The organism is Bacillus sp. 16GRE42, assembly GCF_019837435.1.
GTDB classification, from domain to species: Bacteria; Bacillota; Bacilli; order Bacillales; family Bacillaceae_G; genus Bacillus_A; species Bacillus_A wiedmannii.
In genome coordinates this window covers 1-230016 of sequence record NZ_JADAXF010000004.1, presented here as the reverse complement: position 1 = coordinate 230016, position 230016 = coordinate 1, and the positions used below count along the sequence as shown (strand labels likewise).

255 protein-coding genes, 1 tRNA gene, 1 other RNA gene, 4 pseudogenes, 2 riboswitches and 3 other annotated features (1 of these 266 only partly in view) are annotated in these 230016 nt (G+C 36.5%); of the genes and pseudogenes, 179 read left to right on the top strand and 82 right to left on the bottom strand.

The genetic code is table 11. The annotated features are described in order from the left end of the window. From prfB to ILS93_RS21690, 8 genes are all read left to right on the top strand, one after another. Positions 1–208, top strand: a protein-coding gene (prfB, locus tag ILS93_RS21725; RefSeq protein ID WP_096001656.1) for a peptide chain release factor 2 (it extends 891 nt beyond the left edge of the window). Within the gene, positions 1–208 belong to an annotated coding region that runs on past the window's edge; the region does not span the whole gene. Between the two features lie 438 nt (positions 209–646). Beyond that, positions 647–970 carry a cytochrome c551 gene (gene cccB / locus ILS93_RS21720; RefSeq protein ID WP_064476196.1) on the top strand — a complete coding sequence of 108 codons (324 nt, stop codon included), beginning with the start codon at positions 647–649 and terminating at the stop codon, positions 968–970. A 314-nt stretch (positions 971–1284) separates the two neighbouring features. Then, on the top strand, positions 1285–1971 hold the full coding sequence (gene ftsE / locus ILS93_RS21715) for a cell division ATP-binding protein FtsE (protein ID WP_000594325.1): 687 nt from the start codon (positions 1285–1287) through the stop codon (positions 1969–1971). After that, on the top strand, positions 1961–2854 hold the full coding sequence (ftsX, locus tag ILS93_RS21710) for a permease-like cell division protein FtsX (RefSeq protein WP_000645020.1): 894 nt from the start codon (positions 1961–1963) through the stop codon (positions 2852–2854). The genes ftsE and ftsX overlap by 11 nt, the downstream gene beginning before the upstream one ends. A gap of 118 nt (positions 2855–2972) precedes the next feature. Beyond that, the gene (locus tag ILS93_RS21705; RefSeq protein ID WP_080349976.1) at positions 2973–4409 is read left to right on the top strand and encodes a S41 family peptidase; all 1437 of its coding nucleotides are present in this window, start codon (positions 2973–2975) and stop codon (positions 4407–4409) included. A 261-nt stretch (positions 4410–4670) separates the two neighbouring features. Beyond that, positions 4671–5855: a PDZ domain-containing protein gene (locus tag ILS93_RS21700; protein ID WP_141669133.1), complete on the top strand. Its 1185-nt coding sequence runs from the start codon at positions 4671–4673 to the stop codon at positions 5853–5855. Positions 5856–6083: 228 nt separating this feature from the next. Beyond that, positions 6084–7799, top strand: a complete 1716-nt coding sequence (locus tag ILS93_RS21695; protein ID WP_048563441.1) for an ABC transporter ATP-binding protein — start codon at positions 6084–6086, stop codon at positions 7797–7799. Positions 7800–7864: 65 nt separating this feature from the next. After that, the gene (locus ILS93_RS21690) at positions 7865–8176 is read left to right on the top strand and encodes a heavy metal-binding domain-containing protein (protein ID WP_000637523.1); all 312 of its coding nucleotides are present in this window, start codon (positions 7865–7867) and stop codon (positions 8174–8176) included. A 115-nt stretch (positions 8177–8291) separates the two neighbouring features. Here the strand turns inward: ILS93_RS21690 and ILS93_RS28755 are convergent. From ILS93_RS28755 to ILS93_RS21675, 4 genes and pseudogenes are all read right to left on the bottom strand, one after another. Further along, a pseudogene (locus tag ILS93_RS28755) lies at positions 8292–8369 on the bottom strand (macrolide transporter); the annotation flags it as partial. A gap of 16 nt (positions 8370–8385) precedes the next feature. After that, the gene (locus tag ILS93_RS21685; protein WP_149173760.1) at positions 8386–8925 is read right to left on the bottom strand and encodes a flavodoxin family protein; all 540 of its coding nucleotides are present in this window, start codon (positions 8923–8925) and stop codon (positions 8386–8388) included. A 4-nt stretch (positions 8926–8929) separates the two neighbouring features. Then, positions 8930–9298 carry a MerR family transcriptional regulator gene (locus tag ILS93_RS21680; RefSeq protein ID WP_064476199.1) on the bottom strand — a complete coding sequence of 123 codons (369 nt, stop codon included), beginning with the start codon at positions 9296–9298 and terminating at the stop codon, positions 8930–8932. Between the two features lie 51 nt (positions 9299–9349). After that, positions 9350–10243 carry a LysR family transcriptional regulator gene (locus ILS93_RS21675; RefSeq protein WP_088047802.1) on the bottom strand — a complete coding sequence of 298 codons (894 nt, stop codon included), beginning with the start codon at positions 10241–10243 and terminating at the stop codon, positions 9350–9352. 151 nt (positions 10244–10394) lie between these two features. On the opposite strand from ILS93_RS21675, the gene ILS93_RS21670 reads away from it, so the two are divergent. The 25 genes from ILS93_RS21670 (at position 10395) to ILS93_RS21550 (ending at position 31851) form a co-directional block, all read left to right on the top strand. Further along, entirely contained in the window at positions 10395–11417 is a 1023-nt protein-coding gene (locus ILS93_RS21670; protein ID WP_142387438.1) for a YeiH family protein, read from the top strand. A gap of 236 nt (positions 11418–11653) precedes the next feature. Continuing rightward, on the top strand, positions 11654–11851 hold the full coding sequence (locus tag ILS93_RS21665) for a helix-turn-helix transcriptional regulator (protein WP_000538364.1): 198 nt from the start codon (positions 11654–11656) through the stop codon (positions 11849–11851). Between the two features lie 11 nt (positions 11852–11862). After that, positions 11863–12252: a hypothetical protein gene (locus ILS93_RS21660; protein WP_098103016.1), complete on the top strand. Its 390-nt coding sequence runs from the start codon at positions 11863–11865 to the stop codon at positions 12250–12252. Positions 12253–12270: 18 nt separating this feature from the next. Next, the gene (locus ILS93_RS21655; protein WP_064476203.1) at positions 12271–12492 is read left to right on the top strand and encodes a hypothetical protein; all 222 of its coding nucleotides are present in this window, start codon (positions 12271–12273) and stop codon (positions 12490–12492) included. Continuing rightward, positions 12489–12881, top strand: a complete 393-nt coding sequence (locus ILS93_RS21650) for an ATPase (protein ID WP_088047805.1) — start codon at positions 12489–12491, stop codon at positions 12879–12881. Before ILS93_RS21655 ends, ILS93_RS21650 begins: the two co-directional genes overlap by 4 nt. 16 nt (positions 12882–12897) lie before the next feature. After that, positions 12898–13125 carry a hypothetical protein gene (locus ILS93_RS21645; protein WP_064476205.1) on the top strand — a complete coding sequence of 76 codons (228 nt, stop codon included), beginning with the start codon at positions 12898–12900 and terminating at the stop codon, positions 13123–13125. A gap of 100 nt (positions 13126–13225) precedes the next feature. Continuing rightward, positions 13226–13987, top strand: a complete 762-nt coding sequence (locus ILS93_RS21640; RefSeq protein ID WP_064476206.1) for a MerR family transcriptional regulator — start codon at positions 13226–13228, stop codon at positions 13985–13987. After that, a complete protein-coding gene (locus ILS93_RS21635; RefSeq protein WP_222661248.1) occupies positions 13984–14604 on the top strand; it encodes a hypothetical protein in 621 nt (206 codons plus the stop codon). The genes ILS93_RS21640 and ILS93_RS21635 overlap by 4 nt, the downstream gene beginning before the upstream one ends. Before the next feature lie 45 nt (positions 14605–14649). Beyond that, complete coding sequence (locus ILS93_RS21630) at positions 14650–15087, top strand: DUF4362 domain-containing protein (RefSeq protein ID WP_064476208.1); 438 nt, start codon at positions 14650–14652, stop codon at positions 15085–15087. A 151-nt stretch (positions 15088–15238) separates the two neighbouring features. Next, entirely contained in the window at positions 15239–17215 is a 1977-nt protein-coding gene (gene uvrB / locus ILS93_RS21625; protein ID WP_064476209.1) for an excinuclease ABC subunit B, read from the top strand. A gap of 11 nt (positions 17216–17226) precedes the next feature. Further along, on the top strand, positions 17227–20097 hold the full coding sequence (uvrA, locus tag ILS93_RS21620; protein WP_222661360.1) for an excinuclease ABC subunit UvrA: 2871 nt from the start codon (positions 17227–17229) through the stop codon (positions 20095–20097). A gap of 60 nt (positions 20098–20157) precedes the next feature. Beyond that, on the top strand, positions 20158–20607 hold the full coding sequence (locus ILS93_RS21615) for a DUF4275 family protein (RefSeq protein WP_064476210.1): 450 nt from the start codon (positions 20158–20160) through the stop codon (positions 20605–20607). A gap of 114 nt (positions 20608–20721) precedes the next feature. Continuing rightward, positions 20722–21102: a phage holin family protein gene (locus ILS93_RS21610; RefSeq protein WP_001267307.1), complete on the top strand. Its 381-nt coding sequence runs from the start codon at positions 20722–20724 to the stop codon at positions 21100–21102. Positions 21103–21258: 156 nt separating this feature from the next. Further along, positions 21259–22188 (top strand): HPr(Ser) kinase/phosphatase, encoded by a 930-nt coding sequence (gene hprK, locus ILS93_RS21605; protein WP_001127246.1) that lies wholly within the window; start codon positions 21259–21261, stop codon positions 22186–22188. 24 nt (positions 22189–22212) lie between these two features. Continuing rightward, entirely contained in the window at positions 22213–23025 is an 813-nt protein-coding gene (lgt, locus tag ILS93_RS21600; RefSeq protein WP_064476211.1) for a prolipoprotein diacylglyceryl transferase, read from the top strand. A 67-nt stretch (positions 23026–23092) separates the two neighbouring features. Further along, on the top strand, positions 23093–23743 hold the full coding sequence (gene ppaX / locus ILS93_RS21595; protein ID WP_064476212.1) for a pyrophosphatase PpaX: 651 nt from the start codon (positions 23093–23095) through the stop codon (positions 23741–23743). Positions 23744–23818: 75 nt separating this feature from the next. After that, entirely contained in the window at positions 23819–24325 is a 507-nt protein-coding gene (locus ILS93_RS21590; RefSeq protein ID WP_064476213.1) for an acyltransferase, read from the top strand. A gap of 145 nt (positions 24326–24470) precedes the next feature. Further along, positions 24471–25982, top strand: a complete 1512-nt coding sequence (locus tag ILS93_RS21585) for a tetratricopeptide repeat protein (RefSeq protein ID WP_064476214.1) — start codon at positions 24471–24473, stop codon at positions 25980–25982. A gap of 85 nt (positions 25983–26067) precedes the next feature. Continuing rightward, on the top strand, positions 26068–27024 hold the full coding sequence (gene trxB, locus ILS93_RS21580; RefSeq protein ID WP_001288065.1) for a thioredoxin-disulfide reductase: 957 nt from the start codon (positions 26068–26070) through the stop codon (positions 27022–27024). Between the two features lie 162 nt (positions 27025–27186). Continuing rightward, a complete protein-coding gene (locus ILS93_RS21575; protein ID WP_000455195.1) occupies positions 27187–27993 on the top strand; it encodes a DUF368 domain-containing protein in 807 nt (268 codons plus the stop codon). Between the two features lie 228 nt (positions 27994–28221). Further along, positions 28222–28680 carry an NUDIX hydrolase gene (locus tag ILS93_RS21570; RefSeq protein WP_001190080.1) on the top strand — a complete coding sequence of 153 codons (459 nt, stop codon included), beginning with the start codon at positions 28222–28224 and terminating at the stop codon, positions 28678–28680. A gap of 20 nt (positions 28681–28700) precedes the next feature. Further along, positions 28701–29582, top strand: a complete 882-nt coding sequence (gene rapZ / locus ILS93_RS21565; protein ID WP_000138461.1) for an RNase adapter RapZ — start codon at positions 28701–28703, stop codon at positions 29580–29582. 3 nt (positions 29583–29585) lie between these two features. Then, the gene (locus tag ILS93_RS21560; RefSeq protein WP_000712181.1) at positions 29586–30539 is read left to right on the top strand and encodes a gluconeogenesis factor YvcK family protein; all 954 of its coding nucleotides are present in this window, start codon (positions 29586–29588) and stop codon (positions 30537–30539) included. A gap of 89 nt (positions 30540–30628) precedes the next feature. Next, positions 30629–31579 (top strand): DNA-binding protein WhiA, encoded by a 951-nt coding sequence (whiA, locus tag ILS93_RS21555; protein WP_222661245.1) that lies wholly within the window; start codon positions 30629–30631, stop codon positions 31577–31579. A 23-nt stretch (positions 31580–31602) separates the two neighbouring features. Continuing rightward, on the top strand, positions 31603–31851 hold the full coding sequence (locus tag ILS93_RS21550; protein WP_000250305.1) for an HPr family phosphocarrier protein: 249 nt from the start codon (positions 31603–31605) through the stop codon (positions 31849–31851). 252 nt (positions 31852–32103) lie between these two features. On the opposite strand, the gene clpP is transcribed toward ILS93_RS21550, so the two are convergent. The 8 genes from clpP to ILS93_RS21510 all read right to left on the bottom strand — a co-directional run bounded on the left by clpP (position 32104) and on the right by ILS93_RS21510 (position 36689). Further along, positions 32104–32685 (bottom strand): ATP-dependent Clp endopeptidase proteolytic subunit ClpP, encoded by a 582-nt coding sequence (gene clpP / locus ILS93_RS21545; RefSeq protein ID WP_001049163.1) that lies wholly within the window; start codon positions 32683–32685, stop codon positions 32104–32106. A 240-nt stretch (positions 32686–32925) separates the two neighbouring features. Beyond that, positions 32926–33795 (bottom strand): DUF421 domain-containing protein, encoded by an 870-nt coding sequence (locus ILS93_RS21540; protein WP_064476216.1) that lies wholly within the window; start codon positions 33793–33795, stop codon positions 32926–32928. A gap of 20 nt (positions 33796–33815) precedes the next feature. Further along, positions 33816–34022: a DUF1657 domain-containing protein gene (locus tag ILS93_RS21535; protein ID WP_064476217.1), complete on the bottom strand. Its 207-nt coding sequence runs from the start codon at positions 34020–34022 to the stop codon at positions 33816–33818. A gap of 11 nt (positions 34023–34033) precedes the next feature. Beyond that, positions 34034–34384, bottom strand: a complete 351-nt coding sequence (spoVAE, locus tag ILS93_RS21530) for a stage V sporulation protein AE (RefSeq protein WP_000575918.1) — start codon at positions 34382–34384, stop codon at positions 34034–34036. After that, positions 34381–35397, bottom strand: a complete 1017-nt coding sequence (gene spoVAD / locus ILS93_RS21525) for a stage V sporulation protein AD (RefSeq protein ID WP_000938954.1) — start codon at positions 35395–35397, stop codon at positions 34381–34383. The genes spoVAE and spoVAD overlap by 4 nt, the downstream gene beginning before the upstream one ends. After that, on the bottom strand, positions 35398–35874 hold the full coding sequence (gene spoVAC, locus ILS93_RS21520) for a stage V sporulation protein AC (protein WP_000095399.1): 477 nt from the start codon (positions 35872–35874) through the stop codon (positions 35398–35400). It lies immediately after the preceding gene. Between the two features lie 29 nt (positions 35875–35903). Then, complete coding sequence (locus tag ILS93_RS21515) at positions 35904–36389, bottom strand: YhcN/YlaJ family sporulation lipoprotein (protein WP_103655914.1); 486 nt, start codon at positions 36387–36389, stop codon at positions 35904–35906. 93 nt (positions 36390–36482) lie between these two features. Continuing rightward, positions 36483–36689, bottom strand: a complete 207-nt coding sequence (locus ILS93_RS21510) for a DUF1657 domain-containing protein (protein ID WP_000216160.1) — start codon at positions 36687–36689, stop codon at positions 36483–36485. Between the two features lie 204 nt (positions 36690–36893). Between ILS93_RS21510 and ILS93_RS21505 the strand changes: the two genes are divergently transcribed. The 10 genes from ILS93_RS21505 (at position 36894) to eno (ending at position 46439) form a co-directional block, all read left to right on the top strand. After that, positions 36894–36969, top strand: a tRNA-Arg gene (locus ILS93_RS21505). A gap of 180 nt (positions 36970–37149) precedes the next feature. After that, positions 37150–37446 carry a hypothetical protein gene (locus ILS93_RS21500; protein ID WP_064476219.1) on the top strand — a complete coding sequence of 99 codons (297 nt, stop codon included), beginning with the start codon at positions 37150–37152 and terminating at the stop codon, positions 37444–37446. A gap of 271 nt (positions 37447–37717) precedes the next feature. After that, positions 37718–39025 carry an RNA polymerase factor sigma-54 gene (gene rpoN, locus ILS93_RS21495; protein ID WP_064476220.1) on the top strand — a complete coding sequence of 436 codons (1308 nt, stop codon included), beginning with the start codon at positions 37718–37720 and terminating at the stop codon, positions 39023–39025. 9 nt (positions 39026–39034) lie between these two features. Next, a complete protein-coding gene (locus ILS93_RS21490; RefSeq protein WP_064476221.1) occupies positions 39035–39280 on the top strand; it encodes a glutaredoxin family protein in 246 nt (81 codons plus the stop codon). A gap of 135 nt (positions 39281–39415) precedes the next feature. After that, on the top strand, positions 39416–40444 hold the full coding sequence (cggR, locus tag ILS93_RS21485) for a gapA transcriptional regulator CggR (RefSeq protein WP_001258183.1): 1029 nt from the start codon (positions 39416–39418) through the stop codon (positions 40442–40444). A 26-nt stretch (positions 40445–40470) separates the two neighbouring features. Continuing rightward, on the top strand, positions 40471–41475 hold the full coding sequence (gene gap / locus ILS93_RS21480) for a type I glyceraldehyde-3-phosphate dehydrogenase (protein WP_000161234.1): 1005 nt from the start codon (positions 40471–40473) through the stop codon (positions 41473–41475). Between the two features lie 139 nt (positions 41476–41614). After that, a complete protein-coding gene (locus tag ILS93_RS21475) occupies positions 41615–42799 on the top strand; it encodes a phosphoglycerate kinase (RefSeq protein ID WP_002198882.1) in 1185 nt (394 codons plus the stop codon). 32 nt (positions 42800–42831) lie between these two features. Further along, a complete protein-coding gene (gene tpiA / locus ILS93_RS21470; RefSeq protein WP_001231042.1) occupies positions 42832–43587 on the top strand; it encodes a triose-phosphate isomerase in 756 nt (251 codons plus the stop codon). Then, positions 43584–45113, top strand: a complete 1530-nt coding sequence (gene gpmI / locus ILS93_RS21465; RefSeq protein WP_222661243.1) for a 2,3-bisphosphoglycerate-independent phosphoglycerate mutase — start codon at positions 43584–43586, stop codon at positions 45111–45113. The genes tpiA and gpmI overlap by 4 nt, the downstream gene beginning before the upstream one ends. Before the next feature lie 30 nt (positions 45114–45143). After that, complete coding sequence (gene eno / locus ILS93_RS21460) at positions 45144–46439, top strand: phosphopyruvate hydratase (RefSeq protein ID WP_000103948.1); 1296 nt, start codon at positions 45144–45146, stop codon at positions 46437–46439. Between the two features lie 50 nt (positions 46440–46489). On the opposite strand, the gene ILS93_RS21455 is transcribed toward eno, so the two are convergent. Then, a complete protein-coding gene (locus tag ILS93_RS21455) occupies positions 46490–47440 on the bottom strand; it encodes a nucleoside hydrolase (RefSeq protein ID WP_103655864.1) in 951 nt (316 codons plus the stop codon). Between the two features lie 335 nt (positions 47441–47775). On the opposite strand from ILS93_RS21455, the gene ILS93_RS21450 reads away from it, so the two are divergent. From ILS93_RS21450 to ssrA, 7 genes are all read left to right on the top strand, one after another. Then, on the top strand, positions 47776–48144 hold the full coding sequence (locus tag ILS93_RS21450) for a CidA/LrgA family holin-like protein (protein ID WP_103655863.1): 369 nt from the start codon (positions 47776–47778) through the stop codon (positions 48142–48144). Next, positions 48141–48833: an LrgB family protein gene (locus tag ILS93_RS21445; RefSeq protein ID WP_000078299.1), complete on the top strand. Its 693-nt coding sequence runs from the start codon at positions 48141–48143 to the stop codon at positions 48831–48833. Before ILS93_RS21450 ends, ILS93_RS21445 begins: the two co-directional genes overlap by 4 nt. Positions 48834–48927: 94 nt before the next feature. Then, complete coding sequence (secG, locus tag ILS93_RS21440; protein WP_000557263.1) at positions 48928–49161, top strand: preprotein translocase subunit SecG; 234 nt, start codon at positions 48928–48930, stop codon at positions 49159–49161. Between the two features lie 161 nt (positions 49162–49322). Then, positions 49323–50063: a carboxylesterase gene (gene estA / locus ILS93_RS21435; protein ID WP_000761972.1), complete on the top strand. Its 741-nt coding sequence runs from the start codon at positions 49323–49325 to the stop codon at positions 50061–50063. Between the two features lie 142 nt (positions 50064–50205). After that, complete coding sequence (rnr, locus tag ILS93_RS21430) at positions 50206–52644, top strand: ribonuclease R (protein WP_222661240.1); 2439 nt, start codon at positions 50206–50208, stop codon at positions 52642–52644. Positions 52645–52893: 249 nt separating this feature from the next. Then, positions 52894–53361: an SsrA-binding protein gene (gene smpB / locus ILS93_RS21425; RefSeq protein ID WP_001123922.1), complete on the top strand. Its 468-nt coding sequence runs from the start codon at positions 52894–52896 to the stop codon at positions 53359–53361. A gap of 125 nt (positions 53362–53486) precedes the next feature. Next, positions 53487–53841, top strand: a transfer-messenger RNA (tmRNA) gene (gene ssrA / locus ILS93_RS21420). 337 nt (positions 53842–54178) lie between these two features. Here the strand turns inward: ssrA and ILS93_RS21415 are convergent. Beyond that, entirely contained in the window at positions 54179–54808 is a 630-nt protein-coding gene (locus ILS93_RS21415) for a LysE family translocator (protein ID WP_103655855.1), read from the bottom strand. A 551-nt stretch (positions 54809–55359) separates the two neighbouring features. Here ILS93_RS21415 and ILS93_RS21410 point away from each other — a divergent pair. The 6 genes from ILS93_RS21410 (at position 55360) to alo (ending at position 62359) form a co-directional block, all read left to right on the top strand. After that, positions 55360–56037 carry a response regulator transcription factor gene (locus tag ILS93_RS21410; protein ID WP_064476226.1) on the top strand — a complete coding sequence of 226 codons (678 nt, stop codon included), beginning with the start codon at positions 55360–55362 and terminating at the stop codon, positions 56035–56037. A gap of 434 nt (positions 56038–56471) precedes the next feature. Further along, a complete protein-coding gene (locus ILS93_RS21405) occupies positions 56472–57485 on the top strand; it encodes a siderophore ABC transporter substrate-binding protein (protein WP_000753430.1) in 1014 nt (337 codons plus the stop codon). A 19-nt stretch (positions 57486–57504) separates the two neighbouring features. Next, positions 57505–58521, top strand: coding sequence for an ABC transporter permease (locus ILS93_RS21400; RefSeq protein WP_000042060.1), 1017 nt, complete (start codon positions 57505–57507; stop codon positions 58519–58521). Further along, the gene (locus ILS93_RS21395) at positions 58518–59582 is read left to right on the top strand and encodes an iron chelate uptake ABC transporter family permease subunit (protein WP_222661238.1); all 1065 of its coding nucleotides are present in this window, start codon (positions 58518–58520) and stop codon (positions 59580–59582) included. Before ILS93_RS21400 ends, ILS93_RS21395 begins: the two co-directional genes overlap by 4 nt. Then, positions 59579–60331, top strand: coding sequence for an iron ABC transporter ATP-binding protein (locus tag ILS93_RS21390; protein ID WP_063263139.1), 753 nt, complete (start codon positions 59579–59581; stop codon positions 60329–60331). The genes ILS93_RS21395 and ILS93_RS21390 overlap by 4 nt, the downstream gene beginning before the upstream one ends. Positions 60332–60820: 489 nt before the next feature. After that, a complete protein-coding gene (gene alo, locus ILS93_RS21385; RefSeq protein ID WP_222661235.1) occupies positions 60821–62359 on the top strand; it encodes an anthrolysin O/cereolysin O family cholesterol-dependent cytolysin Alo in 1539 nt (512 codons plus the stop codon). A gap of 51 nt (positions 62360–62410) precedes the next feature. On the opposite strand, the gene ILS93_RS21380 is transcribed toward alo, so the two are convergent. The 3 genes from ILS93_RS21380 to ILS93_RS21370 all read right to left on the bottom strand — a co-directional run bounded on the left by ILS93_RS21380 (position 62411) and on the right by ILS93_RS21370 (position 64905). After that, the gene (locus tag ILS93_RS21380; RefSeq protein ID WP_064476229.1) at positions 62411–63691 is read right to left on the bottom strand and encodes a purine/pyrimidine permease; all 1281 of its coding nucleotides are present in this window, start codon (positions 63689–63691) and stop codon (positions 62411–62413) included. A gap of 127 nt (positions 63692–63818) precedes the next feature. After that, positions 63819–64268 carry a cyanase gene (gene cynS, locus ILS93_RS21375; protein ID WP_033657709.1) on the bottom strand — a complete coding sequence of 150 codons (450 nt, stop codon included), beginning with the start codon at positions 64266–64268 and terminating at the stop codon, positions 63819–63821. A gap of 55 nt (positions 64269–64323) precedes the next feature. After that, positions 64324–64905 carry a beta-class carbonic anhydrase gene (locus ILS93_RS21370; RefSeq protein WP_000926488.1) on the bottom strand — a complete coding sequence of 194 codons (582 nt, stop codon included), beginning with the start codon at positions 64903–64905 and terminating at the stop codon, positions 64324–64326. Positions 64906–65071: 166 nt separating this feature from the next. On the opposite strand from ILS93_RS21370, the gene ILS93_RS21365 reads away from it, so the two are divergent. Then, positions 65072–65503 carry an Lrp/AsnC family transcriptional regulator gene (locus ILS93_RS21365; protein ID WP_002008929.1) on the top strand — a complete coding sequence of 144 codons (432 nt, stop codon included), beginning with the start codon at positions 65072–65074 and terminating at the stop codon, positions 65501–65503. Positions 65504–65791: 288 nt separating this feature from the next. Beyond that, positions 65792–66220 (top strand): Lrp/AsnC family transcriptional regulator, encoded by a 429-nt coding sequence (locus ILS93_RS21360; RefSeq protein WP_223270633.1) that lies wholly within the window; start codon positions 65792–65794, stop codon positions 66218–66220. A 40-nt stretch (positions 66221–66260) separates the two neighbouring features. Here the strand turns inward: ILS93_RS21360 and ILS93_RS21355 are convergent, their stop codons facing one another. Then, positions 66261–66818, bottom strand: coding sequence for a cysteine hydrolase family protein (locus ILS93_RS21355; protein WP_222661233.1), 558 nt, complete (start codon positions 66816–66818; stop codon positions 66261–66263). A 294-nt stretch (positions 66819–67112) separates the two neighbouring features. Here ILS93_RS21355 and psiE point away from each other — a divergent pair, with 294 nt between their 5' ends. The 6 genes and pseudogenes from psiE to ILS93_RS21325 all read left to right on the top strand — a co-directional run bounded on the left by psiE (position 67113) and on the right by ILS93_RS21325 (position 72309). Beyond that, positions 67113–67517 carry a phosphate-starvation-inducible protein PsiE gene (gene psiE, locus ILS93_RS21350; protein ID WP_000834706.1) on the top strand — a complete coding sequence of 135 codons (405 nt, stop codon included), beginning with the start codon at positions 67113–67115 and terminating at the stop codon, positions 67515–67517. Positions 67518–67878: 361 nt separating this feature from the next. Continuing rightward, positions 67879–68394 carry a spermidine N1-acetyltransferase gene (gene speG, locus ILS93_RS21345; RefSeq protein WP_000076834.1) on the top strand — a complete coding sequence of 172 codons (516 nt, stop codon included), beginning with the start codon at positions 67879–67881 and terminating at the stop codon, positions 68392–68394. Between the two features lie 435 nt (positions 68395–68829). Beyond that, positions 68830–70377, top strand: coding sequence for an ABC-F family ATP-binding cassette domain-containing protein (locus tag ILS93_RS21340; protein WP_222661231.1), 1548 nt, complete (start codon positions 68830–68832; stop codon positions 70375–70377). A 5-nt stretch (positions 70378–70382) separates the two neighbouring features. Then, entirely contained in the window at positions 70383–71576 is a 1194-nt protein-coding gene (locus tag ILS93_RS21335; protein WP_222661229.1) for an MFS transporter, read from the top strand. Positions 71577–71735: 159 nt separating this feature from the next. Then, positions 71736–71969 carry a DUF3955 domain-containing protein gene (locus tag ILS93_RS21330; RefSeq protein ID WP_080349982.1) on the top strand — a complete coding sequence of 78 codons (234 nt, stop codon included), beginning with the start codon at positions 71736–71738 and terminating at the stop codon, positions 71967–71969. A gap of 100 nt (positions 71970–72069) precedes the next feature. Continuing rightward, positions 72070–72309: pseudogene (locus ILS93_RS21325) on the top strand (DUF3947 family protein). Positions 72310–72342: 33 nt separating this feature from the next. On the opposite strand, the gene crcB (ILS93_RS21320) reads toward ILS93_RS21325, so the two are convergent. Together crcB (ILS93_RS21320) and crcB (ILS93_RS21315) are read right to left on the bottom strand one after the other, a co-directional pair. Next, positions 72343–72699: a fluoride efflux transporter CrcB gene (crcB, locus tag ILS93_RS21320; RefSeq protein WP_064476233.1), complete on the bottom strand. Its 357-nt coding sequence runs from the start codon at positions 72697–72699 to the stop codon at positions 72343–72345. After that, on the bottom strand, positions 72696–73100 hold the full coding sequence (crcB, locus tag ILS93_RS21315; RefSeq protein WP_064476234.1) for a fluoride efflux transporter CrcB: 405 nt from the start codon (positions 73098–73100) through the stop codon (positions 72696–72698). The genes crcB (ILS93_RS21320) and crcB (ILS93_RS21315) overlap by 4 nt, the downstream gene beginning before the upstream one ends. A gap of 54 nt (positions 73101–73154) precedes the next feature. Continuing rightward, positions 73155–73214: riboswitch (Fluoride riboswitch) on the bottom strand. Positions 73215–73435: 221 nt separating this feature from the next. On the opposite strand from crcB (ILS93_RS21315), the gene ILS93_RS21310 reads away from it, so the two are divergent. The 5 genes from ILS93_RS21310 (at position 73436) to tyrS (ending at position 79568) form a co-directional block, all read left to right on the top strand. Further along, positions 73436–74494: an endonuclease/exonuclease/phosphatase family protein gene (locus ILS93_RS21310; RefSeq protein ID WP_000734839.1), complete on the top strand. Its 1059-nt coding sequence runs from the start codon at positions 73436–73438 to the stop codon at positions 74492–74494. A 34-nt stretch (positions 74495–74528) separates the two neighbouring features. Beyond that, a complete protein-coding gene (locus ILS93_RS21305; RefSeq protein ID WP_064476235.1) occupies positions 74529–76031 on the top strand; it encodes a DUF4077 domain-containing protein in 1503 nt (500 codons plus the stop codon). A gap of 211 nt (positions 76032–76242) precedes the next feature. Beyond that, the gene (locus ILS93_RS21300) at positions 76243–76638 is read left to right on the top strand and encodes an SET domain-containing protein (protein WP_000573650.1); all 396 of its coding nucleotides are present in this window, start codon (positions 76243–76245) and stop codon (positions 76636–76638) included. 388 nt (positions 76639–77026) lie between these two features. Then, a complete protein-coding gene (murB, locus tag ILS93_RS21295; RefSeq protein WP_064476236.1) occupies positions 77027–77944 on the top strand; it encodes a UDP-N-acetylmuramate dehydrogenase in 918 nt (305 codons plus the stop codon). Between the two features lie 97 nt (positions 77945–78041). Continuing rightward, positions 78042–78257: a binding site (T-box leader), on the top strand. A gap of 51 nt (positions 78258–78308) precedes the next feature. Further along, complete coding sequence (gene tyrS, locus ILS93_RS21290; protein WP_222661224.1) at positions 78309–79568, top strand: tyrosine--tRNA ligase; 1260 nt, start codon at positions 78309–78311, stop codon at positions 79566–79568. 196 nt (positions 79569–79764) lie between these two features. On the opposite strand, the gene ILS93_RS21285 is transcribed toward tyrS, so the two are convergent. The 3 genes from ILS93_RS21285 to ILS93_RS21275 form a co-directional block, all read right to left on the bottom strand. Beyond that, positions 79765–80943, bottom strand: a complete 1179-nt coding sequence (locus tag ILS93_RS21285; protein ID WP_222661222.1) for an NAD(P)/FAD-dependent oxidoreductase — start codon at positions 80941–80943, stop codon at positions 79765–79767. 44 nt (positions 80944–80987) lie between these two features. After that, on the bottom strand, positions 80988–81428 hold the full coding sequence (locus ILS93_RS21280) for a DUF1641 domain-containing protein (protein ID WP_001115312.1): 441 nt from the start codon (positions 81426–81428) through the stop codon (positions 80988–80990). Positions 81429–81858: 430 nt separating this feature from the next. Next, on the bottom strand, positions 81859–82206 hold the full coding sequence (locus ILS93_RS21275; protein WP_000760478.1) for a winged helix-turn-helix transcriptional regulator: 348 nt from the start codon (positions 82204–82206) through the stop codon (positions 81859–81861). 395 nt (positions 82207–82601) lie between these two features. On the opposite strand from ILS93_RS21275, the gene ILS93_RS21270 reads away from it, so the two are divergent. The 4 genes from ILS93_RS21270 (at position 82602) to ILS93_RS21255 (ending at position 89413) form a co-directional block, all read left to right on the top strand. Continuing rightward, the gene (locus tag ILS93_RS21270) at positions 82602–83765 is read left to right on the top strand and encodes an MFS transporter (protein WP_222655648.1); all 1164 of its coding nucleotides are present in this window, start codon (positions 82602–82604) and stop codon (positions 83763–83765) included. Positions 83766–83780: 15 nt separating this feature from the next. Then, positions 83781–84620, top strand: a complete 840-nt coding sequence (locus ILS93_RS21265) for an aldo/keto reductase (protein WP_261784295.1) — start codon at positions 83781–83783, stop codon at positions 84618–84620. A gap of 124 nt (positions 84621–84744) precedes the next feature. After that, positions 84745–85674, top strand: a complete 930-nt coding sequence (locus tag ILS93_RS21260; RefSeq protein WP_064476240.1) for a thioester domain-containing protein — start codon at positions 84745–84747, stop codon at positions 85672–85674. Between the two features lie 550 nt (positions 85675–86224). After that, positions 86225–89413 carry a putative mucin/carbohydrate-binding domain-containing protein gene (locus ILS93_RS21255; protein ID WP_222661220.1) on the top strand — a complete coding sequence of 1063 codons (3189 nt, stop codon included), beginning with the start codon at positions 86225–86227 and terminating at the stop codon, positions 89411–89413. Between the two features lie 44 nt (positions 89414–89457). Here the strand turns inward: ILS93_RS21255 and ILS93_RS21250 are convergent, their stop codons facing one another. Then, entirely contained in the window at positions 89458–90096 is a 639-nt protein-coding gene (locus tag ILS93_RS21250) for an NAD(P)-dependent oxidoreductase (protein ID WP_048542416.1), read from the bottom strand. A gap of 300 nt (positions 90097–90396) precedes the next feature. Here ILS93_RS21250 and ILS93_RS21245 point away from each other — a divergent pair, with 300 nt between their 5' ends. The 5 genes from ILS93_RS21245 (at position 90397) to ILS93_RS21225 (ending at position 97010) form a co-directional block, all read left to right on the top strand. Further along, entirely contained in the window at positions 90397–91827 is a 1431-nt protein-coding gene (locus ILS93_RS21245) for an alanine/glycine:cation symporter family protein (protein WP_064476242.1), read from the top strand. Positions 91828–92160: 333 nt separating this feature from the next. Then, on the top strand, positions 92161–93603 hold the full coding sequence (locus ILS93_RS21240; protein WP_088047823.1) for an alanine/glycine:cation symporter family protein: 1443 nt from the start codon (positions 92161–92163) through the stop codon (positions 93601–93603). A 364-nt stretch (positions 93604–93967) separates the two neighbouring features. Next, positions 93968–95149, top strand: a complete 1182-nt coding sequence (locus tag ILS93_RS21235) for a NupC/NupG family nucleoside CNT transporter (protein WP_000673848.1) — start codon at positions 93968–93970, stop codon at positions 95147–95149. A gap of 354 nt (positions 95150–95503) precedes the next feature. Continuing rightward, entirely contained in the window at positions 95504–96685 is a 1182-nt protein-coding gene (locus ILS93_RS21230; RefSeq protein ID WP_098273268.1) for a NupC/NupG family nucleoside CNT transporter, read from the top strand. Positions 96686–96776: 91 nt separating this feature from the next. Beyond that, the gene (locus ILS93_RS21225) at positions 96777–97010 is read left to right on the top strand and encodes a hypothetical protein (RefSeq protein ID WP_088047824.1); all 234 of its coding nucleotides are present in this window, start codon (positions 96777–96779) and stop codon (positions 97008–97010) included. Between the two features lie 25 nt (positions 97011–97035). On the opposite strand, the gene ILS93_RS21220 is transcribed toward ILS93_RS21225, so the two are convergent. Then, the gene (locus ILS93_RS21220) at positions 97036–97542 is read right to left on the bottom strand and encodes a ferritin (protein WP_061678977.1); all 507 of its coding nucleotides are present in this window, start codon (positions 97540–97542) and stop codon (positions 97036–97038) included. 53 nt (positions 97543–97595) lie between these two features. After that, the gene (locus ILS93_RS21215; protein WP_048528217.1) at positions 97596–97919 is read right to left on the bottom strand and encodes a MazG nucleotide pyrophosphohydrolase domain-containing protein; all 324 of its coding nucleotides are present in this window, start codon (positions 97917–97919) and stop codon (positions 97596–97598) included. 73 nt (positions 97920–97992) lie between these two features. Between ILS93_RS21215 and ILS93_RS21210 the strand changes: the two genes are divergently transcribed. The 3 genes from ILS93_RS21210 (at position 97993) to ILS93_RS21200 (ending at position 99886) form a co-directional block, all read left to right on the top strand. Next, positions 97993–98571 (top strand): LOG family protein, encoded by a 579-nt coding sequence (locus ILS93_RS21210; protein ID WP_098111093.1) that lies wholly within the window; start codon positions 97993–97995, stop codon positions 98569–98571. Between the two features lie 118 nt (positions 98572–98689). Next, positions 98690–98971, top strand: a complete 282-nt coding sequence (locus tag ILS93_RS21205) for a hypothetical protein (protein ID WP_064476248.1) — start codon at positions 98690–98692, stop codon at positions 98969–98971. Positions 98972–99382: 411 nt separating this feature from the next. Next, positions 99383–99886 (top strand): DinB family protein, encoded by a 504-nt coding sequence (locus ILS93_RS21200; RefSeq protein WP_222661218.1) that lies wholly within the window; start codon positions 99383–99385, stop codon positions 99884–99886. A 107-nt stretch (positions 99887–99993) separates the two neighbouring features. Here the strand turns inward: ILS93_RS21200 and ILS93_RS21195 are convergent, their stop codons facing one another. The 3 genes from ILS93_RS21195 to ILS93_RS21185 all read right to left on the bottom strand — a co-directional run bounded on the left by ILS93_RS21195 (position 99994) and on the right by ILS93_RS21185 (position 102743). After that, entirely contained in the window at positions 99994–100191 is a 198-nt protein-coding gene (locus ILS93_RS21195) for a hypothetical protein (RefSeq protein WP_000656328.1), read from the bottom strand. Between the two features lie 393 nt (positions 100192–100584). Then, positions 100585–101025 carry a Dps family protein gene (locus ILS93_RS21190; protein ID WP_001041897.1) on the bottom strand — a complete coding sequence of 147 codons (441 nt, stop codon included), beginning with the start codon at positions 101023–101025 and terminating at the stop codon, positions 100585–100587. Between the two features lie 284 nt (positions 101026–101309). Next, positions 101310–102743, bottom strand: coding sequence for an alanine/glycine:cation symporter family protein (locus ILS93_RS21185; RefSeq protein WP_000227579.1), 1434 nt, complete (start codon positions 102741–102743; stop codon positions 101310–101312). A gap of 409 nt (positions 102744–103152) precedes the next feature. Between ILS93_RS21185 and ILS93_RS21180 the strand changes: the two genes are divergently transcribed. The 7 genes from ILS93_RS21180 (at position 103153) to nprB (ending at position 109172) form a co-directional block, all read left to right on the top strand. After that, positions 103153–103650, top strand: coding sequence for a cation:proton antiporter regulatory subunit (locus tag ILS93_RS21180; protein ID WP_001026069.1), 498 nt, complete (start codon positions 103153–103155; stop codon positions 103648–103650). Further along, positions 103651–104850: a cation:proton antiporter gene (locus tag ILS93_RS21175; RefSeq protein WP_064476251.1), complete on the top strand. Its 1200-nt coding sequence runs from the start codon at positions 103651–103653 to the stop codon at positions 104848–104850. A gap of 79 nt (positions 104851–104929) precedes the next feature. After that, the gene (uptA, locus tag ILS93_RS21170; RefSeq protein WP_000900214.1) at positions 104930–105523 is read left to right on the top strand and encodes an undecaprenyl phosphate transporter UptA; all 594 of its coding nucleotides are present in this window, start codon (positions 104930–104932) and stop codon (positions 105521–105523) included. Between the two features lie 137 nt (positions 105524–105660). Further along, positions 105661–106095, top strand: a complete 435-nt coding sequence (locus ILS93_RS21165; RefSeq protein ID WP_000422829.1) for a DUF3920 family protein — start codon at positions 105661–105663, stop codon at positions 106093–106095. Positions 106096–106207: 112 nt separating this feature from the next. After that, positions 106208–106618: a MarR family winged helix-turn-helix transcriptional regulator gene (locus ILS93_RS21160; protein WP_000845460.1), complete on the top strand. Its 411-nt coding sequence runs from the start codon at positions 106208–106210 to the stop codon at positions 106616–106618. Positions 106619–106669: 51 nt separating this feature from the next. Then, on the top strand, positions 106670–107365 hold the full coding sequence (locus ILS93_RS21155) for a pirin family protein (RefSeq protein WP_064476252.1): 696 nt from the start codon (positions 106670–106672) through the stop codon (positions 107363–107365). 157 nt (positions 107366–107522) lie between these two features. Then, entirely contained in the window at positions 107523–109172 is a 1650-nt protein-coding gene (nprB, locus tag ILS93_RS21150) for a neutral protease NprB (protein ID WP_064476331.1), read from the top strand. A gap of 42 nt (positions 109173–109214) precedes the next feature. On the opposite strand, the gene ILS93_RS21145 is transcribed toward nprB, so the two are convergent. From ILS93_RS21145 to ILS93_RS21130, 4 genes are all read right to left on the bottom strand, one after another. After that, the gene (locus ILS93_RS21145) at positions 109215–109532 is read right to left on the bottom strand and encodes a metal-sulfur cluster assembly factor (RefSeq protein ID WP_000082523.1); all 318 of its coding nucleotides are present in this window, start codon (positions 109530–109532) and stop codon (positions 109215–109217) included. A 117-nt stretch (positions 109533–109649) separates the two neighbouring features. Further along, positions 109650–111341, bottom strand: coding sequence for a methyl-accepting chemotaxis protein (locus tag ILS93_RS21140; RefSeq protein WP_064476253.1), 1692 nt, complete (start codon positions 111339–111341; stop codon positions 109650–109652). Between the two features lie 225 nt (positions 111342–111566). Next, positions 111567–113261 (bottom strand): methyl-accepting chemotaxis protein, encoded by a 1695-nt coding sequence (locus ILS93_RS21135; RefSeq protein WP_222661215.1) that lies wholly within the window; start codon positions 113259–113261, stop codon positions 111567–111569. Positions 113262–113673: 412 nt separating this feature from the next. Continuing rightward, entirely contained in the window at positions 113674–114492 is an 819-nt protein-coding gene (locus ILS93_RS21130; RefSeq protein ID WP_001072278.1) for a class I SAM-dependent methyltransferase, read from the bottom strand. Between the two features lie 111 nt (positions 114493–114603). Further along, positions 114604–114874: a binding site (T-box leader), on the top strand. A 50-nt stretch (positions 114875–114924) separates the two neighbouring features. On the opposite strand from ILS93_RS21130, the gene metG reads away from it, so the two are divergent. Continuing rightward, positions 114925–116559, top strand: a complete 1635-nt coding sequence (gene metG / locus ILS93_RS21125; RefSeq protein WP_222661213.1) for a methionine--tRNA ligase — start codon at positions 114925–114927, stop codon at positions 116557–116559. 41 nt (positions 116560–116600) lie between these two features. Here the strand turns inward: metG and ILS93_RS21120 are convergent, their stop codons facing one another. From ILS93_RS21120 to ILS93_RS21100, 5 genes are all read right to left on the bottom strand, one after another. After that, positions 116601–117503: an EamA family transporter gene (locus ILS93_RS21120; protein ID WP_064476256.1), complete on the bottom strand. Its 903-nt coding sequence runs from the start codon at positions 117501–117503 to the stop codon at positions 116601–116603. Between the two features lie 139 nt (positions 117504–117642). Beyond that, positions 117643–119085: a sensor histidine kinase gene (locus ILS93_RS21115; RefSeq protein ID WP_000201984.1), complete on the bottom strand. Its 1443-nt coding sequence runs from the start codon at positions 119083–119085 to the stop codon at positions 117643–117645. After that, positions 119063–119728, bottom strand: coding sequence for a response regulator transcription factor (locus ILS93_RS21110; RefSeq protein ID WP_000148838.1), 666 nt, complete (start codon positions 119726–119728; stop codon positions 119063–119065). Before ILS93_RS21110 ends, ILS93_RS21115 begins: the two co-directional genes overlap by 23 nt. Before the next feature lie 365 nt (positions 119729–120093). Next, positions 120094–120555: a L,D-transpeptidase gene (locus ILS93_RS21105; protein WP_000735052.1), complete on the bottom strand. Its 462-nt coding sequence runs from the start codon at positions 120553–120555 to the stop codon at positions 120094–120096. A gap of 30 nt (positions 120556–120585) precedes the next feature. Continuing rightward, positions 120586–121029 carry a DUF3978 family protein gene (locus ILS93_RS21100; RefSeq protein WP_000388758.1) on the bottom strand — a complete coding sequence of 148 codons (444 nt, stop codon included), beginning with the start codon at positions 121027–121029 and terminating at the stop codon, positions 120586–120588. 413 nt (positions 121030–121442) lie between these two features. Here ILS93_RS21100 and ILS93_RS21095 point away from each other — a divergent pair, with 413 nt between their 5' ends. Further along, complete coding sequence (locus ILS93_RS21095; protein ID WP_088047827.1) at positions 121443–122057, top strand: DedA family protein; 615 nt, start codon at positions 121443–121445, stop codon at positions 122055–122057. A gap of 55 nt (positions 122058–122112) precedes the next feature. Here the strand turns inward: ILS93_RS21095 and ILS93_RS21090 are convergent, their stop codons facing one another. Further along, positions 122113–122907 (bottom strand): hypothetical protein, encoded by a 795-nt coding sequence (locus ILS93_RS21090; protein WP_064476257.1) that lies wholly within the window; start codon positions 122905–122907, stop codon positions 122113–122115. 164 nt (positions 122908–123071) lie between these two features. On the opposite strand from ILS93_RS21090, the gene ILS93_RS21085 reads away from it, so the two are divergent. The 4 genes from ILS93_RS21085 to ILS93_RS21070 all read left to right on the top strand — a co-directional run bounded on the left by ILS93_RS21085 (position 123072) and on the right by ILS93_RS21070 (position 125322). Then, a complete protein-coding gene (locus ILS93_RS21085) occupies positions 123072–123293 on the top strand; it encodes a helix-turn-helix transcriptional regulator (RefSeq protein ID WP_088047828.1) in 222 nt (73 codons plus the stop codon). Next, a complete protein-coding gene (locus tag ILS93_RS21080) occupies positions 123283–123990 on the top strand; it encodes a DUF3169 family protein (RefSeq protein ID WP_064476332.1) in 708 nt (235 codons plus the stop codon). Before ILS93_RS21085 ends, ILS93_RS21080 begins: the two co-directional genes overlap by 11 nt. A 42-nt stretch (positions 123991–124032) precedes the next feature. Further along, positions 124033–125085: a site-2 protease family protein gene (locus tag ILS93_RS21075; protein ID WP_064476333.1), complete on the top strand. Its 1053-nt coding sequence runs from the start codon at positions 124033–124035 to the stop codon at positions 125083–125085. 96 nt (positions 125086–125181) lie between these two features. Continuing rightward, positions 125182–125322, top strand: coding sequence for a DUF3985 family protein (locus ILS93_RS21070; protein ID WP_000404783.1), 141 nt, complete (start codon positions 125182–125184; stop codon positions 125320–125322). Positions 125323–125568: 246 nt separating this feature from the next. On the opposite strand, the gene ILS93_RS21065 is transcribed toward ILS93_RS21070, so the two are convergent. Next, positions 125569–125955: a DUF3938 domain-containing protein gene (locus ILS93_RS21065; protein WP_001077775.1), complete on the bottom strand. Its 387-nt coding sequence runs from the start codon at positions 125953–125955 to the stop codon at positions 125569–125571. Positions 125956–126416: 461 nt separating this feature from the next. Between ILS93_RS21065 and ILS93_RS21060 the strand changes: the two genes are divergently transcribed. After that, positions 126417–126938: a GNAT family N-acetyltransferase gene (locus ILS93_RS21060; RefSeq protein ID WP_064476258.1), complete on the top strand. Its 522-nt coding sequence runs from the start codon at positions 126417–126419 to the stop codon at positions 126936–126938. A gap of 110 nt (positions 126939–127048) precedes the next feature. On the opposite strand, the gene ILS93_RS21055 is transcribed toward ILS93_RS21060, so the two are convergent. Further along, a complete protein-coding gene (locus ILS93_RS21055; RefSeq protein WP_000530035.1) occupies positions 127049–127942 on the bottom strand; it encodes a YitT family protein in 894 nt (297 codons plus the stop codon). 276 nt (positions 127943–128218) lie between these two features. On the opposite strand from ILS93_RS21055, the gene ILS93_RS21050 reads away from it, so the two are divergent. The 3 genes from ILS93_RS21050 to ILS93_RS21040 all read left to right on the top strand — a co-directional run bounded on the left by ILS93_RS21050 (position 128219) and on the right by ILS93_RS21040 (position 130259). Further along, a complete protein-coding gene (locus tag ILS93_RS21050; RefSeq protein ID WP_000394931.1) occupies positions 128219–128503 on the top strand; it encodes a hypothetical protein in 285 nt (94 codons plus the stop codon). 28 nt (positions 128504–128531) lie between these two features. Continuing rightward, a complete protein-coding gene (gene yidC / locus ILS93_RS21045) occupies positions 128532–129314 on the top strand; it encodes a membrane protein insertase YidC (RefSeq protein WP_222661211.1) in 783 nt (260 codons plus the stop codon). Positions 129315–129443: 129 nt separating this feature from the next. Next, positions 129444–130259 (top strand): hypothetical protein, encoded by an 816-nt coding sequence (locus ILS93_RS21040; RefSeq protein WP_222661209.1) that lies wholly within the window; start codon positions 129444–129446, stop codon positions 130257–130259. A gap of 81 nt (positions 130260–130340) precedes the next feature. On the opposite strand, the gene ILS93_RS21035 is transcribed toward ILS93_RS21040, so the two are convergent. Continuing rightward, a complete protein-coding gene (locus ILS93_RS21035; protein ID WP_064476261.1) occupies positions 130341–130568 on the bottom strand; it encodes a hypothetical protein in 228 nt (75 codons plus the stop codon). A gap of 166 nt (positions 130569–130734) precedes the next feature. Continuing rightward, positions 130735–130971, top strand: a binding site (T-box leader). 65 nt (positions 130972–131036) lie between these two features. On the opposite strand from ILS93_RS21035, the gene ILS93_RS21030 reads away from it, so the two are divergent. The 3 genes from ILS93_RS21030 to ILS93_RS21020 all read left to right on the top strand — a co-directional run bounded on the left by ILS93_RS21030 (position 131037) and on the right by ILS93_RS21020 (position 133908). Continuing rightward, positions 131037–132353 (top strand): APC family permease, encoded by a 1317-nt coding sequence (locus tag ILS93_RS21030; RefSeq protein ID WP_064476262.1) that lies wholly within the window; start codon positions 131037–131039, stop codon positions 132351–132353. A 106-nt stretch (positions 132354–132459) separates the two neighbouring features. Continuing rightward, the gene (locus ILS93_RS21025) at positions 132460–133644 is read left to right on the top strand and encodes an MFS transporter (protein ID WP_098103575.1); all 1185 of its coding nucleotides are present in this window, start codon (positions 132460–132462) and stop codon (positions 133642–133644) included. An 81-nt stretch (positions 133645–133725) separates the two neighbouring features. After that, a complete protein-coding gene (locus ILS93_RS21020) occupies positions 133726–133908 on the top strand; it encodes a hypothetical protein (protein ID WP_222661355.1) in 183 nt (60 codons plus the stop codon). A 27-nt stretch (positions 133909–133935) separates the two neighbouring features. On the opposite strand, the gene ILS93_RS21015 is transcribed toward ILS93_RS21020, so the two are convergent. Then, positions 133936–134694 (bottom strand): TrmB family transcriptional regulator, encoded by a 759-nt coding sequence (locus ILS93_RS21015; protein ID WP_064476264.1) that lies wholly within the window; start codon positions 134692–134694, stop codon positions 133936–133938. A gap of 188 nt (positions 134695–134882) precedes the next feature. Here ILS93_RS21015 and ILS93_RS21010 point away from each other — a divergent pair, with 188 nt between their 5' ends. The 4 genes from ILS93_RS21010 to ILS93_RS20995 all read left to right on the top strand — a co-directional run bounded on the left by ILS93_RS21010 (position 134883) and on the right by ILS93_RS20995 (position 138785). Further along, positions 134883–136883: a methyl-accepting chemotaxis protein gene (locus ILS93_RS21010; protein WP_222661353.1), complete on the top strand. Its 2001-nt coding sequence runs from the start codon at positions 134883–134885 to the stop codon at positions 136881–136883. A gap of 77 nt (positions 136884–136960) precedes the next feature. Then, on the top strand, positions 136961–137263 hold the full coding sequence (locus ILS93_RS21005; protein WP_001018862.1) for an MTH1187 family thiamine-binding protein: 303 nt from the start codon (positions 136961–136963) through the stop codon (positions 137261–137263). Between the two features lie 48 nt (positions 137264–137311). Continuing rightward, on the top strand, positions 137312–137557 hold the full coding sequence (locus ILS93_RS21000) for a YusU family protein (protein ID WP_001290592.1): 246 nt from the start codon (positions 137312–137314) through the stop codon (positions 137555–137557). A 310-nt stretch (positions 137558–137867) separates the two neighbouring features. After that, on the top strand, positions 137868–138785 hold the full coding sequence (locus tag ILS93_RS20995) for a proline dehydrogenase family protein (protein WP_000436767.1): 918 nt from the start codon (positions 137868–137870) through the stop codon (positions 138783–138785). Positions 138786–138807: 22 nt separating this feature from the next. Here the strand turns inward: ILS93_RS20995 and ILS93_RS20990 are convergent, their stop codons facing one another. Next, positions 138808–139647, bottom strand: a complete 840-nt coding sequence (locus tag ILS93_RS20990) for a D-alanyl-D-alanine carboxypeptidase family protein (RefSeq protein ID WP_064476265.1) — start codon at positions 139645–139647, stop codon at positions 138808–138810. 97 nt (positions 139648–139744) lie between these two features. Further along, positions 139745–139891, bottom strand: coding sequence for a YuzL family protein (locus ILS93_RS20985; protein ID WP_001096344.1), 147 nt, complete (start codon positions 139889–139891; stop codon positions 139745–139747). Between the two features lie 237 nt (positions 139892–140128). On the opposite strand from ILS93_RS20985, the gene ILS93_RS20980 reads away from it, so the two are divergent. The 12 genes from ILS93_RS20980 to ILS93_RS20925 all read left to right on the top strand — a co-directional run bounded on the left by ILS93_RS20980 (position 140129) and on the right by ILS93_RS20925 (position 151870). After that, positions 140129–142510: a 3-hydroxyacyl-CoA dehydrogenase/enoyl-CoA hydratase family protein gene (locus ILS93_RS20980; protein WP_064476266.1), complete on the top strand. Its 2382-nt coding sequence runs from the start codon at positions 140129–140131 to the stop codon at positions 142508–142510. 21 nt (positions 142511–142531) lie between these two features. After that, positions 142532–143704, top strand: a complete 1173-nt coding sequence (locus ILS93_RS20975; protein WP_064476267.1) for an acetyl-CoA C-acetyltransferase — start codon at positions 142532–142534, stop codon at positions 143702–143704. 259 nt (positions 143705–143963) lie between these two features. Further along, positions 143964–145748, top strand: a complete 1785-nt coding sequence (locus tag ILS93_RS20970) for an acyl-CoA dehydrogenase family protein (protein WP_000416287.1) — start codon at positions 143964–143966, stop codon at positions 145746–145748. A gap of 148 nt (positions 145749–145896) precedes the next feature. Continuing rightward, positions 145897–146619, top strand: a complete 723-nt coding sequence (locus tag ILS93_RS20965) for an MBL fold metallo-hydrolase (protein ID WP_064476268.1) — start codon at positions 145897–145899, stop codon at positions 146617–146619. A gap of 3 nt (positions 146620–146622) precedes the next feature. Next, positions 146623–147180 (top strand): TetR/AcrR family transcriptional regulator, encoded by a 558-nt coding sequence (locus ILS93_RS20960; RefSeq protein ID WP_064476269.1) that lies wholly within the window; start codon positions 146623–146625, stop codon positions 147178–147180. A 175-nt stretch (positions 147181–147355) separates the two neighbouring features. Beyond that, a complete protein-coding gene (locus ILS93_RS20955) occupies positions 147356–147583 on the top strand; it encodes a helix-turn-helix transcriptional regulator (RefSeq protein ID WP_064476270.1) in 228 nt (75 codons plus the stop codon). After that, positions 147580–147867, top strand: coding sequence for a DUF2178 domain-containing protein (locus ILS93_RS20950; RefSeq protein ID WP_064476271.1), 288 nt, complete (start codon positions 147580–147582; stop codon positions 147865–147867). Before ILS93_RS20955 ends, ILS93_RS20950 begins: the two co-directional genes overlap by 4 nt. A 416-nt stretch (positions 147868–148283) precedes the next feature. Then, on the top strand, positions 148284–148997 hold the full coding sequence (locus ILS93_RS20945; protein ID WP_064476272.1) for a CPBP family intramembrane glutamic endopeptidase: 714 nt from the start codon (positions 148284–148286) through the stop codon (positions 148995–148997). 146 nt (positions 148998–149143) lie between these two features. Next, entirely contained in the window at positions 149144–149329 is a 186-nt protein-coding gene (locus ILS93_RS20940; RefSeq protein WP_001180550.1) for a hypothetical protein, read from the top strand. 13 nt (positions 149330–149342) lie between these two features. Next, positions 149343–149591, top strand: coding sequence for a spore coat protein (locus ILS93_RS20935; protein WP_001002991.1), 249 nt, complete (start codon positions 149343–149345; stop codon positions 149589–149591). Between the two features lie 292 nt (positions 149592–149883). Next, positions 149884–150834: an L-lactate dehydrogenase gene (locus tag ILS93_RS20930; RefSeq protein ID WP_064476273.1), complete on the top strand. Its 951-nt coding sequence runs from the start codon at positions 149884–149886 to the stop codon at positions 150832–150834. A gap of 22 nt (positions 150835–150856) precedes the next feature. Further along, positions 150857–151870: a PTS sugar transporter subunit IIC gene (locus ILS93_RS20925; protein WP_064476274.1), complete on the top strand. Its 1014-nt coding sequence runs from the start codon at positions 150857–150859 to the stop codon at positions 151868–151870. A 43-nt stretch (positions 151871–151913) separates the two neighbouring features. Here ILS93_RS20925 and ILS93_RS20920 read toward each other — a convergent pair whose 3' ends face one another. Continuing rightward, the gene (locus tag ILS93_RS20920) at positions 151914–152561 is read right to left on the bottom strand and encodes a phosphatase PAP2 family protein (protein WP_098273301.1); all 648 of its coding nucleotides are present in this window, start codon (positions 152559–152561) and stop codon (positions 151914–151916) included. A 143-nt stretch (positions 152562–152704) separates the two neighbouring features. Between ILS93_RS20920 and ILS93_RS20915 the strand changes: the two genes are divergently transcribed. Genes ILS93_RS20915 through ILS93_RS28750 form a run of 3 tightly spaced genes read left to right on the top strand, consistent with a single transcriptional unit; the run spans position 152705 to position 153568 of the window. Continuing rightward, positions 152705–153232, top strand: a complete 528-nt coding sequence (locus ILS93_RS20915; RefSeq protein ID WP_098273302.1) for a hypothetical protein — start codon at positions 152705–152707, stop codon at positions 153230–153232. Between the two features lie 55 nt (positions 153233–153287). Further along, positions 153288–153440, top strand: coding sequence for a hypothetical protein (locus tag ILS93_RS20910; protein WP_002034624.1), 153 nt, complete (start codon positions 153288–153290; stop codon positions 153438–153440). A 2-nt stretch (positions 153441–153442) separates the two neighbouring features. Further along, positions 153443–153568, top strand: coding sequence for a hypothetical protein (locus ILS93_RS28750; RefSeq protein ID WP_255290209.1), 126 nt, complete (start codon positions 153443–153445; stop codon positions 153566–153568). 144 nt (positions 153569–153712) lie between these two features. Here the strand turns inward: ILS93_RS28750 and ILS93_RS20905 are convergent, their stop codons facing one another. Beyond that, the gene (locus ILS93_RS20905) at positions 153713–154102 is read right to left on the bottom strand and encodes a hypothetical protein (protein WP_088046852.1); all 390 of its coding nucleotides are present in this window, start codon (positions 154100–154102) and stop codon (positions 153713–153715) included. Positions 154103–154254: 152 nt separating this feature from the next. On the opposite strand from ILS93_RS20905, the gene ILS93_RS20900 reads away from it, so the two are divergent. From ILS93_RS20900 to yunB, 19 genes are all read left to right on the top strand, one after another. Next, on the top strand, positions 154255–154644 hold the full coding sequence (locus tag ILS93_RS20900) for a hypothetical protein (protein WP_141530027.1): 390 nt from the start codon (positions 154255–154257) through the stop codon (positions 154642–154644). Between the two features lie 620 nt (positions 154645–155264). Then, positions 155265–155507: a DUF3937 family protein gene (locus ILS93_RS20895; RefSeq protein ID WP_002143630.1), complete on the top strand. Its 243-nt coding sequence runs from the start codon at positions 155265–155267 to the stop codon at positions 155505–155507. A 526-nt stretch (positions 155508–156033) separates the two neighbouring features. Further along, a complete protein-coding gene (locus tag ILS93_RS20890; protein WP_064476279.1) occupies positions 156034–156399 on the top strand; it encodes an arsenate reductase family protein in 366 nt (121 codons plus the stop codon). Between the two features lie 41 nt (positions 156400–156440). Further along, complete coding sequence (gcvH, locus tag ILS93_RS20885) at positions 156441–156824, top strand: glycine cleavage system protein GcvH (protein ID WP_000026896.1); 384 nt, start codon at positions 156441–156443, stop codon at positions 156822–156824. Between the two features lie 484 nt (positions 156825–157308). Further along, positions 157309–157653 (top strand): toprim domain-containing protein, encoded by a 345-nt coding sequence (locus ILS93_RS20880; protein WP_000640866.1) that lies wholly within the window; start codon positions 157309–157311, stop codon positions 157651–157653. Between the two features lie 3 nt (positions 157654–157656). After that, the gene (locus ILS93_RS20875; protein ID WP_098111107.1) at positions 157657–157965 is read left to right on the top strand and encodes a thioredoxin family protein; all 309 of its coding nucleotides are present in this window, start codon (positions 157657–157659) and stop codon (positions 157963–157965) included. Positions 157966–158119: 154 nt separating this feature from the next. Further along, positions 158120–158464, top strand: coding sequence for a hypothetical protein (locus tag ILS93_RS20870; protein WP_000781217.1), 345 nt, complete (start codon positions 158120–158122; stop codon positions 158462–158464). Positions 158465–158589: 125 nt separating this feature from the next. Beyond that, positions 158590–158697: riboswitch (SAM riboswitch) on the top strand. Between the two features lie 310 nt (positions 158698–159007). Continuing rightward, positions 159008–160033, top strand: coding sequence for a methionine ABC transporter ATP-binding protein (locus ILS93_RS20865; RefSeq protein ID WP_000601756.1), 1026 nt, complete (start codon positions 159008–159010; stop codon positions 160031–160033). Then, a complete protein-coding gene (locus ILS93_RS20860) occupies positions 160026–160691 on the top strand; it encodes a methionine ABC transporter permease (RefSeq protein WP_000359328.1) in 666 nt (221 codons plus the stop codon). Before ILS93_RS20865 ends, ILS93_RS20860 begins: the two co-directional genes overlap by 8 nt. A gap of 23 nt (positions 160692–160714) precedes the next feature. Beyond that, on the top strand, positions 160715–161527 hold the full coding sequence (gene metQ, locus ILS93_RS20855) for a methionine ABC transporter substrate-binding lipoprotein MetQ (RefSeq protein WP_064476282.1): 813 nt from the start codon (positions 160715–160717) through the stop codon (positions 161525–161527). Positions 161528–161600: 73 nt separating this feature from the next. Continuing rightward, positions 161601–162407, top strand: coding sequence for a methionine ABC transporter substrate-binding lipoprotein MetQ (metQ, locus tag ILS93_RS20850; protein ID WP_000722406.1), 807 nt, complete (start codon positions 161601–161603; stop codon positions 162405–162407). 238 nt (positions 162408–162645) lie between these two features. Next, on the top strand, positions 162646–163431 hold the full coding sequence (sufC, locus tag ILS93_RS20845) for a Fe-S cluster assembly ATPase SufC (RefSeq protein WP_000929162.1): 786 nt from the start codon (positions 162646–162648) through the stop codon (positions 163429–163431). Between the two features lie 15 nt (positions 163432–163446). After that, positions 163447–164739 (top strand): Fe-S cluster assembly protein SufD, encoded by a 1293-nt coding sequence (sufD, locus tag ILS93_RS20840; protein WP_000152177.1) that lies wholly within the window; start codon positions 163447–163449, stop codon positions 164737–164739. After that, the gene (gene sufS, locus ILS93_RS20835) at positions 164739–165959 is read left to right on the top strand and encodes a cysteine desulfurase SufS (RefSeq protein WP_001020765.1); all 1221 of its coding nucleotides are present in this window, start codon (positions 164739–164741) and stop codon (positions 165957–165959) included. Before sufD ends, sufS begins: the two co-directional genes overlap by 1 nt. Then, positions 165949–166380, top strand: a complete 432-nt coding sequence (sufU, locus tag ILS93_RS20830; RefSeq protein WP_000009525.1) for a Fe-S cluster assembly sulfur transfer protein SufU — start codon at positions 165949–165951, stop codon at positions 166378–166380. The genes sufS and sufU overlap by 11 nt, the downstream gene beginning before the upstream one ends. Positions 166381–166428: 48 nt before the next feature. Further along, a complete protein-coding gene (sufB, locus tag ILS93_RS20825) occupies positions 166429–167826 on the top strand; it encodes a Fe-S cluster assembly protein SufB (RefSeq protein ID WP_001118829.1) in 1398 nt (465 codons plus the stop codon). A 508-nt stretch (positions 167827–168334) separates the two neighbouring features. After that, positions 168335–169750, top strand: a complete 1416-nt coding sequence (locus ILS93_RS20820) for a bifunctional metallophosphatase/5'-nucleotidase (RefSeq protein ID WP_154131837.1) — start codon at positions 168335–168337, stop codon at positions 169748–169750. 64 nt (positions 169751–169814) lie between these two features. Next, entirely contained in the window at positions 169815–170117 is a 303-nt protein-coding gene (locus tag ILS93_RS20815) for a YunC family protein (RefSeq protein WP_000248463.1), read from the top strand. Positions 170118–170171: 54 nt separating this feature from the next. Next, positions 170172–170903 (top strand): sporulation protein YunB, encoded by a 732-nt coding sequence (yunB, locus tag ILS93_RS20810; RefSeq protein WP_064476285.1) that lies wholly within the window; start codon positions 170172–170174, stop codon positions 170901–170903. A gap of 36 nt (positions 170904–170939) precedes the next feature. On the opposite strand, the gene ILS93_RS20805 is transcribed toward yunB, so the two are convergent. Then, positions 170940–171923, bottom strand: coding sequence for a M23 family metallopeptidase (locus ILS93_RS20805; protein ID WP_000944679.1), 984 nt, complete (start codon positions 171921–171923; stop codon positions 170940–170942). 189 nt (positions 171924–172112) lie between these two features. On the opposite strand from ILS93_RS20805, the gene lipA reads away from it, so the two are divergent. After that, the gene (gene lipA, locus ILS93_RS20800; protein WP_000166376.1) at positions 172113–173009 is read left to right on the top strand and encodes a lipoyl synthase; all 897 of its coding nucleotides are present in this window, start codon (positions 172113–172115) and stop codon (positions 173007–173009) included. Between the two features lie 20 nt (positions 173010–173029). On the opposite strand, the gene ILS93_RS20795 is transcribed toward lipA, so the two are convergent. Continuing rightward, positions 173030–173509 (bottom strand): YbaK/EbsC family protein, encoded by a 480-nt coding sequence (locus ILS93_RS20795; RefSeq protein ID WP_000272726.1) that lies wholly within the window; start codon positions 173507–173509, stop codon positions 173030–173032. Positions 173510–173583: 74 nt separating this feature from the next. Continuing rightward, the gene (locus tag ILS93_RS20790; protein WP_064469505.1) at positions 173584–174138 is read right to left on the bottom strand and encodes a histidine phosphatase family protein; all 555 of its coding nucleotides are present in this window, start codon (positions 174136–174138) and stop codon (positions 173584–173586) included. A gap of 134 nt (positions 174139–174272) precedes the next feature. On the opposite strand from ILS93_RS20790, the gene ILS93_RS20785 reads away from it, so the two are divergent. Then, positions 174273–174716: a hypothetical protein gene (locus ILS93_RS20785; protein ID WP_222661206.1), complete on the top strand. Its 444-nt coding sequence runs from the start codon at positions 174273–174275 to the stop codon at positions 174714–174716. A gap of 22 nt (positions 174717–174738) precedes the next feature. Here the strand turns inward: ILS93_RS20785 and ILS93_RS20780 are convergent, their stop codons facing one another. Beyond that, a complete protein-coding gene (locus ILS93_RS20780; protein WP_222661204.1) occupies positions 174739–175554 on the bottom strand; it encodes a YhfC family intramembrane metalloprotease in 816 nt (271 codons plus the stop codon). A gap of 99 nt (positions 175555–175653) precedes the next feature. Here ILS93_RS20780 and ILS93_RS20775 point away from each other — a divergent pair, with 99 nt between their 5' ends. Then, entirely contained in the window at positions 175654–176385 is a 732-nt protein-coding gene (locus tag ILS93_RS20775; protein WP_064476287.1) for a MerR family transcriptional regulator, read from the top strand. A gap of 30 nt (positions 176386–176415) precedes the next feature. Here the strand turns inward: ILS93_RS20775 and ILS93_RS20770 are convergent, their stop codons facing one another. Beyond that, on the bottom strand, positions 176416–176994 hold the full coding sequence (locus ILS93_RS20770; protein WP_002191082.1) for a YhcN/YlaJ family sporulation lipoprotein: 579 nt from the start codon (positions 176992–176994) through the stop codon (positions 176416–176418). A gap of 115 nt (positions 176995–177109) precedes the next feature. On the opposite strand from ILS93_RS20770, the gene ILS93_RS20765 reads away from it, so the two are divergent. Then, complete coding sequence (locus ILS93_RS20765) at positions 177110–177421, top strand: YutD family protein (RefSeq protein ID WP_002008894.1); 312 nt, start codon at positions 177110–177112, stop codon at positions 177419–177421. A gap of 40 nt (positions 177422–177461) precedes the next feature. Here the strand turns inward: ILS93_RS20765 and ILS93_RS20760 are convergent, their stop codons facing one another. From ILS93_RS20760 to glpX, 3 genes are all read right to left on the bottom strand, one after another. After that, entirely contained in the window at positions 177462–177959 is a 498-nt protein-coding gene (locus tag ILS93_RS20760; protein WP_064476288.1) for a hypothetical protein, read from the bottom strand. A gap of 373 nt (positions 177960–178332) precedes the next feature. Continuing rightward, on the bottom strand, positions 178333–178599 hold the full coding sequence (locus ILS93_RS20755) for a DUF3055 domain-containing protein (RefSeq protein WP_000392616.1): 267 nt from the start codon (positions 178597–178599) through the stop codon (positions 178333–178335). 16 nt (positions 178600–178615) lie between these two features. Beyond that, the gene (glpX, locus tag ILS93_RS20750; protein ID WP_064476289.1) at positions 178616–179587 is read right to left on the bottom strand and encodes a class II fructose-bisphosphatase; all 972 of its coding nucleotides are present in this window, start codon (positions 179585–179587) and stop codon (positions 178616–178618) included. Between the two features lie 147 nt (positions 179588–179734). Between glpX and ILS93_RS20745 the strand changes: the two genes are divergently transcribed. The 4 genes from ILS93_RS20745 (at position 179735) to ILS93_RS20730 (ending at position 182412) form a co-directional block, all read left to right on the top strand. Beyond that, complete coding sequence (locus tag ILS93_RS20745) at positions 179735–180175, top strand: DUF86 domain-containing protein (RefSeq protein WP_064476290.1); 441 nt, start codon at positions 179735–179737, stop codon at positions 180173–180175. An 86-nt stretch (positions 180176–180261) separates the two neighbouring features. Beyond that, positions 180262–180894, top strand: coding sequence for a helix-turn-helix transcriptional regulator (locus tag ILS93_RS20740; RefSeq protein ID WP_064476291.1), 633 nt, complete (start codon positions 180262–180264; stop codon positions 180892–180894). Positions 180895–181001: 107 nt separating this feature from the next. Further along, a complete protein-coding gene (locus ILS93_RS20735; protein WP_222661351.1) occupies positions 181002–181766 on the top strand; it encodes a TIGR01457 family HAD-type hydrolase in 765 nt (254 codons plus the stop codon). Positions 181767–181881: 115 nt separating this feature from the next. Beyond that, positions 181882–182412: a hypothetical protein gene (locus tag ILS93_RS20730; protein WP_064476292.1), complete on the top strand. Its 531-nt coding sequence runs from the start codon at positions 181882–181884 to the stop codon at positions 182410–182412. A gap of 32 nt (positions 182413–182444) precedes the next feature. Here the strand turns inward: ILS93_RS20730 and ILS93_RS20725 are convergent, their stop codons facing one another. Continuing rightward, positions 182445–183026 (bottom strand): NAD(P)H-dependent oxidoreductase, encoded by a 582-nt coding sequence (locus tag ILS93_RS20725; protein WP_064476293.1) that lies wholly within the window; start codon positions 183024–183026, stop codon positions 182445–182447. Between the two features lie 615 nt (positions 183027–183641). Between ILS93_RS20725 and ILS93_RS20720 the strand changes: the two genes are divergently transcribed. After that, a complete protein-coding gene (locus ILS93_RS20720; RefSeq protein WP_088046861.1) occupies positions 183642–184121 on the top strand; it encodes a GNAT family N-acetyltransferase in 480 nt (159 codons plus the stop codon). A gap of 20 nt (positions 184122–184141) precedes the next feature. Here ILS93_RS20720 and ILS93_RS20715 read toward each other — a convergent pair whose 3' ends face one another. Continuing rightward, the gene (locus tag ILS93_RS20715) at positions 184142–184633 is read right to left on the bottom strand and encodes a phosphatidylglycerophosphatase A family protein (protein ID WP_000665100.1); all 492 of its coding nucleotides are present in this window, start codon (positions 184631–184633) and stop codon (positions 184142–184144) included. Between the two features lie 120 nt (positions 184634–184753). Here ILS93_RS20715 and yutH point away from each other — a divergent pair, with 120 nt between their 5' ends. Beyond that, on the top strand, positions 184754–185755 hold the full coding sequence (yutH, locus tag ILS93_RS20710) for a spore coat putative kinase YutH (RefSeq protein ID WP_000581260.1): 1002 nt from the start codon (positions 184754–184756) through the stop codon (positions 185753–185755). 58 nt (positions 185756–185813) lie between these two features. On the opposite strand, the gene ILS93_RS20705 is transcribed toward yutH, so the two are convergent. Together ILS93_RS20705 and ILS93_RS20700 are read right to left on the bottom strand one after the other, a co-directional pair. Continuing rightward, the gene (locus ILS93_RS20705; RefSeq protein ID WP_064476294.1) at positions 185814–186029 is read right to left on the bottom strand and encodes a hypothetical protein; all 216 of its coding nucleotides are present in this window, start codon (positions 186027–186029) and stop codon (positions 185814–185816) included. A 313-nt stretch (positions 186030–186342) separates the two neighbouring features. After that, a complete protein-coding gene (locus ILS93_RS20700; RefSeq protein WP_000431158.1) occupies positions 186343–186579 on the bottom strand; it encodes a NifU family protein in 237 nt (78 codons plus the stop codon). A 206-nt stretch (positions 186580–186785) separates the two neighbouring features. On the opposite strand from ILS93_RS20700, the gene ILS93_RS20695 reads away from it, so the two are divergent. The 5 genes and pseudogenes from ILS93_RS20695 (at position 186786) to phnA (ending at position 189693) form a co-directional block, all read left to right on the top strand. Next, a complete protein-coding gene (locus ILS93_RS20695) occupies positions 186786–187094 on the top strand; it encodes a YuzD family protein (RefSeq protein ID WP_048561653.1) in 309 nt (102 codons plus the stop codon). A gap of 53 nt (positions 187095–187147) precedes the next feature. Then, positions 187148–187942 (top strand): nucleotidyltransferase domain-containing protein, encoded by a 795-nt coding sequence (locus ILS93_RS20690; RefSeq protein WP_064476295.1) that lies wholly within the window; start codon positions 187148–187150, stop codon positions 187940–187942. Positions 187943–188038: 96 nt separating this feature from the next. Continuing rightward, on the top strand, positions 188039–188716 hold the full coding sequence (locus tag ILS93_RS20685; protein ID WP_088046863.1) for a CPBP family intramembrane glutamic endopeptidase: 678 nt from the start codon (positions 188039–188041) through the stop codon (positions 188714–188716). A gap of 119 nt (positions 188717–188835) precedes the next feature. Then, positions 188836–189117: pseudogene (locus tag ILS93_RS20680) on the top strand (DUF2628 domain-containing protein); the annotation flags it as partial. A 234-nt stretch (positions 189118–189351) separates the two neighbouring features. Beyond that, complete coding sequence (gene phnA, locus ILS93_RS20675; RefSeq protein ID WP_000212737.1) at positions 189352–189693, top strand: alkylphosphonate utilization operon protein PhnA; 342 nt, start codon at positions 189352–189354, stop codon at positions 189691–189693. 92 nt (positions 189694–189785) lie between these two features. On the opposite strand, the gene ILS93_RS20670 is transcribed toward phnA, so the two are convergent. From ILS93_RS20670 to ILS93_RS20655, 4 genes are all read right to left on the bottom strand, one after another. Beyond that, complete coding sequence (locus ILS93_RS20670) at positions 189786–190583, bottom strand: ABC transporter permease (RefSeq protein ID WP_000679243.1); 798 nt, start codon at positions 190581–190583, stop codon at positions 189786–189788. Then, complete coding sequence (locus ILS93_RS20665; RefSeq protein ID WP_076541849.1) at positions 190567–191226, bottom strand: ABC transporter ATP-binding protein; 660 nt, start codon at positions 191224–191226, stop codon at positions 190567–190569. The genes ILS93_RS20670 and ILS93_RS20665 overlap by 17 nt, the downstream gene beginning before the upstream one ends. Positions 191227–191280: 54 nt before the next feature. Continuing rightward, entirely contained in the window at positions 191281–191454 is a 174-nt protein-coding gene (locus ILS93_RS20660; protein ID WP_063222111.1) for an aspartyl-phosphate phosphatase Spo0E family protein, read from the bottom strand. Positions 191455–191685: 231 nt separating this feature from the next. Next, the gene (locus ILS93_RS20655; protein ID WP_222661201.1) at positions 191686–192756 is read right to left on the bottom strand and encodes an NAD(P)/FAD-dependent oxidoreductase; all 1071 of its coding nucleotides are present in this window, start codon (positions 192754–192756) and stop codon (positions 191686–191688) included. Between the two features lie 353 nt (positions 192757–193109). On the opposite strand from ILS93_RS20655, the gene ILS93_RS20650 reads away from it, so the two are divergent. The 3 genes from ILS93_RS20650 (at position 193110) to ILS93_RS20640 (ending at position 194854) form a co-directional block, all read left to right on the top strand. Continuing rightward, entirely contained in the window at positions 193110–193349 is a 240-nt protein-coding gene (locus tag ILS93_RS20650; protein ID WP_000595025.1) for a YuzB family protein, read from the top strand. Between the two features lie 243 nt (positions 193350–193592). Beyond that, positions 193593–194459, top strand: a complete 867-nt coding sequence (gene dapF / locus ILS93_RS20645; RefSeq protein ID WP_064476299.1) for a diaminopimelate epimerase — start codon at positions 193593–193595, stop codon at positions 194457–194459. A gap of 41 nt (positions 194460–194500) precedes the next feature. Then, a complete protein-coding gene (locus ILS93_RS20640; protein ID WP_000573830.1) occupies positions 194501–194854 on the top strand; it encodes a HesB/IscA family protein in 354 nt (117 codons plus the stop codon). Positions 194855–195000: 146 nt separating this feature from the next. Here ILS93_RS20640 and ILS93_RS20635 read toward each other — a convergent pair whose 3' ends face one another. Next, complete coding sequence (locus ILS93_RS20635) at positions 195001–195564, bottom strand: GNAT family N-acetyltransferase (protein ID WP_064476300.1); 564 nt, start codon at positions 195562–195564, stop codon at positions 195001–195003. 255 nt (positions 195565–195819) lie between these two features. Between ILS93_RS20635 and ILS93_RS20630 the strand changes: the two genes are divergently transcribed. From ILS93_RS20630 to ILS93_RS20620, 3 genes are all read left to right on the top strand, one after another. After that, the gene (locus ILS93_RS20630) at positions 195820–196008 is read left to right on the top strand and encodes a hypothetical protein (protein WP_064476301.1); all 189 of its coding nucleotides are present in this window, start codon (positions 195820–195822) and stop codon (positions 196006–196008) included. A 66-nt stretch (positions 196009–196074) separates the two neighbouring features. Further along, positions 196075–196182, top strand: a complete 108-nt coding sequence (locus tag ILS93_RS20625) for a methyltransferase (protein WP_081257367.1) — start codon at positions 196075–196077, stop codon at positions 196180–196182. 105 nt (positions 196183–196287) lie between these two features. Next, complete coding sequence (locus ILS93_RS20620; RefSeq protein ID WP_064476302.1) at positions 196288–196641, top strand: YxeA family protein; 354 nt, start codon at positions 196288–196290, stop codon at positions 196639–196641. A 27-nt stretch (positions 196642–196668) separates the two neighbouring features. Here the strand turns inward: ILS93_RS20620 and ILS93_RS20615 are convergent, their stop codons facing one another. Then, complete coding sequence (locus tag ILS93_RS20615) at positions 196669–197130, bottom strand: 2-thiouracil desulfurase family protein (RefSeq protein ID WP_064476303.1); 462 nt, start codon at positions 197128–197130, stop codon at positions 196669–196671. Between the two features lie 77 nt (positions 197131–197207). Between ILS93_RS20615 and ILS93_RS20610 the strand changes: the two are divergent. Beyond that, a pseudogene (locus tag ILS93_RS20610) lies at positions 197208–198089 on the top strand (helix-turn-helix domain-containing protein). Positions 198090–198106: 17 nt separating this feature from the next. On the opposite strand, the gene ILS93_RS20605 reads toward ILS93_RS20610, so the two are convergent. The 3 genes from ILS93_RS20605 to ILS93_RS20595 form a co-directional block, all read right to left on the bottom strand. Beyond that, on the bottom strand, positions 198107–199354 hold the full coding sequence (locus ILS93_RS20605; protein WP_064476305.1) for an MFS transporter: 1248 nt from the start codon (positions 199352–199354) through the stop codon (positions 198107–198109). A 175-nt stretch (positions 199355–199529) separates the two neighbouring features. After that, on the bottom strand, positions 199530–200006 hold the full coding sequence (locus ILS93_RS20600) for a GyrI-like domain-containing protein (RefSeq protein WP_149173739.1): 477 nt from the start codon (positions 200004–200006) through the stop codon (positions 199530–199532). 125 nt (positions 200007–200131) lie between these two features. Next, on the bottom strand, positions 200132–201121 hold the full coding sequence (locus ILS93_RS20595) for an NAD(P)/FAD-dependent oxidoreductase (protein ID WP_000829782.1): 990 nt from the start codon (positions 201119–201121) through the stop codon (positions 200132–200134). A 462-nt stretch (positions 201122–201583) separates the two neighbouring features. Between ILS93_RS20595 and ILS93_RS20590 the strand changes: the two genes are divergently transcribed. The 5 genes from ILS93_RS20590 (at position 201584) to pepA (ending at position 206080) form a co-directional block, all read left to right on the top strand. Further along, a complete protein-coding gene (locus tag ILS93_RS20590) occupies positions 201584–202792 on the top strand; it encodes an NAD(P)/FAD-dependent oxidoreductase (RefSeq protein WP_142289306.1) in 1209 nt (402 codons plus the stop codon). A gap of 123 nt (positions 202793–202915) precedes the next feature. Continuing rightward, positions 202916–203422 carry an NUDIX hydrolase gene (locus tag ILS93_RS20585; protein WP_064476308.1) on the top strand — a complete coding sequence of 169 codons (507 nt, stop codon included), beginning with the start codon at positions 202916–202918 and terminating at the stop codon, positions 203420–203422. Next, a complete protein-coding gene (locus ILS93_RS20580) occupies positions 203419–203736 on the top strand; it encodes a YuiB family protein (protein ID WP_000027007.1) in 318 nt (105 codons plus the stop codon). Before ILS93_RS20585 ends, ILS93_RS20580 begins: the two co-directional genes overlap by 4 nt. 86 nt (positions 203737–203822) lie before the next feature. Next, a complete protein-coding gene (locus tag ILS93_RS20575) occupies positions 203823–204449 on the top strand; it encodes a 3D domain-containing protein (protein WP_000920109.1) in 627 nt (208 codons plus the stop codon). Between the two features lie 146 nt (positions 204450–204595). Then, positions 204596–206080, top strand: coding sequence for a cytosol aminopeptidase (gene pepA, locus ILS93_RS20570; RefSeq protein WP_064476309.1), 1485 nt, complete (start codon positions 204596–204598; stop codon positions 206078–206080). A gap of 129 nt (positions 206081–206209) precedes the next feature. Here the strand turns inward: pepA and cdaS are convergent, their stop codons facing one another. Next, the gene (cdaS, locus tag ILS93_RS20565) at positions 206210–206815 is read right to left on the bottom strand and encodes a sporulation-specific diadenylate cyclase CdaS (protein WP_001158734.1); all 606 of its coding nucleotides are present in this window, start codon (positions 206813–206815) and stop codon (positions 206210–206212) included. Between the two features lie 143 nt (positions 206816–206958). Here cdaS and ILS93_RS20560 point away from each other — a divergent pair, with 143 nt between their 5' ends. Then, positions 206959–208683, top strand: a complete 1725-nt coding sequence (locus ILS93_RS20560) for a phospho-sugar mutase (protein ID WP_064476310.1) — start codon at positions 206959–206961, stop codon at positions 208681–208683. Positions 208684–208791: 108 nt separating this feature from the next. Continuing rightward, positions 208792–209679, top strand: a complete 888-nt coding sequence (gene galU / locus ILS93_RS20555; RefSeq protein ID WP_000832650.1) for a UTP--glucose-1-phosphate uridylyltransferase GalU — start codon at positions 208792–208794, stop codon at positions 209677–209679. 105 nt (positions 209680–209784) lie between these two features. Here galU and ILS93_RS20550 read toward each other — a convergent pair whose 3' ends face one another. From ILS93_RS20550 to ILS93_RS20540, 3 genes are all read right to left on the bottom strand, one after another. Beyond that, positions 209785–210621, bottom strand: coding sequence for a hypothetical protein (locus ILS93_RS20550; protein ID WP_064476311.1), 837 nt, complete (start codon positions 210619–210621; stop codon positions 209785–209787). A 148-nt stretch (positions 210622–210769) separates the two neighbouring features. Then, positions 210770–211363: a biotin transporter BioY gene (locus tag ILS93_RS20545; RefSeq protein WP_001252151.1), complete on the bottom strand. Its 594-nt coding sequence runs from the start codon at positions 211361–211363 to the stop codon at positions 210770–210772. 50 nt (positions 211364–211413) lie between these two features. Further along, positions 211414–212157 carry a DUF3298 and DUF4163 domain-containing protein gene (locus tag ILS93_RS20540; RefSeq protein ID WP_064476312.1) on the bottom strand — a complete coding sequence of 248 codons (744 nt, stop codon included), beginning with the start codon at positions 212155–212157 and terminating at the stop codon, positions 211414–211416. A 95-nt stretch (positions 212158–212252) separates the two neighbouring features. On the opposite strand from ILS93_RS20540, the gene ILS93_RS20535 reads away from it, so the two are divergent. After that, positions 212253–212636, top strand: a complete 384-nt coding sequence (locus ILS93_RS20535) for a hotdog fold thioesterase (RefSeq protein ID WP_000520763.1) — start codon at positions 212253–212255, stop codon at positions 212634–212636. Positions 212637–212674: 38 nt separating this feature from the next. On the opposite strand, the gene ILS93_RS20530 is transcribed toward ILS93_RS20535, so the two are convergent. Both ILS93_RS20530 and ILS93_RS20525 read right to left on the bottom strand, forming a co-directional pair. After that, a complete protein-coding gene (locus tag ILS93_RS20530) occupies positions 212675–214051 on the bottom strand; it encodes a glycine--tRNA ligase (RefSeq protein WP_222661199.1) in 1377 nt (458 codons plus the stop codon). A gap of 344 nt (positions 214052–214395) precedes the next feature. Next, the gene (locus ILS93_RS20525; protein ID WP_064476313.1) at positions 214396–215109 is read right to left on the bottom strand and encodes a DNA alkylation repair protein; all 714 of its coding nucleotides are present in this window, start codon (positions 215107–215109) and stop codon (positions 214396–214398) included. Between the two features lie 118 nt (positions 215110–215227). Between ILS93_RS20525 and ILS93_RS20520 the strand changes: the two genes are divergently transcribed. After that, positions 215228–215695, top strand: a complete 468-nt coding sequence (locus tag ILS93_RS20520; protein WP_064476314.1) for a hypothetical protein — start codon at positions 215228–215230, stop codon at positions 215693–215695. A 110-nt stretch (positions 215696–215805) separates the two neighbouring features. Here ILS93_RS20520 and ILS93_RS20515 read toward each other — a convergent pair whose 3' ends face one another. Next, positions 215806–217131, bottom strand: a complete 1326-nt coding sequence (locus tag ILS93_RS20515) for an ArsB/NhaD family transporter (RefSeq protein WP_000545212.1) — start codon at positions 217129–217131, stop codon at positions 215806–215808. Positions 217132–217420: 289 nt separating this feature from the next. On the opposite strand from ILS93_RS20515, the gene kapD reads away from it, so the two are divergent. Then, a complete protein-coding gene (kapD, locus tag ILS93_RS20510) occupies positions 217421–218044 on the top strand; it encodes a 3'-5' exonuclease KapD (protein ID WP_064476315.1) in 624 nt (207 codons plus the stop codon). A 42-nt stretch (positions 218045–218086) separates the two neighbouring features. Here the strand turns inward: kapD and kapB are convergent, their stop codons facing one another. Further along, positions 218087–218470 (bottom strand): kinase-associated lipoprotein KapB, encoded by a 384-nt coding sequence (gene kapB / locus ILS93_RS20505; RefSeq protein WP_088046869.1) that lies wholly within the window; start codon positions 218468–218470, stop codon positions 218087–218089. Positions 218471–218635: 165 nt separating this feature from the next. Between kapB and ILS93_RS20500 the strand changes: the two genes are divergently transcribed. Both ILS93_RS20500 and sodC read left to right on the top strand, forming a co-directional pair. After that, positions 218636–218812, top strand: coding sequence for a hypothetical protein (locus tag ILS93_RS20500; protein WP_000982763.1), 177 nt, complete (start codon positions 218636–218638; stop codon positions 218810–218812). A 68-nt stretch (positions 218813–218880) separates the two neighbouring features. Then, complete coding sequence (gene sodC, locus ILS93_RS20495; RefSeq protein ID WP_222661197.1) at positions 218881–219420, top strand: superoxide dismutase [Cu-Zn]; 540 nt, start codon at positions 218881–218883, stop codon at positions 219418–219420. A 95-nt stretch (positions 219421–219515) separates the two neighbouring features. On the opposite strand, the gene ILS93_RS20490 is transcribed toward sodC, so the two are convergent. Next, entirely contained in the window at positions 219516–220670 is a 1155-nt protein-coding gene (locus tag ILS93_RS20490) for a MalY/PatB family protein (RefSeq protein ID WP_222661194.1), read from the bottom strand. Positions 220671–220787: 117 nt separating this feature from the next. Between ILS93_RS20490 and ILS93_RS20485 the strand changes: the two genes are divergently transcribed. Further along, positions 220788–221039 carry a YugE family protein gene (locus ILS93_RS20485; RefSeq protein ID WP_000537644.1) on the top strand — a complete coding sequence of 84 codons (252 nt, stop codon included), beginning with the start codon at positions 220788–220790 and terminating at the stop codon, positions 221037–221039. A 29-nt stretch (positions 221040–221068) separates the two neighbouring features. Here ILS93_RS20485 and ILS93_RS20480 read toward each other — a convergent pair whose 3' ends face one another. Both ILS93_RS20480 and ILS93_RS20475 read right to left on the bottom strand, forming a co-directional pair. Then, the gene (locus tag ILS93_RS20480; RefSeq protein WP_001015206.1) at positions 221069–221908 is read right to left on the bottom strand and encodes an alpha/beta fold hydrolase; all 840 of its coding nucleotides are present in this window, start codon (positions 221906–221908) and stop codon (positions 221069–221071) included. 109 nt (positions 221909–222017) lie between these two features. Continuing rightward, positions 222018–222998 carry a 2-hydroxyacid dehydrogenase gene (locus ILS93_RS20475; RefSeq protein ID WP_098101649.1) on the bottom strand — a complete coding sequence of 327 codons (981 nt, stop codon included), beginning with the start codon at positions 222996–222998 and terminating at the stop codon, positions 222018–222020. A gap of 130 nt (positions 222999–223128) precedes the next feature. Between ILS93_RS20475 and ILS93_RS20470 the strand changes: the two genes are divergently transcribed. From ILS93_RS20470 to yugI, 3 genes are all read left to right on the top strand, one after another. Next, positions 223129–223626 (top strand): Lrp/AsnC family transcriptional regulator, encoded by a 498-nt coding sequence (locus tag ILS93_RS20470; RefSeq protein WP_000255701.1) that lies wholly within the window; start codon positions 223129–223131, stop codon positions 223624–223626. Continuing rightward, positions 223623–224813, top strand: coding sequence for an aminotransferase (locus tag ILS93_RS20465; RefSeq protein ID WP_088046871.1), 1191 nt, complete (start codon positions 223623–223625; stop codon positions 224811–224813). Before ILS93_RS20470 ends, ILS93_RS20465 begins: the two co-directional genes overlap by 4 nt. Before the next feature lie 253 nt (positions 224814–225066). Further along, a complete protein-coding gene (yugI, locus tag ILS93_RS20460; protein WP_000003765.1) occupies positions 225067–225411 on the top strand; it encodes a S1 domain-containing post-transcriptional regulator GSP13 in 345 nt (114 codons plus the stop codon). Between the two features lie 112 nt (positions 225412–225523). On the opposite strand, the gene ILS93_RS20455 is transcribed toward yugI, so the two are convergent. Beyond that, positions 225524–225757 (bottom strand): DUF378 domain-containing protein, encoded by a 234-nt coding sequence (locus tag ILS93_RS20455; protein ID WP_000105788.1) that lies wholly within the window; start codon positions 225755–225757, stop codon positions 225524–225526. 275 nt (positions 225758–226032) lie between these two features. Here ILS93_RS20455 and ILS93_RS20450 point away from each other — a divergent pair, with 275 nt between their 5' ends. After that, the gene (locus tag ILS93_RS20450) at positions 226033–227385 is read left to right on the top strand and encodes a glucose-6-phosphate isomerase (RefSeq protein WP_048561621.1); all 1353 of its coding nucleotides are present in this window, start codon (positions 226033–226035) and stop codon (positions 227383–227385) included. A gap of 107 nt (positions 227386–227492) precedes the next feature. Next, complete coding sequence (locus ILS93_RS20445; protein WP_064476320.1) at positions 227493–227906, top strand: YugN-like family protein; 414 nt, start codon at positions 227493–227495, stop codon at positions 227904–227906. Here the strand turns inward: ILS93_RS20445 and ILS93_RS20440 are convergent. Together ILS93_RS20440 and ILS93_RS20435 are read right to left on the bottom strand one after the other, a co-directional pair. Then, positions 227893–228888, bottom strand: a complete 996-nt coding sequence (locus ILS93_RS20440; protein WP_064476321.1) for a potassium channel family protein — start codon at positions 228886–228888, stop codon at positions 227893–227895. The genes ILS93_RS20445 and ILS93_RS20440 overlap by 14 nt on opposite strands. Positions 228889–228982: 94 nt before the next feature. Further along, positions 228983–229663, bottom strand: a complete 681-nt coding sequence (locus ILS93_RS20435) for an MgtC/SapB family protein (protein ID WP_000384161.1) — start codon at positions 229661–229663, stop codon at positions 228983–228985. Positions 229664–230016 lie beyond the last annotated feature (353 nt).

The following is a 230016-nucleotide window of genomic DNA, read 5'->3' as shown; positions in this document are numbered from 1 at the left end:
GAAACTAGAAGAGCAACAAGCGGAGTTAGATGAAATTCGCGGTGAACAAAAAGAAATCGGATGGGGTAGCCAAATTCGTTCTTACGTATTCCACCCGTATTCTCTTGTGAAAGACCACCGTACAAATACAGAGGTTGGTAACGTACAAGCGGTTATGGATGGAGAAATTGATCCATTTATTGATGCTTACTTACGTTCTCGCATCTAATAAGCGAAAAAAAGCCAACAAAGTTGTTGGCGTATGCTGAGGATAGTCGAGGAGATAAAGAATTTGATTTTATTTCTATAGATGAAGTAAAGAGGAAGAGAAGTTGGAAACGACAACTTCTCTTTTTGATGGGATTATATGTAGCATACAATGTTGTATATTGTATTGTAAAAAGTAGAGAATAGTAAAACAGAGCGGCAATAGAGTAAGACTTGAACAGAACTTTTCTGATTTTCTGTTCAACAAGAATTCTTTATAGAAGTTTTTACGTTGTTCACAGAATTGAAACAACTTATGAAAGCTTTATATTATCAGGGTTCTTACTGTGTTTTTGAAAAATATGAAATATACCTTAGTTTTTCTATATAAAGATAATGCTTATAATGAAAATGAGTGTGTTAGGAATGAAAAGAATATCAACAATGGGGAGCGATAGAAGTGAAAAAGAAATTGTTGGCTATTGCGTTAGGAACATCAGTCGTTTTTGCTTTAGGAGCATGTGGAAATAAAGAAGAGAGTAAGCCTTCGAAACAATCTGCAAGCACAGATAGCGCAGAGCAAATTTACCAAAAAAGTTGTATAGGCTGTCACGCGAAAGATTTATCGGGAGCAACTGGACCGGATTTACGAAAAGTGGGACAGAAATATGATGCAGCAGAGATTGAAAAGATTATTGAAAAAGGTCGCGGTTCTATGTCACCAGGAATCATTCAAGGTGAAGATGCGAAAAAAGTAGCTGATTGGTTAGCTGAACATAAATAAAAAAGGATAAAATGGACGAGTTGGTTATATAATCTTATCCCAAAATGATTTTGGGTAAGAACTATGACGACTCGTTTCCTTTTTCTGGAGTGTAACATAACTGTAACAAAAATGTATCCGAACTGGAAACCGTTTGATGTTACAATGGGGTTTGTAGAATTTTGCTGAAATATATTACATAGAGTAGCGCTGCTAATAAAAAGCATGAATGGAAGCTACCTTCAACAAGAGTGGTTAAGTGAGAATAAAGTTTTTATTTTCAGATGTACAGAAAAGTATTTCGAAAAAAATCATTAAGTATTGGGTGATAAATAATGATAAAAATGACGAATGTTTATAAGGAGTACCCGAATGGTATGAAAGCCATTGCTGGTCTCACAGTTAACATTAAACAAGGTGAGTTTGTATACGTAGTTGGACCGAGTGGAGCCGGGAAATCTACATTTATTAAAATGATGTATCGTGAAGAGAAGCCATCTACAGGGTCAATTAATGTAAATGGACTTGTTATTGAAACATTAGCAGAAAGAGATGTTCCATATTTCCGTCGTCAATTAGGCGTAATTTTCCAAGATTTTAAATTACTACCTAAGTTAACGGTATATGAGAATGTTGCGTTTGCCTTAGAAGTAATTGAAGAAGAAAAAGAAGCCATTCGTGAGCGTGTAACAGAAGTTTTAGGTCTTGTAGGTCTTGAGGATCGTGCAGACGCACTACCAAGTGAACTTTCGGGCGGAGAGCAGCAACGTGTTGCGATTGCGAGAGCAATTGTTAATAGACCAAAGGTTGTAATTGCCGATGAGCCAACAGGTAACTTAGATATTGAAACAGCTCTTGATATTATGAAGATTTTTACGCGTATTAACGAGCGTGGTACAACGATTGTTATGGCGACACATAACTCAGATATCGTAAATACAATTCGTCATCGTGTAATCGCGATTGAAGGCGGAAAAATTGTTCGAGATGAGATTGAGGGAGGATACGGATATGAAGGCTAAGACCCTTAGTCGACATTTGCGAGAAGGTGTAAAGAATCTATCACGTAACGGATGGATGACATTTGCTTCTGTTAGTGCAGTAACAGTTACATTATTACTTGTAGGTGTCTTTTTAACAGCGATAATGAATATGAACCATTTTGCGACGAAAGTAGAGCAAGATGTAGAAATTCGTGTACACATTGATCCAGCAGCAAAAGAAGCTGATCAAAAGAAATTAGAAGATGATATGAGTAAGATTGCGAAAGTAGAATCTATTAAATATTCTTCTAAAGAAGAAGAGCTAAAACGCTTAATTAAAAGCTTAGGTGATAGCGGAAAAACGTTTGAGTTATTTGAACAAGATAACCCACTTAAAAACGTATTCATTGTAAAAGCAAAAGAACCAACAGATACAGCGACAATCGCGAAAAAGATTGAGAAAATGCAGTTTGTAAGTAATGTTCAATACGGTAAAGGCCAAGTTGAAAAATTATTTGATACTGTAAAAACAGGACGTAATATCGGGATTGCGTTAATTGCTGGTCTTTTATTCACAGCAATGTTCTTAATCTCTAATACAATTAAAATTACAATTTATGCTCGTAGTACAGAAATCGAAATTATGAAACTGGTAGGTGCAACAAACTGGTTTATTCGTTGGCCGTTCTTATTAGAGGGATTATTCCTAGGAGTATTAGGATCAATTATTCCAATTGGCTTAATTCTAGTTACGTATAATTCACTACAAAGTGTGTTTAACGAAAAACTTGGCGGAACAATTTTCGAACTTCTACCATACAGTCCTTTCGTATTCCAATTAGCTGGTTTACTAGTGTTAATCGGGGCTTTAATCGGTATGTGGGGAAGTGTAATGTCAATTCGTCGCTTCTTAAAAGTATAAAAAGTTGCAAACATAATTCGTACAAGCTTATCATATAGTAGAAATAGGTAAAGGCATCACACACTGTGTGATGCCTTTTGCTACACCACCTGTGTGTTTTGGAAAGGGGAATTCCGCATTGAAACGTAGAGTTGCAATTATTGGAATGGTTGTTGCATTTTTAATTGGTGCTGGCGGAATGTTTGCAGGTATGTCTTTATTTGGGGTTAACCCAGCAGAAGTAACGCAAACAATTTCGAGTGGAAACGCTAGCACCGCGCAAGGGAATTTGGCAAAAATTAATGAGGCGTATGCACTAATTGATTCACGTTATGTGGAAGACGTGAAGGATGACAAGTTAGTCGAAGGTGCAATACAAGGCATGTTGTCTACGCTGAAGGACCCTTATTCCACGTATATGGATAAAGAAACGGCTAAACAGTTTAGTGAATCACTTGATCCTGAGTTAGAGGGGATCGGGGCTGAGGTGAACAAAACGGACGGTAAGCTTATTATCGTATCTCCAATTAAAGGCTCACCGGCAGAAAAGATTGGAATTAAACCGAATGACCAAATTTTATCTGTAGATGGAAATAGTGTGAAAGATTTATCACGTGAAGAAGCAGTATTAAAGATTCGTGGTAAAAAAGGAACGACTGTCGCGATTGAAATTAAGCGTGCAGGAGTAGCTGATCCGATTGTATTTAAAATTAAGCGTGAAAAAATTCCAATCTTCACAGTGTTTAGTTCTGTGAAACAAGAGAGTGGAAAAGATATCGGTTATATGCAAATTACTTCTTTTGCTGAAAATACGGCGAAAGAATTTAAGGATCAGTTAAAAGAGTTAGAGAAGAAAAATATAAAAGGCTTAGTTATTGATGTGCGTGGTAATCCTGGTGGCTACTTAAATAGTGTAGAAGAGATACTAGGGGAAATTATGACGGATAAAAAGCCGATGCTACAAGTAGAGCAACGAAATGGTGAGAAAAAGAAATTCTCTACGGAACTGAAAGAGAAAAAGCCATATCCAATTTCAGTATTAATTGATAACGGAAGTGCTTCTGCTTCAGAGATTTTAGCGGGTGCGCTAAAAGAGGGAGAAGGATACGATTTAATTGGTGAAAAAACGTTTGGTAAAGGTACTGTTCAGCAAGCCGTTCCATTTAAAGATGGTAGCAATATTAAATTAACGATGTTTAAATGGTTAACACCGGATGGAAACTGGATTCATAAAAAAGGAATCGCGCCAACAGTAGAAGTGAAGCAACCAGATTATTATCATGCGACACCAATTCAAATTGAAAAAACACTTTCATACAATTCAAATGATGTGCAAGTAAAACACGCGCAAGAAATGCTTAAGAGTTTAGGATATGTACCGGGGCGTGAAGATGGATACTTTAGTAAAGAGACAGAATCAGCGCTGAAAGCATTCCAAAATGCGAATGAGATGGAAGCGACGGGACAGCTGGATAAAAAGACAGCTGAGGCGATTCAAACTAAAATTATTGAAAAAATCCGTTCTGGAGAAAATGATTTACAATTACAGTCCGCATTAAAATTAATAGCGAAATAAAGTGAAACTTTAATCAGTGGGGGTTTTCTTCATCCCCCACTGATTATTAGTTGAACCAATCGGACTTTAATGGGCAGTTGATCCCCCACCTAAATTCTTTGCTTTCGCTGAATTTTGAGGTGGGGGTCTTACTGCCCATTAAAGCGGGATAAAAAGAAATACAGGCAGTTTGCTGCCTGTATTTTTTTGTGTTAAACAAACGTTTGTCCAGTTATGATAATATAAAAAGAAAGAATGATATAAATGGTGGTGAATGGGTTCGTGGAGGCATGGATTTTTGAAATAATGCGGGCAGTTGGACGTTTTTTCTTACACCCTGCTGTCTATGTATTTTTAATAAGTAGTATCTTCGTTGGATACTTACGTATGTTACGAGAACGAAAGGATTTTTCCTTTAAAGTTTATGATATTTGGTTTGAACTGCGAACATCTCTATTTGCGGGAGTTGGATACGGATTAATCGTATCTATTATTACAATTGGACTTGGCCTTGTCGTTTCCAAAGCGAGCTTATGGGTCATCTTACTTTGGACGTTATTATTTGGATTAACTGCTATGTATCGATATTTATCAGCAGCTTATACATTTAGTATCGCAATTGTATGCGTTCTATTATCTTCTAAGCTACCAGTTTCCTTCTTACAGCTTGGAGAAGGTGAAGAGAGTACGATTGTATCTCTTGCTATTTTACTAGGCGTCATGCTTGTTGTAGAGGGCTTGTTGATTTCTAAAAATGCAGTAGGATATTCTACGCCGAAGATTAAGAAGGGTAAGCGTGGGCTAAAGATTGGTTTACACGAATCAAAGCGTTTATGGATCGTGCCTATTTTTATTCTTGTACCAGGTGATGCAGTAACGCAGTTTATTTCATGGTGGCCTGTCGTTTCAATCGGTTCAGATACCTATTCTTTATTCCTCGTTCCATTTTTAATTGGATTTATGAGAAAGATTAGAAGTTATGAGCCAACGGAAGCTTTATTATTTACAGGAAGACGGGTCTACGGATTAGCAGGAATTGTACTTGTTTTAGGAATCGCAAGTTATTGGTGGCACGTACTTGCCATTATCGCAATGGGAGTCGCAATGCTTGGGCGTTTCACAATTTCCATGCAAGAAAAAATTGCGGATGAGACAAGACCGGCTTACTTCGCTGCACGTAATGATGGGCTTGTTGTATTAGATACAATCCCGAATACAATTGGGGCAGAGCTGAATTTACTGCCTGGAGAAGTAATTACGAAAGTAAATGGAGTCATTCCAGGAAGCGCTGAGGAATTTTATGATGCGCTTCAAACGAAGACGACAGGAGCATTTTGTAAGTTAGAAGTATTAGATACAAATGGAGAGCTTCGTCTTGCTCAAACGGCATTATACGCCGGAGGACATCACGAATTAGGAATTGTGTTTGTTCAGCAGGAGCATGAGTGGGATTCGGAAGCGATGTAATAGAAGAAAGGGTATCACCTTGTGGTGATACCTTTTTTTGTTGTGGGGGGCGGAATGGGTAGTAAATAGGATTTGTATCGGCGATTATTCAAATATATCGACTTTCCGGAAAAAAACGACAACTATCGCAAACATTCTTTTTAGTTTCATAGACGGATAACTTGAATAATTATTTGATAATGGTTATCATTTAGAGGGTGTTTTAATTTTGGAAAATGGAGGTAAGATATGCTACGTAAATTTTTTTCTTACTATAAACCGTATAAAGGTTTATTTATACTCGACTTTTCTTGCGCGGTTGTCGCAGGGTTACTAGAACTTGGCTTCCCGCTTATCGTAAATCAATTTATTGATAAGTTATTGCCAGGACAAAACTGGACGCTTATTTTATGGGCTTGTTTCGGTTTACTTGCAGTGTATATATTAAATGCAGGCTTACAATATGTCGTTACATATTGGGGACATATGCTTGGTGTTAACATTGAAACGGATATGAGGCAGAAATTATTTGATCACATTCAAAAGCTATCATTCAGATTTTTTGACAATAATAAAACAGGTCATTTAATTTCACGTCTTACAAACGACTTAATGGAAATTGGGGAAATTGCTCACCATGGACCAGAAGATTTATTTATCGCTGTTATGACTTTAGTTGGGGCATTCTCATTTATGATGATGATCAACTGGAAGTTAGCGCTATTAACGTTCTTCGTTATTCCATTCCTATTATGGTTGGCACTTTACTTCAATAAAAAAATGACAGGTACGTTTAGACGTTTATTCTCAGACGTTGCTGATTTTAATGCATGTATTGAGAATAACGTTGGTGGTATCCGTGTTGTACAAGCATTCGGAAATGAAAGGTTTGAGAAAGATCAATTTGCTGTAAACAATGCTCGTTTCCGTACAACGAAATTAATGGCATATAAAATTATGGCGTTAAATTCATCGATTAGTTATATGCTCATGCGTCTCGTAACGCTCTTCGTCTTAATATGCGGTACATGGTTTGTTCTGCAAGGTGAATTAACGTACGGTGGATTTATCGGATTCGTTCTATTAACGAATATTTTCTTCCGCCCAATTGAAAAAATTAATGCGGTAATCGAAAGCTATCCGAAAGGGATCGCTGGTTTTAAGAGATATGTAGAGCTTCTTGAAACAGAGCCAGATATTGTAGACTCTAAAGATGCAATGGAAGTTAAACATGTACATGGTGATATTCAATATAGCAACATTACATTCGGATATGAAAATAAAGAACCGATTTTAAATGATATTAGTTTGAAAATACATGCAGGTGAAACTGTTGCTTTCGTAGGACCATCAGGAGCTGGAAAAACGACGTTATGTAGTCTATTACCACGTTTTTATGAACAAGCGTCAGGATCGATTCAAATTGATGGTATTGATACGAAAGATATGACGTTATCTTCACTTCGTAAGCAAATTGGAATTGTGCAGCAAGATGTGTTCTTATTCTCAGGAACAATTCGTGAAAATATCGCTTACGGAAACTTAAAGGCGTCAGAAGCTGAAATTTGGCAGGCAGTAAAACGTGCACAGTTAGAAGACTTAATTTACTCACAACCAGACGGTTTAGATACGGTTATTGGTGAGCGTGGTGTGAAACTTTCTGGTGGACAGAAGCAGCGTCTAGCGATTGCTCGTATGTTCTTGAAAAACCCGCCAATTTTAATATTAGATGAAGCGACTTCCGCATTAGATACAGAGACGGAACTTGCGATTCAAAAATCACTTGCTGAACTATCTGTTGGCCGTACAACATTAGTTATCGCTCACAGACTTGCAACGATTAAAAATGCAGATCGTATCGTCGTTGTAAATAAAGATGGTATTGCAGAACAAGGTTCACATGAGGAACTAATTGAGCAAGGCGGAGGATATAGCCGTTTATACGAAGCTCAGTTCAGTTCGTAAATATAATTTCTGCTGAATTAGTGCACCATAAGTAAGTGAAAATCTTATATGGGAGGCTATGAAGCATGATTGTAACAACAACGTCTACGATTCAAGGAAAAGAAATTATTGAGTATATCGATATCGTCAATGGAGAAGCGATTATGGGCGCGAATATCGTTCGTGATCTTTTCGCCTCTGTCCGTGATGTTGTCGGCGGTCGTGCGGGCGCTTATGAAAGTAAATTAAAAGAAGCGCGCGACATTGCAATGGAAGAGATGAAAACTTTCGCAAGACAAAAAAATGCAAATGCAATTGTTGGTATCGACGTGGATTACGAAGTAGTTCGCGAAGGAATGCTAATGGTTGCAGTGAGCGGGACTGCCGTCCGTATTTAAAGTGAAAAAGCCGTGCTGATGCACGGCTTTTTCACTTTTATTAATGCTATTCTATGTCGAAGTTTCAATATTTCTTGGGAAATGCGGAAGGCCTTGTCGATATATAGGGAAGACATTAGAGCGCTTCTTTACATTTTCGGATTTGAACTAATAATGTTTCGTATTCTTGTTCGAGAGATGTGATGTCATCGTTTTTGTCAAACTAATTTCTATTTACTATTTTTGAATTTATCATTATACAATTGTGCTTTTGCCAGCGCCTCAGCATCATTTTTGATTTCATCCAATCCATTTGCATTCCCAATAACATACCCTTCAAATGATGAACCAACAAAATCAAAGATGTATTGGAACTGAGCAATAAGCGGTAATGCTTTCAGTTTCGGGTTGTCTCCGCCAACGATGACAACATACATTTTTTTGCCTTTCATTTTCTCTTTGAAATGAAGAGATGTATCACGCAAGCTTTGTGACCAGCGATCGACGAAGTTTTTCATATGACCGCTCATTCCGTACCAGTATAGTGGTGTAGAGAAGATAATTGTGTCGTGCTCTAGCATGCGTTCAATTAAATGTTGATAGTCATCGTTTACAGCTTGGAATCCTTCTGCATCATGACGTTGGTCTGTAATAGGATGGACTGTATGGTCTCGTAAGTAAATTTGTTCTGTTTCAATGCCCTCTATCATCATATGTGTTAAAGCCTCTGTATTTCCGTTTTGTCTTGAACTGCCATGTATAACAAACATGTAATCATCCCTTTTCATTTGCTTGTTTTAGGAGTGAAACGTGTTTTTGCAAATTCGTTTGAATGCTAGAAAGTAATGAGATTTGCTTCGTTACTTCATTAAGTTTATCTTCATAAAGCGTAAGGATACTGCTGCAAGGATTTTCGTACAGGTGCGGCTCTATTTCGAGGCAGCGCAGCATCCTTGCCGTCTCTTCTAAATTTAAGCCAATTTGTAAGTACATTTGAATAAGCTCCACTTTTTCGATGGCACCTTCATCAAAATCACGGTAGCCATTTGCGAGGCGCTTAGAAGGGAGTAATCCTTTTTCTTCATAATGTCTTAGTGATCTTTCGCTAACCCCGGTTTCTTTTGATAACTCTCCAATTCGCAATGTGTTTCACTCCTTTTACATGTATTGTAAACCTTCACACTAATGTGAAGGTCAATGCTGTTTTTTCGCAAAAGAGTCTACATGATTTAAAAACACCTGAATGGCTTTAGACAGGATGAAGTATTTGCCGCGCACGATGGAGAATGGACGAATTAGTTGTTCATTTGGAACTTCGACGTGGAATAGCTCTTTTGCCAGTAGCTCTTTTCGTACAGTCCAATCAGAAAGTATAGCGATGCCAAGCCCGGCACTAACTGCTTCCTTTACGCTTTGGATACTACTAAATGTAAAGAATCGCTTCATTTTCAAATGGTGTTGATGAATAAAGCGGTCACTATAAGCGCGTGTACCAGAACCACTTTCTCTTAATACCCATACTTGATCTTGGAGTGTACTTTCATTTATTTCATTTGTGCAGAGCAGTGGATGATTTGGAGGGACGACGAGCTTCATTTCATCTTGCATAAACGTTTCAACGTCAACGTCGGCGTATACGACTTGCCCTTCCACTAAGCCGATATCGATTTGATTAGAGCGAAGGCTTTGTAAAACGTCTTCTGTATTTGAGATAAAGGTATGAACTTCGACGTGTGGATTTTCATTCGCATAGTTAGCCAGTATTTTTGGAAGTAAGTATTCGCCAATTGTGAAACTAGCACCGATGCGAAGAGTTCCTGTTACAACGTTATGTAGTTCGTTAATTTCTTGTTTGGCTTCTTCGTAAAGAGAGAGCATTTGCTTTGCATGTATATATAGTATGTTTCCAGCCTCCGTCACTTGGACGTGCTTTGGGGAGCGCTGAATAAGAGTGGTGCCAAATTCGTTTTCTAAGTTGCGTATATGCATACTTACGCCAGGTTGTGAAAGGTTTAATAATTCTGCTGCACGGGAGAAGTGCTTCTGTTCAACGACAGTAACAAATATTTTTAAAATGTCTACGTTCATGTAATGGGCTCCTTTCTTTTTCTATCATCTTATCATAAGTATTTCTGATGATAGAGATTTGATATTGATATTAAACTTATTATAGAAACTCTCTTATAATGTAAGTAGAAAGAACATGCATGTTCCAATACGATTATTGGAGTGGTTCAAAGTGGAACAAACACTTGTTATACAAAAGAAGAAGGGCTTTGGATTTTCGCAAGGAATTGGGATTACACTATTAATCGCAATTGCTGCGAAATATTTAGCAGAGCTTCCATTTTTAAATATTATGGGACAATTAGTAATTGCTATTCTAATTGGGATGGTTTGGCGTGCAGCAATTGGAGTTCCTCATGATGCGATTGCCGGGACGAACTTTGCGAGTAAGAAGTTGCTGCGCTTTGGGATCATCTTACTTGGAATGCGGTTAAATCTTGTTGATATTGCGAAGGCAGGGCCGAAAGTATTGGTCATCGCTGCGGTTGTTATTGCATTTACGATTTTCGTTGTATATGGACTAACGAAAGTATTTAAAGTAGAAAAGAAACTCGGAATTTTAACAGCGTGCGGAACAGCAATTTGCGGTGCGGCAGCGGTCGTGGCAATTGCACCGCAAGTGAAAGCGAAGGATGAAGAAACGGCAGTTGGGGCAGCGATTATTGCAATTTTAGGTACAATATTTACACTTATTTATACGCTATTATACCCAGTGCTTGGCTTCTCACAGTACGGTTACGGTGTATTCTCAGGTGCCACGCTGCATGAGATCGCCCATGTCATCGCAGCTGCGGCACCAGGAGGAAGTACGGCTGTAGACATCGCAGTTATCGTGAAATTAACGCGCGTTGCAATGCTTGTGCCAGTAGCGATTTTAATTGGATTATGGTTTGGTAAGAGTGAAGGTAGCGAGGAAAAAAAATCGTGGCGCGATCTTCCAATTCCGTGGTTCATCTTCGGATTTTTAGCGATGAGTGCAGTGCATTCGCTCGGGGTTATACCAGAAGTTGTTGCCGGCTATATTGTTGTCATTGCTTACATGCTGATTGCAATGGCGATGGCGGGGCTTGGTTTAAATGTAGAGTTTAAAACGTTCCGTAAGTTAGGAGGTAAGGCATTCGTGGCGGGGCTGATCGGCTCGGTTTGCCTTTCTATTCTTGGATACGTTCTTGTATATGCATTAGGATTTATGTAGTAGGACGAAGAAGCTGTTCCAAAAGATATTTTGGGACAGCTTTTTTCTTATGATTATAGTGCTACGGATGTCGATATATTTAAAAAATCGCTGATATAAATTGAATTACTCTTGTACTTGGTTAGAGAAGATGTTCAGTGAAATGTTTTACTAAAATTTGTAAAGATATCTTTACTTGAAATTGGAAAATATTTATAATTAAAGTAAAGATATCTTTACTTTCGAAGGTGGAGCCTATGGGTGTGAAAAATAAAATAAAAGAGTTAAGAAAGCAAAATCATATAACGCAAGTTGAAATGGCAAAGGCGATGCAGGTGACACGGCAGACGATTGTGGCGATTGAAAACCATCATTATAACCCGAGTCTAGAGTTATCCCTAAAAATCGCCAAATATTTTGGGGTGAAGGTTGAGGAAATATTTACGCTGGAGTAAGGGGAGAAAAAATGGAAGATACTAAAAAGTTATTGATTGGTGCGACTATTGGATTGTTTTTGGGAGACATTGTAGTTCATATTATGAATCCGGCTATACCAATTTTACCGCTCGTAGTGAGTAACGTTTTAGCAATTGTATTTTTGATAGTGTATGCGTATTACAAAAAGCGTAAGTATAAAAAAGAAGAACTTCCAGATATAGATGAGCGAGTAAATGAAAATATAAAAAAATATGTAAATGTCTCATTTGTATTCGCGTTTCTATTGCTTATTGTTTATATTGTTGCGAGTAAATCAATAGGCAGAGCTGTTATACCAGTGCAAGAAATATTTATGATATGTAGTTCCTTATTTGCGGGTAGTCTCATCATAGGAGTCATGATAGGGAAACGAGCATAGAGATAGGAGGAATGAAAAATGCAAGATGAGTTTGAGAGATTCCAGTCAGATAAAGCGTTTAAATATGTAGGGTTATTTTTTACGATTAGTTTAGCGATATGGAGTTTATATAATTTAATTGTTGATGGAAATGCTGGTATGCCGTTTGTTTTATTTGTACTAGGGCAGTTTGTTTATTTCTTTGTGAACTATTGGCCGAAGTGGAAATATAGAAATCAAAAAGAGGTTGATCATGTATGAGTAAGCAAGATGTTATACGGTTTATAGGAAGTTTATTTTTAGCGGGTCTTATTTTAAATGCGAGTTTAATGATTTTAAGTATTTCGTGGGGAACGATCTTCATATCGAATGTAGCACTAGTCATTTTATATAGTATTTCGGAATATAGAGAACAGAAGCGTTTGAAAGAAGAGGGAGTTCCGTCGATTGATGAGCGAGTTGTGAATAAGATGAAGTCGTATTTTACGATTTGTATTACAAGCTTCATTTTCCTGTTCATTGTGTATCTTTGTGTAAATAAGCATTTAGATAGGCAAGCAGTACATGTAAATGAGTTATTATATATTGCTATTTTTGGTTTATTAATAAGTATGGCATCGACGAGTGTGTTAGCAACAAGGAATAGATAGAAAAAGGGGAACTGGGATGGGATTACCGGTATTATGTGTCGCTACGGCTATTTTTGCTTTGTTTTGGGGAATGCAGAACTTCTCTCGTAATCCAGTGCCAAGCGTTTGTATTATGATTGGTACTGTCGGTTTATCATATTATTTATTAGTTTCAGCTCATTATCATAAAACAGCAACGAGTGTTGTTGTTGGAGCACTTATTTTATTTTGTGGGCGTGCTGTACAAAAAGGATTATTCCCGTAAAAGCTGTTTATACGAAGAGTATAAACAGCTTTTTGTATTTTTTTTACAAAAGACTTGAAAGTGACGTAACGTCATCTTTTATAATGAAGGGGAAGAGGTGATGGTAGTGATTTCCATACAACAATTGACGAGAGAGACAGGGGTAACAGTACGTACATTACGTTATTATGATCAAATAGATTTATTAAAGCCGAGCGGGAAAACAGAAGGCGGGCATCGTTTATATAGTGAAGCTGACGTAATACGGCTGCAACAAATTTTATTTTTAAAGGAAATGGGATTTTCGTTAAAAGAATCTGCGAATATGTTAGTAAAAGATGAGCTTAATTTAAAGGATTCACTTGAAAAACAACTTCGATTTGTACAGGAAGAACAAAAGAAATTCAATCGAATGGAGCGTGTTTTACAAGCAGTTGTTTATTCGGTGGATGTGGAGGGAGAGCTCGATTGGAAAGTTATGTTTGAACTTATCCAGCTTTCGAAACAGTCGTCTCGCATACGTGAAATATTTCAAAATGAAGTATTTTCAAAGGAAGAACAAAAATTGCTTCATAACTTGCCAAATATGAGTGAAGAAGATCCGAATGTTTTAGAATGGGTAGATTTATTAAAGCAATTACGTATTTTTATGAAAGACGGCAAAGAAGCCGCGAGTAATGAGGTACAAGAGGCAACGAAGAGATTAATGCAGAAGTGTTTAGAAATGGCTAATGGTGATGAAGCATTTTTAGATAAGTTATGGGAAGTTAGAAAATCGAAGGAAGATTCGCAGAAAATGAGCATGTATCCAATTGAAGAAGAACTTTTATTATATATGGATGAAGCTTTTCGTATATATGATGAAAAGGAGATGGATAAATGAGTATACTTGCAGAATATCGTTGGTATTTTTTAATTGGGGCAGAGATTGTATTTTGGTTATCGGCTATCGGCTTCTTTTTACTCCGTTACGGATTCCGTTTGAAGAAAGCGAGCTTTATTATGGGGATTGTACTCCTCGTAAATGAAGTAATTATTTTAACATTAGGGGTAGTGGACTATTATCAAACAGGGAATTTCTCTAATTTTCAAATCATTACTGTAATTATTTTATTGTATGCAGTTTTCTACGGGAAAAAGGATTTGAAGAAGCTTGATATATTTGCGCAAAAGCTAGTTGCGAAATGGCGGAATGAACCAGCGCCTATTATTGAAGAACATATAGAATTAACAGGTATGGCCTATGCGAAGCAGGAAATAAAAAATTTGGTATTGCATCTTGTTTTATTCATTGTTGTGCATATTTTCTTTTTCTTTCTGTACGGTTTTGTCCCGTTTGACCAATGGCATAATTGGTTAGAAACTGGGATTGTTTTAAATGAACCAGCTAGTCGCGTTAGTCAAGTTTGGGCGATTATACTTTTAGTGGATACAGTTATTTCATTTTCATATGTGATTTTTCCGAAGAAAGAGAAAGGAAAAGAGAAGCTACTTTCGTAGAGGAAAGTAGCTTTTGCGGTATACAAAGAATTTTTATAGGAGAGGATGACAATAGGAAAAAGAAGTGGTTTTATATGTCTATTTCTCTTTTTCTTTAGCTTAGTAGCATGCTCACAACCTAACATTGAAATTGATAGGAAGAATGATGTCATTGTAAAGAGAGCGGGAATTTCCAATCTAGATAAATTTGAAAAATTCATTTTGAATGTTGACCAAGGGAAGGTTGATAAAATAAGGATTGTACAGTATACCCATGAAGGTGACCCGATCTTTCAAACGCTAGAGCATAGTGAGAACGATATACTTTATGTGTCAGATAATAGAAAAGACCAATTTGCTGGTGAGGATAAAGGGTTACATAAAGATAACTGTAAAAGGATTGTTAAAGAGCAGCGTGAATCACAAACGGCTTATAGGTTAATAGACTGTGTGAATGAAAATGGGCGCAATGGATATGATTTATTATATGTACCTAAAAAATAGAGTTAGTAGAGGAAGGAAGTTTTGACTCCTTCCTTTTTCTATGTATATATTGTCGAAAGTTTTACCGAATATCTGTTCGTTTTTTTAGGTTTTTTATGGGCATTCGTGGTAAAATAATAATACAGATTTTTATGAGGAGGTCGGATTTTACTTGGAACATCAATTTGAAATTATCTCAGCGTATTCCCCGCAAGGTGATCAGCCGGTAGCTATAGAGAAGCTTGTAGAGGGAATTAATAGTGGAAAGAAAAAGCAAGTGTTGCTTGGGGCGACAGGAACGGGTAAGACATTTACGATTTCAAATGTCATTAAAGAAGTGCAGAAGCCAACACTTGTCATGGCTCATAATAAAACGTTAGCAGGACAGTTATATAGTGAGCTGAAAGATTTTTTCCCTAACAATTCAGTGGAGTATTTTGTTAGTTATTACGATTATTATCAGCCAGAAGCGTATGTGCCGCAAACAGATACTTTTATTGAAAAAGATGCGCAGATTAATGATGAAATCGATAAATTGCGTCACTCAGCAACGTCTTCCTTATTTGAAAGAGACGATGTTATTATCGTTGCGAGTGTTTCGTGTATATATGGTTTAGGTTCTCCAGAAGAATACCGCGAGTTAGTTGTTTCGCTTCGAGTTGGTATGGAAAAGGACCGCAATCAATTGCTTCGTGAACTTGTTGATGTGCAGTATGGGCGTAATGACATTGATTTCAAGCGTGGTACATTCCGTGTGCGCGGAGATGTAGTTGAAATCTTCCCGGCATCACTTGATGAGCATTGTATTCGAATTGAATTTTTCGGCGATGAAATAGATCGTATTCGCGAAGTAAATGCGTTAACAGGTGAAGTATTAGCAGAACGTGATCATGTAGCAATCTTCCCAGCATCTCACTTCGTTACACGTGAAGAAAAGATGAAGGTCGCTATTGAAAATATCGAAAAAGAATTAGAAGAGCGTTTAAAGGAATTAAATGATAATGGCAAGTTGTTAGAAGCGCAGCGTATAGAGCAACGTACACGTTATGATTTAGAAATGATGCGTGAGATGGGCTTTTGCTCAGGTATTGAAAATTATTCCCGTCATTTAACACTTCGTCCAGCGGGTGCAACACCGTATACGTTATTAGACTATTTCCCGGAAGATTTCTTAATTGTTATGGATGAGTCACACGTATCAGTACCGCAAGTAAGAGCGATGTATAACGGGGACCAAGCACGTAAGCAAGTACTTGTGGATCATGGGTTCCGTTTGCCATCAGCTTTAGATAATAGACCGCTTACGTTTGATGAGTTTGAAGGGAAAACGAATCAAGTTATTTACGTTTCGGCAACGCCAGGACCGTACGAGTTAGAGCAGGCACCGGAGGTAATAGAACAAATTATTCGTCCAACAGGGCTTTTAGATCCACCAATTGATATACGACCAATTGAAGGGCAAATTGATGATTTATTAGGAGAAATTCAAGATCGCATTGCAAAAAATGAACGTGTATTAATTACGACTTTAACGAAGAAAATGTCAGAGGATTTAACAGACTACTTAAAGGATGTAGGAATTAAAGTAAACTATCTTCACTCTGAAATTAAAACGTTAGAACGTATTGAAATTATCCGTGACCTTCGCCTTGGTAAGTTTGATGTACTGGTCGGTATTAACTTATTACGAGAAGGATTAGATATTCCAGAAGTATCACTTGTAGCTATTTTAGATGCTGATAAGGAAGGATTCTTGCGTTCGGAGCGTTCATTAATTCAAACAATTGGTCGTGCGGCACGTAATGAAAACGGCCGCGTTATTATGTACGCAGATCGTATAACGAGATCGATGGGAATTGCGATTGAAGAAACGCAACGTCGTCGTACTATACAAGAAGCTTACAATAAAGAGCATGGTATTACGCCGAAAACGATTCAAAAAGGCGTGCGTGATGTTATCCGTGCAACGACAGCTGCTGAAGAGCCGGAAACATATGAAGCAGTACCAGCCAAGAAGATGACGAAAAAAGAGCGTGAAAAGACAATTACGAAGATGGAAGCAGAGATGAAAGAAGCAGCAAAAGCGTTAGATTTCGAGCGTGCAGCTGAATTAAGAGATTTACTATTAGAATTAAAAGCGGAAGGGTGAACAGAGTGAGCATAAGCAAGGATTTTATTGTCGTAAAAGGTGCTAGAGCACATAACTTAAAAAATATTGATGTAACCATTCCGAGAGATCAGCTTGTTGTTGTGACGGGATTGTCTGGTTCAGGGAAATCATCATTAGCGTTTGATACGATTTATGCAGAAGGGCAACGCAGATACGTAGAATCGTTATCTGCGTATGCGCGCCAGTTTTTAGGACAAATGGATAAACCTGACGTGGATACAATTGAAGGCTTATCTCCAGCGATTTCAATCGATCAAAAAACAACGAGTCGTAATCCACGTTCAACTGTCGGAACGGTAACGGAGATTTATGATTATTTACGTTTACTATTCGCACGAATTGGTACGCCGATTTGCCCGAATCATGGTATTGAAATTACATCACAAACAGTAGAGCAGATGGTAGACCGTGTACTTGAATATCCTGAACGTACGAAATTACAAGTGTTAGCTCCTATCGTTTCTGGGCGTAAAGGTGCACATGTGAAAGTGCTTGAAGACATTAAGAAGCAAGGATATGTTCGTGTACGTGTTGATGGTGAAATGCTTGATGTATCTGAAGATATTGCGTTAGATAAAAATAAGAAGCATTCCATTGAAGTTGTAATTGACCGTATTGTTGTAAAAGAAAGGATTGCAAGCCGTCTTGCGGATTCACTTGAAAGTGCATTAAAGCTTGGCGGGGGCCGAGTGTTAATTGATGTAATGGGAGAAGAGGAACTTCTATTTAGTGAACATCATGCTTGTCCGCATTGTGGCTTTTCAATCGGAGAATTAGAGCCGCGCATGTTTTCATTCAATAGTCCATTCGGGGCGTGTCCTTCTTGTGATGGACTTGGTTCAAAGTTAGAGGTAGATTTAGAACTTGTCATTCCGAATTGGGATTTATCATTAAATGAACATGCGATTGCGCCTTGGGAACCGACAAGTTCACAATATTACCCACAGCTTTTACAATCTGTATGTAATCATTACGGCGTTGATATGGATGTGCCTGTGAAAGATATACCGAAAGATTTATTTGATAAAGTGTTGTACGGAAGCGGTGAAGAGAAAGTTTATTTCCGCTATGTAAATGAATTTGGTCAAGTAAAGGAAAATGAGATTTTATTTGAAGGTGTTATTCCAAATATCGAACGTCGTTATCGTGAAACGAGTTCTGATTATGTCCGTGAGCAAATGGAAAAGTATATGGCAGAGCAAGCTTGTCCGAAGTGTAAAGGTGGACGCTTAAAGCCTGAGAGTTTAGCTGTTTTCGTTGGTGATAAAACGATTGCTGATGTAACGAAGTATTCTGTTCAAGAAGTACAGGAATTCTTCTCGAATGTAGAGCTAACGGAGAAGCAACAAAAAATTGCTCATTTAATTTTAAGAGAAATCCAGGAGCGCGTTGGATTCTTAGTGAACGTCGGGTTAGATTATTTAACGTTAAGTCGTGCTGCAGGAACTTTATCAGGTGGTGAGGCGCAGCGTATTCGTTTAGCGACGCAAATCGGTTCTCGTCTGACTGGCGTACTTTACATTCTTGATGAGCCTTCTATCGGTTTACATCAGCGCGATAACGATCGTCTTATTCGTACGTTGCAAGAGATGCGTGATTTAGGTAATACGTTAATTGTCGTTGAACATGATGAAGATACGATGATGGCTGCTGATTATTTACTTGATATCGGACCTGGTGCAGGTATTCATGGTGGTCAAGTTGTATCAGCGGGGACGCCAGCTGAAGTGATGCAAGATGATAATTCGCTAACAGGGAAGTATTTAAGCGGTAAAGAGTTTATTCCGGTTCCACTTGAAAGACGTAAAGGTGACGGACGTAAAGTGGAAATTATCGGTGCAAAAGAGAATAACTTAAAGAATGCAAAGATGTCATTCCCGCTTGGTACGTTTGTAGCGATAACGGGTGTATCTGGTTCCGGTAAAAGTACGATGATTAATGAAGTACTATATAAATCATTAGCGCAAAAGTTATATAAAGCGAAAGCGAAGCCAGGTACTCATAAAGAAATTAAAGGTCTTGAGCATTTAGATAAAGTAATCGATATTGATCAATCGCCAATCGGGCGTACACCACGTTCTAATCCAGCGACGTATACAGGTGTATTCGATGATATTCGTGATGTGTTTGCACAAACGAATGAAGCGAAAGTGCGTGGATATCAAAAAGGACGTTTCAGCTTTAATGTAAAAGGTGGACGTTGTGAAGCGTGCCGTGGTGATGGAATTATTAAAATCGAAATGCACTTCTTACCAGACGTATACGTTCCGTGTGAAGTTTGTCATGGTAAACGTTATAACCGCGAAACGTTAGAAGTGAAGTATAAAGATAAGAACATTTCTGAAGTGTTAGGGATGACAATTGAAGATGGAGTAGAGTTCTTCGCTAATATCCCGAAAATTAAGCGTAAACTTCAAACGCTTGTAGATGTAGGGCTTGGTTATATGAAATTAGGGCAGCCAGCTACTACGTTATCTGGAGGAGAAGCACAGCGCGTGAAATTAGCTTCTGAATTACACCGTCGTTCTACAGGGCGTACGTTATATATTTTAGATGAACCAACGACTGGTTTGCATGCACATGATATCGCGCGTCTTCTAGAAGTTCTGCAACGCCTTGTTGAAAGTGGCGAGACAGTTCTTGTTATTGAACATAATTTAGATGTAATTAAAACAGCTGATTATATCGTTGACCTTGGACCAGAAGGTGGAGACAAAGGTGGACAAATCGTTGCTTCCGGAACGCCAGAGCAAGTAGTGAAAGAAGAGCGCTCGTATACAGGTAAGTATTTAAAAGATATTTTAGTTCGTGATAAAGCAAGAATGAAAGAGAAAATAAAAGAAGTAGAATTATCGCAATAAGTGTATTACTAAAAAACCGAGTGGAAATGACACTCGGTTTTTCGTTCATAGGGGGAGAAAATGGAGTTTGTAGATATTTTAAGAAAGAAAAATATGAAGGTAAGAGAGTTTCAAAATTGGGGTGTTTATTTTCGCAAACGCTGGGAGGGTCATTTTGCAAACCATTTAAGTGATGAGGAAAAAGAAGACATTTTTCTGTATGGAGATAAGTATGCATGTGGGTATCTTTGGCACATATTTAGTTATGAGAAAAAGAAGTGTTTAGAGGGTGAAGAAGCGGAGAACGCGTTTCATAATGAAGTGAAAAAGAATTGTTACATATTCTATCAACATTGTGATGATGTACTGCTAATAAAAGATACGAGTTTATTACATATGGAGGATATATTGTGTGAGAGGGACGATATGTATAAAGGCGATATTTATATTGTAGATAAAGAGTTCACTTGGACTTTTGTAAAAACTCATGAACATAGATGGTGTGGTCCTTATTTTGCGAGGGAATGTTAGTAGGTATACAAGCATGGAGAATAGAATAAGTTGATATAAGTGTTTGTATGATACTTGCGTTTCTTATCTATTAGCGTATGATGAAATATATATGTCAAAAGGATGTGTAAGAAAATGAGATGGATTGTATCACTTCTTGTAAATAGCGTTGTGTTAATCGCTGTATCGGGACTTTTAAAAGGGATTGCGCCAGACGCGTTTTACGTAGCAAATATACAAACTGCAATTATTGCGAGTATTATCTTGGCTGTTTTAAATGTGTTCGTAAAACCGTTTTTAATTTTAATTACGCTACCAATTACTCTTGTAACTTTCGGGTTCTTCTTAATTGTTATTAATGCGATTACGTTAAAAATAGCAGATTCATTATTAGGAGATGCATTTAATATATCAGGATTCGGTGTAGCGATTGTAGCGGCAATTTGTATTTCAATTTTTAATATGATTATTGAAAAGGCAATTGTGGAGCCACTGTATGAAAAAAAGAGAAAATGACAAAAAGAAAAACATTTCATGATGTATATGAAATGTTTTTTTCTATTTATTAGAAACCGTATTTCTTGTTTCCAGAAAAAAATGGTACAATATCCGGTAGAATGGAATTTTACATCAAATGAGACTGAACCCGCAGCGGAGTGGAGGTTTATACATATGCCGAAAGTAAGGACAAAAGATTTAATTGAACAATTTCAATTGGAGTTAATAAGTGGTGAAGAAGGAATTCATCGTCCGATTGATACAAGTGATTTATCACGACCTGGAATTGAAATGGCAGGATTTTTCACATATTATCCAGCTGATCGTGTGCAGCTTCTTGGAAAGACGGAGCTTACGTTCTTTGACACATTAACGTCAGAGCAAAAGCAAGAGAGAATGAAAGCGCTTTGTACTGAGGAGACGCCATGTATTATTATAACTCGTAATCAAGATGTACCAGATGAGTTACTGCATGCATCGCGTGAATCAGGTATGCCTTTATTACGTTCTTCTCAAACGACAACAAGATTATCAAGTCGTTTAACTAATTATTTAGAAGGTAAGTTAGCACCAACAACAGCTGTACATGGTGTGTTAGTAGATATTTACGGTGTTGGTGTTTTAATTACAGGTCAAAGTGGTGTCGGTAAAAGTGAGACAGCTCTTGAGCTTGTAAAACGTGGTCATCGCCTTGTTGCGGATGATAGTGTAGAAATTCGCCAAGAAGATGAAGACATGTTAGTCGGAAGCTCACCAGATTTAATTGAGCATTTATTAGAAATTCGTGGTCTAGGTATCATTAACGTGATGACGTTATTCGGTGCAGGGGCAGTGCGAAATTATAAGCGTATTACACTTGTTATTAATCTTGAAATTTGGGATCAAAAGAAAAATTACGATCGCTTAGGTCTTGATGAAGAGAAGATGAAGATTATTGATACAGAGCTTACAAAGATTACACTTCCAGTTCGTCCTGGTCGAAACTTGGCTGTTATTATTGAAGTAGCAGCGATGAACTTCCGTTTAAAACGTATGGGAGTCAATGCAGCACAACAGTTCTCTGAACGATTAATGAGTGCGATTGAGTTAGGAAATCAGGAGTAAACTTTGGAGAGGGAGGTCATACATATGCTGTTAGGTTCTGTACCACAGCTTGACCGCGTAGCTGTCCAACTTGGGCCGTTTCCTGTTTATTGGTACGGGATTATTATCGGTACGGGTGTGCTATTAGGTCTTTGGCTAGCAACTCGCGAGGGAGAAAGGCTAGGTATTCCAAAAGATACATTTGTTGACCTTGTATTAATTGCAGTACCGATCGCTATTCTATTTGCGAGAATGTACTATGTTATTTTTGAATGGGAATATTACGCGCAAAACCCGAGTCAAATTATTAATATTCGTCAAGGTGGCTTGGCGATTCATGGTGGTTTAATCGGGGCTGTTATTACAGGAATTCTTTTTGCAAAACGACGCGGGGTTTCATTCTGGAAGTTGGCTGATATTGCTGCGCCAAGTATTTTACTAGGACAAGCAATTGGTCGATGGGGAAACTTTATGAACCAAGAGGCGCATGGTGATGAAGTAACGAGACAGTTTTTAGAAGGACTTCATTTACCGGATTTCATTATTAATCAAATGTATATTGAGGGTGTGTACTATCACCCAACGTTTTTATATGAATCATTATGGAATTTTGCAGGTGTCATTTTATTACTTTCATTACGAAAAGTGAATTTACGACGCGGGGAATTATTCTTCACATATTTAATTTGGTATTCAATAGGGCGCTTCTTCGTAGAAGGCTTACGTACAGATAGTTTAATGTTAGGACCACTTCGTATCGCACAAGTAATGTCAATTGGACTTGTTGTTATTTCTATTATTTTCATTATTGTGAGACGAAAAATGGGGCAAGCTGATAAAAGATATTCGGAAAATTAGAGAAAAGTAGCATCTTATTATAAGGTGCTGCTTCTTTCATATTCAGGAAAGAGAAGGGACTAAGGCAATGAGAATAAATACAGTGTTATTTGATTTAGATGGAACTTTAATTAATACAAACGAACTTATTATTTCTTCTTTTTTACATACGTTACATACATATTATCCAAATCAATATAAGCGTGAAGATGTATTGCCATTTATCGGCCCTTCTTTACATGATACTTTCAGCAAGATTGATGACAACAAGGTTGAAGAGATGATTACATGTTATCGTCAATTTAACCATGATCATCACGATGAATTAGTGGAAGAATATGAAACTGTATATGAAACAGTTCAAGAGTTGAAGAAGCAAGGCTATAAAGTTGGTATTGTTACAACGAAAGCGAGACAAACAGTTGAGATGGGATTAAGGTTATCAAAGCTTGATGAATTTTTTGATGTTGTCGTGACAATTGATGATGTAGAGCATGTGAAACCACATCCAGAACCACTTCAAAAAGCGCTTGAGTTATTAGATGCGAAACCGGAAGAAGCATTGATGGTTGGGGATAACCATCATGATATTGTTGGTGGACAAAATGCGGGTACGAAAACAGCTGCTGTCTCATGGACGTTGAAAGGTAGAGCATATTTAGAGGCTTACAAGCCGGACTTTATGCTAGATAAAATGAGTGATTTGCTACCAATTTTGTCTAATATGAACCGTTTATAAAGGTCCAAGTAAGTTAGTGGGGGTGTATTTCCCTATTAACTTACAGTTTCACTTTTTAGTAGAGGAGCGAGTTAAGTGCGACGGACAACGCGCTATCCTGTTTCGGGAGAAAATTCATTATGGAATGTGTATAAAACAGTGTCTTTTTGGAAGGTAATGAAGAACTTTATTATTATCCAAATTGCGCGTTATACACCATTTTTATCCGTCAAGAATTGGTTGTACCGTACATTTTTACGGATGAAAGTCGGAAAGAAAACATCATTTGCGCTTATGGTAATGCCGGATATTATGTTCCCAGAAAAGATAACTGTGGGAGAGAATTCGATTATCGGCTATAATACAACGCTTTTAGCACATGAATATTTAATTCGCGAATATCGACTTGGAGAGGTCATCATAGGAAATGAAGTGATGATTGGAGCAAATACGACTATATTACCAGGTGTAAAAATTGGGGATGGCGCGATTATTTCAGCTGGCACACTTGTTCATAGAGATGTCCCAAGTGGTGCTTTCGTGGGTGGAAATCCAATGCGTGTTATTTATACGAAAGAAGAAATGGATGCTAGAGAAGGTTGATGCTAAAAATGTAACATTTCTCTTCTTTTTTAATGAATAAAAAGGAAATAATTGAGTATAATATACTGTTTTGTTTTTTACGGAATCGTTTATACTTATAGATAGAAGAATGTGTGAACGAAGAAAACAAAAAACTGGAGGATATATGGGGAAAAATCAAGGAATATATAAGGAGAACGGACAAGTTATCTCTTTTAATCAATTAGCGGAATTCTTTTATAAAAAAGGGATGAGGGCTTACAAAGGGCAGAAATTGCAAGATGCAATTAAATATTTTCGAAGAGCGGCACAAAGTGAGAAGGAGCCGTTTATTTTATGTCAATTAGCAACAGTATTATCTGAGGCTGGTGAATATCAAGAGTCGAATCAAATCTTCTTTAAGCTTGTTAGATCTAATCCAGAACTTGAACAATGCTATTATTTTATTGCAAATAATTATGCATATATGGGGCTATTTCAGCAGGCGAAAAAGTATGCGGATCGTTATTTAGAAGTTGCAGAAGAGAAGGAATTTGTAGAAGATACATTAGAATTACTTGAAATTATGGAAGAAGAAGCGATGGGCGAGGAAGAGATTGAGGATGAAGATGATCTAATTGTTATGCAGGAAGAAGCGAATCGTTATATTCGTAACGGACAATTGGAAGAAGCAATTGCTACATTAGAAATTGTTACAAAAGATTATCCGGAATTTTGGTCGGGTCATAATAATTTAGCCATTGCACATTTTCAATCTGGTAATGTAGATAAAGCTCTGAAGTTAACGGAAATGATTTTAGAGAAAAATCCTGGTAATATACATGCGCTTTGTAATACGCTTATTTTCCTATATTCAATTGGAGAGCATAAACAAGTAGAAGCGTTAGCGGAGCAGTTAGTTTCAGTATATCCGATTTCGTTCGAGCATCGTTTGAAACTAGGAACGACACTTGCAACAATTGGTCATTTTGAGCCTGCATATAAATGGTTCAAAGTATTAAAGCGTCAAGGATACGAGGGAGACGTTAGTTTTTATTATTGGTTTGCATATTCTGCTTATATGGTGAAAGATCAGCAAGTAGCTGAAAAAATGTGGCAGCATGTTGTAGAATTGCACCCTGATAAAAAGGGAAAAGAACCGTGGAATGCGCTGAATTTAGCAGATGAAGGACAAAACGTATTATTTGAAGAATTACGAAAATCATTTCAACAAAGTGCGACGCTAGAGGAACAAATGCTAGCTTTATATTTAATGAATGAATTGTCAACGCCAGAGAAGGTGGGATTCTTCTTTGATGTAACGCAGGCGAAAAACGGTGTTCCAATCGTATCGCAACTTGCAAAGTATTTCTTTTTACTTAATAGCCATAAGAGCATTCCAGCGGATTTACAGCAATTTGAACAGTGCGCGCAAATTGCGGATGCTTTATATAATTATACGAAAAAAGATGATGAATTAATCGAAGAGTGTTTACAATTTTGGTTTTGTACGTTCATACGTTTATATACATCTGGGGCAGTTTTTACAAATGTATACGGCTGGTCAGCTGCGGTTGAATATATTGTGCGCGGCGAACAAGGAAATAAGATGACACAGTCGGAGCTTGGAGATGTATATAATGTATCTGTAGCGACTGTTCGAAAGTATGTGCAGGCTGTTAAGCGTACGCACACATAGGGTAAGCAAATCATTGGGAAAAAAATGATGCTAACAGTATAATGAGGGTAACTTAATTGTGTAGGAATGAATAGGAGTGAATGATGTGTCAGAAGAAAAAATTTATGATGTCATTATTATTGGTGCAGGACCAGCTGGTATGACAGCTGCAGTATATACATCTCGTGCGAATTTAAGCACATTAATGCTTGAGCGTGGTATTCCAGGTGGCCAAATGGCAAACACAGAAGATGTAGAAAACTACCCAGGTTATGAGTCTATTTTAGGACCAGACTTATCAAATAAAATGTTTGAGCATGCGAAGAAATTTGGTGCTGAATATGCATACGGTGATGTGAAAGCAGTCATCGATGGTAAAGAATACAAAACAATTATTGCTGGTAAAAAAGAATATAAAGCACGTGCAATTATCGTTGCAAGCGGTGCAGAATATAAAAAAATTGGTGTGCCAGGCGAAACAGAGCTTGGCGGCCGTGGTGTATCATATTGTGCAGTATGTGATGGGGCTTTCTTTAAAGGAAAAGAACTTGTAGTTATTGGTGGTGGAGATTCTGCTGTTGAAGAGGGTGTGTTCTTAACACGCTTCGCATCAAAGGTAACAATCGTTCACCGTCGTGACACTCTTCGTGCACAGAAAATTTTACAAGATCGTGCTTTCCAAAACGAGAAAGTAGATTTCATTTGGAATCACACTATTAAAGAAATTAACGATGCAAATGGTAAAGTAGGAAGCGTGACACTTGTAGACGTAAACAGTGGAGAAGAGAAAGAAGTCAAAACTGACGGCGTATTCATATACATCGGTATGTTACCACTTTCAAAACCATTTGTTGAACTAGGTATTACAAATGAAAATGGTTACCTTGAAACAAATGAGCGTATGGAAACGAAAGTTCCTGGTATTTTCGCAGCTGGAGATGTTCGTGAAAAAATGCTACGTCAAATTGTAACGGCAACAGGTGATGGTAGTATCGCAGCACAAAGTGCTCAACATTATGTAGAAGAATTATTAGAAGAACTAAAAACTGTATCAGAAAAATAAGGGATAATATGCCTTTTGAGAAGAAAGCTACCGATAGGAGCTTTCTTCTTTTTTTATGAAAATGTCAAAGTTTTGTCAAAAAATATTAAGATTATAAGCTTTCTTATTGATATACTGGACTTTACGGAAAAATCACTATAAGAAATGAGGAATTTATTCAGTATGGAATGGCGTAATATATATCGTGGATTTTGTATGGGCGTTAGTGATTTAATTCCTGGTGTGAGCGGCGGTACAATCGCTGTTGTGTTAGGGATTTATGAACAATTGCTTGCGGCAATTAGTGGATTCTTTAGTCGCGAATGGAAAAAACATTTAGGCTTTTTAATTCCCCTTGCAGCTGGTGTGGCAGCAGCGTTTTTAACGTTAAGTCACGTTATTAAATATTTACTTGCAAATCATTATGAACCGACTCAATTTTTCTTCCTCGGTTTAATTATTAGTATATTACCGATGTTAATGAGAGAAGCTGATGCAAAGTCGTCGTTTAAAGGTAAGCACATTGTTTTATTAATAGTTGCAGCAATTCTTGTTGCGATCACAGCTTTCTTTAAACCAGATAAGGCAGCAGATCCAATTACGACGTTAACAATTTTAAATGCAATTGGTTTATTTTTCGCGGGCTGGATGGCTAGTATGGCTATGTTGCTTCCTGGAATTAGCGGATCATTTATTTTATTAATTATTGGTGTGTATCCGACAGCAATTAATGCTTTAACTACACTGAACTTACCTTTAATCGTAGTTATCGGTGCTGGTGTTATGGCGGGGTTTGTTGTAAGTAGTAAAGGAATTAGTTTCTTGTTAGATCGTTATAAAAGTATGACATTTGCGGCAATTATTGGACTTGTTATCGGCTCGATTGTAATTGTGTTCCCTGGTATTCCAACTGGAGGATTTTCAATTATAAGTTCAATTATTACCTTTATTTTAGGATTTGCGATTGTTACTTATTTCGGTAAGAAATAAGGACTTTAATCCCCTTGGCGATAAAAATCGTTAAGGGGATTTTTTATGCTATTCATTGAAAGTCTAGGTATTTACATTGCTTGTTCTAGAAAGCTTTTTTAAAATTGTTGAGTAGCATGTGCTTAGCGAAAGAGGACTGGCTCCTTCGTTGTAGCAAACTGTTTTTGATAGTATAATGAAATGAGTATGCAGTGAGAAATTTACTGCAAGTAGCTGAGGTGAAGAAACATGCAAAGAGTGACAAACTGTGTGTTAATTAGAGATAATGAAGTACTCTTACTCCAAAAACCTCGCCGAAATTGGTGGGTTGCACCAGGCGGGAAAATGGAGCGTGGTGAGACAGTAAGAGATTCCGTTGTTCGCGAGTATCGTGAAGAAACAGGTATTTATTTAAAGAACCCAGCGTTAAAAGGGGTCTTCACCTTTGTCATCCAAGAAGGTGATAAAGTTGTTTCTGAATGGATGATGTTCTCCTTTTTAGCGACAGATTTTGCAGGAGAAAACAAACTAGAGAGCGAAGAAGGCATCATTGGTTGGCATACATTTGACAAAATTGATGATTTAGCAATGGCACCAGGAGATTATCACATTATTGATTATTTAATTAAAGGAAATGGCATAATCTACGGTACATTTGTATATACCCCAGATTTTGAGTTGCTTTCATATCGATTAGATCCGAGTTAAACCGTCAAGGAGAGGATACGATGACAGAGAATAATGATATAAAAATGGTAATTATTACAGGAATGTCTGGAGCTGGAAAGACAGTAGCTTTACAAAGTTTTGAAGATTTAGGATATTTCTGTGTAGATAATTTACCACCGATGTTATTGCCGAAGTTTATTGAGCTTATGGCAGATTCAAAAGGGAAAATGAATAAAGTGGCACTTGGCGTTGATTTACGTGGCCGAGAGTTTTTCGAACATTTATGGGGAGCACTTGATGATTTATCAGAACGTACATGGATTATTCCTCATATTTTATTCTTAGATGCGAAAGATGGCACGCTTGTAACTCGTTATAAAGAAACGAGACGTTCGCATCCACTTGCACCAACTGGTTTGCCGTTAAAGGGAATCGAGATGGAGCGTGGCTTATTAACTGATATGAAGGCGCGAGCGAATATTGTGCTGGATACATCGGATTTAAAACCGAAAGAATTACGTGAAAAAATTGTTCATCTGTTTTCAACTGAAACTGAGCAAGCATTTCGTGTAAATGTTATGTCATTTGGATTTAAGTACGGTATTCCAATTGATGCAGATTTAGTATTTGATGTTCGTTTTTTACCAAATCCATATTACATTCCACATATGAAGCCATTAACAGGACTAGATGAAGAAGTTTCATCGTATGTGCTGAAATTTAATGAGACACATAAGTTTTTAGAGAAATTGACGGATCTTATTACTTTCATGCTGCCTCATTATAAAAGAGAAGGCAAGAGTCAACTTGTAATTGCAATTGGATGTACAGGTGGACAGCACCGTTCTGTTACGCTTACAGAATACCTTGGGAAACATTTGAAACCAGAGTATAGCGTTCATGTATCTCATCGTGATGTGGAGAAGAGAAAGGGCCATTAAGGGATGAAAAAAGAGAGAAAACCTAAAATTGTTATTATGGGAGGCGGTACTGGACTCTCTGTTTTATTACGAGGATTAAAACAATATCCGGTTGATATTACAGCAGTTGTTACAATCGCTGATGATGGTGGCAGTTCAGGTAGATTACGTGATGAGCTCGAAATTCCACCCCCAGGTGACATTCGTAACGTACTTGTTGCGTTATCAGATGTAGAGCCGCTGGTGGAAGCTTTATTTCAGCATCGTTTCACAACGGGAGACGGGCTGAAAGGTCATGCGTTAGGAAATTTATTATTAGCGGGTATGACCTCGATTACAGGAGACTTCTTCCATGCGATTACGGAAACGAGTAAAGTGTTAAATGTCAGAGGGCGTGTGTTACCGGCAGCTAACCAAAGTGCGGTACTTCATGCGGAACTAGAAGATGGAGAAATTGTAACAGGTGAATCAAAGATTCCTTATTCCGGGAAGAAGATTAACCGCGTCTTTTTAACTCCAGAAGATGTAGAGCCGTTACATGAAACGTTGGCTGAGATTAAACGAGCTGATTTACTTGTTTTTGGTCCAGGAAGTTTGTATACGAGTATATTACCGAATTTAGTTGTTAACAAAATCGGGGACGCTGTTCTTGCTGCAAAAGCGAAGAAGGTATATGTGTGTAATGTTATGACGCAAGCTGGTGAAACGATGGGATATACTGCGTTTGACCATGTGCAGGCGTTACATGATCATTTAGGTAAACCATTTATCGATACTGCAATTGTAAATAACCGTGATATTCCTTGTGAATTACGTCAGTTATATGAGGAAGAACTGTCGGCACCAGTTGTAGTAGATGAAGAGCGTTTTACAGAGAGCAATATTGATGTCATTCAAGATCAATTAGCGAAGTATGATGATCGTGTTGTAAGGCACGATACATTAAAACTAGCTTCTATTTTATATTCACTGTTGTAGATGTGCGTTGCCTCGTTTGAGGTAACGCTCATCATTTCATATAGGACAAGATTTTTGTTCCAAAGTAATCGTATAAGGAGGTGTTGACTGTGTCATTTGCATCAGAAACAAAGAAAGAGCTAACGAATCTTGAGGTGAAGGAATGCTGTGAGAAAGCAGAATTATCAGCGTTACTTCGAATGAACGGATCGCTTTCTTTTTCAAACCGTCGTCTATCTATCGATATTCAAACGGAGAATGCGGCAATTGCAAGAAGGATTTATACGCTTTTGAAAAAAGGATATGACGTGACGGTAGAATTACTTGTTCGTAAAAAAATGCGATTGAAGAAAAATAATGTATATATTGTGCGGCTTGTTGAGAAGTCTCGCGAAATATTAGCTGATCTTCATATTGTTCGAGACGACTTTTCGTTGATTCGAAATATATCACAAGAATTGATTGAGAAGAAATGTTGTAAACGATCGTATTTACGCGGTGCATTTTTAGCAGGTGGTTCAGTAAATAACCCAGAAACATCATCTTATCATTTAGAGGTCTTTTCGTTATATAAGGAACATAATGATGCTATATGTGAATTGATGAACGGATTTGATTTAAATAGTAAGACGTTGGAAAGAAGAAAAGGGTACATTACGTATTTGAAAGAAGCAGAAAAGATTACGGAGTTTTTAAATATTATAGGCGCTCATAATGCACTTTTAAGATTTGAAGACATTCGAATTGTTCGTGATATGCGTAATTCAGTAAATCGTTTAGTGAACTGCGAAACAGCCAATTTAAATAAAACAATTGGTGCAGCGCTAAGGCAGATTGAAAATATCCGTTATATTGATGAGACGGTTGGTCTTGATATATTACCAGATAAACTGCGAGAAATTGCACAATTACGAAGAGATTATCAAGATGTAACATTGAAAGAGTTAGGCGAGATGGTATCCGGGGGGAAAATTAGTAAATCGGGTATTAATCATCGTTTGCGTAAAATCGATGAGATTGCAGAGAAATTACGCGCGGGGGAAACGGTAGCAAAAAAATAAGAGGTTAAAGGGGAAATGGAGCTGTGGTTCAAAAACGAGTTAAGGTTTCATTAAAAAACGGTTTACAAGCACGTCCGGCTGCGTTGTTTGTACAAGAGGCTAATCGCTTTCATGCGGATATCTTCATCGAGAAAGATGGAAAGACAGTGAATGCAAAGAGCATAATGGGGATTATGAGCTTAGCAATTGGAACTGGTAGCATGATAACAATTACAACAGAAGGTTCAGATGCAGAAGAAGCTTTAGAAGCATTAGCTGCATATATACAATAAGAAGCTATCGCGCATGTGCGATAGCTTTTTTGTTTTGTTGTTTGTTGTTGGGGGGCGGGTATGTAGGGCGCACGTGCGGAGGTTTAATTATAAAAAAGCGCCCTGTAAGAGGGCGCTTTCGTTTTAGATCTATCTAGCTCCAGCGGCTAGAATCTCCGGTTGTTTCGCTTTTACATTCGAGGCAAAAAGCGTCTCGGATGTAAAAGCTCCAACACCCTGCGATTCTGAACGAGCCGCTTCCACTTTTAGTTATTAACGATTTGTAAAGATCTTATCGATTAAGCCGTATTCTAGAGCTCTTTCAGCTGTCATGAAGTTGTCGCGGTCTGTGTCGCGTTGTAGTACTTCAAGTGGTTGACCTGTGCGGTCAGCAAGAATTTGGTTTAGTTTTTCACGTAAGAATAGGATACGTTTTGCAGCGATTTCGATTTCAGTCGCTTGACCTTGTGCTCCGCCAAGTGGTTGGTGAATCATTACTTCACTGTTTGGAAGTGCATAACGTTTTCCTTTTTCACCTGCTGCAAGTAAGAATGCACCCATAGATGCAGCCATACCGATACAGATTGTTGATACTTGTGGTTTAATAAATTGCATTGTATCGTAAATTGCCATACCTGCTGTGATAGAACCACCAGGGCTATTGATGTAGATGTGAATATCTTTTTCTGGATCTTGAGATTCCAAGAATAAAAGCTGGGAAACGATTGAGTTAGCTACGTTGTCATCAATTGCACTACCAAGCATAATGATGCGGTCTTTTAATAGTCGAGAGTAAATATCGTAAGCGCGTTCTCCACGATTTGTTTGTTCAATTACTGTAGGAATTAAATTCATCTGTTATTTCCTCCTTCTAAAGCTTTCTTAGTCTTATAATACAATTATGGTCAATAAAGGTCAAACGAAACCACTTTAAATCAAAAAAATATGTAGTTGTACCATGAATTATTCGCTATGTTTTTGAAATTCCCTGCTTATGTATCTTCAACATCATAACCGAATTACATAAATTTAAACGTCATGAAAGTTGTAGAAAAAAGAAAAGAACGCCTTTTTACTGAAGCGTTCTTTCGATATCTATTCTTTTAAAAGATAGGTTACTTTATTTAAAATCTTTTCGATGTGTTTCGCGTTTTTACTATACATTTCGCTTGCTGATTTCGACTTTGTTTCTAGGGAAAATAGTTCAAGATCAGCATGACATTTTTTTAAAGATGCTAATAATAAAGGCTTGTTTTGAGGAGAAGGCATTTGTAGTTTGTCATTATAAATGTCGATAGTAAGTTGTCCGTATGAATCCACTTGACCTAGAAAGACATTTTCAATAACAACACCGAGCTTTTCTAGTTCAGAATGTAACCAAGCACGGTTATGTCCACTAGAGGATAGAGGTTCATCTAAGACATTGCCATCCATAATAACAGTTTGCGGTTCTTTTTCATTAGGTACTTTTAACCCGATGTCTTTTGCTGTAAGTGGCTGAGAATCTTTCTTTAATAATACATTTAATTCTCCGCTCGGTTCTAAGACAGCAAATTCGACTTCAGCTATACTGAATGCACCATTTCCTCTAAGAAGTTCAAGTAATTCATCACTTGTATATTTCTCTTTCTTTAAATTATCCTCAAGTACTTTGCCGTCCTTTATTAAAACGGTAGACTTTCCTTCAAAAAAGTCTCTAGCAGTTTTGTTTTTTAAGGAAAGAATTCCAACGAAAAAAGGTACCGAGGCGAAAATAAGTATGGCAAAGACACCATGGAAAAACTTTTGATCAAGCCCTGTAGATATTTGAGCAGCGATATCACCGATTGTCATTCCCGCTATGTATTCAAAAAAGGAAAGTTGAGAGATTTGTCTTTTTCCTAAGCATTTTGTAATAGTGAATAAAATAATTAATATGAATACAGAGCGAAGGATGACAAGTGTCCATTCAGGCAGGTGAGACATAGTCATTTCCTCCAGTCTACTTAAAACCCTTTATATTGAGGTTCTTCGCGTTCTAATACTGAAACTCTATTCTGTAAATCAGCGATGATGCTGTCCATTTCTAACATACATTCATGAAATAAGCGTTTTGATTCCGCGTCCTGTGAATTTAGTGAAAGGGAGCTTAAACTTGCTTGAGCGCCCCTTACACTAGCAAGGCAGGTTTTAACGCTAGCGATAACTGTCATACAAACACCTCTTATCCTTTTGGTTTGAATAGTAATGCACCAATGAATCCGAATATGATAGCAGCAGAAATACCAGCGCTTGTTACTTTAAACATTCCCGTAATGACACCGACGATGCCGTGTTTTGCAGCTTCTTCCATTGCGCCGTGAACGAGGGCATTACCGAAACTTGTAATAGGTACAGTTGCCCCGGCTCCAGCAAAGTCGATTAATGGTTCATACAGGTTGAATCCGTCCAGTATAGCACCGGCAACAACGAGTGTTGCCATTGTATGAGCGGGTGTTAGCTTGCCAACATCAAACATAAGTTGGCCAATTACACATATGAGTCCGCCGATGACGAAAGCCCAGAAAAAAATCATTGCGTTGCACCTCCAAATTCAATCGAAACGGCGTGAGCGATACATGGAATCGTTTCTTCTTGTTGGAATGTAAGTGGAGATAGTAAAGCGCCTGTCGCAACGACAAGTATTTTTTTGAACTCTCCTCTTTTCATTCGGTTTAATAAATGACCGTATACAACTGTTGCGGAACATCCTGGTCCGCTAGCGCCAGCTATGACAGGTTGTCCTTCTCTATAGATGAGTAGCCCGCAATCTTGAAACTGTTCGCTTGTCACTTTTGTTCCGTGTTTATGTAGTAAGTCATAAGCAATTTCGCGTCCGACATGTCCTAGGTCGCCTGTTACGATTAAATCGTAGTAAGAGGCATCAATTTGGCGTTCGCGTAAGTGGGCTTCAATTGTATCGACGGCAGCTGGAGCCATCGCACCGCCCATATTAAACGGATCCGTTAGTCCCATATCAACCACTCGTCCGATTGTTGCAGATGTTACCCTAGGACCATGTCCAGTGTCACTTAAAATAGCCGCGCCTGCCCCGGTTACTGTCCATTGTGCGGTAGGAGGCTTTTGACCCCCGTATTCAGTTGGATAGCGGAATTGTTTTTCTACCGCGGTGTTATGACTTGATGCCCCAGTTAATAAATATTTTGCACCTTTTGCATTTACGATACTTGCCCCAAGTGCTAAACCTTCCATAGAAGTAGAACAAGCACCGAATAATCCAAGATAAGGAGTGCCGAGTGTACGACAAGCAAAGCTTGTAGGAGTAATTTGATTAATTAAATCTCCTGCAAGTACGAATTGGATATCATCTTTACGAAGTTCTGCTTTTTCAGTAGCTCGGCTACAAGCTTCTTCGAATAAAATTTTATGTGCTTTTTCATAGGAATCCTGTCCGAGCCATAAATCTTCATGAAGGATATCGAAGTCTTCTGGGATTTTCCCTTTCGCTTCAAATGGTCCGCCAACGACTCCTGTCGAAATAATAACTGGTTTGTTTTCAAATACCCACGTTCGGTGTCCTTGTAACATTTATAGCCCTCCCCATTGAACGAGAATCGTTTTAATAAGTGCGATGACGAAAGCTGAAAATACACCAAACAAAATAACGGATCCAGCTAATTTAAACATGTTACCGCCAACACCAAGGACGAACCCTTCCGTTCGGTGTTCGATACATGCGGCAATAACAGAGTTACCAAATCCAGTGACAGGTACAGCTGTACCTGCTCCGGCAAACTGTCCAAACCGATCGTATATACCGAATCCAGTTAGTAACATGGAAATGAAAATGAGAGTTGCGACTGTCGGATTTCCTGCTGAACGCTCAGTGAAATCAAAATATGTGATATAAAACGTAGAAATGAGTTGTCCGATGAAGCAAATAAAACCACCGACGAAAAAGGCTTTAATACAATTTTTCAAGACAGGGCGCTTCGGTTCGCGTTCTTGCTCGAATTTTTTATACTCTTGTTGCACAGGGGTTAAGTTCTTATCTTTACTAGACATTGCGATCCTTCCTTTTCTATTAAAAAGCGTTAAGTGTTAGACTCCATTTTTTTCCCAATGAGTTTTAATTGCTTATTGATCTCGTCTTTAGATACTTCTTTTTTCTTAATTTTGCTCTCAAGCTTTTCGAGTAACATAAAGATTTTTTTATCAGTACTTACACGAACATCGAAAGTAGGATGCTCATCACTTAGCTGCTTTTGAAGCTTCTTACGCAAAGCTTTTAGCCCAAACCTTTCGTGATGCTCAGGTGTAACTGCTATGTAGAGATCTAAATTTGAATTCACTGCTGTGCTTTTTATAATTTCATCCATAGCGAGAGCACTTTTCTTGGCTCCTTGTGATATAGATTGATTAAAGGATTCCGTACTCGTCTTTGTTAGTTTGGGACCTTTTTCTTTCTCCGTTCGTTTTGCTTCTTCTTTCACTTTTTTATCTAAGGGACTATTATCACATCCGGCAAAAGAGCTACATAGAAGGGCAAATAACGCGGTTATGAGGCCGAGTTTTCGCATGATTATCATTCCATTTCTATTGCAATATGTAATGTGATAGAAAAAGGATGACTGCATATCATCCTTTTTCTATTTCACAGCATGACGAATCTGTTATTGCTGTGAGTATTGTGGTTCTTCTTGTTGGACTTCTTCAACGCGTGGGTTTAAAGAATCGATAATCGTTTGCGTTTGCTCTGCAGCTGTTTGGAAAAGTTGCTTTGCTTGTTGGTTATCCGTATCAAGAGCGAATCCCTCTAAGCTAGCTTGTGCACTTTTTAATCCAGAAACAGTTTGCTTTAGTTTTGTAATTACAGTCATTGAATGAAGCCCCCTTTGGAATATCAATTCAAAGATTATAATTTGTGAGTTGGGGTGAATTTATGATTGGAAAATTTAGGAGAGAGTGCTTAGTTAATATACTACTAACTAAGGTGCATAAAGGATTACGGGGATATTTTTATTGATTTAGATGGATTTTATTGCTATTATTATGGAAAGAAAATGAAGTGTCTTTATAATCATGCGCCCATAGCTCAGTCGGATAGAGCGGTGGTTTCCGGTACCACGTCTGCCGGGGGTTCGAATCCCTCTGGGCGCGTTTTTTATTGTTGGTGTTCCGTGTTGAAAATGAATAATAAATTTAAAACAACCTCTTGTATGTGATTAGAAATAATCGTGTATAGGGGGTTTTTGTTATGGGCTTACAAGGTACTTCTGTTAATTCTGCAATGAGTTTATACTAAAATTATTTAAAACTTATAGTATGAGGGGATTGCAGGTGCGTAAAATTAGTGGGAATTTAAGCATTTTAGGGGATAACGAACGTAGAACCGTTGCTGTATCTGATTCTGGTGAAATTACAGGCGATGAAATGTTGAAATTCATGTTAAATATGGAATTGCACTATAAAGAAATTGATAGGGATTGTTTTGGACCTAGTCACTATTTGCCTAGCGGAGACTACCATAAGGATTTAATAGCGATTGTCTTTACGGCTGAAATGATGTTAGACGACATGGAATTAGAAGGTGAATGGCCTGCTGAAGAAGGGGATGTTATATTTAACGAAGCATAATGAATCTATCTGCATAAAAAGGTCTGCACTTACAAATATAAGTGCAGACCTTTTTATTAATACTTGTTATATCTAGTAATAAGATTTACTATTAGTATGTGGTAATAATTTTTATCGCGCTATTATTTTCTTTCAATATTATTCAAATTTCGGTTGTAAGTTGTAAATCTCATTAATACATATAAATTAATAATATTTTGGAATGGGTGTCTGTGATAGCATTCTCCTTTTACCAAACTTATTGTACAATAGAAACAAGGGGGAGATTAGTTTGAAGGCAAGTCTTTTACAAGAACAAAGCTTACGTTTGGCAATGACACAAGAGTTAAGGCAAGCGATTACAATGCTCCAGTATAATGTACAAGAATTATCGGAGTTTTTGTATGAGCAATCGTTAGAGAATCCCCTTATTGAGTTAGGTGGTTTTGAGAGGGAGAAGAAAAAGAGCTCTAACACAAGTAAAAGTACCAGCAAACAAGTCGAGAATCAGATGGAAATCTACAGTGTGGATTCAACAACGATTCAGCAACATTTATTAAATCAAATACAGTATTATAAAATAGAAGAAGAAGAGCGAAAAATAGCTTCTTTCATTATTATGAACATGGATGGAAATGGGTATTTACAAGAAACGAACGAAGAGTTAGCGGATCTCCTTTCCGCACCAATTCATGTAGTCGACCGCTCTGTAGAGCTTGTCCAATCGCTCGAGCCAGCAGGGGTAGGAGCGCGTAATATTCAGGAATGTCTAACTTTGCAATTGAAGCGCTTACAAAGACGGAATGGATTAGCGGAAGAGGTTATAGAGGATCAATTTGCTTATTTCGTGAAGAAAGATTGGCGAAAGCTCGTCCAAGTGTTGAAGTGTAGTAATGAGGAATTGCAATCGGCGGTGAACTGTATTACGTCATTACAGCCGAAACCAGGTCTTGCGTTTTCTTCTGATAAACCACTTTATATTGTACCTGATATGGCGGTGAAAAAAGATGGTGATCGTCTCGTTTTACAAATGAACGAGAGAAATATGCCGAGAATTGAAATTCATTCTGAGTATAGTGCGCTTCTGAATAATAGTGAAAGTGAAGTAGCATCTTACGTCTCAGAAAAGTATCAGCATGTGCAGTGGATTATGCGCAGTTTAAAACAGAGAAAACAAACGCTTCTGCAAGTGATGACTATTATTATGGAAAAACAACGTGATTTCTTCTGGGAAGGTCCAGAATATTTAAAACCGCTTGCTTTAAAAGAGGTAGCGGAAGAGTTAAGTGTGCATGAATCTACAATTAGTCGTGCAACGCGAAATAAATATGTGCAAACACCACATGGTTTATTTGAGATGAAATCGTTCTTTAGTAATGCTGTTTCGACTACTGAAGATGAAGTAGTTTCTACAAAGCGTGTGAAACGATTTATCCAAACGCTTGTTGAGGCGGAGAATAAGAAAAAGCCACTTTCAGATCAAAAGATTTCAAAATTATTAGAAGAAGAGCATGAAATCGTTATTTCTCGAAGAACAGTGGCGAAGTATAGAGAACAAATGCACATTCCAGCTTCATCATTACGAAAAACGATCGGATAGGTGAAGAATATGAAAGTTGTACTGTATACAAAAAAAGATTGTGGCCTTTGCGTGCAGGCGAAACAAGTTTTACAGGAAGTACAATGTGAATATTCTTTTCAAATCGAGGAAATAGATATATATGAAGATAATGACCTTTTGGAGAAGTATCATTTAATGATTCCGGTTGTAGAAATAGGCGGGAAACAGGTAGAATATGGTAACATTCACAAAGGTGTCATAATAAACTATATAAACAATGCAGTTAAGAGTTGAATAAGTTTCTATCTCCTGTTACAATAATACACGTAGCAGGGATTATTTTTTTAACCTACGTGGGACATAAAATGTCACTACGGGACACAAAGTGACCACGAGGGAAAATGAACCAATGTAGTGAGGAGAAAAGACATGCGCTCATGGATTCAGAACACAAAAAAATTATTACCTGATCTGCTACCTGTTATGCAAACGAGAATGCAAATTCTTCAATACATTAGGCTCATGCAGCCTATTGGAAGAAGAAACTTGTCAGCAAGTCTCGGTATGACAGAACGAGTATTGCGAAGTGAAGTTCAAGTTTTGAAAGAACAAAACTTAGTTCACGTCGCTTCTTCTGGAATGACTTTGACAGAAGAAGGAACAGCTTTAGTTCTTGCTTTGGAAGACTTTATGAAAGAAATTTCCGGGTTAAAGGTTTTAGAAAAGCAACTTAAGGAAACATTAGACTTGGATGAAGTTTTCGTTGTCCCTGGTGATAGTGATGAATCGCCGTGGGTCAAACTGGAGATGGGCCGTGCTTGTGTGACTTGTATAAAAGACCGTCTGACAGCGAATAATATCGTTGCTGTGGCTGGAGGAACTACGCTAGCTGCTGCTGCGGACATGATGCAGCTTGATTGCAAAGATTTACATATGCTATTTGTCCCAGCGCGTGGTGGAATTGGAGAGGGCGTCGAATTAGAAGCCAATACCATTTGTGCCAAGATGGCGCAAAATACGATGAGTAATTATCGCTTATTGTATGTTCCAGACCATGTTAGTAGCGAAGCATATGCGTCTATTGTGACAGAGCCTTCCGTGAAAGAAGTTCTTGAGTTGATTCGATCTTCCAATATCGTCATTCATGGAATAGGTGATGCGTTAACAATGGCACGTCGCAGAAATACTTCAGAAGCAGATTGGTTAAAGATTCAAGCAAGCGAAGCAGTAGGCGAAGCTTTCGGTTACTACTTTAATGAACAAGGAAATGTTGTTCATAAAGTAAGAACAGTTGGTATGCAACTTGAGGATTTACAACATGTATCTCACGTTGTTGCAGTCGCTGGAGGTTCTTCAAAGGCAAAGGCAATACAGGCTGTAATTAAACAAGGGCACACTTCAATTCTAATTACAGATGAAGGTGCAGCAAAACAGTTAACAAAGGGTATTACCCTTTAATATAATCCCCCAAGGAGGAAATTCAAATGACTAAAATTGGTATTAATGGATTTGGACGTATCGGACGTAACGTATTCCGCGCAGCTCTTAACAACTCTGAGGTAGAAGTAGTAGCAATCAACGACTTAACAGATGCTAAAACATTAGCTCACCTTTTAAAATATGACACAGTTCACGGAACTTTAAATGCAGAAGTATCTGCTAACGAAAACAGCATCGTTGTTAACGGTAAAGAAATTAAAGTTATCGCTGAGCGTGACCCAGCTCAATTACCATGGAGCGACTACGGAGTAGAAGTAGTAGTAGAATCTACTGGCCGTTTCACTAAAAAATCAGACGCTGAAAAACACTTAGGTGGATCAGTTAAGAAAGTTATCATCTCAGCTCCAGCTTCTGACGAAGATATCACTGTAGTTATGGGTGTTAACCACGAACAATACGATGCAGCTAACCACAACGTAGTATCTAACGCTTCTTGTACTACAAACTGTCTAGCTCCATTCGCTAAAGTATTAAACGAAAAATTCGGCGTAAAACGCGGAATGATGACAACAATTCACTCTTACACTAACGACCAACAAATCTTAGACTTACCACACAAAGATTTACGTCGTGCTCGTGCAGCAGCTGAAAACATGATCCCAACATCTACTGGTGCAGCTAAAGCTGTAGCATTAGTATTACCAGAACTTAAAGGTAAATTAAACGGTGGCGCTGTACGTGTTCCAACTGCTAACGTTTCTCTTGTTGACTTAGTTGTTGAACTTGACAAAGAAGTAACAGTTGAAGATGTAAACGCAGCATTTAAAGCAGCAGCTGAAGGCGAATTAAAAGGTATCCTTGGATACAGCGAAGAGCCATTAGTATCTATCGACTATAACGGATGTACAGCTTCTTCTACAATCGATGCATTATCTACAATGGTAATGGAAGGTAACATGGTTAAAGTACTTTCTTGGTACGATAACGAAACTGGTTACTCTAACCGCGTAGTAGACCTAGCAGCATACATGACTTCTAAAGGTCTTTAATTCTTAATTATATAAGTAATCAATGACAAAACGAGGGAGAGGGTTTGTTCCCTCTCTCTCTTCTTTCGTTTTAAAAGCAAATGTGTTAAGCTTTTGAGTGGGTTTTGTCAATCCTAACTAGTAGTCGGAGGGAAATCCAATGAACAAAAAATCAATTCGTGACGTAGATTTAAAAGGTAAGCGTGTATTTTGCCGCGTTGATTTCAACGTACCTATGAAAGAAGGCAAAATTACAGATGAAACTCGTATCCGTGCAGCTCTTCCTACAATTCAATATTTAGTAGAGCAAGGTGCGAAAGTTATTTTAGCAAGTCATTTAGGCCGTCCAAAAGGTCAAGCAGTAGAAGAATTACGTCTTACTCCAGTAGCAGCACGTTTAGGCGAGCTTCTTGGTAAAGATGTTAAAAAAGCAGACGAAGCATTCGGACCAGTTGCACAAGAAATGGTTGCAGCAATGAACGAAGGCGACGTATTAGTTCTTGAAAACGTACGTTTCTATGCGGGCGAAGAAAAGAACGATGCAGAACTTGCGAAAGAATTTGCAGCTCTTGCTGATATCTTCGTAAATGATGCATTCGGTGCAGCTCACCGTGCTCACGCTTCTACAGCAGGTATCGCAGACTACCTACCAGCAGTATCTGGTCTATTAATGGAAAAAGAGTTAGATGTACTTGGAAAAGCACTTTCTAACCCAGAACGTCCATTCACAGCTATCATTGGTGGTGCGAAAGTAAAAGATAAAATCGGTGTAATTCGTCATCTATTAGACAAAGTAGATAACTTAATCATCGGTGGCGGACTTGCTTACACATTCGTTAAAGCTTTAGGTCATGAAATTGGTCTATCTCTATGTGAAAACGACAAAATTGAACTAGCTAAAGAATTTATGCAACTTGCAAAAGAAAAAGGCGTAAACTTCTACATGCCAGTTGATGTTGTAATCACAGAGGAATTCTCTGAAACTGCAACAACTCAAATCGTAGGTATCGACTCTATTCCTTCTACATGGGAAGGCGTGGACATCGGTCCTAAAACACGTGAAATTTATGCAGATGTAATTAAAAATTCTAAGCTTGTTGTATGGAATGGACCAATGGGTGTATTCGAAATGACTCCATTCGCAGAAGGTACAAAAGCAGTAGGACAAGCATTAGCAGATGCAGAAGATACATACTCTGTTATCGGCGGTGGTGACTCTGCAGCAGCTGTTGAAAAATTCGGTATGGCTGATAAAATGAGCCACATTTCTACTGGCGGCGGTGCGTCATTAGAATTCATGGAAGGTAAAGAGCTTCCAGGTGTAGTTTGTCTTAACGACAAATAAGTAGCAGCCAAAGAAAAAGGACGGTGCAAAGCATGCGTAAACCAATTATCGCAGGTAACTGGAAAATGAATAAAACTCTATCTGAAGCAGTTAGCTTCGTAGAGGAAGTTAAAGGTCAAATCCCAGCAGCTTCAGCTGTTGATGCAGTAGTTTGCTCTCCAGCTCTATTCTTAGAGCGTTTAGTAGCAGCAACTGAAGGAACTGATTTACAAGTAGGTGCACAAAACATGCACTTCGAAAAAAATGGTGCATTCACTGGCGAAATTAGCCCAGTAGCACTTAGCGATTTAAAAGTAGGCTACGTAGTACTTGGCCACTCTGAGCGTCGTGAAATGTTTGCTGAAACAGACGAGTCAGTAAACAAAAAGACTCTTGCAGCATTTGAACATGGTTTAACACCAATCGTATGTTGTGGTGAGACTTTAGAAGAGCGCGAAAGCGGAAAAACATTTGATCTAGTAGCAGGTCAAGTGACAAAAGCACTTGCAGGTTTAACAGAAGAGCAAGTTAAAGCAACTGTTATCGCTTATGAGCCAATCTGGGCTATCGGTACAGGTAAATCTTCTTCTTCTGCAGATGCAAACGAAGTATGTGCGCACATCCGTAAAGTTGTTGCAGAAGCTGTTTCTCCAGAAGCTGCAGAAGCTGTTCGTATTCAATACGGCGGTAGCGTAAAACCAGAAAACATTAAAGAGTATATGGCACAATCTGACATCGACGGCGCTTTAGTTGGCGGTGCTAGCTTAGAGCCTGCTTCGTTCTTAGGTCTTCTGGGGGCGGTAAAATGAGAAAGCCAACAGCTTTAATCATTCTTGATGGTTTCGGACTACGTGAAGAAACTCACGGGAATGCTGTAGCACAAGCTAAGAAACCTAATTTTGATGGTTACTGGAACAAATTCCCTCACACAACGCTTACAGCTTGTGGTGAGGAAGTAGGTCTTCCAGAAGGTCAAATGGGTAACTCTGAGGTTGGTCACTTAAATATCGGTGCAGGCCGCATCGTATATCAAAGCTTAACACGCGTAAACGTTGCAATTCGTGAAGGTGAGTTCGATCAGAACGAAACTTTCCAAAATGCAATTAAAAGCGTAAAAGAAAAAGGTACTGCTCTTCATTTATTCGGCTTACTTTCTGATGGTGGTGTGCACAGTCACATGAACCATATGTTTGCTCTTCTTCGCTTAGCAGCAAAAGAAGGCGTGGAGAAAGTTTATATCCATGCATTCTTAGACGGCCGCGATGTTGGACCACAAACAGCAAAAGGTTATATCGATGCAACAAATGAAGTAATTAAAGAAACAGGAGTAGGACAATTCGCGACTATCTCTGGTCGTTATTACTCCATGGACCGTGACAAGCGTTGGGATCGCGTAGAAAAATGTTACAGTGCTATGGTGAATGGTGAAGGCCCTACTTATAAATCAGCAGAAGAGTGTGTAGAAGACTCTTATGCAAATGGTATCTACGATGAATTCGTATTGCCGTCTGTAATTGTTAACGAAGATAACACGCCAGTTGCAACAATCAATGATGATGATGCAGTTATCTTCTATAACTTCCGTCCAGACCGTGCAATTCAAATTGCTCGTGTATTTACAAACGAAGACTTCCGTGAGTTCGATCGTGGTGAAAAAGTACCTCACATTCCTGAATTCGTTTGTATGACACATTTCAGTGAAACTGTAGATGGTTACGTGGCATTCAAGCCAATGAACCTTGATAACACATTAGGTGAAGTTGTTGCGCAAGCGGGATTAAAGCAACTTCGCATCGCGGAAACTGAAAAGTATCCGCACGTTACATTCTTCTTTAGCGGTGGTCGTGAGGCTGAATTCCCAGGAGAAGAGCGTATTTTAATTAACTCACCGAAGGTTGCAACGTATGACTTGAAACCTGAAATGAGCATTTACGAAGTAACGGACGCTTTAGTAAATGAAATCGAAAATGATAAACATGATGTTATCATTCTTAACTTTGCAAACTGTGATATGGTTGGCCATTCTGGGATGATGGAACCAACAATTAAAGCAGTAGAAGCAACTGACGAATGTTTAGGAAAAGTTGTAGAAGCGATTCTTGCAAAAGATGGTGTAGCACTTATTACTGCTGACCATGGTAATGCTGATCAGGAGTTAACTGCTGATGGCGGACCAATGACAGCTCATACAACTAACCCGGTTCCTTTCATCGTTACAAAAAATGATGTAGAGCTTCGTGAAGGTGGTATTTTAGGAGATATCGCTCCAACAATGCTTACGCTTTTAAATGTGAAACAACCGAAAGAAATGACAGGTAAAACAATTATTAAATAATTTGCTTATATAAAAAGGAGAGAATTTATTATGTCAACAATTATTGATGTTTATGCTCGCGAAGTCCTTGACTCTCGTGGTAACCCAACTGTAGAAGTAGAAGTTTACACAGAAAGCGGCGCTTTCGGACGCGCTATCGTACCAAGTGGTGCATCTACTGGTGAGCACGAAGCAGTAGAATTACGTGACGGTGACAAATCTCGTTACCTTGGTAAAGGTGTTCTAAATGCAGTAAACAACGTTAACGAAGCAATCGCTCCAGAAATCGTTGGTTTCGACGTAACTGACCAAGCTGGTATCGACCGTGCTATGATCGAATTAGATGGCACTCCAAACAAAGGTAAACTAGGCGCTAACGCTATCCTTGGTGTATCTATGGCAGTAGCTCACGCAGCAGCTGACTTCGTAGGTCTTCCATTATACCGTTACCTTGGTGGATTCAATGCAAAACAATTACCAACTCCAATGATGAACATCATCAACGGTGGTTCTCACGCTGATAACAACGTAGACTTCCAAGAGTTCATGATCTTACCAGTTGGTGCTCCAACATTCAAAGAATCAATCCGTATGGGTGCTGAAGTATTCCATGCACTTAAAGCTGTATTACATGACAAAGGTCTTAACACTGCAGTAGGTGACGAAGGTGGATTCGCTCCAAACCTTGGTTCTAACCGTGAAGCATTAGAAGTAATCATCGAAGCTATCGAAAAAGCTGGTTACAAAGCTGGCGAGAACGTATTCTTAGGAATGGACGTTGCTTCTTCTGAGTTCTACAACAAAGAAACTGGTAAATATGACCTTGCAGGCGAAGGCCGTACTGGCTTAACTTCTGCAGAAATGGTTGATTTCTACGAAGAGCTTTGCAAAGACTTCCCAATCATCTCTATTGAAGATGGTTTAGACGAAAACGACTGGGATGGTCACAAATTATTAACTGAGCGTATCGGTGATAAAGTACAATTAGTTGGTGACGACTTATTCGTAACTAACACTCAAAAACTTGCTGAAGGTATCGAAAAAGGTATCTCTAACTCAATCTTAATTAAAGTTAACCAAATCGGTACTTTAACTGAGACTTTCGAAGCTATCGAAATGGCTAAACGTGCTGGTTACACAGCAGTTGTATCTCACCGTTCTGGTGAAACTGAAGATGCTACAATCGCTGACATCGCAGTTGCAACTAACGCTGGCCAAATCAAAACTGGTTCTATGAGCCGTACTGACCGTATTGCTAAGTACAACCAATTATTACGCATCGAAGACGAACTAGGCGAAATCGCTGTTTACGATGGTATCAAATCTTTCTACAACATTAAACGATAATTGTAGAAAATAACGACAGACCGTGAGAAATCACGGTCTGTTTTTTTATGCTAAAATTGCTCACCCGTCATAAGTGACATGAAATATTTAAAGAAGCGGTTATAATCAAAATCAATTGCGATTTGATGACTCGGCCAATCAATAAATGGCTTAGATTCTCCTAAAGAACGAAATTCTCCTATGCTTGCTCCTTGTGCATAAGATTCTGTCATGACAACGATAGGTGACTTGTGATACGTAAACATAGAGTTATCAAGTAAAGCGAGTATTGGCATTGTGTCATGGAAGGGGCTCCCCTTTAAATGCGGTAAGGCGTCTTTATAATAGCCGTAGTAATAATGATCGAATAACGGTTTGACGAGTGGGGCTTTTCCTTTTGCTTCAATGTATTCAGCCATTTCTGGTGTAATGATGGAATACTGAGTGACGTTTAATGGATAGATGTACATGTTAGGTGAGGATTGAAGGACTATATTAGCGGCAGTAGGATCGCCATAAAAGTTCGCTTCGGAAATAGGGGTCACATTACCAGGATGTAAAAAGGCGCCGCCCATTACGTAGTAAGATGTAATTTGCTTCATGAGCTGTTTACATACAATGAATAAAATTGCTAGGGAGGTAAGTCTTCCTAAACTTACAATGATTAATTCATCTTTATACTGTTCAATAAGAGGAATAACTTCGAAAAAATTCTCCATCTCCCCGTTAGTCACATGTCCCTTTGGAATAATTGGCCCGAGCCCTTGTTTCCCGTGTACTTCCGTAAAGAAAGCTGGAGGGGCACCAGTAAGTGGACGTTCTGAACCACCAAATATCTTGATATTTCTATCCTTTGCTTCGCTCTTAAGAAAATGAGCGTTTTGTACGGCCATTTCTTTTGGGACATTGCCGTAATCAGCAACAATACCGACGATTTCTATTTCATCGATAAAGAATGCTAAGAGGAGAGCCATCGTATCATCAATCCCAGGATCACAAAAAATAAGAACTTTTTTTGGCATATGCTCACCACCTATCTTGTTTATCCCGTAAAAGTCCGATTGTGGGGAGGAAGAAAACCGCCACTAATGAAAGTTTCACTTTATATATATGTAAGCTTAAGGATAAAAAGATTATTTTATTGAAATAACAACGTTACAAATTCAGAAAATAAAAACTTTTTATATTAGGTCAAGGTTTTTGACTTAATTTTTGTTTAGAAATGCAGTCATATCAAGGGTGTAAGCGTATAACATAGGCTGTTTTTGCTGTCAAGTTGATAAATTGCAGCTTTTTACAATTTATACTATGATAAAGATATTAAGAGAAGATCGTATAAACATGAGGGATGATGAACATGAAATTTACAAAGATTCTTGTCCAAATTGTAGCTCTTTACGTTTTTTATATGGTTGGAAATTGGGTACAAGAAGTGTTAAATATTCCGATTCCAGGAAGTTTGATTGGAATGTTCCTCTTACTTGTTTTACTTAGCCTAAAAGTCCTTCCAGTGAAATGGTTCGATTTAGGAGCAGAAACACTCGTTGCTATTATGCCGTTTTTATTAATTCCGCCAACGCTTGGCCTAATGAATTACGGTGCTTTTTTTATGAGTAAAGGAATTTCTCTTTTCATTACAATTGTAGCGAGTACATTTTTAATTATTATTGTCGCAGGACATACAGGACAATATCTTGCGAATAGAAAGGAAAGAGAGTCGAGATGAGCCAAATATTAATCGGAATCGGTTGGGTTCTTTTTACGGTGCTATTATACCAATTATCTAAAAAAATCTATAAATTATTTCCAACACCATTCACCATTCCAATGCTTGTAGCAACAGGATTAATGGCTTTCTTATTTATCATGCTTGATATACCATATCAACATTATATGGAAAGCGGTGGTGGCTGGATTGCAAAACTGCTGGGGCCCGGTGTTGTAGCATTTGCAATCCCTCTTTATAAACAACGTCACGTTCTGCAAAAATATGTTGTACCGATTGCCGGCGGGGTATTAGTAGGAACAACAGTTGCAATCGCCAGTGATTTTGCCATTGCATCACTTATGGGAACAGATAAAAGCTTAATTTTATCTTCTTTACCAAAATCGGTGACAATGCCAGTTGCGATGAGTGTTTCAGAGCAAGTTGGTGGTGTACCTTCATTAACAGCAGCTTTCGTTGTTATCGCAGGTATTACTGGAACGATTACTGGCCCACTTTTATTAAAATGGAGCCGTGTTACAAACTCAGTTGGTAAAGGTATCGGATTTGGATGTGCTTCTCATATTATGGGTGTAATGAGAGCGATGAAAAATAATGAACATGAAGGTGTTATTGGATCGGTAACAATGACATTAACAGCAATTTTGACATGTTTGCTCGGGCCGTTATTTGCAATGATGTTTATGTAATAGAAGAAAAGCGAGAGCGACTCTATAGCTCTCGCTTTTCTATAGGATTTATGCTACAGTTAAAATAACTGAATCTTTGTAGGAGGTACGCCAAGTGCATACGTTATTATCCGTTTTACTTATTATTGTATCGATTTTAATGATTGTTATGGTACTTATGCAGTCTAGTAATAGCTCAGGCCTTTCAGGTGCAATTTCAGGCGGTGCAGAGCAATTATTTGGTAAGCAAAAAGCACGTGGAATTGAAGCAGTATTAAACCGTATTACAATTGTTTTAGCTGTTCTATTCTTCGTATTAACAATTGCTGTTACGTACTTAAATTTATAGAATTGAAAGAAGAAGCGTTAGTAAGATGTACTAATGGTTCTTCTTTTTTTATTTTGCTATTTGAAAGATGTTTCTAATTAGATTATAGAAATATAAATATGGTACACTAGATATAGAAAGAATACGACTAGATTACAGAAGAGAAAGAGGAGAAGTACATGATGAAATTAGCATCTCCGAAACCATTTACATTTGAGGGTGGAGACCGCGCTGTTTTATTACTACATGGTTTCACAGGAAACTCAGCTGATGTACGTATGTTAGGGCGTTTCTTAGAGAAGAAAGGCTACACTTGTCATGCGCCAATTTATAAAGGGCACGGTGTACCACCAGAAGAGCTTGTTCATACAGGTCCTGAAGATTGGTGGCAAGACGTAATGGAGGCATATCAGCTTTTAAAAGATAAAGGCTTTGAGAAAATTGCTGTTGTTGGATTATCACTTGGCGGCGTATTTTCTTTAAAATTAGGTTATACAGTACCTGTTTTAGGTGTAGTACCAATGTGTGCACCAATGTATATTAAGAGTGAAGAAACGATGTACCAAGGTATATTGGCATATGCCCGCGAATATAAAAACCGTGAGCAAAAATCACCAGAGCAAATCGAACAAGAAATGTTGGAATTCCAAAAGACACCGATGAATACATTAAAAGCATTACAACAATTAATTGCTGACGTACGTAACAATGTGGATATGATTTATGCACCGACATTTGTTGTACAAGCACGTCATGATGAAATGATTAATACAGATAGTGCTAACATTATTTATAACGGTGTAGAATCTACGTTAAAAGACATTAAATGGTATGAAGACTCTACGCATGTCATTACACTTGATAAGCAACGTGACGAGCTACATGAGGATGTATATAACTTCTTGGAGCAACTAGATTGGTAAGATCTAGTTGCCTCTTTTTTTCATAAGGAATTTTTTGTGAAAACTGTAAAAATCATTAGGGGAGTATTAAAGTTTCGCTTTATACATCCCCAGTCTTTCGGATACACTAAATAATATAAGGGTTTAAAGGAGGTATTTCTGCTTGGAAGAAATCATACAAGAAAATATTGATAAGTTGTTATTATTTATGAGAGAAGAAGCGTATAAACCGTTAACAATACAAGAGTTAGAAGAGGCATTTGGAATTGAAGGGTCTGAGGGCTTTAAAGATTTTGTAAAGGCACTTGTAATGATGGAAGAGAAGGGGCTTGTTATTCGCACACGTAGTAACCGTTACGGTCTTCCTGAAAAGATGAATTTAGTACGCGGTAAATTAATTGGACATGCACGTGGCTTTGCATTCGTTGTACCAGAAGAGAAGAAAACGGGAGATGATGATCTTTTCATCCCGCCTACAGAGTTAAACGGTGCACTTCATGGTGATACAGTATTAGCGCGTGTTAGCGCACAATCAAGTGGATCACGCCAAGAAGGTTCAATTGTACGTATTTTAGAGCGCGGCACGAAAGAACTAGTTGGTACATATACAGAATCGAAAAACTTTGGATTTGTTATACCTGACAATAAGCGCTGGACGAGTGATATCTTTATCTTGAAAAGTGCATCAATGGGTGCTGTAGAAGGCCATAAAGTAGTTGTGAAAATTACGAGCTATCCAGAGAATCGTTTAAGTGCAGAAGGTGAAGTTATTCAAATTCTAGGTCATAAAAATGATCCAGGAGTAGATATTTTATCAGTTATCCATAAACATCATCTACCTTTAGCGTTCCCTGAAGAAGTGATGGAGCATGCAAACAGTGTACCAGAAACGATTTCAGAAGAAGATTTAAAAGATCGCCGTGACCTGCGTGACCAAATGATCGTAACGATTGACGGTGCAGACGCGAAAGATTTAGATGACGCTGTTACAGTAACGAAGCTCGAGAACGGTAACTACAAGCTTGGCGTTCATATTGCGGATGTAAGTCATTACGTTCAAGAAGGTTCTCCAATTGATGTAGAAGCAGTGGAAAGAGCAACGAGTGTATATCTTGTTGACCGTGTAATTCCGATGATTCCGCATCGTCTATCTAATGGTATTTGTTCGTTAAACCCGAAAGTAGACCGTCTGACGTTATCTTGTGAAATGGAAATCAACAACTTAGGTGATGTTGTAAAGCATGAGATTTTCCAAAGTGTGATTAAAACGACAGAGCGTATGACGTATGCTGACGTAAGAAGCATTTTAGAAGATGAGGACGAAGAGTTAATCAAACGCTATGAGCCGCTAGTACCGATGTTTAAAGAGATGGGTCAATTGGCACAGATTTTACGTGAAAAACGTATGCGCCGTGGTGCAATTGACTTTGACTTTAAAGAAGCGAAAGTATTAGTAGATGAAGAAGGAAAACCGACAGATGTTGTCATGCGTGATCGTTCTGTATCAGAGAAGTTAATTGAAGAATTTATGCTTGTTGCGAACGAAACAGTAGCAGAGCATTTCCACTGGATGAACGTACCATTCATGTACCGTGTCCATGAAGATCCGAAAGAAGATAAGCTAGAACGTTTCTTCGAGTTTGTAACGAACTTCGGATATGCAGTAAAAGGACGTGCGAATGAAATACATCCTCGTGCGCTGCAACAAATTCTTGAAATGGTTCAAGGACAACCGGAAGAAGTAGTTATTTCAACAGTAATGCTTCGTTCAATGAAGCAAGCGCGTTACGATGCGGATAGCTTAGGACATTTCGGTTTATCAACTGAGTTCTACACACATTTCACATCACCAATTCGTCGTTATCCAGATACAATCGTTCATAGATTAATTCGTGAATATATCATTAACGGTAAAGTCGACAACGAAACACAAGCAAAATGGCGTGAAAACTTACCTGAAATTGCAGAGCATTCTTCTAATATGGAACGCCGTGCTGTTGAAGCAGAACGTGAAACAGACGAAATGAAAAAAGCAGAGTATATGGTTGATAAGATCGGCGAAGAGTATGATGGTATGATTAGCTCTGTAACAAACTTCGGTTTATTCGTAGAGCTTCCAAATACAATTGAAGGTCTTGTACACGTTAGCTACTTAACGGATGATTACTACCGTTATGATGAGAAACATTTCGCAATGATCGGAGAACGTACAGGTAACGTATTCCGCATCGGAGACGAAATTACAATTCGCGTTATTAACGTAAACAAAGACGAGCGTGCAATCGACTTTGAAATCGTTGGCATGAAAGGTACGCCGCGTCGTAAGTTCAAAGATCGTCCAGTCGTTATCGAACAGCCAAGAACAGGCAGAAAGAAACGCGGTGGACGTAGCGAGCGCAGTAATGAGCGCGGCGGAGAACGTGGCACAGGTAGAAAATTTGACCGTGGTGGCAAAGGAAATGGAAGAGGATCAGCGTCTGCGTCCTCATCTGCATCCTCATCTGCTAGTCAGCCAGGAAAAAAAGATGGTAACGGCAAGAAGAAAAAAGCATTCTTCGAAAATGTACCAGGATTCAAGAAGAAAAAGAAAAAGCGTAAGTAAGAAAAGGAGGGCTTCGCTTTGATGAAAAGCGGGGCTTTTTCTTTTTTATTGGTGGCTTGAGAGCGAGCCACTTTCGCTTTTTAATGGAATCCAGCTACAGTGGCTAGAATCTATTGGCCATTTCACCCCCTCGGACGAAGCAAAAAGCGCTTCTCTGTCGGGAGTTCCAATGTCCAACGATTCTGAGCGAGCCACTTTCGCTTTTTATTAACATTTGTTACAATAGTAAAAATAGAGGAGGGACGTTATATGCCAAAGGGTACAGGTAAGGTTATTGCACAAAATAAAAAAGCATTTCATGATTATTTCATTGAAGAAACATACGAGGCAGGGCTTGTCCTTCAAGGAACTGAAATTAAGTCGATTCGCGCTGGACGCGTGAACTTGAAAGATGCGTTTGCACGTGTACATAATGGTGAAGTATGGGTACATAATATGCATATTAGTACATATGAGCAAGGGAATCGTTTCAACCATGATCCGCTTCGCACAAGAAAGTTACTTCTTCATAAAAAAGAAATTGAGAAGTTAACGGGTGCTTCAAAAGAAACAGGCTATGCATTAGTTCCAGTTAGAATTTATTTAAAAAATGGATTCGCGAAAATGGCACTTGGTTTAGCAAAAGGTAAAAAGCAATATGATAAGCGTAACGATTTAAAAGAGAAAGAAGCAAAACGTGAAATTGCACGCGCGTTCCGTGATCGTCAAAAGATGTAATACAGATATTTACATTTGTAAAACGACGCGCGTATGTTATAATAACTTATGTAAGATTGTTGCACATTGAAAAACAGCTCTTAGTAGTTATCACGATATTTCTTCGTATGCTCCATTTTTATCATGGGGACGTTACGGATTCGACAGGGATAGTTCGAGCTTAGGTTGCGAGTCGAGGGGATCGGCCTCGTTAAAACGTCAAAGCCTATAATTGGCAAACAAAACAATCTTTCTTTAGCTGCTTAATTGCACTAAAGGTTCCTCCCTCCATCGTCCATGTGGTAGGGTAAGGGACTCAAACTAAGTGGACTACGCCGGAGTTCGCCGTCTGAGGGCGAAGGAAGAGAACAATCAGACTAGCAACTTGGAAGCCTGTCGATAGGCCGAAGAGTTCGCGAAATGCTAATATATCGACTACACTCGTAGAAGCTTAAGTGCCGATATTTTTGGACGTGGGTTCGACTCCCACCGTCTCCACCAATACATATTTGGTGGTTTTTTTATTTTGTATGATATGAACCATAACTTTGCCAGATTGGCGAGGTTATGGTTCTTTTTGTTTGCGGCAAAGATATGCTTTCTCTATACAAATAGATACATCGACTATTCCTAACAGCAAGAAATATCTATTTTAACAGTAATTATTTGATAGCAGACTCAATTTACACTCATTTTTTCAATAAAGAGTGAATCGTATCATCAAGACAGGTATATTAAAAAGCCCCTTCAAATTCTGAAGGGACTTTTTAGTATATAGGAATTGGTTTAAACCCGATATAACATTTCTTAGAAGGGGGCATTGTTATGTTATTCAGGTTCATTGAGGAGCTTTCGTTTGAAGCAACTTTAACCCCATACCAATAAAAATCATTCCTGTTACCTTATTTAGAATCATTCCTACCTTTTGGTTTCCTCTTAGTTTTTTTGTAACATATGAAGAGAAATAAGCCACAAATAAACACCACAATAATCCAGTGGCTGTAAAAGTAAGTCCTAAAATGATAAAGGGAATAGGACCTGAAGCCTTTGTATCTATAAATTGCGGAAGAAACGCAATAAAGAATAAAGAGACTTTTGGATTCGTAAGACTTGTTAAAAGCCCTTGTATATATATCTTTCTAATGTTTAATTTATTGGATGAAGCTTGGAAATCTACATTCGTCTTATCAAGTACCATTTTAATCCCTAGATATACGAGATAGATAACACCAATAATCTTAATGATGTTAAATAATACAACGGATTTTGTAAGTATAATAGATAAACCAAAAGCAACAAATAACGTATGAACTAAAGAGGCAGTAATAATACCAAAAACAGAATACACACCTGCTTTTCTGCCTTGTGAAATACTTCTTCCCACAATATACATGGTGTCCGCACCAGGAATTAAATTTAATAAAATCCCTGTTAGTAAAAACACTTCATAATTAATAATTCCGTACATTTTAGCACCTCTATCTATTTTTTTGGTGCCCTTATTGATATTAAAGTAAATAAAAGAAAAACAAAAGTATTTTTTATTTAATCAAAAAGATTAATACCTTTTCAGCTTACAACCATTTTTTAATGGTCTAATACTTTATTCTATAGTCTAAAACAACAAGATATTCCCAATGAAAAATATTTGATTTTAAATGTTGGAGATGGACCACTACTATTTTTTGTGGCAAGCTTATGGTTCTTTTTGTTTTGTAGTTTTATAAAATGTTTAAGTTGATGGGGGAAGGGTGGTACCCCTGAAAAAGAAAATGAAGAAATAGTTATTGACGATAAACAGGTAGATACTATAGCTACCTTTAATGATTACATAATATGTATTTAAATCTTCATATCCTTTGTGTTTCTATTCATATTTATTGTAAGATTATATAGAGTTCTCCTAATAAGCTGTTACAATGGCCTTTTTTAGGGGGTTCATATTTATAAATTTTAAAATGTTTTTTTGAGATAATTTTTTATCTAACTAAGTTATATTGAAGTAGAGGTGAACCATCGGTGAAGCAGGTGTTAGTAATTAAGAATGAACGGTCTTTTGCGAAGAAAATCGTAAGCGGTCTAAAGCAAGAGGGCTATTTCATTTTAAAACTTCACAATGAAAACCAAGGTTTAAATATAGTATATGAACAAGATTGGGATATTATCATATTGGATTGGGATTCATTAAGTATATCGGGGCCAGAAATTTGTAGACAAATACGAATTGTTAAAACGACACCGATCATTATTGTGACCGACAATATTTCTAGTAAGGATTGCATAGCAGGGCTACAAGCAGGAGCAGATGATTATATTAGAAAACCATTTGCGAAAGAAGAATTAGTAGCAAGGGTTCAAGCTATTTTAAGGAGAACTGACTATACTCAGCAAAATGAGACAAACTTTTTTCAGTTTAAAGATCTCTTTGTTGATGCATCTAGCAATATTGTGAAAAAAGGTAGCGAAAATCTCTCGCTTACGAAGCGCGAGTACGATTTACTTGTATTTTTAATCAAGAATAAAAATACAATATTGAGCCGTGAAATGCTTTTGAATCAGGTTTGGGGATATAACGTAGTAGTAAATCCAAATGTAGTAGACTTATATATTGGGTATGTAAGAAAAAAGTTAAAGTGCGAGAAGAAAGACAGATATATTCAAACGATACATGGCAGAGGCTATTCAATGGTTGAATGATAAAAATAAGATAATAAAATAGTTTCTGTGAAATATTAAAAGACGGAACTAGAATATTTCTATCAGGCAATGGATCATGGTTTATAAGGTGCTCATATATTTGGTTAGTGTGGAGGGGAAGATTCTAGCGCGACCGTATCTAATGCAAGTACCTACTTGAAAAGAAAATCAAGATTTTCTCATGTATTCTCTGTAAAATAAAGGTTAATCAACACGCCTGACTGCACATATTACTTTTCGTATACAAAGTATGCTTAATTCTATTAACTCACACCATTCACAAGATTTTCACAGAATTAATGACTATACTAATTAACAGGATATTCAAATGAAAATGATTATCAATATTGGTTTAGGTGAATAGCAGTTACTATCTAATTCAATCTATGGACGTCATCATTTTCGAACTAAATTACATAATAAGGAGTATACGTATGAAAAAAACTATGCTTTTAAAATTAGTAAGTATTCTAGCGATTTTCACTTTAATGTTAGTAGCTTGCTCAGATTCAGGTAAGGAAACTTCGAAAGCTAATAAAGGTGATAGTAGTGATAAGCCAAAAACGGTTGAAATTACTGATGCACATGGAACTGTTAAAGTCCCTGTAAATCCAAAGAATGTAGTTGCTTTAGATAATAGAACTTTTGAAACTTTAGCTGATTGGGGAATTAAATTAGCGGCTGCTCCAAAGGATGTAATGCCTGCAGATTCAGCATATAAAAAAGATGATTCAGTTAAAAATATTGGGAATCACCGCGAACCAAATCTTGAAATTATAGCAGCGGCAAACCCTGACCTTGTAATCGTTGGTCAAAGATTTGCTGGCCATTACGAAGAAATCAAAAAATTAGTGCCAAATGCAGCTGTTATTGATCTTAATGTTGATGTTTCTGAGAAAGCTACTAAGCCTGGAGAAAATTTAGTAAAAGGACTTAAAGATTCTACAATTTCTTTAGGGAAAATCTTTGATAAAGATAAAGAGGCTAAAAAATTAGTAGCTGATTTTGATAAATCTATTGAAAATGCAAAATCTGCTTATAATGGAAAAGATAAAGTTATGAGTGTTATCGTTACTGGTGGGAATATTGGTTTTGCTGCGCCTCACTCTGGTCGCGTTTGGGGACCAATGTATGAAATTTTCGGTTGGACTCCAGCACTAGAAGTGTCTAATTCTACTGCAGGTCATAAAGGTGATGACGTTTCTGTTGAAGCTATTGCACAAACAAATCCTGATTGGCTTTTCGTATTAGATCGTGATGCTGCAACATCTGATGCTGCTACTTCAGCTCCTGCTCAAGATGTTATTTCTAAATCACCTGCTCTTCAAAACACAACTGCTGTTTCTAAAAAACAAGTTATTTATGCACCAGCAGATACTTACACAAATGAATCAATTGAGACTTATATAGAGTTATTTGGAAATATCGCAAAAACTTTAGCTAAGTAGTGTAAAGGAGTACGAAACAGTGTCAAAAAATATGATTTCTAGGGTTGAGAATATTTCTCAACCCCAGTTTTATAATCACAATAAAATATGGACAAAACCTTTTATAATAGCGATTATAGTTGTTATAATTTTAGGGATTATATCACTGTTTACTGGAGTTTATGATATACGTGGACAAGAGGACGGAATGGAGATGTTTTTCATCACTCGTGTTCCGAGAACAGTTGCATTAATGCTTACTGGAGCTGCAATGGCGATGGCAGGGCTCGTAATGCAATTAATTACACAGAATCGTTTTGTTGAACCTACTACAACGGGGACTATTGAATGGTCAGGCTTAGGCCTGCTTTTTGTATATTTATTATTTCCTGCCCCGACTTTAGTTCAAAGAATGACTGGTGCAATCATTTTTTCTTTTATAGGAACTATGATTTTCTTTCTGTTTTTAAGAAGAGTTAAACTTCGTTCGTCTTTAATTGTCCCTATTATTGGATTGATGCTTGGAGCAGTTATTTCTGCAGTGTCTACTTTTTTGGGACTCCTTTTTCAAATGACGCAAAGTATTGAAACTTGGTTCGTAGGTTCATTTGCTACCGTTCAGGTGGGAAGATATGAATATTTATGGCTAATTGTTATCGTTACTTTGCTTATTTTTATGTATGCTAATAGATTGACTTTAGCTGGGCTAGGAGAAGATGTCGCAACAAGCCTTGGAGTTAATTACAATAGAATTGTTCTTTTTGGGACTGGCCTTATCTCTGTTGCAGTTGGAATTGTTGCAGCTGTTATTGGAAACTTACCTTTCTTGGGATTAATTGTTCCAAACATTGTTTCCATGTTTAGAGGGGATGATCTTAGGAGTAATTTACCTTGGGTATGTGTGATCGGAATGGGGACAATAACTACCTGTGACATCATTTCTAGAACAATTATAAAGCCTTTTGAAGTACCTGTTTCTTTAATACTTGCAACAGTGGGAGCAGTCGTGTTTATTACTATTTTATTGAGACGAAGAAAACCAAGGAGGCTACGATGATCACATTAGACTATAAAAATAAAGAAAATGTCGAAATCGATTCTAGCCTTCATAATGAAAGTAGATCAGCTAGTGCTTTTCGTTCTAAGAAGGAAGCAAGACGTTATTGGATTGTACTGATAACATTGATTGCTTTAGGTCTCCTTTCTTCATATGGACTTTTAGTTTATAACAATCCAGTTCCGATAGATTCACCTTCTTTTATCCCAGTTGTTAAGAGAAGGATAATAGCTATTGTTGCGATGATTATTGCTGCAGTTTGCCATAGCTTGTCGACAGTTGCTTTCCAATCTATTACGAACAATAAGATTATTACTCCTTCGCTTTTAGGTTTCGAATCACTTTATTCAGCAATTCATACGAGTACAATATTCTTCTTTGGTGCTAGTGCATTAATAAACTTTAATGGAATTGGATCATTTTTATTCCAAGTTGTTGCTATGGTCTTGATGAGTTTGATACTTTATGGATGGTTACTTTCCGGTAAATACGGGAATTTACAACTTATGCTTTTAGTTGGAATTATTATTGGTACTGGACTGAATTCCGTATCAACTTTTATGAGAAAGCTACTTGCGCCTTCAGAGTTTGATATTTTACAAGCGAAATTATTTGGTTCTGTTAATCATGCAGATCCTGCATATTTTCCTGTTGTAATTCCTGTGATTATAATTGTAGCGGTATTAATTTTTGTTCATTCTAAGAAGTTGAATATTTTATCACTTGGAAAGGATGTTGCTACTTCCTTTGGGGTTAAATATCAACCTAGTGTAATTTATACGCTTGTATTAGTTGCTATTTTGATGTCCATTTCAACAGCTCTAATTGGGCCACTTACTTTCTACGGCTTTTTAGTAGCAACTTTGAGTTATCAGGCGGCGTCAACTTATGATCATAGATATATTTTTCCAATGGCTTTTGCAATAGGATTTTTGATAATGACGAGTGCATACTTTTTAATGTATCATGTATTCAATGCTCAAGGTGTAGTTTCAGTTATTATTGAATTATTTGGTGGAATCATATTCTTAACTATTGTTTTAAGGAAGAGGGCTTTATGATAAAAATTGATAATGTTAAAAAGTTCTATACTGATAAGGTAAAAATAGGACCTTTGGATATTGAAATACCAAAAGCGGGCTTTACTTCTTTAATTGGACCAAATGGTGCTGGAAAGTCTACGACACTATTGATGATTGGAAGACTCTTAGATATGGATGAAGGCCAAATTCAAGTAGCGAATATGGATGTTTCTGAATCCAAATCAAAAGACTTAGCAAAAATTTTGACTATATTGCGACAAGAAAATCATTTTGTAACGAGGCTTACTATTAGACAACTAGTTGGATTTGGGCGCTTTCCTTATTCAAAGGGAAGATTAACTAAAGAAGATGAGGTTATCATTTCTAAATATATCGATTTCTTAGATTTAACTAGTTTAGAGAATAGATATTTAGATGAGCTTTCTGGTGGTCAAAGACAAAGGGCATATGTAGCGATGGTATTGTGCCAAGAGACTGAATATGTGCTTTTGGACGAGCCTCTGAACAACCTTGATGTTGCTCGTTCTGTTCAAATGATGGAGCATTTGAGACGTGCAGCTAATGAATTCGGAAGAACAATTTTGACTGTTATGCATGACATAAATTTTGCAGCTAAATACTCTGATAAAATTTGTGCTATGAAAGATGGACAAATTGCTGCTTTTGGAACAGTAGAAGAGGTTATGGACCCAACACTTTTGACAGATATTTTTGAAACAAAAATAGAAATTATCAAAGGTCCTTATGGGCCCATCGCTGTTTATTAGTTACAAAATGAGTATGTAAAAAAGCTGCTGTCTATATTTTATAGGCAGCAGCTTTTTTTATGCAATTGCCGATGATAGCTCTGTCCCACAGGTATTTCATTACTTCCGGTCCTGCGATGCTTCAAACAATAAACTTGTAAATTACTCATAAAATGCAAAGGAATGCTTCACCTATTCAAGTATGTACCAAACGAAAAAATATCTCTGTATAACTTTTTAAAAGAATTCAGCTTGGTTTTTTATATGTAATATTGCATATCAGAGTGTATTGATAAAAGTGTAAGGGGTCACTATAATGAGGGCATAAAGATAAATCACATTATCGTAGCAAGAAAAAGGAGGAAATAATATGGAAATCGCAATGGCAGTTTTGAAATTTGTAGGTGGCGTAATCCCGTTAATTCAAGAACTTTTAAAAGCATTTATGTAAGTTTATTAGTTAGCTATCATTTATCAATCATTATCATATCTTACTAAAAAAAGAACGGGGTGATTTTTCTGAATATTAAGAAAAACACTAAAAGAAGAAAATTCCTTACATGTTTATTAGTTAGTTTATGCACTATTAATTATTCATCTATTTCCTTCGCAGAAACACAAGTAGGTAATGCAACTGATGTAATCAAAAATGCTAGTGGCATTGATACTGGCATAGCAAATCTTAAATATAATAATCAAGAAGTTTTAGCTGTAAATGGTGATAAGGTAGAGAGTTTTGTTCCGAAAGAAAGTATCAATTCAAATGGTAAATTTGTAGTAGTGGAACGCGAGAAAAAATCACTTACAACTTCACCAGTCGATATTTCGATTATTGATTCTGTGGTGAATCGTACGTATCCAGGAGCGGTACAACTTGCAAATAAAGCTTTTGCAGACAATCAACCGAGTTTATTAGTGGCTAAGAGAAAGCCTTTGAATATTAGTATAGACTTACCTGGCATGAGAAAAGAAAATACAATTACTGTCCAAAATCCGACATATGGTAATGTGGCTGGAGCAGTAGATGATTTAGTATCTACTTGGAATGAAAAGTATTCTAAAACACATACGTTACCTGCAAGAATGCAGTATACAGAATCTATGGTTTATAGTAAATCACAAATCGCAAGTGCCCTTAACGTTAACGCTAAATATCTCGATAACAGTCTAAACATCGATTTTAATGCGGTTGCAAATGGAGAGAAGAAAGTGATGGTAGCGGCATATAAGCAAATATTTTATACCGTAAGTTCTGAACTACCTAACAATCCATCCGATCTTTTTGATAATAGTGTTACTTTTGGTGAGTTAACTCGTAAAGGTGTAAGTAATTCGGCTCCACCTGTTATGGTTTCAAATGTAGCTTATGGTAGAACTGTTTATGTAAAATTAGAAACAACATCTAAGAGTAAAGATGTACAAGCTGCTTTTAAAGCCTTACTTAAGAATAACAGCGTCGAAACGAGTGGACAGTATAAAGATATTTTTGAAGAAAGTACCTTTACTGCTGTAGTATTAGGCGGAGATGCGAAAGAGCATAACAAGGTTGTTACTAAAGATTTCAATGAAATCCGAAATATCATTAAAGATAATGCTGAATTAAGTCTTAAAAATCCAGCATATCCAATTTCATATACAAGCACTTTCTTAAAAGATAATGCAACTGCTGCTGTTCATAACAATACAGATTATATTGAGACGACAACTACAGAATATTCAAGTGCTAAAATGAAACTTGATCATTACGGTGCTTACGTTGCTCAATTTGATGTATCTTGGGATGAATTCACATTTGATCAAAATGGGAAAGAAGTACTAACACATAAAACATGGGATGGTAGCGGCAGAGACAAAACAGCTCATTACTCTACAGTTATCCCTCTTCCACCAAATTCAAAAAATATAAAAATCGTAGCTAGAGAATGTACTGGTCTTGCATGGGAATGGTGGAGAACAATTATTAATGAACAAAATGTTCCATTAACAAATGAAATAAAAGTTTCAATTGGAGGAACAACATTATACCCAACGGCTAGTATTAGTCATTAGGTATAAAAAAGCGCCCTGTAATCAGGGCGCTTTTTCACTTAGTCACAAATTTTACTCTTTCCAAAACTGCTCTAGCAAAATAACGATCATAGTACCTACGAGTAATCCGTTACTTAAAACATATTGTAAGGAAGAAGGAACTCCACTAAATGCACTTTCTGGAAGAAACATTATTCCCAAACTGATTAATAATGAAATTCCTAATATAGTTAATCGGCGTTGCTTTAATTCTTCACGTAAAATGGATTGAAATGAAATGCCTATTACTTGGACAAATGTAGCTAAAAGTGCAGAATTAGCAATAGGACCTGGTAGCAAGGATATAAAGTTTACAATTGAGGGGATAAAAGAAATACCTGCTAATATAAGACTTGCTATAAGAAACGACTTCACCTTTTTTTGACCTGTTAGTTGAATAAATCCTGCTGATGCAGGTAATGGTACAATTCCAATTGTAGAGAACAATGATGAAATAATATGTGATATACCTCCGACCCATACACCACGGTTCAGTGTTTGCTTTTCATTTTCTTTAGATAGGGGAGCCACTTGTTTTACAGCCGAAATAGCAGCAATTGTATTTGCAACTAAAAGAAAGGTAAATAAAGTTGCAGTTAGAGTCATTCCAATATCGAATCTAGGTGTGCCCCAAGCAAATATCGCTGGTAACTTGACTAGCGTTGTATGTGAAGGCATATGAGATGATTTTCCTAATACTGCATACAAAAGCCAACCACATGAAATTCCAAGTAACACAGCGTAACTTTTCATCCATCCTTTCCCTTTAATTGATAAGAAAGTAATAAGGGCAAAAACAAAGAGCGCAATAGTAGCTGTTGTATAGTCAGGATGAGTTGCAGGTCCTTGTAATCCCATCATTCCTTTTAGTAACACACCACTAAGCTGAAGAGATAATATTAAAAGAAAGGTTCCTGTAACCAAGGGTGTAAATAAACGTAAGATTCGATGAACAAGCCCTGTTATACCAAGAACGAAGAGTAATATACCTGCAATAATTAATCCGCCTTCTAAAAGTTGCAACACGTCTTTTGCGCTTTGTCCCTGATGCATAGCAACTTGTCCCAATATGACAAATATACTTACCCATGAACCGGCTGGCCCGTCCGCAATGGGATAGCGATGCCCAAACCACGCTTGTAGAAACGAGCTTACTCCCACGACTAAAAAAGTCCGCTGCATTAATGTTGAGATATCTTCTATTGGTAAATGGAATATGCCACCAATAATGATAGGTAATGCAATTGCATTTGCTAATAGAAACACAAACCATTGTAGAATACTAAAACTCGTATCAAAGTGTTTTTTATTCATATTATTCTCCTTTGCCGAAAAAGAATATCATAGTAAAAATCCATCCTTTCTACACAGTTAGATTAAAAAGGATGGATTTATTAAATCTATAAAATTATTTTAATTATATAGATAGATTTTTAATTAATTACCATGTACGGAATGGCAAGAATTTCCCATTAAGTGTAATCACAATACGAGGATCGCCACCTTTTGGATCTTCTTGTGTATCCACACCTAGGTTGAAGTTAATCGCACTCATTACACCTTCGCCCGCTTTTTCTAAGATTAACTCTCTAATAGTTGGTGCATATTGTAACATCATTTCATATAAACGATATGCAATCGGGTCAGTAGGAGGCATTTCCATTACTTGGCCGCGAAGTGGAACTACTGTTAATGCTTGAACTACTTCTTCATCTAATTCTAATAGTTTACCGATTTTTTCTGCTTCTGGACGTGTCATTGTAGCTTGTCCTAATAACGCTGTTACAACCCAAGTCTCAGAGTTTTCACTTACTTTTGCAATTTCTTCCCATGTTAAACCTTTTGCAATTTTTGCTTCTAAAATTTTTTTTGTAGCTTCCGGTCGATTCATATCTAATACTTGTCTTTTCATATCTAATAACTTCCCTTCGTGTAAGTAATATTAATTATTTTGTTTCACCATGTAATGCTTTATATCCATCTACCACTACATCTAATTTCCCTGTATGTGGATCAATAACTAAACCGTGTACAGGAACATCTTTTGGAATAAGTGGGTGATTTCTTACTAAATCAACATTAGCTTGTGTTGAATCGCAAACATCATCGAATCCGAATAACCATTTTTTAAGGTCAACACCAGCATATTCAATCGCTGATAAAATTTCTGGTGAAGCTACTCCACGATCTAATATTTTTTGAAGTGTTCCTTTTGGATTCGTTTGGCTCGCACCACATCTATGGTGTCCAATAAGGAAGATTTCATCTGCATTTAAATCGTATACTGACGCGACAACACTTTGCATAACACTATCGAAAGCAGAAGCAATTTTACCACCTGCATTTCTGATGACTTTTGCATCACCATCGTGTATATCTAAAGCTTTTGGAAGTAGCTCAATTAAACGAGCATCCATGCAAGAAACAACAACCATACGTTTTTTAGGCATTTTTGTCGCTTCACGAGGAGCGTATTCCTTATTTTCTACAAATTGTTCATTGAACGATAGAATTTCTTGTAATAACATATTTGTAACCTCCTTTAAATCTAGATGTATTTTTTGTTGCGTCCTCTGTGTTATAAGTAAATATAACTGATAAATAATGTGATGTAAGAGGATAAACTAAGTATAGTGAATTGTATTGATAAGCAGAATAAGTTGGCGAAACACTTTCGGGCTTTCTACTTTCACGGTGAAAGGATTGGTTTATATCATTGATCAAACAGATTTTGAGATACTGAAATTATTAGGAGAAAACTCAAGAATACAATGGAAAGAGCTTGGCCAAAAAATACATATGACGGGGCAGGCCGTAGGAAATCGAATTCGAAGATTAGAGGATTTAGGGATTATTGAACAGTATACAATTGCAATAAACCGAATCAAATTAGGACAAGTAGTGACTGCATTTGTTACTTTGTTCGTAACAACAGCTAATCACCAAGAGTTTATGAATTTCTTTCAAGGAGAAGAAGGGATTTCTGAAGTACACCGTATAAGTGGTGAGGGGTGTTATTTATTAAAAACACATTTTGCGTCCAATGAAGACTTAGATAACTTTCTAGGACGACTATTAAAATACGGGAATTATCGTGTTAACTTATCGATAGGAAAGTTGAAATAAGGTTTCTTTTCCTTGGAGGGGATGGTAACATTATTTGCTAAACTTTATTTGTATAGAGATAATGAAGTCGTTTCATGTTTATCTTAAATAGTCAGAGCCTTACTACAATTTATGTGTAGTAAGGCTTTTTAAAGTTGTTAAAAAAATACATTGTAAGGAAGAAGGAAAGCCGTTAACAATAATGTAATTTCTAATAGAGTGAATTGATTGTATTGTAAAATTTTTTAAGATGAATTGTAGGGGAAATGAAGATCTTATAGAAGGGATTCTTATAGGAAGGGGATGTCCATGTTCGATTCAACAGATTTTAAAATTATAAAGTTACTACAAGAAAACGCTAGAATGAACTGGAAGGAAATTGGAGAGAGAGTACATTTGACTGGCCAGGCTGTTGGGAAACGAATTAATAAATTAGAAGAGGCAGGTGTCATTCAAAAATATACGATAGATATCGATAGGGCTAAGTTAGAAGGGTCTATTATGACGTTTGTTACACTATTTCTGCATGCACCACATTATCATAATCAAATTCAAACCTTTTTTGAAAAAACGGACGTAATTACTGAAATGTATCGTATAAGTGGCGATGGCTGTTATATCATGATTCTTCACACATCTTCACATCAACAATTAGAAGAGACTCTTGCAGATGTTTTACATTATGGTGATTATCGTATAAATACTGTCATTAAGACAATTGAAAAAAAGAAAGAATAAGATATTTATCCTTTCTTTTTTTATATGGAAATGGAATTCTTTATTTGTTTTTGTTTATAAAACTGTTTGCTGACATGACTTTTGCATAAATATCACCAAACTCTAATGCGCTCATGAATGACTGATGAGCGTGTACTGCGGGGATTAGATTTCCTTGAAATTCTAAATCTTTTGTTGTACAAGCATCTTCAATTACAACACATTGAAATCCTAAATCACTGGCAGCACGTACTGTTGCATCAATACATACATGAGTCATCATGCCGCAAATGACTAGTTGATCTATTTTTTCCTTCTTTAATGTTTCAAATAAATTGGTTCTTAAAAAACTGTTAGGGTGATGTTTTTGTATGACTCTTTCGTTAGCGATTGGCTGTACATCATCATGAATTTGAACACCTACTGTTTCAGGTAAGAAGAAAGTAGCTCCTTCATTGTTCGCAATATGTTGTACGTGAATAACTGTGTTATATTTTTCACGAAATACTTTCAAGACTTCTTTCGTTTTTTGTGCGGCTTTTTCAGGTTGATGCAATTCCATATTGCCGCCTTCAAAGTAATCATTTTGCATGTCGATTAATAGTAACGCTTCGTTCATAGTTAATCCCCCCACATATATTTGTACAGTACGTTGTTTGTACTGTACCGTTATTATATAAAGTGTAGGTATGTGCAGGTAATAATGTCATGAAACGATTTTAACGCATACAGTTTCATTGTGAAAAAGCTAAAAGATACAAAGTAAAGATTGGGGAAACGGCTATATTAAACGTAAATATCAGGATGGTGAAGTGTTAGTGAAAGAGGACGATCATATTTGATTTAACACTTTTGTAAGTATAATTTTGCTATAATAAATGCGTACTTACACGAAGGGGAGTTTAAAGATAAAATGAAGTCGTTTAATATCGATCATCTTATAGCTAGTGTTTTGCAATGGATATTAAATATAGCTTTAATTATATTATCCATTGTGTTATCGATTTTCTTAGTGAATGAGACAATCACATTTGTGCAGTATATCTTTTCGGAAAAGGAGTATACATCGTATAAATTGGTTGAAAGTATTATCGTCTACTTCTTATACTTCGAGTTCATCGCATTGATTATTAAGTATTTTAAGTCGAATTATCATTTTCCGTTACGTTATTTTATTTATATCGGAATTACGGCTTTAATTCGATTAATTATTGTATCTCATGAGGAACCGATGGAGACGTTGTTATATGCGGGATCCATTCTTGTTTTAGTTATTGCTTTATACATATCGAATATGAGAGATTTGAGAAAAGAGTAGTGCAGACATAAGTTTGCGCTATTTTTCATTTTTTCGTTAATAAGTTGTAAATTTCGACATGAAATTTTTATATTAGTTTATCATGTTTTTGTAATAAGGAAATCTAAAAAGGAGTGATGTGATTCATGTTTAATAAATTTTTGGGGAATTCAAGAGCAAAAAAGATTTGTGGAATTGGGGCATTAGCAACTTTAATAGGTTTTTCGTCGTTAGGGTCAGTTAGTGCAGGCGTAGCTTGCACTAACTTTTTATGTCTTGACCTTCAAGTGGCTTGAAAGTTTACAATGTAAATAGGGCGTTTGAAATTGAAAAAAATTGAGAAATTAAGTGAAGAGGTTTCTTTTACTTGGAGGTTATAACAATGAGTCAGGAATTGAAGTTACGTCCTTTAGAACGGGAAGATTTAAAGTTTGTACACGAACTTAATAATAATGCCCATATTATGTCGTATTGGTTTGAAGAGCCGTATGAGGCATTTGTGGAGCTGCAGGATTTATACGATAAACATATACATGATCAAAGTGAACGCCGGTTTATCGTTGAGAAAAATAATGAGATGGTTGGATTGGTCGAATTAGTGGAAATCGATTATATTCACCGAAGAACTGAATTCCAAATTATTATTGATCCTAATTATCAAGGGCATGGCTACGCAGCAGAAGCGACGCGTTTAGCGATGGATTACGCTTTTTCTGTATTAAATATGCATAAGATTTATTTAGTTGTGGATAAAGAAAATGAGAAAGCAGTCCATGTGTATAAAAAGGTTGGATTTATAGTGGAAGGCGAGCTTTTAGACGAGTTTTTCGTTGATGGTAACTATCATAATGCGATAAGAATGTGTATGTTCCAGAAGGAATATTTTAAAAATAAGTAGTTGAATGATTTGGAGGTAATGTTGACGCTTCGTAAAACTGTATGCTAAAATCCCTTTTAAGTATTAAGGAAGGTGCAGAACATGCTTTATATAAAATTTGTAAAACTCATTAGAAAACTTTGCTCCGCACAAATGTATACGGTGAAGTGTTGTACGGAGCTTAATCAAGGGGCATAAATCCCTATATTCATCGACTGAATAACTTTTCTAAAAAAGTATAGTTTATCTATGCTTATTTGGTTATGGTTTTTCAGTTGATGTATAAAATAGATTAAGGGGCCATAGACAATGCTTTGTCTATGGCCCTTTGTGTATATTATTCCAATGAGCTTTTACTGTAAATTGGAGTAGTATGGGAAAAACCACGAAGCAGAGGGCTAGTGTCGAACGACGCTATCTCTCTGCTTTTTTAATTTCAGGAAAAGAGGAATAAAAATGAGTTTACTTAAAGTTGAAAGTTTATCACATAGTTTTATAGATAAAGTATTATACGAAAATGCTTCTTTTGATTTGTATAAAGGGGAACATATGGGGATTGTTGGACAGAATGGTGCAGGGAAAAGCACATTAATGAAAATATTGGTAGGGGAAATTATTTCTGATAAGGGGAGCATTAAGTGGCAACCTAATATTCAAATTGGACATCTTGATCAATATGCAGAAATTGATGGGAGCTATACCATTTCACAATATGTAAAGCGAGCCTTTTATGATTTGTTTGAAATGGAAAAGAGAATGAATAAGTTATATGAAGAAAGTGCGATGACTGGAGATGAGAATCAACTATTGAAAGCAGCTGAAATACAAGAACAGCTTGAGGCTCGTGATTTTTATTCAGTAGACAGCGTAATAAATAAGGTGGCAGCCGGTTTAGGTATTGATGCGATTGGGATGGATCGTGTTATTGATGAATTAAGCGGAGGACAACGGGCAAAGGTAATTTTAGCAAAGCTTTTATTAGAAGAGCCTACTATTTTATTACTAGATGAACCGACAAACTTTCTTGATAAAGAGCATGTTGAATGGCTTGCTAATTATTTAGTGAATTTTGAAGGGGCGTTTATGGTCGTGTCACATGATTTTGACTTTCTAGAAAAAGTGACTTCTTGCATATGTGATGTAGAGTTTGGAACGGTGAAGAAGTATTACGGCAAATACTCAGATTTTGTAAGACAAAAGGAGCATTTGCGAAAAGATTATATTCGCCAATACTATGCACAGCAAAAGAAAATTGAAAAAACGGAAGAGTATATTCGTAGAAATATTGCTGGAGTGAATTCAAAAATAGCACAAGGACGTAGAAAGCAGTTGCAACGTATGGAAAAAATTGCGCCACCAAGTTTTACTCATAAACCGTCTATTCATTTTCAGGAACTTCCTATTTCGGTTCAGACAGTTCTGGAAGTAAATAATCTTGAAGTTGGTTACGATTTTGCTCTCTTACCAAAATTGAATTTTTCAGTGATGGGTGGGCAAAAACTTGTTATTACAGGGTTCAACGGAGTAGGGAAATCTACTTTATTAAAAACAATCGTTGGAACTATTTCTAGTATTGCCGGAGAATTTCACTTCTCAGAGCAAATAAAGATTGGATATTATGAGCAAGATTTAAATTGGAATAACGATAATTTAACGCCGCTTCAAATTATTTCGGAACAGTTTCCTAAACTAAATGTGAAGGAGGTACGTCATCATTTAGCTGCATGTGGTGTGAAAGATACTCATGTTTCACAAGAAATTCGTACGTTGAGTGGTGGTGAACAATCAAAGGTTAAATTATGCGGATTATTATTATCACCTTGTAATTTCTTAATTTTAGATGAGCCGACAAATCATTTAGATGCAGAAGCGAAGGGAGCTTTGCAAAAGGCACTCATTCAGTTTAAAGGTAGCATTATACTCGTATCTCACGAAGCAAGTTTTTATCTTGATTGGGCAGATAGTATTTTTAATATAGAGACAGGATTAGTTAAGGGGGTGTGAAACATATGAGTAGAAATGATTGGAAAAAGAAAATTATTTTATTTTTGACCGCTCAAACGATCTCTTTGTTCGGTTCCTCTCTCGTGCAATACGCGATTATATGGTATATCACCTTAACAACATCGTCAGGGTTAATGTTGACCATTTCAACTGTTTGCGGATTCCTACCGCAAATTGCAATATCTTTATTTGCAGGTGTTTGGATTGATCGTTACGACCGTAAAAAGATGATTATGTTATCGGACGGGAGTATAGCAATTACTACGTTAGTTTTAGCAGTTTTATTTTTAACAGGATATAAAAGTATTTGGTTCCTTTTTATAGTACTACTCATTCGTTCAGCTGGGACAGGGGTACAAACGCCAGCTGTGAATGCGTTAATCCCACAAATCGTTCCGAAAGATTATCTTATGAAAATAAATGGGATAAATAGCGGTATTACATCTTTAATTATGTTTCTTTCTCCAGCAGCAAGTGCTGCAATTCTTTCTATTGCTAGCATTGAAACGACATTTTTTATTGATGTTATTACGGCTATGATTGGAATTAGTATTATGTTTATCATTCAAGTGGAGAGACATGTGAATACAGAGAGTAAGCAAAAATCTAATTTACAAGGTATAAAAGAAGGCTTTGCTTACTTAAAAGAAAATGTATTTATTAAGAGGCTACTCTTTTTATTAATCATTGTCATGATTTTAATAAGTCCAGCCGCCTTTTTAACACCTTTAATGGTAACTCGTTCTTTCGGTGCAGAAATGTGGAGACTTACTGCTAGTGAGATGACTTTTAGTGCGGGGGCGGCAGCTGGTGGCGTATTGATTGCGGCATGGGGTGGTTTCCGTAATCGTATGCATACAACAGCGCTAGCTTGTGCGTTGTATGGACTGCTTATGATTGGACTAGGGATTGCTCCGGTATTTATTGTGTATTTAGTATTTAACTTTTTAATTGGTATAACAATGCCGTGCTTCAATACACCGGTTACCGTGTTATTGCAGGAAAAAGTAGAACCTTCTATGCACGGACGAATGTTTAGTCTTGTACAAATCGCTAATTCATGCGCGTTTCCTTTAGGAATGATAATATTTGGTCCATTGGCTGATATGTTTAGTGTAGAAATTTTGTTAATTTATGCTGGGATATTCGTGCTATTGTGTGCGATTTATGTTGTAGTAAGCAAGAGGTTTGAAGTGTAAATATTTATGTTTGAAAAGGTTTGTGAGGCAATTTAAGGTGCTTCATAAACCTTTTTCTATTTATAATAATCAATAATTTTTTATTGTAAAACAATAAAAAATTATTGACGAATGATTTTGTTTTAGGTAATATGATGTTAATAATCTAAGGGTAATTATATGAATAGAGGAGAATGTGAAATGATAAATAAATACGTCGTAGCTATTTCTTTCATGATTTTAGCGATCATTTCTTTAGCTATACATGCTTCAAACAGTAAAGTGGGAGCGAATGGATTCCTTGAAGAACCTTTCTTTTTCTTAGTACCGATAAGTTATGTATTGTTCTTGAGTGGTATTGGTGTATTACTATTTGGATTTATTACTTCAAAGCTGAAAAAAAGTAATAGATAAAATGAAGTTTAAGTAGTGAGGGATTCATTAATCGGGACAAAACACTCACCATGAAATAGAAACATACTATATGGAAGAAAAATAATAAGTGAGCTGAATCATGATGAATCATTATTTTTATAGTGGTAGACAAGTGGGAGCAGCTATTACACTGGCAGGAGCACAGGGGACAATTCATGCTGTGAATCAAGCGATTCAAATGCAGCAACAAGCATATTTTGCACAAATGATGCAAGGGCAGTATATGTCGTACTCACAGCCTCCGATGCAAATTGTACATTAAGATGTGCATCCAGCGGGTTTATTCTCCATTCCATATGGCGGGACATACTTCTTATGAAAGAAAGCGACTGATAAGAGTCGCTTTCTTTTTTTATATTCCGCCTAGCTTCATTCCAAGGAATGCAAAAAGGATACCGATTATATAAGTAGCACTTAAATATAGAAATAGTATGCAAAAGTTTTTACGATTGAAGAGCTGAATGGACTCTAGTTTAAATGTTGAAAATGTCGTGAAGGCACCCATAAATCCAGTACCTAATAATAATTGCCAACCTGTAGTGACGCCATTGCCAATTATATATCCGAGTAAAAACGCCCCTGTTATATTAATGAGAAATGTAGCAATTGGAAAGGAAGTTTTATTTCTTTTTTTAAACCAATTGCTAATTGCAAATCGTGTAATAGCACCGAAGAAACCTCCAGTTGCCACTAATAAAGCTTCCATCATAAGTGATCACCTTTCGTAAGATGTTTCTTAAGTAAGAAATCACCTAATGTATAGCCAAGACCAGACATAATGAGTCCACCAAGTATGCTGCATGATACATATAAGAAAGCCGTATTCCATTCAGAATGATTGATTAATTGCACAGTTTCTACACTAAATGTCGAAAACGTCGTAAAGGAACCGATGAATCCAGTTCCAACGCCTGTAATAATTTCTGAAGGCAAGATATTTCTTCGAGCGATATACGTAGTTAGCCACGCTAATAAGAAGCAGCCGGCTAAGTTAATAAGTAACGTAGCTAATGGAAATGAATGATGCCATGAAGTATGAATAGTAAGACCTAAATAATAACGAGAGAGGGCTCCTAATATACCGGCTATGCCAACGATAATATAAATCAATTTCTTCACCTCTTTAAATAGCTTGCTCAAAAAAATAGACTCCTACCAGTAGTTATACTGGTAGGAGTCATTAGCTAAGCAGCAGTTATGGCGAACTCCATCGCCTATAATTATTACATATAGTGTACTAAAAATTGCGTAGAATTTCCAGTGAAGAAGTGGAGCTGTTTTGTATGTATGTGATGCTTTAAGATAGGGAACTTCTGTTTATAAACTAAATATAGTGATATAAGGTTTTTGATGTGATAAAATGTTTCTTATGTCTGTCATTTGTTTTTAGTTGACTGAAAATAAAGAAAAGTAAAATTGGTAGTTTTAGAAAAGGAGTCGTTCGTTTGAAAAAATTATTAAAAATAGTACTTATATGTATTTTAGTAGGATTGGGAGTTGTAGGTGGTTTTTTAGCGTATATGACACTTACAAAAGAACAGCCGGCTAATGTTATAAGTTTGAAGGTGGAGAATAATAAGGAACGCGTGTTAGCGCTTGGAAATGAATTTAAAGTTACAACATTTAATATTGGCTATGCTGGATTAGATAAGGATCAAGACTTCTTTATGGATGGTGGAAAGAGATCTGGTTCAAGTAGTAAAGAGCAAACGGAAACGAATTTAAAGAATATGCTTTCGTTTTTACAAAATGAGAATAGTGATTTTACGTTATTACAAGAGGTTGATATAAAATCACTGCGATCTTTTGATGTAAATGGACATGAATTTTTGAAAAAAGGATTACCTGATTATGCTTCGTCGTTCGGAAAGAACTATGATACAAAATGGGTCCCTGTACCAATTACAAGTCCAATGGGATATGCGGAGGCTGGACTAAGTACGTTTTCTAAATATACAGTCCAAACAGCGCAGAGGTTCCAACTTCCTGGAATGGAGCCTTGGCCAAAGCGTTTGTTTGATTTAGATCGAGCGATTGTTGAGCATAAAATACCTGTTAATAATGGGAAGTTTGTGAGACTCGTAAATTTACATTTGTCTGCGTATGATGAAGGCGGGAAAATTAGAAAACAGCAAGTAGAGTTTTTAAAAGAATATATGAACAAGCATTATGAAAATGGTGATTACGTAATAATGGGCGGAGATTGGAATCAATTACTTTCGAACGCTCAGTTAAGTGATCCGAAGTTTGTGAAAGAGCGCCCAGAGTGGTTAGTAGAGTTACCAAAGGACTTTACTGATGGTGGCTTTAAGTGGGCTGTAGATCCGTCGGTTATGACGGTGAGAGATGATGTGAAGAAATATGTGGAGGGTGAAAACTTCGTCACGATTATTGATGGTTTTATCGTTTCACCGAATGTGGAAATTGTAAATGTACAAGGGAAAGATTTAAAGTTTGAAAATAGCGATCATAACCCAGTAAGTGCGGTATTTAAGCTGAAGTAATCGATATGTATAAGTAGAAGGTGGGGCTTCATATATGGAGTGGTTAAAGAGAACTTGTTTTTCTAACCTTGAGAAAGAATCACAGAAAAATCATTTATTGCTGTTCATTACGATTTGTAGTTTCTTTCTTGGAATAATCGCGATTGGGTATTACGGATATATTTTTACAGAGAGAGCAATAGCATTTTGGGTTTGTGGCATTTCAGTTGTTGTATTTGGAACGCTTCTTACTTTTATAGAAAGCATGGAAGCGATGTATAAATATATCATGACATTTATGTTGCTTATTATGTCTTTCATTATGGTACAAGCTTTTAACGAAAGTCCGGCTGTGTTTCAAATGATCTACTTTACACTAGCAGTTTCACTTATTTATTTAAGTGAACGTCTCGTTATCATTCTCGGCGGAGTGGCGGTTGTTATCACATTTATTCTTTGTAGTTATTGGCCGGAGCAATTTTTTGCTTATACAGCGGCATCTGAAGCTGCAAACTTCGCAAGCTTGTTAGCAATCGTAACGATCGCTATGTGGGGCGTAACGAAGATTGGCTCTAATCTGCTAGCTCGTTTAAGTGATGAGAAGCAAGAAGTGATGAGGAAAGCTCAGGAGCTAGAAGAGACTCAAAGACTTATTGAGGAAACTGTTGTGAAACTAGATAGTAATTTCAATCATTTAAGACAAAATATGAATACATCGATGGAGTCGATGAGTGAAATTAATTTTGCTTTTGAAGAGGTGGCAGTTGGTACTCAATCACAATCAGAGATGATGCATCGTTCAGTAGAAGTATTGAATGATATGGAAGGAAATATTGAACAAATCATTTCTCAAGTAAGAGGTGCATCGATTCGTGTTGATGAAAGTTTAGAGATTTCAAAGGGTAGTGTACATACTTTACGAAATTTTGAAGCGAATATGAGAAGTTTAAATGATGTTGTTTCACAATCAGGAATTATATTTAGAGATTTAATGATGCAGTCGAAGCAAATTAACGAAATTGTAGATGTAATAACGAATATTTCAAGTCAGACGAGTTTGCTAGCTTTAAATGCAAATATAGAAGCTGCAAGAGCAGGAGAGCATGGAAAAGGATTTGCTATTGTAGCGAATGAAGTATTAAAGCTTGCCGAAGAATCGAATCGTTCTGCGGGGAGAATTCAAGGTATTTTGAAGGAGTTTAGTAATCAAGCAAGTAAAGTGGAAGTGCAGGTAGAGAAATCAGAAAAAGTACAAGAAGAATGTAATGAAATGCTAGCAAGTGTTTTAACAAATGTAACGGATTTAGGGAAGTTTATTGATGCAATTAATGATGTAATGAGAGAGATTGTTGGTCATCAAGAAAACTTGCAGGTTAAAACGACGAATATCGTAAAGGATGTTACACATGCTTCTAATGTAATTCAGCAAACTTCTGCGGCTACGGAAGAAGTGTTAGCAAGTGTGGAAGAAGAAAAACATCGAAATGATATATCGGTGAAGACGTTACATACTGTTAGCGAGCAAGTGAAGTTACTAGAAGATATTTTAGAAAAGTAATATCTCTTGAAAAGGGCACACCATATGTGCTCTTTTTTCATTTAAACGAATACTTAATAGTAATTTAATTGCTTTTCTGCGCGTTTTCTGCCAAGCTTAAGGAGATAAACTGAGACTTTAATTAGTGGGGCTATACGCTACTGATTATTAGTTGAACCCCGCAAATAGCGGAATAAAATACTTCAAAGAAAGAATTATATAGGTGACGCATATGATCGAAGTTAAGACTTCTGAACTTAGTGATGGAGAATTTAATAGAGGGGTATTTGCAACTCGTGATATTAAAAAGGGTGAGTTGATTCACTCAGCACCAGTTATCTCTTATCCGAATGAACAGCATGAACACATTGAGAAAACGTTACTTGCTGACTACGCATTTGAGTATGGGGTAAATCATACGGCATTCCTTTTAGGATACGGCATGTTATTTAATCATGCATATAATCCGAATGCAACGTATGATATTGTCTTCGAGAATCATACGTTTAACTTCTTTGCTTACAAAGATATAAAAGCGGGAGAAGAGATTCTAATCAATTATAATGGTGAAGTTGATGACGATGAGCTATTATGGTTTGATAAGGAAAAAGAAGAGAACGAAAAGTAAATTATAATAAGTAATAAAAAAGATGCTTTTACCTATGTAAAAGCATCTTTTTTATTGATGAAAATAAAGTAAAGGTTACAAAAAAATACCACTTTATTTTCGTATGGTATAGTAAGATACTGAAGGATAGTGTTTTGAAAAAGTAATATATTTTACAAATTGTTGTCTTTCTGATGACATGTCAAGTTTAGTAGCCCATTTGGGTTGCTTTATTATGCAATATATATTTTAATATGAGTGGCACCTCTTATAAATTAAGAGGTTTATAGGTGTCTCGAATTGATTTTGGGTACACTGTATCCACCACTTTAGGTTCGTTCATGTATGTGGGGATATTATGGGCCCGTATAACGGGATAAAAAGAATATAGAAATAGAGGAATCGTAAAATGAATATGCAAGAGGTTTATGAATATTTAAGTACGGTATTGCCTGAAGGTCATGTGAAACAAGATGAAATGTTAAAGAATCATACACATATTAAAGTTGGTGGAAAAGCAGATGTGTTCGTTGCGCCGACGAATTATGATGAAATTCAAGAAGTTATCAAATATGCTAACGAATATAATATTCCAGTTACGTTTTTAGGAAATGGATCGAATGTCATTATTAAAGACGGTGGAATTCGCGGGATTATAGTAAGTTTAATTCACATTACAGGTGTGACTGTAACAGGAACGACGATTGTAGCACAGTGTGGTGCAGCAATTATTGATGTATCACGTATTGCATTAGATCATAATTTAACGGGTCTTGAGTTTGCTTGTGGTATTCCAGGTTCAGTTGGCGGAGCATTATATATGAATGCTGGTGCTTACGGCGGTGAAGTATCGTTTGTATTAACAGAAGCTGTCGTAATGACAGGTGATGGAGAGCTACGTACTTTAACGAAAGAAGCATTTGAATTTGGATATCGTAAGAGTGTATTTGCAAACAACCATTACATTATTCTTGAAGCGAGATTTGAGCTTCAAGAAGGTGTGCGTGAAGAAATTAAAGAAAAAATGGATGATTTAACGTTTAAACGTGAATCAAAACAGCCTTTAGAATACCCTTCATGTGGTAGTGTATTTAAGCGCCCACCAAATAACTTTGCTGGTAAATTGATTCAAGAATCAGGTCTACAAGGTAAGCGAATTGGCGGAGTGGAAGTTTCTTTAAAACACGCTGGATTTATGGTGAATGTTGATAACGGAACAGCACAAGATTACATTGATTTAATCCATTTTGTACAAAAGACCGTTGAAGAGAAATTTGGCGTGAAGTTAGAGCGAGAAGTAAGGATTATTGGAGAAGATAAAGAGTAACGAAATCCGTATGAAAATGTGAATTATTTTAAAATAACATTTGGGTATTGTTGACAATTTGTTTTTAATTCAATATAATGGCTAATAATTTAACAAATAATATACGTTGAAAGAGCCCAGTAGCAGTTTGTCACTGTTAACGAGAGAGCTAGGGGTTGCTGGAACCTAGCACAAACAAACTTGCGAATTACACTCTGGAGTATCTTAGGTAATGCTAAGCGGATTGGCAATCGATATTATTGCTAAGAGTGGTATGAGTAGCTATGCTATTTATACAAACTGGGTGGTAACACGGTGAATAATCGTCCCTATGTCATAGACATAGGGACTTTTTGTTTTCAAAAAAATAGAAGGGATGAAAAAGATGAATATTATTGATGAATTAGAATGGCGCGGTGCCATTAATCAACAGACGGACGAAGAAGGTTTACGTAAGCTAGTAGAAGAGAAAAAGATTTCACTATACTGCGGAGTTGATCCGACTGGTGATAGTATGCATATTGGACATTTGATTCCGTTTATGATGATGAAGAGATTCCAGTTAGCTGGCCATCATCCAGTTATTTTAATTGGTGGGGCAACAGGAACAATTGGTGATCCGAGCGGACGTCAATCAGAACGTCAACTTCAAACGTTAGAAGTAGTTCAGCATAATGTGGATGCGTTAACAGCGCAAATGAAAAAGCTATTTGATTTTGGCGGAAATAGCGAAGTGAAGATGGTAAATAACTACGACTGGACACATGAAATAAACATTATTGAGTTTTTACGTGATTACGGGAAGAACTTTAGCATTAATAGCATGTTAGCGAAGGACATTGTAGCCAGTCGTTTAGATACAGGTATTTCTTTCACAGAATTTACGTACCAAATTTTGCAAGCGATGGACTTCCATCATTTATACACGAAAGAAGATGTTCAACTGCAAATTGGTGGTAGTGACCAATGGGGAAATATTACGAGTGGTTTAGATTTAATTCGTAAGTTAGAAGGGCACGAAGCGAAGGTATTCGGATTAACGATTCCATTATTATTGAAATCAGATGGTACGAAGTTTGGTAAATCTGCAGGTGGTGCGGTTTGGCTTGATCCTGAAAAAACAACACCATTTGAATTTTACCAGTTCTGGGTGAATACAGATGACCGTGATGTAGTGAAATACTTGAAATACTTTACGTTCTTAACGAGAGAGCGCATTGATGAATTGGCAGTGAAGGTAGAAACAGAGCCTCATAAACGTGAAGCGCAAAAAGTATTAGCGGAAGAAATGACGAAATTCGTTCATGGAGCAGAGGCACTACTGCAAGCTGAGAAGATTACAGCAGCGTTATTTAGCGGAGATATTAAATCGTTAACAGCTGATGAAATTGAACAAGGCTTTAAAGAGATGCCAACATTCCAGTCTTCAAAGGAGACGAAAAACATCGTAGAATGGCTAGTTGATTTAGGGATTGAACCATCTAGGCGACAAGCACGTGAAGATATTAATAATGGAGCTATTTCGATGAATGGTGAAAAAGTAATGGATGTGGGTACAGATGTTACTGTAGAAAATTCATTTGATGGACGATTTATTATTATTCGTAAAGGGAAGAAGAACTACAGCTTAGTGAAATTGGGATAATAATTTTTGTGGAAGAGTGGAAGTAAGAAAGATGCTTTCACTCTTTTCATATACACAATTTCGACACAAAAAAGTCAGTATATTTAGATAATTGAAAAGGGTTATAGTAATTCTTTGCCGAATATAAGTAAGTAGAGAATATTACGGATAAAAATAGCCCGAACCATGCAGGGCATGATTCGGGCTTATATTCAGATTAGTAAGCTAAGCTGAATAGACCTTTAATGTGTGATAAGTAACGAACGTTACTTGCTTCTTTCATTAATGATGCTGGTAAGCCTTTAAGTGGAGTATTGCTTGCTCCAATTGTAGCAACAGCATCTTTACGTCCTAGACTAGCAAGTGTTCCAGAGTTAATAGGTGCGAACTCTTCGAAAGCTTTGCCTTCTAGTGCTGCGTATAAGTTGTATCCAATTAACTCACCCATTTGCCAAGCGATTTGTGCAGTTGGTGGGTATGGACGACCATCTGGAGAGAAGACAACAGCGCTGTCTCCAGCAACGAATACGTCTTTGTGAGAAGTAGATTGTAGGTATGCATCAACTGTTGCACGGCCACGGTTTACTTCAAGACCTGATTCACCGATTAATGGGTTACCTTGTACGCCGCCTGTCCAAACGAATGTGTTAGCAACAAGTTTTTGACCGTCTTTTAAGTCGATTTCATTGCCAGCAACGTTTGTTACAGGAAGGCCTGTTAAGAATGTAACACCGCGTGCTTCTAGGCTAGTAGTTGCACGTTCGATTAAGTGGTCTGGTAATACTGGAAGGATTTTTGGACCTGCTTCAACAAGAAGAAGTTTAACTTCTTTTGGATTTACGCCGTGGCTTTTTGCAAGTTTAGGCATAATGTCAGCAAGCTCACCAACTAGCTCAACGCCAGTTAATCCGCCACCGCCGATTACAATTGTAGCATCAGCTTCGTTTTTCGTTTTCGCGTATTCACGAATACGGTCTTTAACGTGTTTGTAGATTTTGTTTGCATCAGCAGCAGATTTTAATACCATGCTGTTTTCTTCTAGTCCTGGAATACCGAAGTAAGCAGTTTTACTTCCTAAAGCAACTACAAGTGCATCGTAAGATAAAGTAGTGCCACCAGCTAGTTTAATTTCTTTGCTATCAACTGAGAATGACTCAACTGTTGCGATTTTAAGATCGATGTCTTTACCTTTGAAAAGCTTTGTAAGTGGCATTGCAATTGCTTGCTCAGCAACGTTACCAGCTGCAAGGCGGTGTAGTTCAGTGATGATTTGGTGTGTTGAGTATTGGTTAATCACTGTAACTTGTGCTTCTGATTTGCTGTAATATTTACGTACGTTTAAAGCGGCAAGAAGACCGCCATAACCAGCGCCTAAGATGACAATTTGTTTTGACATAGTATGATATCCCCCGTCTTTACTAATTGTTGTTATAAGTTAAATTATTTATTGTTACGTTCTGCACTAATTTGAAGGTATGCGTTCACAAAGCGGAACATTTTTTGTGCTTGTGGGTCTTTTAGTAATTTTAATAGACCGAACAGGCCGATAACTTCGTTGCTTTCGTCAGCACGATCTTTCGCTTCGATAGCAGTTGCAGCCATGCCTTTCACTGTATCTTTTACAGGTTCTACAAGCTCTGTGATTGCACTAACAGTGTCGCTTTTTAATACTTCATCAGTAGCAACAGTTTGAGCGAAGTCATAAGACTTAGTTAAAATATTAACAAGCTCAGTTAATTTTGGAAGCTGTTCTACTAGTGTTGTTAATGATTCTTGTACCTCAGGTTTTAACAACTGATCAAGTACATCAAGTTGTCCTTGGCTAGCAGAAATTTGTACAGTTTCTTGTTCTGGCTTTGTTTGAGTCATAGTTTCTGGCATCTCCAATTCTCCTTTACGATAGCAATACTCTTATTTTTGATAGGTAAGATAGTAAACGTTTGCGAAACTTTATACAAAGTTTCACAAAGCACAATAAAATGCCTTTAAATTTATGCCAGCAAGTAAGCTGAAATCATAAATCCAAAACCATAATGTCCTACCTATTATTTATGAACTGTCCGATACATGGCTTGTCCGCATAATGGAAAGTTCCTTTATCGGAAAGTGTATATAATATATATCCTATATTATATACTATATACACCTATGTTAACATAAAAATGATTCCTAATTATTTGATATTAAGCGTATAACGTAGTACTGACAAGGCGTGAAAGCGCATAAATTATTTTGATAAGGTAGGAAATGTACGTATATATAAATAAAAAAAGGAAAAAATGGACAAATTTATGTTCATTTTTTCCTTTTTTTATTGTTCACCTTCTGTAATTAGCATCGATGTGTTACCGCTTTTTTCAAGGTGGCATTCGCCCCAAGTACAAAGAGAATCGAGAATGGATTCTAAAGACCAACCGTAGTCTGTAAGAGAATATTCTACTTTCGGTGGTACTTGATTGTATACCTTTCTTTGAATAACTCCGTCTTCTTCTAATTCGCGTAATTGCTGTGTTAACATCTTTTGTGTAATACCAGGCATGAGACGTTTTAATTCACTCGTTCTCTTTGTACCTTTCGTTAAGTGGCAAAGAATAACGACTTTCCATTTTCCGCCGATAACCTCTAAAGTCGCTTCAACGGGAATATTATATTTCTTCATATAAAAAATCTCCTTTGATGAATATAGATTGCAGTTCTCCAACAAAAGAAGCTAAATAATTTAAATGTTACTAAAAAGTACCTATAGCACTTTAAAGTACGTACTTTTTATCATGTTGAATATGTTCCATAATAGCATATGTAAGAGGGAAATGAGTAGTACGGTACTAAAAAGTGCCTATGTTACTTTTTGGTACCTATCGTACTTTAAAGTGCGTTCTTCAAAAAAAGAGTGAAGCCATTCATAATAGCATATATCAGCAGTAAAGTTATGTTTGTAGAAGATAAAAAGGCCTTTTTATCACACTATTATGATTGGATTTCTCGCATTAAGGAGGAGTTCAATTGAATTCATATACAGTATCTTCTTCAGCGGTACAGACGAATCGAAGAAGTATGTTTGCTTTATTAGCACTAGCAATTAGTGCGTTTGGAATTGGTACAACCGAATTTATTAGTGTCGGTTTATTACCATCTATTTCAGAGGATTTACATGTTTCTGTTACAACAGCGGGTTTAACCGTTTCTTTATATGCATTAGGAGTAGCGTTTGGTGCCCCAGTATTAACGTCGTTAACAGCTAGTATGTCGCGAAAGACGTTATTAATGTGGATTATGATTATTTTCATTATTGGTAATGGAATTGCGGCAGTGGCAACAAGTTTTACTGTGTTACTTATCGCGAGGGTTGTATCTGCGTTTGCGCATGGTGTTTTTATGTCGATAGGATCCACAATTGCGGCTGCGCTTGTACCAGAGAATAAACGTGCAAGTGCAATTGCATTTATGTTTACTGGTTTAACTGTTGCGACCATTACAGGTGTACCGATTGGAACATTTATCGGTCAACAATTTGGTTGGAGAGCATCGTTTATGGTAATTGTGGTAATTGGAATCGTTGCCTTAATCGCTAACAGTATGCTGATTCCGTCTAACTTGAAAAAAGGTACATCCGTATCATTTCGTGATCAATTCAAACTGATTACGAATGGAAGACTATTACTTGTATTTACTATTACTGCATTAGGGTACGGGGGGACATTCGTAACATTTACGTATTTATCTCCGCTATTACAAGAAGTAACAGGATTTAAATCAAGTACCGTTACAATTATTTTGTTAGTGTACGGAATTGCAATTGCGATTGGGAATATGGTTGGCGGGAAATTATCAAATCATAATCCGATTCGAGCATTATTTTACATGTTCTTTATTCAAGCAATTGTATTATTTGTTTTAACATTTACAGCGCCATTTAAAGTCGCTGGACTCATCACAATTATTTTTATGGGACTATTTGCGTTTATGAATGTTCCAGGGCTACAAGTGTATGTCGTTATCTTGGCTGAGAGATTTGTTCCAAGTGCTGTTGATGTGGCATCAGCGATTAACATTGCAGCATTTAACGCAGGAATTGCTCTTGGTGCTTACTTGGGCGGTATTGTAACGAACTCGTTAGGGTTAATTCATACGGCCTGGGTAGGAGGCATTATGGTAGTAGGTGCTGTTATTTTAACAGCGTGGAGTATGACATTAGAAAAAAGAGATCAAGTGAAATAAGGGAGAGAAAATATAATGAAAAATTTACAAAGTACAACAACATTGCATAACGGTGTAGAAATGCCTTGGTTCGGTTTAGGTGTATTTAAAGTAGAAGATGGACCAGAACTTGTAGAAGCTGTAAAATCGGCGATTAAAGCAGGATACCGCAGTATCGATACAGCTGCGATTTATGGAAACGAGAAAGCTGTAGGAGAAGGAATTCGTGCTGGTATAAAAGAAGCAGGGATTTCTCGAGAAGATTTATTTATTACTTCAAAAGTATGGAATGCAGATCAAGGATATGAAACGACACTTGCTGCATATGAAGAGAGCTTAAAAAAATTAGAGCTAGATTATTTAGACTTATATCTTGTTCATTGGCCTGTAGAAGGGAAATACAAAGATACGTGGAGAGCATTAGAAACACTTTATAAAAAAGAACGCGTACGTGCAATTGGCGTAAGTAACTTCCAAGTTCATCACTTACAAGATGTAATGAAAGATGCGGAAATCAAGCCAATGATTAACCAAGTAGAATACCACCCTCGTTTGACACAAAAAGAATTACAAGCTTTCTGTAAAGAACAAGGTATTCAAATGGAAGCATGGTCACCATTAATGCAAGGTCAATTGTTAGATAACGAAACATTACAAGCAATTGCTGAGAAACACGGTAAAACGACAGCTCAAGTTATTTTACGTTGGGATCTTCAAAATGGAGTAATCACAATTCCGAAATCAACGAAAGAACACCGTATCATTGCAAACGCTGATGTGTTTAACTTTGAATTAACGAAAGAAGATATGGAGAAAATCGATGCGTTAAATGAAAATCATCGTGTTGGTCCAGATCCTGATAACTTTGATTTCTAAACTTATAGTGGAGAGAAAGAGTGCAAACAGTTTGCACTCTTTTTTGTTTTGTTTATGCATAAAAAAAGTTTCTAACTAAATAATAAACAGAAGAAAATTTGTTATTTCATAAGGGGTTGTAAACATGAATATAAAAAGATCTTTCAAGCTAATGGCCGCTTTTTTGAGTGTTTTATTTGTATTTGCGAACTTATTATTTCCACTTCAACAAGCATTCGCGGAAGTTATGGATCATACAAAGTATGAAATGGATTGGAGTTATAGTAAGTCAAAGAAGAAACCAATTCGAACAGAGCTTATTAAAACAGCAGATGGTAAAATTGCCTTTTGCTTAAATGTAGATTTGAAATCTCCAAGCGGTCAAGATTTACCGGAAATGGGGAAAGTGGATATTAATGTGTATCGTGTACTATTAAATGGATATCCACAAAAGAGCCCACAAGAATTAGGTGTTTCTGATTGGAGAGAAGCGCATTATGCAACGCAGCTTGCAGTATGGAATGCGTTAAAACAAATTGATATTAATGATTTAGATTTTCGAAATAAAAATGTAGAAAAGGTAACGAAAGATATCGTTGCAAAGGCAAGCGCTAGTGAAGAATTACAAGAAATTACGATGAGTGTCGTGCCGTCAGAAGAGCAACAAGCAGTGTTGAAAAATGATTTCTTTGAAACAGGTTTATATACAGTAGAAACAAATGCGAAAAGCGGAACATATAAAGTGCAAGCAACAGGTGCACCAGAAGGCGCGAAATTTGTAAATGAAAAGGGCGAAGCAAAAACGGAATTTAATGTAGGAGAAAAGTTCCGCATCTTAATTCCGAAACAAACACCAGCTGGTGGGTTTAGCTTTAAAGTATTAGGGAATTTAACAAAGTTACAAGGGATTGCACATAAAGGGACACCGACTATTCAAAATGCAGTTGTATTACTTGAGCGTAGTGAAGAAAAAACAAGTCCGGAGTTATCGGTAAGTTGGAAAACAACAAATGGTCATGATAATAATAAACCACATACTCCAAATGAACCACATAAACCGAATCAAAAGAGATAATGAAAAAGCATTGGCTTGTGCCAGTGCTTTTTTATATGGCTGATAAAATTATATTGAAAAAATTAAATGCGGGATAAAATTACTGTTTATACAGTTTGAACTCTATTTAGAAATAATATAAATATACTAAAATTCAAACGTTACAATTAATAGATTGTATTCACAAAATCGTAACATTATTCTGATTGGAAAGGCTATCAAACAAAGTAGAAAGCGTGTAAAATTCAGTTGGAAAAACTACCTATTGATGGTCATATATGAAGAAAATGTAAGATTCTATTATTATTCACAATTTTAGATGTATAGATGACAATACTGAAATATATCTTTTACTATTCTCTTTTTATGTAGAGAGAAGTGAGGGGGATACAGTACATAAAAATTCTATAATGTAAGAAAGCGAATACATTGAGAGGAATGCGGTAGTAATTGATACAGGTGTGCGAGGTGTTAGTCTATTCGTTAAATGTTTTTATAAAAATAATAGGATGTCTTATTAAATGAATATATAGGATAGTTTCTCTAAATAAAGGAATAGGGGACACAGATTATGTCGAAGAAAAAGACGAGTAGGGTATTAGTAGCTGGAATATGTATATCTACATTATTATCGCCAGTAGCTTTCGAAGCATCGAAAGGATATGCAGCACCTTTAGAAGAGGTTAAAGGTGGGAATTTGGAAGAGAACAAATTTGAGCAAAGGACGTTCCAGGTACCTGGAAAAGGGGATATAGACAAGGAAACAGAACGATTAAAAGTAACTTTTGATCTTTCTGTTAATGAACCGACTGGAATTTATGCAGCGGCAAATGAAAAAATTACAGTTGAAATAAAAGGAACACAGTCTATTCAAGCTTTCATAGGAACGAGATCTTATGATGAAGAGGCACCTGAAAAATTTGATTTAAAACCTGGAAAAAACGTTATTTCATCGCCAAGAGGTGGTATTTTATATTTTTACAATATGAATAACGAAGGTGAGGTAACTGCTTCAGTTACGAAGGGTGGTAGCCATTTTCCTTTGTTTATTTTAGGTAAGCATACGAAAAAAGATTGGGATGAAATGTTAAAGAAATATAAAGATCCTTATGCGGTTGAATTAAAAGGTGAGCGGAGTTTAGTTACTGCTAGTCCGAGCTCTATACAAAAGTTTATGAAAAACACAAGCCCGATAGAGTTAATGAAATTGCATGATAAGATTATTCGAATAGAAAATGCAGTAGCTGGTTTATCAGAGGGTGGAATTGGACTCGCGAAATCTCCAATTCATTATGTTCAGTTTGTTGAAAAACGGAAGCCTGCTGAAGATGATTTTATGTTTGCAACAAATTATCATACAGGATATATTCCAAGCGCAATGAATAGAGTTTTAGATATAGAAGTGCTTGAAAAGGATGGCTGGGGACCATGGCATGAAGTTGGACATCTACATCAGCAAAGTCCTTGGGATTGGGATGCTATTGGAGAAGTAACAGTCAATATTTATTCTTTAATGGTGCAAAAAGCATTAGGAAATGAATTAGAAATGGATGGGCACTATAAAAAGTCATTTGAGTACTTAGAGAAACCTATAGAAGAAAGAATAATTGATGAATTTGATCCTCTTACAATGTTTTGGCAATTAAATGTTGTTTACGGAGAACATTTTTATCCGAGACTGCATCAAGCTTATCGTATGTTACCTAAGGAGGAATTGCCTACTTCTGATGAAGAGAAAAAGCAAATGTTTGTTTATATGACATCAAAAGTGGCAGGACAAAATTTAGTTCCTTTCTTTAAAGAATGGGGATTAACTCCAAGTGATGAGACTAGAGAAAAAATAGAAAAATTAAATTTACCTAAATTAGAAAAAGAAATATGGAAAGCTACAGATAGTAATGATATTCGCGAGAAGCAAGTTGAACCGTATAAAGTTCCGTATGGTGAACCTGCTAATGAGGTAAAAAACCTTGTAGTTGGTACCAATTTTGATGAAGAGCAAGCGGGTAAACTTGTTCAAAATTTAGGTGAGAATGTAAAAGTAACAGGTAAGATTATATGGTCTAAATTAGAGAGTGGAAAACAGGAAGTGTTAGTAGAAATTGAGGATGAAAAAGGGAATGAAAATTTAATTACTGTTCCAGTCAATGCTGTTTATGGTGACAGTATGATTTTTCAAGGAATTTCAAATGATGTAATGTCGACAGTGGAGCTTCGTCACAATGAAAAAAAATTACATGTCGCTTTTATTAGTAATGAAATACATTACCTTTTTGATAAAGAAAAATATATAGGTTTAACAGTATATGATCAAAATGGGATTGAAAAGAAAAATGTATCAGCAGAAGGGCAAGAAAGTGGAAAACGATTTGCGATGGAACTAAATGGATTGAATTTTGAATATGGTGATGTAGTAAAAGTATTCCATGCAGAACCGAGTCGTTTAAAATGGTACCGAAATAACGAACTTGTAGATCAAGGGAAAGCTAAAAATAAAAAAGAGAAATTCTTTAAAATTACTCCGCAAGGCTTTGAATTAAAAGATGGTTTGCAAGAAGTAACGGCACGATCACAAATGGTAGTAGTCGGAACGGACATTGCCCAGTTAGATGTGAAAAACTTTGTTGAGGTAAAAGAAGGAGAAGTAGTCGGGTTTGTGGAGAATCCTGATACAACGAAGATCGGAAAGCAAACAGTAAAAGTAGAAACGAAAGATCGTTTTGGGAATAAGCAAGTGACAGAGGTACCTGTAGAAGTGGTTTATGGAGATAGTATTGTATACGCAGGATATGGCGATGATATTGCTTCAATTGTAACTTTAAAGCACGAAGAGAAGAAATTCCATGTGACTGATATGGATAGCGAGATTCATGAGTATTTTAATAAAGAGTTATACATGGGTATCACGTTATACGATCGAGATGGAAAAGAGAAAAAACATGTAACAGCAGAGGGACAAGAAACATCAGAGAACTTTGCGAAGCAAGTGAATGGTATGCAATTCGAGTATGGATATGTAGTAAAAGTATTCCACGCAGAACCGGATCGTTTGAAATGGTATCAAAATAATACCCTTACTGGTCAAGGTGAGAAAAAAGGGGCAAAAGAACTATTCTTCAAAGTGACAGAAAAAGGCTTTGAGAGAATGGATATGTTGCAAGAAGTAACAGCGAAACCGCAACAAGTAGTAGTCGGAACAGATGTTGAAAAGTTAGACGCGAAAAAATTTGTTGAAGTAAAAGATGGAGAAGTGGTAGGTTTTGTAGGGAAACCAGATACGACAAAAATTGGTCAGCAAACAGTGAAAGTAGAAACGAAAGATCGTTTTGGAAATAAGCAAGTAACAGAAGTAGCATTAGAAGTAACGTATGGAGACAGTTTTGTATACCAAGGGCTTAGTGACGTTATCCGTTCTATTGTAACGGTAAATCATGACGATAAGAAACTACATGTGACGTATACAAATGAACAAATTCATAGCTACTTTAAGAATGAATTATATATGGGAATTACGCTATATGATCAAAACGGAATGGGGAAAAAACATGTAACAGCAGAAGGACAAGAAACTTCAAAGAATTTTGCTGAGCAAGTAAATGGAACTTCATTCCAGTATGGAGATGTAGTGAAAGTGTATCATGCCGAATTAGGTCGTTTAATTTGGTATAAAAATAGTGAGTTAGTAGGAAAAGGAGATAAGAAAAAGTTTAAAGAAATTTCTTTCAAGATTACTCCAAATGGCTTAGAACAAGTGCAATAATAAGAAAAAGCTCGTAAAACATTATGTTTTACGAGCTTTTTTTATTACTCAGCTTCAGAAACTACTGTGAAGCGTTCGTTTACGTGTTTTGGATTTTCGATTTCATCAAGTGCTGCAACTGCGAAGTCTTCGTAACTTACGTAGCTATCACCTTTTGCGTTAACAAGAAGATTGTCTTGTCCAGCTGTATAAGAACCAGTACGTTTTCCTAATGCGAATAGTGCAGAAGGACTGATGAATGTCCAAGTAATATCGTTTGTTTGTTGCAGAATTTCTAAGTTTTTACCTTGGTTTTGAGCTGTTGCAAGGTATTCATTTGGGAAACCTGGCGTATCAAATACACGCGTTGTTTTCTCTTCGTCTACAAATAAGCTTCCAGCGCCGCCAACTACAAGTAATTTTGTGTTAGGTGCACCTTTCATAGCTTCAATTAGTACGTTTCCTGCATCTACGTGAAGATGTTCTTCTCCTGCTGGAGCGCCGAATGCATTTACAACTACATCAAATGCTTGTAGGTCATTAGATGTAAGAGCGAATACATCTTTCTCTAAAACTTTTATATTTTCTTCTGTAATTTTTGCAGCGTTTCTTACGATTGCAGTTACTTCATGTCCGCGATCTAATGCTTCTTTTAAAATACGACTTCCTGCTTTACCAGTTGCTCCGATGATTCCGATTTTCATAATAAATCCCTCCAAAGTGTTTTGTTAAAGTGTATATCTGAAAGTAAATGAATTTGTTGTAATAAGGTTTGTTACAACCTGATGTAATCATTATAGTTACAGGTTGGTGTTTTTGTCAATGGGATAGTTTGTAGATTTACTTTTTATTTTAGTATGCACAGTTAGAGGGAGGAGAGTCATAAAGATATTGTTACTTCGTGTCTGGCTAATATTTGGAAATTGCAAATTGTCGAAAAATGTTGATTTTTAAATGTTTTTTAAATATAATTCGTTTTATGGAGAAAAGGAGGGGTTAATTGTATGAATATTTTAGAGCAATTTGTTTCATCAACGAATACAATTCTTTGGTCATATATTCTTATTGCAATGTTAATTGGTTTAGGTCTTTATTTTTCTATTAAATTGAAATTCGTACAAATTACTCATTTAGGGGAAATGGTTCGACTAATGAGTGATGGATTAACTGGAAAGACGCGTAAAAAAGGTAGTGTATCTTCTTTCCAAGCGTTCTGTATGAGTTCAGCAGCTCGTATTGGAATCGGGAACTTAGCCGGTGTAGCGTTAGCTATTTCTATGGGAGGACCTGGAGCGGTATTTTGGATGTGGGTTATTGCGATTGTCGGAGCGTCTTCAAGTTTCGTGGAAAGTACGCTTGCGCAAATTTATAAAATAAAAGATGGCAGTGGCTTCCGTGGTGGTCCTGCTTATTATATGGAAAAAGGTTTAAATAAACGCTGGATGGGGATTTGGTTCTCTATTCTAATTACAATTAGTTACGGTTTAATTTTTAACTCCGTACAAGCGAATACAGTTACTTTAGCATTTAAAAATGCATTTGGTATTGAGCGTTACATTGTTGGGATTGCATTAGCTGCATTAGTGGCGGTTATTATTTTTGGCGGTGTGAAAAGTATTGCGCGTATGTCGGAAATGATCGTTCCACCAATGGCACTTATTTATATTGCAGTAGCAGTTTTCGTTGTTATTAAAAATTATTATTTAATACCGGACATGTTTACAGAAATCTTTAAAGGTGCATTTGGTTTAGATTCAGCTGTAGGTGGCGGTATTGGTGCTGCGATGAAATATGGTATTCAGCGCGGATTATTTGCGAATGAAGCAGGTATGGGTAGTGCGCCGAATGCGGCAGCAACAGCGGATGTAACACATCCAGCGAAACAAGGATTTATTCAAACAATTGGAGTATTAGTAGATACATTTTTAGTATGTACATCAACAGCATTTATCGTACTATGTTCTGGTGCATATAAGGCAACGAATTTAGAAGGTATTGAATTAACGCAAGTGGCGTTAAGTTCACAAATCGGTTCGTGGGCAAGTAGCTTCTTAGCGATTATTATTTTCTTATTTGCATTTAGTTCACTTCTAGGAAACTACTATTATGGTGAAACGAATATTGAATTCATTAAACAAAGTAAAACTTGGTTAACAATTTACCGTATTGCGGTGGTTGCAATGGTATTATTCGGTTCTGTTGCTACACTTCAAGTTGTATGGAATATGGCGGATTTATTTATGGGACTAATGGTAATCACAAACTTAATTGCGATTACGCTTCTTGGCCGATTTGCATATGCTGCTTTGGCAGACTATGTAAGGCAAAAGAAACAAGGGAAAGATCCAGTCTTCAGTGCAGATTCTATTCCTGGTTTAACGAATACAGAGTGTTGGGATAAGCCAACGGTAACGGATAAAGAAAAAGCAGTGTAATGAAAAGGCGAGCGTCGAGATAAAATCGATGCTCGTCTTTTTTGTTGTAGTGAATGATGAAAAGAGTGAGAGGTAATTAGTAATATAATTTTGTTTGTTCATTATTCTCGTTATTTGTAGAGAACGCACTGTCTTAAAAGCATGACCGGTCGAATGTGATGAGTGATTGAGTATTGGATAAATGCACGTACTGGTTATATTTTTACGTAAAAAAAACATATATGTTAAGAAGTTTAACGTGTTCATGTCATAAAACCTAACATAAAGTTCTTGATTACTAAAAGTTTTTAGAATATAATTTTCTTATTGTTAGGAAGAGGGGGCAATGCAATTATGGATTTTTTAGCTAAGGTAATTGGGGATGTAAATAATGTCCTTTGGTCATATATCATTATTGCGATGTTAATTGGGTTAGGGCTTTACTTTTCATTTCGTGTGAAATTTGTCCAAGTTCGTTACTTCGGTGAAATGATTCGATTGCTTGGGGACGGGGCAAGTTCGAAAACGAGGAAAGAACAAAAAGAGAAGAGTGGTGTATCGTCGTTCCAGGCTTTTTGTATGAGTACAGCTTCTCGTGTAGGTACTGGTAACTTAGCTGGTGTAGCTATCGCAATCTCAGCAGGTGGACCAGGAGCAGTATTTTGGATGTGGTTAATTGCGGTAATTGGGGGTGCTTCTGCATTTGTAGAGAGCACATTAGCGCAAATTTATAAAGTAAAAGATGGGAATGCATTCCGTGGTGGTCCAGCTTATTATATGGAAAAGGGTTTAAAGAAACGCTGGCTAGGAGTTGTCTTCTCTGTTCTAATAACAGTTAGTTTCGGATTAATTTTCAACGCTGTGCAGTCAAACACAGTAGCAGCGGCTTTTGATGGAGCATTTAACACAGATGGTAAGTTTGTAGGTCTGTTTATGGCTGGTTTACTTGCAATCATTATCTTCGGCGGAGTAAAACGTATTGCACGTGCGGTTGAAATGATTGTTCCAGTAATGGCAATTATATATGTAGCAGTGGCATTATTCGTTGTTGTAACAAACATTACGGCAATTCCGTATGTATTTAAAGAAATTTTCTTACATGCTTTCGGAATTAAAGAAGTAGTAGGTGGGGGATTAGGAGCTGCGATTTTACTAGGGGTAAAACGTGGATTATTCTCAAATGAAGCAGGTATGGGTAGTGCGCCGAACGCAGCTGCGACTGCAAACGTAACGCACCCAGTTAAACAAGGTTTCATTCAAACTTTAGGGGTATTTACAGATACATTATTAATTTGTAGTTGTACAGCATTTATCATTTTATTATCAGATGTGCCTGGAGCGGCTGATTTAAACGGAATTCAATTAACGCAACAAGCATTAAGTCAACATATCGGACCGTGGGCTTCTATATTTGTAGCAGTTGCAATCTTCTTGTTTGCATTTAGTTCATTAGTAGGTAACTACTACTATGGTGAAACGAATATTGAATTCTTAAATGGAAGTAAAGTGTTATTAAATGCATACCGCATTGCTGTACTTGGTATGGTTGTTTTAGGATCTGTAGCAACAATTCAAATCGTTTGGGATTTAGCAGATTTATTTATGGGGATTATGGCTGTTATTAACTTAGTGGCGATCGTATTCCTTTCTAAGTACGCTTTTGCAGCGTTATCGGATTATATTAAGCAAAAGAAACAAGGAAAAGATCCAGTGTTCTATGCGGAGTCTATTCCAGGTTTGAGCAATACAGAGTGCTGGGATAAGCCAACAGTAGCTGATAAAGAAAAAGCAGTATAATGAGGTGAGCATCAAGTGAAACTTGATGCTCATTTTTTTGTTTTATCCCGCTATTTGTGAACAGTAAAACTTTCGATTGATGCGGGCTGATAATCAGTGGAGATGACACTGATTAAAGTTTCGCTATATAATGTAAAAGACGAACATTCATGAATGCTTTATAATAAAATGTATTTTTTTAAGAAAAGTGCGGATATGAGTTGTGATTTGTGTTAGAATGGAAAATGCCTTTGAAATAAGAGGTTTTATGATCTTTCCTATCCGATTGAAGGTTTTAGAGGAGAAATGGAAAGTTCGGATTATTTCTTATTTCAAGTGGTCAGACGTTCAACGTTAATGAAGAGTTAAATGGAGGATTTTATTAATGAAGTTTGTTATGTTTCTTGTAGGATTGCTCGTTGTATTCGTACTCGGTTTTCTTATAAGTGCCGATCGAAAGAAGATTAAGTATAAACCAATCGCAATTATGCTTGTTATTCAGCTAGCGTTAAGTTATTTCTTATTAAATACGCAAGTTGGTTATATTTTAGTAAAAGGAATTTCAGATGGATTTGGCGCGCTTCTTGGATATGCGGAAGCTGGAATCGTTTTCGTATTTGGCGGTCTTGTTAATAAAGGAGAGGTTTCATTCTTCTTAACAGCGTTATTACCAATCGTATTCTTTGCCGTTTTAATCGGAATTCTGCAACACTTTAAAATTTTACCGATATTTATTCGTGCTATTGGTACTGCGCTAAGTAAAGTAAATGGTCTAGGAAAACTAGAATCATATAACGCAGTAGCGGCTGCCATTGTTGGGCAAGCGGAAGTATTTATTACAGTAAAAGATCAATTAAGTAAAATCCCAAAACATCGTTTATATACATTATGTGCATCTTCCATGTCGACAGTATCAATGTCAATCGTAGGTTCTTATATGAAAATGATCGAACCGAAATATGTAGTAACAGCACTTGTATTAAATTTATTTAGTGGTTTCATTATTATTCATATTATTAACCCGTACGATATTACAGAAGAAGAAGATACACTGAAATTAGAAAATAAGAAAAAACAGTCATTCTTTGAAATGCTAAGTGAATATATTATGCTTGGTTTCACGATTGCAATCACAGTAGCGGCAATGTTACTTGGTTTCGTAGCATTAATTACAGCAATTAATAGCTTGTTTGATTCCATGTTCGGTATTACATTCCAAGCTATTTTAGGATACATTTTCTCACCATTAGCATTCGTAATGGGTATCCCGCAAGCAGAGATGGTAACAGCGGGACAAATTATGGCAACAAAATTAGTATCAAACGAATTTGTTGCGATGCTGGATCTTGGAAAAGTAGCTGGTGATTTATCAGCTCGTACAGTTGGTATTCTTTCTGTATTTCTTGTATCATTTGCGAACTTCTCATCAATCGGAATTATCGCAGGTGCCACGAAAGGTATCGATGAAAACCAATCAAATGTTGTATCATCATTCGGTCTACGCCTTGTGTACGGTGCGACATTAGTAAGTATTCTATCAGCGATTATCGTTGGTGTTATGTTATAAACAAAGATGGCCCTAGCTCATAGCTAGGGCTATTTTTTTTATGGTAAATCTGCATGAGAAAACCAATTATTTAGGAATATATTAACATATAAAAATCTTTTTAAATTTATATTGCATTTCGACTAGATAACGCTTACAATTTGATTTGTAGGTGGTATCAATTTCAGACTTTCAAGTATGGTAGGAGAGAAGAGGCTACCTTTTATAAATTGCAATTTATGTAAACGCTTACTGATTTTAGATAAAAGTTGAATAGTATTTAGGGGTTTTAAATTTTTTTAACACAAATGGTCAGACGTCATTCGTTATACGTTATACGACCGATAACTCGTGGGAGAAGTGGAGGATTCACATATGAAGATCGTAATGTTTCTAGTCGGTTTACTTGTAGTATTTGTACTAGGGTTCCTTATCAGTTCAGATCGTAAGAAAATTAAATATAAACCAATTGCACTTATGCTTGTCATCCAATTGGTACTTGCGTATTTCTTACTAAATACAAAGGTCGGATTTGTATTAGTAAAAGGGATTGCAGATGGGTTTGGCGCTATTTTAAAATTTGCGGAAGCAGGGGTTAATTTCGTATTTGGTGGTTTAGCAAATGATGGACAAGCACCATTCTTCTTAACAGTATTATTACCAATTATTTTCTTAGCAGTATTAATCGGGATCTTACAACATATTAAAGTTTTACCGATTATCATCCGTGCAGTCGGTTTCGTATTAAGTAAAATTAACGGCTTAGGAAAACTAGAATCATATAATGCAGTAGCAGCTGCAATTGTTGGTCAAGGTGAAGTATTCATTACAGTAAAAGATCAACTAAGCAAATTACCGAAAAATCGTTTATACACACTTTGTGCATCTTCAATGTCAACAGTATCGATGTCAATCGTCGGTTCTTACATGAAAATGATTGATCCAAAATATGTAGTAACAGCACTTGTATTAAACTTATTCAGTGGATTCATTATCGTTCATATTATTAATCCATATGAAGTGAAAGAAGAAGACGATATTTTAGAATTACAAGAAGATAAAAAACAAACATTCTTTGAAATGTTAGGCGAATATATTATGCTTGGTTTCTCTATCGCTGTAACAGTAGCGGCGATGTTAATCGGTTTCGTAGCATTAATTACAGCAATTAACGGTGTGTTCGATTCAATTTTCGGAATCACATTCCAAAGCATTTTAGGATATGTCTTCTCACCATTAGCATTCGTAATGGGTATTCCAACATCAGAGATGCTAACGGCAGGACAAATTATGGCAACGAAATTAGTAACGAACGAATTCGTTGCAATGCTTGACCTTGGTAAAGTAGCTGGAGATTTATCAGCTCGTACAGTAGGCATTTTATCTATCTTCCTTGTATCATTTGCGAACTTCTCATCAATCGGAATTATCGCAGGTGCAACGAAGAGTATCGATGGCAAACAAGCAAACGTTGTATCTTCATTCGGATTAAAACTTGTATACGGTGCAACGTTAGTAAGTATATTATCAGCGATTATCGTTGGGGTTATGCTTTAATAAAAACAAACGAAGTCGTTTATCTCTCGCCTAGAGGGATGAACGACTTTTTTATTTTGGTATGATAAATAATATAGAGAGGGGGATTAAGTTGAAAGAACGGGATAGTTTAAGGGAGTCTGATGAGATTATGGAGAACATTGATCAATTAACTGGTGAAGATGCTAGAACCTTTTTGAAATTCATACATGGGTATTTAAGCATAGTAGAAGAAGGGGATGGGACTTTTACTCATAGTGATTTTGTTGAAAAGGTTTCAGCGCTTTATAAGAAGGATGTGGCTAAGGTTATTAAGCTTAGAGAAGAAATAAAAAAATCACCTTAATACATTCATTAAGGTGATTGAAATACTATTCAGCAGGAGGCGTAAATGTACGTTTCTCTAATTCAGCATCTAGCATAAATAGTGCGTTTGAATCGCTTGTAATACGTTTTAATTTTTGGATGATGCTATCGAATGAAGCTTCTTCTTCTACTTGCTCATCGACGAACCATTTTAAGAAGGTAATTGTTGCGTGCTCACGCTCATCCCAAGCGATATCAGATAAGTTGTAAATACGCTTCGTTACTTCACGCTCGTGCTCAAGTGCCACTTCAAAAGCGTTCAGTACAGATTCATATTCGTTATTCGGATTATCAAATCCAGTAACAATAGCGCGCTCACCGCGGTCGTTAATGTAGTTATAAAGCTTCATTGCGTGGAAACGTTCTTCCTCAGCTTGTACAAGGAAAAAGTTAGCGAATCCATCATAGCTCTCAGATGTACAGTAAGCAGCCATTGCCATATAAGCGTGGGCAGAGTAAAATTCAAAGTTCATTTGATCGTTTAATGCGTCGTGCAATTTTTTAGATAACATAAAATCCCCCTTAGTATTGTGACAAGAATATTATACCATAATTGATAATATTCTCATTTTGATGTCTCGAACCTTTTCGAAAGCTTTGTGACGTGAGCTTCCATAATGTCTTGTAAGTCTAAATCATATTTTTGTGAAAGAATAATAAGGTTGGATAGTACATCACCAAGTTCTTCTTTTAGTTCCTGTTTTAGCTCTTCTTCTGTTTTCACTTTTTCGTCAGGACGATCACGACCAATTTCAATGGCGCGAACAACGCGTGAAACTTCTCCAACTTCCTCTGTTAAGAAATTTAAGCGAATAAAGGAATTATACTGTGACCAGCTTCGTTTTTCGTAAAATTCCTCCACCCATCTTTGAAATGCGACGATATCCATTTCTTCCTCATCCCTTCAATATGTTGTACAATGTTCATTGTATCATAACGATATATAGTTTCGGGGTGTAGGAATGAGAAAGATTTGTGTGTTTGCAGGTTCCAACTTAGGGGAGAGACCAGAATTTAAAGAGCAGGCAGTAGTGTTAGGAAAAATGTTTGTTGAGAACGATTATGAGCTTGTATACGGTGGTTCTTGCGTTGGATTAATGGGAGAAGTGGCAAATGAAGTTCTTCGCTTAGGCGGACGTGTAACAGGTGTTATGCCACGCGGTCTATTCCGAGGAGAAATTGTTCATACAGGGCTAACAGAATTAATTGAAGTAGAAACGATGCACGAGCGCAAAGCGAAAATGGCAGAGCTTGCGGATGCTTTTATTGCATTACCAGGCGGATACGGAACGTTTGAAGAGCTATTTGAAGTAGTATGTTGGTCACAAATTGGTATACATAATAAGCCGGTTGGTTTATTGAACATAAAAGGCTTTTATGGGCCAATTTTGCAAATGGTTGAACGTGCAGCAGAAGAAGGATTTATGAATCCATCAAATAAAGAGTTGATCGTTTCAGCTGAGACGGCAGATAAACTAATTCATGCAATCCAAAATTATGAGCGTCCTGTTTTAGGAACGAAGTGGAAGCAGCTATCATAATACAATTTTATAGATGTTTTTGGAAACACATGTCATTTTATCTTGAAAAGGCATGTGTTTTTAATTTGGTTAAATATGTTAATGTTAAGATGTAATGTTTTTGGAAAAGGAGAAATAGATGGAGGAGTTTGTGTATTTACGTCCTGTTTTTAAAAATATTTTAGCAGCATCTATTCTTGTTATGCTAATTGTTTCAACACAGAAGAAAGAGCTAATTAATGAATTTTCGCTTTGGCTTATTTCGATATTGTGTATCGGTGTGGCCGCGATAACGTTGTTTATGTCTGGGTTTATCGTTGATGAGTATAGTCTAGCTGGTGATGTACAGAGTTTTAGCATGTTTATTGCAATTGGTTGTATTAGCGGTTTGAATTTTATTATTTATTATAGACGGCAATAAAAAGAAGGCATTCCATATTACTTCGGAATGCCTTTATCATTTTGATTTTTATATAGATTTTTGGAAACACATGTCTTTTTTATCGTAAAAAGGTATGTGTTTTTAATCTGGTTAAATATATTGATAGTGAGATGTGAAATCGTTGGAAGAGTGGAAGTATAGATGGAGGTATGTTTTGCTGACTAAAAAAAGAACATCTGAATAAAAGGTAAGTAAGGAATTATTGAGTGACATAGAACTGTTCCGTTAAAGGGGTAGATTGTGGAAGATAGGGAATGTTTTTTATGAAGTTAATAGAGGTTTTTTTAATCGAAATCAGAATAAATTTTATAGATGTAATCCTTTATGAATTTTTAATCAGCTATGTATCATAATCTAATCATTAAAATGAAAATTGGAGGAGAAATGAGCATGGGTCGTTCTGTATTAAAAATGTATAACTACCACTTATGGGCAAATGAAGTTATTTTAAATCGCTTAAAAGAACTACCGCAAGACATTTTCCATAAGGAAGTTAATAGTGGTTTTTCTTCGGTGGCAAAAGTAATGTCTCACATATACCTTACAGATTTAGCCTGGCTCGAGATTATTTCTGGTAAAAGCATGAGTGATGCAATGGTACACACAGATCAATTGAAAGAACAGCTGGAAACAAAAAATATTGAGGAAATGGAAACTAGTTTTTATGAATTATCTAAAAGATATAAAGGACTTTTAAGTAGTCAACAAGATTATGAAAAAGTGTTTGAGGTTGATAATCCATATGCTGGGTACCTGGATACGACGGTTTCTGAAACAATACTACACGTCGTCACCCACGGAGCATATCACCGTGGGAATATAGCCACAATGTTGCGGCAAATGGGTCATACCTCTGTTATGCAGGATTTTGGACTATTTTTATATTCAAAATGAATTTTTTTTATTTACCATAGAGTATGGGTTTATATGATGTTTTTTGTGGACGGCTTTTATTAGTGATTTAAGCTTAATTGTGTATTATACAAAAAAGGCATTCCATATTACTTCGGAATGCCTTTATCACTTTTATTATTTTGTTTCTTATACAGGTACCAGCCACCCCAGCCGCCACCAATTGCTACAACAACGAGGAAAGCATAGTCTTTCACCTCGACACGTATATTGAAAATATTAGCTATAAGTAAGACAATCCCAACTGTTATTAACGCAAAAAATGCTCTAATTAAGTAGTCTTTCAACTGAACCACTCCCGCCATTTAAGTAGTAAATGATGAATATGGAAAAGCTTTTTTGGATCTATTTTACTAAAGGGTGTTACCTATATTTTAACATAAAAAAGATTGTAATATATTGATAAAAGTAGAGGAGAGAGGTGCTAATATTGTCGTGATTTGTCGGTAAGTCGATATATTGGGAAAATCGCTGATATAAATTTCATGTACTGATATGTGCGACCACTCCATAGAAAAAAAGCGACTCTGAACGAGCCGCTTCCGCTTTTAGTTGATATCCAGCTCCAGCAGCTAGAATCTCCGGTCATTTCGCTCTCTCGCTCGAAGCAAAAAGCGCTTCAAGGTCGAGAGCTCCAATGCCCTGCGATTCTGAGCAAGCCGCTTCCGCTTTTAGTTCTATTATTGATTCAAGAACGCACGTAGCATCCAAGCGTGTTTTTCTAGTTCTGTGTAGATGCCTAGTAGTAGGTCAGATGTCATTTCGTCATCAGAGTTTTGAGCGATTTCCATGCCTTTTTTCAGTTCGACTAGCATCATTTCGTAGTCTTTCATGATTGCTTCAACCATTCCTTCTGCAGTTTCGCCGTATGCTGCTTCTTGAATAGAAGATAGTTCTAAGTATTCTTTCATTGTTGCTACTGGTTTGCCACCAATTGCTAAAATGCGTTCTGCAATTTCGTCGATGTGAGTAGCTGATTCTGTGTAAAGTTCTTCGAATTTCTCGTGTAATGTGAAGAATTGAGGCCCTTTTACGTACCAATGGAAGTTGTGTAATTTTGTGAATAAAACGCTCCAGTCTGCTACTTGTTTGTTTAATACTTCGATTACTTGTTTGTTCATTATGATCAATCTCCTTTTGAGTTGTTATTTTATATCAATTACTAATTTATAATCATTATAATCTAGTAATTTGTATAAATCAACCCTTTTGCTGGAATTAATTTGAACAAATTATGAACTGTTATAAATAAAAATCCCTATTACTGTGGAGTAATAGGGATTTTGTTTGATATAGCTCTTGTTCTAAACGAGCCGCTTTTGCTTTAAATGATATCCAACTCCGGTGACTAGAACAGTCGGTCATTTCGCTCCTGTTCTGAGCAAGTCACCTCCGCTTTTAATTATTATACAGCCTTTTGCTTCTCTTCTACATCCTGTCCATCCCAGCACTCTGTATTCTGTAAGCCAGGGATAGAACTTGCAACGAAGACAGGATCTTTTCCTTGTTTCTTTTGCTTTATATAGTCTAATAAGGCTGCGTATGCAAACTTGCTAAGGAATGAGATGGCAATTAAGTTTGTGAATACCATTAGTCCCATAAAGAAATCAGCTAAACTCCAAACCGTTTGAAGGGCAGCGATAGATCCGAAGAACACCATTCCGACAACTGCAACACGATAAATCAGTAACCATGTTTTGCTTTCTTTAATGAATGCGATGTTTGTTTCACCATAATAGTAGTTTCCTAGTAAAGAACTGAAAGCGAATAGGAAAATAATAATCGCTAAGAAAGTGCTTGCCCACGGTCCAATTTGTGAACTTAATGCTCGTTGTGTTAATTCAATACCTTCTAAATTCGATCCTTTGTAAAGTCCAGAACATAATACGATAAACGCTGTTGATGTACATACTAAGAATGTATCTACGAAAACACCTAATGCTTGAACAAGTCCTTGTTTTACAGGGTGAGATACATCTGATGTTGCTGCTGCGTTAGGGGAGCTACCCATACCTGCTTCTGTCGCGAATAAACCGCGCTGAATTCCAAATTTGATTGCTGCTCCAATACCACCAGCGATAGCTTGGTCTAAACCAAATGCGCTGTTAAATATTTCTGTAAAAATGCTTGGTAACATATTGAAGTTGTTAATTACGACAAAAATAGCCACACCGATATAAATGATCGCCATTGGAGGGACAATCATTTCTGTAATACGTGAAATGCTCTTGATACCACCAAAAATAATAACTGCAACTAATAAAGCTAATAGAGCTCCTACGATCGTTCGCTCTAGTCCAAAAGCATTTTCAAACGCTATTGTTACTGTATTTGCTTGTACAGAATTGAAAATTAATCCGTACGCAACTGTAATAAGAAGTGAAAACCAAACACCCATCCAGCGTTTGTTTAATCCTTTTTCCATGTAATATGCTGGTCCACCACGGAACCTGCTTCCATCTTTTACTTTATAAATTTGCGCGAGCGTACATTCTACGAAACTAGTAGCTGCTCCAAGGATAGCGATAAACCACATCCAAAATATTGCGCCGGGTCCACCCATTGAAATGGCTAATGCTACACCAGCTAAGTTTCCGATACCGATACGTGCCGCTGCACTTAAGCAAAATGCTTGGAATGGAGAGATGCTATCTTTCTTTTTTTCTTTTCGATTAAACCCTTTACTAATTAAACTGACCATCTCACCGAAATGAGTAATTTGGACGAATTTTAATTTGAAAGAGAAATAAAGACCGAAGCCGATTAGCATTGCAATAAGAATATATGACCATAAAATATTATTCGTTACCTCAAGGAATCTGCTAAAGATATCAACCATATAATACACTTCCTTTTTTCCGTAATAAGAAAATTATATGCAAAAAATATACGAGAATCAATTTTTCTAAAAAATTATGTTACATAAACGTATTTCGTGTTATGATTATGTTACATCGTAATATTTTTAGAATTATTTACATTTTAAAAAACTAAATTTAAAACGAGAAAGAGGGGATAATTTGAAAGAAGAATCTTTATTGAATATAAGCCTTAAGAGTTTGAAAATGAGAAGTAATATATTTTTTATCATTACATCTTTAAGTATCTTTTTAGGAGCCACTTATTATTACAATAAAAGATTTCCAAGTCATAGGTATCCTGAATGGTTAGAATTTCTAAAATTGATTGGATGAACAAAAGACAGAAAAACAGAAAATTAAAATAAAGAAGTTATGGAGGAGCTAAATATGAATATTAGAGAAAGTGAACTTCCGGGTATTGGTTATAAGTTTCAAATCGTTACGAAAGGTAACGAAAAGATGGTGATTGTCATTCATGATGATGGGCGTAGAGAAATGTATCATTTTGATTCAGATCATGAAGAAAGTATCTCAAGTATTTCATTACGTGACTCAGAGGCGAGACAAATTGCAGCAATATTAGGTGGAATGGTATACAAACCTAGAGCATTAGAAAATGTTGAGATGGTCTTTGAAGGTTTAGCAATTGAGTGGTTTAAAGTGGAGAATGCAGCTCCGGCAATCGGAAAAACAATTGGCGACCTTGAAATAAGAAAAACATATAGCGTAACGATTATTGCAGTTATGAAAAAGAATATGAAAAAGCTGTTCAATCCAGGACCAGAAACGGTAATTGAAGAAGGCGATATGCTTGTAGTTTCAGGTGAGAGAGAAGAAATTAAAAAAATTATTAATGAGTTACTTTCGAATAGGGGGACTGACTAGATGGATACGTTAATTTTTGAAGTTGGTACAGCTTTAGTTTTAGTAGCAATTGCGGCGGTAATTGCTGGAAAGTTTAAATTCTCAGTAATTCCTTTTCTAATTGTTCTTGGAATGTTAGTAGGACCGCATGCACCGACAATAGGTGTTATTGATCTCAAATTTATTGAAAGTGCGAGTGTAATTTCCTTCCTTGGACGGATTGGCGTTCTGTTCCTTCTGTTCTACCTAGGACTAGAGTTTTCGATGAAAAAACTAATTAAATCTGGACGTTCCATTGCAATTGGCGGAACAATCTATATTTTAATTAACTTTTCACTTGGATTATTATACGGGTTTATAATGGGATTCCCTTTACTAGAAATCTTAATTATTGCGGGTATTATTACGATTTCTTCTAGTGCTATCGTTGCTAAAGTGTTAGTGGATTTAAGAAGAACTGGTAATAATGAAACCGAATTAATTTTAGGAATTATTATGTTTGAAGATATATTCCTTGCTGTATATTTATCAGTTGTCTCTGGTTTAGTTCTAGGGGATCATGCTTCCTTCCTAGGTGCTCTTACTTCAATTGGGATTGCTTTAGGATACATGCTTCTATTCTTTATTGTAGCTAGAAAAGCGACGCCGTTATTAAATAAATTGCTCAATATTAGTTCGGATGAAATTTTCATTATTGTAGTATTTGCTTCTTTATTCTTTATTGCAGGTTTCTCGGAAACAATTCACGTTGCTGAAGCAATTGGAGCACTTCTCTTAGGATTAGTTTTCTCTGAGACAGAGCATAGTGACAGAATTGAGCATCTCGTTGTTCCATTTAGAGACTTTTTCGGAGCTATTTTCTTCTTCAGTTTCGGATTAAGCATTGATCCGTTTTCATTAGGCGGAGCGATATGGTTAACGTTAGGTGCTGTCCTTCTTACAATCATCGGAAACTTTGTTGCAGGAATGATTGCAGGGCGACAAGCTGGATTATCTCATAAAGCGTCAACAAATATTGGATTAACAATCGTTTCAAGAGGAGAATTCTCCATCATTATGGCCAATATCGGCATCGCCGGTGGTTTAATGTCAGTCTTGAAACCATTCTCGGCACTATACGTGCTTATACTATCCATCTTAGGTCCACTTCTGACGAAAGAGTCAAAGAATGTATATAAATTTTTAAATAGAATCTTTAAGTGGGATACGAAGACTAACTAATTTTTAAAAATAAAAGTACAAGATATTTACTGCTTGTACTTTTATTTTTTGCAATGAAAACAGTAAAGAGAGGTACATGATGTTAGGAGAGTTGATTCATTCCGTTTTAGTTTTTCTAGAAGGACTTGGTTATTGGGGAATTATGCTTGGATTGATGTTAGAGGTTATTCCGAGTGAAATCGTATTGTCTTATGCAGGTTATTTAGTATCAACAGGAAGCATTACGTTTTGGGGCGCTGTCGCGTTCGGTACAATTGGTGGTGTAATCGCACAACTATTCATTTATTGGATCGGTCGGTACGGAGGAAGACCCGTCCTTGAGCGATATGGAAAATATATTTTAATTCAAAAGAAACATATTGATTATGCTGAAGATTGGTTTAATCGTTACGGAACTGGTGTTATTTTTACAGCGCGTTTTATTCCTGTTGTGCGTCATGCTATTTCGATACCAGCGGGTATTGCGAAAATGTCACATGCTAAGTTTATTACGCTAACTACATTAGCTGTTATTCCATGGTCAATTGTATTTGTATATTTAGGTTTTAAATTAGGAACAGAGTGGGAAAGTATTAATAAAGTAGCTGGGCCATATGTGAAATACTTTGCACTTGCAGCTATTGTTTGTGCAATTGGTTACTTTGTATTAAAAAAAATGATGAAAAAAAAGTGATTACGTAAAGAGAATCTATGCTGACATAGATTCTTTTTTTATTGTCATTTTTCGAAAGGGGAAAGAGTAGGTTTAATATTTTACATATTGTGGCATACATATAGGAAAAGGGAGTTTGGAAAGGGGATTATAGAGAAATGGAACTCCAGTTTCAAAATGTATATCAACAAGTTGAGAATTGGTATGTGTTGGATTCGGAGCTTCCTTGGGATGTCAAAAGGCTTAGAGATGATTTGTTTTCACTGATTGAAGTATGTAAAACACCAGTTGTTTTTTGTGATACGTGTGATGCGAATCATGTGCTTCTATCATTAGGAGAAGAAGAAGAGGAATTCTTATTCCCAGTAGGTGGTTTTTATCATAAAGAAAAACAATTAATTTTTGTTTGTATGTGGGAAGAGTACGAGCAGGTGCTCAAAACACTACTGCATGAGTTTCGTCATGCGATGCAGCATAAGAGAGAAGTATTGTATGTTGGAAGTGAAGTGTACGAAGATAGATGGATTGAGAAAGATGCGAGAAAGTTCGCGGAGAGGAAGTTAGATGAATATAAAAATAGAAAGTTAATGTAAAGCATAGTGGAGAAATGGCACTGTGCTTTCTTTATTGATTACTAAAAGTAAGTGATTGACTTTTATGAAGTTTAGTTCTAAACTAATGGTATGAAATGAGCGAGGTGATAGAATGAAGACAGAAGATAGACTCGGATTACTATTATGGTTTCGTTTATCACGTTTTTATAACAAAAGTATTCGTGAGACGAATCAGCATTTGAAAGAATGGAATGTATCTGCCGCTCAGTTTGATGTGCTAGCTCAAGTTGGAGGACATAATCGTCTAACGCAGCAAGAGCTCGGAAATAAACTATTTGTTACGAAGGGAAATATCACGCAGCTATTAAATAAAATGGAGCAGCTGGAGTGGATTCATCGTGAACAAGAAGGTACTACAAAATATATTTCGTTAACAGAAAAGGGAAAAGCTTTATATGAAGAAATCGTCCCGCCTCAAGAAACGTTCCAAGCGGAGCAGTTTCAAAATTTAAATGTAGAAGAACAACATCAATTATTACAATTACTAAAAAAATTACAGTGAGAAAAATTTTTAAAATAAATCTTGAATTCGAGATAATATGAGGTGAAGGATATGTTTAGAAAAGTTGATCATAAAAATATGGGAAGAGCAAATCACGGTTGGTTAAATACACATTTTCATTTTTCCTTTGCGAATTACTATAACCCGAATAACATGAACTTTGGAGCATTGCGTGTAATTAATGATGACCTAGTAGCGGCACAAACTGGTTTTGATATGCATCCGCACCGCGATATGGAAATCATTTCGTACGTTGTAGATGGTGCTTTAACACATGAGGATAGCATGGGGAATCGCGGAACAATTGAGCGAGGACATGTTCAATATATGAGTGCTGGCACAGGTGTATTTCATAGCGAGCATAATTTAGGAAATGAAACACTACGTTTATTACAAATTTGGATTTTACCAGATCGTGCGGATCATAAACCAAACTATGGTGAGTTTACATTTGATTGGAGCAAGCGTGAAAATGAATGGTTCCATATGGTATCTCCAGTAGAAGGAGAGGCACCAATTCGTATTCACCAAGATGCGAATTTATATTCTTTATCGTTAGATGCTGGAAAAGAAATTCATTTCCCGGTGCAAGAAGGCCGTCAATTGTACCTTGTACAAATTGAAGGGAGTAGTGTAATAAATGGTGAAAATCTTGTTATGCGTGATGCAGCAGAAGCAGTAGAAGATATTCATATTGAAGCGAAAGAGCAATCACACTATTTAGCAATCGAATTGAAAAGACAATAGAACGTTTATGGAAAAGAGGACATCGAATTGATGTCCTCTTTTTTTGAGTGGAATTGTCAGAAAAAAACTTTCTCAATATTTAGAAAAAGGTATTAGCCCGGAAAATAAGAATTGTATAAAAGTGTCAAAAATCTTTATGGGAATGGGGAATGTTATAGTGAAAAAGCAAGTCATTTCATCAGCATTAGCGTTAACTGTTATAGCCGGGGGATTTGGAACATTTGGAGCAACGACAACGAAAGCAGAAGAACAAAAAATTCAATATCATCAAGAATTTAAAACACCTGCATACATAGGTGAAGAATGGAAAGCACCAGAAGGACTAGATAAAAAAGAGACGGTCTTTCAATATTTAGAGAGTAAGAAAGATATGTTTAAATTAGCAGGAAATATTGATAAACACTTCAATGTCGTTGGGGAGGAAAAAGATGCTGAATCTGGTACGACACATGTGAAGTTAGTTGAAAAACATAATAATATTCCTGTGTATGGTTCAGATCAGACTGTTACACTAGATAAAGAAAATAATGTAAAAGCATTCTTCGGACAAGTTATTCCGAATTTAGAGGATAAAAATATTCCTGCGTTTGCAAATATTAGTGCAGAGCAAGCTGAAACGATTGCAAAGGCAGATATTGAAAAAGAAGTTGGTAAAGTAAAGAATTATGACGGTGTGAAAAAAGATTTATTTGTGTATGAAAAAGATGGGAAGTACTATCTTGCATACTTAGTTAAAGCATCGATTTCAAAACCAGCTCCAGGATACTGGCATTATTTTGTTGATGCAACGAATGGAAATGTGATTGAGAAATATAACGCTGTAGATCACATTACAGGATTTGGTTACGGAGTATTAGGCGATAGACAATCATTTGAAATTGCTCAAGATGAGAAAACAGGAGCGTTCAACTTGTTTGATGGTAAACGAGGACAAGGTGTTCATACATTTGATGCAGAAAATATGGATGAAAACTTGTTTAACTTATTCTCACAATGGCTTGGATACACAGGAGAAGAAGTTGAGAGTAAATCTAAGTTCTTCGAAGATAAAGCAGCGGTTGATGCGCATGTAAATGCAGGAAAAGTATATGATTACTACAAAAAGACATTTAATCGTAACTCTTTCGATGATAAAGGTGCGAAGCTTATTTCTACTGTTCACGTCGGAGAAAGCTGGAATAACGCAGCTTGGAACGGTGTACAAATGATGTATGGTGATGGAGACGGTACGACGTTTATTCCATTATCTGCTGGATTAGATGTTATCGGTCATGAATTAACGCATGCTGTAACTGAACATACAGCAAACCTTGTTTATAAAAATGAGTCAGGTGCGTTAAATGAATCGTTATCTGATATTATGGGTGTCATGGTTGAGAAGAAGAGCTGGGATTTAGGTGCTGACATTTATACACCTGGAAAACCTGGTGATGCACTTCGTTCTCTGAAAGATCCAGCATCTATTCCAAATCCATTAAAACCAGGTGAAGGTTACCCAGATCATTACAATAAACGCTACACTGGAACAGCTGATAATGGCGGCGTTCATATTAACAGTAGTATTAACAATAAAGCTGCATATTTAGTATCTGATGGCGGAGAGCATTACGGTGTGAAAGTAACTGGAGTAGGCCGTGAAGCGACAGAAAAAATTTATTACCGTGCTCTTACGAAATACTTAACTGCAAACTCTGACTTTAAGATGATGCGTCAAGCTGCTCTGCAGTCAGCTGAAGATTTATATGGTAAAAACTCTAAAGCTGTACAAGCTGTAACGAAAGCTTATGATGCAGTAGGCGTAAAATAATAAGAGAAAAAGACCTGACTAGGATGTCAGGTCTTTCTTTATTTAATCGCGAATACCTAATGCGATTTTCGCCATACGTGACATGCGTTCTTTAGACCAGGGCGGATTCCAAACGACATTTACTTCTATTTCATTGACTTCAGGTACGTTCGTTGATAATACTTTTTTTACGTCTGATACAATTTGCCCAGCCATTGGACAACCAATAGAAGTCATCGTCATCGTAATGACAGCATTATTATTTTCATCTGCTGTAACGTCATAAACTAATCCAAGATTAACAATATCAACACCTAGTTCAGGATCAATAACAGCTTCTAAGTTTGCATATAACTTTTCTTCAAATGCTTGTTGTGACATGTGTAGCACCCCCTACATATTAATGATATCGGTTCTCATTATAACGGATATATATATATAATGCAGGGAATGAGCTCAAAAAAATATTCCTCTTGAAAGAGGAATATTTTTTGAAAGCTATTCAGTTTTGAAATGAGATACGAGTTGATCTAATTCTTCAACTGTTTGTTTCATTTGTTTAGCAGTTTGTGTCATCTCATTCATTGTAGTGACTTTTTTCTCAGCAGATTGTGCTGTTGCCGCTGTTTCACTAGACACTTCAGTCGAAATAGAAGCGATGTTATTCAGTGAAGCGTTCATTTCTTCAGCGCTTGCAGCCATTTCTTCAGCAGTTGCTGAGATGTCTTGCATTTGAGTAGATACTTTATTTACTTGTTCCACAATCGTTGTGAAAGAATTGCCAGCTTCACGAATGACATGAATGCCTTCAAATGCTTCAGAACGGCCTTGTGACATCATCGAACTAGCAGTTTCAGTGTCTTGTTGAATTTGATGTAGTAATTGGTTAATATCCGTTGCCGCTGTTTTAGATTGTTCAGCAAGTTTTCGAACTTCGTCAGCTACGACAGCGAAACCTTTTCCTTGTTCGCCAGCACGAGCTGCTTCGATAGATGCATTTAAAGCAAGTAAGTTTGTTTGTTCTGCGATATTAGAAATAGATTGTACAGCTGTATCAATATATTTCGTGTGGGTGATTAGACGTTCGACCACTTCTGACGTAGCATTTACCGCGTCGTGTATCGTTGTCATTTGTGAAACGGATTTTTGAATAACAGTACTTCCATCATTAGCTTGTTCCGATGTAGTTACAGCAAGTTCAGTTACAGATGAAGCTGATTCAGCAATACGCTGAACGCTTACTGCCATATCATCCATTGCAGTTGAGCTTTCTTCCATGCTAGCAGTTTGCGATTGAATACTTGCATTTAAGCTAGACATCGTGCTTTGAACTTTTATTGTTGCCTCACGTGATATATTCGTCTTTTCTAGCATATTTTCAGAAGCATTTTGTACTTCCACGGATGTTTTTTGAACACGATTGATGATATGTTGTAGGTTTTCTAACATTTTATTAAATGATGTTGCAATCGTACCAATTTCATCGTTACTATTTACTTGTAGGCGGGCTGTTAAGTCACCTTCTTGAGATGATAATTCTTTTAGTTTACTATCGATTTGTTGAATTGGTTTTACAAGTTTACCAGAGAACCACCATGCAAGAATCATAGCTACGATAATACAAATAACAAGTGATAAGAAGACAACATATTCAATTTGTAGTGAAGATTGATCAATTTTTTTGATAGATTGATCACGTAACTTAGCTTGTTCATTACTGTAATTTGTGAAGTCACCAATTACTTTATAAACAGTACCATTTTCTGCATAAGCTACTTGTAAAGCCTCTTCCCACTTTTGTTCTTTTGCAAGAGTGAAAACTTTTTCTTCAATAAATTTTCTCCAAGTCGATCCTGATTCCATTGTATTTTTCATGGACTGAGAAACATTTGGATTAGAAAGAAGTTTATCTTTTGAATCCTCCAGACGTTTACTCATCTCATTAAACTTGTCTAATTCGACTTGATCATGTTGTAATAAATAACCTCTTAAAGCAGAAAGTTGTACTTGATAAGCATCTCCACGTTCTTTCAATTCTGTTGCCAAAGGGGAAATTTCTTTTTGTAATGCTTGAGCTTGACGAGATTGATCAATAGTAAAAAATAAAATAAAAGCTAAGGCAATGCCAAATAAAGCGCAAATCGTTCCCATCATAAACATTAGTTTTTTTCGAATGCTAATAAAATTCATATGATAAAAAGCCTCCTCTGTGAAATCTTAGTATTAGAATTAATTGATGTAAAAAATTGAAAGAAAGCTTTACTCCTTCTGGAATAAAGCTTTCTTCTTTCCTTTAGGAATTATAGCAGACGGAATGAGAGATAGAAAGAGATATTTTAAAGTAAAAAAAGAGAGATTGTAAATCCCTCTTTTTAATAGTTTGTAGGTCCTAGAAGTATAAATGAAAGTTTCGCTTTAAACGTTTGTTTTGAAATGAGAAACGAGAACTTCAAGTTCTTGTACAGTCGTTTTCATTTCAGAAGCTTTTTTAGCAACGACACTCATTTTGTTTACTTGGTCACCAGCCGAAGTTGCTGTTTGTGATGTTTCGGCGGCAACTTCATTTGAAATAGAAGCGATGTTATTTAAAGCTGTATTCATTTCTTCTGAACTTGCGGCCATTTCTTCAGCAGTTGCAGACATTTCTTGTATTTGTGTAGAGACTTTGTTAATGTGGTTAACAATTTCCGAGAATGAAGATCCAGCGGTACGAATGACTGTAATTCCTTCCGAAGCCTCTGACTGACCTTGTGTCATCATTTCATTTGCTATTTTTGTGTCAGCTTGAATTTGATGAAGTAAATGGTTAATGTCAGTTGCTGCTAGCTGAGATTGTTCAGCAAGTTTTCGTACTTCATCGGCAACAACGGCGAATCCTTTTCCATGTTCGCCAGCACGAGCTGCTTCAATTGAAGCATTTAAAGCGAGTAAATTCGTTTGTTCCGCGATATTAGAAATGGATTGAAGTGCAGTATCAATATGATTCGTATGTGTAATGAGTCGCTCTACTACTTGTGATGTAGCGTTAACAGCTTCGTTAATTGTATGCATTTGTGTAATAGATTTCTCAATGACTTTATTCCCACTATCTGCTTTTTCTGAAGTTGTAACAGCTAGGCTAGCAACAGAGGAGGCAGATTCTGCAATACGCTGAACACTCGTTGTCATATCGTCCATTGCAGTTGAACTTTCTTCGATACTTGAAACTTGTGAACGAATATTATACGCAAGAGCATTCATAGTTTCTTCGGTTTTTGCTGTATTCTCCATAGAAGCAGTGGTTTCGATAAACACATTTTCAGACGCTTCTTTTACACTTGTTGATGTTTGTTGCACTTGTTTTATGATACGTTGTAAGTTAGCGAGCATTTGATTAAAGGAATTGGCGATATCACCAATTTCATCTTTACTCGTTACGTGTAATCTAGCAGTTAAATCGCCATCTTGAGAGGCTAATTCTTTTAATTTCTCATCAATTTGTCGTATCGGTTTAACGAGTTTACCAGAGAACCACCATGCTAATAAAATAGATGTTAACGTACATGTAATAAGAGAGAAGAAAATAATATATTGAATAAGAGATGAAGAAGACTCTACGTCAGCAATTAATGCGTCACGTTTATCATTTTCTTCATTTGCATATTTAGTAAAACGGCTTAAAAGATCGTTTACATAATCGGTTTGAGCTAAAGCGATTTTGGATGCTTCGTCCCATTTTCCTTCGCGAGCGAGAGGGAGGGCTTCATTATCTATGACGCTTCGCCATTTTGCTCCCATTAAAATCGCTTCTTTCATTCCTTCTGGGAGTTTTTTATCACTTGTTACTTTCTCTCTAGTATCAGCAAGTTTTTTTCCTTCTCGGTTGAATTTATCCAATCCTTTTTGATCATGTGACAGTAAATATTCTTGTAAACCGGCAACTTGTGCTTGGAACCAATCACCACGTTCTTTTAAAATTGTTGCTCGTTTAGATACATCATTTTTTAACGTTTCAATTTCGCTTGCTTGGTTCATAGCGAATGAAAGAATAACAATAAGAGCAATACTAAATAAAGAAGAAATGCTTAAGAGTGTGAACAGTAGTTTTTTGCGAATACTAACATATTTCATCGTTATCCCTGCCTTTAAAAACTATTTATTATGATTTATAAATATTAAGAACGACATTAATAAAAACACCATTATGAAGTTATTAATCTGTTCAATGAAAATTATAGCAGATAATGGAAGATGGCAGATTGATAAGAGGAAATGTTCTTAAAATGTATACATTTGTATATCAAAAAATTCATAAATAAAAATGAGAAATGCTATTGTAATTTGAAATAACATCATGTATACTTCTAATTAGTTGATAACGATTATCAGTATCAACTATGAACATTACTCTTCGTTATGTTGGTCATACCCCTTTTTGACGACGTAAGTCAGAGACGAAATGTTGAAATATCTTGTGTCCTATTCTACAGAATTATGGTAATCTCCAACCTCAACTTATATGCGTGAGCATGCAAAAAGGATCCTATCCGTGAAGGGATCCTTTTTTGCATGCTGTCGCAATTAATGTATATAGACCTGGTATATGTTCTTCAATTCCTTCCGGTGCAGTAGGAGGGAAGACCCACCTTTGATGAGACCCGTGTTCTTCAATTAGTTTTTCAACTTTAAAATGTTCTTGTGCAAGTGTTGTAATAATTTCTCCTAGCGTCCAGCGACGGATGGTTGTTTTAGGCAATGATTCTTTCTGCGCTTCTGTAAGAAGGATGCTATAAGCCACATCATCTTCAATCAATTCTTCATCGAAATAATTTCCATTGGCCCGAAATGATGGGTGGTCTACTCCTAATAATTTCGTGTAAACAGGATGATAGTCACGAAGGATAAGCGTTCCATCTCCTTTAAGCATGGTAGCAATTTTTTGAAAGAGCGGTTTTAAATCTAGAAAGTAATGGAGTACACCAAGTTCCAGTAATACGATATCAAATGATTCGGAGAGCTGCACATTTAGTACATCAGAAACGACATACTGGATAGAGACACCTGCTGCTTCCGCAAGTTCATTTGCATATTTTGCATTACTTGCTGAAATATCAACAACTGTTACATCAGCGCCTAAAAGAGCGAGAGCAACGGCTTTATTTCCTTTTGACCCGAGTAAGTTAATAATACGTTTTCCTTTTGGAGATTGTATGTAAGGTAAATAGTGTTCTACTTCGCGCACGGGATCTTTCATAAGCTTTTTTGCATAATCGGCTGGTGCCCCGTGGCGATTCGTCCAAGCTTCATAAGCAGCTGCATTCCAGCTTTTTTCATTACGCGTGCTTAGTTGTTTTTGATTCAATCGTATCACTCCTTTTGTGAACGTATATTTATTCTGCGGGAGAAGGGAATTTCCTTTTTTTGAATTTAAGTTTGATTTTTCTGCAATTAAGTCGTAAAATACGTGTTATATATAAAAGCGTTGAAAAGGAAAAGTAGAATGAAATCATTCTGTCCAGAGAGCTTCGGTAGCTGAGAAGAAGCAAGAATATTCATTTGAACAATGGCCTTTGAGCTTCGTCCTGAACTTATTAAATGATAATAGTAGGCGGCGACGAGAGTTGGTACTCGTTATCAAAACCACAGTATAAGAGCATATAGCTCCGTACTTGTTAAGGCTAATTATGTGAGTAATTGGCGAAATAAGGTGGTACCGCGACTGTTTATACAGCCCCGCCCTTATCTTTTTAAGATAAGGGCGGGGCTTTTTTATATTTAAAAGGAGGAATGTAAGATGAGTATTTTTATTGGAGGCGCTTGGCCGTATGCAAATGGTTCGTTACATCTTGGACATATTGCGAGTTTGTTACCTGGAGATATTTTAGCACGTTATTACCGGGCAAAAGGTGAGAATGTGTTGTATGTTTCGGGAAGTGACTGTAATGGAACACCGATTGCAATTAGGGCAAAACAAGAAGGTGTGACGGCGAAGGAAATTGCTGATAAGTATCATGAAGAGTTCCAGCGATGTTTTCGTAGCCTTGGTTTTACGTATGATTGCTATACACGTACAGATAGTGAGCACCATCATGAAACTGTGCAAAATGTCTTTTTACGTTTATTGGAAGAAGGCTATATTTATAAAAAAACAGTGGAACAAGCGTATTGTGAAACGTGTACGCAGTTTTTACCTGATCGTTATGTAGAAGGCATTTGTCCACATTGCCATGAAGCAGCAAGAGGAGATCAATGTGATGCGTGTTCAGCTATTTTAGATCCACTCGATTTGTTAGAAAAGAAATGTAAGTTATGCGGTAGTACGCCATCCGTACAGGAAACAGAGCATTTTTATTTTGCATTGCATACATTTCAGCAGCAAATTAAAGAGGCAGTAGAAATCGCAAAACAAGAAGGAACATGGCGTGACAATGCGATTCAGCTAACAGAGAGATATGTAAAGGAAGGATTACTAGATAGGGCCGTATCACGTGATTTACCAATCGGGGTACCAATTCCAGTAGAAGGGTATGAAGATAAGAAAATTTACGTATGGATTGAAGCAGTGACAGGATATTATTCGGCGAGTAAACATTGGGCTGAAGAAACAGGGAAAGATGATCAAGAGTTTTGGGATAAAGAAGCGAAAACATATTATGTGCACGGAAAGGATAATATTCCGTTTCATTCCATCATTTGGCCAGCAGTATTGCTTGGAATAGGAGAAGGAGCAATTCCTCGTCATATCGTTTCAAATGAATATTTAACAGTTGAAAAAAGAAAGTTATCTACAAGTAAAAACTGGGCAGTATGGGTGCCTGACATATTAGAACGCTACAATCCAGATTCTATTCGTTACTTTTTAACAGTAAATGCACCAGAAAATCGTGATACTGATTTTTCATGGCGTGAATTCATTTACAGTCATAATAGTGAATTGTTAGGTGCATACGGGAACTTTGTGAACCGGACATTAAAGTTTATTGAAAAATATTATGATGGCATTGTGCCGCAGGGAAGTATTGATGTAGAACTGAAAGATAAAGTAGAAGGATTATATAAAAATGTAGGAGAGTTGATTGAGCAAACTACATTTAAGGTGGCGCTAGAAACAATATTCGATGCCGTACGTTTTGCAAATAAATACTTTGATGAGAGGCAGCCTTGGAAACAAAGGGAAGATGATCCAGTTTCATGCGAAGAAACGATTTATAACTGTGTGTATCTTATCGCTAATTTTGCAAATCTCCTTGAACCGTTTTTACCATTTTCAAGTGAAAGAGTTAGAAACACGTTATCGATTGTGAACCGAAATTGGGAGCCTCAAAATACGTTGCCGAATAGAATTAATAGTGTGCAACCACTATTTGAACGAATTGATGTAAAACAAATCGAGCATGAGATAGAAAAGCTATATGGAGCAGTAAAGTGAGATAGAGAAAAAGACCTTTCAAATCAATGAAAGGTCTTTTGTTACGCACTATGCACGCTACTATGTTTCTTTTCTTTCCTAGCCGTAAGCATCTGAGGAATAAAAATGCCAAGTAGTATAAAGAGTATCCCAATCCACTGCATGAAGGTTACGACTTCATGTACAAGTGTAATAGAAGCGATAATGGCCGTTGGTAATTCAGCTGCTCCTAGTATTGTACTAAGTCCTGTTCCTACTTTCGGTACACCAATTGAAAAACAAATGACAGGTACGACAACGCCGAACAATCCGAGGAAGAAAGCGTATTTCCAAAGACCGGCTTGCAGGGCACCATCCGTTAAAAAGGTTGGCGGGAAGAATAGGCATACGATAAGAGTAGCACTTGTTGTCATAAGAAAGCTTTTCGTATAAGGCGGAACTTCTGTAGCAACACGCCCGCTTGCAAAAACATAGAATGAAAAAGAGACAGCGGCTAATAGACCAAAGATAATACCTTTCGTGGAAAAGTTTTGTCCGAGACCTTCAAAGACACCGCCTGCAAACAATGTTCCAGTAAATAAAATAATGATAGATATAACTTTCTCACGGCTTGGTAATGTTCGATTAGCGATTGCTTCTATAACTACACCAATCCATGTGAACTGGAAGAGTAGGACAACAGCGATAGATGCTGGTAGTTCTTCTACAGAAATAGCGTAGAAGATACCAGTCATACTCATTGTTGTGCCAACTGTTAGTAAGGAAAAGAATTGCTTTTTTGTTACTTTATGACGTGAAACGAAAAGAACGAGCAGAAGAAGCCCAATCCATCCGAAGACATATTGTCCTCCTAATAGTTGATGTGCTGAAAATCCATCAATGAATCCGAGTTTGAAAATCGTTGAAAGTACGCCGTAGCTACAAGCTCCGAATAAAACAAGTAATGAATACTTAAATTTCTCCATGAAAATCCTCCTTTTAAATAATAAAAAACGCCCGCTATCCAAATAAGGACAACGGGCGAACGAAACAGAGTAAGACACTCTACAAAATTCCGCCACTCATACGAAGTATGAATTTGGGGTATGAAATTGTAGTAGGTTTTTACATTGCTTTTGGAAATACAATGGAGCATTTTACACCTTGAGGTGTGTTTTGTATCCCATAAGGAAACTGATGCTTATCTAGTATTTGTTTTACAATGTATAACCCAAGACCACTACCTTGTACTAAGCCGTGTTTGTCAGGGTTTGCGCGATAGAATGGTTCAAATAAATGGGCGAGTTTATCTTCATCTATTTGTGAACCTGTATTTAGTACTTCTAATGCGTAACCGTTTGGCTTTTCATAAAGCTTTATATATACATGCTGATGGTCAATTGTGTAATGAATTGCATTTGAAATAATGTTAAAAATAGCAGTTTGAATAAATTTAGGGTCAGCTAAAATTTGTACATCTTGCTTAATGTTAGATTGAACATTTAATTGCTTTACAGATACAAAGTAATCTACTTTCTTCATAACATCCTCAATAATAGTAGTTAATGAGATAACTTTTAAATCAGGTTTAAATTGAGGGTTTTGTATTTTGGATAATTCCGACATTTTTTCCGTTAATATGTTAATATCTTGCATCATTTCATAGGAACGTTTTAAATATTTATCTCTATCTTTATAAGCTCCAATTCCGTGAATCATGCCATCTAGTTGTCCCATAACGGCTGCGATTGGTGTTTTTAATTCATGGGATACCATAGACATAAATTCTTTACGAGATTGTTCTAATTGTTGTTCTCTCTTGAGCTCGTTTCTTAAATCTTGATTGCTTGCATGTAAATTCTTCACGATATTTGGGACCTGTGAAGCAGCTACTTGTAAATTAAAATCAGTTTGGTCTGTATTTTTGTTAAGTAGCTTTTTATCTGAGAAATCAAGATTCATAATATCTTTTAAAGCATCGCTCATAAATTGAAAAGGTTTGGCAATTAGTTTTGTATAAATTAAAGATCCGAGTAAAGATAATGCAAGCATTGTCGCGCCAATATGTGGAGCTAATTGCTGCAGTACATCTGTTAATTTTGGATTATCTTGTGCATCATTTGTTTTACTTGCTGCATTTTGTTTATGTAAGGCATCATTAGTAGCGACTTGCTTTTCCATCTCTGTAAGTGGAGCAGAAGTGCTATTTTTCCCCGTACTACTTTGTGTATGTTCTTTTGCTTTTGCAGTTTGGCTAGGCTGCAAAAGATGATTGATAGCTGTAGAGAGTGATTTATAATCTATAATAGAAGATTGGAAATTAAAAATGTCTCCCTGTGATACAGCTTTATTTTGATTCGTTTTACTTTGGTCGTTTTGTTTGTCTGAATCCGCTTGTTCTGTAGACAGCGCTCCATTTTCTTTTGCAAAACGTTCTTTATCGTAGTTTGAAGCTAGGAAGTAAATAATTTGATAAAGACAAAGTGATAAAAGAATACAAAATAATAAGGTTTTGATGAAAATATTTTTGGTGATGTTGTCTGTGCTACGATTCGATTTTGTAGCCAATGCCTTTCACCGTTTTAATATAAGGAATCCCTAATTTTTTTCTTAAGTTTTTAATATGTGTATCTATAACTCTTACATCACCATAATGTTCATAGCCCCATACCTTATTCAGCAAATCACTTCTTGATAATACTTTTCCCCGATTTTGCAGTAAAGTATAAATAATTTCAAATTCCTTTGTTGTTAATTCAATTTGATTACCATGAACATAAGCGGCATATGCTGTAGAATTTAACATCAATTCACGGAATTGTAGTATAGTTGCGGTTTCTGCTTCCTTCGTTGCTGCCCTTCTTAATACAGCTTCTACACGTTTAATAAATACGGTGTAATGAAACGGTTTCGTAATATAGTCATCAATACCTAATTCAAATCCTTTAATTTCACTTTCTTCATTATGTAAGCCTGTTAACATAATAATCGGTACATCAGATTGTCCTCGCATAATTTTACAAATACTATAGCCATCTATATCTGGTAACATCACATCAAGGAGGACAAGATCGTATGAATTTTTTTGGAAAAGAAGTATACCTTCTGTTCCAGCGCCAACGACATCAACGGTAAAGTTTTGTGCCATTAGAAATTCACGAATTAGTTCTTGTATATCTGGGTTGTCTTCAATCACCAGTATATGCGTCATAGTAACACCTCCTAAATAACGCTTTTTACTGCAATATTCGAATTCATCATTTTTCCGATGACTCAGATTGTTTATACATATAATAAGCCCCCGCCATAAAATAATCATGAAAGTAGCAAGGGGAGTTGTTTTAGTGAAACTGAATATTTAAGAATTACAGTAATTCTATTATAGTATGTATTGTAAAATTTATAAAATATTATAACTGTATAATTTTAATATCCATGTTTATCAATGTTTAGATGTTACTTAATACAATCTATCCCTATTATATATGTAAATACAGTTGTTTTGCTACTGTAAATGAAGAAATAAAATAAGCCAAGATATAAAATTCTTGGCTACACGTAAATCGTGTTGTTAGGTTATTTTACAGTGACAGTAGCCTGCTGGGGAATACGCTCAAATAACCAGTGTATATCATTGTTATACATACGAATGCAACCTAGTGTTGTCCATTTGCCAATTGCCTGATTATTGTTCGTACCATGAATCGCATAAGTTGTTCCGTAAGTTCCTGCCATGTTTAGTCCGAGCCAACGGTCACCCAGTGGATTACGTGGATCGCCGCCTTTAATTTTGCCTGTATAATAAGGACGATTTTTAATTTTATTTACGATTTGAAAAGTACCTTTAGGTGTAGGAGTAGCTGCTTTTCCAGTAGCGACAGTAAAACTCTTTATAAATTTTCCATTTTGATAATAATCCATTTTATTTAACTGCGTGTTTACAATCAGTTGATCGTTCGTTGTAGCTGCCTCAGCATTTGTGAATGGAATAGTTAAAAATCCTAATGATAATAGTGCGCTTAATAATAGTTTTTTCATTATATTCTCCTTTTTACTATTGTAATAGTCTTACATACAATGAATTTGCAATCCTCGTAATACTTTATTTACATTTTCATCTAATGTTTCAAAGAAGGTAGTAATCTTTGGATTTTGTTTGTTGTTTTTATCAATAAGTAATCTTTCATTTAGTAAAAGTTCACCATGCAGTCCAAAACTTTGAACTTGAATATTTAGCTCATCTTCAGTTTCAGAAATAATTGGTAAGAAGTAGTGGAAAGCTTTCGTTGGAATGATGTAACTTTTACCAATCATGCTTTCTTGATTTGAATTAATCCATTTTTTCGTAACAATCTTAATGTTCTTTTTTGAAACGATAAAAGACAGTGTTGTAGATTTTGTTAAACTTACGTCAAATTCACTTGTTTCACATATGTGTAAATTAAAAACGGTTTCATTTTGGTGAGATTCAACATTTGTATTAATAAAATCGTGCATTTTATAAGCTTCCATTTCTTATTCACCCTTTTTTTAATTTCGAAAAGCGACTTATATTTATTCAATTTAATGATTAGTAATATATTAGTTAAATTTTTCAACAAATTCCGCTATAATCTTACAATACGTATATGAAGCTAATATGAAGTTAGTATGAGTTTGTAGTGGTTTTTTATTGAGAACGAAATAAGGTGATTTTTAAGTGTTAAAAAATGGATGAAAAATGTATATTAAGGCCAGGTTTCTCACGGTATATATTTGTTAAGTTGTTTTTAAATGAACGTACATAGAAGTAAATAAAGAACAGAAAACTTTAGTGTGAGCCTTACAAAAATGTAATAAAAATGTAAGCTATTGTGATAGTTATTTCGACAATTTTTTTATACAATAATAGTAAGAAGTTGTACGTGATTGAAAGGAGAGATGACATGGAGTGGGTTCATGAATTATTTCAGCAGTACGGGTACTATGTTGTACTTGTTGGTTTGCTGTTAGAATATATTGCACTTCCGTTTCCGGGAGAGCCAACGTTAGCATATGCGGGGTTTTTAGCACAGAAGGGCGATTTAAGTTTACCGATTTTAATTATCTTATCCTTTATTGGGACAAGTGTAGGAATGACAATTCAATACTTTTTAGGAAATAAATTAGGTATGCCCTTTGTTCAAAAGTATGGGAAATACGTATTTTTAACACAAAGAAAAATCGACTTAACAAGAATGTGGTTTGATAAGTATGGATACTTCCTTATTTTTATCGGCTTCTTTATTCCTGGTGTACGTCATTTTACAGGATATTTTGCAGGAATTATTAACTTACCATTCCGTCGTTTTGCAATTACAATTTACTCAGGTGCTCTATTTTGGGTATCATTCTTCTTAATCGGTGGTTATTGGTTAGGTGGAAACTTACATGACATCTTTGGAGTGCTAGAAGATCATATCGGTAAAATCATTGTTGGAGTTATCGTTATCGTAGCAATTACGTTAGGTGTTCGTTTCCGCAAACAGTTAAAACGAGTATTGTTACAAAACGCAAGTTAATATGGAATCCATTCTATGTCAGAATTTAGGAAGGCAGTGCAAAAGCACTGCCTTTTTATTTTATATTCCAATCTATTCTCAACTTTCCTTTTAACTTATTGCCATTAACTATAATGTAATACGTTCCCGTCTTAATTGCTGCAAATTGGTATGTATTAGGACCGTTTGAAGCTAAATAATTTTCTTCCTCTTGAAACTCACTAGCCATTTTTACGGCTCCCATGTAGCCATCTGGATTTTCAGCTCGTGATTCAATGGTAAATTCTAATATGTCACCTCGTTTTAGTTCAATGGGGACTTTATGTTCACCACTAAAATGTTGAAAAGATGCTTCGAAAGAGTTTTCTGTTTTTGTTTCGACCCATTGTTCTTTTGATGTTCCAATCTTTCCTAGATCGATTAAGTTGATTGTGATAAATATAATAAGCATAATACCTGGCACGACATATTGTATCCACTTAAATTTTGTTGCTATAACTGCACATAAGTAGAAAAAAAGAGAACACACTGCTCCAATTGATCCGAGAAACAAGAACTGTATTAGACTAGCTTCTTTAAATATTAGGAATGGAAGAGAAAATAAATAGCCGCAAAAAATATAAAGGCATAATGTCTTCAGTCTTGTATATGTTTTTAATTTCAATTTATCGATGCAAATAGAACAAAAAATTGCATATGCCGCAAGAATAGGAACGAAGGGAACATATAGTAGTTCTCGTAATCCAGCTAAGAAACTATATAATGTTTGTTGACTAGTTGTTAAGAGAAGCGTGCTAATAAGTAATAATAATAATAATAAAGCTGCTGTAAGCTTAGTAAGAATGTAAGAAAAGGTAGATGTTTTCTTCATATGGAACCTCCTTTGTTTAATATTTCACATTCATTATATAAGTTATTTTCATCATAATACATCATTATTTTTGTCAATTATTATAGTCGTAATGACAATTATAATTGACGAAGATAAGGATATTATTTACAATTTTAATTAAATAAATGAAAAAGAGGGAAGACATGAAGCTTCAAAATCGAGTGAGGGAATTGCGAGCAAAGTATCGTTTATCACAAGGGGATTTAGGGAAAGCGATAGGATCATCACGGCAAACGATTAGTTTAATTGAGCGCGGGGATTATGCACCATCTATCGTATTATCGTTAAAAATCGCACAAATTTTCAATGTACCGGTGGAGGAAATATTTACGTTAGTGGAGGGGGAAGAGGATGATGAAGAGTAAACGAAAAAAACAATTTGATTTTGTGGGGAAAATAGCATTAAGTATGATGGGTGGCTTTTTAACATCTTATATAGCTTTAAATTTACTCTCGGATGAACCGAGAAAATTATCATCTAATACATTTATAGGTGTATGTACTATTTTTGGAATCTTAATGATGTACTACACTTGGAAGAATACACGTATGTTAGCGGAGGCACGCGATGAAGAAGAGAGCGTACAAGGCAGAAAGTTAGGTATTATAAGTATATATTTACGTGTAGGTGATATAGTTACCCAGGCATGGTTTGTATATGCAGTTATTACATGTAGACGTGCACTGTTGCAGGATACAAATGTGTCATTTGCAGTGTGGAATTTAGTAGCTGCTATTGTCTGTTTGACTATTGTAGTGGTTATCGGGCTCATAACAAAAAATCGTTATAATAAGTTATATCCTGAACAAGGTGTAACATATATGGAATCTATGAAAATGTGGACGAAAAACGCAGATGAAGGATTAAAGCACATTGTGCATGAAGCTGGATACAAAGCGTATGAATTTACGAATACAATATTAGCATATGTATGGTGGGCTGCCGTTATATATACAGCGGCTAGTGATATCGATTTTGTATTAATTGGCTTAATCTCATTTATTTGGATATTGCATCTCGGAAAATTCATGTACGAGATGCAGAGAAAAATGATTTATTAAGGGGAGAAAAAGGTGGATATTTTAAGAAGGCCAGCTGGTTCTATGACGGTGGCGTTAGTTTTGTCCATTTTATACGGAGTAATCCGAACTGGAAAATTAGAAACAATGCTGAACATATGGGCATTATTGGCTATTTTTCTGTTAGTGGTAATCATTCATGAGTTAGGACATGTCATATTCGGCGTAATGGGTGGTTTGACATTTAAATTTATGACAGTAGGGCCTATTACTGTTCAAAAAGAGAAGGGGAAAGTACGTATTCGAGAAAATAAATTATGGGCGTACTTCGGAGGCGTGGCAATGTTAATACCGCCTTCTATAGTAACACCGAACCTTTCGAAAAAATGGGCATGGATGACTTTAGGTGGACCGATAACAAGTTTACTATTTGGTATTACTTTTGGTTACATATACATGGTAAGTTATTATCAATATCTGTTATATTTTTCTGTTTTCCATTTTATCATTTTTGCGGTTACAATCGTACCGATAAAAGGAACGCTTATGAGCGATGGTATGCAATTTCTTATTTTAATTAAAGATGATGAAAAGGCGAAGCAGCATGTATATAACATTCAAGTATCGAGTGAGTTATTTAGTTATAAGAGGCCGAAAGATTGGGACGAGAGATTAGTAAAACTTACCGAAGATAAAATAAAAGAACATAAAAGTATAAGAGAGATCATGAGCGGACTTATGCTTGTCTTCCTTGCCCGGTCGGATCAAAAGGGAATGGAAAGAGCGATACCATATATAGAACAAGTTGCCCAGCTCCCTGTAACGAAAGAAAATAAATATTTCGTTAGCAGTTTTCACAGTTGGTATCTTTTATATAAAGCTCTTTATGAGATGGATCGTCTTTCTCTGCAAGAAGCGAAGGTGCATGGGAAGGCCATTACAAAAATAGACCTACATGGGTATTATCGAGCACAAGCAATTGTTACATATGCAGAGAATGATTTAGAAGCTTCCCGTATGTATATGAAGAAAGCCGATAAAGAATTACAGAATGCTGAAAAGAATGAACTGGGATATTTACAATTAGAGAGAGAATGGTTTGAGCAGTTGAAAGAGAGGGTATCTTACGATGGGTAAGGTATCCTCTTTTTTCTATGTCGTCTTCTGCCGTTCCATAAAAAGTCTGGGGCGAGTAAAATAAGATTAGAAGAGCAAAGCTTGGGGGAATTCTAGATGGAAATTTTAACGATTATTTTAATAGTCTTGCTCATTTATGCTGTTTTTAAAGTAGCATATGTAGCATTAAAGATACTCGCGATCCTATTAGTTATCTTTTTAATCGTAGAGTTCGGCAGTAAATTGCTTGGGGGATAGGGTATATTGTACGCTTTGAATGTCGGTAAGTCGATATGTTGTGTCGAAGCGTCGATATAATGAAAAAATCGCCGATATAAGTGGAGAAATGATCGATATATTTGAAAAATCGTTGATATATTTTAGTGAATACTAAGTGGGGTATGTGGAAAAGAAGTTGCCATGAGGGTAGCTTCTTTTTATTTTGATAATGGGTATGAACAAGAAAGAATAACAAACAAAAAAGCTGGAAGATATTCTTCCAGCTTACGAGTTACTTTCAATTTGGCGACCGTTTTCTTCTTCATTGTCTTGTAAAAGGTTGAATACGTCTGCTAGGCAGAATGCAATGAACCAAGTCCATAGACCGTGGAAGAAAGCTGAGCTTAATTGAAGTGGTAATGTATAGTTAGTCATTGAGTAGGAAATACATCCGCCAACGATTCCGATCATTGTTAATAACATTGTTTTTTGTGCATTTTCTTCTGGATTGAAGAGGAAGTAAATGTATCCACCTAAAATTGAAGCGCTTACAAGCGTTTCGATTCCATTAAAAATGATATTCTCTCCAAGCTGAGTGTTTGTCCAGAAGCAGATTGTTCCGCCGATAATAGCAAACAGGACAGCTATTGTATATCTTATATATTGATTCATATGTTCATCTCCTTATGTAATAAGATGATTTGGAAGTCAAAAAGGTAGGTATAGTATATTGAAGTGAATTTTAGTTGTACGTATCTTTTTATAAAAAGATCATGGAAGAATAACTAAGATGATCGGTTTTTTAAACCGTTACGTGTATGGTGTTTGAAATATACCTGACTGCTCGTTTCTTTTTGCTTGTAAAAATAAGAGAAACTTCCAAGTCTATATACTCTTTTTTTGTGAGTCTGCTTTCATTATAACACATTTAGGGCCACAATAATAGAATTATCTGATTTTGTAATAAGTGTAAAAAATAAAAATCGCAAGGAAATACCACTAACAATGCAATTTAGTGGAAGAAGGATTTTAATTTATTATGATGAAATATGTAATCAAGGTGAGATTTAAGAAGGAAGCTTACATACTATAAAAAATGTTTTGTAGCATGAATGTAAGGGAGGAGAGCTAACTTGGAGATCACAACAGAAAGATTAATAATTAGACCTTTTAAGAGTACTGATTTACAGGATGTATTTGCTATTTATAATAATGATGATACATGTAAGTTCCTATTACATAATAAGTGGACTCATGAAGACATGCAGAAAAAATTTAATAAGAAGCTAGCAAACAGTGTACTTACTGAAGAATCAATATTAAGTTTGGCAGTTATATACAAGGCTAAAGTAGTTGGTGATTTATCCGTATGGTACACAAATATGAAAGATACTGTTGAGATTGGTTATAGTTTTTCAAATGAAGTAGCTGGGAGAGGTTTGGCAACAGAAGCAGTAAGTAGTTTGGTATTTAAATTATTTAATGAATTTAATGTACACCGTATACAAGCTAACCTTGATGCACGTAATACTGCTTCAAAAAAATTGTGTGAACGAATAGGTATGAGAAAGGAAGCCCATTTCATACAAGATTTTTGGAATAAAAATGAATGGACAGATAGTTTTGTATATGGAATGCTATTCTCCGATTTGTAGTAATAAACTTCGTGATTTTATTATGCTAAAGGGTGCGTTAGTTGCATAACAAAGGGCATAACATATTATATATGACTAATATGTTATGCCCTTTCATGTATTAACCTTTTTTATATGCGTTTGAAACGGCCGACAATTTCAACTGTTTCAGTAATGTTCATGAATGCTTTGTTATCCACTTGACGGATAATACGTTTCATTTCGCCTAACTCATAGCGAGTCACGACAGTGTAAATCATTTTTTTCTTATGGTTTGTATAGCCGCCGACAGCATCTACCATTGTCACCCCGCGTATGCCGTGATGCAATAGTGCGCTTTTTATTTCCTCGCCTTTTTCTGTAACTGTCATTATCGTTAATTTAATATGTTTCGTATGCACAGCATCGATAACTTTGCTGACTACAAACCGGCTAATTAACGTATAAAGCGTAATATCCCATCCGAAAATAAATCCTGCTGCAACAAGTAAGATTAAGTTGAATCCAAAGATGATTGCTCCAATTGAAATATCTCGATGTTTCGCTACAATCAATCCAACAACATCAAAGCCACCTGTTGAAGAAGCAAATCGGAATATGATCCCTGAAGCTGCTCCACAGATTACACCACCGAAGACAGAAGATAGTAAAATATCGTCTGAAACTTGGTGTACAGGGATAATGTTCATCGCTAACGATGATACAGCTACAAAGTACGCTGTTAAAAAGGTTGTCTTCTTGCCTAAGTAAAAGTGACTTAAAATAAGAAGAGGAATGTTTAGTAAAAAGATAAGTGCACCGATATTGTAGTGCATTAAATAACCGATAATCATCCCTACACCAGCGAATCCACCGCTAATCATGTTATGCGGGATAAAGAACATATTCATAGAAATTGCATACAAAATAGAGGCTACGAAAATAACAACCAACTGTATGATAAATTCTAAATGGAATGTTTTAGCTGCTGGGAAGGATAAAAAGGCGGTGTCGGGAACGTAATCGGCGTCTCCTAGTTGACCCATAGTATGTTTCATCTCCATATTCATTTTTGATTACAAGAAGAGAATAAAGGTTTTTTCAAAAACTGGCAATAGTTTTATTATAATGCAAAAATTTTATAAATTTCTAACAAATTAAACCTATACAAGGATGCGTGTGAATATACTAAAGAAAGCGAATACATTAGTTTTTTAGCATAGTTTTCTTGAGAAAATATGCAAAATACTTTTTTGACGATAAAAGGAAATAGAGAATGTTTGTGGAATGTGCTAAAATGACCTTATTAAGGATGTGAAGCGATGGAATTTTTATTGCAGGATGCAATTCTATATATATCGTTTGTAACGACAGCACTTTGTTTATTAGAAGTTTTCTTCCTTGCTAATGTTTCTCGCTTTGTGCGTCAGCAAGCATCAAGCGGTAGACAAAGAGCTTTTAAACTAGTTAATACGTGTGAAGAGGGTACTGGTAATGTATCGCTTTTCTCTATTTTTTATAAATATGGAATGATTCGTTCTGTGCGCAGACAAGAATCCAGTGAAGAGAATGACGAGGTCGGTCCGTATACACCAATGTTTCGCTAAATAATTACGAAACATTGGAGGAATGAACATGTTAAAATCATACCGAGCTGTGCTCGTTAGTTTATCATTATTACTTGTTTTTGTTTTATCTGGTTGCAGTAATGCAGCCCCAATTGATGCACATAGTACGGGAGTTTGGGATCATTATTTCGTATATCCAATCTCGTATATGATTCAATTTGTTGCTCATCATATACCAGGAGCTAGCTTCGGGATTGCTATCATTATTATGACGCTCGTTATTCGTTCAGCCATGATTCCATTAGCTGTTTCGCAATATCGTAGTCAAGCGAAAATGAAGAAAATGCAACCTGAACTGCAGAAGCTGAAACAAAAATACGGTGATGTGGGTAAAGATCTTGAAAAACAAAAGCAGTATCAAAAGGAAATGTCGGAACTAATGAAATCAGGCGGTTGGAATCCACTTGCTGGTTGCTGGCCAATCTTTATACAAATGCCGATTTTCTCTGCTTTGTATTATGCGATTAGCCGAACAGAAGAGATTCGCACATCTTCATTTTTATGGGTGAACTTAGGACATGCAGATCCTTATCATATATTACCGATTATCGCAGCGTTAACGACATTTATTCAGATGAAAGTTTTCCAATCTAATATTACACCTGGAGAACAAGTACAGATGCTGAAAATGCAGCAAATTATGATGCCGGCAATGATTCTATTTATGGGATTTGCGGCGCCATCAGGACTTGTGTTGTACTGGATAACGGGTAATTTATTTACAATGATACAAACAATTGTATTAAGAAGAATAATGGAACGTGAAGAATTACAATTACAAAAAGCTTAGAACAACACCGCTCGGGATGAGCGGTGTTTTTTGGTTAAGTCGTTAAGGAAATGTTAAGAAACCAACATTACTATAGGCATTGTATACGATAGTGTACATGCTTTAGAAATATGAAGGAGGAAATTTCCTATGAAGAAGAAAACAGTTGGGTATTTAGCGATTGCAGGTGCTTTATCATTCGGAATCATTGGAGGAGTCGGTATTCCGGCATTCGCGGCAACGAATACTCCAGCAGCTGAGCAGTCTACAAAAACGGCGAAAAAAGATTTGGATGACGCTACAAAACAAAAAGTAAAAACGATTATGGACGATACAAAGAAACAGTTGAAGGAGTTAGGTGTAAACCTTCCAGAGAAAGAAAAACGGAAAGATATGTTCGCTAACTTAGACGAAGCAACAAAAGAAAAAGCGAAATCAATCTTAGAACAAGAGAAATTCGGCAAACTAACACGTGAACAAGCGCAAGAAGAATTAACAAAACTAGGCGTGAAGTTCCCGGAAAAGGGTAAGCATGGAGATATGTTTGCTAACTTAGATGAAGCAACAAAAGAAAAAGCGAAATCAATCTTAGAACAAGAGAAATCCGGCAAACTAACACGTGAACAAGCAAAAGAAGAATTAACAAAGCTAGGTGTGAAATTCCCTGAGAAAGGTAAGCATAAAGACATGCTTGCTGACTTAGATGAAGCAACAAAAGAAAAAGCAAAGTCTATTTTCGAACAAGAAAAATCCGGGAAATTAACTCATGAGCAAGTAAAAGAAGAATTAACAAAGCTAGGTGTGAAACTTCCAGAGAAAGAGAAGCATGAAGACATGTTTGCGGGATTAGATGAGGCAACGAAAACAAAAGCAAAAGCGATTTTAGAAAATGAGAAGAAACAATTAGAGGCGTTGAATGTGGATCTTCCGCATCATAAGATTTTTATGAAAAAAGATGAGAAATAATTGAGTGAAGTCGTATCTTTCGTGTGGGCAACCGGAAGGTACGTGCGAGGACCGATTTCTGTTAGCAGAAATCGGTCCCTTTTAATGATTCAATAAAATTTTTTTCATTGTTAGTATGTATCCAAAGACGCAGTAGAAGATTGCAAAACCGATAAACACTTCTGTATATTGGTATTTACCTAATACATAGAAGGCAGCAGCTGGTATAATAGCTACCGCTAAAATGCTATAACCAGGATACTTGTGCCTGTACATGATAGCGAATAGAACAGAAAGAAACGTAGCGATGATACAAAAAACAGCAATCATTATTGGTGCACCTCCTATATAGATTGTACCATTTTTAGGGAATTAGAGAAGTGTCGTAACTTCTGTTATAATATAAGAAGAGAAACATTTCTTATGTTATATAAAAAAATATATTGATTTTTTCTAACAATTCAATATAATGAACAATAACTACAAAATTCGACATCAAGAAGTGATGATGAGGACATGATCAATTTTTTACGATTCTCAGAGAGGGAAGCCTTTGGCTGTGAGCTTCCTAATACGGAAAACTGGATTACCACCTCTGAACTGCAGCAGTGAACGGATACCTAGTAATTGCTTGCCGGCAAAAACCGTTATTTAGACTTGAGAAATTGGTGAAGTGTGTTACTTTGCGAATTGAAACAAGGGTGGAACCACGAATACAACACTCGTCCCTTTTTTAGGGAGGAGTGTTTTTTTATTTCATTTTTGCATCACACTAGAATTGGAAGGAGGATACGCAGCATGCATCATGATGAGAAGAACAAAATTGGTTTAACAGTAGCACTTTCTATCGTAGTAGGAACGATTATTGGATCTGGTGTGTTTATGAAACCAGGGAGCGTATTAGATTACTCAGGGAGTTCTAATATGGCTATTCTTGCTTGGGTAATTGGTGGACTATTGACGCTAGCCAGTGGTTTAACAGTAGCTGAAATTGGAGCGCAAATCCCGAAAAATGGTGGGTTGTATACGTATTTAGAGGAGATTTACGGAAGCTTTTGGGGATATTTATCAGGCTGGATGCAAACGATTGTTTATGGACCAGCTATTATTGGAACATTAGGATTGTACTTTAGTTCTTTAATGATTAATTTTTTCTATTTAGATAAAGTATGGAATTTACCAATTGCTATTGGAACAGTTGTGTTCCTTGGCGTTGTAAATAGTCTGGGAACAAAATACGGAGGTATCGTTCAAACAATCACGACAATTGGGAAAATGATTCCGATCGTATTAATTGTTGTACTAGGTTTTTGGAAAGGGAATAGCGATATATTTAATGTAGTAGTGCCGATATCAGAAAATCAAAGTATCGGTATGGCAATTTTAGCAACATTATTTGCTTATGACGGCTGGATTCTACTTGCTTCGATTGGCGGAGAAATGAAGAATCCAACAAAGTTATTACCGAAAGCGATGACAGTTGGGATTTTAATTGTAACGGCTGCTTACGTACTAATTAACTTAGCGTTATTAAATGTATTACCAGCAGCGAAAATTGTAGACCTTGGAGAGAATGCAACAGCGACAGCTGCGGGCATGTTACTTGGAGAATATGGCGGAAAAATCATTAGTATCGGTATTATCGTTTCTATTTTCGGTTGTTTAAATGGAAAGATTTTAACGTTCCCACGTATTCCGATGTCGATGGCAGAGCGTGGACACCTTCCGTTTTCTAAGTTTATCGCAAAGGAAAGTCCAAGATTTAAAACACCAGCAAATGCGATTACTGTTGAAATCATTTTAGGAATTATTTTAATGATTATTAGTGATCCGAATAAGCTATCTGAGATTTCCGTATTCATTATTTATATTTTCTATGTAATGACGTTTATTGGTGTCTTCATTTTAAGAAAACGTAACAAGAATAAAGAGCGTGCATACAGTGTACCGTTATTCCCGATTGTACCAATCGTTGCGATTTTAGGATCATTGTTTGTACTTGGAAGTGCGATTATTAATGATCCGGTAAGTTGTTTCTTATCAATTGGAATTGTCTTTACTGGACTGCCGGTGTATTGGTATTTAAATAAGAAGAACAAAAATAGTGTTTCATAATTAGAAGGCAGGCGTATGATACGCCTGTTTTTTTACTGTAAAAAAATTGTACTTGTTTTCAATTTCTATTTTGGTTACTATAGTCGTAGTAACCAAAATAGAAAGCGTGGGGAAAAACTTGAATTTTCGTGTGTATATTTTAGCTATCGCGGCTTTCGTAGTCGGAACGGTTGAGCTAATTATAGGAGGAACGCTCGATCTAGTTGCCAATGATTTAGGAGTATCTATTAGTGCAGCTGGTCAGCTTATAACAATATTTTCAGTAGTGTTTGCTTTATCAGGTCCGGTTTTATTAGCGGTAACTGGAAAATTTGAAAGAAAAAGATTATACATTGGGGCATTATCAATTTTTTTAATCGGAAATATTATTTCAGCATTTAGTGTGAATTACGGGATGTTAATGTTTTCAAGGGTTGTTTGTGCAGCGAGTGGTTCGCTTATTATTGCACTATCAGTAACACTTGCTTCTAGTGTTGTAGAACCGCATTTTCGTGCGCGTGCAATTGGAATTATTTTCATGGGGATTAGTGGATCGCTCGTACTTGGAGTACCACTTGGACTTGTACTCGGAAATGCATATGGATGGCGTGCACCATTTGTATTAATTTCGGTATTAACAGTTATAGCAATCGCTTGTATTTCATTATTCTTAACGAAAGTACCACCGACATCAGTGTTATCAATAAGAGAACAAATTGCTACGTTAAAAGATAAGAAAATCGTAAGTGCACAGTTAACATCATTTTTATTTTTAACGGGGCATTTAACACTATATGCATATTTAACACCATTTTTAAAAGATGTGATGCACGTGGAAGCGGATTGGATTAGTGTATTTTACTTCATTTTCGGAATTGCAGCGGTACTTGGAGGCGGTCTTGGGGGCTTGCTTGCTGATAAATGGGGATCGAAGAAAAGTATTATTTCCATCATTATTGTATTTGCATGTGCAATCTTTATATTACCAATGATGACATTCTCATTCCCGCTGTTCATTATTATGATGGGACTTTGGAGTATGCTGAGCTGGGCTATTTCGCCAGCGCAACAAAATTATTTAATTGAAATTGCGCCAGAATCAGCTGGTATTCAGCAAAGTTTAAATAATTCTGCCCTTCACTTAGGAATTGCACTCGGTTCAACAGTAGGCGGAGTTGTTATTGAAAAATCATCTGTTATATATAACGCTTGGGTAGGAGGCGGCTTTATTATATTAGCGCTGCTTTGTGCGATTTTCTCTATTACGAGAGGACGTTCTGCTCAGTTTGCGAAGGAAGAATCTATCGTTTGATAGGTTCTTTTTTTATTTGTAAAAAATTGCAGGTTTTAGTAGGTATATGGAGAAAGTTGTATGCAGCGAGGTGATAGAAAAATGATGTTTAATTTCTCGATATTCGGTATAATACTTGCACTATTGCCGATAGTTGTAGTTGTTTTTGTATTAGAGTGGATTCGTTGCATCTATCAAAATTCAGAGAAACAAGTGGAGCAAAATGAGAAAATTATTGAGCTGTTGATGGAGATAAAAGAGGAAAATAAAAAGGAGTCTAGGTGAAGAACTAGACTCCTTTTTTGTATGCAATTAATACCGCAACTTCCGCAACAAACTTTTAATTTCCTCATCTTGCATGAAGAGATCCAGATGCTTCTCTGTAATTTTTGCAAGTGCAACGTCGTGATAGAAGAATTCTGTAAAGAACTTTACGAAAGGTTGTGACATTGTTTTCATCGCTTGCCATGACTCTTGCTCTACACCAGCAAATAAAATTTCGCGGTCGTCAACGATTAGCAGCAAGTAGCGTTCTAATGCATTAGGTTCTTCAGTTGGGATTAGAAAATGCATGTTTTCTAAGTCTGTTTCTACTTGTCCAACTATAAGGGACTCGAGTTTGACGCCTTGTTTTGCTTTTTCTTCTAATGAAGAAAGGTATTCTAAAAGAGTATCATTCCAAGCTGAAATGCGAATCGATTCTTTTGCACTTTCGATGAGTTCCTTACTTTGCACTCGAATAGAAGATTGCATTTTTAAGCTCCACACACGGTCATCTGTAAATGATTTTTTCGATATATTTGTTTCCAATTCTTTAATATTTGATTGGAATTCTGTCGTTAATTTTTCAATTGCTAGCTTGAGTGGTAAAGCTGTATACAGCTTTTTCTTTTCTGAAACAGAATCCATTACCATCCCTTTATCGATCAGGCGTGCTAGCACTTCATATATTTTTGCTTTTGGAACACCAGAGTGCTTCACAATCGTTGTAGCATCTAGTGGTTCGTTGCTTGATACGACAACTTCATAAGCTTGGCTTTCATATTGTGAGAAACCGAATTTTTGTAACATAGTTCCCTCCGAACGAATGAGATTATATAGCTTAAGGATAATGAACTATTTGTTTTTGCACAAGTGGTAGTAGGTTGTCTACTCAAATTGAGATGAGAATTAATTTCAATTTTTTAATTTTATCCATTATACTTAATATAGTGATTAATATGATTACAATACAACGAGAAGGGGATGCTTGGGGGAAGATGTTAAGAAGTTTACGTTTAAAAATTGCGGTAGTATTTTCGGTGCTTATTTCTATGATGTTTGTAATATTAGGTACAGCAATGTATCAATTACAGAAAGAGAAGGAAGTGCGCTCCTTAGACCAGTATTCTCAAAATACGATGGATCTTGTGACAGAGCAACTTACGACATTTGTTCAAAGAACGGATGAAGATATGGGATATTATGCGAACAGTGAGATGGTTCGTAATATACTTCAAGACGGTGTTACTCCAGAAGAAGAAGCCTTTTTGACGAAAGAGTTTTCGGAGTACAAAAAGAATCATCCTGGCATTTTAGACTTATATATTGGTACGAAAGATAAAAAAACATTAAGTGCCAATCTTGCTGAAGGTGGACAAGTGCCAGAAGGATATGATCCAACGACAAGATCATGGTATAAAGACTCAGAAGCTGATGTGAAAAAGGTTCACTGGGGACAACCTATGTATGAAATTGCAACAGGTAAGCTAAGCGTGGGAGTTTCTAAAGCAATTACAGCTCAAGATGGATCTGTATTAGGTGTTGTTGCGATGGATGTATCACTTGGAACAATTCAGAAATTACTTCATAATATTCAATACAATAATGGCGGAGAAATGTTTATTATAAATGATAAAAGTATGGCTCTTGTTTACCCAGAGAAAATAGGGAAAGATGTTTCGAAAGAGCCACTTGTGAAGAGTTTAAATAAAGAGGTAACAAAATATGCTGTCACTACATTAAAAGGTGAAGATGTAGTTGTTTATAGCCAGTCATTTGATTTGATGAAATGGAAAATAGGAATTTTTTATCCGAAAGAAACGATTGATGGGCTATTAAATAGTACGAGAAATACAGTCATTATAATGGCTTGTATTAGCTTATTAGTTGGAATCGCAGCTTCATACTTGTTCTCAAGAAGATTAGCAAGACCATTGCAACTATTAACGAATCACGTTCAAAAAGTAGCAGAAGGTGATTTAACGTTGCAAATGAAAGTGACAAGTAAGGATGAAGTTGGAGAACTGACGAACCACTTTAATCATATGGTTGAGCAAATGAATGAAATGGTAAGTAAAATTAAAAATAGTGTATCAACAGTGCAACAATCAACGAATAATCTACATTATTTAACGAATGAAACTGTAGCAGCTAGTAGAGAAGTATCAGGTGCAATGGATGATGTGAGCGGAGGAGCGTCCACTCTTGCTAATAGTGTAGATGAAGTTTCAGAACAGCTCGAGAATATGGCGCAGTCAGTGGAACAAATGAATCACTCCGTTGGTGAAATAAAAGGTGTGGCTGGCAAAGCTGAAGAGGCATCTAAGCAAGGATTAAATACGATGCGTAATTTAGTTCGTACGAGGGGCCAATCATCATCGATTGTTGTTCATACAGAGGAAGCATCCGGAAAGTTAGAGCAAAGAGTTGGATCGATTCAAAATGTTGTAGAGCTTATAAAAGGTATTTCGGATCAAACGAATTTACTTGCTTTAAATGCTTCAATTGAGGCGGCACGTGCAGGGGAACAAGGTAAAGGCTTTGCTGTTGTGGCCGAAGAAGTTCGAAAGTTAGCGGAACAATCTAAAGAGGCGACAGGAGAAATCGCAACGATGATTGGCGATGTACAAGTAGAGGTAAGACGGGTTGTAGAAGTTGTAAGTAAATTAAAAGATATTGCAGATATACAAAATAAAGTTACGACAGAGGCAGAAACGGAATTCCGCACAATTATGTCAGTTGTAAATACGATTAGTACTTCAGTCGAACAAATTGTAGAAGAGGTACATAACATCGGTTATAAGCAAGGAGAAATTACAACGGTAATGCATACAATTGCTAGTACGAGTCAAGAAAGCGCAGCTGTTTCGGAAGAAGTAAATGCTGCAACTGAATCTCAAGTGAGTCATCTAGAAAAGGTAGCTCATACGATGGAAAGTTTGACGGAGCATATGAGAGACTTAGAAAGATTGGTTGAGCAGTTTAAAATAGAGGAATAACAAATTAGTAAAATGATGAGTATTTCGGTAAAATAGACAATGGATATATAAGAAGCAATTATAGGAGGAAGACTACTATGGCAATTGTTGACGTATCGATTATTCCAGTAGGAACGGGTAATCCAAGTGTTAGTGAATATGTAGCAGAAGTACAAAAGGTGCTAGAGAAAAATGCAGATCGCGTGAAGTATCAATTAACACCAATGAATACAGTAATTGAAGGAGATCTTCCTGTCATTCTAGAAGTAATTCAACAAATGCATGAAGTTCCATATACGAAAGGTGCACAGCGCGTTGCAACAACAATTCGTATCGATGATCGTCGTGATAAAGTAAGCACAATGGAGAAGAAATTAAACTCTGTTCGATCAAAATTATAAGAAAAAGCAGCGATTTTCGCTGCTTTTTTCATATAGGAGGTAAATAAAATGAGTGAAAAGTTTAACGAGCAATTTGACGGATTACTAGAGAAATACACGGAGTTATTACTGGGAGAGAGCAATGAAGAGAGAAAAGAACAGGTACAGAAGTGGGCCCTGTATTCTTATATTGCAAAGACGATGCCAGCTTTAGTGAAGCACTGGAATGAGACATATCCCGATGCAAAAGAAGAGATGGTACAGTTAATTACAGATATTAAAAAGCTGAATGAAGAGAAGAGAAATGAGCAATAAAAAACTTGAGGTAAATATAATCTCAAGTTTTCAGTATTAATATCCTTATATAATTTACATGGAATATAAAGGGTTTTATAAGCATGTCGAATATTTTCGACATGCTTATTTTGTGCCTAGTAAATTCGTTTTTTCTAAATGTCGAAAAATATTCCCTGCATATTTATAAGCGGAAATATAGGGTTTTAAATGTTTTTATAGTATTTTATAAATTATCTAAATAATTATTTGTATCCAATAATTTTAAACAGTGATATAATTTTGAAGAGGGGTAAAAAACAGATAAATCACAGTCATAGGGGTGAATTACATGGAACAATTAATGCGAAATTCGTTTCTTTTCTTGTCAAAAAATAAAGCGCTAACAAAACTGGCTAAAAAGTATGGTTTGCGCTTTGGTGCAGGTCGCTTCGTCGCAGGGGAGACGATTGAATTAGCGACAGCTGCAATTAAAGCATTAAATAAGCAAGGTCTTTGTGTAACAATCGATTATTTAGGTGAATTCGTTGATAACGAAGCGGAAGCAAATGAAATGGCTAGCGAATCGATTGAAGCGATTCGTGCAATTGGAAGAGAAGGTCTTAATTCGCAGCTTTCTTTAAAGATGACTTCTATGGGATTAGATATCTCTGATGAAATCGTAATGAACAATATGCGCCGTATTTTAGAAGCTGGAAAAGAAAATGGTGTGTTTATTACAATTGATATGGAAGACTATACGCGCTGCGGGAAAACAATTGAGATCTTTAAACAATTAAAATCTGAATACGATAATATTGGTACAGTTATTCAAGCTTACCTATATCGTACAGAAAAAGATATGGAAGAATTAAATGCTTATAGTCCTAATTTACGTCTTGTAAAAGGAGCTTATAAAGAGCCTGAAGAGGTAGCGTTCCCGGATAAGAAAGATGTAGATGATAACTATAAAAAAATTATTAAAATGCACTTATTAAATGGAAATTATACTGCAATTGCTTCACATGACGAAGCGATTATTGAATATACGAAAAAACTTGCCGAAGAACACAACATTCCAAGAGACCAATTTGAATTCCAGATGTTATATGGTATTCGTAATGAGCGTCAACTTGAGCTAGTAAAAGAAGGTTACAAAATGCGTGTTTACGTACCTTATGGAAACGACTGGTATGGCTACTTCATGCGTCGTCTAGCAGAGCGTCCAGCAAACGTTGCGTTCGTATTAAAAGGTATGGTTAAAAAATAACCAAGGAGAAAATACTCCTTGGTTATTTTAATTGCTGAAATGCGTAATGTGCCATTTTTTTCGTATCAGGATATAGTTGTGTGCGAGTAGAAGATAATACAACATTAATGACGCGTTTACCGTCTTTTTCATCCACTGTTACGACCGTATATTTTCCGAGTGCTGATAGACCGCTTTTACTTCCAATTGCATATGGATCGTCATATAGTTCTTCTCGTCCATAGTTTGCGATGTTTGGAGAGCGTTCTGAAGTATGTAGAGTTGTACGTGTTGAATTCATATATTCTAAAACAACTGGGTACTTTAATGCTTCTTTCGTAATCATAGCAATATCATATGGTGATACTTTATTTCCGAGTGCATCAGCACCACTTGCATTTTTGAAAGTCGCATGCTTTGTACCAAGTTCCTTCGCTCTTGCATTCATCATTTTTACAAATTCATTTTTTGATCCTGCGATATGTTCTGCGATAGATTCAGCGATTGGGTCTGCACTAATGATAAGCATAAGTTTTAATGCCTCATCACGCTTTAACTTTTCCCCAGCACGAAGTTTAATCTTCTTACTTTGACTTTCCGTTTTAATTGCGTTCTCTGTAACCGTAATTTCTTCATCTTCTTTTACATTCTCTAGTAAGAGTAAGGTAGTCATCATTTTCCCTATACTAGCCGGATAAGAGCGTTCGTCTTCCCGTTTTCCATACAAAATTTCACCTGTGTCTGCATCGATTGTAATGCCGTATTGCCCAGTAATGTTAGGTTGATCCGCTCTTACAGCTTGTTGCCTTTGTGCATAAGAGAAGAAAATCATCCCTGTAAATAGTGTAGCAATCATTACAATCATAACTATTGTTCGTTTCATCATCGTTCCCTCTTTTGTTTTCCATATGTACAAATAAATTGGGCAGAAAAAGCAGCCATTACCCATTATGCCACGTTTTCTGCCCAAAAATATACCGTTATTTTTCGCCCATATTATGCTTCTTATATTGTTGGTTATTACCTTGACGGCCCTTTTCCACACCGTGATTATGCGGACCTGCATTTCCCGTTACGCTTGCTGCGCTAATTCCAGCCTTTGAAGGGTTCTTCTTAAGTTTTGCCATATATATTCCTCCATTTTCGTCAGATTATAAAAAGGAAAAGTGTATTTGAGTGAAGAAAATACATATATATAGCATGGGCAAATAAAAGAAAAATATTTATTTCAGAAAATTTTATCAATAAATATATTGCGAAAATTCAAACTGTATCATATATTTATTAGTAGAGGCTCACTCATTGATTGCGACTTATGTCGAAAAATTGAATGAGCATTCATTCAAGAATAGGGGGAGAATTGGATGTTCCAAATTAAAAAGGCTGCTGTTCTAGGTTCAGGCGTAATGGGTTCAGGGATTGCGGCACACTTAGCTAATATTGGTATTCCGACATTATTGCTTGATATTGTACCACCTGCGCTAACAAAAGAAGAGGAAGCGAAGGGACTTACATTAGAACATAAAAGTGTGAGAAATCGTTTTAGTAATACGGCTGTGCAAAAACTACTAAAGCAAAAACCAGCTCCTCTGACAGTGAAAGGAAATCTAGCACTGATCGAAGCAGGTAACTTAGAAGATGATCTTGAGCGTCTAGCTGATGTTGATTGGATTATTGAAGTAGTAGTTGAAAACTTAGATATTAAAAAGAAACTATTTGAAAAAGTAGATGCTGTTCGTAAAACGGGTTCTATTGTAAGCTCGAATACGTCAGGCATTTCAGTAGAAAAAATGGCAGAAGGTCGTTCAGACGACTTCCAGAAGCACTTCTTAGGCACACACTTTTTTAACCCACCACGATATTTAAAACTTCTAGAGGTAATACCGACGAAAGAAACAGATCCACAAGTATTAAGCTTCATGAAACTATTTGGCGAAGACGTTCTTGGAAAAGGCGTTGTTATCGCAAAAGACACACCAAACTTTATTGGAAACCGCATCGGTACGTACGGTTTATTAGTAACTCTTCAAGAGATGATAAAACGCGGCTATAGCATTGGGGAAGTTGATTCTGTAACAGGCCCACTTATTGGTCGTCCGAAGAGTGCAACATTCCGTACATTAGATGTTGTCGGTTTAGATACATTCGTACACGTTGCAAATAACGTATATGAAAACGTACAAGAAGAAGAGCGTGATGTATTTAAAGTACCAGCTTTCATGCATGACATGCTTGATAAAAAATGGCTTGGAAGCAAAACAGGTCAAGGCTTCTTCTTAAAACAAGGAAAAGAAATTTTAGAATTGAACCCTGAAACGATGGAGTACGAAGCTCGCAAAAAATTAAAAGCTGCATCTATCGAGTTAAGTAAACAAGAAAAAGGTTTATCGAATAAATTGAAAGCGCTTGTATACGCGAAAGACCGTGCAGGAGAGTTGTTATGGAACATCATTACACCGACTCTTTTATACTCTGCAAAACTTCATAAAGAAATTGCTGACGATATCGTTGCAATTGACCAAGCGATGAAGTGGGGCTTCGGCTGGGAGCAAGGACCATTTGAAGTTTGGGATGCAATTGGCGTTGAAAAGTCCGTTCAAAAGATGGAAGAAAACGGTGCAGTTGTTCCGACTTGGGTGAAAGAAATGGTAGAGAAAGGTTTCACTACTTTCTACAAACATGATAACGGAGATAGCTACTATTACGATAATGGCGAATATAAGCTAATCGAACGTAATAAAAAGGCAATTTCTCTTAAACAATTAAAAGCGAAAAATGGCGTTTTAAAGAAAAATAGCGGAGCGAGCTTAATTGATTTAGGTGACGGCATCCTTTGCTTAGAATTCCATTCGAAGAGCAATGCAATTGGTATGGATATTACGCAAATGATTAACTACGCTGTTGATGAAGTAGAAAAGAATTATAAAGGTCTTGTTATCGGTAACCAATCGAAGAACTTCTGCGTTGGTGCGAACCTAGCAATGATCTTAATGGAAGCACAAGATGACAACTACTTTGAAATTGAGTGGGTTGTGAAAAACTTCCAAGATGCAATGACGAAAATTAAATACTCTTCTAAGCCGGTTGTAGCAGCACCATACGGTATGACGCTTGGCGGAGGTACAGAAGTTTGTTTACCAGCAGCTAGCATTCAAGCTTCTAGCGAAACGTATATGGGCTTAGTAGAAGTTGGTGTTGGCTTAATCCCTGGCGGAGGCGGTAATAAAGAGCTATACATTAAACACTTAAATAAAATGCCAAACGGTGTAGAGTTTGATCTGCAAAAAGTTGCGAATAAAGTATTCGAATCTGTAGCGATGGCGAAAGTTTCTACATCAGCACAAGAAGCTGTATCGAACAACTTCTTAGGCGATAAAGACGGTATTAGTGTGAATGGTGATCACTTACTATATGATGCGAAACAAAAAGCACTTTCTTTATATGAAGCAGGTTATAAAGCGCCGATTCGCAAAAAGATACCAGTTGTTGGTGAAACAGGATATGCAACACTTGTACTTGGTGCAGAAGCAATGCATTTATCAGGTTACATTTCTGAACATGATCTTCACATTGCGAAGAAACTTGCATATGTCATTGCGGGCGGAAAAGTGCCGTACGGAACAGAAGTTGATGAGCAGTATTTATTAGATGTAGAACGTGAAGCATTTATTAGCTTAGTAAGTGAGATGAAATCACAAGCAAGAATGCAGCACATGCTTGTAAAAGGAAAGCCATTACGTAACTAATAACGAGGGGAGATATCGTTCATGAGAGAAGCTGTCATTGTTGCGGGAGCAAGAACACCAATTGGAAAAGCAAAGAGGGGTTCATTAAAAACAGTTCGTCCTGACGATCTAGGGGCGTTAGTAGTAAAGGAAACGTTAAAGCGTGCGAATTATGAAGGACCAATCGACGATTTAATTTTCGGTTGTGCAATGCCAGAAGCAGAGCAAGGTTTAAATATGGCTCGTAATATCGGCGGACTAGCAGGACTTTCTTACGATGTTCCAGCTATTACAATTAACCGTTACTGTTCTTCAGGGTTACAAAGTATTGCTTACGGAGCGGAGCGTATTATGCTTGGTCACTCGGAAGCAGTATTATCAGGCGGAGCGGAATCAATGAGTTTAGTTCCGATGATGGGACACGTTGTTCGTCCAAATAGTCGCCTTGTTGAAGCAGCTCCAGAATATTATATGGGTATGGGACATACAGCAGAGCAAGTTGCTGTGAAATATGGAATTTCTCGTGAAGAACAAGATGCATTTGCAGTAAGAAGTCATCAACGTGCTGCGAATGCATTAGCTGCAGGGAACTTTGCTGATGAAACAGTATCTGTAGATGTAACGTTACGTACTGTTGGATCAAACAATAAACTGCAAGAAGAAACAATCATTTTCGCACAAGACGAAGGTGTAAGAGCAGAAACGTCGCTAGACATTTTAGGTAAATTACGTCCAGCATTTAACGTTCGCGGTTCTGTAACAGCTGGTAACTCTTCACAAATGAGTGACGGTGCAGCATCTGTACTATTAATGGATCGTGAAAAAGCAGTGAGTGATGGCATGAAACCACTTGCGAAATTCCGTTCATTTGCAGTAGCTGGCGTACCACCAGAAGTAATGGGAATCGGCCCAATTGCTGCAATTCCAAAAGCGTTAAAATTAGCTGGTTTAGAGCTATCTGATATTGGCTTATTCGAACTAAATGAAGCATTCGCTTCTCAATCGATCCAAGTTATTCGTGAGCTTGGTTTAGATGAAGAAAAAGTAAACGTAAACGGCGGTGCAATCGCACTTGGACATCCACTTGGCTGTACAGGAGCAAAACTAACACTATCTCTTATTCACGAAATGAAACGCCGCAACCAACAATTCGGTATCGTAACAATGTGTATCGGTGGCGGAATGGGAGCAGCGGGAGTGTTTGAATTACTATAAAAAGTGGAAGCGGCTCGTTCAGAATGTGAGGAGGATGGAGCTTCAGACGTAGAGGCGTTCTTTGCCTCGCAGGAAGAAGCGAAGCCACCGAACATTCTAGCCGCTGGAACTAGATTATAAAAAGTGGAAGTGGCTCGTTCAGAACGAGACGCCCATGCAAAGAATGGAAGCAACAAAGGTTTATAAAAAATAAAATTGAGAGCCAGCTTCTTTCAAAAAGAAAGGAGCGGCTTATGAAAATATGAAGGAGGAAATTTTCATGGAAAAAACAGTAGGAAATGCGGTTAAAGGCGGTAGCTTTTTAGTTGATGAGATTACGATTGATCAAGTGTTTACGCCAGAGGATTTTTCATCTGAGCATAAAATGATTGCAAAAACGACAGAGGACTTTATCGTAAATGAAGTTCTTCCAGAGCTTGAATATTTAGAGCAACACGAGTTTGATCGTTCTGTTCGCCTTTTAAAAGAAGCTGGGGAACTTGGTTTATTAGGCGCTGACGTACCAGAAGAGTACGGCGGAATTGGCCTTGATAAAGTAAGCTCAGCGTTAATCGCAGAGAAATTCTCTCGCGCTGGTGGTTTTGCAATTACTCACGGTGCTCACGTAGGTATCGGATCTTTACCAATCGTTTTATTTGGTAACGAAGAGCAAAAGAAAAAGTATTTACCATTACTTGCAACTGGTGAAAAATTAGCAGCATACGCATTAACAGAGCCAGGTTCAGGGTCTGATGCATTAGGTGCGAAAACAACTGCACGTTTAAATGCAGAAGGTACACATTACGTATTAAATGGTGAAAAACAATGGATTACAAACTCTGCATTCGCTGACGTATTTATCGTATACGCAAAAATTGATGGAGAGCACTTCTCTGCATTTATCGTAGAGAAAGAATATGCTGGCGTATCTACAAGCCCAGAAGAAAAGAAAATGGGTATTAAATGTTCTTCAACTCGTACGTTAATTTTAGAAGATGCATTAGTACCGAAAGAAAACTTACTTGGTGAAATCGGTAAAGGTCATATTATCGCGTTCAACATTTTAAATATCGGCCGTTATAAATTAGGTGTTGGTACAGTTGGATCTGCGAAACGTGCAGTAGAAATTTCAGCACAATATGCAAACCAACGTCAACAGTTCAAACAACCAATCGCTCGCTTCCCATTAATTCAAGAGAAACTTGCGAACATGGCAGCGAAAACATATGCAGCTGAAAGCTCTGTATACCGTACAGTAGGTTTATTCGAAAGCCGCATGAGCACATTATCTGAAGAGGAAGTAAAGGACGGTAAAGCAGTAGCAGCTTCTATCGCTGAATATGCAATCGAGTGCTCTTTAAATAAAGTATTCGGTTCTGAAGTACTAGATTATACAGTAGATGAAGGTGTTCAAATTCACGGTGGTTACGGATTTATGGCAGAGTACGAGATTGAAAGAATGTACCGCGATTCTCGTATTAACCGTATTTTCGAAGGAACGAACGAAATTAACCGCCTAATCGTACCAGGTACGTTCTTACGTAAAGCGATGAAAGGTGAATTACCACTTCTTCAAAAAGCACAAAAATTACAAGAAGAGTTAATGATGATGATGCCAGAAGAAGTAGGCGATGAGCCATTAGCACTTCAAAAATATTTAGTAACTAACGCGAAGAAAATCGGCTTAATGGTAGCTGGATTAGCTGCTCAAAAATACGGTAAAGCATTAGATAAAGAGCAAGAAATTCTTGTGAATATCGCTGATATCGTAAGCAACCTTTACGCAATGGAGTCAGCTGTTCTTCGTACAGAAAAAGCAATTAAAACAACTGGTCTTGAAAAGAATAAACAAAAAGTGTTATACACTGAAGTATTCTGTCAAGAAGCATTCAACGAAATCGAAGCAGATGCGAAAGAAACACTTATCGCAGTTGAAAACGGCGACATGCTGCGCATGATGTTATCATCATTACGTAAATTAACTCGCCACACACCACTTAACGTAATTCCGAAGAAGCGTGAAATTGCTGCGAAAATTTTAGAAGATGAGCGTTACACAGTTTAATAGGTGTAAAGAACAGTAGTCGTATAAACGGCTACTGTTCTTTTTTTTTTTTTTTTTTCAAAAATGAAAATTTTAGTGTCATAAAACTAATACCATTAGTATAATAAAACTAATGGTATTAGTTTTATTCAGAAAGGGAGCTGGAAATATGAGAGTGATACATGAAAAAACGGTATACCAATTGTCATTTTTGCCAAGAGTGTTTCCTGTGAATTGTTACTTTGTCGAGGAAGAAGATGGTTTAACTTTAATTGATGCGGCTTTGCCATATAGCGCGAAAGGAATTTTACAGGTGGCTGAGAAAATAGGGAAGCCAATTACTAAGATTGTATTAACACATGCGCATGATGATCATATTGGTGCATTAGACGCATTAAAGGAAGTGCTTCCTAATGTTCCAGTCTATATTTCTAAGCGGGACGCAAAGCTTTTAGAAGGAGATACGAAGTTACAAAAGGATGAACCGAATATGCCGATAAAAGGCGGTGTACCTAAAAAGATAAAAACGGTACCTGATGTTTTATTGGAAGATGGCGACCGAGTTGGATCGCTTCTTGCGATTATGACACCGGGACATACGCCAGGATCCATGTCGTTCCTTGATGTAAGAAATAAAGCTCTTATTGTCGGGGATGCCTTCCAAACAAGAGGAGGTATGGCTGTTTCGGGACAAATGAAATTTTGGTTTCCGTTTCCTGCGATGGCAACGTGGAGCAAAGAAATATCACTACAAAGTGCAGAGAAGTTAAGCGAATATGAGCCTTCCTTGCTTGCGGCAGGACATGGGAAAATGATAAAGGATCCAGGCACTGTCATAAAACTTGCTATTAAGGAAGCTAAGCGGAATATAGAAAGTAGGAAAGAAGGTTAATTTATGTCACCGAGAATCGGACTTACATTGCAAAAAATTGTAGAAACAGCAGCAGAAATTGCAGATATAAATGGAATACAAGAAGTAACGTTAGCCTCATTAGCGCAAACATTAGGGGTACGTTCACCCTCGCTATATAATCATGTGAAAGGTTTACAAGATGTACGGAAAAATCTCGGTATGTACGGAATAAAACAGCTGCATAACAGACTGGAAGAATCGGCTGAGGGTAAACGTATGGATGAAGCAATTCATGCTTTAGGAGAAGCGTATGTAGCATTCGTCCGCAAACACCCTGGACTGTATGAAGCAACCTTTTTACGAGATGAAGAAGTAAGAAAAGCAGGTGACGGAATTGTAAAGCTTTGTCTTCAGGTTTTACAGCAGTACGGCTTAGAAGGAGAGAATGCACTTCATGCGACACGTGGATTCAGAAGTATTTGCCATGGATTTGCGTCGATTGAACAGCAGGGTGGATTTGGTTTGCCGCTAGATTTAGATACAAGTTTACATGTATTATTGGAAACATTTATTAAAGGATTACATGTAATGAGAGGTTGAATAGGAAGCGAGACAACCCGAAACCTTAGAAGCGATTCTAAGGTTTTTTAGTATATATGATTTCAAAAGAACGGTAGATGGATAAAAGTTTCATTTGGTGTTAAAAATAGTTTACATGATGTTAAAAATAAATTACAACTAAAAAATAGAAAATAATGTAAAAAGAGGAGGGGTTATGAAACAGAGTGGAAATTTACAAAATAATCTCGTTGTACTTAGAGCAGAAAAGCGCTGGTCACAAACAGATTTAGCGAACAAAGCTGGGGTAAGTAGACAAACGATCGCCTCAATTGAAGCGAATCGTTACAATCCATCTTTAATTTTAGCTTTTGAAATTGCACATATTTTCGGTAAGGAGTTTCATGAAGTTTTTCAATATAAGATAGAGGGGGAAACGGAATGAGTGTTGTAATAGGGATCATAATCTCAGTAGCAGGAATAATAGGTGTTTTATATTCAACACGTTTTCAGAAGAATGAAGGGGAAGATGAAAGAGGCGAGCATATTACAGGGAATGCAGCTAAAATTTCATTATTTGTATTTTTATTTCTATATTTAGTTATCTTTTTAATCGGGAATCTATATTCATTGACAGGCGAAGAGTATAAGTTAGCAAATGCATTTTTATTAGCTGGAGTACTTTGTTCGTATGCTTTAACTATTGTAGTTTTGAAAAGAAGATATTAGATGGAAAAGAGTCTCTAATGGTTTAGAGGCTTTTTCTTATTAAATGATATTATTTTGCAGGTTTGAAAAATGTATATATCGCTAAGAAAAAGCAAACGAAACTGAATGCGATAGGATCTTGATAGGGACTAGGTTCAGAGCCTTTCTGAATTTCTGTAAGGAATTCATGGGTTTTCATAGTCATTGCTCCTTTAACTAATAAGTTTTATATGATGCGAGGGGTATGGTGGATAGAAAGTTTTTTGAAACTTCATATAATAATTATTGTATAGCAATCTGATTCCTAAAACTATAGAATACAAAGTTTTCATAATATGTAAAATTGCATATTATTCTTTTGAAAGATTCGCTATATTATCTTTATATTTACATTAAAGGATTTTGTTGAGGGAAATGAAAACAAATGGAGGAATATTATGAGTAAAACAGTGTTAGAAGCGTATAGTGCGGAAAGAAAAATAGAGAATATAACATATAAAAATCTATTTGTAATGATAGCAACCATTTTAGGATTCTTACTTCTGGGAGGATTATTCCTTGGTTTGGCTTTGGGGATTTATGGTGAGGAAGCGTTGCGTGATAATTTAGAGGGGTACTATTTCCTTTTAATAGATGCAGCTGTTGTTGCTATCGTTTTACTAGCTTATAAACCAGTTCTTCATTTTATTAAATCTATTTGGGATGTATCCGTTTTGAAGAATGGGAAGACATATTTATATCTATTAATTGGTTTTATAGTCATTGCGTTATCACAATATTTAATGTTACATGTGTTTAGTTTTGAAAGTGCAGAAGAACAGAAGGAACAATTAGGGAGCTTAGGGATTCAAAATAGCATACAAAGTATTATATATGTGTTAAGTGTTGCTATAATTACACCGATTAAAGAAGAAATTCTATTTCGAGGTATTTTATATCGATTTTTAGAAAAGAAATATAATTTTTTAGTTGGTATCATTATTTCTTCCTTCATTTTTGGAATTCTTCATGGAGGTCTTCTGATTACGGCAACGATTATGGGAATGGTATTTGCAATGTTATACAAAAAGACGCAATCTATTATACCTAGTATTGTTTTACACATTGTATGGAACTTACTTGTGAGTATAAGTATGATTGTGTCTCTATAAAAATAAATACATAACCAGTATAAAAGATGAATGGCTTAGCTATTCATCTTTTATTTTGTATGCACGTGAAAAAGTTAATTCATGTATACAATCAAAAAAGAGCTAAATACTAACAGTGAACGAATAAAGAAAGGTAGGAGTATTCTATGCAAAATTTAACAGAGCTTGAAGTAGAAAACTTACGCCATTTAATTGGTGGACATGCAACAATTATTAATAAGTTAGACCAGTATGCACAGGCTTGTACAGATCCACAACTGAAACAAATGTTACAAAAGGATGCGCAAGATGCACGAAATACGAAACAGCAATTAATGACTTTCCTAGGATAGGAGGAAACGACAGATGAATGAAAAAGATATGGTAAACGATTATTTAGCAGGATTAAATGCAAGTTTAACAAGTTATGCAAATTATATTTCTCAGTCTGATAATGAACAGTTACATCAAACGTTAATCCAAATTCGTAATCAAGATGAGATGCGTCAACGTAATATGTATGAGTACGCAAAGCAAAAGAGTTATTATAAGCCAGCTGCACCTGCTAACCCAATGATTGTACAGCAATTAAAAGGCCAATTAAGTGCAGAATAATGGGATGAAAAAACGGGCGAATGAAGTCGCTCGTTTTTTTGTTTTGTCCCGTAAAAGTACAATTGGTGAAGGGTGATTAAGGTTTCACTTTATATATGTCAATAAATATATAATAAATATTTTTCCAGTTGTAACAAATATGACGAAAATGGAATATAACAATTCACAAAAAAGACAAAAAGTTTGCTCAATGATTCACAAAGTATCCATGGTTTATATCGTGGGAATCTATATAATGAGGAGTGTAAAGAACAAAAGAAATAGATTATATGATCAATTAGGAGAGATTGCTATGAAAAGAAATACAAGAAAAATTGCAATTATCGGTACTGGATTAGTTGGATCAAGTTGTGCATATTCCATTGTAAATCAAGGCATTTGCGAAGAACTATTATTAATTGATATAAATCATGAACGTGCAGTTGGGGAAGCGATGGATTTATCACACTGCATTAATTTTACAAATACAAGAACAAAAGTATATGCAGGAAGCTATGAAGACTGCAAAGATATGGACATCGTTATTATTACAGCAGGACCAGCACCAAAACCTGGACAAAGTCGCTTAGATACTTTAGGAGCGAGTGCGAAGATTATGGAAAGTATTGTTGGAGGCGTAATGGAAAGTGGATTTGATGGTATTTTCTTACTTGCATCGAACCCAGTTGATATTATTACATATCAAGTGTGGAAATTATCTGGATTACCTAGAAATCGTGTGATCGGTACTGGTACATCATTAGATTCTTCTCGCTTAAGAACAATTTTATCTGAAATGTTACATGTAGATCCTCGTAGTATTCATGGGTATTCTCTAGGAGAACATGGTGATTCTCAAATGGTTGCTTGGTCTCACGTAGCGGTTGGTGGAAAGCCGATTCTACAAATTTTAGAAGAGAAAAAAGACCAATTTGGTGAAATAGATTTAGATGAAATTGTTGAGAAGACTGCAAAAGCTGGATGGGAAATTTATAAACGAAAAGGTACTACTTATTACGGAATCGGAAATTCTCTAGCGTATATTGCGAGCTCAATCTTTAATGATGATCACCGTGTAATTGCTGTATCAGCCATTTTAGATGGTGAGTATGGTGAATATGATATTTGTACAGGAGTGCCAGCTATTATTACTAGAGATGGTATGAAAGAAATTGTAGAACTAAATTTAACAGAGGATGAAGAATCTCGATTCGCAAAATCAAACGATATTTTACGTGATTATATGAAAACAATTGGTTACTAACTTATAGGAGAAGGTGAAACAAATGAAGGAATATATAATGTCTCGTGTATTTAAAGCATCAGCTGGAATCGCACAAGGTATTTTCGTATCCCTTGGAATTGGTTTACTAATCGAAAATATAGGAAGAATTGTTGATATTCCAATGCTTATTACAATCGGGGTTGTTGCAAAATCACTTATGGCACCAGCCATTGGTGCCGGAATTGCCTTTATGCTCGGTGCAAATGGTCTTGTAATTTTCTCGGCTATGGTAGCTGGAGCGATTGGTGCCGGATCCATTTCCATTACTGAAGCGGGTCTAATCATTAAAACAGGTGAACCAATCGGTGCATTATTAACAGCAACTTTAGCTGTATATATTGGTAAACGTTTAAGCGGAAAAACTGCGTTAGATATGATGCTCGTTCCATTTGCAGCAATATTAGGTTCTGGTTTAGTCGGTATATGGTTATCTCATAATATTACTCCTGTGTTAAATACAGTTGGAGCATTCATTAAAGATAGTTCAGCTGGTAGCCCGTTCATCGCTTCTATTGTTATTGCAGTCGTTTGGGGACTATTACTTATCTCTCCAGCTTCATCAGCTGCGTTAGCGATCGCACTTAGCTTAGACGGTGTTGCAGGTGGTGCTGCTCTTGCAGGCTGCGTTGCTCAGTTTATCGGATTCTCTGTAATCTCAGCGAAAGAAAATAATTTAGGCGGTATATTAGCTCAAGCGCTTTGTACTCCGAAAGTACAGTTGCCAAATATCACTAAAAATCCAATGATTCTCGTCCCAACTGTCGTCGCCAGTGCTATAGTTGGTCCAGTATCTGCATTAATTTTCCAACTGGAAGCAGGAAAAGAAATTGCAGGTCTTGGATTAAGTTCTCTTATCGCACCAATTAATTTAATTTCTAGCGAAGGATGGGAAGTTGTCCCAGCGATGGTAATCACTTATATCATCATTCCAGTAGCTGTTTCTTATATACTTTACATTGCTCTTAAAAAAGCAGGTCGTATTCATTCTGGTGATATGACTGTACCGCAATCTTAAATTTTATATAGAGAAAAGCAGACTGGAAGCCACAGTCTGCTTTTTACATTTTGTGATTTTGTTTTACTGGAACACGTACAGTTTCTTTTGCTAATAAAAGCTGAACGCCGAAGTAAAGTATGCTTGCAAGCGTCATTCCAGAAATGGCGTCTACAAATGCGTGTTGCTTCGTAAATAGCGTTGATAAAATAATAAGCGTACCGAAGAAGGTAAGAATATAATATTCAAAAGCATGTTGTTCTCTACGTTTAAAGGCAGCTAGCATAATCACAAAGGTAGTAAGAACGTGAATGCTAGGGAAACAGTTTACCGGTTGATCGATACTATAAATATACCGGACTAGTTCGGAAAATACGTCTGATCCAATGACTGTTGGACGTGGTACAGTTGTTTGCCAAAAATAATAAATAGAAAAACAAGCAAGTTTTCCAAAAATTATACTACTTAAAGTGACATAATATTGTTTTCGATCTGCAAAGCAATAATAAATAAGTGCGCCGTATAAGTAAGGAAACCAAAGTAAATAAGGAATAATAAATGCTTTCACAAATGGAATCCAATCATCTACTACAGTTGTGACATCTACTGCGTGTACAGTAGATTTATTTAATACATCGTAAAGGGGACTTACGAGTACGAGTAGAAGTATATAACTTAACGGAAGAAAAGATGAAAGTTTAAATTTCTTCATGATAATCTCCTATGTGTAGTAATGTAAGTAAATTCAATTGATTATAATATAGAAACGTCATTTGAGCTATCGATTTTACTTACATTTTCTTGAATTAACCTTACGTTTTCGTCACTTGACTTAAAAGAAGGGGAGGGTGCTAAATGAAGCGTTTATCGTATTTCTTATTTTTTATATTGATATGCCTAGTGAGTGCTGGGTGTGCAAAGGATAAAGAAGGAGAGAAATTAGAATATAACGGGAGAGCACTCGTAATTGGAGTTATTGGAGAAAAGCCGAAAGATACGTTTAGGAATATAAAGTTTGAGGAAATGAAGTTAGAGGAACTGGAAAAGAAATCTAAGGAAGTGGATGGTTTCTTAATAATGAAAGATTACTTTCAAGAAGCCTCAACAGAGCAGTATAAAAATGTATTTTCATCGCTAAAGAAACCAGTATTTTTTATCGGTTTGCAAGATAAATCATATTCAACGTTTATTACAAAAGGGATAGAGTATAACAGTGCACGAAAAGATGTAAATGCTATGTATACGCAAGGTTTTGCAAATATCGGAAGTGGTGAAGGGCAACAATGGGCAGTTGGTTTATCAAATGGTGGAAATACAGAAGAAAGTATTCATAATATGTATATCGTAGTATTTCAAACAATTGCAGATTATTTAAGTCGATGATGAAGGAGCCTGTAAACGAGGCTTCTTATTTTTTTATGTAGAAGCATATAACAATGTGATTGAGAAGCTCACGCAAGCTTTACAACGTATGCCAGATGCATTCGCGGCTGTAATGATACCGATTTATAATTTTATATCAGCTATTGCAGATTTAATTATAAAATTTAATAAAGCGCATCGAGTATTAGCTCGTTTTATCAAGGGATGATAATGTTAGTTCTACATCTCCCCCTTGCGATTGGTATTGGTTTGTGGGCAAGTATGCAAGCGGCTTTAGCTTCATTATGGCCAATAAGCGTTCCTGTTGAGACTGGACTTGCGGTTATGAGTGGCTAAGGTATGGTTAGTGGCGTCTGCTTGAGCAGGAATTGCAGTAGGATATTCATATGCATATAAACATGTTTATTTATATACTCGCTTACTCTTTCTATACCTCACTACATCATAACGACTATGCCATAGTTATGTAATGGATTTCTGTTAAAAATTAGTATTAAATATCTTAATTGAAGTGCACTGCATTTCTACCCATTCATTTGTTATATCTTGCTCAATTCCTTCTAAATCAATTAGTATGATACTATCGTAGATATTTAGTGTTGCTAAGTTATCCTCACTGTTATAATCTAGCTTAGCAATTACTTTAAAGCCTTTACTATTCTGAATTATTGCATTTGCATTTTTATCTGAAAAGGTTATATTTGTATTCCATATAAATTCATCATCTATATGTATTTCTACATTATAGTTTTCGTTTTTTTCTGGCTTATCCCCATCACACTCAGCGATAAATGGATTGCTATCTACTTGAACTAAAACTTTATATCCATCTAATAATTTTTCTGATATATCCACTATTTTAATATCCATTGCTTATTACTCCTTTTTATTTTTAATATGGTACTCTAACAAGGGGATTGTCAACATTCATTACGTTATTTACGGGGACAAAGATCCATTTTTCTTTATGAAAGAAAAAATGTAAATAAGAGGATATGTATTGTGAGGATAAGGGGGGAATGATGTTGAAAACTATTAAAAATACATTATTATTTGTTCTATGTTTGGTAGTTCTTAGTGGTTGTTTTACAAGAGAGGGAACGATTGTTGGTGGTAAGGTTCATGGAGGTTCAAATAGTATAGATGGAAAGTATAAAAGTTTCACAGGTTTTGCAACTCAAGATATGGATGTAAAAAAAGGTGAAAGCTGGATATTTATCTTTGATGATAAAACGAAGCAAGGAACCATAAAGGCTTATGTTTTAGATTCAAATGATAATACAATACTGGAAGTTAATAGTGGAAACAGTAAAAATAATATTAAAGTGTCTAAAGATGATACATATAAAGTTAAAATTATAACAGAAGAACATGGTGGAGAATTTGAAATATCATGGAAAAAAGAAAAGTAGTTAAGTTAATGAGTATCGGGCTATTATTATGTTCTTAGGATTCGAATACCTTCCAAAGAGATGGAGAAAAAGGAAAGTTTCAGAAAAGTTTCTGCAAGCAAAATTTGCTGATGAAGGAAAAGGGATTTTGATTATTACTTATGCTATAGATTTATATGTAATATCTATTCCTTTAAAAGTAAAGAAATATAATTCACTTTAATTTCTATTGAATATAGAAGTGATTATGCTATGAAAGTCATGTTTATGCATGGCTTTTTCTTTGCAGTAATTTCTTACCTGTCGGTTCTATCGCATCCGTTGTAGCGTTATGTGGCGGGATATTCATTATGGGTGGTAGCCAGGAAAAGGGATTTCCCCTTATTTCAAGGACTGGGATTGGCTATATAGTGGTTCAAATGATTCCGTTATTTATGCGATTAATTGTCGGTATTGCTAAAGCTATTTTGTCCTACACTTGTAGGGCTTTTTTATTAACAGTAATTCCTCAATATTCACGAAATATGCAAATGGGCATATTGTATTTATTTGGATTTTATTCATGTTAAAATTACATATAAAGATTTTTATATGTAATGAACTGAAAGCAGAAATATCCAATGAATTTTGAGAGGTGTTACATGTTTAAAAATAAGAAATTGATTCAATTTGGTCTAACATTACTTGTATGTTTATGTGTAATTGATTTTACAATCAGTTATTTTCAAGCGTATCTTGAATCAGCCGCAGGTATTAAATGGGTAATATCAGAAACTTGGAGAACTATTTTGTTAGATGCCCCTGAAAGTATATTGGTTATTTTAGGCGCAGTTGCTTTATATGATTTCACAAAAGAAACATTGCCAAAAGACGCATCACTTTAAATGCGTCTTTTTTTATTTCATTCAATTAGCAATTTCATGGATAGTAGTCTTGCTGTAAAAGCGGAATAAGAAGCCCTAATTAGGGCTTTTTTCATTGCAGTAATTTCTTCAACATCATGGAATACTCTCACTATTACGGCCAAAATCGTTAGTTCCTTTTATCTGTACGCCTTTGTCATTTAAAGTGTTTCCGGGTTCTGTGATTATAGGCTGAAATGGTTAAATAAACGTTTGTTTAAGATGTATGTTCGGTAGGGGAAAATCGATACAGCTCAAGGGCTAACAAAGAAAAAAGGGGAGTTAATCAAACGTTTGTTTAAGATATACGTTCGGCGAGGGATAAGAGAAGAATCTAAAAAATTTATATATTTATTTTTTCTTAACAAATGGCGGAAAAATAAGAAAAATTTGCAGGATTATAAAAAATTATCACGAAATAAGTAAAAGTTTAGCGAATAATCGTTTGAAATAATAAAACGTTTTCTATATGATAAAGGTAAAGGTTAGTAAAAAAGTAGGTGAATTTATGACAGTAACATTTTATTCATATCCAAAGTGTGGCACATGTCAAAAAGCAAAGAAATGGTTTGAGGCAAACGATGTAGCATATGAGATGATTCATATTGTTGAAAATCCACCGTCAAAAGAAGATTTACGTAATTTACATGAAAAAAGTGAATTACCATTAAAAAAATTCTTTAATACAAGTGGAATGCGTTACCGCGAACTTGGTCTGAAAGATAAGTTGAAAGATGCCAGTGAAGACGAAATGTACGAGCTTTTAGCATCTGATGGCATGTTGATTAAGCGTCCAATTGTAGCAGGTGGAACGAATGTAACACTTGGTTTTAACGAAGAGCAGTTTGAAAGTGTGTGGAAAAAGTACCAATAAGGTATTTTTACATAATTAATACATTCACTGGAGGTACAGTCATGAGCATTCCAAATAATTTACGTTACTCTGAAGAACACGAATGGGTAAAAACTGAAGGTAATGAAGTTGTTATCGGTATTACTCACTTTGCACAAGGTGAGCTAGGCGATATCGTATTCGTTGAACTTCCTGAAGTAGGTGCAACAATCGAAGCTGACGAGCCATTCGGAAGCGTAGAATCTGTTAAAACAGTTTCTGAATTATACGCACCTGTAAGTGGTAAAGTTGTAGCAGTAAACGAAGAATTAAGTGACCAACCAGAACTTGTTAACGAATCTCCATACGAGGGTGCATGGATGGTTAAAGTTGAACTTTCTGATGCAAGCCAAGTTGAGAAGTTATTAACTGCTGAAAAATATGCAGAAATGACAAACCAAGACTAATTATAGTCGACTAAAGGACAGCCTTTGTGCTGTCCTTTTTTATTTTGTGTTACATAATACATTTAAAATCGAGTGTAAATGAATAAGCTATTATGGGAATGAACGTTTTTCGGTAAGGTTTCATGTGGCTTCGTAATCTGAACGAGCCGCTTGCGTTTTTCATTGTCCAGCTCCACCTCCTAGCAGCTTTCGCACGAGAAGACAAAAGGCGTCTTCTGTACGAAAGAACCTTAGCCAACAGGGCTAAACAGTCGGTGCCGTTTTTCTTTATGATCCAGCTCCAGCGGCTAGAACAGTCGGTTATTTCACTCCTGAACTTGAGGCAAAAGGGGCCCCTAGTTCAGGGGTTCGGATGCCCTCTTGTTCTGAGCAAGCCGCTTCTGCTTTTCTTTTGCAAAAATAAACAGGAAACAACATGAAAATAACGAATATACTATATACTAAGTTAAAGGTTGTATAGTATATGGTGATCGGGTGATGACATATGATTTATGTAGAAAAAGTCATTATTGTAGAAGGTAAATCAGATAGAAGAAAGATTGAATCTATTATTCGTGAACCGGTGGAAATTGTTTGTACAAATGGTACAATTGGTTTATCGAAAATGGATGAGCTCATTGATCAGTTTTTTGATAAGGAAGTGTATGTACTAGTGGATGCTGATGATGCTGGAGAAAAGTTAAGGAAGCAATTTCGAAAAGAATTTCCGCAAGCAGAGCATATTTATATTGATCGCTCGTACCGAGAAGTGGCAACTGCGCCATCTTCACACTTAGCAAATGTATTATGGGGAGCTGACATTGACGTTTATACAGAATATTTACGGTAAGGAATGATAGAAGTGATTGATTGGACAGGAGCCGAAGCTACAACCCTAATAGAGAACGAAGAAAAAACAGTGTTATATGTATATACTCCAATGTGTGGAACATGCCAATTAGCAAAAAAGATGTTAACAGTCGTTGAGCTGACAATTGAAGACTTGAAAATTGGAATGTTAGATTTAAATTATGCTCCGCATTTAGCGAAAGAGTATGGAATCGAAAGTGTACCGTGTTTACTTGTTTTTGAAAAGGGGACACTCATGAAGAAGATATATGCATTTCATTCGGTTGAATATTTATATACGGAATTAAAGTAGGCGGCAAAGTTTTTGCCGCCTCGACATATTTCTCGGGAAATATGTCGAGATGCAGGGTGGTTACAGTATTTGTCGAGCGAAAGTAACAGGATTGCTCTTTAGTGAGAGGGAATGGTATGTGTAATAGAAAGTGATATGAAGGATGTGATTTAGGTTGAAATTATATTCTTTGCTGCAATCATTTGTAAATTACGCTAATGGTCAATATCATTTAGAGCCACTTTTAAGACAAGGAGAAAAAACTGTTAATTTCCGCTTTGGAGATGAAAGTTGTTCGTTACAAATTTCAAGAGATTATATAGAGCTGCTACATGAGGAAAGAGGAACGGAGCAAATCGTTTGTGTAGATGAGGAAGATGTAAAACAATTGGTGAACGGAAATGTACGATTGCAAATGTTAATGAACGATGGACGTGTACAATATTCGGGAACGTATCGAACGATGCTATTAGTTGAATCGATGTTTCACATATGTAAACCGATGTCAGTAGGTGCTTAAAATTCTGAAGTTTCATTTTTTGCGAAAATTTCTGTTGACATGGTGTGTGGATATTGATACAATTCAATTCATAAAATATAGACAATTTCATAAATTACAAATCAGACGAAAATGTAATCTGATTTCTCTTATCAAGAGAGGTGGAGGGACTGTGCCCTGTGAAGCCCGGCAACCGTCAACTTATGTTGAAATGGTGCCAATTCCTGCAAAGCAAATGCTTTGAGAGATGAGAGAGAGGGATAATGTTGTGATATACGCATATAAACCTTTCTGCTTCTCTAAAGCGGAAAGGTTTTTTTATTGTTTGAATGTGGAGGACATTCAAATAATAAAAGTAGTGATAACGGTGGACTACACGCATTAAACATAAAAAATTGCGGAGTCGATCCAAAATCTTTATGAAATCTAGCTCCAGCGGCTAGAACAGTCGGTTGTTTCATCCCTTCCTATGAGGCAAAAAGCACCTCTACGTCAGGGATTCCAACGCCCTCTTGTTCTAAACAAGCCGTTTGCGCTTTTTAATTAAAAAAGGGGTGATACATCATGATTCTATTAGAGAATGTAAAAAAAATATATAAAGCAAAAAGCGGTGATGTCACTGCTGTAGATAATGCCAATTTAAAAATAGACAAAGGTGAAATATTTGGTGTTATCGGATATAGTGGCGCTGGGAAAAGTTCTTTAATCAGATTATTCAATCAGTTAGAGAAACCAACTTCTGGCCAAATTACAATTGCAAATCGTGTGATTTCAGCAATTACAGGGAGTGAACTTCGTAAGGCAAGGCAAGAAATCGGAATGATTTTTCAGCACTTCAACTTACTTTGGTCACGAACTGTACGCGAGAATATCGAGTTCCCACTTGAAATTGCAGGTGTTGATAAGGCGAAGAGAAGAAAACGCGTAGATGAGTTAATTCATCTTGTTGGATTAGAAGGAAGAGGAGACGCGTATCCATCTCAGCTGAGCGGAGGACAAAAGCAACGCGTTGGTATTGCAAGAGCATTGGCTAACAACCCACAAGTGCTTTTATGTGATGAAGCGACATCAGCTCTTGATCCAGAAACGACAGATCAAATTTTAGATTTATTATTAGATATTAATAAGCGTCTCGGTTTAACAATTGTACTCATTACACACGAGATGCACGTGATTCGAAAAATTTGTAATCGAGTGGCGGTAATGGAGAAAGGAAAGATTGTAGAAACGGGTCCAGTACTTGATGTATTCCGCAATCCGCAGAAAGACATTACGAAACGATTTGTACAGCAGTTAACGGATTCTGAAGATACAAATGAAACGATTGAAAGTTTAATTGAAAAGTATCCAGATGGTAAAGTAGTTCGTTTGCAGTTTATCGGCGAGGCAGTAGAAAGACCGGTGCTTCAAAGATTGATGCAACGCAGTGATATAGAAGTTAGCATTTTGCAAGGAAATATCGCACAAACGAATAACGGCTCTTACGGTAGTTTAGTTGTTCATTTAAATGGTGAGGAAACAGCGATTCAGCAAGCAATAGAGGGAATACATCAAGATCAAGTAGAGCTGGAGGTGATTGCACATGGATAAGTTAATTGCAAATGTTGATTGGAATCAAATGTTAGAAGCAACTGGTGAAACGTTATATATGACGGCAATCGCAGCTCTTGCCACATTTGTATTAGGACTAATTTTAGGATTGTTACTCTTTATGACAGCGAAAGATAATTTATGGGAAAACAAAGCGGTTAACACGGGGATTGGAGCGTTCGTAAACATTTTCCGCTCGATACCGTTCATCATTTTAATCATTTTATTAATCCCATTCACAAAGATTCTGCTTGGAACAATTCTTGGAGCGAGTGCAGCACTTCCAGCTTTAATTATTGGAGCGGCACCATTTTACGCGAGAATGGTTGAAATTGCGCTTCGTGAAATTGATAAAGGTGTAATTGAAGCTTCGAAAGCAATGGGAGCAAAAACAAGCACAATTATTTTGAAAGTTTTAATTCCAGAATCGTTACCAGCATTAGTATCTGGTATCACGGTTACGACAATTGCTTTAGTAGGCTATACAGCAATGGCGGGAGTTGTTGGTGCTGGTGGCCTTGGAACACTTGCTTATTTAGAAGGATTCCAACGAGGAAATAACGATGTAACAATCGTTGCGACAATTTGTGTATTATTAGTTGTATTTTTCATTCAGTGGATTGGTGATAGTTTAACGACTCGAATAGATAAACGATAATAAAAAATGGGAGGATATTTCAAATGAAAAAATTATTACTTACAGCACTTATTTCAACTTCAATTTTTGGGTTAGCTGCTTGTGGCGGGAAAGATAAAGATGAAAAGAAACTTGTTGTTGGTGCTTCTAACGTACCGCACGCTGAAATTTTAGAAAAGGCAAAACCGTTACTTGAGAAAAAAGGAATTGAATTAGAAGTGAAAAAGTTCCAAGATTACGTGTTACCAAATAAATCGTTAGCGGATAAGGATTTAGATGCAAACTACTTCCAGCACATTCCGTATTTAGAAAAAGAAATGAAAGATAAAAAATATGATTTTGAAATAGCAGGGAAAATTCATTTAGAGCCAATCGGTGTATATTCTCAAAAATATAAGAGCTTAAAAGAACTTCCAGACGGGGCGACAATTATTATGAGTAATTCCGTTACTGACCATGGACGTGGTTTAGCAATTTTACAAAAAGGAGGCATTTTAAAAATTAAAGACGGAGTAGATCCAGTTAGTGCAACTCCAAAAGATATTGCAGATAATCCGAAAAACTTAAAGTTCAAAACAGATATTGAGCCTGGTTTATTACCGCAAGTGTATAACAACAAAGAGGGCGACGCTGTTTTAATTAACTCGAACTATGCAATTGATGCGAAATTAAATCCAGAAAAAGATGCAATTGCAATTGAAGGTGATGATTCTCCATACGCAAACGTAGTAGCTGTTCGTAAAGGTGATAAAGATAAAAAAGCGATTAAAGCTCTTGTAGAAGTACTACATTCTAAAGAAATTGAAGACTTTATTACTAAAGAATATAAAGGCGCGGTTGTTCCTGTAAAAGAATAATTGCTAAAAAAGGGCTGGTGTACGCCGGTCTTTTTTTATAACTACATAACTATAAGGGAGAAGGGGATATCATATGAAAAAGATTCTATTGTCAGTTGTTACAGCGCTGTCTGTATTTACATTAGCTGCTTGCGGGGGGAAAGAGGAGAATAAGCTTGTTGTTGGAGCTTCTAATGTGCCGCACGCTGTTATTTTAGAAAAGGCACAGCCGATATTAGAGAAAAAGGGCATTAAATTAGAAATTAAAAAATTCCAAGATTATGTGTTGCCGAATAAAGCGTTAGCGGATAAGGAAATTGATGCGAACTACTTCCAGCACATTCCTTACTTAGATAAAGAAATTCAAGAAAAGGGATATAAAATTGTAAACGCAGGAAAAATCCATTTAGAGCCAATGGGCATTTATTCTAAGAAATATAAAAGTTTAAAAGAACTTCCAGATGGCGGAACAGTTATTATGAGTAACAACGTAGCGGAGCGTGGCCGTATGCTCGCATTGTTACAAAAAGGCGGCGTTATTAAATTAAAAGACGGTGTAGATGTTGTGAAAGCAACAGTAAAAGATGTTGTAGAAAATCCGAAAAACTTAAAGTTTAAAACAGATGTAGAGCCTGGATTGTCACCAAAGCTGTATGAAAATAATGAAGGCGATGCTTTATTCATTAATTCAAACTATGCAATTGATGCGAAGTTAAATCCAACAAAGGATGCAATTGCAATTGAAGGATCAGACTCTCCGTACGCAAATATTATTGCAGTTCGTAAAGGTGACGAGAAGAAAAAAGAAATTAAAGAATTAGTAGAAGTACTGCATTCAAAAGAAATCCAAGACTTTATTAATAAAGAATATAAAGGTGCTGTACTTCCGGTAAGTGAATAAACACAAGGAAAGGACTGGAAAATTCCCAGTCCTTTTTTCTTTATATAAATAAGAAGAAAGGTGTATCATATAAGGATGCAAGGGAAATACTTATATACATTTGTGAAAAAATTGTTACTTTTTTTCGTCGTTTGCGATATCATTTTATTTGATATAAGATTAGAATGAGAATAAAATGAGAATATGAACGTTTTAGGAATTTTTAAAATGTATATATAGGATTAATGGAGGTATTGAGATGGCTGGTTCTACATTAACGGTTAAAGACTTACACGTATCAATTGATGGCAAAGAAATTTTAAAAGGTGTAAACCTTGAAGTAAAAGGTGGAGAAATCCACGCAATTATGGGACCTAACGGAACAGGTAAATCAACTTTATCTTCTGCGATTATGGGTCACCCAAAGTATGAAGTAACAGAAGGTAGCATCATCATCGACGGTGAAGATGTATTAGAAATGGAAGTAGATGAGCGCGCACAAGCCGGTCTATTCCTAGCAATGCAATATCCAAGTGAAATTAGCGGAGTAACAAACGCTGACTTCTTACGTTCTGCAATTAACGCACGTCGTGAAGAAGGCGATGAAATTTCTCTTATGAAATTTATCCGTACATTAGATAAAAACATGGAATTCCTAGAAATGGATCCAGAAATGGCACAACGTTATTTAAATGAAGGTTTCTCTGGTGGAGAGAAAAAACGTAACGAAATTCTTCAATTAATGATGATTGAGCCAAAAATCGCAATCTTAGATGAAATCGACTCAGGTCTTGATATCGATGCATTAAAAGTTGTATCTAAAGGTATTAACCAAATGCGCGGCGAAGAGTTCGGTTGCCTAATGATTACGCATTACCAACGTTTATTAAACTACATCACTCCAGACTTCGTTCACGTTATGATGAACGGTCGTATCGTTAAATCTGGTGGCCCTGAGCTTGCACAACGTCTAGAAGCTGAAGGTTACGACTGGATTAAAAAAGAATTAGGTATTGAAGACGAAACAGCAGAGCAAGAAGCGTAAGAGAGGAGCATAAACATGACAATCGGTACATTACCTTTCGATCAAGAAACAATCCGTCAGCGCGCAAGCGAAGTAAACGAAGCTGCTTGGTTGACTGAGTTCCGCTTACAAGCTCTTGCACAAGCAACTGAACTTCCAATGCCAACGCCTGATAAAACGAAAATTGAAAAATGGGACTTTATCGGAAAAGGCGACGCTGCTAAGCAAGAGCCTGTAAGTTCTTTAACAGAGCTTCCAGAAGCAGTGAAAAACTTAATCGATGAAAATAACAGTGTATTAGTACAACGTACTGGTACAACTGCATTCGTTTCTTTAGCAGACGAAGCAAAAGAAAAAGGTGTTATTTTTACAGACATCGTAACAGCTGCAACAGAGCATGCTGAATTATTACAAAAGTATTTAATGAAAGACGGCGTGAAGGTAGACGAGCATCGTTTAACTGCACTTCATGCTGCATTAATCAACGGCGGTGCATTTGTATATGTTCCGAAAAACGTTGTTCTTGAAACTCCACTTCAAGCTGTATTCTTAGTAGACGGCGAAGAAGCTAACGTATATAACCACGTATTATTCGTGGCTGATGCGAACAGTACTGCAACTTATGTAGAAAACTACGTTGCAAATGAAAATGCTAAAGGTATTGCAAATATCGTAGCAGAAGTAATCGTGGAACAAGGCGCACAAGTGAAGTTCGGTGCGGTTGATCTATTAGCAAAAGATGTAACAACTTACGTTAACCGCCGCGGTGTAGTTGGACGCGACGGCCGCATTGATTGGGCTCTAGGCCTTATGAATGACGGAAACACAATTTCAGAGAACGTTACGAACTTAATGGGCGACGGTTCATATGCTGATACGAAAACAGTAACAATTGGCCGTGGTAACCAAACGCAAAACTTTACAACTAAAGTTGTTCACTTCGGTAAACACTCTGAAGGTTGGATTTTAAAACACGGTGTACAAAAAGATAGTGCAACATCTATCTTTAACGGAATTGGTAAGATTGAACACGGTGCATCTAAATCAAATGCACAACAATCTTCTCGCGTTCTTATGTTAGATGAAAAAGCTCGCGGTGATGCAAACCCAATTCTTTTAATCGACGAAGATGATGTAATGGCAGGTCACGCAGCTTCAGTAGGCCGCGTAGATCCGTACCAATTATACTACTTGATGAGCCGTGGTATTCCAAAACGCGAAGCAGAACGTTTAGTCATCCATGGATTTTTAGCACCTGTAGTAAATGAGCTTCCAATTGAAGGAGTAAAAGCACAGCTTGTTGAGGTAATTGAAAGGAAAGTTCGCTAATGAATATTCATGAAATACGCAAACAGTTTCCAATTCTTGATCAAAAAGTGAACGGCAAACAACTTGTATATTTCGATAGTGCAGCAACTTCTCAAAAACCAATTCAAGTAATTGAAACGTTAGAACGTTACTATAAAGAATATAATTCTAACGTGCATCGCGGTGTTCATACGCTCGGTACGAAAGCTACCGACGCGTATGAAGGTGCACGCGAGAAAGTTCGCAAGTTTATTAACGCGAAATCAATGGAAGAGATTATTTTCACGCGCGGAACGACAACTGCATTAAATACAGTAGCGGCTAGCTATGGTCTTGAAAATGTAAAAGAAGGCGATGAAATCGTTATTTCTTACATGGAGCACCATAGTAACATCATTCCGTGGCAACAAGTTGCGAAGAAAACTGGTGCAACTTTAAAATACCTTCCGCTTCAACCAGACGGTACAATTTCTTTAGAAGATGTTCGTCAAACAGTTACACCGAATACAAAAATCGTTTCTATTATGCAAGTATCAAACGTACTTGGAACGATTAACCCTGTAAAAGAAATCGGAGCAATCGCACACGAAAACGGTGCAATCATGATCGTTGATGGAGCACAAAGTGCACCTCATATGAAAGTGGATGTACAAGATTTAAACTGTGATTTCTACGCATTATCTGCTCATAAGATGTGCGGACCTACAGGTATCGGCGTATTATATGGTAAAAAAGAATTGCTGAACAATATGGAGCCAATTGAATTTGGCGGTGAAATGATTGATTTCGTAGATTTACAAGAATCTACTTGGAAAGAGCTTCCGTGGAAGTTTGAAGCAGGTACACCGATTATCGGTAATGCAATCGGACTTGGTGCGGCAATTGATTTCCTAGAAGAAATCGGTCTTCATAATATTGAAAAGCATGAACATGAATTAGCGCAATATGCTTTAGAAAGACTATCAGAAGTAGATGGCGTTACAATTTATGGTCCAAAGCATCGCGCTGGTCTTGTTACATTTAATATTGAAGACGTACATCCTCATGATGTAGCAACTGTATTAGATGTAGAAGGCATTGCGGTTCGCGCAGGACACCACTGTGCACAACCGCTTATGAAGTGGCTGAAAGCTTCTTCTACAGCACGTGCGAGCTTCTATTTATATAATACAAAAGAAGAAATTGATACATTTGTTGAATCGCTAATCAAGACAAAGGAGTATTTCACAAATGTCATTTAATAATTTAGATACGTTATACCGTCAAGTTATTATGGATCATTATAAGAATCCTCGTAACAATGGCGTGTTAGAAGATAGTGTTACTGTTAACTTGAACAATCCAACTTGCGGCGATCGTATTCAACTTACGATGAAAGTAGAAGAAGGTATTGTGCAAGAGGCGAAGTTTGAAGGAGAAGGATGTTCTATCTCAATGTCTTCAGCTTCGATGATGACACAAGCAGTAAAAGGTAAGAAAATTGAAGAGGCACTTCAGCTTTCTAAAATTTTCTCTGACATGATGCTAGGAAAAGAGTACGATGACAGCATTGATTTAGGAGATATTGAAGCATTACAAGGCGTATGCAAGTTCCCTGCACGTATTAAATGTGCAACATTAGCGTGGAAAGCGTTAGAAAAGGGCTTAAACGAAGATAAGTAATGTTAAAGGTTCCTAAAAACGAGGTTATCTAAGGAGGGACACACCAACATGGCGAAGCAACTGCCAGATATCGGCGATTATAAATATGGTTTCAAAGACAAAGACGTTTCGATTTTCCGTGCTGGACGCGGTTTAACAAAAGAAATCGTTGAAGAGATTTCACGTATGAAAGAAGAACCACAGTGGATGTTAGACTTCCGTTTAAAATCACTGGATAAGTTCTATGAAATGCCAATGCCACAATGGGGCGGCGACTTAAACGACTTAGATTTCGATGAAATTACGTACTACGTAAAACCATCTGAGAAATCTGAGAAGTCTTGGGATGAAGTACCTGAGGAAATTAAAGCGACATTTGATAAATTAGGTATTCCTGAAGCGGAGCAAAAATATTTAGCTGGTGTATCTGCACAGTACGAATCTGAAGTTGTATACCACAACATGAAAGAAGACCTAGAAGCTCTAGGAATCGTCTTCAAAGATACAGATAGCGCATTAAAAGAGAACGAAGATATTTTCCGTGAGCATTTCGGAAAAGTAATCCCACCAACAGACAACAAATTCTCTGCATTAAACTCTGCAGTTTGGTCTGGTGGATCATTCATCTACGTTCCAAAAGGTATTAAAGTGGATACACCACTTCAAGCGTACTTCCGTATTAACTCTGAAAATATGGGACAATTCGAGCGTACGCTTATCATCGTAGACGAAGGCGCACACGTACACTACGTAGAAGGTTGTACAGCACCTGTTTACACGACTAACTCACTTCACAGTGCGGTAGTAGAAATCATCATTAAGAAAGATGCATATTGCCGTTATACAACAATCCAAAACTGGGCGAACAACGTATACAACCTAGTTACAAAACGTGCGGTTTGTGAAGAAAACGCAACGATGGAATGGATTGACGGTAACATCGGATCTAAATTAACGATGAAATACCCAGCAGTTATCTTAAAAGGCGAAGGCGCTCGTGGTTTAACATTATCTATCGCGATTGCTGGTAAAGGCCAACACCAAGATGCTGGTGCAAAAATGATTCACTTAGCACCAAACACGTCTTCAACAATCGTTTCTAAATCGATTGCGAAGCATGGTGGTAAAGTAACTTACCGTGGTATCGTACAATTCGGACCAAAAGCGAAAAACTCTCGCTCTAACATCGAGTGTGACACGTTAATCATGGATAACCAATCTACATCTGATACAATTCCTTACAACGAAATCAAAAACGATTACGTTTCACTTGAACACGAAGCGAAAGTATCGAAAGTATCAGAAGAACAATTATTCTACCTAATGAGCCGCGGTATTTCTGAGCAAGAAGCTACAGAAATGATCGTAATGGGCTTCATTGAGCCATTCACACGTGAACTTCCAATGGAATACGCAGTTGAAATGAACCGCCTAATCAAGTTTGAGATGGAAGGTTCTATTGGTTAATAGATAAAGTGGAAGCGCCCTGCAATGCAGGGCGCTTTTTTATGTTGTGCTGGGGTCTATTCAGTTCAGTCCAGGTAGGGATACCTGGGTGGATGTTCGGTTAAATATATCAACGATTTTTTAAATATATCGATCATAACTCGGAATATATCGACGATTCGACAAAGTAAGACAAAAGAAATTCTTCATATACCCCGCAACATTTTATATGAAAAGAGAACAACTGGAAGTAAGGCAAAGATATTGATAAACCCACTGGATAATCCAATCGCCCCCGACCTACCGAACTCTCTGTTAAACTTTTTGACAAATTCCCCGAACCCCAACCCAACCATCTAGAATCCTTCCAAACAATAGAAAAAGTTTTCATATCAAAAAGGGCAATCTTTTGCTTTTTCTCACAATGCGAGTACAATGTAAAATAGCAAGAAAAGACGAAAAGTATTTACAGGATTATTGCGTACGTGTAGCGTAAATGGCAGTAAGGAACTGAGAGGAGGTTTTTTCTCTGAATATAAATAAAGAAACAATCATCCACCTTTATCATACAAACGATATACATAGTCATTTTGAAAATTGGCCGCAAATTTCTCGGTTTGTACAAGGGGAGAAAAAGCGAAGACAGGAAGCGGGAGAGACCGTTTTGACGGCTGATATCGGCGATCATGTGGATCGTTTTCATAGTATTTCGGAAGCGACGAATGGACTTGGCAATACGAAGCTTTTGAATGAGGCGTTATATGATTATGTAACAATCGGAAATAATGAAGGAATTACGTTAGCGAAGGAGCATTTGAATCGTCTATATGATGATGCTGGATTTGAGGTGCTCGTTGCGAATTTATTTGAAAAAGAAGGTGTACGTCCGGAGTGGGCAAAGCCTTATAAATTACATACAACGACAGATGGGATTACGATTGCCTTTATCGGGTTAACGGTAGCTTATCCAGAGTTTTATCATATGCTCGATTGGCATATTGAAGATCCACTTATCCATTTAGAGTCTATTTTAGAAGAAGTGCGAGATGAGGCTCATATTACGGTTGTCCTTTCTCATCTTGGAAAAAGCATGGATGAGTATATGGCAGAGCATTATGATATAGATGTTATTTTAGGTGCACATACGCACCATTTATTTGAGCGTGGAGTTCTCATGAATAATACTTTACTTTGTTGTTGTGAAAAGTGGGGACGTTACGTTGGGCACGTTCAGCTTACTGTGGATAAAGAGACGAAGAAGTTATTGAAAAAGGACGGTAGGGCGATTAAAACAGAACGTTTAGGTGCTTATAACAAACCGTTATCCACAATTGAAATGCTGCAGGAAGAAAGTAAACATATTATGGCAGAGCCTGTCGTTCATTTAAAGGAATCATTACCGATCGATTGGTTTCATGAGACATCATTTTCTCACATGTTAGCAAATGCGCTGAAAACGTGGTGCGATGCAGAGATTGGCATGGTGAACGCTGGTGTACTTCTTGAAGGATTAGAAGAAGGTGTTGTGACGCGCGGAGATATTCACAGAATTTGTCCACATCCAATTAATCCATGTTTATTAAAAGTGCCAGGAAAAACGTTACGAGAAGTTATTTTGAAAGCGCGTCGCCCGAATATGGAGAACCTTGAGGTAAAAGGATTCGGATTTCGCGGAAAAGTGATGGGAAAAATGATTTATGCTGGTGTAGAGGTCATTCCAGATACGATTCCTGGGAATAAAATTTTACTCGAAGATGTATTGATTAACGGGGAATCGCTGGAATTAGATCGTATATATACGGTAGGAACGATTGATATGTTTACGTTCGGATACTTATACCCAGAGCTATCCACACTTTCTGACAAACAATATTATATGCCAGAGTTACTCAGAGATGTGTTAACAGACGTGTTGATAACTCATACATCTTCCGTCAAACTATAGGCTAGTTACTTGTAACACTCATTTTTCTCTTGTCATACAGATAAGAAAGAGAGGAGTGTGAACTATGGTTAATGTGGAGCCAATTATAATTGATAATTATACGTTTATTGCGGTTAGCGTCAAACTTCCAAAGACAAATTTGCTAGCTGTAATGAGCGATAAAGGATATATTATGTGCGGTGCATTAGATGTAGGTCTTTTAAATGAGAAGTTAGGGGATCGAGGAATTATTGCTGGCCGTGCGGTTGGTGTAAGAACGATTGAACAGCTTCTTGAAGCACCGCTAGAATCAGTAACGATTGAAGCCGAAGCTTTAGGTATTACGGCAGGCACAATCGGAAAAGAAGCATTATTAAAAATGAGATAAGCATATATCGTCCCTCCTTCTTGCATAGAAATGATATAAGAAGGAGGTTTTTTTATGAGTATATTTCGTTCGAAAAATTCGCGGTTTCGAAGGGGGCCTATTTCCTTTCGGTACATACTGCTTATGTCGTTTATTCTTTTTGTCATATTACTCGTGCAAGGATTATGGATTGTGAATAGTAGCATTCAGCCAACATTACTTAAATATGGAGAAGTAGAGACGCATAAAATGGCGACAGCGATTATGACAAAGGCGGTAAAAGATAGAATTAATGAAGGATTCGATGTCGATTCATTAATGAAAGTACAAAATGATAAAAACGGGAAAGTATCCACAATTAATTTAAATACGAAGCAAGTAAATGAAATCGTAACATCAACGACCACATACATAGAAAAATATTTACAGCAAGTAGAACAAGGTGATTTGAAGGGGCTAGGTATTTCTGAAAAAAATGGAGCAACGATGGCAGTTCCTTTTGGTCGTGTAACGGATAATGCGCTTCTTGGAAATATAGGTCCCGATATTCCAATCGATTTCACGACGATTGGTCATGTGAATACGGATATTAAACAAAAAATTGAACCGCACGGAATCAATACGACAGCGATTCAAATTATTATGGAGATGGAAGTCACGTTGCAAGTGATTATTCCATTTCATACGAAAGAAATAACAGTGAAGCAAGACGTTCCGATTGCAACGCGCATTGTTCAAGGGGAAGTACCTACTTATTATGGAAGCGGGAGTGTTGTTGTACCTGATAAAAAGAAAACGGATAGTTAGCCGAATTAAAAAAATAACCGTAGCATATTGCTACGGTTATCGCTTTGTATTCGCGCGTTCTTTTCGCTCCCAAAGACTTAAATGCATATATGGATCGAAAGCCCATTCTGTATAACCATTGTCTTTATACATGCCGAAATGTAGGTGGGGCGGGAATTTTCCAGCTGTGCCGGGAGGGCCGTAACCGGTGCTACCGACAAATCCGATTACTTTTCCGGGCTCAACAATTTGTCCAAGCTGTATTTCCTTTGAGAATCCGCCTAAATGAGCGTAATAATGGTAGTTATTATGAAGGTCACGAATGCCGATGCGCCATCCGCCAAGACGGTTCCAGCCTTTTGTTTCAATAATGCCATAGCAAGTGGATCTTACTGGTACGCCGTAGCCTGCAAAAATATCGGTTCCTTCATGAACTCTCCTTCCCCCGAAACTTCTTCCAGCACCGAAAGTACTACGGTAGCTATGATCACTACGAATCGGGAGAGGGAAAGCATTTCCTTCTAAATTAATACGTCCATAATGTTTATAAATACGGGCGTATTCGGTAATTAATTCAACTGTTTTCGCACGTCTATAATATTCCCAAAGCATAATGTGAATACGGTCTTCGGACGGTCCTTGTTTCTTTAAAATCGTTGCTGCTGTATGCAAAAGATCACGGTCGTTATTTGCATTTGCAAATCCATCTTTGTCACCATCTAAACCCATCCCGCCAAATAGAGAAATTGTATGGGGAAGAGTGTCGTTAATATTAACGGGTCCAGCCCATATTTCTGGTTTGAAATAAAGGGAAATGATGGCATCTGGTTTTTTCGGAATATCTTTTCTTACGCTCCGTATATTTCTTTCATATTGATCCATTGCAGCTAAGTAATACCACGGAATGCCTGAAGATTGCTCGGTTTCTTTATATAGTGCCATGCGCTTTTCGTATATGCTTTGCTGATTATCTTCACCGTAAGCGATGTTTTGGTGGAGAAGAAAGCAAATCGAAAGCAAAAGAGAAATTTTTCGAAGCATGAAATAGACTCCTTTCACAACATCACTCTTTTTAGTGTGGGATATACGGAGTATTTCATTATAGGGAACGATTGGAAAAAATCTTAGAATCTTCATTTGAGCAAATCGCTTTCATACGTTAGAATAGATATGTTACATTGAAAGAAGCGAACACGGTAAACTATTTCATATTGTGCGGAGTTGATAACCATGACAAAACAAACAGAATATAAGCGCAAGCCCGAATGGTTGAAAATTAAGTTAAACACGAATGAAAACTATACAGGCTTAAAGAAAATGATGCGTTCTAAGAATCTTCATACAGTTTGTGAAGAAGCGAAATGTCCGAATATTCATGAATGCTGGGCTGTAAGGAAAACAGCAACATTTATGATCTTAGGTGCGGTTTGTACACGTGCTTGTCGTTTTTGTGCGGTTAAAACAGGCTTACCAACTGAGCTTGATTTACAAGAGCCAGAACGCGTAGCAGATTCTGTAGTACAAATGGGCTTAAAGCACGTTGTTATAACAGCGGTTGCACGTGATGATTTAAAGGACGGCGGAGCAGCTGTTTTTGCTGAAACAGTACGCGCTGTTCGTCGCAAAAACCCATTTACGTCAATCGAAGTATTACCATCTGATATGGGTGGAGTAGAAGAAAACTTAAAAATGTTAATGGATGCAAAACCAGATATTTTAAACCATAACATTGAAACAGTACGTCGATTATCTAACCGAGTTCGCGCTAGAGCAAAATATGACCGTTCATTAGAGTTTTTACGTCGAGCGAAAGAAATGCAGCCTGATATTCCAACTAAATCGAGCATTATGGTGGGCTTAGGTGAAACGAGAGAAGATTTAATTGAAGCAATGGATGACTTACGTGCAAACAATGTGGATATTTTAACTCTTGGACAATACCTACAACCATCTAAGAAGCATTTACCAGTTCTTAAATATTACCCACCAGCAGAATTTGCAGAGCTTAAAGAAATTGCACTTAGCAAAGGATTTAGTCACTGTGAAGCTGGCCCACTTGTACGTTCTTCTTACCATGCGGACGAGCAAGTTCGTTCTGCAAAAGAAAAAGTAGCAGAAGCAAAATAATGACAAAAGAGAGCTAATGATTAGCTCTCTTTTTGTTTATATTCTAAAACAGTATTTGGGCATGTTAATAAGATTTTCTTTAATTCCTCTGTGGATAATTCAATTGTAAATTCAGGTACACCAGGTGTAATTAAAATTTTATCGTAAGCATAAATAGCACTATCCACAATAATCGTTACATGTTGTGAATAACCGAAAGGAGCTACACATCCTGGCGTACAGCCTGTTTCTTCTCTTAGCTCATCAGGAGAACAGAGAGATAAGCTTTCTCCAGTTATTTCTTTCATCTCTCCTCGGTTGAGCCTTGTGCCCTCTAACGTGAAAAATACGTAATAATCTCCAGACTTTGATTTTAAAAATAAGCTTTTACTTGGAGTGCCGTGTAAGCCAAGCCTTTCACGTACGATACGATCTGTTTCATAATCGAGTACTGGTTCGTGTTCAAACTTTTCGTAAGAAGCATTTGTTTTATGTAGTAAAGCAAGTACATCTTCGTACATATGGAGTGATACCCCTTTCTATTGTTAGTACAGTTTCTTCTCGTGGCGTCAACTGAATGTGTTGGAAAGAGATATTACTTGGACGGTGCTCCCCATAATCGTTTTAGGATACATTGTTTATCGAGTGTAATTTCGTAAATATCAGGATTCGTTAAAGCTCTCCATTCAATAAAGCCGATCGTATGATCAAAGTGCTTTAAAATGAGCGTGAGTAAGTTGCCGTGTGTAACGAGTAGTGTTGTAGTATGGTTTAACTTTAAAACGTCTTGGATAAGTGATATAGCTCGATCCGTCGCTTGTTTTGTAGACTCTCCGCCTGAAAAGGCAATATCTATATTTGTAAAAGTAGATTCTAGTTTTTGCAACCAATCATCCATTGGAACGTCGCTTAATATGCGTTCAGCTAATCGTTCATCTTCTTGGATAGACAAGTTAGCTTGAAGCGCATAGGGCCGAATAGAATCGATAGCTCGCACAAATGGGCTTGAAATAATATGATCTATTTGTGGTTGGTTTTCTAAGAGGAATGTAGCAAGAGTGTTTGCTTGATTTTTTCCTGCAATCGTTAATTCGGCATCACGTTCTTGTCCAGTTGCTGAACAATGTCGTATTACAATCAATTTCTTCATAATTCATCCCCATCTTTCAAGTTGACGCTATATACTTCGACAAATGTGGAAAAAATTCCTTTTTATTGGAAACGGCATATTGATCTAAATATGTGGAAAAGTAATGTGGATAAATGAATATTTGAGGTGTAATGATGAAAAAAATGATATGTATTATATTCGGTCTTTGTTTTTTTATACACTTGTCCACAACATATGCAGAATCGAATGCAAAATTAAATTATCCGAGCAATCGAAATAAATCGTTTGTGAGTGAGGATGTGTTTTACGAACAGTTAGATAAGAAAATCTATAAAGAATACAACAATGCAGCATATAGTGTTCGGAAAAAGATTTTATTTAAAGAAGTGCCCGATGAAGAATTTTCTTTCAGGCAAAAAACAGCCGTGGGTTGCCGGGGTGAAGTGGTGCTTCAAGATATTTTTATTCACCCTGATCGCCAAGTTTATTTTTTCGCTTCCTTTTCTCAAAATGAAGTAGACGAATTTCATAAGTACATTGTTATAGATGCAGAAACAAAGAAGGAGCTGCGAGAGGGCAAAAGTTATCATCATTACGATAATCCATATAAAAAATAACCCACCAACTGGTGGGTTATTTTTACGCCGGTACACTCATTAATTTCGCTTTCATTTTACGAATAAGAATGACAGCACCAATTGTGAAGAGAAGGGTAATTCCTTCTGCGACGAAGATGTTAATTGTTTTTGTTTGGTAAAGCGCCGCGAAAAAGTCTACAAATGCGTGGAATAATATAGCGTAAACAAGGAAGATATATTTCTTCTGTTTTACAGCGAATAAGACAAGCATTGTAAAGGCAATTTGTAATACAAGGGCCATAATTCTTTCCAAGCTGCCAAGGAAGTATAAATAAGCAGGTTGTTCTATTAACATATCCTTTACAACATCTAATTGTGGTAGTTTTTCTGCCATTTGAGCGAAGCTACCATTGTTAATAGCATTAGCGAATATAAGTGTCTGCAAGGCAGAGAATCCGCCAACTAAAATGGATTCAATCCCGCCATGACCAATTCCATAAGCGAAGCCATCTTTATATTCTAGATATTTTTTTAGTAGGAAGAAGAAGGCAACGAAGCGTCCTAATTCTTCAAAAATACCAGCAGTTAGTCCGCCATAAATTGCAAAGACAAACGGATTTTCTAAAAATGGAGCGATTGCTGGATTACCGCGCATAAATAGGTGGAACGGTGTTTCGAGAATTTGGGTAAATCCAATAAAGATGAGAACACCAACGCCGACCACTTTCCAATTAATATTATATTTTTTACGGAAATAAACGAGTACAACAATTGGGACCAGAACCGAAACAACGAGTTGAAATATGATGCTGGCAATTACAGTATTTGAAACCATACTTTCACCGCTTTCTAATATATGTACATATCTATTATGCATGAAATATGGGAGAGATGAAACTTTTAACAAAAAATGAATGTACTTATTGACTCTAACGTTGCGTCATACTTTATCGTATGTATTAAGGGGGAGATACACATGACAATGAAGGTAAAGGAAGTAGCTAATTTAGTTGGAATTAGTGTGCGCACACTGCATCATTACGATGAAATTGGGTTATTAACCCCAGACGAGACGACAGAGTCTGGATATCGTCTGTATTCCAATGAAAATTTAGAGACATTGCAGCAAATTTTATTTTTTAAAGAACTAGGCTTCCCTTTAAAGAAAATTAAAGAAATTATCATGAGTCCATCATTTGACCACGAAGAAGCACTACAGCTTCACAAGAAAATGCTTCTTGAAAAGCGTGCTAGGTTAGATAAAGTGATTGCGACGATTGATAAAACAATTCAGCATACAAAAGGAGAGATTGAAATGACGAATAAAGAGAAATTTGAAGGCTTCGATTTCAGCCATAATCCGTACGAAGAAGAAGCGCGTGAACGATGGGGAGACGCAGCTGTAGATAAAGCGAATGAATACGCGAAAGGTATGTCAAAAGACAATCAAGAAGAGTTTAATACGATTTATAGAAATTTGGCGGCGCTTAGACACGGCGCACCAGATTCTAAAGAGGCACAAGAAGCAATCGGGGTATGGTACGATTACTTGCAAAACTTCGGAGAATATTCATTAGATGCTTTTAAAGGACTCGGTCAAATGTATGTCGCTGATGAGCGCTTTACGAAAAATATCGATAAGTTTGGTGAGGGGTTAGCACAGTTTATGTGTGATGCGATGGAGGTTTATGCGGATTGTAAGAAATAGTAAAAAAGGTGGAGGTTTTCTCCACCTTCTTTATTTTTTTATCATATCATTCAAAGTCTGATCCCCCGTATTGTTCAAATGAGGATTTTTGCTCATTTCTCGCTTTAGCATATCAAGGCTTTGTGTATATTCTGTATCATTTAACGCGCCAGATTGAAGCCCTTGAATTTGAGAAATCAACTTTTGGTCTGTTGATACATATGCTTTATAATAGCGAGGGACGATGGACAAAGCAGCTTTATATACTTGATCTGCTACGAGTTTTGGATCCGTTGTGTTTGCACGGTATACAACAAATACTTCATCATCGGTAACGAGCGTAGCAGCGTTTGTAACGTCAGGAAGTTTGACTGTCATGCTTGTAATCATTTCAGCGACTTTCTCGCGGTTAATGGCTCCTACTTGTTTGTTAGATACTTCATGTTTTTGTTTAGATGAATAACCGACTCTTGTAAGCCGTGTATTTGTATTTTCCGTATGATACATGTCGTTTTTATTGGAAACAAGAACACGACTTCCTTCTTCACGTTCCATTTCGGCTTTATTCGTTGATTGACAGCCTGCAAATAAGGAAAGAGTGAGGAGAGAGAGTATAATTTGTTTTTTCACGATGTATCACCTCCTTCTCCATAGTATGCACTAATTTTCAATTTTTTGTATTTGAAATTGTTGGTTGGTATGCTTTGTGATACGATAAAAAGAAGAATGCTTAGAGAGGAAGTTAATGATGGAGCAAAAGCAAGAGCAAGAGATGCATGCTACGGTGAGCATTAATAATGTGCAGTACGAAGTAATTAAAAACTTTCGTGACGGTTTTAGTGAAGAAGCATTTAAAGAGCGTTATGCAGAAATTTTAAATAAATATGATTATATCGTTGGGGACTGGGGTTATGAGCAACTTAGATTGCGCGGTTTCTTTGATGATAGTAATCAACGTTCGACATATGATACGAAAATTAGTACGTTAACGGAGTATTTATACGAGTACTGTAACTTCGGTTGTGCACACTTTGTATTACGAAAAGTGAAGAAATAAAAAAATCCTCTTACGATTGTAAGAGGATTTTTTTACTTGCTCACAAACAAATTGAAATAGAATCACCTTCAGAAAGTATTGCATTTGGTTTCATTTGTTGTCCGTTCAATTGAATATCCCCATTTTTAATTTTATCCACAATGCGTGTACGGCTCCAGTCAGAAATATATGTGGATAAAGCTTTATCGATTCGGTGGGAACCGAAAACGATATCTAATACGATTGTAATTTCAGCTACGCCACTTTCTTTATGATGTGTAATGGAAATGGTAGTAGTTGTTTCTGTTTGATCTTGCGTATTCATGTCGACTGTTTCCACATGATCAGTAAATGATTTATAAATACGAAGTTTTTGGTTCCAAGTATGATCTTTCGGACATTTATAAATGGCAAAACGATATATATTTTTTCCGTTGGCGTTATGCCTACGAATATTCGTGTCAGTAAATAGGGTAGTGCGTCTGCAATTTTTACAATACTTTTCGATTGTATTTTGCTCATTTTCATATAAACTCCAAGAAAGTTGTACTTTCTGCATTTTCCTTCACCTCTTATAGTAGTGGTAAAGGAACGTAATACAGCTATTTGGATGTCTTGTAGTATGAAGACATGAGAAATAGACAAAAATAAAAGGAGGTTCCCCAAAGAGGAACCTCCGTAAACATCATACTACAGATGCGTTACGTTCCTTTGTAATGGGAATGGGCAGATTACTCCCTTGAAAAAGCATGGTGCTTTTTTGAGAGTAATGCTATCCAATTGCTGGTCCATTACAAAGTAAATGTTGGCATACGTAGATAACGTCCTTTCTATCCAAATAGATTTATTCTTAATTATAACATAGAAGATTGAAAATTCAAAACTCTTATAACGGAAAAACACCAGCTAACATAGCTGGTGCCTACGATAAATTATATAAGTTCAAATAAAAATGAGCGTAGTTCTTCTGCAATTTCTTCAGTCATCGAAAATGCATGCTCTAAGTAGCCTGGTTCGTTTAAATCGTCAGGACCGATGATTGCAAATCTATTGCGCTGCATATCAAGGACAATTGTTTTACCGTAATGACGATCGGAGTATAAAAGCGCTAAATCATGACGCTCATTTTCTCCCATAAAGCTAACGAAACGAGTTCTTGTAGCGACTGTATCGTCGTACAGAAAGAAACGTTCTTCCATACACATGGCTCCTTTATTAAATATCTAAGTTTAAGTGTGGTTTATGATCTAAATGGTGATGCGTTTTAATGAATCGTACCGTTCTTGTTTTGTAACGCATAACGATAGAATATGTTTCAGCTAAATCTCCGCCAAGGAATTTCACACCGTCTAATAACTCACCAGCAGATACACCAGTTGCTGAGAAGATTGCATCATCCCCAGATACTAAGTCATCTAACATAAGCAGTTGACGAGGATCTTCTAATCCCATTTCACGACAACGAGCTTCTTCTTCTTCGTTCATTGGAACTAAGCGAGCTTGCATTTCACCTTCAAGGCATTTTAATGCTGCTGCAGAAATAACACCTTCTGGAGCTCCGCCAATACCTACGAATAAATCAATACCCGTTCCAGGTAGTGCTGTTGCGATTGACGCACCAACATCACCATCACCAAATAACTTTACGCGTGCACCTTTTGCACGAACACGTTCAATAATATCTTGATGACGTTCACGTTCTTGCACGATAACTGTTAGATCGCGAATCTTTTTATTGTTAGCTTCTGCTACAATTTCAATTGTTTTTTCAATTGGATCATCTAAGCTAATTTTACCAGCTGCTTTTGGACCAACCGCGATTTTTTCCATGTACATATCAGGAGCATGAAGAAGGTTTCCTTTATCGGCGATTGCGATAACTGCCATTGCATTTGCAAGACCTTTTGCAACGATGTTTGTACCTTCTAATGGGTCAACGGCGATGTCTACTTCTGGACCGTTACCTGTTCCTAGTTCTTCACCAATATACAACATCGGTGCTTCATCAAGTTCTCCTTCACCGATTACAACTGTACCTGCCATGTTTACTGAATCAAACATATCACGCATTGCTGTAGTTGCTGCATCATCTGCTTCGTTTTTCTTTCCGCGGCCCATCCACTGTGCGGATGCTAATGCTGCTGCTTCTGTTACACGGACAATTTCTAGTGCGAGTTCACGTTCCAAGATTCCATTCCTCCAATTTCAAAAATCATACAAATATAACTATAACAAATAACGGAGAAAAGGTGAATTCGAAAAATTGTCGATTTTTTCAGAAGAAAGCGTTACAATTAAAATGTAAATGCTTTAATTTCCAGGTAGGTGACATTCATGTATTTTGTAGACAGAAAGAAAATAGAACAAATGCTAGTATGTTTAGAACGAGCAACAAGTACATTTCAAGAGAAAAAGATATATGAAACCGAGTTTGAATTTTACGCATTAGAACGCATAGCCCATCTAATTATTGATTGTGTATTAGATGTAGGGAATGCGATGATTGATGGATTTATTATGCGCGATCCAGGAAGTTATGAAGATATTATCGACATTTTGATGGACGAGCGAGTGATAAGTGCAGAAGAAGGAAGAGGAATGAAAGAAATTATCCTTCTTCGAAAAATGCTTACGCAAGATTATATTCAAATGAATCATGATGAATTATATAAGACGATTCAAAAACATATTGCAGTGGTAGAGAAATACCCAGCAAATATTCGCAGTTATTTAGAGAAGGAATTAGGACCTGTATCTGCATTTGTACCAGAATAATTATGCTTATAAGATCCCCAGGACTATCTTTTGGGGATCTTATATTGTATGTGAGAAAGTAAAGGGAGAAGGGAGAAGGGTGAAGCATGGGGGAAGCACGTACGACGAAAGATGAAATTGTGCAATTGTTGAAAGTAAAGGGAGAGCACACGGTAGCGGAATTAGCTGATGTTTTAGAGATTACAGAAATGGCGATTCGAAGACATTTAAGTAATCTTGAGAAAGATGGTTTCATTTATTCTAAGATGGTAAGACAACATGTCGGAAGACCAACTTATTTGTATGGATTAAGTGAAAAGGGAGAAGATACATTCCCGAAAGAGTATAAGCAATTTGCGATTGATATGCTAGAAGATTTAGCTCGAATGGGTGATGAAAAAATACTTAGTCACATTTTAAAAGAGAGAACGAAGCGAATGGAAGACCAGTTGCAAAAGCGAGTGAGTAATCAGAAGAGTTTAGCATATAAAGTGCAAGAGATAGCAGCTATGCAAGAGAAAAATGGTTATATGGTTCAAATAAAGAGAGATGGAGAGAACTCTTTCGTAATTGAAAAACAAAACTGTCCGTTAAAAGAAATTGCAGAGAGATTCCCGCAAGTATGCGAAGATGAAAAAGAGATGTATAATCGTTTATTTGCAGGAGCAGATGTAAAGACGTTGGCAAACATGTGTGAGGGCGATTGTAGTTGTTCTTACCAAGTAAAAGAGAAAAAATGAACGTTATGGGGCGCTTTAAGGTAAAGCGTTTTTTTCTTTGGAAAAAGCGGGTAATATAAGAGTGGTATGATAGGTGAGAACGTTAGCATAGAAGGAGAGACATAATGATGTATAAAGGTTACTTAATTGACTTAGACGGTACGATGTATCGCGGAGAAGAACAAATTGAAGAAGCAAGCGACTTCGTAAAAGCATTAGGAGAGCGCGGCATTCCTTATTTATTCGTTACGAATAATTCGACGCGTAAACCAGAACAAGTGGCAGAAAAACTTGTTCGTTTCGATATTCCAGCGGAAGCAGAGCAAGTATTCACAACGAGTATGGCGACAGCGAACTTTATTTATGAACGTAAACAAGATGCAAAGGTATATATGATTGGTGAAGAAGGCTTACATGATGCGCTTGTGGAAAAAGGGTTTGAACTTGTGGATGAAAATCCTGATTTCGTTGTTGTTGGTTTAGATCGTGACATCACATATGAAAAATTAGCAAAAGCTTGTCTTGCTGTGCGTAACGGCGCAACGTTTATTTCTACAAATGGAGACATTGCCATTCCGACTGAGCGCGGATTATTACCAGGTAACGGTTCATTAACATCAGTTGTAGCAGTATCAACAGGTGTGGAGCCAATCTTTATCGGAAAACCAGAATCAATCATTATGGAACAAGCGTTAAAAGTGCTTGAGATAGGAAAAGATGAAGCATTAATGGTTGGGGATAACTACGATACAGACATTTTAGCGGGAGTAAATGCTGGCATGCATACGCTTCTTGTCCACACTGGAGTCACAACTGTGGAGAAGTTAACAGAATATGAAGTACAACCAACGCAAGTTGTGCATAACTTGACGGAGTGGATTGAGAAGATGTAATGAAAAACAGGTAACCGGAAGTGGTTACCTGTTTTTTTATGCATAATTGCATATGTGCTATTGTTATATAAAATGTAAAATTTATATGTAATGATATTGAGGGGAGGGAATTAGAGTGTACTGGATGTCATGTATTATGTTTGTTTTTACATTATGTGTTTTATTTTTTGTTCTATGGAAGATATATAAAATAAATGAAATGAAAAAAAGTGTGGGAAAACTTATTGCAACATATCCACGAGTGAAGAGACGTTGGATTGCATTACTTGGACCAGCATATTTCATTGGACAATGTATGTATATATATGCTCAGTACGTAAGTGGCGATATTGATACAGCTGAACAGTTTCTTATTCAGTCGGGTAGTTATGTTGTAGCAAGTTGTTTTATGACTTTAATAGCTATCCATCTTATTAAAAGTGTACAAATATATGAAAAAGGTGTAGTAGACGGATTAAACTTTTATTCATACGAAGAATTAAAAGGCTATAAAACATCGACATGGGAAAATCCAAAAGAAAATATATTTTTATATCGCGGGCGAGAAAAAATGAATGACAATGTGAATTTACTTATTAGACAGGAAGATATGAATGAATTAGAAAGCATTCTTCAAAGATATATTCCGAAATTAATGATGAAATAAAAAACTCCGGTTTTAACAACCGGAGTTTTTTATTAGAATGCACGATTTACTACCTCTTTCACTTCTTCAAGATATTGTTTACGCACATTATCATCCACAGAAGGAACACTCGTATAGAATGTATGCTCAATTGTTTCAATGCCTGTAAACTCAAAAATACCAACATCCGCTGTTTTCTTCATTGCTTCAAACATACCGCCTGCTGTGTATGCTTCTTTCGTATTTCCCATTGTGGATAATAATAATCCTTTTTTACCGCTTAATAACTTTTCAATACCATTTTCACCGTAAGCATAAGCGAAGCCATGGCTAAATACACGGTCAACGTATCCTTTTAAAATAGCAGGAAGTCCCGCCCACCAAACTGGATAAATGAATGTAATGCTATCGGCCCAAGAGATGTGCTCTTGCTCTTCTTTAATATCTTCTGGTGTATTTCCTTGAGAAAATGAGATGAAATCGGAAGCGCCTAATACTGGATTGAAGTTTAATTCGTATAGATCACGAACGCGTACTTCATGACCTTTTTCTTCTAATTCACTTTTTACCGTTTCTAAAATTGCATGGTTGAAGCTTTCTGTATTTGGGTGTGCATAAACGATTACATGTTTCATTGCTCTTCCTCCTATTTGTGGATATGTGAATAGTTTTTTATTTATGTAACTATTATGGTTACTTCTTTTGCGGAAGTCAAATGATACATATGTATAAAAAGACGGCAAAAATCGTCTTTCTATACCCCACTCATACAAAGAACAAAGAAAACAAATAAAATGATGACAATACCAATGCCGAAATTAAATACGAGAGTACTATCCATATTATGTAACCTCCTTATTTGAAAGTAAAAAGCACTCTAGCCAAGAGTGCTTTTTTTATTTTGAGTCTACTTCAAAACTTTGAGAAAAGGGTTCATGCATGTAAAGAGTTACATTATTTTATGTGTTTATATGTTGAAATGAGTAAGTCCTTGTGAGATATAAAAAAAAGACACTCTTTCGAGTGTCTTTCATGATGACAAAATGTGCCAATTGCTTGAGTTCGATAAGGCGCTAATATCCGTTTTAACGCCTTTTCTTTGATCAAGAAGTGTAGCAACAGCGATTCAAATAAATTGTATCATTTGTTTCATAGGTGTGCGTATGTAATTATGCATATTCCAATTAGAGGGAAATGAGGCGCGAAAAATGAATGAGTATATATAGAATATTTGATTAGGAGAGAGAAGGATGGATATACATAAGTTAACGGTAGCAGAAGCAAATGAGATAAATACGTGGACGTATGAAGAACCTTATGATTTGTATAATTTTTCAGGAGAGGAAGAAGCAATAGAAGAATTATTAGATGGGACGTATTATGGCTGTTGTGACGATAAGGGAGAGTTTATCGGCTATTTTTGTTTTGGGGAAAATGCACAAGTACCAGGTGGAAGAGATGCTCATTTATATGGTGGAGAAGATGTAATTGATATCGGACTTGGCATGAAGCCAGCGTTAACAGGGAAAGGGCTGGGTAACATATTTTTTCAAGCTGGGATAGCCTTTGCAGCGAAAGAATATAAGCCGAAGATGTTTCGACTTAGTGTAGCGACATTTAATACAAGGGCGATTACGCTATATAAAAAAATAGGTTTTCAACAAGGTCCTATTTTTTTAAGCCGCGGAAGAGAATTTATGCTCATGGAATATGAAAGACCGTCAGTATGAAACTGACGGTCTTTCATATTTTATTCCGAATGCTCAGCTCTATGCGCTAAGCGGCTTGAAGCAGCGGCAGCAATTCCGCCAACGATATCATCAAGGAATGTATGCACCTTTCCAGATGATTTATCATTTAAGAATTCTAAAATACCAGGTTTTAATTTATCGATATATCCAAAGTTCGTGAAACCGATAGAGCCGTACACATTAACGATAGAAAGTGCGATCACTTCATCAATTCCGTATAAGCCTTCATCACGTTTTACGATATCTTGTAACGGCTCACTTAACATTCCTTTTTCAGCAAGAACATCGAGTTCGATACCAGTAATCAGTGCGTTTTGTACTTCACGTTTTGATAATACACGCTCAACGTTATAACGGCATTCTGACATCTCTAAATTTGGATGATATTTTTTTTGAAGAAAATGAACAAGCTCAGCAATATCGTCAATTGTTACACCGCGCTCTTGTAATAGTTGTAATGCTCTTTCTTGTAGTTGATTTGATTCTTTCATGTTTATCACCTTTTTTTCTTTTTAGTATTTGTATACGTTTCGTTGCTTTATCATGTGCATAGGAATGAAAGGCGAGCACAAGCTCATATATATAAAGAAAAACCATAGGTGGCGACTGCGATGATTCATCATATTTATGAGCATTATCACATGCATGTTAAAGAATTAATCCCCCTTGGCCCCTATAAAAGCTTTTGGATTCGCAACAAAATTTATGTACTTGTTCCAATTGGAGAAATGGAGGAAGAAGTACTTGTAGAGATGAAAAAGCTCAGTGACTATATGAACCAGCAAGGGGATATAACTGTAGCGACTTTCGTTCCGACTATACACGGCTACTATGTATGTGAGATAGAAGAACAAAATTACTGCTTATTAAAAGGTATGCGTGCGTTAGAACGACATGCTACATCATTAGGAAGTGAGCTTTCTATATTCCATAAACGAGGCGCATTCTTTCCAGAAGAAATCGAGCAATTAAGCCGCATTGGTGAATGGAAAGCGTTATGGGAAAAAAGACTCGACCAATTAGAAAAGTTTTGGCAATCACAAGTGATGAACCACCCTACAGACGTATTCGATCAATTGTTTATTGAATCCTTCCCGTATTACTTAGGAGTTGCAGAAAATGCAATTCAATATGTTGTCGATACAGAGATGGATGATACGCCGCAAATGACTGATGCAGCAACAATTTGCCAAGAACGATTCACACCTTTATTATGGCATCAAACGAAGCGCCTCAAACTTCCTTTTGATTGGGTGTATGATCACCCAACTCGAGATATGGCAGAATTAATCCGCTATATGATGATAGAAAAAAAGAAAGACTGGGAGCAAACAATCGTTCAATTTGTTACAGACTATGAACGAAATTATTCGCTATCCTCTTTTGGTTGGCGCTTATTATTTGCAAGGCTCCTGTTCCCACTTCACTATTTTGAAACAGTCGAACGATATTACCAAACAGGAAATGAAGAACAAAAAAGCATATATAGAGATCGCTTAGAAGCCATTTTACACGATGTGAACCGCTCTGAGCAATTTATGAAGCACTTTTATGGATCACTTCGTTTACCAGTTGATAAGTTAGGTATTAGGAAATTAGATTGGCTATCTTAAAATAAAAAAGAGACCGGGTGAGGTCTCTTTTTTTTATACTACAATTGTATGTAATACATTATGCCCCTACCTGTTGATCTGTACATATATTTAAAATGAATTGATGTCTTTCGATTTTTTCATTTACTTTACTCAATAATTCTTGCTGGATTTCTTTAAATAAAAATTGATAGCTTGTATTCCATGTTGGTATAACGGATGAAAGGTCTAATAAATATTCTTTTTTCTTTTCTAGTTCTTGAATTGTTAAAAAAGTGTTTCCCATTCTTGGCATGTGTCGTCCCCCTATGTTTTTTTCTGTATATGTGTGAACGATTCTATAGTATTAATTATCTCACTTTTTGAGAAGGATTTCCAATTTTGTTTTATGATGTTAAAGGAGAAGTGTTATTTGAATAAAAAAAGAGACCCATTTGGGTCTCTTTCTAGGAAGCGATTCTGAACGAGCCGCTTCCGCTTTTAGATTAATATCTAGCTTCAGCGGCTAGAACAGTCGGCCATTTCGCGCCTTCCTGTGAGGCAAAAAGCGCCTCTTCGTCAGGAGCTCCAATGACCTCCTGTTCTGAATGAGCCGCTTCCGCTTTTAATTAAAATACTTGTTCTACTTCAATAACGCCTGGTACTTCTTCAAGTAATGCGCGTTCGATACCAGCTTTTAGTGTGATTGTAGAACTTGGGCAGCTTCCGCAAGCACCCATAAGGCGTAATTTTACGATACCTTCTTCAATGTCTACTAATTCAACGTCTCCGCCATCGCGAAGTAAGAATGGACGTAATTTATCTAATACTTCTAGTACTTGTTCTTCCATATGTGGGTTTTCCATTTTTATCGACTCCTTTCATCAATTTTATTATAATCAAGATAGAGGGGAAAATCTATTTTTTCTGTTCTTGTTTTAATGTCGAAATTTTTTATCATGTTTATAACGTGTTTTTTCAGTATAGGGGTAGGGAATAAGTTTGTAAAATGATGTGCTTATGTACTAAGACATCTGAATATACTGTTGAAACAAGAAGTGGGGGAGAAGAAATGGTTAATGTGCAAGTGTATGGGACGAAAGTAATTTGTGCAAGCTGCGTTGGAATGCCATCTTCAACAGAAACGTTTGAATGGTTACAAGCGGCAATTGGGCGTAAATATGAAGGACAAGAAAATAAATTTAATTTCGAGTATATTGATTTTCAAGAAAAACAAGAAGATGAAGATAAAAAAGCATTCGCAGAGCGCGTAGTGGAGGAAGATCTATTTTATCCAGTCGTTCTTGTAAATGGAGAAGTTGTTGGAGAAGGAAATCCTCGTTTGAAGGATGTTTACGAAGAAATCGAGAAATATTTATAAAACAGGAAGCCTTTGCGAATTCGCAAAGGCTCTTTTTTATTGGAGGGATAGATGTGAAAAATGGAGTGAAGTATGCGTTACCAACGGAAGTACAACAGTTAATGGAGCGGTACACAGTAGAATTAAAAGAAATTTTTTTGGACGAAAAGATAGTCGGGGTATATATTTACGGCTCCATCGCACTTGGTGCATTTCATGCAGAAACGAGCGATGTTGATTTTGTTACGGTAATAAGTGATTCTGTGAATGAAGCTGAAAAACAGCAACTTGTAGAACTTCATAAGAAACTTAGTGATAGTACGTTAGGTAAAAGAATGGATGGTATGTATATTCCGCTTGCTGATTTAGGAAAATACAATGATGAAATGAATGAGTACGTGTATTGTGCAGATGGTAAAGCAAATATAGGTCATTGGGATATTAATGCGGTCACATGGTGGACGTTAAAAAATCAAGGTATTACAGTTACTGGGAAAGAAGCTGAAGATCTTTCGTTTCAAATAAGGTGGGACGATGTAGTAAATACGATGAAATACAACGTAGAACAATACTGGAGTGAAAAAGCAAAGCAGCCATATTTATTTTTCGTAGAAGAGTGGGTAGAATCAGCTGTCGTTACGATGGGCCGTATTTTATATACACTGGATCATAAAACAATTGTTTCAAAAGATAGTGGATTGCAATACTTGTTAGAACGTTCAGCGGAAGAATGGGGGCTTTTATTAAAAGAAGTAGCGAGAATACGGCAGAATCCAAAAGAAAAGCGAATGCTCTCAAGGTGGAGAAGGGCAGATATGACGAGGAAGTACTTACTGCATTTAATTGAAACATGTAGAGAGAAATGGTAGGAAAAAAACAGATGATACATTAGATTGTATCGTCTGTTTTTGTGTTAGAATTGGTATATAATGGATTAAAAGGTTTAATTATACTGGAGGGATAGGATGAATACAGAATTAGCTACATATGAAGAAAAGAATGTACAAATGAGTATGCGCGAAGTAATTAGTATGATAATAATTATTTTTGGAGTCATGTATGGAATTGATTTTTTGAACATTATATATGACTCTTCCTTATATCCATGGTATGTAGATTATCTTATTCCGCCTTTAACATTTCTTACTATTATTTTAATATACTCACCAGTAAGAAATTACTGTGCACATTTATTAAAATCAATACAGTTCAATAATTTTAAGCATTATGTAACGATAGTAATGACGATGATCGTACTGCTTATATATCTTGCGGTATTAAATTTAGTTTTACCACATGGGCTTGGTGTGAATGAATCTAATATAGTAATAGAGCCTACTAAAAGTGAAATCATTTTATACGTAGTTGTACTCACAATTTTCGCACCGATTTGGGAAGAACTTTTATTTCGGGGGATGTTTTTCACAAAATTATCTCAGCGCTTTTCTACACTTACTAGTATTGTTATAAGTGCTTTTATATTTACTTTAGGGCATCCACTTACTTTAGGTGGTGTTTTATATATTTTTGGTGGTGGTATATGTTTAGCCTACACTTATAAGAAAACAAATAATTTACTCGTTCCATGGGTAATTCATTTATTCAATAATTCATTTTTTATATTAGTAAATTTTCAACTGTAAAAAGACGCCTTTTTGAAAAGGGCGTCTTTCGTATTTTGAAGAAATGGATTTACATGTACTGTGTAGAGGTAAGGTAATACGAAATATAGATAGTTTCATGTGAAACATTTTTATTATCAAATATACAAAATGTCGTTCGCTAAAGTAGTGAAGGTGTTACTTTAGAGATTATGACAGATGATCCAACTTGGAAGTTTGTGAAGAAAGAAAAAGATTATGACGTAGTAGAGTTTACTGGTTATGATTATACAGAGAAGAAAAATGTGAAAATAAAATTTGCTGTTTATTTTAGTGAAGACTATTTTGAATGGCAAGAAGTATATGAGAATAATAAAAAGTTAAGTGAAGAAGAGTTAGAAGAGTATCAATTTTATATTGAAGAAAATAGTTGGAGTTTCTAGTGAAAACTCGTTCATTTTGAAAAGAAGAATCCTGTGAAGGTTCATTTTTTTTATTGGAAACACCATACGAATTGAAAATTTGTAAAATACAATAATAAATGAGAATTCCAGGTAGGCTTGTCAATAACGTAAGACTATGGCACTATAAAGAAATGCTGTACAAATTTTATTTATCGAGATGTAAACATCAATTTTGATTTTTACGTATAAATAATGAACGGAGGAAATGAATTTATGGCTACTTTACCAAATTGTCCAAAATGTAATTCAGAATATACGTATGAGGATGGCGTTCTATTCGTATGTCCAGAATGTGCTCATGAGTGGGGCCAAGAAGCAGAAGCTGAAAATAATGATGGTGCAAAAGTTGTAAAAGATGCAAACGGAAACGTTCTTCAAGATGGCGATGCTGTTACTGTCATTAAAGATTTAAAAGTAAAAGGAACTTCTTCAGTTGTGAAGATCGGTACGAAAGTAAAGAGTATCCGTCTAGTTGATGGCGATCACGATATTGATTGTAAAATCGACGGTTTCGGAGCTATGAAGTTAAAATCACAGTTCGTTAAGAAGGCGTAAGTAAAAAGAGGAGGCGATTAGCCTCCTCTTTTTTATTGTCATTTTTTATCGGTAAGTCTATATAATTTTATTTACCGTGAACAGTGCAACATTTACCGCGCACCATAGTCAATTTCTTTTAACTGACACCGTTTATTAAAGAATGTTTTATATCCAAGCTGTAAAAAGATAATGACAGCAAAGGCAGTACTCCCAGAAATACCGAGTATGATGGCGATTTGATATTGAATGGCTGTAAATGGTGATACACCAGCTAAGATTTGACCAGTCATCATGCCTGGTAGGCTTATAATTCCCATTCCGACCATGGAGTTGATTGTTGGTAAAATAGCAGAGTCAAAAGCGTCACGTATGAGCGGAGCAGTTGCTTCTTTCGGTGTTGCACCGAGCATAAGTGCTCCTTCAATTTGACCTCTTTGCGATTTCATATTGTTTAAGAACGTATTTGCACCGAGAGAAACACCTGTCATTGCATTTCCAACTAACATTCCTGTAATCGGAACGATATATTGCGGAGCATACCAAGGATCATGCCCGATAATAACAAAGATAAATAGTAGAAGTGGCCCGATTGATCCGGCAACCATGGAAAGCGCGGCTACTCGTTTTAAGTCTTTTGACATCGGGATGTTAACTCGTTTATAAATATTAAAAATGGCAAAGGTAGTAATAGAAGTAATAAGAGCAATTGTATAAAATGGATTACTATTTTCAAATACGTATGTAAGGACATATGCAACAAGTACGAGCTGAATCGTCATACGGAATGTTGCGAGCGCAATTTGTTTTTCACGCGGTATTCCTTTTAATTTTACAAGACCTATTAAAATAAGAATAAAAATATATGCAGCGGCAAGTTGCCAAATTTGGAGTTCAATAACGCCCTTCAACTGAGAGCACTTCCTTTCTAGTTGCACCGTTTGTTTTGCTAATTTCAATAATATCGTCTGCAATTTCTTCTGGAAGTTGTTGTGAGTGTGTGATGAAGATAACTGTTTTTTTCTTTTCTTTTGCTAGCATAGTAAATTGTTTCATAACGCGGCGTTCTGTATCGCTATCTAGTGCCGAGGTTGGTTCATCTAATAAATAAACAGGTGGATCCATAAGTACGATACGTGCAAAAGCAAGTCGCTGTTTTTCTCCGCCTGATAATGAATCGGCGTTGTCTTCTAAATTTTTTTCTAAGCTAACAGTCGTTAGTGCGCCTCGCAAAATATCATCATTTGGAAATGGTTTTTCAGAAAGACGAAGTCCCATTAATAAATTGTCTTTAATCGTTCCATCAAAAATAGGTGGAGTTTGCCCAAGCATGACTACGTCACGTCGTAATTGAATAGGAGGATAATCAGAAATCAGCTTTCCGTTATATTCAATTGTACCGGATGTTGGAGATTGTAAATCATTTAGCATGCGAAGCAATGTACTTTTTCCGCTCCCACTCTCACCGATAATACATGTAATTTTTTCTTTTTGAATCTGTAAATAAGGAATGTGTAGTATATCTTTGTATGTAACGTCTTTTAATATAAACATAAATGGCTCCTTTCTGATTCTATTTATATCGTATCAAAAAAGAGAAGATAACGGTTATAAAGAGCAACGTTTTTTCTTCGTCTTGAGTTTTATTAATAAGTTAAGTAAACGATCTAATTCTTGACTGAAAGAAATCACTTTATCATGAGTGAATCCGTACTTTTCAACGAGATAGATCAATTCTTTCTTCTTTACTTCTATTCGATTGTTTAGTTTCGTTAAGTTCATAAGTGAAATGGAATACCTCCTGTAAAAGTGTTTACAACATAAAAAAATAAGACCGAATGACTTCGGTCTTAAAGGAAATAAAACAACTTATAAATAGCATACACTGTTCATCGATAGTTTTTAATATAAAAATGAAAAATAAATCATTATCCATATTGAGAAAGATGTGTCTGAAAATTATATTGTAACTCATAAAAGAGGCTGCCTACTTAGTAGACAGCTTGTAAAGTATTAACCTTTATGATGTTTATACATCCAAAGAAGACCGGATTTTAATAATCTCGGTACACGTCCCATTAATGGTTGGTTTGCAAGTAAACCGAAGCCGTGCTTCTTACCAAGAGAGCCGAGAACACCTTTTAATTTGATTACAGGTAGTTCGTCAGGAAGTGGTTCATTGTTCCAACGTTTTAATAATATTTGGACAATTTGCTCTCCTTGACCTTCAGCAAGTTGTGCAGATGGAGCGTGTGGAAGTGCTGCGCAATCTCCTACAACATACACGTGCTCGTTATTTGGAATATTGTGATATTTTGTTAAAACAACCCGTCCGCTACCATCTTGTTCAACTGGAAGGTTTCGAACAACTTCATTTGCTTGAATACCAGCTGTCCAGACGATTGCATCACATTCAAGTGGTTCATCGTGGTTGTACACAATATTTGGTTCTACTTTTGTAATGTTAGCGTTTCGTATAATAGTAACCTTATGTTTTACGAACCATTCTTCTACGTATCTACTTAATTTCTCTGGATATGGGAATAGAATTCTATCTTTTCGATCAAATAAGTGAATTTTTAAATCAGAACGGCTTTCGCGAAGTTCACTTGCAACTTCAACGCCACTTAATCCAGCGCCAACGACAGCTACTGTTGCGTTTGGTTCTAGACTATTTAATTGTTCATATGTCTTACGTGTTTGTTCAATCGATTGTAGGCTATGTGTATATTCCTTCGCCCCAGGAACGTTATGATATTTATCCTCACAGCCAAGACCGATAATTAAATCATCATATTGGATCGCTTCGCCGCCATCGAGATGAACAGCTTTTTCTTCGAGATCAATATTTGTTATTGTGCCGTATTGAATATTGAGGCGTGGGTGCTCGGGAAACGGTATACGAATATGTGTTTCTGAAATAGTACCCGCAACTAATGCATAATATTCAGTTTTGAAGCAATGATATGGTACTTTGTCGATTAATGTCACTTGTACATCATCTGGAAGTTGGTTGCTTGGAAGTAGCCTCTGCAGAATTCTCATTCCACCGTAGCCGCCACCTAGTATTACGAGGTGTTTCATGATGGATTACCCCTTTTCTGTTGAAATATCCCCTAATCATACAATTTTATATTAATAAAATATTTCGACTTTACTCAATCAAATTATATCGAATTTGTGAACAAATAACAATGCATGAATGAATACTCTGTTGTACAATAAGAAGAAAAGTAAAGTAAACTGTTTTTCCTTTTTAGTTACTATTTCATTGCAGGTAGCATGTTATATAAAATAAGACCATCTACTTTGAAGTGAAATAGTGAAGTAACTAAATAGTTTAGAATGTATAACGAAAACAACAAGAGACAGCTTAGTTTTCTTCTTAATAGATAGAGTCAGAAGGTAATTTGTTTTGTAGTACAGGGGGGAGAATTTTGATTAAACCATTAATTGAATTTTGTGTAGGTAACCTTGCGAGTGGATCACAAGCAGCTTTAGAGAAATTAGAAAAAGATCCGAATTTAGATGTAATGGAGTATGGTTGTTTAGGATATTGTGGCATTTGTTTTGAAGGACCGTTTGCACTTGTAAATGGTGAAGTAGTACAAGGTGCTACAGTAGAAGAACTGGTCAATAATGTATATGATTATTTGGATGAAAATCCAATGTTTTAAGGTGTTGCAATCAGCAGCACCTTTTTCTTTTTCTATTAGATAAAATTTTCTTTCCCGGGGGAGGATAATATTGTATATAAATAAAAAAGGCCCTTGTAAAAGGGCTTTTTTCTTACACAATTTGTGCAAGAATGGCTCATCGCCAAATGTTGTCAAATATGAGAAACGGGGGACATTCATATTGTGTTCTAAAAGCGTGCATTTTATACTTAAAATAACAAACTATTTTTGGAGTGAATACAAATGAGCCGATTTTCTTTTACAAAAATGCATGGTCTTGGCAATAGTTATATATATGTAAATATGTTTGAAGAACAAATTCCGGAAGAAGATTTAGCTCTTGTGGCGGAAAAGGTTTCCAATATTAATACTGGTATTGGAGCAGATGGGATGATTTTAATTTGTCCATCTGACGTAGCTCCGGTGAAAATGCGCATGTTTAATAATGATGGTTCAGAAGGAAAGAGTTGTGGTAACGGTTTACGATGCGTAGCGAAATATGCGTATGAGCATAAACTAGTAGAAGAAACAGTTTTCACAATTGAAACGTTAGCTGGTATTGTAACAGCGGAAGTAACGGTAGAAGAAGGGAAAGTTACATTAGCAAAAATCGATATGGGAGCACCGCGTTTAACACGTGCAGAAATACCGATGCTTGGTGAAGGTGAAACACCATTTATTCGTGAAAACTTCTTATACAATAATCATCGCTATGCATTTACAGCTGTTTCAATGGGGAATCCGCATGCGGTTATTTTTGTTGATGATGTAGAACAAGCGCCTCTTACAACACTTGGTCCAGTCTTGGAGACACATGAAATGTTCCCAGAGCGAGTAAATGTTGAATTCATCGAGATTTTGAATGATGCAGAGATGAACTTCCGCGTTTGGGAACGTGGATCTGGTGTAACACAAGCTTGTGGAACAGGGGCGTGTGCTGCAGTTGTAGCCTCTATTTTAAATGGGAAAATGGAACATGGTAAGGAAATTACAGTTCATTTAGCTGGCGGCGATTTAATGATTGCATGGACAGAAGAAGGCAATGTGTTAATGAAAGGACCAGCAGAAGTAATTTGCCGCGGAGTGTATGAGTACAAGATAGAAGCGTAAAGATGTATAATAGAATGAGAACAGAAAGGATGGTGTATTTCATGATTGAAGTAACAGAACAAGCAGCTTTTCAAATTAAAGATATGTTAAAAGATGCTGAAGATGGAGAGAAGTACGTGCGCCTTGCTGTACATGGCGGCGGATGTACGGGCCTTTCTTACGGCTTAGGATTTGAAGTAGAACCAAAAGAAGACGACACAGTTCTTGAGTTTTTCGGTGTTGAATTTGTTATCGATACAGAAAGTGCTCCAATTGTTAAAGGAGTAAAAATTGATTATAAACAATCTATGCTTGGCGGCGGATTCACAATCGACAATCCAAACGCAATCGCATCATGCGGATGTGGATCATCTTTCCGTACAGCGACGAATGCTGGTAAGCCAGAAGAGTGCTAAGTTTTTAGCAGAAATAGAGAAAGACCTTTTTAGCGATGAAATAAAATCGTTAAGGAGGTCTTTTCTTGTGTCGTAAAAAATCAAAAACGTCGCCTTCCCAATTTAGAAACCGACTTTAAGATATGTTGCACAACGAATGTTAAAATCTAATTTATTTTTGCATAGATGCAAGTATCAGTTAGTTGTTTGCCGTCAGCTGAAAGATCTTCATTACGTAATGTCCCTTCAAGCTCAAAACCTAGTTTTTCAGGGATTGCACGACTTTTCGTATTATTACGTTCACATCGTATTTCAATCCTTCTAAATTTGAATAACTGAAATCCAAAGTTTATTAACGCACTTACTACTTCTGTCATATATCCATTACCACTAAATTGCGTGTTAATCCAGTATCCAATTTCACATTTAGAAACCTTCCAATCGATTTCGTGAAGGCTAGCCGTTCCAATAAAATCATTCGTCTCCTTATGGTAGATAAGATAGCGAAAGCTTTCTCTTTTCAAAAAATCTATATGCGCATTTCTCAGGAGAATTTCGGTTTCTTCAACAGTAGGAATTGACTGGAATAAAAGTAGCCATTGCTTTAATTCACGAATGGAATCTTTAATAGCTTCGTGTACGATATTCCCTTCACCAGCTTGAAGTGGTGCCCGAAGAATGAGTCTGTCTGTTTCTATTTGTAACGGAACATCCAATAAAATAGGGTTCATAGTATTTCTCTCCTCGAAAACTTTAAATTAGGACATATAAAAACTTTCGCTCGAAAGCTAGAAAACAATAAGTATATATTCAATTCATCATTTAGAAATCCCTTTTCATATATTGAAGACGAAACTGCCAGTTGGTACAAAAAATAGCCGCTAAAGTAGCTTTAAGTTGTTCAACTTATGCATTATTATTTATTTGAGCTTCTTTTAAAGTTCTCTTTGTTTGAGTTATATTTGAAGGGTAGAAAGAGGAGATATATGCTGGAAGATATTTTTGAATTTATATTGAAGTACGTTATAGGTTCTATTTTTAGAGTTATAAGATACCTTGTGATAGATATTATAATAGAATGCATAATAGAAGGTGTAATAAACGGTATAAGGAAATTACGTGATAAAATCTGTGATAAGTGGCGAAACTGGCGTGAAAGACGTTATTGGCGGTAATAGGTACATAAAAAATTGGCAGTAAAGAGATAGAGGATAAAAAGCCTTAAGGGGGATGATTAATTCATTTCCCTTAAGGCTTTTTATAACGAAGTAGTAGCAACTCATCCAAGTTTAGAATCCGTACTCAGTCCAATTGGTGACGGAATGACGGTTTCTAAAGTGAAGAAATAATGATTATCTTACAAAAGTGTAATGTTCATGTCATGTTTTTGAATTTCTTCTTTAAAGCTTAGGCTTTAAGATAACAATATAAGAAAAACACATGAGGTGAAGGAAATGAAAAGATATATTGCACTTTTTAGTATTTTAGTTGTATTTGCAAGTCTATTAGTTGGTTGTGATTTAAATCGTATGGGTAAAGACGAGTATTACGTTCAAATTACAGTAGATGGAAAAGAGTATAATGGTAAATCTGATAATGGTGAGCCGTATAAAAATTACGAATATAAACTAAATGGTTTTGATAAAGACGGGAAAGAAAAAGAATTAGAATTTAATGCACAAAAAAATCTTCGTAAAGAAGCATTCTTACGTGTATATCACTCAAATAAAAAAGGTGTATCAGCTTGGGAAGAAGTAAAGAAAGATGAGCTTCCTGCGAAAGTGAAAGAAAAATTAGGTGCAAAATAAGAAAGAAAAAGGAATTGACGAACAGGGTCAATTCCTTTTTATATTCTCGAAATCCTCTTCTGAAATGACTTTCAATCCATGTCTTTTGAATAAAGCAGTTGTTACCCCGTAACCAGTTTGTTTATTCCCGTTAAATTCTCCAGTGTAAATCGTAGAACTACCACAAGATGGACTGCGTTCCTTTAAAATAATATATTCTGGATGTAAATCTTTCATTTGTTCTAGAGCTTTATAAGCACCGCTCACGAAAGCTTTTGTAACATCTTCACCGTCTTTTGTTATCACTTTCGCTTTCCCATCTAAAACATCATCGCCATTCCCGCCAATAATTTCAGCTGAAGGACGAGGCGTTGGTAATCCTCCTAATACTTCAGGACAAATGAGGACTGTATCTTCTTGTTGCAGTAGCTCCTCTATTTTTGAAACGAGATTGTCATTTCCATCATACCGACAAGCGATACCACCTAAACAAGCGCTAATTACGATCATATTGTCACCTCCAAAAAAATTTAAAATATCACGCCAATTTTGCTTCCTGACTCTTACCTATAAATGAGGTGATAAAAATGGGAAGCTTATATAATTTAATGAAACCATATAGTGAATTTCGAAGTAAAGAAGAGTTTAATACATATCAAAGACAAATTTTGAAGTGCTATCGATTTGAATTAAATAAAACGGATACTACCATCATTCATTTTTTAGGAAAGTATGCGGTGAATGAGAAACAGAAAACAGTGGGAGTTGCTTGTCCGTTAATGGAGACGATTGCTACAAAAGTTGGAAAGAGCATTCGTACAGTACGCCGCTCAATTGCAAAGTTAGAGGAACTAGGAATTATAAAGCGTGTTGCGACAAAAGAAAGACATAAGCGCGGCGGATATAGTGCGAACTTATATGTATTTCTTACATCTGCAATTGACCGCATGGATGACCGTATGAAACTGTCCGCATGTGAAAGTGAGGATCGTGTAGATGGCTGTAGTAAAAATGAGCAAAAAAGTGAAGGGGAAACAATTATTTTTAAAAACATTCCATAAATAAAAGAGAATAGAAAAGAAACGTACGAACTTGATGAGACGTATTGCCGTCACGATATACCGAAGCCTTTTATATACGCACTTGTGCCAATGACGCGTAATCCGAAAAAGATTAATATATTTTGGAGTAAGGTGGAACTTGCATATAAAAAGAGCGGGTTACTAGAGCAAGGTGTTTTACTGGAGCAAATATTAGCTGATGAAGAAGTGTATGGAAATTTCATTTGGCGAGTAAAGAGTGTTGTGAGAGCGTATAAATACGGGGAAATCCGTAAAAATGTTAAGGCGCTCTTATATAGTACAGTGCGGGATCTATTTTTAGAGGTTGGACTAGAATGGGGAGCAGCTGTGAGAAGAAGTAAGGGGATACTGTTATTTGATCCGTTTAAAAAGGAGCCATGCGTATAACACATGACTCCAAGTAGTTAATCAAACTTTCTTACAACTGGAACACGAATCGCTACAAAGAGTACGAAGACGATAACGGCGATTGCACCGCTTTTCATAACGGTTACGATTGGAAGTCCTATTGCAAGTGCGATTGATGTGAATGCATAAGAAAGCGGGATAAAGCCCATTGATGAGAGCATAAGTAAACTCATTACGCGTCCCATCATTTCTTCTTTTACTGTCGATTGAATCATCGCCATAAGCGGAACGATAGCCATTGCAATTGTAATACCGTAAAACATGCCAGCTAATAATGCTTGCCAAAGTACGGTGCTAAAGTTGATTGATAAGAAGAATACACCAGACAGTAGCATCATGATAATACAAAATAGACCGCGTCTACGATTAATATTTTTTAAACCGACAATGACAGCGCCTATTGCCATTCCGCCTCCTACAGATGCTTCTAAGTAACTGAACTGAAGCGAGTCACCGTGCAGAACATTTTTAACGAAAAGCGGGAAACCAACTTGCATCGGACCGATTAAAAATAAGTTTAAAAAGGCGCTACAAAGAAGGAAAGTTGAAAGGAATGGTGATTCCTTTACATATAAAATTCCTTCTTTAATAGAAGTGAACATGCCTTTGTCTGTATTTTGCTGTTCTGGCATCGTAAATTGTATTTTTTGAACGAGTATGGCTGCGACAATTAGTAATAAAATCGTGATCGAAAAGATCGTCTCATAGTTCGTAAATTTGATAAGAATTCCGCCCAGTACAGGGCCTAAGATGACCGATGCTTGATTTGACATTTGTGTAAGTGAGTTTGCTTGTGTTAAACGGCTTTTTTCTACAAGTTCAGGCAAGATAGATCCATCAGCTGACCAGAAAAAAGCATCAGCAAGCCCAAAGAATAAAGCGAATAAAGCAAATGTATATAGTGTTACATCACCTACGATGAACCATGTAAGGATGGTTGCGACAAGAATAGCACGAATAATATTAGAGTAAAACATAATGTTTTTTTTCGGGAATTTATCAGCTACAGCACCGCCGATAATCATAAAAATAAGCCTTGGAACACTAAGAGCTACGAAAACAACACCGAGTGAAGCCTCAAGGTTTAATGTTTTTGCTATGTACCAGGTTTGTGAAAAAGTAAAAAAGGCTAGGGCAAAACTTGAAAAGAGTGTAGCTGCCCAAAGGAAAAGGAAATTTGTATTTTTTAATAACGGTTTCGCATTTTCTTTTAAAGCAGATTTATTTTGTTGTAGTTCCTCCATATTGCTTCCTTTCTATGTGACAAATTTAAACTAAAAAACCTATTAACAATCGTTTTATACAGTTTCTAATATTTCTATACTGCACTTTCTCATTGTAGACAATAATGTTGGGTTTGCACAGTGGCTATTTAACGACAAAAAAGAAGATACCATTTGGTATCTTCTTTTTTGTCGTTCAGGCTAATGCAATATAAATATCTAATTGTACGTTGGTTGGATCTGTTGCTTTTTCATCATAAAGCTCAAAGTCTGTTGTAAAAGCACGTTTGTTTTCTTTCGACCATTGCCAAATATATTCCCAAGCCTCACAAACGACTTCAGCAACTGGTCCTTTTCTCGTTGTAAATACCGCATATGTAGCGGCAGGTATTGTTAAAGTTGTCATATTTTCAGGAACGTCTTCTAATGAAGAAACGGGCATACCGATCGTAAATTGATATGTACCAGTTTCATCCGATTCGTAATTTGAATAGAAAGCGAATGTTTCTTTCGTTTGTTGATTTGGGATGTGATGCATCATTTGTTCTTGGAAGTATCGGTTCCAAAGCTGTGGGATTTTTCCTTCAGTAGATGCTTCTTTTTCGTTTGTCGTCGTAATCGAAACGCCGATTGCTTGGAAATCTTCTTTTTTTACGATCTTAGGTTCTTTCATTTTAAAATATCCCCCTTATCAAATAGAACGTTTGTTCTTGTTTATTGTAACATATTTTGGAAGGATACGGTAGCACAATAATAAAAGAACTCCTTCACGTAAAAGGAGTTCTTTTCATTTCTATATTAAAACATACTTGAGCTGTGCATCGGTTGAAGTTTTGCGTTTGGATCGAAGTAAGCTTTTGCATTGTTTACTGCTGTTGGTGCTTCACCAAAGCCGCAAGCAATGAGTTTTACTTTTCCTTCATATGTACAAATGTCACCAGCAGCGTAAATGCCAGGAATATTCGTTTCCATTTTTGAGTTCACGAGAATGCTGTTTTTTTGTATATCTAAGCCCCAGTTTTTAATTGGACCAAGAGAGGAAACGAAGCCGTAGTTTACAATTACATCATCCACATCGATGATAATTTTTTCTTCCGTTTTTACGTGTTGAAGAACGACTTGTTCAATATTGTCATCACCAATGAGTTCAACTGGAACGTACGGTGTGCTTACTTCCGCACGGGAATTCATTAAGCTTTCTACGCTATGCTCATGCGCACGGAATTTATCACGGCGATGAACGATTGTAACTTTGTCAGCAATTGGCTCTAACATCATTGTCCAATCAACCGCTGAGTCGCCGCCACCAAATACTACGACGCGCTTACCAGCAAATTTATTCATATCATCAACAAAATAATGTAAGTTTTTCTTTTCGTACTTTGCTGTACCTTCTAATTCTAAGCGGCGTGGCTGGAAAGCACCATTGCCAGCAGTAATAATAACTGATTTAGAATAGTGAGTTTGCTTATTCGTAACAAGTTTAAATATACCGTCAGCTTGTTTCTCAAGCGTATCAACAGCTTCTTCTAAACAAACGGTTGGGTCAAATTTCTTCATTTGCTCTTTTAAGTTATCAACTAATTCTTGTGCACGCACTTTCGGGAATCCAGCTACATCATAAATGTATTTTTCAGGGTAGAGTGCGGATAATTGTCCTCCAAGTTGAGGTAAGCTTTCAATGATTTTTACACTTGCTTGTCTCATGCCGCCATAAAATGCTGTGAACAGTCCTGTTGGACCACCACCAATAATTGTTATGTCGTAAACTTTTTGATTTTCTGCCACTTTCATGCCCCCTATAGATGGAATTTTGATATTGATTTCATATATTGTTCATATGTACAAGAAAATCCTGCAAATGATGACACTTTCAAATAAATGATAGCATATTTGAGTTCATAATACTTTCGAAAACGACTGAATTGTGTGTAAGTTTTCGCATAGATGCTTTTTTAATTGTATAAAATATGGTGAAAGGAAAATACATGAAAAAAAGGTTGAAAAACCCTTGAAAACGCTATGTTATTTTAAAATATTGATAATTCGCCAGACGCTTGAATTCTGGAATAAAACCGACTAATATAGGGAAGTATTATGTTAAATTTCTATGACAAAAATCGTACGATTTTTTGACTGCGTTTTGTTATGATATAGAATGTGATAAATTCCACATTCTTGACAAATAGAGTTTTTAGTACTTGGTATTATTTTTCATTACTATTATATAAAGAAAAGGGTTGTGATTTGGTGAAGACTCCAAAAATCGTAGTTTTAGGTGCAGGTTATGGCGGGATGATTACGACTGTTCGTCTGCAAAAAGCATTATCTGTAAATGAAGCTGAAATTACGTTAGTAAACAACAACAGCTATCACTACCAAGCGACTTGGTTACACGAGAGCGCAGCTGGTACATTACAAGATGAAAAAATCTGTCTAGATATTCAAGACGTTATTGATACAAATAAAGTAAACTTTGTACAAGATACAGTAGTAGAAATTAAAGCTGCTGAAAAACGCATTATCTTAAAAGACGGCGAGTTAGAGTATGACTACTTAGTAATCGGTCTTGGTTTCGAATCAGAAACATTCGGAATTACAGGATTAAAAGAGCATGCATTCTCAATCGCTAACATTAATGCAACTCGTCAAATTCGTGAGCATATGGAAGCTAGTTTCGCTAAATATGCAGCTGAACAACGCGATGAGTTAGTAACAATCGTTGTTGGTGGTGCTGGATTTACTGGTATCGAGTACGTAGGTGAGCTTGCAAACCGTGTTCCAGAACTTTGCAAAGAGTACAATGTACCACGTGAAAAAGCACGTATCATCTGTGTAGAGGCTGCTCCAACAGCACTTCCAGGTTTCGATCCAGCATTAGTAGAATATGCTGTAAAACAACTTGAGAAAAAAGGCGTAGAATTCCGCATCGGTACAGCAATTAAAGAAGCAACTGAAGAAGGTATTATCGTTGCAAACGGTGATGATACTGAATTACTTAAGTCTGAAACAGTAGTTTGGGCTGCGGGTGTTCGTGGTAACGGTATTGTAGAAGAGTCTGGCTTTGAAGCAATGCGCGGACGTGTAAAAGTTGATGAGTACATGCACGCTCCAGGATACGAAGATGTATTCATGGTTGGTGACGCAGCGTTAATCATTAACGAAGAAATTAATCGTCCATATCCACCAACGGCACAAATCGCAATTCAAGAAGGTTACAACATTGCACACAACTTAACTGTGTTAGTTCGTGGCAAGGGCGAAATGAAAAAATTCGCATTTGATAATAAAGGATCTGTATGTTCTTTAGGTCATGACGATGCAATGGGCGTTGTTATGGGCAAAAAGTTAACAGGTTGGAAAGCTTCTTTCATGAAGAAAGTTATCGATAACCGTTACCTATTCTTATTAGGTGGACCTTTATTAGTTCTTAAAAAAGGTAAATTAAAGTTCTTTTAATATATAGTAGAAAAAGCAGAAACGGCTAAGAGCTGTTTCTGCTTTTTTCATTTAAAAAATATAGTATAATATATAAAAAAGAAAGAATATTCTGTCCGTTCTAGTAGAGGAGGGTATTACATCATGGAGAAGCGAGGGAAAGTGTGGTTAGCTGTTAGTGGTTTAGTTGCTACAAAAGATGGCAGGTGGCTGTTCGTTAAGAAAAAATACAGTGGATTAAAGGGGAAATGGTCTTTACCGGCTGGTTTTGTAAATGAAGGTGAGACGGTTGATGAAGCTGTGAAACGTGAAGTGTTAGAAGAGACAGGTATCGTCGCTCATGTGAAGGGGATCATTGGTGTTCGATCGGGCGTGATTCGCAATGAGATTAGTGATAATATGATTATTTTCCTTTTGGAGCCTGAAGGAGAAAACATTATTGTACAGGAGAAGGAATTGTCTGAAGTAGCATTTTTACATCCAGATACGATTGCGGACGATCCAAATACGTCTGTACTTATCAAATATTTGTTTGAAGGAAGATCAGAACCACATCTTGAGATGAACAAAACATTAGATCCAGGAGAGCAATTTGGTTATACAGCTTATCACGTATTTACGGCGCAGACGAAGGAGAGGGAGAAAGAGTGAGTATACCGGTACTACTTATTTCAATGATGTTATTTTTCATTTTATTTTTTGGAATTGGATTTTTACTCAACATGATATTGCGAGCGACATGGGTAATGGTTATTGTGTATCCGATTGTTTGTATACTTATTATTAATAAGGCGAGTGTGTGGGATTATTTTTCAAAGCCGAAAGAAACATTCTCTTCATTTGGGACAAGTGTATCGCATTTAGGGCAGGCAGATGTGTTTATTCTATCTACTGGATTAGTAGGTGCTGCCTTAGCCGGAATTGTCATTAAGAAACTTCGGAAAAGCGGATATCAAATGTTTTAATCTCCAATTCATTTGGGGATTATTTTTTTGCATATTCCTTCATCGTATAGGGAATGATTAACGATGAAGGAGTGTGGAATATAAAAATGTTAAAACGATATTGTATTCGCATTATGATGACTTGTTTACTTGTATCCGCATTATGCGTAACATGGAATGCTTTCACAGGAGTTTCTTTATTAGAGATTGTAAAGAAATATGAGGGAACGAGTGCAAAAGAAGTACATGCAGCAGAAGTTAAGAGAAATGTTGCTCCGAGTAAAGAAGTGATAAATGCTTTAGAGCAGGCAAACGACTGGTCTAAATATCGTTCAATTGAAATGACTGCAACAGGTTATACGTCGGGAATTGAATCAACTGGTAAGAGACCGGGGCATCCGGAGTATGGTATTACATATTCAGGAGTTAAGGTGAAAAGGGATTTATATTCCACAATAGCTGCGGACTTACGCGTATTCCCAATTGGAACGATTCTATTCGTACCAGGTTATGGGTACGGTGTAGTAGCTGATAAGGGCGGTGCAATAAAAGGAAACCGTCTTGATCTATATTATGATACGGTGAAAGATGTTTATAGCCAATGGGGTAAGAAAAAAGTAAATGTGTATGTAGTGAAAGTCGGAAATGGTAAGTTTTCAGAAGAAGAGTTAACGATGTTAAATCAAGACGAAACGATGCAAGTGTTTCGCGGTCAATATTTAAAACAAAGATAGTCTAGTGGGAAGTACGCTAGACTTTTTTATTTTATAAATAGAAGAAATATGGATTATATAGGATGTAACAGAAGTTAGAATTGTCGCATTTTATCGAAAATAAAGTTATAATAAAGGCAGAGTAGAGAAATTTAGGGGGTCTGAACATGTTTCAAGTACAAAAAGAATTAGCAAGCCATGAAGCGGTAATCGTTGCCTTATTTGAAGAAGAGAAAACGAGTAGTTTTGTACAAGAACTGGACAAAGCTTTTGAAGGACAATTACAAGTTTTATTAGAAGAGAAAGAACTTTCTACTAAGAAGAAAGCTATTTCAAAAGTACATAGTTTAGGAAAAACAAATGTGAAACGTTATTATTTCGTTGGTTTAGGTAAGAAAGTGTCTTACACGACAGAAACGTTGCGTTCTGCTCTTGGTAAGGCGTTTAAAACGTTACAAGCAGCGAAAGTACAAGATGCAGCAATCTTGCTTGATTCTTTCGTAACAGAGAAATTGGATGCGATTGATGTAGCTCATATTGCAGCAGAAGTACAAGGTCTTGGTACATATGAGTTACAAACGTATAAATCAGATAAAAAGGATCGTGTGGAACTAGAGAAGTTCACGGCTATTACAGCGGAAGATGCACAAGAAATTGAAGCTGCATTAACAGTTGGCTACGTACATGGACGTGCAACAAATTCAGCTCGTACACTTGTAAATATGCCACCAAACGTATTAACAGCAACAAAGCTTGCTGAGTATGCTGTTGAGTTAGCAGAAAAGTATGATATGGATTATAAAGTTCTTGAGAAAGAAGAGATGGAAGAGCTTGGTATGGGTGCGTTACTTGCAGTAAACCAAGGATCTACTGAGCCACCAAAAATGATCGCTCTTATTTATAAAGGAAAAGAAGAGTGGACAGATGTCATTGGATTCGTTGGAAAAGGGATTACATACGATACAGGTGGTTATTCTTTAAAACCACGTGAAGGCATGGTCGGTATGAAAGGTGATATGGGCGGTGCTGCGTCTGTATTAGGTGCGATGGAAATTATCGGTGAACTTCGCCCAGAGCAAAATGTGATTGCTGTTATTCCATCAACTGATAACGTTGTAAGTGGTACAGCATTTAAGCCAGACGATGTAATCACATCTATGAGCGGAAAAACAATTGAAGTATTAAATACAGATGCAGAGGGTCGCCTAGCGTTAGCTGACGGTATTACGTATGCGAAAAAACTAGGTGCAAACTATCTTATTGATGTTGCCACATTAACAGGTGGTGTAATTGTTGCACTTGGAAATCAGACGACAGGCGCAATGACAAACAATGAAGAGTTGTTTGAGCAAGTGCTAGAGGCGTCTATGGAAACAGATGAATCAATTTGGCAATTACCGATTTTTGATCGTGATAAAGAACGCGTTCGAAACAGTAAGTTTGCCGATTTAAATAACTCACCAGGCCGTGAAGGACATGCGGTTATGGCAGGTACATTCTTAGGTGAATTTGCTGAAGATACACCTTGGGTACACTTAGACATCGCGGGAACATCTGAAACGTCAGGAGCGCATGATTTAGGGCCAGCTGGAGCAACAGGTGCAATGGTACGTACACTTGCAACACTTGTTGAACGTTTCGGGGAAGAGTAAGATCCAATAGAAAAGGCTGTTCCAATATTTTGGAACAGCCTTTTTTATTGGTATGATTATTGTCATTTTTTTCGGTAAGTCGATATAATTTCATTTCCTATTGTACTGTTCTATAGGAAAAGATGGATCCTATAAAGAAATCGTATATAACGTCCCATTTAAAGCGAATGAAGTGCGGCCTGTTTCTTCAGAGACAACTAAAATAAGTGCATCGCTTTTTTCTGATAAACCAATTGCAGCTCTGTGACGTGTTCCTAGCTCAGGATCAACTTCTGTGCTTTTCGTTAACGGAAGAATATTGGCAGCTGAAACAATATGATTATTTTTAACGAGAACGGCTCCGTCATGAAGAGGGTTACCTGGATAGAAAATGGATTCAAGTAACGGTGAGGTTAAATGAGCATGTAATGTTGTTCCAGTTTGAATGAGAGAGTCAAGCGGCTCGTTTCTTTCCACAACAATAAGAGCCCCGTGTTTTCGGGCACTTAAATGTTGGACAGTTGCTGTAATAGAATGTGAGCTTTCCGTATAAGGTGATAAATACGCTTGAATATAGTATGTAGCTGCCAATGTTTGTACGTTTGCTAACATATGATGAATATCTTCCATTTTGCACAAAATACATTCATCCTCTTTATCAATTGCTTGTCTCATAATGGATAATTCTTTCTCAGCAATTTCAATCATTTGCTTTGTTTGTATTTTGAGCTCTTCTGACAAGCCCCATTCTTGCATAATCCTCATTCCCTTTATTGGAGTATTTAACCATAGTGTATACAAATATTCCTAGTAAAATCCTGTTAGATTGTAAAAAATATTGAGATACAGGTTGTTTTTTTCATATAATAAAGGTAGGACAAGCGAGAGGAGATAGAAATATGAACTGGAAACAAGAATTTAGTCGCTGGCTTTCATATGCAGAGTTAGATGCAGAACTAAAAGAACAGTTAGAAAACATGAAGCAAGATGAGAAGAAAATTGAGGACAGCTTTTATAAAAATCTAGAATTCGGCACAGGTGGTATGCGTGGTGAACTTGGTGCTGGTACGAACCGTTTGAATGTATATACAGTTCGTAAAGCAACACAAGGATTAGCAAAGTTTATTGAAAAATTAGGTGAAGAAGCGAAAAAACGCGGTGTTGTTGTAGCGTACGATTCTCGTCATAAATCACCTGAATTTGCAATGGAAGTAGCTGCTACACTTGGTGCACACGGTATCACAACATATGTGTTTGAAAGCTTGCGTCCAACGCCAGTGCTTTCTTTCGCAGTTCGTCATTTACATACAGTAAGTGGAATCGTTCTTACGGCAAGCCATAATCCACCGGAATATAACGGTTATAAAGTATATGGTGAAGATGGTGGGCAGTTGCCTCCAAAAGAAGCTGATGAATTAATTAGCTATGTAAATGCAGTAGAGGATGAGTTAACAGTTGAGGTTGCTAATGTGGAGCAATTAAAAGCTGACGGTTTATTACATATTATTGGACAAGAAGTAGATGATGCATATGCAACAGAATTGAACAATGTCATCATTAATAAAGAAATGGTACAAAATGTTGGAAAAGACTTAAAAATCGTCTTTACACCATTACATGGAACATCAAATATTTCTGTACGCCGTGGTTTAGAAGAAGTTGGATTTAAAGATGTAACAGTTGTAAAAGAGCAAGAATTACCAGATCCGAACTTCTCTACAGTAAAATCACCGAACCCAGAAGAGCATGCAGCGTTTGAGTATGCAATTCGTGACGGTGAGAAGGTAGGCGCAGATGTGTTAATCGCAACGGATCCTGACGCAGACCGCCTAGGCGTTGCAGTTCGTAATCACGATGGTGAGTTCCAAGTATTAACGGGTAACCAAACAGGTGCATTAATGCTTGATTATTTATTATCTCAAAAGAAAGAAAACGGAACGCTTCCAGAGAACGGTGTTGTATTAAAAACAATCGTAACGTCTGAAATTGGCCGTACAATCGCGAAAGCATACGGTTTAGATACAGTTGATACGTTAACTGGATTTAAATTTATCGGTGAGAAAATTAAACAGTATGAAGAAAGCGGACAATACGAATTCCAATTCGGTTATGAGGAAAGCTATGGTTATTTAATCCGTCCATTCTGTCGTGATAAAGATGCAGTACAATCTGTTCTATTTGCATGTGAAGTAGCTGCATACTACAAATCACAAGGTAAAACGTTATACGATGGTTTATTAGAAGTATTTGAGAAGTACGGTTTCTTCCGTGAAGATCTTGTATCGCTAACGTTAAAAGGAAAAGATGGAGCGGAACAAATTCAAGAGATGATGGCAACATTCCGTGAAAATCCTCCGAAAGAAGTAGCGGGCTTAACAGTTGTGGCTGTTGAAGACTATAAAGCGAGCATCGTTACATCTTTACAAGATGGACATAAAGAAGAGATTCACTTACCGAAATCAAATGTGTTAAAATATCAATTAGAAGATGGTTCTTGGTTCTGCCTACGTCCATCGGGAACTGAACCGAAGATTAAGTTCTACTTCGGTGTTCAAGATAATTCTTTACAAAATAGTGAACAAAAGTTACTTACTATTAAAGAAGATATTATGAATCGTTTATAATATAAAGTAATTTTAAGTAGTAGGGAACAAAAGGGAGTGAAACCTCCCTTTTGTTCTATGTAAGGAAATAATCGTTATTGATTCTGACAGAAGAGAGGGTATTTTGTGATGAAAAGAGTAAGAAAAGCGATAATCCCAGCAGCTGGATTAGGAACACGTTTTTTACCAGCTACAAAAGCAATGCCAAAAGAAATGTTACCGATAGTAGATAAACCAACTATCCAATACATTGTAGAAGAAGCAATAAAATCAGGAATCGAAGATATTATTATCGTTACTGGTAAAACGAAGCGCTCTATTGAAGATCATTTTGATAATGCATTTGAGTTAGAGCAAAACTTATTAGAAAAGAAAAAGTATGAGTTACTTGAAAAAGTACAGGCTTCTTCAAAAATGGTAGATATTCACTATATCCGTCAAAAAGAACCAAAAGGATTAGGGCATGCAGTTTGGTGTGCACGTAAATTCATCGGTGATGAGCCATTCGCTGTTTTATTAGGTGATGATATCGTTCAAGCTGAAAAACCATGTTTACGTCAATTAATTGAAGAATATGATAAAACGCTTTCTTCTGTTATTGGTGTACAAACGGTTCCAGAAGATGAAACACACCGTTATGGAATTATCGACCCGTTAGAGCAGGAAGGACGTCGTTACCAAGTTCGCAATTTCGTTGAGAAACCAGCAGCAGGTACAGCACCTTCAAACTTAGCAATTATGGGACGTTACGTTTTAACACCTGAAATCTTCATGTTCTTAGAACAGCAACATGTTGGTGCTGGTGGTGAAATTCAGTTAACAGATGCAATCCAAAACTTAAACGAAATTCAACGTGTATTCGCTTACGATTTCGAAGGAAAGCGTTACGACGTAGGTGAAAAGTTAGGATTCGTTCAAACGACAATCGAAATGGCCCTGCAACACCCAGAATTACGTGATGAAATGGTTCCAATGATGCAGAAAATTTTAGAAGAACACACGAAGCAACAGTCTTAATATAGTGATATAATCCCCTGTTGGATGAGCGGTAAAGGAACGTATTTACTGCTTAATCTAAAGGGGATTTTTTTGAGAAAAAAAGACACTCTCAAGAGAGTGTCTTTACTTTTGATCAGTAGGCTTTAGCTCATCAGCTTTGGATTTTATTTCATCAGTAATAGCGATATTAATATTACCAGCTGCTTTTTTGTATTCCTGAATCAATGCATTAACGTTTTGATTAAATGAAATTAAGCTGCCACTTGGAGATTGGGCCTGTTCGTTAAGCGCAGTGATAATCCCATATATTTTTTTATATTCTTCATAGGTTTCTTTATATTTATTAGGCTGTTCTTTTGCAGCTTCAGAGACTAACTTTAAATCATTTCCCATATTGTTATAAAACGTATCAACGCTTGTAATCATTCCGTCAATTTCTGTTCTCTTAGAACTTAGTGCATTATTGAAGTCCTGTCTTTTATCTATTGCGCTTGACCATGTAGTTGAATACTCGGATAACACGTAAGATGCTGCATATTTAAAGGTGTTTATATTATTATAAAAAGATGCTGCGGCAATTAAGTAATTAGCTTCTTTTTTCTTTTGGGCTTGAAGAGCTTGATACTCCTCTTCCATATTTGTTACTTTTGTTATCGTAAAGAGAAGAACGATGACGGATATAACGGTTGTTAGAAATAGTATTAACGATGTTATTAAAGATTTTTTTGCTGGTAATTTTCGTACTTTCTTAATTAACCCAATAACAATAAAGATTAAAGCCGCGCATAAACTAACTATAGTAAGAATTAAAAAGAAAAATGCTAGGCCGTTTCCAAAGGTATATGACATTCCTAACTCGCTATTTCCATATAATTTGTAACCGATACTCATACCTAGTATGAAAAATAAAGATAGTACTCCGACACTTACTTTAATAAGTGTATTTTTTGATAGATTCACTGATTTTCCTCCAAAATATTGTTCTAATTAGATGTGCAAAATATCTAATTTGCTGAATTAGCATAACAAAAATCATTTTTAATATGTGTCGTATATTGTCGAAGAAACAAAAAAGAGTTATCTTAGCATAGTAAGATAACTCTTTTTATTATGAAATCGTCGAATGAGAATGCTGATAAGCGGAACGACGTACAGCATAGTATATGCGAGGTGCGATAATAGCACCGATAATGGTAAATGCAATATCTTTTACTGCGAACCACATCATAATCATCCAAGCAGCTTTATAACTCATATTACCACCCATGAAGAAATTGACTGCCCCGTACATATAAGTAGTACCGATAATATACGTTAAAATGATTCCTGTGAAAGAGGCAATTGCAAATGTACTGAATGTTGGTCGTTCTTTTTGTTCTACTAGTTTTCCTGATACGTAAGCAACGATAATAAATGCAATAATAAAACCACCAGTAGGATCTAAAAGTGCCCCGAATCCAGCTTTGAAGTTAGCGAAAATTGGTGCACCAGCTAAGCCAACGAGCATATACACAGTCATTGATAATGCACCAAGTCTACTTCCAAGAAGAAGCCCTGCTAAAATTGCGAAAAATGGTTGCATAGATAATGGGATGCCCGCTACTTGCAGGAATGGTGCCCAAGATACAATATTTGCACCAATGGCCATAAGAGCGACGAACATGGCAGCTAATGCTAAATCTAAAACATGAAATCTTCTCATAATGTTAACCTCCTGTTGTTTTTAGGTTAACATTATCGTAGCGAAAATATTTACTTGTTGTCAATCAAAATATTTTGATAAGAAGGCTTCAAATACTCTCTTAGCAACGTATACGGAATACGGAATTGAGGAATTCCGCTTGAATAAGGAGCAATCTCATATAAAGGGAAATAAATGACGAGGTTGTCCGGTTCTAAAAAGAAGTGAAACTTTTTCGTGCTCATGACCTTTTCAGTTGCATCGGGAAAATAAATGCCTTCATTTTGTTTAATTTGTCTTACGATCTCAGCGCGGATTACTTCTTTATATGTATCTTTTTGTTGAAATAAATCATCTAAGCGTAGTAACTTTTTTTCGTTTAAATCAAATGTGTTTGCCTTCCACGTATAAAGACCGTGTGCTCCGCCTGTATATTGATAGTAATTCAAATATAGGCTGAGAAACGGTGGTTTATTCAGGGAGACTTTATAATCAACATTCGCCACGTACGGATGAAATGGTGTACTAGATCCTTCTGTTTCTTTATAATATTTTTTTGCGTCTTTTTCTAATTTTGTTTTAAATTTATCGGTAGATTTTTTGTAATAGAAATTGAGCTTATTTTGAAATTTAGAATCGGAAAAATTGTGAAAAGAAGGTCTGTTAATTTGATATTCTATATAAGGTTTCTTACCTTTTTGTGTTACAGTCTGAACATCGATTGTCAGGTTGGATGCTTTGGCTGCTAGTGCACAATTTGGTACAATAGACAGCAAGGAGAACATAAGCAGTAATATACAAAATTTCTGTTTCATTTAGGTGAAACCTCCTTATATAAGTGTTATAAGTAGTTTGAAAATAAATAGGTAAAATTATACATTCAATTAAAGTAAGAGAAGGAGGAAACGATATGGGAAAAACTTTAATGGATTCACTTGGAATTGAGTTGTTAGAGATGACAGAAGATAAGGTGGTTGCTACGATGCCTGTTGATGAGCGTACGCATCAGCCGTTTGGTTTTTTACACGGCGGTGCATCTCTTGCATTAGCGGAAACAGTAGCAAGTGTTGGTTCATACAATTTAATTGATCAAGAGAAATGTATTTGTTTCGGTCTAGAAATTAATGCAAATCACATTCGCTCAAAGAAAGATGGAATTGTAACAGCGATCGGGACACCGATACATAGAGGACATTCAACGATGGTTTGGGATGTGCGTATTATTGATGAAAATGATGATTTACTATGCATATCAAGATGTACAGTAGCAATTAAAGAAAAACGTGAAAAGTAAAAAGAGGCGGCTCAATAGAGCGCCTCTTTTTCTTATAATTAGAACTGGATTTTCTTCTCTAAGAAACCTTTTAGTTCGCTAATTGGCATACGAACTTGTTCCATTGTGTCACGGTCACGTACTGTAACAGCTTTGTCTTCAACTGAGTCGAAGTCGTAAGTGATACAGAATGGTGTACCGATTTCGTCTTGACGACGGTAACGTTTACCGATAGAACCAGTTTCGTCAAAGTCTACCATGAAGTCTTTAGCTAGTTCTGCGAATACTTCAGTAGCACCTTCAGATAGCTTTTTAGATAATGGTAAGATAGCTGCTTTGTATGGTGCTAAAGCAGGGTGGAAACGAAGAACTGTACGAGAATCGTTTTCTAATTGCTCTTCTTCATATGCATCACATAAGAATGCTAATGTTACGCGGTCAGCACCTAAAGATGGCTCGATGCAGTACGGTACGTAACGCTCATTCGTTTGTGGATCGATATAGTTAAAGTCTTCATTAGAGTGTTCCATGTGACGTTTTAAATCGAAGTCTGTACGAGATGCAACGCCCCATAGTTCGCCCCAACCGAATGGGAATCTGAATTCAATATCAGTTGTTGCGTTACTGTAGTGAGATAATTCCTCTTCACCGTGGTCACGAAGACGCATGCTTTCTTCAGTCATACCAAGTGAAAGTAACCAGTTCTTACAAGTTTCACGCCAGAATGCGAACCACTCTAAATCTTCACCAGGCTTACAGAAGAATTCAAGTTCCATTTGTTCGAATTCACGTGTACGGAATGTGAAGTTACCAGGCGTGATTTCGTTACGGAAGCTCTTACCGATTTGGCCAATACCAAATGGAAGCTTTTTACGCATAGAGCGTTGTACGTTTTTGAAGTTTACGAAAATACCTTGTGCTGTTTCAGGACGAAGGAAGATTTCGTTCGTGCTAGACTCTGTAACACCTTGGAATGTTTTGAACATTAAGTTGAACTGACGGATTTCAGTGAATTCTTGGCTACCACAATCAGGACATTTTACTTCATGTTCTTTCATTAAATCAGCCATTTGGTCGAAAGTAAGACCATCAACAACCATTTCGATGCCTTTTGCATCTAATGCATCTTCAATTAATTTGTCGGCACGGTGACGCGCTTTACATTTTTTACAGTCGATCATTGGATCGTTGAAGTTACCAACGTGACCAGAAGCGATCCAAGTTTTTGGGTTCATTAAAATAGCTGCGTCTAAACCAACGTTATGTGGAGATTCTTGAATGAATTTTTTCCACCAAGCTTTTTTAACGTTATTTTTTAATTCGATTCCAAGTGGACCGTAATCCCAAGTGTTTGCAAGACCACCGTAAATTTCAGAACCAGGGAAAACAAAACCGCGATGTTTCGCTAAGTTTACAATTTGTTCCATTGAATACATAATAAAATCCTCCTTTTGAAAGTTAACGTATTGGCGATGACGTGCTCAGATACTAGTGAAACGAGCGGTATATGCTTTGAAAACATAAAAAAACGCTCATCCCAAGGCTTAATTGCCTAGGGACGAGCGTTTGCCCGCGGTTCCACCCTAGTTGATACACAACAGGTGCATCCACTTTATCACGTATTGCTCGGGACTGCCGTTTCCTTGCGGTTTCAGGCTTTCACTATCCCTGAATCGCTTTTGTGCAAGTACTTATAAGTCCGTCATCGCTACTTATATTAATAATAATGAACATATTCTAACACGTTCTTTTTTAAATCTCAATAGAGGAACGCGTCTATCTATGATAGAGTCTCGCCTATTTTTTCGTTATTTATTCCGTAATTTTGTTTAATGTGCTTAATTGCTTCACGTTTACTAAGCGAGGCAAGCTCGTTATTTTGCACGTATTCCCAAACGACATCGGGCTTCGTTTTTGCATATTCGCGAAGGACCCAGCCGATTGCTTTTTGAATGAAAAATTCTTTTGAAGAATGTAGTTGTCCAATAATCCAGAAAAGAAGTTCTTCATCCATCTTTTGTTTATATTTTAGCTGGAATAAAATAGCGGCGCGTTGTAACCATATGTTATCTGATGCAATCCATTTTGGAATATAGGCGGAAATTAATTCCGGATGTTTTAAAAAGATATTCCCTAAAAATGTAGGAACGATGCTATCGACAGAATCCCACCAAGATTTTGTTACAATGAGTTCTTCTAAAAACGGGATATGCGTTTCGTTTATATGCTTTTTATATTTTTGCATAATATCGAGTGCGGCCGCTTGAAATTCACGTTCTGGTAAATCCCAAAGCTCACGTACGATAACTTGGAAATCTTTTTGATCTGGGAGAGTATGTATTTGGATGACGTCTTTCAACAGTTGTCTTCTTTCAGGTGTTTGAATACCGAGAAATGGGAAGTGATTTTTCATATAACGTGCCATCGGTTCCGCTTTTTCAAGGTTTTTATGAGCTATGAAATGCTCTTGTAATGCTTGTACAAATGGATGCATAAGTGCGTTCTCCTTTCTTATTACCTTTCTCATACCATTATACAGAGAGTTTGGATAAATTTTAAAACATAACTTGTAAAGTAATGAAATATGTTGAAAGTAGAGAGGAGAGGATAAGATGGAAGATCAAGGCGTACTAGCAGGTTTCTTTGCTCTTAGTTTTGCGTTTATTCTTGTTATATTGATTTGGGCAATTATTGCGTATTTATTAACGGCTTTTGCACTGTATACGATGGCGAAAAATGATGGTGCAACGGATGGTGTTCTTGCGTTTATTCCTTTTTTAAATAGTAAGATATGGGGGGATTTAGCGAAAGACAAATTACCGGATTTCTTAAAAGAAGAAGCAGGATGGAAAGTATTCGGCATATATGTCGCGTGTTTCATTTTTAACTTCGTACCAATTCTATATTTATTAGCAACAGCTGTATCGATTGTGCTGTCTATTTATCTTATCTACGCAATTTTAGATAGATACGGAACGAATTCTATATTGTTTACGATTATTCATACAATCACATTTTCGGTTTTTTTACCGATTCACTTGTTCATTATTCGGAATGAGCCGGTAAGGTATAAAGAGTAGATATATGCGGGGAGCTGTTTCAAAGATATTTTGGAACAGCTCTTTGTTGGTTAATCGATATTTCGTTGACTAAGAAAAAAGGGCTGCCACATAGGACAGCCCTTTTTTTACTACATAAGGTAGCGTAAATAAATATAAATATGAGAAATGATTAATGAAACGATCATAATTGGGAAGCCGACTTTAAGGAATTCCATGTAGCTAAATTTATGGCCCTCACGACTTGCGATACCTGCAACAATTACGTTAGCAGAAGCTCCGATTAATGTTCCGTTTCCACCTAGACAAGCACCTAATGCTAATGCCCACCATAATACGTCGATTTGTGCGTCAGAAGGTGATAAACCTAGCCCAACTGCCATATCGTTAATAAGTGGGATCATTGTTGCAACGAATGGAATGTTATCAATTGTTGCAGAGGCGATACCAGATACCCATAAAATAAGGATAGATGCGTAAGAAACATCTCCGCCTGTTATTCCAATTACTTTTTGAGCTAACATTTTGATAAGGCCGATATCAATAAGTCCTCCAACAAGTACGAATAGTCCTGCGAAGAAGAAGATTGTTACCCACTCTACACTTGCGAATACCTCTTCAATTTCATGTTCTTTCACACCGATTAGCATAAGTACAGTAGCACCAGTTAAAGCGATGATAGCCGCATCAACATGGAAGATCGAATGAGTCATGAAACCTACGATTGTAAGTCCAAGTACTGTTAAAGATTTTTTCATTAATACTGGATCTTTAATGTATTGTTTTTCATCTAAACTCATTAATTTTTTAATTTGTACAGGATCAGCAATTAATTGTTTACGGTACATGAAGTAAAGTATTGTCGCTGTAACAGCAATAATAATGATTACGATAGGTGCTAAGTTGAATAAGAAAGCATTGAAATCTAAATGCTTATTTGCAGAACCAATCATAATATTTGGCGGATCACCAATTAATGTTGCTGTTCCTCCAATGTTTGAAAAAATAATTTCAGAAAGTAAATAAGGAACAGGATTTACTTGCAGTATGCGCGTAATAGATAAAGTAACTGGAACAACAAGAAGTACAGTTGTAACGTTATCTAAAAATGCGGAACCAAGCGCAGTAAGTAAGGAAAGTGAAATTAAAATTTTAATTGGATTTCCTTGCGCCCCTTTTGCTGCTTTAATGGCAACGTATTGGAAGACACCCGATTTACTCGTAATGTTCACCAGAATCATCATACCGATGAGTAGCGTAATCGTCCCCCATTCAATATGTTTCGTAAAGGCGTTGTGTAAATCAACGACCCCCATAATTACCATGAGTGCTGCACCAAGAAGTGCGATGACAGCGCGATTAATTTTTTCTGAAATAATAATGGCATATGTAATTAAAAAGACTGCGATAGCAAAATAATACTGCCAGTTTGCGAGCTCTTGCGTTGTTTCGTGCAAAACTCTCATCTCCTTTCATTCACTTTTCTTAGTGTGTCAAAAATGTTCCCAAAGAAACACACATAAAGTCATTATAAAGTAGAAAAATGGAGGATGTAAATGAGAGGGGGTATTTTGTCATATTTTCTGCATCGGTCATTTTTTCTTATTTTTAAAAATATTTGTGGGCATTTGACATATATATAAGATACATCCAATCTGAATATTTAAAATGGAATTAGCATTCGAGCTTGTTCGTGTAGGAGTGTCAAATAGAAAGGAATGACAAAGATGATAAGGAAGGGATCGTATGGATGAACAACGATTTTTATTTTTGGATTTTGAGTTTACGATGCCCCAGCACAGAAAAAAACCAAAAGGATTTTTCCCGGAAATCATTGAGGTAGGACTCGTTTCGGTTGTTGGCTGTAAGGTAGAAGACACGTATTCAGCTCATGTTAGGCCGAAAACTTTTCCTTCTTTAACGGATCGATGTAAGAAATTTTTAGGAATTAAACAAGAAGTCGTAGATAAAGGAATTTCGTTTCCAGAACTCGTTGAAAAACTTGCAGAATATGAAAGGAGATGTAAACCAACCATTGTTACGTGGGGAAATATGGATATGAAAGTGTTGAAGCATAATTGTGAAATGGCAAGAGTAGACTTTCCGTTCTTAGGACAGTGTCGTGATTTATCAATTGAGTATAAGAAGTTTTTTGGGGAGAGAAATCAAACTGGATTGTGGAAAGCAATTGAGGCATATGGAAAAGCAGGGACGGGTAAGCATCATTGTGCGCTAGATGATGCGATGACGACGTATAATATTTTTAAATTAGTAGAAAAAGATAAAGAGTATTTAGTGAAACCAGCACCCCCAACGTTAGGAGAACTCGTGGATTTTTCAAAAGTGTTAAAGAAAGTGAGTACACAGTAACGACCAAATTGCACAGTATGTAATTTGGTCGTTTTGTTTTTTTTAAAGTTTGTAATCTTTTTTTAACTGCTCTAATGTTTCTAGACTACGAACCGCAAAAGATGAATCATCTTCAGAAAATGAATTCATTTGAGTTTCTAATGCTAATTTGAGTGACTCTGTATACTCTGGAATTTCTCCTTCATATTTCTTCACCATTTGCTCTGGAATGTTCGTCTGTTCACGGAAAGCTAAAGCACGTCTTTCATGGAAAAATGGTACGTCAGCTTGTTTTACGTTATGTAAGTCACCTTGCACCGGATGTTTTAAAACAGCTAACACTTTTACGACGTAACTGCCAGGACGGCTATTTGTAACTTCGCCGATGTATTTGCCAGTTTTATAAATACCAGTAACGATTTCACCAATTTCAAATGTTTCTCTCATATTTTTCACCTCAAGTTTATAGTAAGGAAAGTGTGCGAAGGAGTCAAAGAAATCATTCGCTTTTGGAACGCCCCTTGAGAATATGAACTGGTTCAACTATAATTTAAAGGTATATAACAGAAAATTCTGATGTTTTTTTGAATCCAATAATAAGGAGTGTTCGTTATGATGCCTTTATATTTTCCGGAAGATAAAACAGAATATATTATTCCAGGGATTGTTTGCGTTCTATTTATCATTGGTGCCGTTGCTACGTGGCGTATGTTCATTCGTGTATCAAAACGCGAAGCGGAGCGATTACAGAAAGTTGAAGAAAAACTTTTAGCGGAAAAGAAACAGTAACTCATTTTTGTATGTTTCCCTCTATGCTCGGACAATCTAAGGGCAGAATATATTTTGGAGGGAATAGAATGAAAAAACGGCTTTTTTTCAGTTGTTGTTTATTATTTCTGATGGCAGGTTGTGACCAAGGAAAGCCGAAAGAAATTGACGTGAAATTACATAATGCTTCAGGCGATGAAGTGGGGACTGCGAAAGTAAAGCAACAAACAAGCGGAGTGAAAATTACGATTAAAGGGGAAGGTTTTGCACCAGGCCCGCACGGCATACATGTACACGAAATTGGTGAGTGTAAAGCACCACGTTTTGAATCATCTGGCAATCATTTTAATCCTGATAATAAAAAACATGGACTTCTTAATCCGAAGGGTGCAGAAAACGGTGATTTACCGAACGTAATTGCAGACAGTTCTGGAAAGATCAAGGCAGAAATCGATGCGCCGCATATAACGCTTGAAGAAGGAAAAACAACGATTCATAGAAAAGATGGAGCGTCTATTATTATTACAGAAAACGCTGATGATGGTATGACACAACCAACAGGTAAATCAGGTGATCGAATTGCTTGTGGTGTCATTGTAAAAAAAGCATCGGATATGAAGAAAAAGTAAAAGCTACCGTGCATGGTAGCTTTTTTTGTGAAACGTAATTGAAAAGATATTGATAAAGGAGGTTGTCCCAAAACGATTGGAGGTCGCCTCCTTTCTTATTCTGAAAACGTATGGCGCAACCTATTTAAGATTTCTTCTAAAACAGATCTTGGACAGCCGATGTTAATTCGAATATGTTCTTCTCCGCCTAATCCGTATTTCTCACCAGGTTCAACGATGATTTTCCCTTTTTCCTCAAGCGATGTGGTGCGTTCGTTTTGAGAAAGCTGTAGGCGAGAGCAATCAATCCATAATAAAAAGCTACCTTCTGGTTTTGTTACAGAAAGAGCGGGTATGTGATTTTTAATATATTCACAAGCGAATTGAGCGTTATCTTCTATATATAATCGAATTTCATTTAGCCAATCATTACATTCTGTATAGGCACTTTGCATCGCTGTATAGGCAAATGTATTTAATCCGTGGAAACCTTGTCTATATTGGATAGATGTAAAGGTTTGACGGAGTTTTTCGTTTGGAATGATAATAATCGATGCTTGTAATCCGGCGATATTAAATGTTTTACTCGGAGCCATACAAGTAATCGTGCGTGCTGCTAATTCTTCAGATAAAGAAGCAAATGGTGTATGAGTACGATCTCCGTAAATAATATCGGCATGAATTTCATCTGCGACAACGATTATATTATATGTTGTACACAATGCGCCAAGTTGTGTGAGTTCATCTTTTGACCAAACACGCCCGATTGGATTGTGAGGACTACAAAGAAGCATGAGTTTGACGCCTTGTTGAAATTGCTTTTCTAAATGCTCGAAGTCTATCGCATATGTATCATTTTGTTTCTGTAATGGACTCACGCATAATTGTCTATTGTTTGTTGTGACCATTTCGAAAAATGGGGGATAAATAGGTGGTTGTACGAGAACGGATTCATTTTCCTTTGTGAAGGCCTGTATGCTCGTACTAAGAGCTGGAACGATCCCTGCGCTAAAGACAATCCAATCTTTTTGAATATCCCAGTTGTACTGTTTTTTTGTCCAGTTACAAATAGTATCTCCAATATTTTCGGGAGGAAGTGTATAGCCGAAAATAGGATGCTCGATACGTTTCTTTAAAGCAGTTTGAATTGGTTGTGGTACTTCAAAATCCATATCAGCTATCCAAGCGTGGATAAGTTCTTCGTTTTTATACGTATCCCATTTTGTACTATGAGTTCCACGTCGATTGACTGTTTTATGAAATAGTTGCATAAGTTTGCCCCCTTCTTCTGTAAAACCGTTAAGTTATGAAAGTTCTCTCTCTTCTTATAGAATAGCTGATGTGATAGGATAAAGAAAAGCATTAAAAAGTGAAAAGGCGGGAAGCGAATGGGTACATATGAAAAGATGATAGAGGTTGTGAAGAATTGGGATCCGTTTCAAATGGGACCGGAGTTTTATGAAACAGAAGCGAGCGATGTTGTGAACGTCGTAAGTGTGTTCGACGATTCAAAATACATCGCAAAAAAGATTCAACATATATACTTTATGTCTTTTGAGGAAGTACCTGCGCTTGAAAAATGTGAGAAGTTAGCTGTGGAATTACTTGTAATAAAAGAAGGCGGAAGTTGTTCATTGTAGGCTGTCGGAATTTCCGACAGCCTTTTGCATTATTGCGCGGAAAACGCAATGATTTCTTCATAAACATGTTCAGGCTTTTCTTCAGGTAGTAAATGTCCTGTGTTTTCGTAAGAAATAAATTTCGAATTTGGTAAATCTTTGTGTAGCCGGTGACCTACATGTACAGGGACGACACGATCTTTTTCACCCCAAATGAGTAGTGTAGGTGTTTCGATCTTTTGTAATTCAGTTGAAGATAAGTCACCTTCACGGTCTCTTATCATACGAGTTAAAGCAGGGAATATACGGTTGTCATAAAAAGGAGCGGAGTAACCTTCCTTCATTTCATCGTCAATTAATGAGTGATCATGAACGACATTCATTAAGTTATGAACAATCCCGCGCCGTATAATCCAGTTCTTTACGTATAAATGAAAGAACGGTAAGTAAGAAGAGTACAGTAAAGGTAAGGTTGCGCGTGCTAAATAGCTAGAGCTACATAGTAAAATCGTCTTTGAGATTAATTCAGGGCGTATACGGTTTACATAGAGAGAAATTTGTCCACCCATAGAATGCCCAACTAACACAATATTTGAGAGAGATAAATGTTCAATTAAATCGATGATAACCGTTGCTAAATTATGATAAGAATACTTAAAGAGATGAGACTTATCACTTTTTCCGAATGGTGGTAAATCAAGAGCTAGTACTGTTCCTGCTTTCGATAATAAAGGAATGAGGCGGCGGTAACTGAATGAGGAAGATAAAAAGCCATGAACGAGTACGAAAGTAGGACGTTCCGTTTTGTTGTCATGTTCATACAATTCGTAATGAATAGTAGTGCCGCGAGTGGAAAAAGTGAAATAAGGACAAGTATATTCGTGATTCATTTTTTGTCACTCCATTGATTTTTGTTCATATCATTTCCAAGGAAGAAAAAAATATGTTAACAAAAAAAGGCAAGATGACGATGTCATCTTGCCTTTCGCTTATTTATTATTACCCACGAACAATATTAGGCGGTGTTTTTCCTTGTAATCCTGCAACTAAATTTTCAGCGGCTGTCATAGCCATTTGCTGCCTAGTCTTTAATGTTGCAGATCCGATGTGCGGTAAAGTCACAACATTTTGTAATGATAAGAGGGGATTATCTTTTTGAATTGGCTCTTGTGTAAAAGTATCGATGCCTGCTGCAAAGATTTTCTTTTCGGTTAACGCATGGATTAACGCTTCTTCATCTACTGTTTTCCCGCGAGAAGCATTAATAAAGATTGCTGTTTCTTTCATTAATGAAAATTCTTTTTCTCCGATAAGGTGATACGTTTCATCTGTTAATGGAGTAAGAAGAATAATAAAGTCAGACTGTTTGAGTAGCGTCTGTAAATCACAATATGTAGCATCAAATTTTTGTTCAGCTTCTTCTTTACGGCGACGGTTATAATAAAGAACATCCATATCAAATCCGAATTTCGCTCGTTTTGCAACGGCTTCTCCAATTCGCCCCATACCGATAATACCGATTGTACTATGGTGTACATCCAGCCCGAAGTGCTCTTTTCCAATTTCGGCGTTCCATTCACCATTTTTCACGTAGGAGTCGAGTTCACAGACGCGGCGACCAGCAGATAACATAAGAGCGAAAACAAGGTCAGCTACTGTATCATCTAATACATATGGTGTATTCGTTCCGATTACATTTCGCTTTTCCATCGCTTGTAAATCAAAATTATCGTAACCGACAGAAATGTTGCTTACTACTTTTAAGTTAGGAGCTACATTTAATAATTCTTCATTAATAGCAGATCCAAAATTTAATAATCCATCTTTATTTTGTATTTTCTCCAATAGGACATCACGAGGCACCTTCTCATTTTGCTCCCATTTTTCATAATCACAGTGTTCTAATAAATAGTTTTCTACAAATGTTGGAACTGGTTCAGCAATATAAACTTTTGGTTTCACGGTTCCATCCCCTTTCACTTTATCCTACGTTTTTTCACTGATTAAAGTTTCACTTTATTTTGACATAATTCACTAAAAAAATCTTCTTTTCAAACTGGAAAGGGTATTTGTATAATTTAGACACAACCGAAAAGGAAGGATGATTTATATGGTGACAGAAAAAGAATTAGAATTATTAGCTTGTCTTGAAAAAAGTAGTCGATTATCTGTAGATACATTAGCGAAGCTGTTAAATATAGAAGTAGAAGAAGTAAAGAAGATGGTTGAAAAATTAGAAGCGGAAAAGATTATTGTGGATTATGTAACACATATCGATTGGACGAAGGTAAAAGAACATACAGGTTTAACGGCGATGATCGATGTGAAAGTTACGCCAAAGCGCGGCGTTGGGTTCGATGCGGTTGCTGAACAAATTTATCGTTATTCAGAAGTGAAATCTGTGTATTTAATGTCAGGGACATACGATCTTTCTATTACATTAGAAGGAAAGACAATGGGAGAAGTAGCGATGTTTGTTTCTGAGAAATTAGCAACAATTGAATCTGTCGTTTCTACAACAACGCATTTCATTTTGAAAAAGTATAAACATGAGGGAATTATTTACGAAAAAAACGATGATGATAAGCGCATTGTGGTGACACCATGAAGCAATTTGAACTATCTAGAACGGCAGAATCTTTACAACCATCTGGTATTCGAAAGTTTTTCGATTTAGCAGCAAATATGAAAGGTGTTATTTCTCTTGGAGTAGGAGAGCCTGACTTTGTTACACCTTGGAATGTAAGGCAAGCATGCATCCGTTCTTTAGAACAAGGATATACGTCATATACAGCAAATGCAGGATTATTGGAACTTCGCCAAGAAATAGCAAAGTATCTAAAAAAACAATTTGCAGTATCCTATGATCCGAACGATGAAATCATTGTTACAGTTGGAGCGAGTCAGGCGTTAGATGTAGCGATGCGTGCCATTATAAATCCTGATGATGAAGTACTCATTATTGAACCAAGTTTCGTTTCTTATGCACCGCTTGTGACATTAGCTGGAGGAGTTCCGGTTCCTGTGGCAACGACTTTAGAAAACGAGTTTAAAGTACAACCAGAACAAATTGAAGCAGCTATTACAGCGAAAACAAAGGCAATTTTGCTTTGTTCACCAAATAACCCAACAGGTGCAATGTTAAATAAATCCGAGCTTGAAGAAATAGCAGTGATTGTTGAGAAGTACAATTTAATCGTATTATCTGATGAAATTTATGCAGAGCTTGTATACGACGAAGTATATACAAGTTTCGCGAGTATTAAAAATATGCGCGAGCATACAATTTTAATTTCCGGATTTTCAAAAGGGTTTGCGATGACAGGATGGCGCCTCGGTATGATTGCAGCTCCTGTTCAATTTTCGGAATTAATGCTCAAAATTCATCAATATTCCATGATGTGTGCACCGACAATGTCTCAGTTCGCAGCACTTGAAGCGTTACGCGCGGGGAATGATGAAGTAATTCGGATGAGAGATAGTTATAAGAAACGCCGTAATTTTATGACGACATCGTTTAATGAAATGGGTTTAATGTGTCATGTGCCGGGCGGAGCATTTTATGTCTTTCCTTCTATTTCTTCAACTGGACTATCTTCGGCAGAATTTGCAGAACAGTTATTATTAGAAGAAAAGGTGGCTGTTGTACCTGGAAGTGTATTTGGCGAAAGTGGTGAAGGATTTATTCGTTGTTCGTATGCAACATCGCTTGAACAACTTATGGAAGCAATGAAGAGAATGGAACGGTTTATAGAAAATAAAAAAAGGACAAAACATAATACGTTTTGTCCATAAAAGGGGGGGGAATACTAGAAAGCCATGTGTTAGTATTCTATCCCAATATTAGAAAATTATACGTACTCTAGGAAATTTTTCGTTAATTTTGAATGAGTTCTGTCATAGTGGTATAATTTACTAATATAAGGTATGCGTATCCTGAGTAGCTTTACTTAGGGTACGTACTAACTAATCGGATATTTAACAATAAATCATCTGCTTTGCTATCTACAATTGTAGAGAAAATGGTAAACGTATGGGAGTGTTTCATATGTCAGAACAATATACAACTGGAGTGGTTGTAACAGGGAAAGTGACTGGGATTCAAGATTACGGAGCATTTGTAGCGTTAGATGCAGAAACACAAGGGCTTGTGCATATATCTGAAATTACAAATGGATATGTAAAGGATATTCATGACTTTTTAAAAGTCGGCGATACAGTAGAAGTAAAAGTACTTTCAATTGATGAAGAACACAGAAAAATGAGTTTATCGTTAAAAGCGGCGAAAAGAAAACAAGGACGGATTCTTATACCGAATCCATCTGAGAATGGATTTAATACGCTGCGAGAAAAGCTAACGGAATGGATTGAAGAATCCGAGTTAACAAAGTAAAAGAGGAGCGCATATGAGCGTTCCTCTTTTACTTTGTTTTATGATATATATTTGCAAATATGATTGCATGCAATCATATTCGTATGTCGGAGGTGAAATAAAGACATACTGACTAGCGAATTTCGTTCGTTTCTGGGTGAGTGCCAAGATTTTCTGATGGTTTAAAGAGTAAACCAAGATTGATAAGCCCAGAAATACCGACGATACCGTAAATAATGCGTGCGAGAGCTGAGTTTTGTCCACCGAAAATGGCAGCCACTAAGTCAAACTGGAAGAACCCGATCAGTCCCCAGTTAACAGCACCAATTACAGTAAAGACTAATGCGATACGTTGCAGAGTACTCATGAAAAAGCCCCCCCTTAATTGTGAAGCATGAGCAAGCGATGAGTTAATTAACTCCTTTATAGAATGGCGTAGTTATGTTGTTTTTATACATAAAAAATATAAGAAAAAGGATGTATATACATCTATACCGAAAAATGCGAATTTTTATGCAAAAAATGAACTTTTTCTAAAAAATATATTTTGGTTACGGTTACAATTGTTGAATCGCTTGATTTACAACTTCAGTTTCGCTAAAGTGAATACAGAAATACATATACATTATTGGAGGGAAAAAGATGAGTACACATGTAACGTTCGACTATTCTAAAGCGTTATCCTTCATCGGTGAACACGAAATAACTTATTTACGTGATGCAGTGAAAGTAACACATCATGCAATCCACGAAAAAACTGGAGCTGGGAACGATTTCCTTGGGTGGGTAGACCTTCCACTTCAATATGACAAAGAAGAATTCGCTCGCATTCAAAAATGCGCAGAAAAAATTAAAAATGACTCTGACATTTTACTTGTTGTAGGTATCGGTGGTTCTTACCTAGGAGCACGTGCAGCAATCGAAATGTTAAACCATTCTTTCTACAACACGCTATCTAAAGAACAACGTAAAACTCCACAAGTGCTATTTGTTGGACAAAACATTAGCTCCACTTACATGAAAGATTTAATGGACGTATTAGAAGGTAAAGACTTCTCTATTAACGTTATTTCCAAATCAGGTACAACAACAGAGCCGGCACTAGCATTCCGTATTTTCCGTAAGTTATTAGAAGAAAAGTATGGAAAAGAAGAAGCTCGCAAACGTATTTATGCAACGACGGATAAAGCACGTGGTGCATTAAAAACATTAGCTGATAACGAAGGTTACGAAACATTCGTTATTCCAGATGATGTTGGAGGCCGTTTCTCTGTATTAACGCCAGTTGGTTTATTACCAATCGCAGTAAGTGGCTTAAATATTGAAGAGATGATGAAAGGTGCAGCTGCTGGTCATGGTGACTTCGGTACATCAGAACTAGAAGAAAACCCAGCTTACCAATACGCAGTAGTTCGTAACGCTTTATACAATAAAGGAAAAACAATTGAAATGCTTGTTAACTATGAGCCAGCACTTCAATACTTCTCTGAGTGGTGGAAACAGTTATTTGGTGAAAGTGAAGGAAAAGATCAAAAAGGCATTTTCCCATCTTCAGCAAACTTCTCAACTGACTTACACTCATTAGGTCAATACGTTCAAGAAGGTCGTCGTGACTTATTTGAAACAGTTCTGAAAGTAGGTAAATCTACACATGAACTAACAATTGAATCAGAAGAAAACGATTTAGATGGATTAAACTACCTTGCTGGTGAAACTGTAGACTTCGTAAACACGAAAGCATACGAAGGTACATTACTTGCACATAGCGATGGTGGCGTACCAAACTTAATCGTAAATATCCCTGAATTAAATGAGTACACATTCGGTTACCTTGTATACTTCTTCGAAAAGGCATGTGCGATGAGCGGCTACTTATTAGGCGTAAATCCATTCGACCAACCAGGAGTAGAAGCATACAAGAAAAACATGTTTGCTTTACTTGGTAAACCAGGATTTGAAGAGTTAAAAGCAGAATTAGAAGAGCGTTTAAAATAATAAAAAGCGACCGGATTCCGGTCGCTTTTTATTATTTTATCGAAAAGTCCATCGGTATATTCAAACTAGAGTGGGTATGCTAAAGAAAAAGTCTAGGAGGGATGGGCTTGATTCCGATTCAATCAAATTTAGAAGGACGTACATATGCGTTATATAAGTTAGAAGAGATAATGAAGCCACTTGGGTATAACATTGGTGGCAATTGGGATTACGATACAGGATGTTTTGATTACAAAATCGATGAAGAAGATGGCTATCAATTTCTGCGAGTGCCATTTACAGCAGTGAATGGCGAATTAGATGTGCCTGGTGTAATAGTCCGTCTGGAAACACCGTATATTCTTTCGCACGTATATCAAGACGAACTAGATGATCACGTAAATACTTTAACGGCTGGAACGAGTGGAATGGATCAATTTGCTGAGCCGAAAGATCCAGATGGAGATGTGAAAAGAAAATATATCAATATTGGGAAAGTGCTCATGCAGGAACTAGAAAAACATTTTCTTAATGGTGAATAACAATGAGTATGTCGCTTTCAATGAGAACAAAGGAATGGACTGGATTAATCATATATTGTTCGTCGCGTTTTATACCTAGTAAGAGAATGTTTTGCTTTAAAAGAGTGTAGCTGCAATTTGCAAAAGTTTGTCCGGTGCAGGAAGGATAAAGCTCCATCAGTTGTAATTTGTTATCAGAGATTTCATCGTAAAGTGAGAATAGTACACCTGAAATGGAAGGAAATAAAAGAGAAGCTGTAAATACATAGCTCGTTAATTTATTTCCTTCTATAATTTCTGATGCACCAGCTCTCGTTGCATTTTGAATTTGTTCAGTAGTAAGAAGTTCAGCGATGCAGTGAATGTTTGGGTTGAGCCCTTTTGCAGTTAAAATATTTAAAATGGACTGTGTATCTGCTAAGCTTTCATTTTTTTCTTTATCAGCTGTTATTAATATAGTGTGAGCCGTTGTAATATTAGCTTTTAATAAAGTTTGATCGTGATGGGGGCAACCCTTAATAAATTCTAAATGATGAAATGGTTTTGGAAGTAAAGAAAGTGTTTCATCAATTAAAACGATATCAAGGTTCGGTTGTAAGATGTGCATTTGTTTTACAACATGTTTTGCCCGCTCATTCCAACCCACGATAATCATATGACCGTTAGAGGTAGCGGCTTCTTCTCCTTTAATTTTCATATATTGTTTATTAATCATATCAGTGGCGAACAGAACCATATAATAAGAACAAAAACCGGTTCCAAATAAAATAATACCCATACCGATAAGTTTGCCTATTAGTGTATGCGGGGCAAAGTCACCATAGCCAACGGTGAAAATGGTAACGATTGACCACCAAACACCATCAAACCATGTGGTGAAGTGCGATGGCTCTAATCTATGTATAAGGAAGCCAGAAAAAGCAGTAAGTACAACAATAAAGCAAACTAAACGAAAAATAATGGAATCACGAAATGTATCTACTAAATTTGGACGGGATTTCAAACTTTTATTCCTCCTTACTTTGCAGGACTACATTCATTGTTACCATTATAGAAAAAAGAAAAACTCTCTAATTTAAAAGAGAGTTTGTTTTACATTACATACTTTCTAATTCAGTTTGTTGAACACTTTCAAGATGCTGGAGGGCGTAGTAAACATCAGCAGTATGCCTTTTTTGATCGATAGATAATTTCAAATGTAAATAGTGAGAGCCATTCTCCAATGTTTTGAGCTTCATATTCTTAACTTTTATATCCATTTCTTTTATTTCTTCAATTACAATTGGGATATTGTCCATATTTCGCACAACAAGCTTTACTGCGATATCACGTTGACGAAATGATCTCGGTCCTACAAATTTCATTGTTAATGGTATAAGTTCGACGCTAATCATAAGGAAACACATTCCGAAAATCGCTTCGATATAGAATCCAGCCCCAACAGCAATACCAATACCAGAAGCACCCCAAATCATAGCAGCAGTCGTTAGTCCTGCAATGCTATCGTTTCCTCTTCGTAAAATAACACCGGCACCTAAAAAACCGATTCCTGATACAATTTGAGCGGCAAGTCGAAGTGGATCCATATTCATATGATCGGTATGTGGTAAATTGTAAGCCGCTTTAATAGAAACAATTGTCAGGAGGCAACTAATAATAGAAATAACTAAACAAGTTTTTAAACCAAGTGGTTTCCGTTTTAATTCGCGCTCTAAACCGATAGCGAACCCTAAAATAGCCGAGAGACCTAGTTTGATTAATAAATCGGCATAGTCCATATATATTCCTCCTTGTATGATATGGTATATGAATAAAACGTTTATTATAGAAAGAAACGCTTTTTGATAGAGTGACTTTATATAGAATATATGTAGGAATTATTTATACATGAAAGAGATATTTCGTTTAAGTATATGATATTAAAAAAGAAATGTGGGTGGTTTTAAAAAAAATTTATAAAAGGTGTTGCATTTCATTTTTCACCATGATATATTAATAACCGTCGCTGATGCGGAAACGCAGAAAACGACAAAAAAGAAATTAAAAAACTTAGTTGACATCGAAAAACGAAGATGTTAACATAAGGAAGTCGCAAATGAGCGACCAAGTAGTTCTTTGAAAACTGAACGAG

Excerpts from the sequence above, each read along its gene's own strand:
- ftsE (WP_000594325.1), top strand. The coding sequence starts at position 1,285 with ATGATAAAAATGACGAATGTTTATAAGGAGTACCCGAATGGTATGAAA.
- ftsX (WP_000645020.1), top strand. The coding sequence starts at position 1,961 with ATGAAGGCTAAGACCCTTAGTCGACATTTGCGAGAAGGTGTAAAGAAT.
- ILS93_RS21695 (WP_048563441.1), top strand. The coding sequence starts at position 6,084 with ATGCTACGTAAATTTTTTTCTTACTATAAACCGTATAAAGGTTTATTT.
- ILS93_RS21690 (WP_000637523.1), top strand. The coding sequence starts at position 7,865 with ATGATTGTAACAACAACGTCTACGATTCAAGGAAAAGAAATTATTGAG.
- ILS93_RS21685 (WP_149173760.1), bottom strand. The coding sequence starts at position 8,925 with ATGTTTGTTATACATGGCAGTTCAAGACAAAACGGAAATACAGAGGCT.
- ILS93_RS21675 (WP_088047802.1), bottom strand. The coding sequence starts at position 10,243 with ATGAACGTAGACATTTTAAAAATATTTGTTACTGTCGTTGAACAGAAG.
- ILS93_RS21665 (WP_000538364.1), top strand. The coding sequence starts at position 11,654 with ATGGGTGTGAAAAATAAAATAAAAGAGTTAAGAAAGCAAAATCATATA.
- ILS93_RS21660 (WP_098103016.1), top strand. The coding sequence starts at position 11,863 with ATGGAAGATACTAAAAAGTTATTGATTGGTGCGACTATTGGATTGTTT.
- ILS93_RS21655 (WP_064476203.1), top strand. The coding sequence starts at position 12,271 with ATGCAAGATGAGTTTGAGAGATTCCAGTCAGATAAAGCGTTTAAATAT.
- ILS93_RS21650 (WP_088047805.1), top strand. The coding sequence starts at position 12,489 with ATGAGTAAGCAAGATGTTATACGGTTTATAGGAAGTTTATTTTTAGCG.
- ILS93_RS21645 (WP_064476205.1), top strand. The coding sequence starts at position 12,898 with ATGGGATTACCGGTATTATGTGTCGCTACGGCTATTTTTGCTTTGTTT.
- ILS93_RS21640 (WP_064476206.1), top strand. The coding sequence starts at position 13,226 with ATGGTAGTGATTTCCATACAACAATTGACGAGAGAGACAGGGGTAACA.
- ILS93_RS21635 (WP_222661248.1), top strand. The coding sequence starts at position 13,984 with ATGAGTATACTTGCAGAATATCGTTGGTATTTTTTAATTGGGGCAGAG.
- ILS93_RS21630 (WP_064476208.1), top strand. The coding sequence starts at position 14,650 with ATGACAATAGGAAAAAGAAGTGGTTTTATATGTCTATTTCTCTTTTTC.
- ILS93_RS21615 (WP_064476210.1), top strand. The coding sequence starts at position 20,158 with ATGGAGTTTGTAGATATTTTAAGAAAGAAAAATATGAAGGTAAGAGAG.
- ILS93_RS21610 (WP_001267307.1), top strand. The coding sequence starts at position 20,722 with ATGAGATGGATTGTATCACTTCTTGTAAATAGCGTTGTGTTAATCGCT.
- hprK (WP_001127246.1), top strand. The coding sequence starts at position 21,259 with ATGCCGAAAGTAAGGACAAAAGATTTAATTGAACAATTTCAATTGGAG.
- lgt (WP_064476211.1), top strand. The coding sequence starts at position 22,213 with ATGCTGTTAGGTTCTGTACCACAGCTTGACCGCGTAGCTGTCCAACTT.
- ppaX (WP_064476212.1), top strand. The coding sequence starts at position 23,093 with ATGAGAATAAATACAGTGTTATTTGATTTAGATGGAACTTTAATTAAT.
- ILS93_RS21585 (WP_064476214.1), top strand. The coding sequence starts at position 24,471 with ATGGGGAAAAATCAAGGAATATATAAGGAGAACGGACAAGTTATCTCT.
- ILS93_RS21575 (WP_000455195.1), top strand. The coding sequence starts at position 27,187 with ATGGAATGGCGTAATATATATCGTGGATTTTGTATGGGCGTTAGTGAT.
- ILS93_RS21570 (WP_001190080.1), top strand. The coding sequence starts at position 28,222 with ATGCAAAGAGTGACAAACTGTGTGTTAATTAGAGATAATGAAGTACTC.
- rapZ (WP_000138461.1), top strand. The coding sequence starts at position 28,701 with ATGACAGAGAATAATGATATAAAAATGGTAATTATTACAGGAATGTCT.
- ILS93_RS21560 (WP_000712181.1), top strand. The coding sequence starts at position 29,586 with ATGAAAAAAGAGAGAAAACCTAAAATTGTTATTATGGGAGGCGGTACT.
- clpP (WP_001049163.1), bottom strand. The coding sequence starts at position 32,685 with ATGAATTTAATTCCTACAGTAATTGAACAAACAAATCGTGGAGAACGC.
- ILS93_RS21540 (WP_064476216.1), bottom strand. The coding sequence starts at position 33,795 with ATGTCTCACCTGCCTGAATGGACACTTGTCATCCTTCGCTCTGTATTC.
- ILS93_RS21535 (WP_064476217.1), bottom strand. The coding sequence starts at position 34,022 with ATGACAGTTATCGCTAGCGTTAAAACCTGCCTTGCTAGTGTAAGGGGC.
- spoVAE (WP_000575918.1), bottom strand. The coding sequence starts at position 34,384 with ATGATTTTTTTCTGGGCTTTCGTCATCGGCGGACTCATATGTGTAATT.
- spoVAD (WP_000938954.1), bottom strand. The coding sequence starts at position 35,397 with ATGTTACAAGGACACCGAACGTGGGTATTTGAAAACAAACCAGTTATT.
- spoVAC (WP_000095399.1), bottom strand. The coding sequence starts at position 35,874 with ATGTCTAGTAAAGATAAGAACTTAACCCCTGTGCAACAAGAGTATAAA.
- ILS93_RS21515 (WP_103655914.1), bottom strand. The coding sequence starts at position 36,389 with ATGCGAAAACTCGGCCTCATAACCGCGTTATTTGCCCTTCTATGTAGC.
- ILS93_RS21510 (WP_000216160.1), bottom strand. The coding sequence starts at position 36,689 with ATGACTGTAATTACAAAACTAAAGCAAACTGTTTCTGGATTAAAAAGT.
- ILS93_RS21490 (WP_064476221.1), top strand. The coding sequence starts at position 39,035 with ATGAAAGTTGTACTGTATACAAAAAAAGATTGTGGCCTTTGCGTGCAG.
- cggR (WP_001258183.1), top strand. The coding sequence starts at position 39,416 with ATGCGCTCATGGATTCAGAACACAAAAAAATTATTACCTGATCTGCTA.
- gap (WP_000161234.1), top strand. The coding sequence starts at position 40,471 with ATGACTAAAATTGGTATTAATGGATTTGGACGTATCGGACGTAACGTA.
- ILS93_RS21475 (WP_002198882.1), top strand. The coding sequence starts at position 41,615 with ATGAACAAAAAATCAATTCGTGACGTAGATTTAAAAGGTAAGCGTGTA.
- tpiA (WP_001231042.1), top strand. The coding sequence starts at position 42,832 with ATGCGTAAACCAATTATCGCAGGTAACTGGAAAATGAATAAAACTCTA.
- gpmI (WP_222661243.1), top strand. The coding sequence starts at position 43,584 with ATGAGAAAGCCAACAGCTTTAATCATTCTTGATGGTTTCGGACTACGT.
- eno (WP_000103948.1), top strand. The coding sequence starts at position 45,144 with ATGTCAACAATTATTGATGTTTATGCTCGCGAAGTCCTTGACTCTCGT.
- ILS93_RS21455 (WP_103655864.1), bottom strand. The coding sequence starts at position 47,440 with ATGCCAAAAAAAGTTCTTATTTTTTGTGATCCTGGGATTGATGATACG.
- ILS93_RS21450 (WP_103655863.1), top strand. The coding sequence starts at position 47,776 with ATGAAATTTACAAAGATTCTTGTCCAAATTGTAGCTCTTTACGTTTTT.
- ILS93_RS21445 (WP_000078299.1), top strand. The coding sequence starts at position 48,141 with ATGAGCCAAATATTAATCGGAATCGGTTGGGTTCTTTTTACGGTGCTA.
- estA (WP_000761972.1), top strand. The coding sequence starts at position 49,323 with ATGAAATTAGCATCTCCGAAACCATTTACATTTGAGGGTGGAGACCGC.
- smpB (WP_001123922.1), top strand. The coding sequence starts at position 52,894 with ATGCCAAAGGGTACAGGTAAGGTTATTGCACAAAATAAAAAAGCATTT.
- ILS93_RS21415 (WP_103655855.1), bottom strand. The coding sequence starts at position 54,808 with ATGTACGGAATTATTAATTATGAAGTGTTTTTACTAACAGGGATTTTA.
- ILS93_RS21405 (WP_000753430.1), top strand. The coding sequence starts at position 56,472 with ATGAAAAAAACTATGCTTTTAAAATTAGTAAGTATTCTAGCGATTTTC.
- ILS93_RS21395 (WP_222661238.1), top strand. The coding sequence starts at position 58,518 with ATGATCACATTAGACTATAAAAATAAAGAAAATGTCGAAATCGATTCT.
- ILS93_RS21390 (WP_063263139.1), top strand. The coding sequence starts at position 59,579 with ATGATAAAAATTGATAATGTTAAAAAGTTCTATACTGATAAGGTAAAA.
- ILS93_RS21380 (WP_064476229.1), bottom strand. The coding sequence starts at position 63,691 with ATGAATAAAAAACACTTTGATACGAGTTTTAGTATTCTACAATGGTTT.
- cynS (WP_033657709.1), bottom strand. The coding sequence starts at position 64,268 with ATGAATCGACCGGAAGCTACAAAAAAAATTTTAGAAGCAAAAATTGCA.
- ILS93_RS21370 (WP_000926488.1), bottom strand. The coding sequence starts at position 64,905 with ATGTTATTACAAGAAATTCTATCGTTCAATGAACAATTTGTAGAAAAT.
- ILS93_RS21360 (WP_223270633.1), top strand. The coding sequence starts at position 65,792 with ATGTTCGATTCAACAGATTTTAAAATTATAAAGTTACTACAAGAAAAC.
- ILS93_RS21355 (WP_222661233.1), bottom strand. The coding sequence starts at position 66,818 with ATGAACGAAGCGTTACTATTAATCGACATGCAAAATGATTACTTTGAA.
- psiE (WP_000834706.1), top strand. The coding sequence starts at position 67,113 with ATGAAGTCGTTTAATATCGATCATCTTATAGCTAGTGTTTTGCAATGG.
- speG (WP_000076834.1), top strand. The coding sequence starts at position 67,879 with ATGAGTCAGGAATTGAAGTTACGTCCTTTAGAACGGGAAGATTTAAAG.
- ILS93_RS21340 (WP_222661231.1), top strand. The coding sequence starts at position 68,830 with ATGAGTTTACTTAAAGTTGAAAGTTTATCACATAGTTTTATAGATAAA.
- ILS93_RS21335 (WP_222661229.1), top strand. The coding sequence starts at position 70,383 with ATGAGTAGAAATGATTGGAAAAAGAAAATTATTTTATTTTTGACCGCT.
- ILS93_RS21330 (WP_080349982.1), top strand. The coding sequence starts at position 71,736 with ATGAATAGAGGAGAATGTGAAATGATAAATAAATACGTCGTAGCTATT.
- crcB (WP_064476233.1), bottom strand. The coding sequence starts at position 72,699 with ATGATGGAAGCTTTATTAGTGGCAACTGGAGGTTTCTTCGGTGCTATT.
- ILS93_RS21305 (WP_064476235.1), top strand. The coding sequence starts at position 74,529 with ATGGAGTGGTTAAAGAGAACTTGTTTTTCTAACCTTGAGAAAGAATCA.
- ILS93_RS21300 (WP_000573650.1), top strand. The coding sequence starts at position 76,243 with ATGATCGAAGTTAAGACTTCTGAACTTAGTGATGGAGAATTTAATAGA.
- murB (WP_064476236.1), top strand. The coding sequence starts at position 77,027 with ATGAATATGCAAGAGGTTTATGAATATTTAAGTACGGTATTGCCTGAA.
- tyrS (WP_222661224.1), top strand. The coding sequence starts at position 78,309 with ATGAATATTATTGATGAATTAGAATGGCGCGGTGCCATTAATCAACAG.
- ILS93_RS21285 (WP_222661222.1), bottom strand. The coding sequence starts at position 80,943 with ATGTCAAAACAAATTGTCATCTTAGGCGCTGGTTATGGCGGTCTTCTT.
- ILS93_RS21280 (WP_001115312.1), bottom strand. The coding sequence starts at position 81,428 with ATGCCAGAAACTATGACTCAAACAAAGCCAGAACAAGAAACTGTACAA.
- ILS93_RS21275 (WP_000760478.1), bottom strand. The coding sequence starts at position 82,206 with ATGAAGAAATATAATATTCCCGTTGAAGCGACTTTAGAGGTTATCGGC.
- ILS93_RS21270 (WP_222655648.1), top strand. The coding sequence starts at position 82,602 with ATGTTTGCTTTATTAGCACTAGCAATTAGTGCGTTTGGAATTGGTACA.
- ILS93_RS21265 (WP_261784295.1), top strand. The coding sequence starts at position 83,781 with ATGAAAAATTTACAAAGTACAACAACATTGCATAACGGTGTAGAAATG.
- ILS93_RS21260 (WP_064476240.1), top strand. The coding sequence starts at position 84,745 with ATGAATATAAAAAGATCTTTCAAGCTAATGGCCGCTTTTTTGAGTGTT.
- ILS93_RS21255 (WP_222661220.1), top strand. The coding sequence starts at position 86,225 with ATGTCGAAGAAAAAGACGAGTAGGGTATTAGTAGCTGGAATATGTATA.
- ILS93_RS21250 (WP_048542416.1), bottom strand. The coding sequence starts at position 90,096 with ATGAAAATCGGAATCATCGGAGCAACTGGTAAAGCAGGAAGTCGTATT.
- ILS93_RS21245 (WP_064476242.1), top strand. The coding sequence starts at position 90,397 with ATGAATATTTTAGAGCAATTTGTTTCATCAACGAATACAATTCTTTGG.
- ILS93_RS21240 (WP_088047823.1), top strand. The coding sequence starts at position 92,161 with ATGGATTTTTTAGCTAAGGTAATTGGGGATGTAAATAATGTCCTTTGG.
- ILS93_RS21235 (WP_000673848.1), top strand. The coding sequence starts at position 93,968 with ATGAAGTTTGTTATGTTTCTTGTAGGATTGCTCGTTGTATTCGTACTC.
- ILS93_RS21230 (WP_098273268.1), top strand. The coding sequence starts at position 95,504 with ATGAAGATCGTAATGTTTCTAGTCGGTTTACTTGTAGTATTTGTACTA.
- ILS93_RS21220 (WP_061678977.1), bottom strand. The coding sequence starts at position 97,542 with ATGTTATCTAAAAAATTGCACGACGCATTAAACGATCAAATGAACTTT.
- ILS93_RS21215 (WP_048528217.1), bottom strand. The coding sequence starts at position 97,919 with ATGGATATCGTCGCATTTCAAAGATGGGTGGAGGAATTTTACGAAAAA.
- ILS93_RS21210 (WP_098111093.1), top strand. The coding sequence starts at position 97,993 with ATGAGAAAGATTTGTGTGTTTGCAGGTTCCAACTTAGGGGAGAGACCA.
- ILS93_RS21205 (WP_064476248.1), top strand. The coding sequence starts at position 98,690 with ATGGAGGAGTTTGTGTATTTACGTCCTGTTTTTAAAAATATTTTAGCA.
- ILS93_RS21200 (WP_222661218.1), top strand. The coding sequence starts at position 99,383 with ATGGGTCGTTCTGTATTAAAAATGTATAACTACCACTTATGGGCAAAT.
- ILS93_RS21190 (WP_001041897.1), bottom strand. The coding sequence starts at position 101,025 with ATGAACAAACAAGTAATCGAAGTATTAAACAAACAAGTAGCAGACTGG.
- ILS93_RS21185 (WP_000227579.1), bottom strand. The coding sequence starts at position 102,743 with ATGGTTGATATCTTTAGCAGATTCCTTGAGGTAACGAATAATATTTTA.
- ILS93_RS21180 (WP_001026069.1), top strand. The coding sequence starts at position 103,153 with ATGAATATTAGAGAAAGTGAACTTCCGGGTATTGGTTATAAGTTTCAA.
- ILS93_RS21175 (WP_064476251.1), top strand. The coding sequence starts at position 103,651 with ATGGATACGTTAATTTTTGAAGTTGGTACAGCTTTAGTTTTAGTAGCA.
- uptA (WP_000900214.1), top strand. The coding sequence starts at position 104,930 with ATGTTAGGAGAGTTGATTCATTCCGTTTTAGTTTTTCTAGAAGGACTT.
- ILS93_RS21165 (WP_000422829.1), top strand. The coding sequence starts at position 105,661 with ATGGAACTCCAGTTTCAAAATGTATATCAACAAGTTGAGAATTGGTAT.
- ILS93_RS21160 (WP_000845460.1), top strand. The coding sequence starts at position 106,208 with ATGAAGACAGAAGATAGACTCGGATTACTATTATGGTTTCGTTTATCA.
- ILS93_RS21155 (WP_064476252.1), top strand. The coding sequence starts at position 106,670 with ATGTTTAGAAAAGTTGATCATAAAAATATGGGAAGAGCAAATCACGGT.
- ILS93_RS21145 (WP_000082523.1), bottom strand. The coding sequence starts at position 109,532 with ATGTCACAACAAGCATTTGAAGAAAAGTTATATGCAAACTTAGAAGCT.
- ILS93_RS21140 (WP_064476253.1), bottom strand. The coding sequence starts at position 111,341 with ATGAATTTTATTAGCATTCGAAAAAAACTAATGTTTATGATGGGAACG.
- ILS93_RS21135 (WP_222661215.1), bottom strand. The coding sequence starts at position 113,261 with ATGAAATATGTTAGTATTCGCAAAAAACTACTGTTCACACTCTTAAGC.
- metG (WP_222661213.1), top strand. The coding sequence starts at position 114,925 with ATGAGTATTTTTATTGGAGGCGCTTGGCCGTATGCAAATGGTTCGTTA.
- ILS93_RS21120 (WP_064476256.1), bottom strand. The coding sequence starts at position 117,503 with ATGGAGAAATTTAAGTATTCATTACTTGTTTTATTCGGAGCTTGTAGC.
- ILS93_RS21110 (WP_000148838.1), bottom strand. The coding sequence starts at position 119,728 with ATGACGCATATACTGGTGATTGAAGACAACCCAGATATACAAGAACTA.
- ILS93_RS21105 (WP_000735052.1), bottom strand. The coding sequence starts at position 120,555 with ATGAAAAAACTATTATTAAGCGCACTATTATCATTAGGATTTTTAACT.
- ILS93_RS21100 (WP_000388758.1), bottom strand. The coding sequence starts at position 121,029 with ATGGAAGCTTATAAAATGCACGATTTTATTAATACAAATGTTGAATCT.
- ILS93_RS21095 (WP_088047827.1), top strand. The coding sequence starts at position 121,443 with ATGGAGTGGGTTCATGAATTATTTCAGCAGTACGGGTACTATGTTGTA.
- ILS93_RS21090 (WP_064476257.1), bottom strand. The coding sequence starts at position 122,907 with ATGAAGAAAACATCTACCTTTTCTTACATTCTTACTAAGCTTACAGCA.
- ILS93_RS21085 (WP_088047828.1), top strand. The coding sequence starts at position 123,072 with ATGAAGCTTCAAAATCGAGTGAGGGAATTGCGAGCAAAGTATCGTTTA.
- ILS93_RS21080 (WP_064476332.1), top strand. The coding sequence starts at position 123,283 with ATGAAGAGTAAACGAAAAAAACAATTTGATTTTGTGGGGAAAATAGCA.
- ILS93_RS21075 (WP_064476333.1), top strand. The coding sequence starts at position 124,033 with ATGACGGTGGCGTTAGTTTTGTCCATTTTATACGGAGTAATCCGAACT.
- ILS93_RS21070 (WP_000404783.1), top strand. The coding sequence starts at position 125,182 with ATGGAAATTTTAACGATTATTTTAATAGTCTTGCTCATTTATGCTGTT.
- ILS93_RS21065 (WP_001077775.1), bottom strand. The coding sequence starts at position 125,955 with ATGAATCAATATATAAGATATACAATAGCTGTCCTGTTTGCTATTATC.
- ILS93_RS21055 (WP_000530035.1), bottom strand. The coding sequence starts at position 127,942 with ATGGGTCAACTAGGAGACGCCGATTACGTTCCCGACACCGCCTTTTTA.
- ILS93_RS21050 (WP_000394931.1), top strand. The coding sequence starts at position 128,219 with ATGGAATTTTTATTGCAGGATGCAATTCTATATATATCGTTTGTAACG.
- yidC (WP_222661211.1), top strand. The coding sequence starts at position 128,532 with ATGTTAAAATCATACCGAGCTGTGCTCGTTAGTTTATCATTATTACTT.
- ILS93_RS21040 (WP_222661209.1), top strand. The coding sequence starts at position 129,444 with ATGAAGAAGAAAACAGTTGGGTATTTAGCGATTGCAGGTGCTTTATCA.
- ILS93_RS21035 (WP_064476261.1), bottom strand. The coding sequence starts at position 130,568 with ATGATTGCTGTTTTTTGTATCATCGCTACGTTTCTTTCTGTTCTATTC.
- ILS93_RS21030 (WP_064476262.1), top strand. The coding sequence starts at position 131,037 with ATGCATCATGATGAGAAGAACAAAATTGGTTTAACAGTAGCACTTTCT.
- ILS93_RS21020 (WP_222661355.1), top strand. The coding sequence starts at position 133,726 with ATGATGTTTAATTTCTCGATATTCGGTATAATACTTGCACTATTGCCG.
- ILS93_RS21015 (WP_064476264.1), bottom strand. The coding sequence starts at position 134,694 with ATGTTACAAAAATTCGGTTTCTCACAATATGAAAGCCAAGCTTATGAA.
- ILS93_RS21010 (WP_222661353.1), top strand. The coding sequence starts at position 134,883 with ATGTTAAGAAGTTTACGTTTAAAAATTGCGGTAGTATTTTCGGTGCTT.
- ILS93_RS21005 (WP_001018862.1), top strand. The coding sequence starts at position 136,961 with ATGGCAATTGTTGACGTATCGATTATTCCAGTAGGAACGGGTAATCCA.
- ILS93_RS21000 (WP_001290592.1), top strand. The coding sequence starts at position 137,312 with ATGAGTGAAAAGTTTAACGAGCAATTTGACGGATTACTAGAGAAATAC.
- ILS93_RS20995 (WP_000436767.1), top strand. The coding sequence starts at position 137,868 with ATGGAACAATTAATGCGAAATTCGTTTCTTTTCTTGTCAAAAAATAAA.
- ILS93_RS20990 (WP_064476265.1), bottom strand. The coding sequence starts at position 139,647 with ATGAAACGAACAATAGTTATGATTGTAATGATTGCTACACTATTTACA.
- ILS93_RS20985 (WP_001096344.1), bottom strand. The coding sequence starts at position 139,891 with ATGGCAAAACTTAAGAAGAACCCTTCAAAGGCTGGAATTAGCGCAGCA.
- ILS93_RS20980 (WP_064476266.1), top strand. The coding sequence starts at position 140,129 with ATGTTCCAAATTAAAAAGGCTGCTGTTCTAGGTTCAGGCGTAATGGGT.
- ILS93_RS20975 (WP_064476267.1), top strand. The coding sequence starts at position 142,532 with ATGAGAGAAGCTGTCATTGTTGCGGGAGCAAGAACACCAATTGGAAAA.
- ILS93_RS20970 (WP_000416287.1), top strand. The coding sequence starts at position 143,964 with ATGGAAAAAACAGTAGGAAATGCGGTTAAAGGCGGTAGCTTTTTAGTT.
- ILS93_RS20965 (WP_064476268.1), top strand. The coding sequence starts at position 145,897 with ATGAGAGTGATACATGAAAAAACGGTATACCAATTGTCATTTTTGCCA.
- ILS93_RS20960 (WP_064476269.1), top strand. The coding sequence starts at position 146,623 with ATGTCACCGAGAATCGGACTTACATTGCAAAAAATTGTAGAAACAGCA.
- ILS93_RS20955 (WP_064476270.1), top strand. The coding sequence starts at position 147,356 with ATGAAACAGAGTGGAAATTTACAAAATAATCTCGTTGTACTTAGAGCA.
- ILS93_RS20950 (WP_064476271.1), top strand. The coding sequence starts at position 147,580 with ATGAGTGTTGTAATAGGGATCATAATCTCAGTAGCAGGAATAATAGGT.
- ILS93_RS20945 (WP_064476272.1), top strand. The coding sequence starts at position 148,284 with ATGAGTAAAACAGTGTTAGAAGCGTATAGTGCGGAAAGAAAAATAGAG.
- ILS93_RS20940 (WP_001180550.1), top strand. The coding sequence starts at position 149,144 with ATGCAAAATTTAACAGAGCTTGAAGTAGAAAACTTACGCCATTTAATT.
- ILS93_RS20935 (WP_001002991.1), top strand. The coding sequence starts at position 149,343 with ATGAATGAAAAAGATATGGTAAACGATTATTTAGCAGGATTAAATGCA.
- ILS93_RS20930 (WP_064476273.1), top strand. The coding sequence starts at position 149,884 with ATGAAAAGAAATACAAGAAAAATTGCAATTATCGGTACTGGATTAGTT.
- ILS93_RS20925 (WP_064476274.1), top strand. The coding sequence starts at position 150,857 with ATGAAGGAATATATAATGTCTCGTGTATTTAAAGCATCAGCTGGAATC.
- ILS93_RS20920 (WP_098273301.1), bottom strand. The coding sequence starts at position 152,561 with ATGAAGAAATTTAAACTTTCATCTTTTCTTCCGTTAAGTTATATACTT.
- ILS93_RS20915 (WP_098273302.1), top strand. The coding sequence starts at position 152,705 with ATGAAGCGTTTATCGTATTTCTTATTTTTTATATTGATATGCCTAGTG.
- ILS93_RS28750 (WP_255290209.1), top strand. The coding sequence starts at position 153,443 with ATGTTAGTTCTACATCTCCCCCTTGCGATTGGTATTGGTTTGTGGGCA.
- ILS93_RS20905 (WP_088046852.1), bottom strand. The coding sequence starts at position 154,102 with ATGGATATTAAAATAGTGGATATATCAGAAAAATTATTAGATGGATAT.
- ILS93_RS20900 (WP_141530027.1), top strand. The coding sequence starts at position 154,255 with ATGTTGAAAACTATTAAAAATACATTATTATTTGTTCTATGTTTGGTA.
- ILS93_RS20895 (WP_002143630.1), top strand. The coding sequence starts at position 155,265 with ATGTTTAAAAATAAGAAATTGATTCAATTTGGTCTAACATTACTTGTA.
- ILS93_RS20890 (WP_064476279.1), top strand. The coding sequence starts at position 156,034 with ATGACAGTAACATTTTATTCATATCCAAAGTGTGGCACATGTCAAAAA.
- gcvH (WP_000026896.1), top strand. The coding sequence starts at position 156,441 with ATGAGCATTCCAAATAATTTACGTTACTCTGAAGAACACGAATGGGTA.
- ILS93_RS20880 (WP_000640866.1), top strand. The coding sequence starts at position 157,309 with ATGATTTATGTAGAAAAAGTCATTATTGTAGAAGGTAAATCAGATAGA.
- ILS93_RS20875 (WP_098111107.1), top strand. The coding sequence starts at position 157,657 with ATGATAGAAGTGATTGATTGGACAGGAGCCGAAGCTACAACCCTAATA.
- ILS93_RS20865 (WP_000601756.1), top strand. The coding sequence starts at position 159,008 with ATGATTCTATTAGAGAATGTAAAAAAAATATATAAAGCAAAAAGCGGT.
- ILS93_RS20860 (WP_000359328.1), top strand. The coding sequence starts at position 160,026 with ATGGATAAGTTAATTGCAAATGTTGATTGGAATCAAATGTTAGAAGCA.
- metQ (WP_064476282.1), top strand. The coding sequence starts at position 160,715 with ATGAAAAAATTATTACTTACAGCACTTATTTCAACTTCAATTTTTGGG.
- metQ (WP_000722406.1), top strand. The coding sequence starts at position 161,601 with ATGAAAAAGATTCTATTGTCAGTTGTTACAGCGCTGTCTGTATTTACA.
- sufC (WP_000929162.1), top strand. The coding sequence starts at position 162,646 with ATGGCTGGTTCTACATTAACGGTTAAAGACTTACACGTATCAATTGAT.
- sufD (WP_000152177.1), top strand. The coding sequence starts at position 163,447 with ATGACAATCGGTACATTACCTTTCGATCAAGAAACAATCCGTCAGCGC.
- sufS (WP_001020765.1), top strand. The coding sequence starts at position 164,739 with ATGAATATTCATGAAATACGCAAACAGTTTCCAATTCTTGATCAAAAA.
- sufU (WP_000009525.1), top strand. The coding sequence starts at position 165,949 with ATGTCATTTAATAATTTAGATACGTTATACCGTCAAGTTATTATGGAT.
- sufB (WP_001118829.1), top strand. The coding sequence starts at position 166,429 with ATGGCGAAGCAACTGCCAGATATCGGCGATTATAAATATGGTTTCAAA.
- ILS93_RS20815 (WP_000248463.1), top strand. The coding sequence starts at position 169,815 with ATGGTTAATGTGGAGCCAATTATAATTGATAATTATACGTTTATTGCG.
- yunB (WP_064476285.1), top strand. The coding sequence starts at position 170,172 with ATGAGTATATTTCGTTCGAAAAATTCGCGGTTTCGAAGGGGGCCTATT.
- ILS93_RS20805 (WP_000944679.1), bottom strand. The coding sequence starts at position 171,923 with ATGCTTCGAAAAATTTCTCTTTTGCTTTCGATTTGCTTTCTTCTCCAC.
- lipA (WP_000166376.1), top strand. The coding sequence starts at position 172,113 with ATGACAAAACAAACAGAATATAAGCGCAAGCCCGAATGGTTGAAAATT.
- ILS93_RS20795 (WP_000272726.1), bottom strand. The coding sequence starts at position 173,509 with ATGTACGAAGATGTACTTGCTTTACTACATAAAACAAATGCTTCTTAC.
- ILS93_RS20790 (WP_064469505.1), bottom strand. The coding sequence starts at position 174,138 with ATGAAGAAATTGATTGTAATACGACATTGTTCAGCAACTGGACAAGAA.
- ILS93_RS20785 (WP_222661206.1), top strand. The coding sequence starts at position 174,273 with ATGAAAAAAATGATATGTATTATATTCGGTCTTTGTTTTTTTATACAC.
- ILS93_RS20780 (WP_222661204.1), bottom strand. The coding sequence starts at position 175,554 with ATGCATAATAGATATGTACATATATTAGAAAGCGGTGAAAGTATGGTT.
- ILS93_RS20775 (WP_064476287.1), top strand. The coding sequence starts at position 175,654 with ATGACAATGAAGGTAAAGGAAGTAGCTAATTTAGTTGGAATTAGTGTG.
- ILS93_RS20765 (WP_002008894.1), top strand. The coding sequence starts at position 177,110 with ATGATGGAGCAAAAGCAAGAGCAAGAGATGCATGCTACGGTGAGCATT.
- ILS93_RS20760 (WP_064476288.1), bottom strand. The coding sequence starts at position 177,959 with ATGCAGAAAGTACAACTTTCTTGGAGTTTATATGAAAATGAGCAAAAT.
- ILS93_RS20755 (WP_000392616.1), bottom strand. The coding sequence starts at position 178,599 with ATGGAAGAACGTTTCTTTCTGTACGACGATACAGTCGCTACAAGAACT.
- ILS93_RS20745 (WP_064476290.1), top strand. The coding sequence starts at position 179,735 with ATGTATTTTGTAGACAGAAAGAAAATAGAACAAATGCTAGTATGTTTA.
- ILS93_RS20740 (WP_064476291.1), top strand. The coding sequence starts at position 180,262 with ATGGGGGAAGCACGTACGACGAAAGATGAAATTGTGCAATTGTTGAAA.
- ILS93_RS20735 (WP_222661351.1), top strand. The coding sequence starts at position 181,002 with ATGTATAAAGGTTACTTAATTGACTTAGACGGTACGATGTATCGCGGA.
- ILS93_RS20725 (WP_064476293.1), bottom strand. The coding sequence starts at position 183,026 with ATGAAACATGTAATCGTTTATGCACACCCAAATACAGAAAGCTTCAAC.
- ILS93_RS20720 (WP_088046861.1), top strand. The coding sequence starts at position 183,642 with ATGGATATACATAAGTTAACGGTAGCAGAAGCAAATGAGATAAATACG.
- ILS93_RS20715 (WP_000665100.1), bottom strand. The coding sequence starts at position 184,633 with ATGAAAGAATCAAATCAACTACAAGAAAGAGCATTACAACTATTACAA.
- yutH (WP_000581260.1), top strand. The coding sequence starts at position 184,754 with ATGATTCATCATATTTATGAGCATTATCACATGCATGTTAAAGAATTA.
- ILS93_RS20705 (WP_064476294.1), bottom strand. The coding sequence starts at position 186,029 with ATGCCAAGAATGGGAAACACTTTTTTAACAATTCAAGAACTAGAAAAG.
- ILS93_RS20700 (WP_000431158.1), bottom strand. The coding sequence starts at position 186,579 with ATGGAAAACCCACATATGGAAGAACAAGTACTAGAAGTATTAGATAAA.
- ILS93_RS20695 (WP_048561653.1), top strand. The coding sequence starts at position 186,786 with ATGGTTAATGTGCAAGTGTATGGGACGAAAGTAATTTGTGCAAGCTGC.
- ILS93_RS20685 (WP_088046863.1), top strand. The coding sequence starts at position 188,039 with ATGAATACAGAATTAGCTACATATGAAGAAAAGAATGTACAAATGAGT.
- phnA (WP_000212737.1), top strand. The coding sequence starts at position 189,352 with ATGGCTACTTTACCAAATTGTCCAAAATGTAATTCAGAATATACGTAT.
- ILS93_RS20665 (WP_076541849.1), bottom strand. The coding sequence starts at position 191,226 with ATGTTTATATTAAAAGACGTTACATACAAAGATATACTACACATTCCT.
- ILS93_RS20660 (WP_063222111.1), bottom strand. The coding sequence starts at position 191,454 with ATGAACTTAACGAAACTAAACAATCGAATAGAAGTAAAGAAGAAAGAA.
- ILS93_RS20655 (WP_222661201.1), bottom strand. The coding sequence starts at position 192,756 with ATGAAACACCTCGTAATACTAGGTGGCGGCTACGGTGGAATGAGAATT.
- dapF (WP_064476299.1), top strand. The coding sequence starts at position 193,593 with ATGAGCCGATTTTCTTTTACAAAAATGCATGGTCTTGGCAATAGTTAT.
- ILS93_RS20640 (WP_000573830.1), top strand. The coding sequence starts at position 194,501 with ATGATTGAAGTAACAGAACAAGCAGCTTTTCAAATTAAAGATATGTTA.
- ILS93_RS20635 (WP_064476300.1), bottom strand. The coding sequence starts at position 195,564 with ATGAACCCTATTTTATTGGATGTTCCGTTACAAATAGAAACAGACAGA.
- ILS93_RS20630 (WP_064476301.1), top strand. The coding sequence starts at position 195,820 with ATGCTGGAAGATATTTTTGAATTTATATTGAAGTACGTTATAGGTTCT.
- ILS93_RS20620 (WP_064476302.1), top strand. The coding sequence starts at position 196,288 with ATGAAAAGATATATTGCACTTTTTAGTATTTTAGTTGTATTTGCAAGT.
- ILS93_RS20615 (WP_064476303.1), bottom strand. The coding sequence starts at position 197,130 with ATGATCGTAATTAGCGCTTGTTTAGGTGGTATCGCTTGTCGGTATGAT.
- ILS93_RS20605 (WP_064476305.1), bottom strand. The coding sequence starts at position 199,354 with ATGGAGGAACTACAACAAAATAAATCTGCTTTAAAAGAAAATGCGAAA.
- ILS93_RS20600 (WP_149173739.1), bottom strand. The coding sequence starts at position 200,006 with ATGAAAGAACCTAAGATCGTAAAAAAAGAAGATTTCCAAGCAATCGGC.
- ILS93_RS20585 (WP_064476308.1), top strand. The coding sequence starts at position 202,916 with ATGGAGAAGCGAGGGAAAGTGTGGTTAGCTGTTAGTGGTTTAGTTGCT.
- ILS93_RS20575 (WP_000920109.1), top strand. The coding sequence starts at position 203,823 with ATGTTAAAACGATATTGTATTCGCATTATGATGACTTGTTTACTTGTA.
- pepA (WP_064476309.1), top strand. The coding sequence starts at position 204,596 with ATGTTTCAAGTACAAAAAGAATTAGCAAGCCATGAAGCGGTAATCGTT.
- cdaS (WP_001158734.1), bottom strand. The coding sequence starts at position 206,815 with ATGCAAGAATGGGGCTTGTCAGAAGAGCTCAAAATACAAACAAAGCAA.
- ILS93_RS20560 (WP_064476310.1), top strand. The coding sequence starts at position 206,959 with ATGAACTGGAAACAAGAATTTAGTCGCTGGCTTTCATATGCAGAGTTA.
- galU (WP_000832650.1), top strand. The coding sequence starts at position 208,792 with ATGAAAAGAGTAAGAAAAGCGATAATCCCAGCAGCTGGATTAGGAACA.
- ILS93_RS20545 (WP_001252151.1), bottom strand. The coding sequence starts at position 211,363 with ATGAGAAGATTTCATGTTTTAGATTTAGCATTAGCTGCCATGTTCGTC.
- ILS93_RS20540 (WP_064476312.1), bottom strand. The coding sequence starts at position 212,157 with ATGAAACAGAAATTTTGTATATTACTGCTTATGTTCTCCTTGCTGTCT.
- ILS93_RS20535 (WP_000520763.1), top strand. The coding sequence starts at position 212,253 with ATGGGAAAAACTTTAATGGATTCACTTGGAATTGAGTTGTTAGAGATG.
- ILS93_RS20530 (WP_222661199.1), bottom strand. The coding sequence starts at position 214,051 with ATGTATTCAATGGAACAAATTGTAAACTTAGCGAAACATCGCGGTTTT.
- ILS93_RS20525 (WP_064476313.1), bottom strand. The coding sequence starts at position 215,109 with ATGCATCCATTTGTACAAGCATTACAAGAGCATTTCATAGCTCATAAA.
- ILS93_RS20520 (WP_064476314.1), top strand. The coding sequence starts at position 215,228 with ATGGAAGATCAAGGCGTACTAGCAGGTTTCTTTGCTCTTAGTTTTGCG.
- kapD (WP_064476315.1), top strand. The coding sequence starts at position 217,421 with ATGGATGAACAACGATTTTTATTTTTGGATTTTGAGTTTACGATGCCC.
- kapB (WP_088046869.1), bottom strand. The coding sequence starts at position 218,470 with ATGAGAGAAACATTTGAAATTGGTGAAATCGTTACTGGTATTTATAAA.
- ILS93_RS20500 (WP_000982763.1), top strand. The coding sequence starts at position 218,636 with ATGATGCCTTTATATTTTCCGGAAGATAAAACAGAATATATTATTCCA.
- sodC (WP_222661197.1), top strand. The coding sequence starts at position 218,881 with ATGAAAAAACGGCTTTTTTTCAGTTGTTGTTTATTATTTCTGATGGCA.
- ILS93_RS20490 (WP_222661194.1), bottom strand. The coding sequence starts at position 220,670 with ATGCAACTATTTCATAAAACAGTCAATCGACGTGGAACTCATAGTACA.
- ILS93_RS20485 (WP_000537644.1), top strand. The coding sequence starts at position 220,788 with ATGGGTACATATGAAAAGATGATAGAGGTTGTGAAGAATTGGGATCCG.
- ILS93_RS20480 (WP_001015206.1), bottom strand. The coding sequence starts at position 221,908 with ATGAATCACGAATATACTTGTCCTTATTTCACTTTTTCCACTCGCGGC.
- ILS93_RS20470 (WP_000255701.1), top strand. The coding sequence starts at position 223,129 with ATGGTGACAGAAAAAGAATTAGAATTATTAGCTTGTCTTGAAAAAAGT.
- ILS93_RS20465 (WP_088046871.1), top strand. The coding sequence starts at position 223,623 with ATGAAGCAATTTGAACTATCTAGAACGGCAGAATCTTTACAACCATCT.
- yugI (WP_000003765.1), top strand. The coding sequence starts at position 225,067 with ATGTCAGAACAATATACAACTGGAGTGGTTGTAACAGGGAAAGTGACT.
- ILS93_RS20455 (WP_000105788.1), bottom strand. The coding sequence starts at position 225,757 with ATGAGTACTCTGCAACGTATCGCATTAGTCTTTACTGTAATTGGTGCT.
- ILS93_RS20450 (WP_048561621.1), top strand. The coding sequence starts at position 226,033 with ATGAGTACACATGTAACGTTCGACTATTCTAAAGCGTTATCCTTCATC.
- ILS93_RS20435 (WP_000384161.1), bottom strand. The coding sequence starts at position 229,663 with ATGGACTATGCCGATTTATTAATCAAACTAGGTCTCTCGGCTATTTTA.